The 230,686-nt window shown below is 46.2% G+C and carries 171 protein-coding genes, 3 tRNA genes, 3 rRNA genes and 2 pseudogenes (2 of these 179 running past the window's edge); 95 read left to right on the top strand and 84 right to left on the bottom strand.

Features of this window, described 5'->3' with window-relative positions:
- From trmD to ffh, 4 genes are all read right to left on the bottom strand, one after another.
- Nucleotides 1–520: the 5' portion of a tRNA (guanosine(37)-N1)-methyltransferase TrmD gene (gene trmD, locus MARGE09_RS07245; RefSeq protein WP_236987334.1), read on the bottom strand. The gene continues 236 nt to the left of window position 1, outside the view; the window shows 520 of its 756 coding nt (coding positions 1–520); it begins with the start codon at nt 518–520; the stop codon falls past the left edge of the window.
- Between the two features lie 41 nt (nt 521–561).
- A complete protein-coding gene (gene rimM / locus MARGE09_RS07240) occupies nt 562–1,089 on the bottom strand; it encodes a ribosome maturation factor RimM (protein WP_236986672.1) in 528 nt (175 codons plus the stop codon).
- A gap of 26 nt (nt 1,090–1,115) precedes the next feature.
- Nucleotides 1,116–1,376 (bottom strand): 30S ribosomal protein S16, encoded by a 261-nt coding sequence (gene rpsP, locus MARGE09_RS07235; protein ID WP_236986671.1) that lies wholly within the window; start codon nt 1,374–1,376, stop codon nt 1,116–1,118.
- Nucleotides 1,377–1,634: 258 nt separating this feature from the next.
- Nucleotides 1,635–3,008, bottom strand: a complete 1,374-nt coding sequence (gene ffh, locus MARGE09_RS07230; RefSeq protein ID WP_236986670.1) for a signal recognition particle protein — start codon at nt 3,006–3,008, stop codon at nt 1,635–1,637.
- A gap of 173 nt (nt 3,009–3,181) precedes the next feature.
- Here ffh and MARGE09_RS07225 point away from each other — a divergent pair, with 173 nt between their 5' ends.
- Together MARGE09_RS07225 and MARGE09_RS07220 are read left to right on the top strand one after the other, a co-directional pair.
- Nucleotides 3,182–3,970 (top strand): cytochrome C assembly family protein, encoded by a 789-nt coding sequence (locus MARGE09_RS07225; protein WP_236986669.1) that lies wholly within the window; start codon nt 3,182–3,184, stop codon nt 3,968–3,970.
- Between the two features lie 133 nt (nt 3,971–4,103).
- Nucleotides 4,104–5,378, top strand: a complete 1,275-nt coding sequence (locus MARGE09_RS07220) for an HlyC/CorC family transporter (RefSeq protein WP_236986668.1) — start codon at nt 4,104–4,106, stop codon at nt 5,376–5,378.
- Between the two features lie 225 nt (nt 5,379–5,603).
- Here the strand turns inward: MARGE09_RS07220 and hemH are convergent, their stop codons facing one another.
- The 8 genes from hemH to MARGE09_RS07180 all read right to left on the bottom strand — a co-directional run bounded on the left by hemH (nt 5,604) and on the right by MARGE09_RS07180 (nt 15,622).
- Nucleotides 5,604–6,692 carry a ferrochelatase gene (gene hemH, locus MARGE09_RS07215; RefSeq protein WP_236986667.1) on the bottom strand — a complete coding sequence of 363 codons (1,089 nt, stop codon included), beginning with the start codon at nt 6,690–6,692 and terminating at the stop codon, nt 5,604–5,606.
- 153 nt (nt 6,693–6,845) lie between these two features.
- Nucleotides 6,846–7,475 carry an FMN-binding negative transcriptional regulator gene (locus MARGE09_RS07210; protein ID WP_236986666.1) on the bottom strand — a complete coding sequence of 210 codons (630 nt, stop codon included), beginning with the start codon at nt 7,473–7,475 and terminating at the stop codon, nt 6,846–6,848.
- A gap of 15 nt (nt 7,476–7,490) precedes the next feature.
- Nucleotides 7,491–9,989 carry a TonB-dependent receptor gene (locus MARGE09_RS07205; RefSeq protein WP_236986665.1) on the bottom strand — a complete coding sequence of 833 codons (2,499 nt, stop codon included), beginning with the start codon at nt 9,987–9,989 and terminating at the stop codon, nt 7,491–7,493.
- A 280-nt stretch (nt 9,990–10,269) separates the two neighbouring features.
- Nucleotides 10,270–11,262 (bottom strand): FecR family protein, encoded by a 993-nt coding sequence (locus MARGE09_RS07200; RefSeq protein WP_236986664.1) that lies wholly within the window; start codon nt 11,260–11,262, stop codon nt 10,270–10,272.
- Nucleotides 11,263–11,359: 97 nt separating this feature from the next.
- Entirely contained in the window at nt 11,360–11,905 is a 546-nt protein-coding gene (locus tag MARGE09_RS07195) for a sigma-70 family RNA polymerase sigma factor (RefSeq protein ID WP_236986663.1), read from the bottom strand.
- Between the two features lie 83 nt (nt 11,906–11,988).
- Nucleotides 11,989–13,812 (bottom strand): excinuclease ABC subunit UvrC, encoded by a 1,824-nt coding sequence (gene uvrC / locus MARGE09_RS07190; RefSeq protein WP_236986662.1) that lies wholly within the window; start codon nt 13,810–13,812, stop codon nt 11,989–11,991.
- Between the two features lie 25 nt (nt 13,813–13,837).
- On the bottom strand, nt 13,838–14,494 hold the full coding sequence (gene uvrY / locus MARGE09_RS07185; protein ID WP_236986661.1) for a UvrY/SirA/GacA family response regulator transcription factor: 657 nt from the start codon (nt 14,492–14,494) through the stop codon (nt 13,838–13,840).
- 234 nt (nt 14,495–14,728) lie between these two features.
- The gene (locus MARGE09_RS07180; RefSeq protein WP_236986660.1) at nt 14,729–15,622 is read right to left on the bottom strand and encodes a DMT family transporter; all 894 of its coding nucleotides are present in this window, start codon (nt 15,620–15,622) and stop codon (nt 14,729–14,731) included.
- Between the two features lie 349 nt (nt 15,623–15,971).
- Here MARGE09_RS07180 and MARGE09_RS07175 point away from each other — a divergent pair, with 349 nt between their 5' ends.
- From MARGE09_RS07175 to MARGE09_RS07165, 3 genes are all read left to right on the top strand, one after another.
- Complete coding sequence (locus MARGE09_RS07175; RefSeq protein WP_236986659.1) at nt 15,972–17,201, top strand: multifunctional CCA addition/repair protein; 1,230 nt, start codon at nt 15,972–15,974, stop codon at nt 17,199–17,201.
- A gap of 191 nt (nt 17,202–17,392) precedes the next feature.
- Nucleotides 17,393–18,142 (top strand): pteridine reductase, encoded by a 750-nt coding sequence (locus tag MARGE09_RS07170; RefSeq protein ID WP_236986658.1) that lies wholly within the window; start codon nt 17,393–17,395, stop codon nt 18,140–18,142.
- A gap of 140 nt (nt 18,143–18,282) precedes the next feature.
- On the top strand, nt 18,283–18,711 hold the full coding sequence (locus MARGE09_RS07165; RefSeq protein ID WP_236986657.1) for an Hsp20/alpha crystallin family protein: 429 nt from the start codon (nt 18,283–18,285) through the stop codon (nt 18,709–18,711).
- Nucleotides 18,712–18,795: 84 nt separating this feature from the next.
- Here MARGE09_RS07165 and MARGE09_RS07160 read toward each other — a convergent pair whose 3' ends face one another.
- Nucleotides 18,796–20,868 carry a TonB-dependent receptor gene (locus tag MARGE09_RS07160; RefSeq protein ID WP_236986656.1) on the bottom strand — a complete coding sequence of 691 codons (2,073 nt, stop codon included), beginning with the start codon at nt 20,866–20,868 and terminating at the stop codon, nt 18,796–18,798.
- A 7-nt stretch (nt 20,869–20,875) separates the two neighbouring features.
- Nucleotides 20,876–22,285 carry a PQQ-dependent sugar dehydrogenase gene (locus MARGE09_RS07155; protein ID WP_236986655.1) on the bottom strand — a complete coding sequence of 470 codons (1,410 nt, stop codon included), beginning with the start codon at nt 22,283–22,285 and terminating at the stop codon, nt 20,876–20,878.
- Nucleotides 22,286–22,441: 156 nt separating this feature from the next.
- On the opposite strand from MARGE09_RS07155, the gene MARGE09_RS07150 reads away from it, so the two are divergent.
- Complete coding sequence (locus MARGE09_RS07150) at nt 22,442–23,179, top strand: tetratricopeptide repeat protein (RefSeq protein ID WP_236986654.1); 738 nt, start codon at nt 22,442–22,444, stop codon at nt 23,177–23,179.
- A 203-nt stretch (nt 23,180–23,382) separates the two neighbouring features.
- Nucleotides 23,383–24,861, top strand: a complete 1,479-nt coding sequence (locus MARGE09_RS07145) for a DUF4139 domain-containing protein (protein WP_236986653.1) — start codon at nt 23,383–23,385, stop codon at nt 24,859–24,861.
- A 5-nt stretch (nt 24,862–24,866) separates the two neighbouring features.
- Here the strand turns inward: MARGE09_RS07145 and MARGE09_RS07140 are convergent, their stop codons facing one another.
- The 5 genes from MARGE09_RS07140 to zwf all read right to left on the bottom strand — a co-directional run bounded on the left by MARGE09_RS07140 (nt 24,867) and on the right by zwf (nt 35,255).
- Complete coding sequence (locus tag MARGE09_RS07140; protein ID WP_236986652.1) at nt 24,867–25,535, bottom strand: SPOR domain-containing protein; 669 nt, start codon at nt 25,533–25,535, stop codon at nt 24,867–24,869.
- A 119-nt stretch (nt 25,536–25,654) separates the two neighbouring features.
- On the bottom strand, nt 25,655–30,982 hold the full coding sequence (locus MARGE09_RS07135) for a PAS domain S-box protein (protein WP_236986651.1): 5,328 nt from the start codon (nt 30,980–30,982) through the stop codon (nt 25,655–25,657).
- A 141-nt stretch (nt 30,983–31,123) separates the two neighbouring features.
- Nucleotides 31,124–31,750, bottom strand: a complete 627-nt coding sequence (gene eda, locus MARGE09_RS07130; protein WP_236986650.1) for a bifunctional 4-hydroxy-2-oxoglutarate aldolase/2-dehydro-3-deoxy-phosphogluconate aldolase — start codon at nt 31,748–31,750, stop codon at nt 31,124–31,126.
- Nucleotides 31,751–31,771: 21 nt separating this feature from the next.
- On the bottom strand, nt 31,772–33,595 hold the full coding sequence (edd, locus tag MARGE09_RS07125) for a phosphogluconate dehydratase (protein WP_236986649.1): 1,824 nt from the start codon (nt 33,593–33,595) through the stop codon (nt 31,772–31,774).
- Nucleotides 33,596–33,800: 205 nt separating this feature from the next.
- Nucleotides 33,801–35,255 (bottom strand): glucose-6-phosphate dehydrogenase, encoded by a 1,455-nt coding sequence (gene zwf, locus MARGE09_RS07120; protein ID WP_236986648.1) that lies wholly within the window; start codon nt 35,253–35,255, stop codon nt 33,801–33,803.
- Between the two features lie 397 nt (nt 35,256–35,652).
- Here zwf and gap point away from each other — a divergent pair, with 397 nt between their 5' ends.
- Entirely contained in the window at nt 35,653–36,645 is a 993-nt protein-coding gene (gene gap / locus MARGE09_RS07115; protein WP_236986647.1) for a type I glyceraldehyde-3-phosphate dehydrogenase, read from the top strand.
- 82 nt (nt 36,646–36,727) lie between these two features.
- On the opposite strand, the gene MARGE09_RS07110 is transcribed toward gap, so the two are convergent.
- A complete protein-coding gene (locus MARGE09_RS07110; RefSeq protein ID WP_236986646.1) occupies nt 36,728–37,654 on the bottom strand; it encodes a lytic murein transglycosylase in 927 nt (308 codons plus the stop codon).
- On the opposite strand from MARGE09_RS07110, the gene MARGE09_RS21555 reads away from it, so the two are divergent.
- From MARGE09_RS21555 to MARGE09_RS07060, 11 genes are all read left to right on the top strand, one after another.
- Nucleotides 37,653–37,787, top strand: a complete 135-nt coding sequence (locus MARGE09_RS21555) for a hypothetical protein (RefSeq protein ID WP_255711896.1) — start codon at nt 37,653–37,655, stop codon at nt 37,785–37,787. The two genes, MARGE09_RS07110 and MARGE09_RS21555, sit on opposite strands and share 2 nt — an antisense overlap.
- Before the next feature lie 225 nt (nt 37,788–38,012).
- Nucleotides 38,013–40,604, top strand: coding sequence for a leucine--tRNA ligase (gene leuS, locus MARGE09_RS07105; RefSeq protein WP_236986645.1), 2,592 nt, complete (start codon nt 38,013–38,015; stop codon nt 40,602–40,604).
- A gap of 85 nt (nt 40,605–40,689) precedes the next feature.
- A complete protein-coding gene (locus MARGE09_RS07100; protein WP_236986644.1) occupies nt 40,690–41,259 on the top strand; it encodes an LPS-assembly lipoprotein LptE in 570 nt (189 codons plus the stop codon).
- Nucleotides 41,246–42,295, top strand: coding sequence for a DNA polymerase III subunit delta (holA, locus tag MARGE09_RS07095; RefSeq protein ID WP_236986643.1), 1,050 nt, complete (start codon nt 41,246–41,248; stop codon nt 42,293–42,295). The genes MARGE09_RS07100 and holA overlap by 14 nt, the downstream gene beginning before the upstream one ends.
- 406 nt (nt 42,296–42,701) lie before the next feature.
- Entirely contained in the window at nt 42,702–45,593 is a 2,892-nt protein-coding gene (locus MARGE09_RS07090) for a ribonucleoside-diphosphate reductase subunit alpha (RefSeq protein ID WP_236986642.1), read from the top strand.
- Between the two features lie 293 nt (nt 45,594–45,886).
- Nucleotides 45,887–47,287, top strand: coding sequence for a hypothetical protein (locus MARGE09_RS07085; RefSeq protein WP_236986641.1), 1,401 nt, complete (start codon nt 45,887–45,889; stop codon nt 47,285–47,287).
- Between the two features lie 222 nt (nt 47,288–47,509).
- On the top strand, nt 47,510–48,343 hold the full coding sequence (locus tag MARGE09_RS07080) for a hypothetical protein (protein ID WP_236986640.1): 834 nt from the start codon (nt 47,510–47,512) through the stop codon (nt 48,341–48,343).
- Nucleotides 48,344–48,504: 161 nt separating this feature from the next.
- Nucleotides 48,505–50,964, top strand: a complete 2,460-nt coding sequence (locus MARGE09_RS07075) for a glycoside hydrolase family 3 N-terminal domain-containing protein (RefSeq protein ID WP_236986639.1) — start codon at nt 48,505–48,507, stop codon at nt 50,962–50,964.
- A gap of 480 nt (nt 50,965–51,444) precedes the next feature.
- A complete protein-coding gene (locus MARGE09_RS07070) occupies nt 51,445–52,203 on the top strand; it encodes a hypothetical protein (RefSeq protein ID WP_236986638.1) in 759 nt (252 codons plus the stop codon).
- A gap of 50 nt (nt 52,204–52,253) precedes the next feature.
- Nucleotides 52,254–53,087, top strand: a complete 834-nt coding sequence (lepB, locus tag MARGE09_RS07065; protein WP_236986637.1) for a signal peptidase I — start codon at nt 52,254–52,256, stop codon at nt 53,085–53,087.
- A gap of 49 nt (nt 53,088–53,136) precedes the next feature.
- The gene (locus MARGE09_RS07060; protein WP_236986636.1) at nt 53,137–53,451 is read left to right on the top strand and encodes a hypothetical protein; all 315 of its coding nucleotides are present in this window, start codon (nt 53,137–53,139) and stop codon (nt 53,449–53,451) included.
- Nucleotides 53,452–53,611: 160 nt separating this feature from the next.
- Here the strand turns inward: MARGE09_RS07060 and MARGE09_RS07055 are convergent, their stop codons facing one another.
- Nucleotides 53,612–54,196: a hypothetical protein gene (locus MARGE09_RS07055; protein WP_236986635.1), complete on the bottom strand. Its 585-nt coding sequence runs from the start codon at nt 54,194–54,196 to the stop codon at nt 53,612–53,614.
- 602 nt (nt 54,197–54,798) lie between these two features.
- On the opposite strand from MARGE09_RS07055, the gene MARGE09_RS07050 reads away from it, so the two are divergent.
- The 4 genes from MARGE09_RS07050 to MARGE09_RS07035 all read left to right on the top strand — a co-directional run bounded on the left by MARGE09_RS07050 (nt 54,799) and on the right by MARGE09_RS07035 (nt 57,834).
- Nucleotides 54,799–55,089, top strand: a complete 291-nt coding sequence (locus MARGE09_RS07050; RefSeq protein ID WP_236986634.1) for a hypothetical protein — start codon at nt 54,799–54,801, stop codon at nt 55,087–55,089.
- A 168-nt stretch (nt 55,090–55,257) separates the two neighbouring features.
- Complete coding sequence (locus tag MARGE09_RS07045) at nt 55,258–55,662, top strand: hypothetical protein (protein ID WP_236986633.1); 405 nt, start codon at nt 55,258–55,260, stop codon at nt 55,660–55,662.
- Between the two features lie 7 nt (nt 55,663–55,669).
- A complete protein-coding gene (locus tag MARGE09_RS07040; RefSeq protein ID WP_236986632.1) occupies nt 55,670–56,035 on the top strand; it encodes a hypothetical protein in 366 nt (121 codons plus the stop codon).
- Between the two features lie 671 nt (nt 56,036–56,706).
- Entirely contained in the window at nt 56,707–57,834 is a 1,128-nt protein-coding gene (locus MARGE09_RS07035) for a hypothetical protein (RefSeq protein WP_236986631.1), read from the top strand.
- A 237-nt stretch (nt 57,835–58,071) separates the two neighbouring features.
- Here MARGE09_RS07035 and MARGE09_RS07030 read toward each other — a convergent pair whose 3' ends face one another.
- On the bottom strand, nt 58,072–58,527 hold the full coding sequence (locus MARGE09_RS07030; RefSeq protein WP_236986630.1) for a hypothetical protein: 456 nt from the start codon (nt 58,525–58,527) through the stop codon (nt 58,072–58,074).
- A 547-nt stretch (nt 58,528–59,074) separates the two neighbouring features.
- On the opposite strand from MARGE09_RS07030, the gene MARGE09_RS07025 reads away from it, so the two are divergent.
- Nucleotides 59,075–60,025: a FecR family protein gene (locus tag MARGE09_RS07025; protein ID WP_236986629.1), complete on the top strand. Its 951-nt coding sequence runs from the start codon at nt 59,075–59,077 to the stop codon at nt 60,023–60,025.
- A gap of 34 nt (nt 60,026–60,059) precedes the next feature.
- Here the strand turns inward: MARGE09_RS07025 and MARGE09_RS07020 are convergent, their stop codons facing one another.
- Nucleotides 60,060–62,690, bottom strand: coding sequence for a serine/threonine-protein kinase (locus tag MARGE09_RS07020; RefSeq protein ID WP_236986628.1), 2,631 nt, complete (start codon nt 62,688–62,690; stop codon nt 60,060–60,062).
- 369 nt (nt 62,691–63,059) lie between these two features.
- On the opposite strand from MARGE09_RS07020, the gene MARGE09_RS07015 reads away from it, so the two are divergent.
- Complete coding sequence (locus MARGE09_RS07015; protein ID WP_236986627.1) at nt 63,060–64,214, top strand: NHL repeat-containing protein; 1,155 nt, start codon at nt 63,060–63,062, stop codon at nt 64,212–64,214.
- A gap of 201 nt (nt 64,215–64,415) precedes the next feature.
- Nucleotides 64,416–65,006, top strand: a complete 591-nt coding sequence (locus MARGE09_RS07010; protein WP_236986626.1) for a hypothetical protein — start codon at nt 64,416–64,418, stop codon at nt 65,004–65,006.
- Between the two features lie 163 nt (nt 65,007–65,169).
- On the opposite strand, the gene MARGE09_RS07005 is transcribed toward MARGE09_RS07010, so the two are convergent.
- On the bottom strand, nt 65,170–66,042 hold the full coding sequence (locus MARGE09_RS07005) for a ketopantoate reductase family protein (protein WP_236986625.1): 873 nt from the start codon (nt 66,040–66,042) through the stop codon (nt 65,170–65,172).
- A 272-nt stretch (nt 66,043–66,314) separates the two neighbouring features.
- Between MARGE09_RS07005 and MARGE09_RS07000 the strand changes: the two genes are divergently transcribed.
- The 7 genes from MARGE09_RS07000 to MARGE09_RS06970 all read left to right on the top strand — a co-directional run bounded on the left by MARGE09_RS07000 (nt 66,315) and on the right by MARGE09_RS06970 (nt 73,149).
- Complete coding sequence (locus tag MARGE09_RS07000; RefSeq protein ID WP_236986624.1) at nt 66,315–67,724, top strand: ATP-binding protein; 1,410 nt, start codon at nt 66,315–66,317, stop codon at nt 67,722–67,724.
- A 26-nt stretch (nt 67,725–67,750) separates the two neighbouring features.
- Entirely contained in the window at nt 67,751–68,437 is a 687-nt protein-coding gene (locus MARGE09_RS06995) for a response regulator (RefSeq protein WP_236986623.1), read from the top strand.
- 142 nt (nt 68,438–68,579) lie between these two features.
- Nucleotides 68,580–69,602 carry a DUF4405 domain-containing protein gene (locus MARGE09_RS06990; RefSeq protein WP_236986622.1) on the top strand — a complete coding sequence of 341 codons (1,023 nt, stop codon included), beginning with the start codon at nt 68,580–68,582 and terminating at the stop codon, nt 69,600–69,602.
- Nucleotides 69,603–69,951: 349 nt separating this feature from the next.
- The gene (locus MARGE09_RS06985; protein ID WP_236986621.1) at nt 69,952–70,497 is read left to right on the top strand and encodes an FKBP-type peptidyl-prolyl cis-trans isomerase; all 546 of its coding nucleotides are present in this window, start codon (nt 69,952–69,954) and stop codon (nt 70,495–70,497) included.
- A 352-nt stretch (nt 70,498–70,849) separates the two neighbouring features.
- Nucleotides 70,850–71,158, top strand: coding sequence for a c-type cytochrome (locus MARGE09_RS06980; RefSeq protein WP_236986620.1), 309 nt, complete (start codon nt 70,850–70,852; stop codon nt 71,156–71,158).
- A 210-nt stretch (nt 71,159–71,368) separates the two neighbouring features.
- On the top strand, nt 71,369–71,932 hold the full coding sequence (locus MARGE09_RS06975) for a glutathione S-transferase N-terminal domain-containing protein (protein ID WP_236986619.1): 564 nt from the start codon (nt 71,369–71,371) through the stop codon (nt 71,930–71,932).
- A 50-nt stretch (nt 71,933–71,982) separates the two neighbouring features.
- Nucleotides 71,983–73,149: an MFS transporter gene (locus tag MARGE09_RS06970; RefSeq protein ID WP_236986618.1), complete on the top strand. Its 1,167-nt coding sequence runs from the start codon at nt 71,983–71,985 to the stop codon at nt 73,147–73,149.
- On the opposite strand, the gene MARGE09_RS06965 is transcribed toward MARGE09_RS06970, so the two are convergent.
- Nucleotides 73,146–73,904 carry a phosphatase gene (locus MARGE09_RS06965; protein WP_236986617.1) on the bottom strand — a complete coding sequence of 253 codons (759 nt, stop codon included), beginning with the start codon at nt 73,902–73,904 and terminating at the stop codon, nt 73,146–73,148. The genes MARGE09_RS06970 and MARGE09_RS06965 overlap by 4 nt on opposite strands.
- 132 nt (nt 73,905–74,036) lie before the next feature.
- Here MARGE09_RS06965 and MARGE09_RS06960 point away from each other — a divergent pair, with 132 nt between their 5' ends.
- The 17 genes from MARGE09_RS06960 (at nt 74,037) to MARGE09_RS06880 (ending at nt 92,981) form a co-directional block, all read left to right on the top strand.
- Nucleotides 74,037–75,044 (top strand): metal-dependent hydrolase, encoded by a 1,008-nt coding sequence (locus MARGE09_RS06960; protein WP_236986616.1) that lies wholly within the window; start codon nt 74,037–74,039, stop codon nt 75,042–75,044.
- Entirely contained in the window at nt 75,037–75,651 is a 615-nt protein-coding gene (locus MARGE09_RS06955; protein ID WP_236986615.1) for a hypothetical protein, read from the top strand. Before MARGE09_RS06960 ends, MARGE09_RS06955 begins: the two co-directional genes overlap by 8 nt.
- Before the next feature lie 104 nt (nt 75,652–75,755).
- Complete coding sequence (locus MARGE09_RS06950) at nt 75,756–76,835, top strand: transporter (RefSeq protein ID WP_236986614.1); 1,080 nt, start codon at nt 75,756–75,758, stop codon at nt 76,833–76,835.
- 178 nt (nt 76,836–77,013) lie between these two features.
- Nucleotides 77,014–77,790, top strand: coding sequence for a hypothetical protein (locus tag MARGE09_RS06945; protein WP_236986613.1), 777 nt, complete (start codon nt 77,014–77,016; stop codon nt 77,788–77,790).
- A 274-nt stretch (nt 77,791–78,064) separates the two neighbouring features.
- Entirely contained in the window at nt 78,065–78,598 is a 534-nt protein-coding gene (locus MARGE09_RS06940; RefSeq protein ID WP_236986612.1) for a GspH/FimT family pseudopilin, read from the top strand.
- Entirely contained in the window at nt 78,589–79,059 is a 471-nt protein-coding gene (gene pilV / locus MARGE09_RS06935) for a type IV pilus modification protein PilV (RefSeq protein ID WP_236986611.1), read from the top strand. The genes MARGE09_RS06940 and pilV (MARGE09_RS06935) overlap by 10 nt, the downstream gene beginning before the upstream one ends.
- A 15-nt stretch (nt 79,060–79,074) precedes the next feature.
- The gene (locus tag MARGE09_RS06930; RefSeq protein ID WP_236986610.1) at nt 79,075–80,082 is read left to right on the top strand and encodes a PilW family protein; all 1,008 of its coding nucleotides are present in this window, start codon (nt 79,075–79,077) and stop codon (nt 80,080–80,082) included.
- Nucleotides 80,083–80,086: 4 nt separating this feature from the next.
- Entirely contained in the window at nt 80,087–80,653 is a 567-nt protein-coding gene (locus MARGE09_RS06925; protein WP_236986609.1) for a PilX N-terminal domain-containing pilus assembly protein, read from the top strand.
- 8 nt (nt 80,654–80,661) lie between these two features.
- On the top strand, nt 80,662–85,521 hold the full coding sequence (locus MARGE09_RS06920) for a hypothetical protein (RefSeq protein ID WP_236986608.1): 4,860 nt from the start codon (nt 80,662–80,664) through the stop codon (nt 85,519–85,521).
- A gap of 68 nt (nt 85,522–85,589) precedes the next feature.
- Nucleotides 85,590–85,994: a type IV pilin protein gene (locus tag MARGE09_RS06910; protein ID WP_275068744.1), complete on the top strand. Its 405-nt coding sequence runs from the start codon at nt 85,590–85,592 to the stop codon at nt 85,992–85,994.
- A 481-nt stretch (nt 85,995–86,475) separates the two neighbouring features.
- On the top strand, nt 86,476–86,589 hold the full coding sequence (locus tag MARGE09_RS21720; protein ID WP_420828088.1) for a type IV pilin protein: 114 nt from the start codon (nt 86,476–86,478) through the stop codon (nt 86,587–86,589).
- Nucleotides 86,590–86,604: 15 nt separating this feature from the next.
- A complete protein-coding gene (locus MARGE09_RS06905) occupies nt 86,605–87,006 on the top strand; it encodes a GspH/FimT family protein (RefSeq protein ID WP_236986607.1) in 402 nt (133 codons plus the stop codon).
- Entirely contained in the window at nt 86,997–87,566 is a 570-nt protein-coding gene (gene pilV, locus MARGE09_RS06900) for a type IV pilus modification protein PilV (RefSeq protein WP_236986606.1), read from the top strand. The genes MARGE09_RS06905 and pilV (MARGE09_RS06900) overlap by 10 nt, the downstream gene beginning before the upstream one ends.
- Nucleotides 87,567–88,601: a PilW family protein gene (locus MARGE09_RS06895; RefSeq protein ID WP_236986605.1), complete on the top strand. Its 1,035-nt coding sequence runs from the start codon at nt 87,567–87,569 to the stop codon at nt 88,599–88,601. It abuts the gene before it with no gap.
- The gene (locus MARGE09_RS06890) at nt 88,594–89,136 is read left to right on the top strand and encodes a pilus assembly PilX family protein (RefSeq protein ID WP_236986604.1); all 543 of its coding nucleotides are present in this window, start codon (nt 88,594–88,596) and stop codon (nt 89,134–89,136) included. Before MARGE09_RS06895 ends, MARGE09_RS06890 begins: the two co-directional genes overlap by 8 nt.
- 13 nt (nt 89,137–89,149) lie before the next feature.
- Entirely contained in the window at nt 89,150–92,386 is a 3,237-nt protein-coding gene (locus tag MARGE09_RS06885; protein ID WP_236986603.1) for a pilus assembly protein, read from the top strand.
- 127 nt (nt 92,387–92,513) lie between these two features.
- The gene (locus MARGE09_RS06880) at nt 92,514–92,981 is read left to right on the top strand and encodes a type IV pilin protein (RefSeq protein ID WP_255711895.1); all 468 of its coding nucleotides are present in this window, start codon (nt 92,514–92,516) and stop codon (nt 92,979–92,981) included.
- Nucleotides 92,982–93,047: 66 nt separating this feature from the next.
- Here the strand turns inward: MARGE09_RS06880 and MARGE09_RS06875 are convergent, their stop codons facing one another.
- The gene (locus MARGE09_RS06875; protein ID WP_236986601.1) at nt 93,048–93,200 is read right to left on the bottom strand and encodes a hypothetical protein; all 153 of its coding nucleotides are present in this window, start codon (nt 93,198–93,200) and stop codon (nt 93,048–93,050) included.
- A 242-nt stretch (nt 93,201–93,442) separates the two neighbouring features.
- Here MARGE09_RS06875 and MARGE09_RS06870 point away from each other — a divergent pair, with 242 nt between their 5' ends.
- Nucleotides 93,443–94,270, top strand: a complete 828-nt coding sequence (locus tag MARGE09_RS06870) for an HDOD domain-containing protein (protein WP_236986600.1) — start codon at nt 93,443–93,445, stop codon at nt 94,268–94,270.
- A gap of 160 nt (nt 94,271–94,430) precedes the next feature.
- Here MARGE09_RS06870 and MARGE09_RS06865 read toward each other — a convergent pair whose 3' ends face one another.
- The 3 genes from MARGE09_RS06865 to MARGE09_RS06855 all read right to left on the bottom strand — a co-directional run bounded on the left by MARGE09_RS06865 (nt 94,431) and on the right by MARGE09_RS06855 (nt 95,171).
- Nucleotides 94,431–94,781, bottom strand: a complete 351-nt coding sequence (locus tag MARGE09_RS06865; protein WP_236986599.1) for a hypothetical protein — start codon at nt 94,779–94,781, stop codon at nt 94,431–94,433.
- A 233-nt stretch (nt 94,782–95,014) separates the two neighbouring features.
- A tRNA-Gly gene (locus MARGE09_RS06860) sits at nt 95,015–95,089 on the bottom strand.
- A gap of 6 nt (nt 95,090–95,095) precedes the next feature.
- Nucleotides 95,096–95,171: transfer RNA gene (locus tag MARGE09_RS06855), tRNA-Glu, on the bottom strand.
- Between the two features lie 293 nt (nt 95,172–95,464).
- On the opposite strand from MARGE09_RS06855, the gene MARGE09_RS06850 reads away from it, so the two are divergent.
- On the top strand, nt 95,465–96,256 hold the full coding sequence (locus tag MARGE09_RS06850; RefSeq protein WP_236986598.1) for a hypothetical protein: 792 nt from the start codon (nt 95,465–95,467) through the stop codon (nt 96,254–96,256).
- Between the two features lie 7 nt (nt 96,257–96,263).
- Here the strand turns inward: MARGE09_RS06850 and MARGE09_RS06845 are convergent, their stop codons facing one another.
- Complete coding sequence (locus MARGE09_RS06845; RefSeq protein WP_236986597.1) at nt 96,264–96,938, bottom strand: DNA-3-methyladenine glycosylase I; 675 nt, start codon at nt 96,936–96,938, stop codon at nt 96,264–96,266.
- Between the two features lie 3 nt (nt 96,939–96,941).
- On the bottom strand, nt 96,942–97,385 hold the full coding sequence (msrB, locus tag MARGE09_RS06840) for a peptide-methionine (R)-S-oxide reductase MsrB (protein WP_236986596.1): 444 nt from the start codon (nt 97,383–97,385) through the stop codon (nt 96,942–96,944).
- 228 nt (nt 97,386–97,613) lie between these two features.
- Here msrB and MARGE09_RS06835 point away from each other — a divergent pair, with 228 nt between their 5' ends.
- From MARGE09_RS06835 to MARGE09_RS06825, 3 genes are all read left to right on the top strand, one after another.
- The gene (locus MARGE09_RS06835) at nt 97,614–98,828 is read left to right on the top strand and encodes a pyridoxal phosphate-dependent aminotransferase (protein ID WP_236986595.1); all 1,215 of its coding nucleotides are present in this window, start codon (nt 97,614–97,616) and stop codon (nt 98,826–98,828) included.
- Between the two features lie 53 nt (nt 98,829–98,881).
- Nucleotides 98,882–99,310, top strand: coding sequence for a hypothetical protein (locus MARGE09_RS06830; protein ID WP_236986594.1), 429 nt, complete (start codon nt 98,882–98,884; stop codon nt 99,308–99,310).
- 1,323 nt (nt 99,311–100,633) lie between these two features.
- The gene (locus MARGE09_RS06825) at nt 100,634–105,133 is read left to right on the top strand and encodes a glycoside hydrolase family 6 protein (RefSeq protein ID WP_236986593.1); all 4,500 of its coding nucleotides are present in this window, start codon (nt 100,634–100,636) and stop codon (nt 105,131–105,133) included.
- A gap of 78 nt (nt 105,134–105,211) precedes the next feature.
- Here the strand turns inward: MARGE09_RS06825 and MARGE09_RS06820 are convergent, their stop codons facing one another.
- From MARGE09_RS06820 to MARGE09_RS06810, 3 genes are all read right to left on the bottom strand, one after another.
- On the bottom strand, nt 105,212–105,469 hold the full coding sequence (locus MARGE09_RS06820; RefSeq protein WP_236986592.1) for a hypothetical protein: 258 nt from the start codon (nt 105,467–105,469) through the stop codon (nt 105,212–105,214).
- 81 nt (nt 105,470–105,550) lie between these two features.
- Nucleotides 105,551–106,234 carry a TVP38/TMEM64 family protein gene (locus tag MARGE09_RS06815; protein WP_236986591.1) on the bottom strand — a complete coding sequence of 228 codons (684 nt, stop codon included), beginning with the start codon at nt 106,232–106,234 and terminating at the stop codon, nt 105,551–105,553.
- A gap of 9 nt (nt 106,235–106,243) precedes the next feature.
- Entirely contained in the window at nt 106,244–106,975 is a 732-nt protein-coding gene (locus MARGE09_RS06810; RefSeq protein ID WP_236986590.1) for an SDR family NAD(P)-dependent oxidoreductase, read from the bottom strand.
- Nucleotides 106,976–107,055: 80 nt separating this feature from the next.
- Here MARGE09_RS06810 and MARGE09_RS06805 point away from each other — a divergent pair, with 80 nt between their 5' ends.
- Nucleotides 107,056–107,649, top strand: coding sequence for a Crp/Fnr family transcriptional regulator (locus tag MARGE09_RS06805; RefSeq protein WP_236986589.1), 594 nt, complete (start codon nt 107,056–107,058; stop codon nt 107,647–107,649).
- Nucleotides 107,650–107,708: 59 nt separating this feature from the next.
- On the opposite strand, the gene MARGE09_RS06800 is transcribed toward MARGE09_RS06805, so the two are convergent.
- Together MARGE09_RS06800 and MARGE09_RS06795 are read right to left on the bottom strand one after the other, a co-directional pair.
- Nucleotides 107,709–108,362, bottom strand: a complete 654-nt coding sequence (locus MARGE09_RS06800) for a class I SAM-dependent methyltransferase (protein ID WP_236986588.1) — start codon at nt 108,360–108,362, stop codon at nt 107,709–107,711.
- Between the two features lie 115 nt (nt 108,363–108,477).
- Nucleotides 108,478–109,167, bottom strand: a complete 690-nt coding sequence (locus MARGE09_RS06795; protein ID WP_236986587.1) for a 2OG-Fe(II) oxygenase — start codon at nt 109,165–109,167, stop codon at nt 108,478–108,480.
- A 147-nt stretch (nt 109,168–109,314) separates the two neighbouring features.
- Between MARGE09_RS06795 and MARGE09_RS06790 the strand changes: the two genes are divergently transcribed.
- From MARGE09_RS06790 to MARGE09_RS06765, 6 genes are all read left to right on the top strand, one after another.
- Nucleotides 109,315–109,596, top strand: a complete 282-nt coding sequence (locus MARGE09_RS06790) for a hypothetical protein (RefSeq protein ID WP_236986586.1) — start codon at nt 109,315–109,317, stop codon at nt 109,594–109,596.
- Between the two features lie 84 nt (nt 109,597–109,680).
- A complete protein-coding gene (locus MARGE09_RS06785; RefSeq protein ID WP_236986585.1) occupies nt 109,681–110,661 on the top strand; it encodes an ArsR/SmtB family transcription factor in 981 nt (326 codons plus the stop codon).
- Nucleotides 110,662–110,689: 28 nt separating this feature from the next.
- A complete protein-coding gene (gene metK, locus MARGE09_RS06780) occupies nt 110,690–111,844 on the top strand; it encodes a methionine adenosyltransferase (RefSeq protein WP_236986584.1) in 1,155 nt (384 codons plus the stop codon).
- A gap of 55 nt (nt 111,845–111,899) precedes the next feature.
- Entirely contained in the window at nt 111,900–113,306 is a 1,407-nt protein-coding gene (gene ahcY, locus MARGE09_RS06775) for an adenosylhomocysteinase (protein ID WP_236986583.1), read from the top strand.
- Nucleotides 113,307–113,387: 81 nt separating this feature from the next.
- On the top strand, nt 113,388–114,242 hold the full coding sequence (gene metF / locus MARGE09_RS06770) for a methylenetetrahydrofolate reductase [NAD(P)H] (protein WP_236986582.1): 855 nt from the start codon (nt 113,388–113,390) through the stop codon (nt 114,240–114,242).
- Nucleotides 114,243–114,319: 77 nt separating this feature from the next.
- Nucleotides 114,320–115,045 carry a 16S rRNA (uracil(1498)-N(3))-methyltransferase gene (locus MARGE09_RS06765; protein WP_236986581.1) on the top strand — a complete coding sequence of 242 codons (726 nt, stop codon included), beginning with the start codon at nt 114,320–114,322 and terminating at the stop codon, nt 115,043–115,045.
- A gap of 14 nt (nt 115,046–115,059) precedes the next feature.
- Here the strand turns inward: MARGE09_RS06765 and MARGE09_RS06760 are convergent, their stop codons facing one another.
- The 6 genes from MARGE09_RS06760 to MARGE09_RS06735 form a co-directional block, all read right to left on the bottom strand.
- Complete coding sequence (locus tag MARGE09_RS06760) at nt 115,060–115,260, bottom strand: hypothetical protein (RefSeq protein WP_236986580.1); 201 nt, start codon at nt 115,258–115,260, stop codon at nt 115,060–115,062.
- A gap of 1 nt (nt 115,261) precedes the next feature.
- Complete coding sequence (locus tag MARGE09_RS06755) at nt 115,262–116,170, bottom strand: VOC family protein (RefSeq protein WP_236986579.1); 909 nt, start codon at nt 116,168–116,170, stop codon at nt 115,262–115,264.
- Nucleotides 116,171–116,193: 23 nt separating this feature from the next.
- Nucleotides 116,194–117,999 (bottom strand): DNA helicase RecQ, encoded by a 1,806-nt coding sequence (gene recQ, locus MARGE09_RS06750; protein WP_236986578.1) that lies wholly within the window; start codon nt 117,997–117,999, stop codon nt 116,194–116,196.
- Between the two features lie 94 nt (nt 118,000–118,093).
- On the bottom strand, nt 118,094–119,764 hold the full coding sequence (locus MARGE09_RS06745) for an AIPR family protein (RefSeq protein WP_236986577.1): 1,671 nt from the start codon (nt 119,762–119,764) through the stop codon (nt 118,094–118,096).
- A 162-nt stretch (nt 119,765–119,926) separates the two neighbouring features.
- A complete protein-coding gene (glyA, locus tag MARGE09_RS06740; RefSeq protein WP_236986576.1) occupies nt 119,927–121,192 on the bottom strand; it encodes a serine hydroxymethyltransferase in 1,266 nt (421 codons plus the stop codon).
- Nucleotides 121,193–121,364: 172 nt separating this feature from the next.
- On the bottom strand, nt 121,365–122,564 hold the full coding sequence (locus tag MARGE09_RS06735) for a hypothetical protein (RefSeq protein WP_236986575.1): 1,200 nt from the start codon (nt 122,562–122,564) through the stop codon (nt 121,365–121,367).
- A 222-nt stretch (nt 122,565–122,786) separates the two neighbouring features.
- Between MARGE09_RS06735 and ettA the strand changes: the two genes are divergently transcribed.
- Nucleotides 122,787–124,451, top strand: coding sequence for an energy-dependent translational throttle protein EttA (ettA, locus tag MARGE09_RS06730; protein ID WP_236986574.1), 1,665 nt, complete (start codon nt 122,787–122,789; stop codon nt 124,449–124,451).
- A 245-nt stretch (nt 124,452–124,696) separates the two neighbouring features.
- Here ettA and MARGE09_RS21715 read toward each other — a convergent pair whose 3' ends face one another.
- The 4 genes from MARGE09_RS21715 to MARGE09_RS06715 form a co-directional block, all read right to left on the bottom strand.
- Nucleotides 124,697–124,906, bottom strand: a complete 210-nt coding sequence (locus MARGE09_RS21715; protein WP_420828096.1) for a hypothetical protein — start codon at nt 124,904–124,906, stop codon at nt 124,697–124,699.
- Between the two features lie 176 nt (nt 124,907–125,082).
- Nucleotides 125,083–126,645, bottom strand: a complete 1,563-nt coding sequence (locus MARGE09_RS06725; RefSeq protein WP_236986573.1) for a DUF1552 domain-containing protein — start codon at nt 126,643–126,645, stop codon at nt 125,083–125,085.
- 2 nt (nt 126,646–126,647) lie between these two features.
- On the bottom strand, nt 126,648–128,918 hold the full coding sequence (locus tag MARGE09_RS06720) for a DUF1592 domain-containing protein (protein ID WP_236986572.1): 2,271 nt from the start codon (nt 128,916–128,918) through the stop codon (nt 126,648–126,650).
- A 556-nt stretch (nt 128,919–129,474) separates the two neighbouring features.
- Complete coding sequence (locus tag MARGE09_RS06715; RefSeq protein ID WP_236986571.1) at nt 129,475–130,029, bottom strand: hypothetical protein; 555 nt, start codon at nt 130,027–130,029, stop codon at nt 129,475–129,477.
- A 427-nt stretch (nt 130,030–130,456) separates the two neighbouring features.
- Between MARGE09_RS06715 and MARGE09_RS06710 the strand changes: the two genes are divergently transcribed.
- On the top strand, nt 130,457–130,840 hold the full coding sequence (locus tag MARGE09_RS06710; protein ID WP_236986570.1) for a PilZ domain-containing protein: 384 nt from the start codon (nt 130,457–130,459) through the stop codon (nt 130,838–130,840).
- Between the two features lie 13 nt (nt 130,841–130,853).
- Here the strand turns inward: MARGE09_RS06710 and MARGE09_RS06705 are convergent, their stop codons facing one another.
- Nucleotides 130,854–131,396 carry a DUF4124 domain-containing protein gene (locus MARGE09_RS06705; RefSeq protein WP_236986569.1) on the bottom strand — a complete coding sequence of 181 codons (543 nt, stop codon included), beginning with the start codon at nt 131,394–131,396 and terminating at the stop codon, nt 130,854–130,856.
- A 111-nt stretch (nt 131,397–131,507) separates the two neighbouring features.
- Here MARGE09_RS06705 and MARGE09_RS06700 point away from each other — a divergent pair, with 111 nt between their 5' ends.
- Complete coding sequence (locus MARGE09_RS06700; protein ID WP_236986568.1) at nt 131,508–132,923, top strand: cryptochrome/photolyase family protein; 1,416 nt, start codon at nt 131,508–131,510, stop codon at nt 132,921–132,923.
- A gap of 72 nt (nt 132,924–132,995) precedes the next feature.
- Nucleotides 132,996–133,394 carry an MAPEG family protein gene (locus MARGE09_RS06695; protein WP_236986567.1) on the top strand — a complete coding sequence of 133 codons (399 nt, stop codon included), beginning with the start codon at nt 132,996–132,998 and terminating at the stop codon, nt 133,392–133,394.
- Between the two features lie 12 nt (nt 133,395–133,406).
- Here the strand turns inward: MARGE09_RS06695 and MARGE09_RS06690 are convergent, their stop codons facing one another.
- On the bottom strand, nt 133,407–134,453 hold the full coding sequence (locus MARGE09_RS06690) for a helix-turn-helix transcriptional regulator (RefSeq protein WP_236986566.1): 1,047 nt from the start codon (nt 134,451–134,453) through the stop codon (nt 133,407–133,409).
- A 104-nt stretch (nt 134,454–134,557) separates the two neighbouring features.
- Between MARGE09_RS06690 and MARGE09_RS06685 the strand changes: the two genes are divergently transcribed.
- Together MARGE09_RS06685 and MARGE09_RS06680 are read left to right on the top strand one after the other, a co-directional pair.
- Nucleotides 134,558–134,953: a hypothetical protein gene (locus MARGE09_RS06685; RefSeq protein ID WP_236986565.1), complete on the top strand. Its 396-nt coding sequence runs from the start codon at nt 134,558–134,560 to the stop codon at nt 134,951–134,953.
- 51 nt (nt 134,954–135,004) lie between these two features.
- Nucleotides 135,005–136,792 carry a GEVED domain-containing protein gene (locus MARGE09_RS06680; protein WP_236986564.1) on the top strand — a complete coding sequence of 596 codons (1,788 nt, stop codon included), beginning with the start codon at nt 135,005–135,007 and terminating at the stop codon, nt 136,790–136,792.
- 105 nt (nt 136,793–136,897) lie between these two features.
- Here MARGE09_RS06680 and MARGE09_RS06675 read toward each other — a convergent pair whose 3' ends face one another.
- Together MARGE09_RS06675 and MARGE09_RS06670 are read right to left on the bottom strand one after the other, a co-directional pair.
- A complete protein-coding gene (locus MARGE09_RS06675) occupies nt 136,898–137,869 on the bottom strand; it encodes a hypothetical protein (RefSeq protein ID WP_236986563.1) in 972 nt (323 codons plus the stop codon).
- Between the two features lie 115 nt (nt 137,870–137,984).
- Nucleotides 137,985–140,738, bottom strand: coding sequence for a beta-propeller domain-containing protein (locus MARGE09_RS06670; protein ID WP_236986562.1), 2,754 nt, complete (start codon nt 140,736–140,738; stop codon nt 137,985–137,987).
- A 173-nt stretch (nt 140,739–140,911) separates the two neighbouring features.
- Here MARGE09_RS06670 and MARGE09_RS06665 point away from each other — a divergent pair, with 173 nt between their 5' ends.
- The 4 genes from MARGE09_RS06665 to MARGE09_RS06650 all read left to right on the top strand — a co-directional run bounded on the left by MARGE09_RS06665 (nt 140,912) and on the right by MARGE09_RS06650 (nt 144,192).
- The gene (locus MARGE09_RS06665; RefSeq protein WP_236986561.1) at nt 140,912–141,775 is read left to right on the top strand and encodes a MipA/OmpV family protein; all 864 of its coding nucleotides are present in this window, start codon (nt 140,912–140,914) and stop codon (nt 141,773–141,775) included.
- 64 nt (nt 141,776–141,839) lie between these two features.
- On the top strand, nt 141,840–142,193 hold the full coding sequence (locus tag MARGE09_RS06660) for a DUF3019 domain-containing protein (protein ID WP_236986560.1): 354 nt from the start codon (nt 141,840–141,842) through the stop codon (nt 142,191–142,193).
- Between the two features lie 12 nt (nt 142,194–142,205).
- On the top strand, nt 142,206–142,898 hold the full coding sequence (locus MARGE09_RS06655) for a winged helix-turn-helix domain-containing protein (protein WP_236986559.1): 693 nt from the start codon (nt 142,206–142,208) through the stop codon (nt 142,896–142,898).
- 7 nt (nt 142,899–142,905) lie between these two features.
- A complete protein-coding gene (locus MARGE09_RS06650; RefSeq protein ID WP_236986558.1) occupies nt 142,906–144,192 on the top strand; it encodes an ATP-binding protein in 1,287 nt (428 codons plus the stop codon).
- A 186-nt stretch (nt 144,193–144,378) separates the two neighbouring features.
- Here the strand turns inward: MARGE09_RS06650 and MARGE09_RS06645 are convergent.
- The 10 genes and pseudogenes from MARGE09_RS06645 to rlmE all read right to left on the bottom strand — a co-directional run.
- Nucleotides 144,379–145,635, bottom strand: a pseudogene (locus tag MARGE09_RS06645) (IS701 family transposase); the annotation flags it as partial.
- 363 nt (nt 145,636–145,998) lie between these two features.
- Nucleotides 145,999–146,589 (bottom strand): protein-methionine-sulfoxide reductase heme-binding subunit MsrQ, encoded by a 591-nt coding sequence (locus MARGE09_RS06640; protein ID WP_236986557.1) that lies wholly within the window; start codon nt 146,587–146,589, stop codon nt 145,999–146,001.
- Nucleotides 146,590–146,607: 18 nt separating this feature from the next.
- A complete protein-coding gene (gene msrP / locus MARGE09_RS06635; protein WP_236986556.1) occupies nt 146,608–147,573 on the bottom strand; it encodes a protein-methionine-sulfoxide reductase catalytic subunit MsrP in 966 nt (321 codons plus the stop codon).
- Between the two features lie 287 nt (nt 147,574–147,860).
- Nucleotides 147,861–147,945, bottom strand: a tRNA-Leu gene (locus MARGE09_RS06630).
- Between the two features lie 25 nt (nt 147,946–147,970).
- Nucleotides 147,971–148,429 (bottom strand): preprotein translocase subunit SecG, encoded by a 459-nt coding sequence (gene secG, locus MARGE09_RS06625; RefSeq protein ID WP_236986555.1) that lies wholly within the window; start codon nt 148,427–148,429, stop codon nt 147,971–147,973.
- 48 nt (nt 148,430–148,477) lie between these two features.
- Nucleotides 148,478–149,242, bottom strand: a complete 765-nt coding sequence (tpiA, locus tag MARGE09_RS06620) for a triose-phosphate isomerase (protein WP_236986554.1) — start codon at nt 149,240–149,242, stop codon at nt 148,478–148,480.
- Between the two features lie 219 nt (nt 149,243–149,461).
- Entirely contained in the window at nt 149,462–150,802 is a 1,341-nt protein-coding gene (gene glmM / locus MARGE09_RS06615; protein ID WP_420828087.1) for a phosphoglucosamine mutase, read from the bottom strand.
- A 26-nt stretch (nt 150,803–150,828) separates the two neighbouring features.
- Nucleotides 150,829–151,668 carry a dihydropteroate synthase gene (folP, locus tag MARGE09_RS06610; protein ID WP_236986553.1) on the bottom strand — a complete coding sequence of 280 codons (840 nt, stop codon included), beginning with the start codon at nt 151,666–151,668 and terminating at the stop codon, nt 150,829–150,831.
- A gap of 94 nt (nt 151,669–151,762) precedes the next feature.
- On the bottom strand, nt 151,763–153,667 hold the full coding sequence (gene ftsH, locus MARGE09_RS06605; RefSeq protein ID WP_236987330.1) for an ATP-dependent zinc metalloprotease FtsH: 1,905 nt from the start codon (nt 153,665–153,667) through the stop codon (nt 151,763–151,765).
- 104 nt (nt 153,668–153,771) lie between these two features.
- Nucleotides 153,772–154,389, bottom strand: a complete 618-nt coding sequence (gene rlmE / locus MARGE09_RS06600; protein ID WP_236986552.1) for a 23S rRNA (uridine(2552)-2'-O)-methyltransferase RlmE — start codon at nt 154,387–154,389, stop codon at nt 153,772–153,774.
- A gap of 151 nt (nt 154,390–154,540) precedes the next feature.
- On the opposite strand from rlmE, the gene MARGE09_RS06595 reads away from it, so the two are divergent.
- On the top strand, nt 154,541–154,840 hold the full coding sequence (locus MARGE09_RS06595) for a YhbY family RNA-binding protein (RefSeq protein ID WP_236986551.1): 300 nt from the start codon (nt 154,541–154,543) through the stop codon (nt 154,838–154,840).
- Between the two features lie 176 nt (nt 154,841–155,016).
- Here the strand turns inward: MARGE09_RS06595 and rrf are convergent.
- The 3 genes from rrf to MARGE09_RS06580 form a co-directional block, all read right to left on the bottom strand.
- Nucleotides 155,017–155,132 (bottom strand): 5S ribosomal RNA (rrf, locus tag MARGE09_RS06590).
- A gap of 222 nt (nt 155,133–155,354) precedes the next feature.
- Nucleotides 155,355–158,227: ribosomal RNA gene (locus MARGE09_RS06585) — 23S ribosomal RNA — on the bottom strand.
- Between the two features lie 641 nt (nt 158,228–158,868).
- A 16S ribosomal RNA gene (locus MARGE09_RS06580) occupies nt 158,869–160,402 on the bottom strand.
- The 16S, 23S and 5S rRNA genes sit together here, the layout of an rRNA operon.
- Before the next feature lie 878 nt (nt 160,403–161,280).
- Here MARGE09_RS06580 and MARGE09_RS06575 point away from each other — a divergent pair.
- The 11 genes from MARGE09_RS06575 (at nt 161,281) to MARGE09_RS06525 (ending at nt 176,421) form a co-directional block, all read left to right on the top strand.
- A complete protein-coding gene (locus tag MARGE09_RS06575; RefSeq protein ID WP_236986550.1) occupies nt 161,281–162,909 on the top strand; it encodes an MFS transporter in 1,629 nt (542 codons plus the stop codon).
- Between the two features lie 118 nt (nt 162,910–163,027).
- Nucleotides 163,028–165,409: a GH36-type glycosyl hydrolase domain-containing protein gene (locus tag MARGE09_RS06570; protein ID WP_236986549.1), complete on the top strand. Its 2,382-nt coding sequence runs from the start codon at nt 163,028–163,030 to the stop codon at nt 165,407–165,409.
- An 87-nt stretch (nt 165,410–165,496) separates the two neighbouring features.
- Entirely contained in the window at nt 165,497–166,009 is a 513-nt protein-coding gene (locus tag MARGE09_RS06565; protein ID WP_236986548.1) for a gluconokinase, read from the top strand.
- A 128-nt stretch (nt 166,010–166,137) separates the two neighbouring features.
- Complete coding sequence (locus MARGE09_RS06560) at nt 166,138–166,950, top strand: CBM9 family sugar-binding protein (protein WP_236986547.1); 813 nt, start codon at nt 166,138–166,140, stop codon at nt 166,948–166,950.
- Nucleotides 166,951–167,038: 88 nt separating this feature from the next.
- Nucleotides 167,039–167,758 (top strand): glycosyltransferase family 2 protein, encoded by a 720-nt coding sequence (locus MARGE09_RS06555; RefSeq protein ID WP_236986546.1) that lies wholly within the window; start codon nt 167,039–167,041, stop codon nt 167,756–167,758.
- A gap of 4 nt (nt 167,759–167,762) precedes the next feature.
- The gene (locus MARGE09_RS06550; protein WP_236986545.1) at nt 167,763–168,155 is read left to right on the top strand and encodes a DUF2304 domain-containing protein; all 393 of its coding nucleotides are present in this window, start codon (nt 167,763–167,765) and stop codon (nt 168,153–168,155) included.
- The gene (locus tag MARGE09_RS06545; RefSeq protein ID WP_236986544.1) at nt 168,139–170,004 is read left to right on the top strand and encodes an ArnT family glycosyltransferase; all 1,866 of its coding nucleotides are present in this window, start codon (nt 168,139–168,141) and stop codon (nt 170,002–170,004) included. Before MARGE09_RS06550 ends, MARGE09_RS06545 begins: the two co-directional genes overlap by 17 nt.
- A gap of 7 nt (nt 170,005–170,011) precedes the next feature.
- Complete coding sequence (locus tag MARGE09_RS06540; RefSeq protein ID WP_236986543.1) at nt 170,012–172,309, top strand: NPCBM/NEW2 domain-containing protein; 2,298 nt, start codon at nt 170,012–170,014, stop codon at nt 172,307–172,309.
- Nucleotides 172,310–172,518: 209 nt separating this feature from the next.
- Complete coding sequence (locus tag MARGE09_RS06535) at nt 172,519–173,106, top strand: PAN domain-containing protein (protein ID WP_236986542.1); 588 nt, start codon at nt 172,519–172,521, stop codon at nt 173,104–173,106.
- Between the two features lie 38 nt (nt 173,107–173,144).
- Complete coding sequence (locus MARGE09_RS06530) at nt 173,145–175,103, top strand: acyltransferase family protein (protein ID WP_338040758.1); 1,959 nt, start codon at nt 173,145–173,147, stop codon at nt 175,101–175,103.
- 418 nt (nt 175,104–175,521) lie between these two features.
- Nucleotides 175,522–176,421 carry a DUF6174 domain-containing protein gene (locus MARGE09_RS06525; protein ID WP_236986541.1) on the top strand — a complete coding sequence of 300 codons (900 nt, stop codon included), beginning with the start codon at nt 175,522–175,524 and terminating at the stop codon, nt 176,419–176,421.
- A gap of 247 nt (nt 176,422–176,668) precedes the next feature.
- Here MARGE09_RS06525 and MARGE09_RS06520 read toward each other — a convergent pair whose 3' ends face one another.
- The 7 genes from MARGE09_RS06520 to MARGE09_RS21550 all read right to left on the bottom strand — a co-directional run bounded on the left by MARGE09_RS06520 (nt 176,669) and on the right by MARGE09_RS21550 (nt 181,111).
- On the bottom strand, nt 176,669–177,049 hold the full coding sequence (locus tag MARGE09_RS06520) for a GtrA family protein (protein ID WP_236986540.1): 381 nt from the start codon (nt 177,047–177,049) through the stop codon (nt 176,669–176,671).
- On the bottom strand, nt 177,036–177,995 hold the full coding sequence (locus MARGE09_RS06515; protein ID WP_236986539.1) for a glycosyltransferase family 2 protein: 960 nt from the start codon (nt 177,993–177,995) through the stop codon (nt 177,036–177,038). Before MARGE09_RS06515 ends, MARGE09_RS06520 begins: the two co-directional genes overlap by 14 nt.
- Nucleotides 177,995–178,393, bottom strand: coding sequence for a GtrA family protein (locus MARGE09_RS06510; protein ID WP_236986538.1), 399 nt, complete (start codon nt 178,391–178,393; stop codon nt 177,995–177,997). Before MARGE09_RS06510 ends, MARGE09_RS06515 begins: the two co-directional genes overlap by 1 nt.
- Nucleotides 178,394–178,642: 249 nt before the next feature.
- Nucleotides 178,643–180,151 carry a phospholipase D-like domain-containing protein gene (locus MARGE09_RS06505; protein ID WP_236986537.1) on the bottom strand — a complete coding sequence of 503 codons (1,509 nt, stop codon included), beginning with the start codon at nt 180,149–180,151 and terminating at the stop codon, nt 178,643–178,645.
- Nucleotides 180,152–180,174: 23 nt separating this feature from the next.
- Complete coding sequence (locus MARGE09_RS06500) at nt 180,175–180,405, bottom strand: (2Fe-2S)-binding protein (RefSeq protein WP_236986536.1); 231 nt, start codon at nt 180,403–180,405, stop codon at nt 180,175–180,177.
- A 335-nt stretch (nt 180,406–180,740) separates the two neighbouring features.
- Nucleotides 180,741–180,947, bottom strand: coding sequence for a cold-shock protein (locus MARGE09_RS06495; RefSeq protein WP_236986535.1), 207 nt, complete (start codon nt 180,945–180,947; stop codon nt 180,741–180,743).
- Nucleotides 180,948–180,985: 38 nt separating this feature from the next.
- Complete coding sequence (locus tag MARGE09_RS21550) at nt 180,986–181,111, bottom strand: hypothetical protein (protein WP_255711891.1); 126 nt, start codon at nt 181,109–181,111, stop codon at nt 180,986–180,988.
- 269 nt (nt 181,112–181,380) lie between these two features.
- Between MARGE09_RS21550 and MARGE09_RS06490 the strand changes: the two genes are divergently transcribed.
- A complete protein-coding gene (locus tag MARGE09_RS06490; protein ID WP_236986534.1) occupies nt 181,381–184,599 on the top strand; it encodes a sensor histidine kinase in 3,219 nt (1,072 codons plus the stop codon).
- Between the two features lie 27 nt (nt 184,600–184,626).
- Nucleotides 184,627–185,253: a GyrI-like domain-containing protein gene (locus MARGE09_RS06485; RefSeq protein ID WP_236986533.1), complete on the top strand. Its 627-nt coding sequence runs from the start codon at nt 184,627–184,629 to the stop codon at nt 185,251–185,253.
- Between the two features lie 27 nt (nt 185,254–185,280).
- On the opposite strand, the gene MARGE09_RS06480 is transcribed toward MARGE09_RS06485, so the two are convergent.
- Nucleotides 185,281–185,772, bottom strand: a complete 492-nt coding sequence (locus MARGE09_RS06480; protein ID WP_236986532.1) for a DUF6622 family protein — start codon at nt 185,770–185,772, stop codon at nt 185,281–185,283.
- A gap of 185 nt (nt 185,773–185,957) precedes the next feature.
- On the opposite strand from MARGE09_RS06480, the gene MARGE09_RS06475 reads away from it, so the two are divergent.
- Both MARGE09_RS06475 and MARGE09_RS06470 read left to right on the top strand, forming a co-directional pair.
- Nucleotides 185,958–186,836 carry a DUF6345 domain-containing protein gene (locus MARGE09_RS06475; RefSeq protein ID WP_236986531.1) on the top strand — a complete coding sequence of 293 codons (879 nt, stop codon included), beginning with the start codon at nt 185,958–185,960 and terminating at the stop codon, nt 186,834–186,836.
- Nucleotides 186,837–186,850: 14 nt separating this feature from the next.
- Nucleotides 186,851–187,780, top strand: a complete 930-nt coding sequence (locus tag MARGE09_RS06470; protein ID WP_236986530.1) for a hypothetical protein — start codon at nt 186,851–186,853, stop codon at nt 187,778–187,780.
- A 122-nt stretch (nt 187,781–187,902) separates the two neighbouring features.
- Here MARGE09_RS06470 and MARGE09_RS06465 read toward each other — a convergent pair whose 3' ends face one another.
- From MARGE09_RS06465 to MARGE09_RS06455, 3 genes are all read right to left on the bottom strand, one after another.
- On the bottom strand, nt 187,903–188,652 hold the full coding sequence (locus MARGE09_RS06465; protein WP_236986529.1) for an SDR family oxidoreductase: 750 nt from the start codon (nt 188,650–188,652) through the stop codon (nt 187,903–187,905).
- Between the two features lie 107 nt (nt 188,653–188,759).
- The gene (gene yghU, locus MARGE09_RS06460; protein ID WP_236986528.1) at nt 188,760–189,602 is read right to left on the bottom strand and encodes a glutathione-dependent disulfide-bond oxidoreductase; all 843 of its coding nucleotides are present in this window, start codon (nt 189,600–189,602) and stop codon (nt 188,760–188,762) included.
- A 35-nt stretch (nt 189,603–189,637) separates the two neighbouring features.
- Nucleotides 189,638–190,375, bottom strand: a complete 738-nt coding sequence (locus tag MARGE09_RS06455; protein ID WP_236986527.1) for an SDR family oxidoreductase — start codon at nt 190,373–190,375, stop codon at nt 189,638–189,640.
- 153 nt (nt 190,376–190,528) lie between these two features.
- Between MARGE09_RS06455 and MARGE09_RS06450 the strand changes: the two genes are divergently transcribed.
- The 5 genes and pseudogenes from MARGE09_RS06450 to MARGE09_RS06430 all read left to right on the top strand — a co-directional run bounded on the left by MARGE09_RS06450 (nt 190,529) and on the right by MARGE09_RS06430 (nt 196,812).
- On the top strand, nt 190,529–191,128 hold the full coding sequence (locus MARGE09_RS06450; protein ID WP_236986526.1) for a TetR/AcrR family transcriptional regulator: 600 nt from the start codon (nt 190,529–190,531) through the stop codon (nt 191,126–191,128).
- Between the two features lie 366 nt (nt 191,129–191,494).
- Nucleotides 191,495–192,361, top strand: coding sequence for an AraC family transcriptional regulator (locus tag MARGE09_RS06445; protein ID WP_236986525.1), 867 nt, complete (start codon nt 191,495–191,497; stop codon nt 192,359–192,361).
- Between the two features lie 197 nt (nt 192,362–192,558).
- On the top strand, nt 192,559–193,575 hold the full coding sequence (locus MARGE09_RS06440) for a hypothetical protein (protein WP_236986524.1): 1,017 nt from the start codon (nt 192,559–192,561) through the stop codon (nt 193,573–193,575).
- A gap of 203 nt (nt 193,576–193,778) precedes the next feature.
- Nucleotides 193,779–194,240: pseudogene (locus tag MARGE09_RS06435) on the top strand (carbohydrate binding domain-containing protein); the annotation flags it as partial.
- 253 nt (nt 194,241–194,493) lie between these two features.
- Nucleotides 194,494–196,812 carry a hypothetical protein gene (locus tag MARGE09_RS06430; RefSeq protein ID WP_236986523.1) on the top strand — a complete coding sequence of 773 codons (2,319 nt, stop codon included), beginning with the start codon at nt 194,494–194,496 and terminating at the stop codon, nt 196,810–196,812.
- A gap of 135 nt (nt 196,813–196,947) precedes the next feature.
- Here MARGE09_RS06430 and MARGE09_RS06425 read toward each other — a convergent pair whose 3' ends face one another.
- Together MARGE09_RS06425 and MARGE09_RS06420 are read right to left on the bottom strand one after the other, a co-directional pair.
- The gene (locus tag MARGE09_RS06425) at nt 196,948–198,378 is read right to left on the bottom strand and encodes a DUF1552 domain-containing protein (RefSeq protein ID WP_236986522.1); all 1,431 of its coding nucleotides are present in this window, start codon (nt 198,376–198,378) and stop codon (nt 196,948–196,950) included.
- A gap of 17 nt (nt 198,379–198,395) precedes the next feature.
- Nucleotides 198,396–201,377, bottom strand: coding sequence for a DUF1588 domain-containing protein (locus MARGE09_RS06420; RefSeq protein ID WP_236986521.1), 2,982 nt, complete (start codon nt 201,375–201,377; stop codon nt 198,396–198,398).
- A 398-nt stretch (nt 201,378–201,775) separates the two neighbouring features.
- Between MARGE09_RS06420 and MARGE09_RS06415 the strand changes: the two genes are divergently transcribed.
- Nucleotides 201,776–202,642: a CZB domain-containing protein gene (locus MARGE09_RS06415; protein WP_236986520.1), complete on the top strand. Its 867-nt coding sequence runs from the start codon at nt 201,776–201,778 to the stop codon at nt 202,640–202,642.
- Between the two features lie 7 nt (nt 202,643–202,649).
- On the top strand, nt 202,650–205,241 hold the full coding sequence (locus tag MARGE09_RS06410) for a TonB-dependent siderophore receptor (RefSeq protein ID WP_236986519.1): 2,592 nt from the start codon (nt 202,650–202,652) through the stop codon (nt 205,239–205,241).
- Nucleotides 205,242–205,486: 245 nt separating this feature from the next.
- Here the strand turns inward: MARGE09_RS06410 and MARGE09_RS06405 are convergent, their stop codons facing one another.
- The 8 genes from MARGE09_RS06405 to MARGE09_RS06370 form a co-directional block, all read right to left on the bottom strand.
- The gene (locus tag MARGE09_RS06405) at nt 205,487–207,250 is read right to left on the bottom strand and encodes an amidohydrolase (RefSeq protein ID WP_236986518.1); all 1,764 of its coding nucleotides are present in this window, start codon (nt 207,248–207,250) and stop codon (nt 205,487–205,489) included.
- A gap of 91 nt (nt 207,251–207,341) precedes the next feature.
- Nucleotides 207,342–208,034, bottom strand: a complete 693-nt coding sequence (locus tag MARGE09_RS06400) for an MBL fold metallo-hydrolase (RefSeq protein ID WP_236986517.1) — start codon at nt 208,032–208,034, stop codon at nt 207,342–207,344.
- Nucleotides 208,035–208,098: 64 nt separating this feature from the next.
- Complete coding sequence (gene fabD, locus MARGE09_RS06395; RefSeq protein ID WP_236986516.1) at nt 208,099–211,308, bottom strand: ACP S-malonyltransferase; 3,210 nt, start codon at nt 211,306–211,308, stop codon at nt 208,099–208,101.
- A 41-nt stretch (nt 211,309–211,349) separates the two neighbouring features.
- The gene (locus tag MARGE09_RS06390; protein ID WP_236986515.1) at nt 211,350–215,045 is read right to left on the bottom strand and encodes a type I polyketide synthase; all 3,696 of its coding nucleotides are present in this window, start codon (nt 215,043–215,045) and stop codon (nt 211,350–211,352) included.
- Nucleotides 215,046–215,100: 55 nt separating this feature from the next.
- On the bottom strand, nt 215,101–221,493 hold the full coding sequence (locus MARGE09_RS06385) for an HAD-IIIC family phosphatase (RefSeq protein ID WP_236986514.1): 6,393 nt from the start codon (nt 221,491–221,493) through the stop codon (nt 215,101–215,103).
- A 77-nt stretch (nt 221,494–221,570) separates the two neighbouring features.
- Complete coding sequence (locus tag MARGE09_RS06380; protein ID WP_236986513.1) at nt 221,571–222,755, bottom strand: hypothetical protein; 1,185 nt, start codon at nt 222,753–222,755, stop codon at nt 221,571–221,573.
- Between the two features lie 5 nt (nt 222,756–222,760).
- The gene (locus tag MARGE09_RS06375; protein ID WP_236986512.1) at nt 222,761–225,880 is read right to left on the bottom strand and encodes an outer membrane lipoprotein-sorting protein; all 3,120 of its coding nucleotides are present in this window, start codon (nt 225,878–225,880) and stop codon (nt 222,761–222,763) included.
- A 293-nt stretch (nt 225,881–226,173) separates the two neighbouring features.
- Nucleotides 226,174–230,686: the final stretch of an amino acid adenylation domain-containing protein gene (locus MARGE09_RS06370; RefSeq protein ID WP_236986511.1), read on the bottom strand. The gene runs 6,878 nt beyond the window's last position; the window shows 4,513 of its 11,391 coding nt (coding positions 6,879–11,391); its start codon lies off the right edge, out of view — the gene reads right to left on this strand; the stop codon is at nt 226,174–226,176.

Below are 230,686 nucleotides of genomic sequence, written 5' to 3'. Positions count from 1 at the left end.
AATCCTGACTTGCCGAAGCTGCATCACCCAGCACCCCCGGAAGTGTTCTCATTACTGCATCAAGCAGCACCATCGCAGGCAGCTCACCACCACTTACGACGTAATCACCAATCGACCACTCTTGATCGACACAAGCTTCTATAAATCGCTCGTCAACACCCTCGTAACGGCCTGCAACCAAGATAAGGTTTGAAAAGCTCGCTAACGATTTAACGCCAACTTGCGTTAACTGCTGCCCTTGTGGCGACAAATAAACAACCTTGCCAACAGCACCGGCGCTACTAAACTGCCAATCTTTTGCAGCATTGACCGCCGCCAGAAGAGGCTCCACACGCATTACCATGCCTGGGCCGCCACCATATGGCCTATCATCAACTGTACGATGCTTATCGGTTGTAAAGTCTCGCGGATTGAAAAACTTAAGCTTCACAATCCCGCTACCGGTTGCCCTGCGAGTAACGCCACTATCAGTAATGGCCCGAAACATCTCAGGAAACAACGTAACAACGCCAACATGCATTGCCGTATCACTTACAGCCGAGACGTCCCCTGAAGCACCCACTAAAATTCGGGATCCCAATCGACCAACATCTCACCAACAGCCAAATCAATAACACCAACAAACTCACCAGGCAGATAGGGCACTAAGCGTTCTCGATCATCAATTGAGCCCTCACAAGCAGCCACAATCAAAACATCATTCGCACCAGTTTCCATCAAATCTTTAACTTCCCCCAGCAAAACTTTATTTCCGCCGAATTCAGTAAAAACCTTTAAGCCTATAAGCTGATGCCAGTAATAATCGCCGCCATCTAAATTCGGCAACTGATCAATATCAACCTCAATACTGGCCTTGCCATAGGCTTCTGCCTTGTCGCGATCATCGCACCCCTTAATATGAACAATCAAACCTTGGGGGCGAAACGCGTAATCATCAACCTCTATTTCTTTTAAGCCATGTGCGGTTTTTAAAAACCAAGGCTTATAGCTGATAATGTTTTCAGTAGGCTCGGTATTAGATTTGACCTTAAGCCACCCCTTAATACCAAAAACACCCACCAAACGGCCTACGCCAATGCGATTACTCATAAGCTAGACCCAAAATACAATTAAGCTTATGCAGCTTCAGCAGCAACCTTGCTAGCATCTTTCAACAAACGGCTTACACGGTCAGACAATTGCGCACCGTTAGCAACCCAGTATTCAACGCGGGCAGTATCAACACGAAGACGCTCTTCTTGGCCGCGAGCAATCGGGTTAAAAAATCCAACACGCTCAATGTAACGACCGTTACGTGAGCTACGGCTATCGGTTACAGTCAAGTGGTAGAAAGGGCGCTTTTTAGAACCGCCACGCGCTAAACGAATGGTTACCATGTAAATCACTTCCAATTAATTGGTTTGAATAAGGTTTCGGGGCAAGTGCTTCGCACTTCAAATCAACAATAGCTTCATACTTATTAACCACTGATTATGGTAGTTAATAATCAACAACGGCTGAAAACACAGGTCCCGCGAAAGGCGGCGCATTTTACTGAAAAGCATACGCCGTGTATAGAGTTTGATCACTGATTTTTTGTTTTTTTAGTATTTAGGCGATAAAGCGGGCCTAGATCACACCCGCAAACACACTAATTAACGCATAGGAGGCAAACCGCCACCGGCTCCGCCAAGCATACCACTCATGCCTCGCATCATTTTAGCCATGCCGCCGCCCTTCATTTTTTTCATCATCTTAGCCATTTGCTTATGCTGCTTAAGCAAACGGTTTAAATCTTGAATGTCGGTACCTGAGCCAACCGTAATGCGTCGCTTGCGCGAACCATTGAGAATATCTGGGTTTCTACGCTCAGCGGGTGTCATAGAGTTGATAATCGCATCCATCTGCTTAAACTGAGAGCCCACATTAGCCTGCTCTGCCATTTGCGCAATATTCCCCATACCAGGCAGCTTTTCTAGGACGGAGCTCATACCACCCATATTCTGCATTTGCTGAAGCTGATCACGCAAATCTTCCAAGTCAAACGACTTTCCCTTTTTAACCTTTTGAACAAGCTTATCAGCCTTATCTTTATCAAGCTTAGACTCGGCCTGTTCAATCAGTGACATCACATCGCCCATCCCAAGAATGCGCGATGCTAAGCGCTCAGGGTAAAACGGCTCCAAGGCCTCAACCTTTTCGCCCACCCCCAAGAACTTGATGGGTTTGCCTGTAATATGGCGAACAGATAAAGCAGCGCCACCACGTGCATCGCCATCCGCCTTGGTTAGCACCACCCCGGTTAGCGGTAACGCCTCATCAAACGCTTTGGCTGTATTGACCGCATCTTGACCAATCATGGCGTCAATCACAAACAAGGTTTCAACAGGGGTGATAGCCGCGTGCAGACCTTTAATTTCGTCCATCAACGCATCATCGATGTGCAGCCGGCCCGCCGTATCGACGATTACCACATCAACAAAGCTTTTCTTGGCTTGCGCAATGGCGCCATTGGCAATATCAACGGGCTTTTGGTCCGCACTAGAGGGGAAGAACTCCGCGCCCACTTCAGTCGCTAGCGTTTCCAACTGCTTAATAGCTGCCGGACGGTAAATATCCGCACTAACAACCATTACTTTTTTCTTTTCTTTTTCCTGCAAGAATTTTGCAAGCTTAGCGACCGAGGTCGTCTTACCTGCCCCTTGCAAGCCAGCCATTAAAACTACAGCTGGTGGTTTAGCGGCTAAGTTCAGCGTTTCATTCGCCTCCCCCATCACGCTGGTTAGCTCGCTTTCTACAATTTTAAGAAATTGCTGACCAGGATTAAGAGCCCGAGAAACCTCTTGCCCAAGCGCACGCTTGCGCACCTGATTCACAAAAGCTTTAACAACAGGCAATGCAACATCTGCCTCAAGCAAGGCCTTGCGCACTTCGCGCAAAGTTCCCTGAATATTGTCGTGATTAAGGCGAGCCTTACCTGTGATTTTACTGAGCGATTGACTTAAACGGTCTGAAAGATTCTGAAACATAAGCGCATCTTTTGCGGTATAAGAAAAATTTGGGGACGAATTATAGCGGTATAGCGCAGTAAAAACGACTCATGCGCGACTTTTGCACCATATCGCTCAAGACAATGCTTGCCAAGCCACCTTTACAGACACTAACCTACGCGCTTTATATACGGATTGCAGCAAAACACGCTATGCCTATTACACTCACTCTAGCTTTGTACTGTTCTGCTTGGTTTCTGCTTATTCGCTCCTTAAAGCAACGAAAAAGCCAACCTCCGATTATCGTGCCAGTACTGCTTGCCCTCGCCCTTGCCTGCCATGCCTATGGGGCCTACAGCCTTATTGCCACACCCTATGGCTACGACTTTAACCTATTCCGCATAGCGCCATTATTTTTCTGGGTTGCCAACTTGCTGGTTTTGGCCAGCAGCATCCGCAAACCACTGTATAACATGTTTGTATTGCTACTACCCTTTACTGCGCTTTCACTACTGTGCGCGCTCTTTTTTGCTAGCGCCAGCCACAATGTTATTCAACTTAGTGGCGGTGTACTCACACACATAGTGCTATCTATCTTTGCTTACAGCACACTTACCATCGCGACAATTCATGCCCTAATTTTGTCCTACCAGAACAACCAACTCCATAACCGTCATGCAGGCGGCCTAGTACGCTTGCTACCGCCATTACAAACAATGGAAGCATTGTTGTTTGAGCTACTGTGGACAGGCCAAATATTGCTGACCGTGGCAATTGCCTCTGGCGCAATATTTGTTGACAACATGATGGCTCAGCATCTGGCTCACAAAAGCGTCTTCTCTGCGCTAGCTTGGCTGACTTACTCTGTTTTGTTGTGGGGACGACACCAGCTTGGCTGGCGCGGCAACATAGCTGTTCGCTGGACATTGGCCGGCTTTGGCTTTTTGATTTTGGCGTATTTTGGCTCCAAATTTGTGCTTGAAGTACTGCTCAGCAAATAGGGTTTTGATAACCTGCACGCCGGTATCAAGCCGCCTAAATTGTGAACAGTGCGCCAATGTAATATATAGCTCTTGCGCCGCTCTTCTATCTGGTACAACATAGCGCGCTCAGTTTAAACGAGCCACACATCTCTTGGACGACATTCCTTTACAAGTACTGTTTATAGCACTGGCAGTATTACTTATTCTCTCTGCCTTTTTCTCCAGCTCTGAAACGGGCATGCTTTCGCTCAACCGCTATCGGCTGCGCCACCTGATTAAGAAACATCACAAAGGTGCCGTAAGAGCTGGCAAGCTTCTCGAGCGACCCGACCGCTTACTTGGCGTTATCCTAATAGGCAATAACCTCGTTAATATCTACGCCACAGCAATTGTGACTGTTATTGGCGTGCGCCTCTACGGCGATGCCGGCGTAGCAATTGCCACCACATTACTCACCATTGTGGTGCTGGTATTTGCTGAAGTCACACCAAAGACTCTGGCCGCACTTTACCCCGAAAAAGTCGCGTTTCCTGCTACCTTTATTCTTAAACCGTTACTTTGGCTGCTTTACCCTGCAGTATGGGTCATCAATGGCTTTTCAAACGGGCTTGTTCGCCTACTTGGAGCAGACCCTACAGGGAAAACTGGCGGAGACCACCTACACCCCGACGAGCTTCGCACCGTTGTGGATGAGGCTGGCGACTTAATTCCAGATCAACACCAAGGCATGCTGCTCAATGTATTAGACCTCGAAAAAGCTACGGTCGAAGACATTATGATTCCGCGCAACGAAATTGTCGGCATCGATTTAGAGCACGACATGAAGGCAATACTAGAGCTTATACGCACAACCGACTACACTCGGCTGCCGGTATATGAAGGTGATATCAATAACGTTGTTGGCGTGCTGCATATGCGCAAAGCCACCCGCTTTTTACGCGGCGCCGACCACGACATCACCGAGAAAGATATTCGCGAACACATGTCGACGCCTTACTTTGTACCAGAATCCACACCGCTGCATATTCAGCTGATGAATTTCCAAAAAGAAAAGCGCCGGCTCGCCATTGTGGTTGATGAATACGGCGAGGTTCAAGGTGCCGCAACCTTGGTCGACTTACTTGAAGAAATTGTGGGCGAATTCAGCACCGATGGCAGCGATGGCACAGAAGAAGAAATTACCGACCTCCATAACGGCTGGTACCTTATTGATGCCACAACCTCAATGCGCGACATCAATAAGCAGCTTGGCTGGTCACTACCGACTGACGGTCCCAAAACCATTAACGGCCTTGCCTTTGAATACCTCGAAAGCATTCCTGACGGGCCTTGCAGCTTTACCTTAAAAGGTTACCGTTTCGAGCTTACCCGCATCGGCGATACCATGATCGAATCCATGAAAGTTAGCTCCCTTGCGGATAGCTAAATACAAAGCTAAATACAAAGTAAATATTCAGCCATGCTCAAACAGGCCAGCAAACTGATCATTTTCTGGGCCGCTCAAGCCATCCTTTGACCCTATGCAAGCGTTCTAGACGCTTGAATGCCCAGAAAACAATCAATTCGCCTTTGGGCTGACCATCATCATTTCGCACCCACCTAAATAGTTACAATACAAAAAACTAGGGCGCCCAATTGGCACCCTAGTTTTTTAGCTTTTTTGATTATGTGGGCAGGATTTGGCCCTGTGGCTGCGCTGCTCTAGTGCTGCATCATCCTCAACGTCCCATCCCATTAACTGCTCTTCAATCAGCTCGGTAAGCGCTGCTATATGACCGTCATCGCTATTGAGCGCCGGTATGTATTCAAAGGTTTTACCGCCTGCCCCCAAAAAGTAATCGCGATTTTCTTCGCCAATTTCTTCGATAGTTTCCAAACAGTCGGCAGGAAAACCAGGGCAAACCACCTGCACATGCTTGACACCCGATTTAGGTAAAGCCTGCAGAGTATGGTCGGTATACGGCTGCAACCAAGGCTCGCGGCCAAAACGCGACTGAAACGTCGTCATATATTGCTCGCCCTCCAAACCAAGCTCTTCGGCAATAAGGCGCGAGGTTTTCAAACACTGGCAATGATAAGGGTCGCCATTGTGCAAATACTTAAGCGGCACCCCATGGTAAGAAAACAACAGTTTTTGAGGGCGCTTATGGTTGCTCCAGTAATCGCGAATACTATTTGCCACCGCTTTGATGTAGGCCGGTTTATCACAATATTGATTCACAAAGCGCAACTCAGGCAACCAGCGCCGGCCACAAAAATCAGCAGCTATGGCATCAAACGTTGAGCCTGTCGTGCTGCCTGAGTACTGCGGGTACATAGGCAGCACAACTAGTTTACGCACACCTTGCTGCAGCATCTCATCCAGCACCGAAGCAATAGACGGGTTGCCGTAACGCATGGCATGGGCAACCACATACTGCGCACCTTTAGCCGCAAAGCGGGCTGCCAGTTTTGTTGCTTGCGCCTGGGTGTGCACCGCCAAAGGGGACCCTTCCTCCGTCCACACACCGCGGTAAGCCTTTGCAGAACGCGGCGGCCGTATGCGTAAAATGACACCATGCAGCGCAAACTTCCATATTAAACGCGGCACCTCTACCACCCGCGGGTCTCCCAAAAACTCGGCCAAGTAGCGCCTTAATGCCGAGGTCGTCGGCGCATCTGGTGTGCCAAGGTTAGTAATCAAGATGCCAATTTTATCGGCTTGATCATGGGAAAAAGCATGTGGATTTTTATATTTCACATTACGCCCTTAAACTCTAAGAATTCCAAGAAAGCTCTAACTACGCAGCCAACCTCAACTAAGATCAGCCGCCATCAGCAATATCTACAAAACCAAGCCCGCAAAGGTACACGCTGAGCACACCAAAACCAAGCTACCCACAAAAGGACTGAATCAATCTCCAATACCGAGACCACATTGCTGCATATAATCAGCCAACGCACTTGCATCATTACGCGAAGATGACCGCAGCGCCTGAAAAACACCTTGCTGATCCTCTTTGCTGCGCTGCTGCCCCAATTTTTCACGGCCATCAACACGCGACACAGCAATTTCAAAACCCACCACCGCCGCAAGTAAACGCTGCTGATACTCGGCAGTCACAATAGCACGGTCGTTCAGCAACGCCGGCTCGTACTGTTGCATTAAGCCCTCAACGATATCAATCGTCTCATCTTCACTTACGAAGCGCAAAGTACCACGCATATGCACTGCGGCATAATTCCAAGTAGGCACATTAGGCCCGCCGGCATACCACGTAGGTGAAACATAAGCGTGAGGGCCAGAGAAAATCACCAATACCTCTTGACCATTTAGCGCCTTCCAGTGCGGATTAGCCTTAGCAAAATGCCCAGCCAAGCGAAAAGGCTTTTCAGCATCATCAGAACAAGAGCCATCAAGTAGTAAAAAAGGCATATGCGTCGCCTCTAAATCAGCCGACACCAACACGCCAAAACCAAACTCATTAACAAAGGTTACTATCCGCTCGCGCTCTGCAATGACTTGCCCCCTAGGTAAATACATTTAATGTCCTTAATACTAAAACATAACGGATAAATTTAATTGCACGCTGCGCCCAGGCCCAGCATGAATATGCGACCCCATAACAGCCGCTGCATCATAGGTCTCGGCCAGCAGGTTTTGCCCGAGTAAAGCAGCCTTAAAATCGAGCCCCTGCCAATTAAAGCGGTAATCAATAGTGCCGTCCCATAAACTATAGGCATCTAATTTTTGCATATTTTGAATATCAATAGAACGCTCGCTGACATAGCGCAGCCCAGCACTAAGGCTCCACGCACCCAATTCACGCCGCGCAAATAACCCCCCAGTTTGGTCTGCCGCCATTACAGGGTAATGGTTATTAAACTCGGTAGAAACGATACGCGGGTCAATCCAAGAAATGCTCGCCAACAGTTGCGTGTCATTGGACCACTGCCACATTAAATCAGCCTCAATACCTTGCGCTGTTTGCGAATAAAAGGCTGTTGCCGCATCCCCTGTCTCGGCACTACGGTAGACATGCGCTACATTGTCTTTTTGAATATCAAAAAAGGCAACGGTCGCAGTTAAACCTCCATCGAATAATAAATATTTTAAGCCTGCTTCCCACTGCACGGCTTTTTCTGGCGCGCCAGCGTGCAACCCTAAACCAGACAAGCCATAATTAACCGCCACACTTTCACTGTAATTAATAAATAAAGAGGCGCTGTCAACAGGCTGATAAATGGCACCAAACTGCAATGCGATATCACTATAATCTTTAAGTGGCTCAGCGGTTTGCCGCTCAACTCCCTGATAGTCCCCCGAGAACAACGAATAACGTAAGCCCACCGATGTAGACCACGCATCGTGCCACTGGGTATAAACTTGACCGTAAAGCCCAATATCGTCATACACTAAACGCTGTGAATAATTCGAAAGGTCACCCAGCGCACCGCTATTCGAAAGTAACTCATCTGTAAAACCTTGCAAGCGTTGCAAAAATGCTTCTTCGGGTAAAGCGCCCACAAAGTTTAACCGCTTCGATTCAATGGTATAAGCCTGATAATTATCGGCATAGTAGACATCCGCACCCAACGTAATGCGATGCCTAACGCCGGCCACGTCCACATCTCCATTCAAGGTCGCGGCCAAAGCTGCACCGGTTTCATGTGCTTGTTCATCATGAAGGCGTAATACTGAACCCAGCGCCAGGCCGTTATTTCGCCACAAGATAGGTATTGAAAGCTGCCCAGCAATATTAATCCACACATCGTGCTCACCTAAAGTTTCACTGGGGTTTAGTACAGAAGTCTGATTAAGTACATGCGTATCTGCTCTCACCCCGTAGCGGCTTTCATCGTGCCAGCTATAACTACCCGATATTCGCCATTGGGGGCTAATATAGTGGTTCAAACTTACTTGTAGCATGTGCGCATCCGCACTAAATTCAGGCCTTAAGTATTGAACCGATTGCGCCAATGTTCGGGGGGCCAAAAAGTTTTCGTAGCCTTTTAAAATGGCATAGTCACGGTCGACAATTTGAGAAAAGTTTTGATACTCGTACTGAACATCAAACACCGTATTCTGAGCTGTACGCCACCGCAAAGACGGTGAAAAAATCTGCCTAGAAACATCCTCGGCAATACTCGTTTTCGCTTGGGTATTTGCCGAGTAAATAAAGCGAGCGTCTAAATCTTCACGCAACATGCTGGCAACATTGGCATCGAGCGATATTTTTTTAAGTTGCTCGCTGCCCAGTGTTGCCACGCCCAAAAACTGTGAATTAGCCATCGGCTTCTTTTTTATGGCATTAACAATACCGCCAGCATCGGCTTGACCAAAAAATAGCGTCGACGGACCTTTAAGTATCTCCACCTGCTGGACATGTTCAGGTACCGCCTGCATTGCCGTGGCATCACTTAGCTTGTAACCATTGACATGGAGCGCATCACGAGGGAAGCCCCGCATATAAAAATCATCATTACTTCCCGCAAAACCGTCACCAGGCGTAATGCCGCTAGTGTAAGTTAAAACATCCAATAATCGATTAGGTGCAACATCTTGCATCAATTGCTGAGGTATAAGCTGGTGAACACGCGCCGCATCAAAAATAGGTACCCCGTTGCGCAATTGCGAATTAACAATTGTTGGATAACGCTGAGAGGTAAAACGCCCTGTAACTACAACTTCTTCTAACTGAGCAAACTCTGGTTCTATTTTAGAAGGAAATTCTGACAAGATTTTAGGCGCAACCGCCTCGATAATAAAAACCTGCGCATTAGAATCAAACCGTGCCTGTAAAGGTGCTTTTGCAATCAGTAAAGCCAAAGCTTTATCGGCATTAAATGGGCCAACTAAGGGGGTTGTCCTATAGTTTTTGATTAGTGCATTGGGTGCAATAACCGCAACATTTGCTTGTAACGCAAATTCAACTAAGCCCTGCGTTAAGGGCTGTTCGGGCAAATCAAAATCATGCACATGGCTTTCAAAATACTCAGCCTCCACGCTATTAATAGCGCAAACTAAATACAGAATTAATGCAGCCCAACATCTCATAACACCAACCCAAAAAATAACACTTAAGGGGACCTCTAAAAATAGTAATTTTTGTGTGAGAGCAAGGAAGCACCGCCCGGACGACTGAACGGATTCTGGAGGTAGAGCGACGCAGGAAGCCAAAGCCGAGAGCCGCAGTTTACGCGCTGTAAATGAGGACTCGAGGACGGAGCTAATGTCCATGGATGGACTGAATACAGGTTTTGTAGGAGCGAAAACCTGTAAGCCGCTATCGCGGAAAAGTGCATTTTCAGAGATGCCCTTAAAATAATAAAAACAATTAACGAGAAGGTATTAACACGCGGGTGCTGCCTTGCTTATCAACGCTTAAACCAATTGTCTCGGCCAACGCCTGCAACGTTTGCTCAATATTGTTGAGCGGTAATACCGCTGTCACTTCAATACTTGCCAACTCTGCTTGGGAAAGGGTAATGGGTTCCGAGCTATAACGATTCAATTCGGCAACCACGTCAACTAATGGCTGAGCATTAAACACTAAACGCTGCTCTCGCCAAGCCAACGCATTAGCAGCATCAATACTGACTGGTGCCAGCCCTTGCTGAACAGCCCGCATGGATGACAACTGATTATTTTGTAATACGGACTTAGAATCAAAAGCCGGTAGCATCTTCTCATTTTTAATACTTGGATTTAAAGCGACTCGCCCTTCCACTACCGTTACCGATGCATCATCACTGGAGCGCAACCGGCGTACGCTAAAGCGCGTACCTAGCACACGAACAGCACCAGCAGGAGTGACGACATCAAAGGGGCGCTCGCCACTTTCTGGCTTTACTGAAAAAAAAGCCTCCCCATGCTGCAACGAAGCTAATCGTCGGTGTGCATTAAAAATCACCGTCATTTCTGTATCTGTATTAAGCACCAGCTCGCTGCCATCAGGTAAAGCAATTGTTTCTTGCTGCCCCACAGCGGTTACATATTGCCACTCGCCCGCTACAATAGTTGGCGCGGTAAAAGTCTGCGAAAAAATAAACACACAGATAAGCAATGTGCATGCAGCCACACCTGCGCCCCAAGACAACCAAGGCCCAGCGGCCGTTTTTCTAGGGCGCGCAACTGGCTCAGATAGCGGCGCTATACGCTCGAATACATCTGCACGCAACCAAAGTTGCTCAGCCTTTAAATAAGCCGCTTGATGCTCCTGCTTAGCTTCTAGCCACTCAAAAAAATCTTTTTGTTGTCGCTCAGTTAAATCCGGAGAATTTAGCTTGGCCAGCCACGTAATAGCCTGCTGAATTGCCTGATCACTCATAGCCGAGACTCCTGATTAGCGCGCCTTTTGATAACACCAACACTTTGCCAGCCATACACTAGCCTCACACATTTTCGAAAACTACAACACTTCGGCATTACTCTACCTCCGTTGCTAATTCATCCCTTAAAAACTTCAGCACTTTAATAATATGCTTTTCAACCGTACTTACAGCAATACCCCGCTCCAGCGCAATCTCACTGTAGCTTTTACCTTGTAAGCGGCTCATTTCAAAGGTTGTGCGGTATTTATCTGGCAGTGATTTTAATGCACGCTGCACTCGTTCAAGATCATCTTGTGCACTGAGTTCCCGGTCGAGGCTGACAGTTGTTGGCTCTTCTAGCGGCTGCTGATTGAGGTAGTCGGCTTGGTAGCTAGCTTGGCGCAGGCGATTGAGCGCCAAGTTGCTGGCGGCGCGATACAAGTAGGCTTTTGGGTTATCAAGCTGCTCAATGTTTTCGACCCGCAACAGGTTGTGAAAAGCATCTTGCACGATATCTTCTGCACCATCGGCATCGCCAAACTTGCGCGCAATAAAACGCTTCAGTTCACGCTGATATTGGTTAAACAACGAACCAATGAAAGAAATATTCTTCACAGTAAAGAACGGCCCTAAATCGCTATGCATTGAGAATAAATACATTAACCTCAACCGAGCAGGTATTTTTTGATTTTTAACAAGCCCGTTAGCTTACCAGAGCATGCCGTAGCACCCCAGAACGGGCATCACTCTTCGTGTAAATAACCGTAAATTTCTTCAGCCAGCTTACGGCTCACGCCATTCACTTTTGCCAAGTCTTCAACGCTGGCTTTGACAATTTCTTGCAGGCCACCAAAATGTTTTAGCATATCGCGTCGGCGCTTAGGCCCCACCCCTGGAATATCTTCCAGTGTAGAGCGGCTACGTTTTTTATCTCGCGCGGCTTTGTGGCCGGTAATGGCGAAGCGGTGCGCCTCGTCACGGATTTGCTGAATAAGATGCAAAGCTGGGCTATCACTGGCCAATACTTTTTCTGAATTATCTTCGGCTATTAAGGTTTCAAAGCCTGGCTTACGCGTTGTGCCTTTCGCTACGCCAAATAAAATAGTGCTGGTAATGCCTAACTCAATCATCACCTCACGCGCTTTACTAAGCTGGCCCTTACCACCATCAATTAACAGCAAATCAGGTAAACCCGCGCCCTCTTTTTGCAAGCGCGAATATCGCCGCATTAAGGCCTGCTCCATAGCGGCGTAATCATCCCCAGCCGTAACGCCTTCTATATTAAAGCGCCGGTAACGGCTTTTGACTGCGCCTTCGCGATTAAAGACAACACAGCTAGCTTTTGTTTCTTCACCGCTGCTATGGCTGATATCAAAGCATTCTATCCAAGTGGGTGTCTCCGGTAGCTTTAACGCCTCTTGTAAGGCTTCAAAACGCGCTAGAGTGTGTAACTGCTGCCCTAGCCGGTTGCGCAAGTTTTGGCTCGCGGCTTCTATTGCCATAGCCACCCAACGGGCGCGGTGAGTGCGAACACTGTGGTTAATTATCACCTTGTGGCCACACGCATCACCAATGACTTGTGCAAGCACTTCTGTATCGGCCACCTCGTGGCTCACAACCACCTCGGCGGGCACATCCATTTTTCGTCCGCCTAAATATAACTGCGGAATAAATTGCGAAATTAATTCTGCGTTGTCGTCGCCAAGTTTATTGGCTAAAAAATAACTTTTGCTACCTAACATCCGGCCATCGCGTACAAACAACACATGCAAGCAGGCCTGCTCTGCCTCGCTAGCACAAGCAATAATATCGGCATTGCCCTGCCCCGCCTCAACCGTGGTTTGAGCTTGTACCGTGCGCAGCGCCATTATTTGATCACGGCAAAGCGCTGCGTGCTCAAAATTGAGTTCGGCCGATGCTTGCTCCATTTCTTTGGCAAGCTCCTGATGCAACAACTCACTCCGCCCCTCTAAAAAAAGCTGTGTATGGCGAACGTCGACGCGGTAATCGTCCTGACTAATTACATCAACACAAGGGCCGGTACAGCGACCAATTTGATACTGCAAACAAGGGCGCGTACGGTTTTTAAATACGCTGTCTTCACATTGCCGAACACGGAAGGTTTTTTGTAAAAAGGCTAAGCTTTCGCGTACAGCTGTAGCGTTGGGGAACGGGCCGTAGTATTTACCCTTTCTTTTCTTTGCGCCACGGTGCAAAGCAATGCGGGGGTAATCATCAGCGTCAGACAAGAATATATAAGGGTACGATTTATCATCGCGCATTAAAATATTGTACGGCGGGCGCTGAGCTTTAATTAAATTTTGCTCAAGCACCAAAGCCTGTGCTTCGTTAGGCGCTACGGTAATTTCGATATTGGCAATGCGCTTAACCAAAGCCTGTGTTTTGGGGCTATGACCACTTTTATGGAAATAACTGGAAACACGGTTTTTGAGATTTTTAGCCTTCCCAACGTACAAAATCTTGCCGCCTTCGTCATACATTTGATAGACGCCAGGCTGCAAGGTTAAGTTTTTTAAGAAGCGCTTTGCATCAAACGAAGTAGGCATTATTGCAAGCAAACACTAAACGGCGTTACTCACCACCTAATGTTTCGATGTCCAATATTTTATGTTTAATGGCCAAAATGGTCAGCTCTACATCGCTGTTGATATCCAGCTTTTCGAATATGCGATAACGATAGCTGTTAATCGTTTTGGGGCTCACACTAAAAGAGTCAGCGATGGCCTGCACCTTATTACCATTAGCGATCATTATGGCTGTTTGCAGCTCTCGCTCAGAAAGCATTTCGAATGGCGATTGCGCACCGCCACCAGAAAAGTTACGCAAAGCAAGCTGCTGCGCAACACTACTGGCCATATATAGCTGTCCCTTAACGACCTTGTGCACGGCGTCGATAATTTCATCAAAGCTCGCACCTTTAGTGACATAGCCACTAGCACCGGCCTTCATTAAGCGCTCGGGAAACATATCATCGGTTAGCGAGGTCACCGCAATAATTTTAATTTTGGGGTTGTATGCCAAAATCTTGCGTGTCGCCTCCAAGCCACCAAAGCCCGGCATGCGCACATCCATTAAGATGACATCTAAGGGTAATAAACGTGCTTTACTGACGGCTTCCTCTCCGCTCTTGGCTTCTCCCACAACCTCAAAGCCTTCGACGTCAGCTAGCATACGCATAATACCCATGCGTACTAAATCATGATCGTCTGCGACGAGAATTTTTGTCACTGTACAATTGCCTATAAATTGTTCAAAACACAGAGGGGCAATTCCCCTCATATAAACGGGCGACAATGTATCACCCTGTAGCAAAAGTGCCTAGCCGAAAGCACCAGAGTATTCACGAATTCACACATCCAACATCAATATGCACCATTGACGCGCCAAATAGCCTAGGATTACACCGATAAAGAACAAAACAAACGTTTGATTTAGCATGGTGCTTTCGGCTATTTGGGCGAGCTAGACCCGCTGCAGCAGCCCCGCTCTGCGTAAAAAAAGCTGAAAAAGCCCCTGGAACAGGGCCAGCGCAAAAATCACAATGCCAGCCCCAACCAGGCTTACAACGCCCATTACCTCCCCCTCAACAAACCAGCCTAACAATAGCGCCAACGATGGCGTAATTAAGGGGATTAAAGCTACCGTTGTAACTTGGCAATGCTTCAGTACGTAAAAGAACAATGTGTGCCCCAACAACGAACCGGCAATCACCAAATAACTTAACCCAAACAACGATCGCAAGCCCACGCCATTGGGCAGCGGCCCAGCGAAAAAATACCACACCAGTACAAAAATTGGCGATGCAAAAGTCATCGAACCTACACTTTGTCTGAACGGTGGTATCGGCGGCATATTTTTTAATAACACCGAACTTAGCGCCCAAAAAACGGTTGCGCTTACAATCGCTGCCACCCCCAATAAAGCGTGCCAGCCAACGCGCAATTGTTCGATATTCAGCAGCGCCAACCCCATCAAAGCTATCACCAAAGCCAACAGCTTTAGCGGAGTTAATAGGCGCTGCTTAAAAAGAAGCTGTGAACCTATACCGACAAAAAATGGAAACAAACCGAAAATAACACTCATCATGCCAGAGGGCACCGTTTTAGCGGCCCAATAAACCAGCAGCATGGTAGGGAACAAACCCAGCGAACCAACCGCAAAATTTAGCCAATCGCGGCGCGCTTGCACTAACGGCACCCCCAAGGCTTTTAATAAAATTAAGCCCGCTAACGTGGCAATAATAATACGAGCACTAATCGAAGTAATGAAATCAAAGTCTGTATTACTCCAGTGTATGGCTAATGGCGTTGTCGTCCATATTAATATGACGCAACAATATGCGAGTGCGATGTTCATGAGATCTCCAATCCAACGGGATTTTCCTTGGCTTAAATGCTATTGCCAAAAACCTCAGTAAAAATGCTGCAGCCCAAAAACAAAAAAGGCCGCAGTTTTTTGCTGCGGCCTTTGGGAGTTTTTAAAATATTTTTATCTCTCAAATTTGCAGCGTCCACACGCGAATGCATGCCCAGCGAAGTGCTGGCACGGCGAGTACGCGTTTGACTGCAAAAAAGATATTAAGAGACATATTCAAGTGGTTCTTTAAGAATGTGAAAAAAGCCTATAAAGTGTGGTTTAAATCGAACGCTACGTCAACAGGCTTAGCAATAAAAATTGCAATTCATAAAATCACGACAACACACTTATGCATATTTATTTAGTCGGCGGTGCCGTCCGCGACAAACTCTTAAACTACCCCAGTATAGAGCGCGACTGGGTAGTCGTTGGCGCCACAGCACAAGACATGCTAGACCAAGGCTTTAGCCAGGTGGGCAAAGACTTCCCCGTTTTTTTACACCCCAAAACCAAAGAAGAATACGCACTAGCGCGCACAGAGCGCAAAACCGCACCGGGCTATAGCGGCTTTAGTTTTAATATTGCTAACGATGTTACGTTAGAACAAGATTTAGCTCGTCGCGACCTCACCATCAATGCAATTGCTCAAGACGAGAACGGCAACCTTATAGATCCTTACGGCGGCCAGCAGGACATCAACACCAAAACCTTGCGCCATGTCTCGGATGCCTTTAGCGAAGACCCTGTGCGCATACTGCGCATTGCCCGCTTTGCTGCAAGGTACCACCATTTGGGTTTTCGCATAGCCAAGGAAACACTCGCCCTAATGAGCACCATGGTACAAGCTGGCGAAGCCAATGCACTGGTTGCCGAACGCGTATGGAAAGAAACCGCACGCGCATTGGGCGAGCGCAACCCGCAGGTTTTTATAGAAGCACTACGCCAATGCGGCGCGCTGGAAAGAATCATGCCCGAACTCAATGCATTATTTGGCGTGCCACAGCCCGCAGAGCACCACCCAGAAATAGACACCGGCAAGCACGCATTAATGTGCTTGCAGCAAGCCACCAAGGTTAGCGATAACACTTGTGTGCGTTTCGCAACCTTAGTCCACGACCTAGGAAAAGCTTGCACACCAGAAGAGCTTTTACCGCGCCATCACGGCCACGAGAAAAAAGGTTTATCGCTGGTTAAATCCCTTTGCCGGCGTCTTAGCGTACCAAACGACTGTAAAAAGCTGGCGCTTGCGGTATGTGAATTTCACACCCACTGCCACCGGGCAACGGAGCTAAACCCAAGCACGGTTAATAAATTGTTTAACAATTTAGGCGCCTATAAACGCACCGATTTTTTCGAACAGTTTTTACAATGCTGCCAAGCAGACGCCCAAGGCCGAACAGGCTTTGAAGAACGCCCTTACCCACAAGCGCAATATTTAAAAGAAGCGCTTGCTAGCTGCCAAGGCGTAAACGCAGCAACTTTTATGAAACAAGGCTTACAAGGGCCAGCTATTGGCGAAGCCATGACAGCAGCACGCATTCAATGCATTAAAGTGTTTAAAGAGCAATACCAAAGGTAACTATTCAGGTGAGTGCGAAATGATGGCCACCCCAAAGGCGAAGTGATTGTTTTCTGGGCATTCAAGCGTCTGGAACGCTTGCATAGCGACCAAGGATGGCTTGAGCGGCCCAGAAAATGATCAGTTGGGCGACCTATTTGAGCATGACTGAATAGTTACTACCAAAGAAACTTACCGATATAAGGCCACTCATGGATTCAGCAATAAATCCCTCCGCCCCAACCGCCATAATTACCGGCAGCGCCCAGCGCATTGGCAAAGCGCTTGCACTTGCGCTGCACACGCAAGGCTATAACGTGGTATTGCATTATTTTCGTACCAGCGCCGAGCCCTTGGCAAACAAGCTGAACGCTATTCGCGCCGGTTCCGCAGTTACGGTGCAAGCCGACCTCAACGATGCAGCGGCCGCTAACACTATTACGCAAAGTGCATTACAGCATTTTTCACGGCTGGATATTTTAGTTAATAACGCCTCCAGCTTTTACCCCACGCCTATAGGCAGCGCCACCGTTAAACAGTCGCAAGATTTATTCAACACCAATGCGCTAGCGCCTTTTTTTCTAAGCCAAAGCTGCGCTGCGCCCTTAAAAGAGCAAGGCGGCTGCATTTTAAATATTGCCGACATTTACGCCGAAACCCCTAAGCGCCAACACACCCTTTACTGCATGGCCAAAGCCGCCAATGCCATGCTTACCAAAAGCCTAGCCATAGAACTAGCACCTGATGTACGGGTCAACGGCATTGCCCCTGGCGCCGCCCTTTGGCCCTCCGAAACGCCCCCCAGCAACGAGCGCGACGCACTGCAGAAAATCCCACTAGGGCGTATAGGGGGAACACAAGCTATTGTCGAAACCGCACTCTTTTTACTGCAAAAAGGGCATTATATTACCGGTCAAATCATTGCCGTAGATGGCGGTAAAGCGCTCGCAGGCATTGCGTAATTAAAAGCCTTAACTCAAAGCTAAACCGTTTATCTAAAAAATTAAATTTTTGATGCAAAACAATTGAATTCCTCACAATAGAGCCATACTACAGGTATGTAGTAGCGCATTACATTTGTTAACCCGATAGGAGAATAACGATGAACATTTTCCCTAGACAGCAATTGCATGAACTTCACAACCTTCTCGATCACACGTGGCTCCCGCTGCGCGAACCCGGCGGCCGTTACGGGACTATCTCCCCTAAAGTCGACCTACGTGAAAAAGACAACACCTACGAAATTAGCTTAGAGCTTCCAGGCCTAAAGAAAGAAGATATTCATATAAGCCTAGAGCGAGGCGTACTAACCGTAGAGGCACAGAGCAGTGAAGAAAAAACCGAAGAAGAACACGGGCGTGTTATTCGGCAAGAGCGCCATTACGGCAAATATGTACGCAGCTTCGAATTAAACCCACACATTCACCAAGCAGATATTGTGGCTCAATTTGAGCATGGCGTACTTTTAATTGATGTCCCTAAAGCGCCGAAAAGCAATGAAACAGCCGCAACGCGTATTGAAATAAGCTAACCAACGCTACGCCGTGCTATGTCACGGCGTAGCGCTGTACTACAGGTTTAGAGACGCCCTACATACATTTATGCGCTAAAAACGCTAGCCCCGCCATATTAACGACAACATAGCGTGCCGCGACTGACCAGGAAAATAACGCTGCTCACCAAACGCGATATCGGCTCGGTCGGCATAGCGCTGATCAAACATATTCAATAGTGATGCCTTTGCGGTTAATCCACGGCTTAAGCTCCAACTAGCGCGTAAATTAGAGACGCTATGTCCTTCGTAGCTCGACGAATTTTCTGGGTCCAGAAAATAATCATCCATTAAAGACACATCTAACGAGCCATGTAATTCAGGCGTGACCTGCCAGCCCAATACCGCCGAATGCATCGCCTTAGGTGCGGTATCAATAACGTTACCTTGAATATTCGAGCCACTGCCAAGCAAAGCTGGGTTATTACTGTATTCATGCGAAGCAAAACTACCAGCCAGCTGCAGCGTTAAGCGATCTAACCAGCGGCCAGTTAATTCGTACTCTACCCCTTGGTGCTCGGTTTTGGCACCACTGACATTGGCGCGCTCGGCATTCTGGAAAATACCGTCAGACATCTCCATGTAAAAAAGAGTGGTTTGATAATCTAACCATGCGAACGAGCCGCGCCAACCCAGCTCCACGCTGTTTAATTTAACCGACGACAAATCGGCCACGCTTTGCCCTTGCTGCAAACGGTAAAGCTCGGTGGCCTGCGGCGCCCTAAATCCACTCGCCATATGGGTAAAAAACATATGCGCAGGCGTGATTAAATACCGAGCACCTGCCGCAATCGAAACGTTATTAAAACTATCGTCGCGATCGGCTGGGCGATAAAAACGGCAATTTTCTACGGTTGCTTCACAACCACTGCCCGCAGCAGCATGGGTTTGATAATCATAGCGCTGATAGTCCCCGCGAAGGTTGGCATTCAGTAACCAGCGCTCTGAAGCTTGCCATTCAACCCCACTGTAAAGCGCGCCCATTTGCGCCGTAACAGAATAATCATAATGCACACCTTCGGGGAAACGCGACGCTGCGAAAGGCGCTTCATCGTATTGAATTTCCGACAGCGCCGCCTTCGTAAATTCAACATCAATGCCGCCGCGCAGCACCACTGTAGGGGCAATGGCATGCTCTGCTTGCAACTGTGTACCTAGCGAGCGTTGGTTATTTTTTTCCACCGGCTGCCAAGGTACAAAGTGCATCAGAAACTCCATATCCGTGTAGCGAAAATAAGGCTTTACCGACCAATCAATTGCATTGCGTCGCCACTGCCAGTGATCGTAAGCGCGGACCGCCAGCGATTTGCGGTATGCCTCAGGGTTTGGGTTTTCCAAACGTAGCGTGTCATCTTTGTAAGCGTTTTCGCCAACGATATAACCTGCCGTTTGCTGGTCCAAGTGGGTAAACTGCAGGCTAGAATTTCTTTGAATACGTTTCCCATCAGCCTGATAATTAAGGCTAATTTTTTGCTGCTGGTAACCTGCACTTTCACGCTCGTCGGTATTATCCGTGATTGTCGCCATCGCTAGCCAGCCTTGCTCTGGCGAATGCGCAAAAGGGCTAGCAACATTTAGCCGATAAAAATCTTGGCTAGAAGCATCTAAAGCAACAGAGGTATCAGTCACCGCCAATGCGCGAGGCAAATGAATATCAATCGCGCCAAACAAAGCATTGCTACCATAAAGGGCAGACTTAGGCCCGCGCTGCACCTCCACACTTTGCGCCGCCTCGTAATGGCTATCAAATAATTGATTAACATTACAAAACCCAGCCGCCCTTAAGGGCACACCATCTTGGCTCATTTGAAAAGCCCCGCAAGCGCCAGCGCCGGTAAACACTGGCGAGCGAATGGCCGTTAAGTGCTCTTGACCACTACCACGACTCACCCAAGTGCCTGAAGCCTGCTGAAATAGCTGGTGCATATGGTCAGCATTTATACGCTTTAATGCTTCGCTATCGATCACCGTCGCCGATTGGGTAACATCGCGTAACGCTGTTTCATCGCGCTGCGCTGTTACCACGACGGTCTCCAAATATTCACTCGCCGAAACCGGCTGCAAGCCTCCCCATTCAGCCAAGGTTATTGCCAATAATGCAGGAATAGGCGCAAGTGCCTTTTTTACTGAAGTCATAAATTTCTTACATTGAAGTTACGGGAACCAGGCGATAAACACCGCTACCTTTTTGGTTGTCGGGGTTCATTGCCAAATATATAAAGCCCTCTGGGCCAACCACTAAATCGCGTATACGCCCTTGGTTTTTGAGTAATAACTCGGTACTAATTACCTCGCCGCCTTTCACTTCGAGCAACTGAACCTCCTGCCTTGCCAAGCTTCCCACTAAAAGATGGTTAGCCCAGCGCGCAAAGGCACTGCCGGTATACTCATCAATAGCCGTCACGGCAATAGAAGGTACCCAATAGTGCTTCGGCTGCGCCATACCTGGGGCACTTGTTTTATTGGTTACCGCTGTACCGTCGTAATTCATACCGTAGCTAATTAATGGCCAGCCATAATTTACGCCCTTTTCAATAATATTCACTTCATCGCCACCGCGCGGACCGTGCTCTGCCTCCCAAAGTAAGCCATCGTGGCTCATTACCATGCCTTGCGGATTGCGCGAACCATAAGACCAAATACTTTTAACAGCATTAGGCGTGTTCACAAAAGGGTTGTCGGTAGGCATTCGTCCGTCGTCATGTAAACGGTGAATTTTTCCGTTGGGGCGGCTTAAATCCTGCGCTTGCTGCCTATCACCTCTATCGCCCACACTGAAAAAGATATAGCCGCCATCTAAGACAATACGCGAACCGAAGTGGTAGCCCTTATCGGTATGAAACTCTTGCGCCGCTTGGTAAATTATTTGTGAATCGACAAACTGATGCTTTTTTATTTTACCGCGAACAATGGCCGTCATCGCCCCTTTAGCACTAGGCTGGCTATAACTTAAATACACCCAGGGGTTTTCACTGCTCGGCTCTTTTATCGCAATATCCAACAAGCCACCTTGTGTTTTTGCCCAAACTTTTGGTATGCCTGTAATTTCGGTTTTTTGCTTCCCTTTAACTTGCCATAATTTGCCATCGCGTTCAGACAACAAAAAAGATCCATCCGATAAAAACTCTAAGCCCCATAAAACACCAAAGCCATCAATAACTTTTTCTAACTTAAATTTATGGTGGCGCGTTGAGAATATCCCCCCTTGCGGCTGCACACTTTTAAGTTGGGCATCAACTTTAGCGCTAGCACCTTCCTCACGAATATAAATAATCAGTGCGCGAATATCATCCTGCGTTAATGTTTTCTCCCATGCTGGCATGCCCTTATCTGCAATACCTTTTTCAATAACCCGTGCAATATCGGCATCACTGGCGCCATATTTCCATTCATTATCAACCAAGGAGCTACCCAAGCCGCCTTGTAATTCACCGCCGTGGCAGCTTGCGCAGTATTTTTTATAATTATTTTCAGCTTTTTCGGCTTGCGCAGAACACGCAATACTCAAGCAAGCCATCAGTAAAGGCGCGCTTAAGGTTTTTAAATTAGCCATTGTAAATATCTCCAGCAATGGGAATAGGTTATTTCTTAATGTTTAAAAAGCATGACAAATGTCATCTTAAGTTGTGACATTCGACAGTAGTGCTCCACAGCCAAGCGCAGGACAATACCCCCACGACCTAACATTAATCACTCAAAGGAACACGTTATGACTCACAATGCGCTATTTCATCTACCACGCACAATAAAAGCGCCACTAACAGCTCTAGCCTTGGCGCTCTCACTTAGCACACAGGCATTTGCACTTGAGCACTCTAATAAAGTAGAGCAAGCCATCACAAACGCCACTTATCAGTACAATGCATCACAACTAAACGCGCTAGCCGACAGCAGTACTGGCTATAATAAAGCTTATGCATATTACCGTTTGGCCCAAATCGACATACCAAACCCCGACAAAAGCGCCGTACTCGCAAACCTAGACCTAGCATTAGCCGAATTAAAACCACTGAATGACCCAGAAGCTGACGTATTAAAAGCCGCCATTTGGGGGCTAATGATGGGCGCCGACCCCAAAAGCGCCAGCACTCTTTACCCGCAGCTGCAGCAAACCTTAGCAGAAGCAAAAGAAGACATAAACGCCAGACCACGCGCGCTATTAATTGAAGGCATCAACGCATTTTACACACCGCCCGCCTATGGCGGTGGCACAGAGAAAGCCAGAACCTTACTAGAAGAAGCGCTTAACCACTATCAAGCCTCCTCAATGGACGCGCAAGTTGTATGGGGCGAGGTTGAAACTTATATTTGGCTAGGCCAAGTACTTGAGCAAGAGCAGCAAACAGACAAAGCGCGCAGCGCGTATAAACAAGCCCTAGCATTGGACCCTAACTGTACTTGGGCTAGCCAGAAACTCAATGCACTCAATAATAACAGCGCCCCGTAGTATTATTTTTTTGTTTAATCCCTGCGGTATAAGCCAAAAACCTTATACTGCAGGGCAAAGCCAACCTTTGTTTAATACTCTCTCCAAGCTCTCAAAGCTCCTAAGTATCAATACTTGAACTTACATTACAGCGCGCTATCTTAAGGCTCGATTGACGGTTGTTATTACTCACCGCTCACCACTACTGACCACTTGGAGTTGATATGCCTTTACGCTGTAGAACACACGATAAGTTTGCCTCCTTGTTAAAGCCTGCAACGCTTGCAAGCTCGCTAGTATTTTTTACAAGCAGCCTGTATTTCCCCACCGCTATTGCCGATACCGTTGTATCTACACTTGAAGACCAATCGGGCTTAGCTATAACGATTTACAATAGTAACTTGGCACTGATTAAAGATCAGCGCCAAGTTACTATTCCCAAAGGCGAGCACGATGTTGAATTTATTGGTGTTAGCGGCCAAATCAAACCTCAAACGGCCCTTTTACGCAGCACAACAAACGCAAATACACTTAAAGTACTAGAGCAAAACTTTGACTACGACTTGCTAACGCCACAAAAACTGCTTGAAAAATACCAAGGTAAAACAATTCAGCTACAGCGCATAGACAACAGCACAAATACTGCCCTGCCATTACAAAATGCCAAAGTGTTGTCGACCAATAACGGCGTGATTGTAGAGGTGGATGGAAAAATTGAAACCAACCCTAGCGGCCATTTTATATTTCCAGCATTACCAAATAATTTACGCGCACAACCAACATTAACCACCACAGTTAAAAATACCCGTCGCGGTAAAGACACTTACGAGCTGAGCTACCTCACTAACGGCTTATCGTGGCATGCCGATTATGTGGCCCAATTAAAAGAAGATAACAGCCTCGATTTGGCCAGCTGGGTAACACTAAGCAACAACAGCAATACACAATACCGCAATGCAAAAATCCAATTAGTTGCAGGGGAAATAAACCAAGTACACGAACACCCAAAGCGCATGGACATGATGATGGCCAAATCTAGCATGATAATGGCAGAAAGCCCAAGTACCGAAGACTTGATGGAATTTAAGCTCTATAGCTTGCCCCGTCAAACAAACCTAGCCAACGCACAAACTAAACAAGTTTCGTTATTTACAGCTGCCAATGTAACAAGCCAGCAGCAATTAGTGTTCAGCGCGAGCCCCATCAACCGCTATAACATCACTAGCGAAGAAACCCAAAAATTAAAGCCCACTGTGCAGCTTCTCTTAAAAAATGATAAAAAATCTAACTTAGGAATAGCTCTACCGAAAGGGATTGTGCGGGTTTACCAACAAGACAGCCAAGGTAATGCGCAATTTGTTGGCGAAGATAGCCTTGATCACACAGCAGAAAACGAAGATATTGTACTAACACTGGGCAAAAGCTTTGATGTCTCTGCCGAGCGAAAACTACTCGATTACAAAATCATTAATGACAACAACAAGAATTTTGAATTTGAAAGCAGCTATCAAATCACCTTTAACAACGCCAAAAATACCTCGGCAACTGTAAAAATGGTAGAGCACCTCGATGGTCAATGGACGATAAAACAAAGCTCTAGCCCATATACAAAGGAATCGGCAAATAGCGCAGCATGGAACATTACTCTTGCCCCAAAAAGTAAAAGCACGCTCACTTTTACCGTTGCGGTTAAAAGCCGCTAAGCCAACTATTTAGGCCCTTTGTACTCCATCACTAAAGCTTGGTGTCCATTGGAAATTAACGTACTGCGCGCTTTCGCCAGCTGAGAGCGTGTTTTAAATGGCCCTGCAAGCACTCGGTGCCAAGTCTCTCCGTTACGCACCTTCACCTCCTCTGTTCGCGCTTCTAAATTTAACAGCAGCAACTCCACTTTCAGTTGTTCTGCATCTTCTGGTTTTTTAAACGAGGCTACCTGCAAAATAAAAATGCGTTCGGGCTTTGCTTTTGCCTGCGCGGTATCGCCACTGGGGGCTGCAACCGGAACTTCATTTTCTTTTAGCATATGATAAAAATCGAAGCGCGGTTTTTGCGGCTCAGCCTTAGGTGCCGGTGTTTGGGGTTTTGCTGCCGTCTTGGCCGGCGCTGTACGCGTTGTTTTTTCTGGCGCAGCTTTAACAGCTGGCGCAACCACAGGAGTAGGCGCAGCGGTAGATTCAGCCGTGTCTACATCGGCCAATCGCACCAAGAACATAACAAATGCTCCCATCGCCAAGCCTACCAGTAGCCACAACCAGCCCGGTATCGATTTAGCCGGCGGCTCAGGGGCGCGGCGCGCTCTTTTCGTTGTTCTTGCGGCTTTAGCTTTGGGCGCCGTTTTAGCATTTGCGCGCGGCTTTTTTGCGTAATCGTGGGCCATACAGACAACAATCTATTGCTAAGAATCAAGATGGAGTGAAGCAGTGCTCTATAACCGCTGCTTCACAGCGGCCGCCATTTTAGCCGGAGGATAAGCAAAGGTATACCGCGAAACACCTACTAATGTCGGTAACCCTGAATAGCCGTTAAAAAATCATTATTGCTAACCAATAGCTCGCCCACCAGCCGCTCGGCCTCATCATGGTCTTGCTGGTTACAGCTGGCTTCTAAGTGCTCTGCCATGGCTATTAGTTGGGTTCCTCCCAAATTACCTGCTACCCCGCGCAACGTATGGCACAGCGCGGCAGCCTCGGCCAGCTCATTGGACTCTATTTTTTGGTAGAGGTCGCTAATAATCTCTGGGCTTTGCTCTGAATAAGACTGAATCAATGATAACAAGCGTTCTGGGCGACCGCGCACACGCTTTAAGGCACCCGCTAAATCCCAGATTGCAGCTTCTAAGTCTTCAAGCTTTTGCTCCATATTAGATAAGGGCACTGCTCGCGCATCGTCGCTTACGTTATCTTCCCCCAACTCGCAACTTTGTGTCGAAAAGTGCGACGCAGGACCAGAAAAAGGCCTCAATAATTGCGAATTTAGCGCCGGCGCACCTGCTGAGGTATTGCTGGAAGAGGTATTACTGGAAGAAGTAGTACTCTCAAAAGTATTGCTTGCAAAAGTATTACTGGCCGGCGCATCTCTCACAGAAGCCTTATCGTTAACGTCGCTTATGGTTGCTTTGGGTGTATTCCCCACCGCTAATAACCATTGTTTTAAAGTGCTTTCAAGCTTCTCTACATCGATAGGCTTAGGAAGGTAATCATTCATGCCGGCATCAAGGCAGCGCTCTTTATCACCTTTTAATGCGTTCGCTGTCATCGCAATAATCGTTATATTACGATTGGTATCGCCCGCCTCGCCTTGGCGAATAGCCTTGGTCGCGGCAAACCCATCCATTACCGGCATTTGGCAGTCCATGAGCACCAGCTGATACGGGTAAGCCGCAGGAGCCTGAATTAGAGTTGATATAGCCTCTTTACCATCGACCGCAACATCGGCAGTTAGCCCTATGTCTTCCAACAGATTAATAGCAACCTCTCTGTTAATACTATGATCCTCAACCAATAGAATTCTCGCATTTAATGGCCAATCTGTCGGTGAAAGAAGAGGTATTTCTGGCTGCTCTAAATTATCTAAAAAGTGGCGGGTGACTAGCGGAGCAGCATACTCTAACACCGATCCCTCTAAAATTACCTTAATCGCATTCAAGAGTACTTGAGGGCTAACGGGTTTAGGAAAATAACCAGCAAAACCAAGCGCAGCAAATTCAGCCGCATCCCCCCGCTGCGCTTGAGATGTCATCATTATCAGCGGCATCTGCCGGTAACGTGGGTCGCTTTTAAGTGTTTTCCCTAATGTGGCGCCATCAATGCCCGGCATTTGCATATCTAATAACGCGATGTCAAATAAACCGCTTTCAATATGCGCCGAGCACAAAGCGACTGCTTCATTAGCACCGCAAGCCAAATACACGTCGATATTCCATTGTGCTAATTGCTCCGCTACAATTTCTCGATTGGTAGCATTGTCATCAACCACAAGTACTTTTCGATGATTTAAGTCTATTTTTGGCAGTGCCAATTCGGGCGAGGTATCTTTTTGCAAAAATATTTTAAAGCTAAAGCAACTGCCTTGACCAAGATTACTTTCTACCCATACCTCACCATCCATAGCTTCGCACAATTTTTTTACAATCGACAAACCTAAACCTGTGCCACCATACTGCCGAGTATTTGAAGCATCAACCTGCGTAAAAGCATCAAATAAATCAGCTTGTTTTTCTGGCGAAATACCGATACCCGTATCGGTAACATGACCAACAAAGCACAAGCGGCCATCCTCGTTATCCGTCGTTTCGGCCGAAATAACAACCTCGCCCTGATGAGTAAACTTAAGCGCATTACTGATCAAATTCATGAATATTTGTCGCAAACGCCCAGGATCACCAAGCACGTGTGGTTGAGCAACCCCCGTCACATCTAGTATCAATTCTAACTGTTGCTCTTCCGCCCGAAACGCCATAGTTTCGGATACTTCAGCCAACAATCCAATTAAATCAAATGCCAACAACTCCATTTCCAGTTTACCGGCATCAATTTTGGAGAAATCTAATATATCGTTAATAATGGTTAATAACGACTGTGCACTATTTTGTGCAATATTAATTTTTCGATATTGATCGGCATTTAATTCCGTTTTAAGCACTAAGCCCAACATACCTAACACCCCATTCATGGGTGTTCTTATTTCGTGACTCATACTGGCTAGAAAATCACTTTTAGCTTGAGCCGCTGCATTAGCTTCTTCAATTGCCGTTATCAATACTTGCTCGGTTTTTCGGCGTTTTTCTCGATCAACTACACTACTCACAATCGTTGCAATAGTGCCAACAAATGTTTCTTCTGCCGCACTCCAGTCGCGCCGTGACTGCGTATGCTCAACACACACAACGCCAACAAAGCTGCCCCCACCCGATATAACGCCATCTAGCATAGAGACAATACCCAATGGTTTAAGATAGCCTTCGCTAAATTCATAAGAACCAGGGTGAGTATTAGCATCGCCAGCGCTTAATATTGAATGGGTAAACAGGTAATTAAAATATTCGGGGTAGTCGGCCTTAGCCAACACAGCACCAGATGTAAATCTTTTCGGTTCCGACTCGTATAACGACACGCACTCTAGCTGCCCACAGTCATCGTCAAATAGCCAAATACTTACACGACAAGCCTGTAAAGCATCAGAAGCACTCACTAATATTGCCGGTGCCGCAGCAACTAAGTCGCCATGTAATACCTCGTCGCGCAAAGTTAAACTCGCCAGCGCTTGGCTATGTAATACAGATTTTTGATACGTGATTTGATGGCGCTTTCTCTCGTCGATATCTTGAAACGAACCCATTAGTTTAACGCAACGTCCATTTGAAAAAATGGCTTTTCCTGTGGTTGAAACCCAAAGTTCGCGCCCTTGCGCAGTAATTAATTGAACCTCAAGCGCCCAGGCCTCACCAGTCTCTATTGCTTTATTCACAACACTTGTAATTTTATTTCTACTATCCCCCTCTTTATAAAAATTAATAGCTTTATCTAGTGTCGGCTTAAAGGATTCATCGACTTGGTGTATGTTACGCGTAAAAGAAGACCAATAAATTTCTTTTGTGAGTAAGTCAACCTCCCATGCGCCAATATTACCGATCTCGCTCATTTGCTCTAAAAGCATCTGTTGCCGCTCGAGCTCAAGAGCATTATTTTTTTGCTCGGTAATATCGGTTTCAATCGCCATAAAACCTTGTAACTCACCGCCACTACCTAACATCGGGCTACAGTCGATATCAACCCAATAGATACTGCCGTCTTTATGGTAATTTGCCACCTCCACACGAAAATCGCGTTTTTCTGCTATTGCAGCACGCATTTCCCGTATTGTTTTTTCATCTGTTTCAACCCCGTGCAAGAAATCTTTAGGCTTTTTACCAATAAATTCATCCAAGCAATAGCCGGAAATTCCTTCAAATGCCTCATTAGCCCACGTAATTCTTCCTTGATCATCGGTAACGACGACACCGGTGCGTACCTCTTTAGCAATTCGCGATAACATGCGTAATTCTTGCTCGGCTTTGTCTTTCTCGGTAACGTCAAAGGCTGTTGCATAAATTTTTCCGTTGCTTGGATCTGGCGTAAGGTTCCATTGCAACGTAATGTAATCGCCCTCATGCTTGCGAAATCGATTACGAAAACCTACAGAGGAGTGCCCATCAGACAGCGACAGCAACTCATCCATCGTATTGTCGTAATCATCAGGGTGAATAAAGTTAAAGAAAGGCTGCTGCAAAAGTTCGCTTTCTAAATAACCCAACTCATTAACAAATTTTTGATTAACCTTTTCAAAATGGCCACTCACATTTGCCACGCACATATAATCTTGTGACAAATTGAAAAAATTTTTGAGTTGTAAATTTGCCGCTGCCGCACGCTCTTCCGAGCGCTTAACTAGGTCAATATCAATATGAGTGCCCACCATGCGAACAGGGTTTCCTTGTTCGTCCTTTGCTACCACCTTGCCGGTATCAAGCACCCAAATCCAAGAACCATTTTTATGCCGCATGCGCGTTTCAAAAATATAACTGTCTGTTTTACCACTCAAGCAATCATGTAACGCGCTAGACGACGCTGCAAAATCATCAGGGTGGCAGGCGTGCTTCCAAGTTTCTAAGCTTATGGGCTCCAGCTCTGCCAAGGTGTAACCAATAATATTGGCCCAACGCTCGTTAAAGGTTATCTCTTGCGTTTTTAAGTTCCAATCCCAAATACCTGCAGAGGTTCCCTCCAACACTAACTCAAGCTGTGCTTTTTGTTCTTTAATTTGGCGTTGGTAGCGCTCTTGCTCGGTCACATCCCTTAGCACCGCAGCAAAAATTTTGTGGCCATCATCATTAATACTGCTCAGCGATACTTCTGCGGTAAATAGCTCGCCGCTTGCTTTTTTGTATTGCCATAAAAAACGTTGCGGCTCGCCACCTTCCACCATTCGGCTATAAGCCAGCGCTTTAGTGTGGGAATCACTGCCATCGTCTTGCTTCTCGGGAGAAAAATCGCGCAAGCTTTTACCCAAAAACTGCTCTTTAGTGCACTGGAACAGCGCTTGCGTTGCTGGATTACAATCGATAAACACACCGTTACTCGACAAAACAATGGCATCGTTACTGCCATCAACTAGCGCTTTTGTCGTTTCGAACTGTGATTCAACTCGGCGCTTTTGCGCGCTAATAATGCAGTTGTCTAATATCTGGCCAACAGTCGCTAATAAAGGTGTCACCTCTTGTTCTTGCGCCAAATCGTAACCCGTTGGGCGGTTCGCCAACCCCACGACGGCCACCAAGCGTTGCTCAACATAAACCGGCAAGCCAACAAAGGTATGCATAGGGCGAATTTCGTAGTCGCATGCCTTTTGGCTATAAGCTTCAACATCGTTAATAAAAACGGTTTCACCTATGACTAATACGGACGCTAGAATATTTTGAATATCGTGAAATTCCATACCGCCACCAAGGTCTTGGTCGCGGTAAAGCTCTCGGGTATCTGGCGACCAGGAAGTATCCCATAGCGCTCTTGTTCTTAGGTAGGGCTGACCGTAATCGTCATGGCGAACCTCGGCAATGTAGCCATAGTCGCTGGCGGTCATTGCAACCATCTCTTCAAGCAACTGATAAAAGGCCGTTTTAGCATCACCATTATTTAAAAAGCGTGATTGAACCCTAGCAATCAACGCAATCAAATTACTGTGCTTTTGAGCGCGCCTGCGCACGAGAGTTGAAGCCACATAGGCTACCAAGGTGCCGACAAGAGCGCCAATAACAACCGCTATGAGTACATCAAGACCTAGCATCATTCACTTATTCCGTATCGGCTCAAAGTCCGCCTCTCCAGCAAGGAGGTATCACCCAATAAGTGTAGATCAAAAAACACAGCCGAAAAAAAAGGCCGCCTACTGGCGACCTTTTGGAATCAATACGCTAAAGCTTCGTATTGATTAACCAATTTTTGCCATGGTTTTAGCGGCGATGTCGGTAATGCCTTGCCAATCTTTAGCGGCAACAAGGCCTTTGGGCACCAACCATGAACCGCCCACACAAGCCACGTTAGGCAATGCTAAAAAGTCGGTAAAGTCATCGATGGTTAAACCGCCAGTTGGGCAGAAGGTCGCCTGTGGCAATGGGCCGTTTATCGATTTAAGCAACGGTAACCCGCCTACGGCTGTTGCAGGGAATAGTTTAAAGCAGCTTAAACCAAGCTCCATGCCCTGAATCACTTCAGAACAAGTGGCAACGCCAGGCAATAAATTAACGCCGCAGTCTTGCGACTTTTTCACCAAGCCTTCGGTCATGCCTGGCGATACAGCAAAGTCGACACCAATCGCTGCGACTTGCTCAATATTCTGCTGCGTTACGATAGTCCCTACGCCTACGATGATATCTGGGCACGCATCTTTAACGGCTTTGATGCAATCCAAGGCAACAGGGGTACGCAAGGTAATTTCAACCGAGGTAATGCCGCCTTTTTGTAAAGCTTTCGCAACGGGAACGGCATCTTCAACGGCGTCCAATACAATCACAGGCATTACACCTATCGGTGCCAAGAACTCTTTTGTAATACTCATTATTTTGCCCTTTTAAAACGTTTATTCAAAATCAATAGACTGGTTAAATACGCTCGCGCCGTCTTGTGAACGATCAGCCAAACTGCGGAAGCCACCAAATAAGTTGCGCCCCAAATCGTGCGTTTGCGCAGGTTGAGTAGCATCTGTGCGCGTCGCAAGCTCTTGCTCGCTTACTTTTAGCTCTACAATGCCTTGTTCGGCATCAAAGTAAATAACATCGCCCGTTTGCACTTTGGCCAACAAACCACCGTTTAAAGCTTCTGGCGACATGTGAATTGCCGACGGCACCTTACCCGAAGCGCCCGACATGCGGCCATCGGTCACCAGTGCCACCTTAAAGCCCCGGTCTTGCAACAACCCTAATGGCGGCGTCATTTTATGCAGCTCTGGCATACCATTAGCCCGCGGGCCTTGGAAGCGAACAACAGCGATAAAGTCGCGGTTTAACTCGCCACGCTTGAACGCCTCAATCAGGTCGTTTTGGTCTTCAAAAACAATACACGGCGCTTCTAATACTCGAAATTCAGGTGCTACCGCAGAAATCTTAATCACGGCTTGGCCAAGGTTGCCAGCCAACAAGCGCAGCCCACCTTCTGCATCAAAGGGATCAGCAGCGGTGCGTAAAATTAGTGGGTCTTTAGACTCACCGGCTTTGTCTTGCCATACCGCATTGCCCTTGTCATCGAGCTTAGGTTGCATTTCATAGCTATCTAAACCGGACCCCATGATGTTTTTCACATCTTCATTGAGCAAGCCGGCTAAACGTAATTCTTTGACGAGATACGCCATGCCACCAGCTTGGTGAAAGTGGTTCACATCCGCTTCACCGTTGGGGTAAATACGCGCCAACAAAGGCACTGCACGAGAAAGCTCGTCCATATCTTCCCACGTTAAAATCACGCCAGCTGCACGGGCCATAGCCACAAGGTGCATGGTGTGGTTGGTCGAGCCGCCGGTTGCTAGCAAGCCCACAACTGCATTCACAAACGATTTTTCTGTCAGTACCTCGTAGGCAGGTGTGTATGTACCGGCTGCGTCAGTGGACAAAATCAAGCGCTCTACCGCTGCACGCGTTAATGCATCGCGCAGTCCATCATTTGGCGGCACAAAAGAAGACCCAGGCAATTGCACACCCAGCATTTCAACTAACATCTGATTGCTGTTGGCCGTACCGTAAAAAGTACAGGTCCCAGGGCTGTGATAAGACTTACTTTCAACTTCTAGCAAGCGCTCTTCACCCACATCGCCGGCGGCAAACTGCTGGCGAACTTTGGCTTTTTCTTTGTTTGGTATACCTGAAGGCATTGGCCCTGCAGGCACAAATACGGCCGGTAAGTGGCCAAACGTGGCAGCCGCTACTACTAAGCCAGGTACGATTTTATCGCACACACCCAAAAACATATTGCCGTCGAACATGTTATGGCTTAAGCCAACAGCGGCAGACATCGCCACTACTTCACGGCTAAACAAGCTAAGCTCCATACCGGCTAAGCCTTGGGTTACCCCGTCGCACATAGCAGGAACACCACCGGCAATTTGCGCGGTACTGCCCATCGCACGGGCCGCTTCTTTGATGATGTTTGGGTAAGTTTCGTAAGGTTGATGCGCCGACAACATGTCGTTGTAGGCCGTTGTAATACTGAGGTTTGCGCTCTGCATTAAACGAATAGTGTTTTTGTCTTCAGTCGAACATGCGGCATAGGCGTGCGCCAAGTTTCCGCAAGACAAGCGTTTTTTCGGTGGTTGCTCGTCCATTGTGCGTTTCATGGCAGCCAAATAAGGCTGTCGCGTTTTGGCACTACGTTCGATTATTCGAGCCGTTACCGCTTCAATCACACTGTTCACAGAGTTGCTCCCGTTATGCTTTCGCAAAATGCTGCTTTGTACCGCATATCAATCTCGGCCTTTAACACAGATACGCCAGGGCAAATCCCCAACATACCTGCAAATGTGTTTGATTGTGCGACAACGACCGAATACGCACAACCACTATTGCCGCCGATACGCTAAGGTATCCCTTAATCGGCGGCAATAAACGCTAGGTTATTACCTAGTGGCCATTGTGCCAACGGCGACCATCGCGGGCCATAAACTCGTCAGACTCTTCTGGGCCTTCACTACCGGCAGCATAGCCCACTGTTTTGTGCTCTTCGCTGGCCCAAGCTGCGCGCATGGTGTCAATCCAATCCCACGCGGCCTCTACTTCAGGCTCACTCACAAACAACGTTTGGTCGTTGCGAATAACATCAAACAATAAGCGCGAATATGCATCGTGGCGCTTAGCTTTTGCGGTTTCACAGAAGGACAAGTCTAGAGTGCGGTCGATCAATGGAACGCGCGCATCCAAACCAGCTTTTTTATTCTTCATGCGAATGCGAATGCCTTCGTCTGGCTGAAGGTGAATCACCAATTGGTTAGCGCAGTTATCGGTTAGCTGGTCGCGGAATAAACGGGTGTTATTTTGCTTGAACTGAATAACAATTTCACCGTGGCGCTTATCCAAACGCTTACCAGTGCGCAAATAAACCGGCGTACCCGACCAACGGAAGTTCTCGATTTCAGCTTTGATGCCAACATAAGTTTCAACATCACTAGCGCGACCTTGGCTTTCCTCCTCTTCAAGGTAGCCTGGCACTTGCTCTACGCCAACCACACCCGCGCGGTACTGACCGCGAACGGTAGAATCTTTAACATTGCTCGCATCAATAGGCTTTAAACACTTGAGTATTTTCAGCTTCTCGGCGCGTACACAGTCGGCATCTAGGCTGGCTGGTGGCTCCATGCATACAAGGCATAGCACTTGTAGCAAGTGGTTTTGCACCATATCGCGAATGGCGCCGGTTTCTTCGTAAAAGTCCCAACGGTTGCCACAACCTACGGTTTCGCTCACGGTAATTTGAATGTGATCAATGTGGCGGTGGTTCCAGATCGGCTCAAAAATATCGTTCGCAAAACGCAAAGCCAACAAGTTTTGCACCGACTCCTTACCTAAGTAATGGTCGATACGGAAAATCTGGTTTTCTTTAAATACGCGGCTGAACTCTTGGTCGATAGCTAAGAATGTTTCTTTGCTATTACCCAACGGCTTTTCAACGACAATACGCGTGTTTTCACCTGCCATATTGGCTGCTTCTAACGCGGTACAAATTTTGCCGAAGATGCTCGGTGGCACAGCCAAATACACTATCAAGCTTGCGCCATCGGTAAAGTGTTCTTTCTTGATGCGCTCAAGGCTTGCAGGGTCAGTTGAGTCGCCTTGCACGTAGTTCAAGCAAGGCGCAAATTTCTCCCAGACCACATCGTCATACAAAGCGCCTGTATTTTCCACCAACCACTCTTTGACTTTCGCGACAAAGGCATCGTGCTCACGGGCAGAGCGCGCCATACCAAAAATCTTGGTGTTTTCGGGCATGCAACCGTTAAGCGTTAAGTAGTACAACGAGGGATAAAGTTTGCGCAGCGCCAAATCGCCATCGCCACCTACAATCAAGATGTCAGTATTCATACTAGTCACACCAGCCTTATTTACGTGGGAAGAGTGCTTTCACCCTAAAATTTTTAAGAATTTTGCTCGTTTTGAGAGCAAATCATGGGGCAAACTCAGCGAGAATGCGTGCAAAAACACCAGCACGCTTCATTTGCATGACCCGAATTACCTAACGTCAATCACCGTGATAGCTCGGCCAGCCTAGGTTTCATGGGCCAAAGTGCTGACTATGCTGCCAGCTTAGCGGGCGGTATTGTAGAGGTTGCTTGGTTGCTTTTTCAACTGTGATTACGGATAATCGCCGCGCTTTTAGCGGGATATTATTCTCGTTGACTATAAGGTTTTGGGCAAGCTCCCCTTTTAGAGCGGTACTCCCACGCCCGCCCCTCATTACTCATAATCTAGGAATCCCACTATGATTCGCATCGGTATTAATGGTTTTGGCCGCATTGGCCGATTTGTATTTCGCGCAGCCTGTGAGCGTTCAGATGTTCAAGTGGTCGGCATCAACGACCTTATTGACGTAGATTACCTCGCCTACATGCTTAAGTATGACTCCACCCATGGCCGCTTTAACGGCGATGTTGAAGTCGTTGATGGTAGCTTGGTTGTTAACGGCAATACCGTTCGCATTACTGCAGAACGCGACCCTGCCAACCTGAAGTGGAACGAAATCAATGCAGACTACATTGTAGAATCAACCGGTTTCTTCCTTACCGACGAAACCGCACGTAAGCACATCGAAGCTGGCGCCAAGAAAGTTGTGATGTCTGCTCCGTCTAAAGACGCGACCCCCATGTTTGTTATGGGCGTTAACCACGAGTCTTACGCTGGCCAAGACATCGTATCTAACGCCTCTTGTACCACCAACTGTTTAGCGCCACTTGCCAAAGTTATCAATGACAACTTCGGCATTGTTGAAGGCTTAATGACAACCGTACACGCCACAACCGCAACCCAAAAAACCGTTGACGGCCCATCAGTAAAAGACTGGCGCGGCGGCCGCGGTGCAGGCCAAAACATCATTCCTTCATCAACTGGTGCAGCCAAAGCGGTAGGCAAGGTTATTCCAGAGCTTAACGGCAAATTAACCGGTATGGCGTTCCGCGTACCTACGCCAGATGTTTCTGTTGTTGACTTAACTTGCCGCCTTGAAAAATCGGCTAGCTACGAAGATATTTGCGCGGTAATGAAAGCGGCCTCTGTTGGCGAGCTTAAAGGCGTATTAGGCTACACCGAAGACGATGTTGTTTCGAACGACTTCGTTGGCGAAAAATGCACCTCTGTATTTGATGCCGGCGCAGGTATTGCCTTAAACGACAACTTTGTAAAACTAGTAAGTTGGTACGATAACGAAATTGGTTATTCAAACAAAGTCGTTGATTTAATTACTCATATTGCTAAGTAATTAAATATTCGCTGATAAAAAAAGGGAGCCACTTGGCTCCCTTTTTTTATTAAAGCCAGCGAAAATCTTAACGCCCCACCCCCTAAGCCAGCCAAAGCTCCAAATCCTCGTCGTGCCACTTAGCGATAACATCAAAACCGTCTTCGGCCACCTTGAGATAAACATCAATAATCTCGGTAGCCAGTTTAAAGAGCTGGTGCGAACTACTGCTTATTTCCGCACCCGAAAGCACATCCATATCTACAGTGTTTAACAAAAACATTAGCTTCAATTCGTAGGTTTTAATATAACTTACCGAAGGTAAAGCGCCCTCTAATATGTTTTGCATGCGCTCGGCTTGCAGCCGTAGTTTTTCGTGCTGGGTGCGCACGCATTGCAGCGCGAAACGCAGCTTGCGGTCCAAATAGTATTCGCACTCACCTTTAGCCGCAGCATAGGTGGCCAAGCCGCGCATGCGCGCTAATTGCTCGACCATTTCCGGCGTTTGCTTAGCAATAAAATTGAGTAATTCGATTTGTTTAAAAATTTTGGGGTAGTTTTCTTCGCTGCCGATGAGTTCGGCACCGTGGTCTTCCACCATAGCGGCAGATACTGGGCGCTCAATTTTTTTTGCCAACTGCACCATCATGCTGTGCAGCTGCTCAATAAAGTGCGAATGCAGTTCGAAGTTATCAATTACATCATCGTTTTGCCAATCGGCGCTGATGGTATTCCAAGCATTGTGCAGGTTTTGCTGGTCGCGCTCGCTCAGTAAGTCGCCACCGGCAGCAGCAAAAATTTCTAACGAGGCTAATCTGCGCTCGACTTGGCGCTGCAAAATGGCAAAGTCACCTTCAAACATCGTATTGCCCGCCAACAAAGCCATTGTCATACCGCGGTGGCGCTGAACCGCCTTAGACATATGGTGCAACTGGCGCAACAATACAATCGCATCCCGCTGGCTTCGAAATTGCGAGCAGAAAAGCTCGAAGGGCTCGGGCCGCTCGCTCTGCATTGGGGCAGTTGTCATGCTCAATTCTCTTATTTGGTGCATATCGCGTGTTACGCTAGCAGGAATCACGTCTTCATTTCCCGCCATTAAGCTCTATTTAGTGCACGATACCGTTATTACTTGGCAAAAATCAAAATCGCCAACGCTGTAATTCTCTGTTGTCCTCTGTTGTCCTCCCAGCAACGCTCATGCCAGCAATCACGGTTTGAACATTTACCCTGCTGCGCCATAAAATTCAGGCTTATTCACGCTAAGGGCCAAGCAATTTGGCATCGGGCTATCGGCACCGTTTTATTTAGCCTGCTCAGGCCCTATAATCACAAGCTTTTTGCAAAGGCAGCGCCTTTGCCTCACTGGGTTAGAGATCAAACAACTGATGAACGAGAATTACAATCCGTCCGAGATCGAACAAGACGCGCAGCGTTTTTGGTTAGACAACAACAGCTTTGCGGTAACAGAAGATACCAGCAAAGAAAAATTCTACTGTCTTGCCATGTTCCCCTACCCCAGTGGCCGCCTTCATATGGGGCATGTTCGCAACTACACCATTACCGACGTTATTTCGCGCTATCAGCGCATGCTGGGCAAAAACGTATTGCACCCTATGGGTTGGGATGCATTTGGTTTACCGGCCGAAAACGCCGCCATCAAAAACAATACCGCACCGGCAAAATGGACGTACAGCAACACCGACTACATGCGCGACCAACTTAAAGCCCTAGGCTTTGGTTTTGATTGGAGCCGCGAAGTCACCACCTGCAAACCCGACTACTACAAGTGGGAGCAATGGTTCTTCACGCGCCTGTACGAAAAAGGTTTGGCCTACAAAAAGGTATCTACCGTTAACTGGTGCCCAGTAGACGAAACCGTATTAGCTAACGAGCAAGTCGAAGATGGCTGCTGCTGGCGTTGTGGCACCAATGTCGAGAAAAAAGAAATCCCGCAGTGGTTTATCCGCATTACCGATTACGCCGAAGAACTGCTCAACGACTTAGATAAACTACCGCATTGGCCCGAGCAAGTTAAAACCATGCAGCGCAACTGGATAGGCAAAAGCCGCGGTGTAGAAATGCGCTTCGACTTAACAACGCCGGTAGCCGAGCACACAGGCTTCGAGGTCTATACCACCCGCCCAGATACCATTATGGGCGTCACCTACGTAAGCTTGGCTGCCCAGCACCCCATCGCACTAGAGCTGGCCAAAACCAATGCCGAGCTAGCCGCCTTTATCGAAGCCTGCAAAGTGCAATCGGTCAGCGAAGCCGACATGGCCACCATGGAGAAAAAAGGCTTTGATACCGGCATTACCGCTGCCCACCCCATTACCGGCGAGCCCGTTAGCGTTTGGGTAGCCAACTACGTATTGATGGATTACGGCTCCGGTGCCGTTATGGCTGTGCCCGCACACGACGAGCGCGATTACGAATTTGCCAAAAAGTACAACCTTGCCATTAACCAAGTGATCGCCCCTAGCGACAGTACCGAAATCAACTTGGCCGAAGCCGCATTTACCGACAAAGGCGTACTGGTTAACTCGGGCGAATTCGATGGCCTCGATTTTAACGGCGCCTTTACCGCCATCGTGCAAACCTTAGAGGCCGCCAACAAAGGCCGCGCCACCACCAATTACCGCTTGCGCGATTGGGGCGTTTCGCGCCAGCGCTACTGGGGCACCCCCATCCCCATCTTTAATTTAGCCGCCGGTGGCGAAATTCCCGTACCGGCGCACAAGCTGCCTATATTGCTACCCGAAGAAGTCGAAATGGACGGCGTGCAATCGCCCATTAAAGCCGACCCCGAATGGCGCAAAGGCAATATCGACGGCCAAGCAGGCGAGCACGAAACCGATACCTTCGATACCTTTATGGAATCTAGCTGGTACTACGCGCGCTACACCAGCCCCAATGCCGATAGCATGCTAGACCCCGACAAAGCCAATTACTGGCTACCGGTGGACCAATATGTCGGCGGTATCGAACACGCCATTTTGCACTTGTTGTATGCCCGTTTTTTCCACAAACTCATGCGCGATGAAGGCCTAGTAAACTGCGACGAGCCTTTCGACCGCCTGCTGTGCCAAGGCATGGTAAACGCCGAATCCTTCTTTATTAAAGAAGGCGGTCGCACCGAGTGGATAGCCCCCGCCGATGTCCGCGTTGAGCGCGACGAAAAAGGCAAAATGATCAACGCCTTCCATGCCGAAACCGAGCAACCGCTAGAATTTGGCGGCGTGATCAAAATGAGCAAATCGAAAAACAACGGGGTAGACCCAGAGTACGTGGTGCGCGAATACGGCGCCGATACCATTCGCCTATTCAGCATGTTTGCCGCACCACCAGAGCAAAGCCTAGAGTGGACAGATTCCGGCGTAGAAGGCGCCAGCCGCTTTATTAAAAAACTATGGCGCGCCGTACACCTACATTTGGAAGCTGGTGAACCCGGCCCGCTTACGGTAGATGCGCTAACGACCACGCATACCGATTTGCGCCGCAAAACGCACGAAACCATCAACAAAGTCAGCGATGATTTTGGCCGCCGCCAAACGTTTAATACCGCCATTGCCGCCGTTATGGAATTGCTAAACGACGTCAGCCGCAACGCCGACCGCGCCACACCACTGGGCTTAGCGGTAGAGCGCGAGGCGCTAGAATCCGCCGTGGTTATGCTTGCGCCGATTATCCCCCATGCCTGCCATGCACTCTGGCAAGGCTTAGGGCACGGCAGCAATTTGCTGGATGCACCTTGGCCCAAAGTGGACGAAGCCGCCCTAGTGCGTGCAAGCGTAACGATTGTGGTACAGGTTAATGGCAAAGTGCGCAGCAAGCTCGAACTACCGGCCGATGTCAGCAAAGGCGACGCCGAAAAAGCCGCTATGGCCGACGAAAACGTTATGCGTTTTATCGACGATAAAACCGTGCGCAAAGTGATCGTAGTGCCTGGCAAGCTGGTTAATATCGTCGCCAACTAAAGCGCCGCCCGCCTTGCACCTAGGTGCAAGGCGCATTCACTACAATCAGTATTGCCTGCCACCCGCTACTCGAGACCCGCTAACCATGCCCTCAGCCACGCCGCGTTTAACATCACTTCGGTTTGCCTTAATCGGCTTATTGGCCCTCACCATTACCGCTTGTGGCTGGCAACTTCGCGGCTTTAATAAAGGGCAATTGCCGCCAGAGCTCGCCTTAAAAACCGCCGACCCTTACGCCGCAATTGCTCGCCAACTGCAGCAAACCTTGGTACGCCGCGGCGTAAAAATTACCCCCAGCGCACCACTCACGCTCTGGTTAGATACCGAAGAGCTCGAAAAGCGCACCGTAGCCGTTACCAGTATTGGCGCGGCAGCCCAGTACGAGTTGCGCCTAGAAATTGCCTACAGCTACACCCCCAAAGGCGCGCAGCCTGCATTGCCCACCACCCTAACCACCCAGCGGGTATACGACTTTATTCCCGGCACCAACTTAGCCAAAGCCGAAGAGCAGCAAACCCTCGTCAAAGAAATGCGGCAAGAACTCATCAACCGCATTTTGCTGCAAAGCATGAGCCATACAAACACCCTAACAGTGCCAGCACAAAGCACCCAAAGCACCAGCGCCCACACGAGCAGCAGCCATGGCACGCATTAATGCAGAACAACTGCAAAACCACTGCAGCAGCCCGTTACTGCCGGTTTACTTTATCACCGGCGACGAACCGCTATTAGTGCAAGAATCCTGCGACATGCTGCGCCAAGCCGCCCGCACACAAGGCTTTAGCGAGCGCGAGCTGTACCACACCGACGCCAACCTCGACTGGCAACAACTGCTGCAAAGCGCCAACAGCATGAGCCTGTTCGCCGAGCGCAAAATTATCGAGGTGCGCAGCCACACCGCCAAACCCAACGATGCCGCCAAACAAGCACTGCTGGAATACTGTAAAAACCCAAGCCCAGACACCCTGCTAATACTGGTCTTCCCCAAAATTGACCGCGCCACGCAAAACGCCAAATGGTTTAAAGCCGTCGATAGCGTGGGCGGCACACTGCAAATATGGCCTATTAGCCCCAAGTTTTTCCCGCGCTGGGTCGATTTGCGCTTAAAGTCTGAAGGCTTGCGTGCCAGCAGCGATGCCGTAGGCATACTCGCCAGCAAAGTCGAAGGCAACCTACTGGCTTGCGTACAAGAAATTCAAAAACTTAAGCTCGTTAGCGACGATGGCGTGATTGACGGCCGCACTATGGCCAATGCCGTCGTCGACAGCGCCCGTTACGATATCTTCACCCTAGTAGACCGCGCCACCGGTGGCGATGCACGCGCCGCCACACGTACACTGCAAGGCCTGCGCGAAGAAGGCACCGAAGCCACCATTATTTTATGGGCGCTATCGCGCGAAATTCGCGCCCTCAATGCACTACTGTTTACCAAGCAAAGCGGTGGCAGCATTGAAAGCGTGGCTAAACAACACGGTATTTTCGACAAACGCATACCCTTAGTACGCCAAGCCTTGGGCCGCTTAAAAGCGGGCCAACTGCGCCTGCTATTACGCCAGTGCGCGCTGGCCGACCGCGCCATTAAGGGCGCCAGTAAACAAGATGCTTGGGGCTTAATTAACGACATTACATTAATGCTTTCTGGCGTGCGTGCTTTGTCCACAAAAGCGCTTCAGCAACAGCTTAATCAGTAAAGGTTTATTTCGGCATAAAAAGCTGGCGCCATAAAATATAATTGTCTTTGCGAACATATGCGCCACACCACTTTGCGCCGCGTCAATAACGGCGGCCCTTGGCGCCAGTTGTCCACAGAAATACCCACAATTTACACACAATTTTCCCCCTGCTTCCTCCAGTTGCAACTTTGCCCAAACCGCATTATCTTGTAGCCCGATACAGCACGACCCCCAACATATGGTGTTTTGCTCAGTTTTGGCGCGCTATTTTGTACACATCTCGTACATTTTTTAGTGCGCCGGTAAAGCACTGTCGTTCGGCACTACAAAATGACATTTTTTTAGGTCACGTTAGACCGACGCACACTCGAATAATTAGCCGCCACAATACAAGCACAAGTACAGCGCACCTTAGGAGATACCCATGCAAACAGATGCAGATTCAACACCGGCCGCCCCCCAAAAAGGCGCTCCAACAACGCCAGCTACAGCACCCTCTAATATGGCTGCCAATGCACCTGGGCAATTGCGTGTTATTAAGCGCAACGGCACTGTCGTACCTTACAACGACGACCAAATCAGCATCGCGATGACTAAAGCCTTTTTGGCCGTTGAAGGCGGTGTTGCCGCTGCTTCTAGCCGTATTCACGAAACGGTAGAAAAGCTCACCAATCAAATTAGCTCTACCTTCCGCCGTCGTATGCCATCGGGTGGCACTATCCACATCGAAGAAATTCAAGACCAAGTAGAACTAATCCTAATGCGCGCCGGCGAGCACAAAGTGGCCCGCGATTACGTTATTTACCGTACCGAGCGCGCCAAACTGCGCGAAGCGCAAAAGAATTTAAGCCGCACCGAATTCAAATACCCCGATGTTAACGTTAAGCAAGCCGATGGCTCTTTATTACCATTGGATGTGATTCGCTTAAACACCTTGGTCACCGAAGCCTGCGCCGGCCTTAGCCACACTGAGCCTAGCGCCATTCTTACCGAAGCCATGCGCAACCTTTACGACGGCGTAACCGAAGACGACGTAAACACCGCATTGGTAATTTCTTCACGCACACTGGTAGAGCGCGAGCCAGAATACACTTACGCTACCTCGCGCTTATTGCTCGACAAATTACGCTGCGAAGCCCTGCGCTTTTTAGGCGTGGCCGATAAAGCCACCCAAAGCGAAATGGGTAAGTTTTACTGCGAAGCCCTACCGGCTTACATCGAAAAAGGCGTAGAGCTAGAGCTATTATCACCCGCGCTTAAAGAATTTGACCTCGACTTACTGGGCAAAGCCATTATTGCCGAGCGCGATTTGCAATTTACCTACTTAGGTTTGCAAACCCTGTACGACCGCTACTTTATTCACAGCGACGGCGTGCGCATTGAATTGCCGCAAATTTTCTTTATGCGTGTAGCCATGGGCCTTGCCGAGCGCGAAGAAGAAAAGAACGAGCGCGCCATCGAGTTTTACCGCTTGCTTAGCTCGTTCGACTACATGTGCTCTACACCTACCTTGTTTAACGCTGGCACCTTGCGCCCGCAGTTATCCTCTTGTTACCTCACCACCGTGCCCGACGACCTACACGGCATTTACGGCGCTATTCAAGATAATGCCATGCTCAGTAAGTTTGCCGGCGGCTTAGGTAACGACTGGACGCCAGTACGCTCGCTAGGCGCTTACATCAAAGGCACCAACGGTAAATCACAAGGTGTTGTGCCTTTCCTTAAAGTGGCTAACGATACCGCTGTTGCGGTTAACCAAGGCGGCAAGCGCAAAGGCGCTGTGTGTGCTTACTTAGAAACTTGGCACTTGGATATTGAAGAATTCCTAGAGCTGCGTAAAAACACCGGCGACGACCGCCGCCGTACCCACGATATGAACACCGCTAACTGGGTACCCGATTTGTTCATGAAGCGCATGTTCGAAGATAAAGAATGGACGCTGTTCTCGCCACACGACGCACCCGACCTACACGATTTATTCGGCAAAGCCTTCGAAGAGCGCTACGAAGAGTACGAGCAAATGGCGGCCGAAGGTAAAATCCGTTTGTTCAAAACCGTGCGTGCACTCGACTTGTGGCGCAAAATGTTGGGCATGCTGTTTGAAACAGGCCACCCGTGGATCACCTTTAAAGACGCCTGTAACTTGCGTAGCCCGCAGCAACACGCCGGCGTTATTCACTCGTCTAACTTGTGTACCGAAATTACCCTTAATACCAAAGCCGACGAAGAAATTGCCGTGTGTAACTTGGGCTCGGTTAACTTGGCGCAGCACGTGGAAGATGGCAAGCTAAACAAAGCTAAAGTGGCCGCTACCATTAAAACCGCTGTGCGCATGCTCGATAACGTTATCGACATTAACTACTACAGTGTACCGGCTGCCCGCACCAGTAACATGCGCCACCGCCCTGTAGGCATGGGCATTATGGGCTTCCAAGATGCCCTGTATAAGCAGCACATTGCCTACAGCAGTAAAGAGGCCGTGCAGTTCGCCGACGAGTCTATGGAGCTTATCAGCTACCACGCCATCGAGGCTTCTAGCGAGCTAGCCGCCGAGCGCGGCAGCTATGGCACCTACGATGGTTCTTTGTGGAGCAAGGGCATTCTGCCTATCGATTCCATCAAAATCCTTGAGGAAAACCGTGGCGAGCAGTTCATCGAAATGAACCACGACACCACGCTCGATTGGGACACTCTGCGCGAAAAAGTAAAAACCCAAGGCATGCGTAACTCTAACGTAATGGCTATTGCTCCTACGGCAACCATTGCGAACATTACCGGTGTTAGCCAGTCTATCGAGCCTACGTACCAAAACTTGTATGTTAAATCGAACCTTTCTGGCGAGTTCACCGTGGTTAACCCTTACCTTGTGCGCGACTTAAAAGAGCGCGGCTTGTGGGATAACGTGATGATTAACGATCTTAAGTACTACGAAGGTTCGTTACAAAAAATCGACCGTGTACCGGAAGATTTAAAAGTAATGTACGCCACAGCCTTTGAGGTAGAGCCACGCTGGTTGGTAGATGCCGCAAGCCGTCGCCAAAAGTGGATCGATCAAGCGCAAAGCTTAAACTTGTACATCGCTGGCGCCAGCGGTAAAAAACTAGACGTTACCTACCGCATGGCATGGTACAGCGGCCTTAAAACCACTTACTATTTGCGCGCCTTGGCCGCTTCTAGCACCGAGAAGTCCACGGTAGAGCGCGGCAGCCACAACAAGGTGGCCTCCGGTGATGAGACCAACGTAATGGCCAGCGGCCCCGCCGCAGTGCCACAGGCATGTTCGCTGGATGATCCTGATTGTGAGGCTTGTCAGTAGGATCTGACGAAGGGGCTCGATATCGAAAGGTATCGGGCCTTTTTTTCAGCTGGATATTTAACTTGGGATGTTTTTTTGTGGAGTGGATCATGGGCTGGTTGAGATTAGATCGCCCTTCGCACGGCCGCCCCACCCTAACTTTCTGGGCACGCTTTGAATACATCCCTGTACGCTCTGCGTCGGCGTCCTGCCTCCGACGGCCCTGAAAATTAGGGTGGGGCTTATTAAATTAAACTTAGAGTTTCGAAAACATAACCAATACCAAAAACCCGCCAAGATTGAGGATAAAAATAATGATCTCAAAAGAATACCTAGACGAAGAGCGGGTCAAACTCTGGAAAGAAGTCGAAATTATAAAAAGCGACTTGAAAACTTTAAGTGATGAAATTTCAAAACGCCCCCCTGAACTAGAAGCTGAAGCAAGACAGGCAGCAAAAAAAACATCTGAATACAGGAACAGAGCGCTTGACGCTAAAGAAGCAGCTGAGTTAGCACTAGGTCAAATTAAAAAAATAAGCCTAGCAACAAAAGAAGCACACGAAGATTCACTTAGAAAAAAAGAAGACGTAACGGCCGCGGCCTCAGCATCAAAAGAAGTATTAGAAAAAATAAGACTGTTTGAAAACAAATCGGAAGATATGAATTCACTGTTATCAAACCTTGATGAATACGTCGGATTAGTTGAGAAACTAAAAGAACTCTCCGCATCAGGGACAGAGACATCTACAAAGATAGGACTACTACATAAGGCCATATCAAAAAAGAAGGAAGAAGTTGAAGAGGCCCACTTAGAAATATTCGGATATAACGAAAATGACAGCGAAACGGGACTAGAAAAATTTGTGCCCGGCCTTCAAGGCGAGCTACAGGTGGCTTATGATGAACTGAAAAACGAAATTGAATCGACACAGTCGACTATAAACACTTTAATTAACGAATCACAAAAGAAACAAAATTCTTTTATTGACGAGCAGTCAAAAATAGTCACGACAAAAATTAGCAAATGGAATTCAGAGCACTCTGCAACATCGCAGAAAATAAAAGACCTACTTCCAGATGCAATGACAGCAGGTTTAAGTCATGCATTTAGTGAAAAACGAAAATCCGAAATAGATTCAGGAGAAGCTCTAAATAAAATATTTAATTGGTCAATTGTCGGACTCGTAACAGTTTCCCTAATTCCATTTATCGTCAACGCATATTTATTGACTACAGGAAAAGATCTGGAGACAATAATTTACGAATCACCTCGACTGATGGCAGCCATAATACCACTATATATCCCTTTAGTTTGGCTGGCATACTCGTCAAATAAAAAGTCAAACCTATCAAAACGACTTGTAGAAGAATACACACACAAAGAAGTTTTAAGCAAAACTTTCGAAGGGCTTTCCAGTCAAATCGAATCAATTGAAAAAGACAGTATCTCTACGGAATTGAGAATAAAACTTCTCTACAACCTATTAGATGTCAGTGCAGAAAACCCCGGAAAATTGATATCAAACTACGACACATCAGACCACCCGTTAATCGATGCACTCGAAACAAGCTCAAAATTAAATATTTCAATATCAAAATTAGAAAAAATACCTGGAATGTCACGCATAACAAAAATTTTAGAAAAGCGATCTTCAGATGTTCTCGAAGAGCAATCGGAAAACATCGAAAAAACACTAAAAAGTATTGACAAATAGAAAACCAAAGACCACCCATCAATTAAATCCGAAAGACACTAGAAAAATGTTCCACACCCAAATCATGTTCGGTATCGAAAACACCAAAAATCACCGCACTAACCAACAATGATCATTCCCTAATAAACATACGCGATCTATAGGAGATTGTAGCGGCCACTGCTTAGGCCAGACAAAAAAACACAAAGGCATTCTTCTAATAAAACAAGCAAGGAACATCCAATGGAAATCAAGCAAAACCCTTTTTCAGTATATGATTTTTTAGGGTATCTAACACCTGGAATAATATTCATCCAATGCTCAAGTTATTATATGAGCCATATATTTAAGGACAACCAAAACATTACGGCCATACTTAACTACACAACTCCCGACAGTGCAAAACAGTACCTTCCCTTTGTTTTGGCAAGTTATGTTATGGGCCACATATTGAGCCTAGTGTCCTCATGGGTGATTGAACTATACCTAATCAAGCGACACGGACATGCGTCAAAATATTTACTAGGACAGGAAATAAAAGGTTATTTTAATTCATTTGATAATAACAACTTCAAAAAAATAAGAGGACTCATATTTATAGTAATATTATTCCCAATATCCATTCTAGACAAAATACTCGGCGACCACTTGAGAATGAAATTTCTTTACGCTAAAGAATTAGATGGCCTACTTCAAAACATTATAATAAAAAAAATCGAGCACGTCATAAAGACGCATGGAAAACCTGACCAAGAGATAGAATATAATCCAGACAATCAAAACTACTTCGCCTACATATATCACTACACGCTAGAGAATACGAATCATCACATTCAGAAGTTCCAGAACTACGTGACACTATACGGACTATTAAGAAATCTTACGCTAATAGCTTTACTCTTTTTCTGGCTATCAGCAGCAACTTTTATTTCAGACATAACAAATATAAACCTTCTGTACTTTACAACATTTACCGGCCTATTAGCATTCACCTTATTCGTTGGCTACTCAAAATTTATGCGCAGATATACGGTGGAAGTTTTAATGGCGTTTGCAACAAGCTACAAAACGGACTAAAAATCAGGTCGTGCAATTCATAGGAGCGCGCACTCCAACTTGCACTTTTACCTCTACTCGAAGACTCAAAATAAAAAACCTCAATATACCACTAGCGTTTAGCACGCTCACAAAAAATGGCATCTCACAAGAAACCACAGCCAAATTAGGAGTTTTTAACAATGAAAATGAGTTCAACGATAATTGCTTCAATATTTCTTCTCATGCCCATCATTAAAAGCACTATATTGGTCGCCAATGCAGCACCGAGCGAACTCAATGAGCAGGAAATTAAAATAATAAATCAATTTTCTGAAAACGTAGCGATAGAAGATGCTATCGGCCAATTACTAATTATCGGCGCAGCTGGAGACACGAAAAATTACCCAGGAAACCCTAGATTAGAAGAACAAATTGCGACCCTAGGAGTAGGGGGGGTGATGTTGAATTCATATAATTATGAAAAACAAAACGATTCTGAGCTTCATCTTGAGTCAATAAACTCTATAATCGGCTTCCACAACCACCTTCAATCACTATCAGACAAATCCAAGCTAAAGCTGCCTATATTTTTAGCCGCAGATTTCGAGGGCCCTTCTTTCACCTCATTTCCAGGGGCCGTTATTCAGCCCCCCCCAGCCTTGACACTAGCATCAACGGCCAACGCAAAGCTAATCAGGTTAAACGGAAAAGCGGTAGGATTTCAACTTTCGACACTTGGCATTAACATGCTGCTAGGCCCAGTGCTAGACATTGATCGCTCCACCCAAGGCGATGCTGATAAAACTATCAAAAATAGGTCTTTTGGCGGCTCTCCTGACAGAGTCTACAATTCTGCATCACACTTTGTTACAGGTATAAGAGAAGCTGGAGTCTTGTCTATTGCGAAACATTTCCCAGGCCTAGGATCTGTGATCGGAAGTATGCATTCGACAAAAAAATTCCCTACGTATTACGGAGGCGCCTCACGACTAAAGCAAGAATTACTCCCTTATAAAAACTTCTCTAAGTATCTAGATGGAATAATGACTTCACACGTATACCTCGACTTCCTAGAGGCAGACAAGCAACAACCAATAACATTTAGCAAATTATTCGTCACAAACCTACTTCAAAAAAACAACCCCGTATTAATAAAAAGCATAGACATACCAGGACTAAACTTTTCTGAAAAGCTAATCCTATCGGATGATCTAACTGATATGGGATCCATCATTCAGTACCGAAAAAAATACAACAAAAGCCATACAGATATTGCCATTGAAGCTCTTGAATCTGGTCACGACATGCTAATATTTTCTCACGTGGAACTCCCGAACACCCCTAAACGCGGAATAAACGAAGCATTCCACTACAACGACCTAAAAACACTAGTCAGCGAACTAACATTAAGAATACAAAACAATGAAAGACTTGAAAAACGCTTTAGATCCTCACTAAAAAAGATAATTTACTATAAAGCCACGCATAACAAGAAGCTTGGAGGTAGTACATCAGAAATGCTTTTGGGTATTAGAGGAGCATGGATAAAACAAAAGCTACAAAATATAGATGATCTTACAAAACCTGAATTCCTAAAGAGAACAAAACACAAAGACATCAAAGACCTCGTTAAGATCACTATCGATAACGCGACCATAAAACTTCATGAAATATCAAAAGACACCGCAAACATATCAGACTTAAACTCAGACACAAACATACACTTTTACATCGAAGAAGACTACATAGATAACTACAAAATTGCCTTTGCCCACAAATTTAAATCGTCTCAATTTTTTCCGATTTGCAAATCGGAAAAACATACAAAAAACTGCACCCCCAGACTTCACTCAAGAGGCAAGCTCAACAAAGCTCTAGAGGCCTCATTAAAAGACAAAAGTGTCGACAAAATCATATTCACAGCACTTAACATAGACGACATGGATTCTTTAGAGAAAATGAGATTGGATTTCAAGCCAAAAGCTCTCGAGAAAATAATACTATTAATACACTACACTCCAACAATAATCTCGAAAGAGCTTTCATCCAGAATAAATATTTACGGAAACTTCACAAAACATAGCCTATCATTCAAATCAGATATTGACTTATTGAATGGTGAAATAAATCCAAAAAATAAAGATCAGCTACCTATTAATTTTGGAGGCAACCCAGACGCATTAAATGAGAACCCCATAAAAATAAATCCAGCCAAAGGCTTTGAACCAATTAAATACTATGCAACAGCAAAGGAAAAGCAACTAACGTTAGAGATTGAATCATTAAAAGAAAAAATAATAGAACAAGAAAAATTAAAACAACAAGAAGAAAATATCAAAAAGAAAAAGGATCCAATAAAACAACAAGAAAATAAAAAGTACAATCACAAAACCACACTCCAATGGATAATCATAGCACTAGCCATAGCATTTCTGATCTTAACTGCTAAAATATACAGCAAAAGAAACGGGCAAATAATTGAAAGGAAAGAAGGCTTGCTAAGCAGGATTCACGACAACGTATTCAGTGACACAAAGGTACCAGCTCTTATTATTTTATCCATCACATTAACGCTCATTGCCTTCAAGATAGATCCTACTATTATTCCCCCTTGCGCCCCCTCTGAAAACTCGGAGCATCCAATATTCAAGAAGCAATAATACCGGCCATAATCGATCTGCATTATTGCTTTAAAAAAACGGCAATCGGGCAACGCCCCCCTAAACACTTTGACATCATTGATATGGACCTTTAAATGAATATTAAAGCTTATTCTATAAATCTTCTTGCGATGGCTTTAGTAGCTTGCAGCGAACCCAAATTCGATTACCTCCTCGTCAAAAATGACAGGGTCAATGGGATCAGAGACATTGATTATCTGATGGGTTGGTCAATATAGTGTTAATGTTTCGGAGGTGTAATGAAAGGCGCTAATAATCCAAGGCTAATAACTTGGGGTTATTTATTGGCGCTGGAGTGTTGGTTGTTGGTGCGGCGCGTAGTGTTGCTCAAAATACTGCGACTGCAAGAGCCAGGCATCGGACCAAGAAAAACAAGGGTCCCGTCGTGAATACATCGTTTAACCACGAAATCACAACCCTAACTAAGCAGCTGAAACATTTACGTAGATTTTAAATATAATGACAACCCCCGACAACAACAAAAATAACGAAATTAAATCGATAGCCGAAAAACTTCAGTTGGCGGCGTTGGTATTGACCTTTCTTGCGCCCTGCTTGTTGACGGCGGGGTATTCGTTTTATCTTGGTTATATAAATACCTTTGGCCTTGATAGTAGCCTGCTTAACCGAGGTTTTAGTGAGGCAGTTACGGAGACGTGGGTCGTTGGGCTTAGGTTTCTGCTCTTCCTATTTAGCCATATGCATTACGCATTCATTTGGGTAGCCATTGTCATTGCATGCATGCTCTACGGCCTAGCAATCATTGTAAAACGACGAAAGCTTGGCTTAAGCAATATTCTTATCGATGGTACTTTGAGTAAAGAAAATCAAGGGCCAGAGTATTTCGGGCTAACAGCATATCGCTGGGGCCTAATCGCGACAGCTGTTTACGAACTCTGCTCGTATATTTTCTGGCCAATTGCAATTATTATCGGGGCATTATTTGTTTGTATACTCCCTTATCAATACGGAACAGAAATCGCTTCTACTAGTGTAGAAAAATACGAAAAAGAACATTGCATTACTACCGATAGCAGAGAAAATTCGAATTGTGTATCGCTCGTTGAAATAGCAGGAGAACAAAAAGTATTGAGCAAAGGACTCTTGATCACTGCCAGCAAGAGTCATATAGCGCTATATTCCGAAGGCATGACAGAGGTATGGCCGATGAGAGATGATGTAAAAGTGGTTAGGGAATTCAAACCCAAAGCTAAGTGACTCATACGGATTAATCGAGTTATTGAACCAATAATTAACTGAGTTACATTATGAGTCAAAATTGGAAACCTAAAGTTTGGCCTGTTATTATTTTTGGTCCATTCATACAAGCGTTTATATTTTTATATCTCAATAAACCACGATTGTTTTGGCTATACAGCGCAATAACGATATTACTAGGAGTTATTGATTGGAGATACGGCATATGGAGCACTTCAGTGCTTATCATAGCCTGCCCGCTTCATGGTTTTCTCATCGTGAAAAAGGATGGCATTAAGTCCCCTCGAAAGTGGTACTCACATTGGTGGGCAACACCCGCGTTAATCACTGCTTTTTTCGCTACTATTTTCATAACCCGGTCATTTCTGATCGAGCCATTTAGTATTCCCGCAGAATCGATGGCGCCGTCGATAAACAAAGGGGATTTTGTCATTATTCGCAAACTTGGATACGGTACCTACGGAACATTTGGCATTCAACTTTTCGACAGCGAAAGCATTAATAACAACCTTATGGAGAGAGGCGAATCCTATGTGTTTTTGCCGCCGAACAGTAATCTTCCACACGTCAAAAGGTTGATTGGACTCTCTGGCGATACTATCGAGGTCACACGGCGCGGAGTCATTATCAACGGTGAACTGATCACCCAGCTAAGCGAGGAGCCTGATGGCGACATATTGCATGCTAGAGAAGGGCTTGAAGAGCCGTACAATATTCAATTTATGGTCAAGCGAAATTCCGCTATGGTAGGTCAATATAAAGTACCCGATAATCACTACTTTTTCCTCGGTGACAATCGTGACAACTCTCGAGATAGCAGAGCATGGGGTTACGTCAACGAAGGCGATATAATTGGAAAAGTGATTGCTATCTTGCCTAATTAATCGGCCCTGCCGTTACACTCAGAAAAGATCGGGAGGCAGATCGACCTTGATGAATTTCAACGAATTTGACCAACCGGCAAAAGCCATTACCCAGCACTACGCCAATCGACTCAATAATGAATTAGCTGCGAAGTTGATTACTGGCGAAGTAAACATTTCATCAAAGGACGACGCTGAAGATCTAGCGTTTTTCTTTTGGGCAATGGTCGATGAAGCGGTTGACGATGAAGAAAATAACTTTGCTATTGATGGGTACAGCGATCTGCAATCTTGGCTTGAGAAAGCAATGCATATTTTTTCCAGCTATATTAAAAATCAGGGTTTCGCCGACCAATGGCGTGAAGTATCCCACAAGTGCGGCTAACCATAATCAGCGCGGGCCTTAACTTCACACTTTTTTAGTCTGCTATAACAAATTGGCTACGCCATATCTACACGAAGAACAAAGAGTAGATCACGGATTGAGTATGTTTATAGTGCCCGTCCAGTTTTCTTTATTCGCCAACCCTCCTTAGCCGATATGATTAAACTAAAACGTCCAATAAATCACCTACCATGAAACTATAAATAGTATGCCATCGATTGGTTAAGATCTCGCGAGAATTGCGATCGTAACATCCACTAAAGAGGTCGAATTCTACGCTACTCTCTCTATTTTTGCAGGTCAGAATTAGTGATTGATACGTTCGCACACCTTTCGGACCTACACGATTCTTTAAATAAGGGGATATTTGATCCAGTGAATATGATTGCTTAGGTGTAAATTTGTGGCTATCTAAGTCGAAATGTCCATGCAATATACACTCTGTGTAATAGTCAATACCAATACCTTCATAAGTGTCGCGTATTTTTTTGGGAAACCATTTATACCCAGCATAAATTATTGACATTTCTAGTAAAATAAAAAATATAAAAAGGTAAGTATCTGTTATTTCGACAAGGCCCACCGTAACAACCGGCAACAGAAAACCGAAAAACCCCCAAAACAAGACTTGTAGGAAGAAGAGTGTTTGGTTTGGCTGTACCTTGAAAAGCATTGTATCGTCATATAGCACAAAACCATCCAATACGTCATAGTCTGGGTTGTCAGTCGTTTTATGCTCAATCATTTAAAGTCTCCTTTGCTATTAGCTTGGCGGGCTTCTCAATTACGTTTCCCTCGTTTGCAGCCAAATATCGTTTTGGGCCCCGCTTTAGCTACCGTCTAGTATGTTATCGACGGGTGTGCGCGACGGGCGCCGCCACAAAAAAGAGCACATGCAGTAATCCAAAAAATACCATTCGATTATAAAGAGATCAACATTCAAAACAATATGCTCTTTGACTCAATCGATAAAGGCTTCTTGTGCCCAGCTTTCTTTTCTGTACCCTTATCTATTCAAGTAAGGCAACTCTGGCGCCAATATCCACACAGCTACCCGAGCAAACCTGTAGAATTCCAGAAAACTTACATTGATAAAGGATTTAACGATGAGCACCTACACTACATTTGCAAAAGAGAAACTACTGGACCTGTACAGCAATCACGATCATGAGGTCGGGAGTCAGCTCAAACTTCAAAAACCAGAGGCGTATAAAGACCTGCAATCGACCGATTGTATTACGTACTCACTGCGAGTGTGGGCTACGCCTTTGAGAAATCAGGTAACAGCCAAGCAGCTAAGGCAATCTGGAATTACGGAAAAAAGGAACTGAGATAGCTAAGTACTTGGTGACGAACCATCAATGGAAGGCGGTATACGTCAACCCTGATTCAAAGCATCCTGAGGACGGAAATCAAGAGCATGCCTATAGCAATGTCATAGCAAACAAAAAATGCAGTTATTACAACATTCCTCTTAGCTATACCGTCACCGATTATCGCATCACCCCAAAAACAAACCCGAATTTCAAAAAAGTTAATCCTCATTTAAGCGAAACAAAGTTGAACACGCTAGATATCACAAGCCTAGCCAACATAGATTTTGGCTTTGGCATTGCAAAAGGAGGGTTACACACATAGTTCTTCTCCAGAGGAAACGTCTATGAGGTTCATTGGGATTCTATAGGAAAAGGATTATACGAAAAACATCATTAAAGAAATTTATTTGGCTGAGCGGAGCCATTGCTATCCCAGCAGATGCGGCCCCAAAAATTGAAATCGCAAGTCAACTCAAATGTGGATAATGTAATGAGACTTTTACTTTGCTTAGCCGTAGCCACCATAGCCTCCAGCTGCGCATCAACAAAGACCTGCGAGAAATATGTCATACTTGACTACGAGGATTTCGGTCCGCAAGCCATGACCCACTCTCTGATTGGTATGCAATGGTGGCAATGGCAGGATCACGGCAGCCCCAATGCAGGTACCCTGTACGATATAAAAGTCATCGTGCATCCAGATTCGTTGACCAAAGACGTTAAAAAAGACTTTCCCATCGCGCCAATACAGCATTTGGATTATCGCTATGTGACTTTCAAAAATGCACAGTCATACCTCGACCATCATATTGCCGAAGATCTGATACCAACTTTAACCGCCGAACTCAAACTAACGCGGAAAAAGATCGATAAAGTGGCGATTTGCAATAGATAATTAAACAATGATCATTAAAGTTTATTTCATAAGCCTTATTGCAATTGCTTTAGCAAGTTGCGGTGAACCAAAGTTCGACCATCTCTTTGTTAAAAATAACACCGATATACAACTCAGCATTAGCGCTCAATTTCAGAATGGAGAAACTAAACTATCGCCCTTAGTGCTATCCCCAGGAGCAGAAGACGGTTGGCGCTTTTCTGCTAGAAATGGAAAGCTAGTTGAAAGCTTTCAGCAACTACAGGCAGAAACTAGCGAATGCGCAGTATCTTTCAGTAAAGAAAAACTTAAAACGATGATTAAAAATGATGGCGCACACCGTCTCGTTTTAAACAATAATCATATTGATTGTTTAAAGTTATCCCAACTTTAGTAGTATAAATTTAAAATAAAAGAACCCTTGCAGCAGAGAAATCTACCATGCAGACTAATGCGCATTAAGCATTTAATACTCCAAGCGCCACTCCCCTGACGTAAACGCAACAGAATAAAAATTATCTCAACAATAAAGACACGCCTAGCTTACTCAGTGAGGTCATAGAAACGAGAAAAAGATAAAATCGCTTATACACTGACACCCCAACCCTACAGCTTGTTAAATTACTCGACACTGTTTTTAGCTGAAATCAACAATTCTTATAGAACCCAACAACACAAACAGTAGTACAGCAAGGGAAAAATTGCATTCAAACATTAAATAGTTAGAACATTGACTAATTTACAATGCGTTAGGTCTCAAAATATACCCAAAGGAACCTCAACTTAAAAGCCGATCACAATAGTGATCGAGGGCATGTTTATTGCCTTACCCAAGCTATCTGACGAAAATGCTTTATTCCTGCCTCAAGTACGGCAAGCCGCTTTCATTAAAAATAAACAAGACAGCACAATACCGCCCAAAGAAAAATGGTCTCACTCACTACTTAAATGGAGCTCATTCAGGGTTGAATATTTGACGAGCTTACAGCCATTGTTAATCTGCTCTCAGACAGACGATAAATAGATTGCAATCAGAAGTACACGCTAAACACAAAGGAACAGTACATGCCTCATCCACTCAGCGCTAATCCAAACAAATACAATCAACCCGCAAACTATACAGGCTTAATTCCATGGCCGGTTTATTTGGCTCTGCAAAATAAATTTGCACAATACCTTTATGAATCAGACAGGGACTGGGTACGCCGAATAAGTGCTAGCATAATGAAGTCACCGGATCAGATCCTTGCGAAGGATCTGATGAATTTTTCAAGTAATGATTTCAAATCAGAGCTCCTTAGCAAAGTTAAAAGCAAGGACTGGGGGCAAGCCGCAGTAAAACGCGACGAGCTTATGGATGGCTTAAGCCGCGTAGCCACTCGGCAAGTCTATTCTGGCGGAGACAAAGGCATAAAGGCCAAACAAGTCCATCTTAATCCCTCTGCGCTTGCCATTAATGGCCAAAACGCTGAATCACGCGCTAAGGCACTTGTTAATAAATTGATTGCGAGTACCAATGTGGACACACCAGATAACGGTAGCGTTTTCTGGAATGGCATAGATGCTCGAAAACTCGTTCACTATATAGAAAAGTGGAACAAAGCAACCCCTGGTATGTTTGGCCAGCTTGAAGCGACTACCGATGTACGCTTAGTGGATGGTCAATTTGTTTGGGACAATTCACCCCAAGGTAAAAACCTTCAGCACTACTTCGCTGGTGTATCAGAAAACCTCGGCAATAAAGCGAGAGGGCACATGACTGCTGCCGTTTTATGGGGGTTTCGGAATACCTCGATATTAACTTATGCTGAACTTCCCAGAATTTTATATGGCATGAGTGAAGCGTTAGAAAAAGGCCAAAAACCAGCAGTCACCGATATCTCCATTGTTGTTATTGATGCCATTGGCAGCAGCGGTGATGTTAAAATTGTCAATAACGCCGACATATTGAACCTTCCTATTTGGCAACCCGCCTCTGGAACAAGGGGTTACTCAAAGAACGAGTGCACACTTACAGGGACGAAACTTTCTAACTTTAAAAATATACAAGGAAAATGGACCGGTAAGACGACAGTACCAAATAGCCAAGCTCTAAGAGACTATTTTCAGTCAAGACCCAAAAAGCCTAGCGCCGCCGCAGTAAGAATCGTTGAAGATGCGCGCAATTTAGTCCGCGATTCCAATAAGTTTTAAGAATACAAGCAACACACTTATCACACCAAGATAATGCTGTTGCCTATCCATCGGCAGGGCCGTGAACTGGGCTTCTCTATAGACGAGCCTACCAACAGCCCTGCTGGCTGACAAAGTCTGCTGCAATTAAGACGTATCTCCGCCAAGGCTTCACGTTAAAGACCTTGTGCCCCGATATGCCACACAAATAAGCCAAACGTACGCCGGCAGAGGCTGGAATAAACCAACGCCAAAGCCTCACAGCGGTTGCGATTGATGCTGCTTTAAATATGATAAAACCCCCTGCCAATTGCGCGGACAACCTTCTTCCACCACGCCAATAACAGCCTCGCAACGTTGCGACTCTTCTGCTAATTTCAATAATCGCTCGCACAGCACCGGTATAAACACATAGTGATCGCCAGCCGGTTGGGTATCGACATTACAGTACGTTTGCTCAGTATGAAATGTTATTGCCAAGCCACTATCAGCATTCACCGTTTTGGGTAACGGGGTTATCAGCTTCGCGATTTCATCATGCTTCAACTTCCATATTTTGGAACCCTCACGACATAGCTGATCCTTATCAAGCCCCAGAAATACTACATCACTAAAGCCCAACAGGGCTTTGCCATCGATTAAAGCGGCGTCTAACACATCGCCATCAACGACCTGCTCAGCGTTGTACTCGAATACTTTGTAATAGACTTTCATGCTATTCGCCCTATTTATCACCTTAAAATTTAACGCAAAGGTGGCATCAGTTACACAATCGCTAAACTAGCCCCCTTATTACTCGAGCCTAATACTAGATCACAGATCCTCTAAAGTCACAAATAGCGACTACTAACCCAAAGCCCCGCCTTCAGCTTGGCGAGCCCTATAAACCCCTGGATAACATAGATCTGAATATTGGTGAACAGCAGTGAAGCCAGCCATCATTCACCTAGCGAGCACCTCCTCACCGTAGAAATTGTGGTTACTACAGCACGAGATGAGCCGATGTTTATCAACCATATGCTCCCTATTATCTGCATGGTTTCTCGTTAATGCACCGGCTATTGAGATTCTAAGCAGGAGTGCCGTAGCCTAATCAACCGAAATGTACGGCCTCAGTAGATGTAAATTCTTGTAAAATTTTCTCGACAACGCGCCTCTTTGACGACAAATAGAATTAGTATGATGTATTCGTAGTTCACCAACAATAGGAATGTCAGGCAACAACAGAAGCAGCATTCCTTAACCTTTTGGCTTTAGCTTTATGAAAAATCATATTTTAATAACATCTGTATTCATTTTACTTTCCTCTACACTTAATGCAGATGCAATAAAAACTGTAAACTCTGGCGATACACTAATTAAACTTTTAAAACAAGAAGGTTTTGAGGGGGAATACGCAGACCTTCACCCTTTACTTAATAAAATAAAAACGCTCAATAGTGACCGCTTTAGCAATAAATCATTAGATTTAATATTCCCAGGGGAAAGAATTATTATTCCTACGCCCTATATTGCGCCCGAGCCTGAGCCGGAACCTGAGCCAGAACCAGTAGTCATTCCAGAGCCAACCGCAATTGCGGAGCCCGCACTTAACTACGTAGGAACGGCGAGGCTAGGAAAATCACAAGCAGAATTAATTAGAGACAATGCAAGCGAGGTGATTTCGGATGAGATCAATTTGATAACACTCGACACATTGCGGACAGATAAAAATGGTAGTGCCGAAATAGAACTCAATGATAACTCCCATTACATAGTTGGCCCAAGCAGCGAGTTTATCATCGAAGATTTTCAATACCAGCCGAGCATTACAGAAAATTTCGTAGCAAAACTAAATTTATTAATTGGTGTAATCAGCGTAAAAACAGGAAAAATTGGTAAAGATTCTGAGGATACTTATCAGTTAAATACGCCAGCAGTTACAATGGGTGTTCGGGGGACCGAGTATACTGTTCGTTACTGCGAAGGCGAGCACTGCGGTGATTTACTCGGTGCCACTGCAGCCGTTAAAGAAGGCGCCATTGTTGTTAATACCAGTGCTGGCGAAATCGAAGTACCAAAAGGGAAATTTGTGCAAGTAGAATCAATCGGCGCCGAAGCTAGCATCGGCGATATTCCCGAGGGTTTTTTTGATCTTAACCTATCCCCTGATCAAGTACAGCTATCTTGGTTCGAGCGCGTTAAAAAGTACGCGCGCGATCTAATACAATAAACCTCGAAGATATTAGTTTTTAAGCGCTTGCAGATTAGCAATCTTCAAGCGCTTTTTTCATTTCAGCTGCCGTCGAAAATCGGTGACTTTTATCCTTCTGCATAGCTTTAAATATTAAATTACTAAGTGCCTGCGGTATACTTGGCATAATTGCCTTTAACTCCGGCGTCGGATTGTTAACGATAGAAAAAGAAATAGACGATGCGCCTCCGCCATCAAATGGCTTTGTGCCAGACAATAGCTGAAATAGCGTAACCCCAAGTGAATAGATATCACTTCTGCCATCAAGCGCCTCTCTTTTTATTTGCTCTGGCGACATATAGCCTGGCGAACCAATCGCCGAGCTTGTTTTAGAACCCCCTGAGTCCAACAATAGCGCAATCCCAAAATCGGTTAACCAAACTTTTTCGGTTTTTTGATCATATACAATATTTGATGGTTTAATATCTCTGTGCACGACTCCCATACTATGCGCATAGTCGAGAGCCTCAGCGCATACGATACCAATTTTCACCACTTCCTCTAAAGGCAGTAGTCGCCCCTCTAATGTATATTCATTTAAATCAACGCCAAATAAGTACTCCATCGCGATATACGCTAAATCGTGATCTTCTCCAACATCATATATAGTAACAATATTGCTGTGATTAAGCTTTCCAATAGCAATTGCTTCACGTGAAAAGCGCTTTTTCGCTTCCACAAGGAGATCCCCAGTATAGTCGGCAAAAAAGTCTAACGTTTTAATAGCTACTTTTCTATCAATCCGTGGATCCCGCCCTAGATACACAGCCCCCATACCACCACGACCAATTTCTTTCTCTACTTGATATCGGCCAAAAGTGGGCTGCTCAAGTATTCCAGTATTCACTGTTCGTTTAGCGGTAACATTTAGATCGCCGGAAATACTGGCTACTTGTATCGACACACCAGACTCAATAGCCTGTATGCGGTTTATTATATCTTTATAAGACGGGCTTATTTTTTCAATATATTGATAAACTAAGCTGGCCTTATGATTTAGGCGCTTTCTCTCAAAATCTAACCCTAAGCCATACAGGGCATCAGCAATTGATTCATCAGGCTTACAACGCTTAAACTTATCGAATGCCAGATCAAGCTGCCCTTGATTTTGATAGGTAAGACCTAGCACTTTATTACTTTCACTACTTTCTATTTGGGTTTGAAACGATTTCTTTTCAAATGTACTTAAATTCCATAAGTTAACCAACAAGAAAGCCAGTAGACTGAGCACATATAATGATGAAAAAGGCAGCCATATTTGAGAAAACGTTAAGAAAGACCATTGCAATACCAGCGTCGCCACTACCAACATAGATACGATTACAATCCAGTGCTTAATACTCATTCGGCGTGCAAATATAAGTAAAGCTAGTGATATAGTGATAAATAGCAACCAAATAACCGCTTTTGACCAAGCGGGCGTATAGTAAAACTTCATATTACTAAGGCTAGCAATATTAGAAGCAAGTAATTCTGTTGGAGAAATATCATGCACTCCAGATGCCTTATAGCGGTTGCTCAAGCCATTTGCGGTAATACCCAAAATGATAATTTTGTCATTGAATTTACTAAACCCTGCCTCATCTGAAAGCACATCAGAATAGGAATAAATATCAAAAGGCTTCAACACATCGCGTTGATAATTAATGCTTGGCAATATTGCTAGGTTTTCGTCCGTCCGGTATTTATTTTTACCTAAAACAACTCCGCTGCCTGGCTGATAGAGAATATCCTTGGCCGAATACCCCATATCAGCCGCCGTGGCGGATAATGCTAACGAAGGGTATAACTGGCCATTGTGATGTATTAACAAACTATGCTTTCTGACTTTACCATCACTATCAGGGTAGTCATTCACATGCCCAAGCATATGGCTATAATTGCCAAACATGGCGATAGGATAAATAGCACTCTCTCTATTTACCGGCAGATGTTGACGCCGGGTTGAAAAAGTTCCCTGAACTAAGAAAGCAGCAGAGTTACTCGTAAGGTACTCAGGGTCAGCTTCGCTACGGTTGTTATTAGAGTGAAAATATAGAGGCATTAAAACAGATGTGTCACCCTGAAGAGCCTGCGAAAGCATTATATCGCCGGACTTAGCGTCTAGCGTTTGCGTCATATCACGTACAGCCTCCCCCAGCGACTTAACAATACTTTCTTGCATTTCTAAATACAATCCGCGTGATTTATTGTCGACATCCTTCGAAATGAATCCAGCATCGAGCCAAGCAGCACCGGGCATATATAACGTTTCACCTTCCGAGGATTCCAGCTGTATCACCTGAGCATCAAGAAGGTTATCTTTAACTCTTTTCAAGGCAGATAAGTCATTGTTTTTTTCTTTTTCAGAAAATAAAAAGTTGATAATAATTAGGCGTGGCGAAACCTCATTCAGCTTTTCGATAAGTGAGGCATGAATATGGCGCGGCCAAGGCCACCGCCCGAGGCTCTCAATACTGCGATCATCCACTGCGATAATAGCTACATCCGATTCAACGGGTACATTCAATAATCGCCCGAAAGAATCGTAAATCAACCTGTCAATAGCGTTCGTAAATTGGCTTAGAGATAAGACAATGCAAATAACGATAGATGAGAACACTAAGATTCGTTCAGCACTGAGTATGCGGCTGAGTTTCGGCATTTGAAGATCACCCCTTGAGGCTATATATAGAGGGTTAGTATAAGTCTTTTAGATAGTATTCCTAAACACTTTATGAGCAGTATGGTTGACCACTACAGTTTGAGTTAAAAGAGAAGCCTGAAGGCTGTCGTAGTTTACTCGGCTGCTTTTTAGTTAGCGCATTACTGCCGCCGAAACCGCTAGCAACAAGAGCTAGTGAAATAACTCATTTAATGCCTACCCCTGAACCCCATTCCATTTGGCTTAAAATGGGTGATGAAATATCTACAGGTGCGTTGATATATACCCCACTACACACCCAAGGATAGAGGCGACAACGATAGTGATATAGTAAGCATAATTTTTTATCTCAATCAAACGGAGGTTATTATGCGGGCACTTACGATATCGATATTACTATTACTGTCTTCTTCGGCTTTTGCCTTATTACCCTACAAAAATACCGGCAACCTATATGTTTCTATGTGGAGCAGCGACGAAATTGCCGTGTACAACACTGCCGGACAGGAGTTAGAGCGTTTTAGTACACCAGGGCTAGACGGCCCAAGGGGAGTTGCTTTTGACCCGACCAACGGCAATATCTGGGTGGCTGGTGAGTTTTCAAATGCTATTTATATTTTTGATAGCACGCACACACTGATTAAGACCATAGAACACCCCGACTTTAACGAGCCTGTGAGTATCACTTTTAGTGGCTATACCCCAGATAGCAATACTGAATTGGAAGTGTTGATATCCAACTCCAATAATCAATCTATTATGGTATTTTCTCATGCAGGCCAATTTAAGCGTGAATTTACTGATACGCTATTTAACGACCCAAACTGCTCGGCATTGATGGCAGACGGTAGCCTGTATGTTGCCAATCGGCTGGGCGGTAGCAGCGGGCGCGGTGCGCTTGATAAATTTGGCGGCGGTGAAACGTTATTGTTCAGCAGTTACGAAGAAGGCATGACGAGCCTAATGGCAGTGGCTCGAGACCCCAATGGCGAAGGCGACGATGATGACACGGTGTGGCTTACTTCTGGCAGTGGCGATCGCGCCATTTATGAATACGATCAAAATGGCAACCTGCTTAAAACCATTACCTCGGCCGACATTAACGGTGGCGAAACCATTACTCCCCAAGGTATTGCTTTTGATGACAACGGCGATTTTTATGTGGTCTCTTACGCGAGTGCCATATACAAATTTAATGGGAATGGGGACTACCTAACTCAATTTCCCGTTGGTGCTGGCACAGCCAGAAGCATCGCGCTGCAAGCCTGCCAAGGGGACAAAAATACAACAGGTTGCACACCTCTTGGGGTTGCGAGCACGTCGTCTAGCGCGGCCAGCTCTATGGCCTCGACAAATGCATCTTCATCAACCGGCTCATCCTCACAACCCTCAGCAACAGCAGCGAACGGTGGCAGCTCAGGCGGCGCTATTAATTTTATGACCTTGCTTATGGGTATTTTATGTCTCGGGGGATATCGTTGTTTCGGCCAATATCTACATCCCACTCTTAGAAGGGGTGCGTAAACACTCGGTGATATAAGAATTATTAAATAATAGTATTTAACTGAGCGGGGCAATTATTTCTTTACAATACGCGCCCCTGCAATACAAACCACCAACCAAAAAACGTGCCATCACAAAGGTGAATAGTTCACACAAAATACTTTAATTTCACTGCTATTATTTTTTTACCTAACACAACAAACAACATAACAGGGTATAAAAATGAATATTTCAACCTATATTAAAAGCAGCGTTCTTATCGCCATTCTAACCTTTAGCCATTCAGCGGCAGCCGTCCCCGGCCTTGGGGGGCTATATGATTGGTGGTCAGGTACAGCTCACTTTGGTAATCATGATCGCATGGCCCAAGGTCGATCGTATACTAGCTGCACGCAGGATCTATACACCCAGCGCAACATAGGGGTGAATATGCAAAATCTAACGTTCACAGGGTTCACTCCGTGTAAAAAGTCGCCTTACCCAAAAAACTACTTGCTCCCAATGGCCATACATGCGCCAGACAAAACAGCACTACAAATTCTAGATTTAGAAGACGAATTCAAAATCAATGATTATCGCAAGGAGGTAAAGGCTGCTGTTAGTGTCTATGAAGATAAAAAACGCGCGTCAAATAAAGACGAATTTAAAACCTCAGACAGTGAACTTGAATATATCGACCTAATGCTTTTTTTACCGCTGGAAGCACAAGTCATGCAATTAAACAAAGCCTATAATATTGACATTTTCAAACAAAAAGTAAAAAGCATATTAGATGCCGAATCAATCGAGGCAATACCTGCACTCCAACGATAGTTCTTACATTTCACGTTGAATCCATAGCAGCCTCCCATCGCTTACATAGATAGGGCTGTTTATGGATCACTGCTAAAAATGACCATTCCCCCCCTAAGACGCTGAATAACTAGCCCTTGCGGGGTAATAAAGGGGATATCAACATAACGTAAAAAGAGCCACACTAAACACCCCCAGCCTCAATACGCTTAACGTCAGCCACAACTCGAGCATTCTCGGGGAGTATTAATTTCCCGGGGTTATTACTTAGCCAATAACCATTAATAAAATCTATTTCGCTCATTTTTTTTTGCTGAATATCTTGGCGCATTGAGCTGGTATTATTAGCGGTTTTTTGCGCGACAACTACAGCCATATTTAGCACTGCGTCAGCGGATACACTTCGCACATAGGTACTTAACCACAAGGCTATTTCACCGGCTAAGGCATGCATGCTTACCATAGCTTTTGGGTTAGATAATAACTCGCCATTTTTGCAATCGAATAATACGGTTAGCGGGTTTATTAAACTATTAATAACGAGTTTATCCATTAAGCGCTCATCGATGTTGTCAACTGGCTTAAATAATAAAGGCAGTTTATCTTGCGTGAATTCCTGAGTAATAAGAGCATCAATATAAGTTTCGCCAGCGCCTTTATAGGCGTAGTGGTGCTGCGCTATTTTGCTAACACCTTCGGTTGTCGTCGCAAAATAAACAGGGCAAATCGCATGCTCGCGTATTTGCTGTTGCGCCCCCAATCCATTAAATAAACACACCACAACACTTTGCGGGTTAAGGCGTGATTGTATTGCTGTAAATGCAGTAACCGCTTGGGTCGATTTGGTGCAAATAAGCAGGTAATCAATAGTCTTGCGCTCTGCGCTGATAAGGTGGTGCCTAACGCTATGTAAGTCGGTAAAATCACGAGCCACGCCACTACCATTACGCCCCATTAAGGTAAAGCTCCGCTTTTGCTGGCTCAACTTAAAAGCGATAAGGGTACCGATAGCGCCAGCACCTAAAATATGCCAATGGGCGTGTTTTTGGGTATGCACAAGTTAGGCTCTTATAAAATGATAACGACATGCCCATTAAACCCGTGCAGCGGTAAGCGATCAAGCCTAGAACGCTATAACCCCATAGGAATAACGTACCAGCGGCGCCTTGATGCCACCCAGAAGACCGCAAGCCCTAGCAGAATCAGGGTTACGCAAGCAACCGCAGGCCAACCATAGGGATAACTCATTTACAGCCGCCGTTGAATTGTCTACATTGGCCGCAAAGTAATATGCTACAGACCATAAGATAAAGCCCCAATAGGTGGACGATGCAAATTAATGTAGGGACTAAACTCTGGCTAGCCTTTGTAGGCACCATTACACTTTGCGTGCTTGCACTCTATTTATTGCTGCACAACAGCTTGCGCCAAGGCTTTTTAGATTATACCTCGCAGCAATCTGTGCAACGGCTAGAGATTTTGCGCGGTGCATTAGCAAATATTTACCGCGAAGACGGCTCTTTTCAACCACTTGCATTAGCCCCAGAACGCTGGCTAAACCTTAAAGATATTGTCTTTTCAGAAACAGATGCCCTTTTTGCCAATACCGTTCAAACCACAAACGATACCACCGCCACACCACAAGCCTATTACCGCGAATTTGTCAGTAGTATTAGCTTACACGACACCAACAAAGGTTTACTGCTGGGCGTGACTAAAGCAAAACAATCACTCATTTGGATTCCTGTAACTACTGATCAAGTAGTTGGTTACATTAGCTTTGTTAAACCTACGGTTGTTAGCCGCGCACAAGATCGTAATTTTATTCAGCACCAGTTCAAAGTATTCAGCCTTATTAGCTTACTTGTACTTATCATCGCAACACTGGTCGCAGCCTTGTTTGCACGCCGAATCAGCCGCCCACTCAAAGAACTTGCAATTAATACGCAGGCTTTAGCCGCGGGGAATTACTCGCAAAAAATGCCCGTTGCCGGCCACGACGAAATAGGCCAGCTATGCAATAGTTTTAATCTTTTAGCGCAAGCGCTAGCGGCAAATAAAGAGTCTCACGCTCATTGGGTTGCTGATATCTCCCATGAAATGCGCACCCCCCTATCAGTATTAAAAGTGCAAATAGAAGCCATGCAAGATGGCATTAGGCCGCTTAATCAAGAAAGCCTAGCCATGCTTTACGATAAAACACTTGGCCTAAGCCAGTTGATAGACGATCTCTTCGAGTTATCGCTTTCGGATGTTGGCACATTAAGTTATCACAAAGAAAAGCTAAATCTTTGTACGCTACTAAAAACCTGCATTGCCCATTACGAGGTTAAAGTTCAATCAGCGGGCCTTACATTGGAAGAGGGTATTGATAAAACGCTTAATATACAGGTATTAGCCGATGCTAATCGTTTACAGCAGCTTCTAAGTAACCTCTTAGAAAACTCCGTTCGTTATACCGATGCCGGCGGTATTATTCGCGTAGCACTCAGTGCCAGCGAAACACAAGCTAACATTACAATTGATGACAGCGCGCCTTGCATTCCACCGGGGCAAGAAGACAAAATATTTGACCGCCTTTATCGCATAGAAAACTCCCGCAGCCGCGATACCGGCGGAGCAGGCTTAGGCTTAGCCATTTGTAAAAACATCGTTAGCGCACACCAAGGAACAATAAATGCAGGCCCATCATCATTGGGTGGTGTGCGCATTCTTATTACCTTGCCTATCAACCATTAAGCCAACTAATTTAGTAAGAACTTTTGATGAATTCACCAACAATTTGCTTAATAGAAGATGAAACCGATTTGGCGAATTTACTCGCCGATTATTTAAAAGCCAGCAATTTTAATGTTGTTGTTTTTAACCGTGGCGATGAAGGCTATCAGTGGCTACAGCACAATGAGCCAGCCTTAATACTATTGGATTTAATGCTGCCAGGCATGGACGGCTTACAAATATGCCGTCAGCAACGGCAGCATTCTGCCGTACCAATAATCATGATGACCGCTAAAGTAGAGGAAATTGACCGTCTGCTGGGCCTTGAATTAGGCGCTGACGATTATATGTGTAAACCCTTAAGCGCGCGCGAAGTCGTTGCTAGGGTTAAAGCCGTTTTACGGCGCACACTGGCTATAGCGCCAACAACAGAGCCCGCACCGCAATCGATAATTACCCTTGACGAACACAGTTTAAGCGTATGCATTGCCGACGAACCCGTTGTATTAACCCATGTAGAATTCCAGCTGTTTGCACTGCTACACTCACAGCCCGGTAGAATATTTTCGCGTCAGTATATTCTCGATAATATTTACAAAGACTACCGTATCGTGGGCGATAGAACCGTAGATGGCCACATCAAAAAGTTGCGTAAAAAGCTTAACGAGGCCAAGCCACAACTCGAGTTAATCCGCTCGGTATACGGTTGCGGCTACAAATACGAAGCACCATAGCGCCAACAAACACATTTCTTTCACATTTCAAACACTGTTCCTCCCCATTTGCCACTTAAGATAGCCTGAATTTGGAGCTGGGCAGCTTCCTAGCGCTGCGTATTGCGGCGCTATACATCACGCTATTTATACGAGGAACGTTATGAATTTACGCACTATTTCGACAATTACCCTATCGGTCGCTTTCGCTGTTTTGTTAATTAGCGGTGTACTGCTGTATGCCCTCCCCTATAACTTTTTTGTTGGGTCTTTGCATATCTGGGGCGCTATTTTATTTTTGGCCTGCCTTGTTTTACATATTAAGCACAACGCAAAAACCTATAAAAATCACATGAAAAAGCGCCAAGGGAAGTGGTCCATGGGCTTGGCAACATTTGGAATAATACCCATTGTTGTCGCGCTTGGGCTAAATCTGCCGCCCATATTCAGCGTGGTGCAATTCAGTTACGACTTAAAAACAGCCGCCGAAGTACCTAAGCGTGAATATAACGTTATTGATTTAACTGCAAACGAAAATACGCCTAAACTAAGCTTGTTTTTTAAAGCGGGCGCCTTTTATGAATCTGAGCCACAAACGGTATTTTGGAATATTACTTACACCAGCGTACCGCAGATTGCAGTTTGGATAGAAACCATGGAAGGCAAGTATATTGATACGTTATATATCACCGGCAAAACATCTAACTCTAGCTATCGCACCAGCGAAACCGAGCCAGACCTCGTTCGTCGCCCAGAAGCACTACCCTACTGGAGCCACAAGCGCGGCATTATTGCCAGCGATGGGCTATACACGCCAGACCCACACAATACCGACCTAGATGGTATTTCAGCAGCAACCCCAAAAGTGGATTACCAGGTTGATGTCGCAGCACCACGCATGGGGCGCTACAGGCTAATGGTTGAGGTTAATCGCTCCTACGATTTTAACGAGTACTACAGCAAAACCCGCTTCCCCGATGACGCGGTATATAGCGGCGAAGGCTCGTCAGGACAGCCATCTCTTATTTACGAAACAGTGGTCGATGCTAATCAGCCAGCACAGTATTTATTCAACTTAGTCGGCCACGGGCATCATTCTGGCAAAGATGGCGAACTCTACAAAGACCTTGAAAACATCACCACCGCCAAGCAAATACTGGACTTTATTGTCGCCAGCGTCGAGTAGGCAGGCACGATTAACCTAGAAACCGCAGTTGAGAGTCAAAAAGATGCGTATTCCTTTGGTGTGCATGGCGTGTAGTAAAAATGTGTAGTAACCCCCATGGATGGGGGAAATGCAGATCACGCAGGAGCGGTTATCTGTCACCTTATTGGTGATGAATCATTTTTATCACGCGTCAGGTGCGCCAAGGGGATGCGTAGACTTTGATGGTTCAACTGCGGTTTTTAGGATTAAATACACAGTATTTATTGAGGCTAGAACAAAGTGTTTTAGCCTCAATAAGCAACCTTTGTACGCATAACACAAGCCTTGTGGAGGTATACTAGCCAGCCACATTCGATGAGGCTTTCTTGTGCACAAATATTCTTTTAGCTCGCGGCTTGCGGGCGTGGCGCTTAGCGCTGCTGTTCTAGCCCTTAGCGCTTGCGCAACCACTAATGGGCAACCCACATCAGCACCACACGCAGGGCAATCGGCACAGCAGCACCTGCAATGGGGCAATCAATACATGGCAACTCTGGCCGCCGATACAACATATAAAAAAGCCGGCGAAGGTGTTTATTACCGCAAGGTTAAAAGTGGCTATGGTTGCCACCCTGCGCCAAACAGCAACATTACTGTGCACTACGAAGCTCGGCTAGCCGAGAATAGCCAACTAGTGGATAGCAGCTTCCAGCGCGGGCGGGCGCCCACCTTCCCACTCACAAGAATGATCGCCGCGTGGCGAACGGCAATTCCCATGATGCTAGAAGGCGATACCTGGGAGCTTTACGTACATCCCCAGCAAGCATACGGCAGCAAAGGCTCCAGGCCGACCATTCCACCCAATGCCGCTATGACGTTCACCGTTAACCTGCTCAAAACCGATAGCTGCCAGCATGCCTTTCAGCGACGCTAATCATCCAATTGTCTTACGGTTCACGTAAATTCATTCGATGTTCAGCCACAAAAGGCTAAACTTGAACTAACGCAAAATAATGCGGTACGGGGCTATAACACAGGGCTTTATTGCTGTAACAAAAGCACGCACCCAAAGCCCACGTTAACAAATAACATAATCCCCTAGCGCTATAACATTAAATGGGGTAGCTCTAAAAATAGTAATTTTTTTGTGAGAGCAAAGAAGCACCGCCCGGAGAGCCGCAGTTTACGTGGTGTAAATGAGGACTCGAGGACGGAGCTGATGCCGCTATCGCGGAAAAAGTGCATTTTTAGGGATGCCCAATGGTAAAAACAACCCTGGAGTCCCTATGAGAAAGCTTGCAATTGCAGCACTACTCACTTCTGCCACCCTTGCCACCCCGGCCATTGCTGGTGATGCTGCCGCAGGAAAAACCAAGGCCGTTATTTGTGCCGCCTGCCATGGGCCTGCCGGTGTCGCGGCTATCCCCACTTACCCCAATATTGCTGGCCAAAACGAGCAATACATTAAACTGGCCATCAAAGCCTATAAAAATGGCGAACGCAAAGGCGGCCAAGCGGCAATAATGACCGGTATTGCCGGCAGCTTAAGCGATGCCGATATCGACAACCTAGCGGCCTATTATTCCGGCCTATAACAGGCTCAGCCCAACCAAAGCCCAGCTAATCTACGCTGGGCTTTTTTTTGCCTACCGTTTTATGCGTTAATAGCCGCTGCACTTAAACCTAAAAAACGCAGTTGAACCATCAACGTCTACGCACCTTTTTGGCCCTCAAGTGCGGTTTCTAGGTTAAAGTCTTGCGCGTCTCTCTGTTAAAAATACCGTACAGCCACACTAGGATTATTTATGCAGCTTTTTGGATCTTTTACCTCGCCTTATGTACGCCACGTTCGCATTGCCTTATTACAAACCGGCACCGCATGTGAATTCATCGAAACCGATGCTAAAGGGTCGGCCGTGCAGTCGCCCACCATGAAGGTGCCTTTCTTACACGATGGCGATGTGGCGCTTAGCGATTCCACATCGATTATCCGCTACATTCGCGAGCAAGCCGGCCATACTTTTTTACCGAATATCTACAGCCTAGACATCTTTTGTTTAATCAATACCATTATGGATAGCGCAATTAACTTATTTTTGCTGGAACGCAACGGGCTAGATATGAACGCCAACCCTTACTTTGATCGCCAGCGCGCCCGCATAGAGGCCAGCTTAGATCACCTCGAAAAACTCGAAGTAGACGCTCAAGCTTTAGACGTTGATGCCAAATTACGCCTTGAGTGCTGCTTAGCTTGGGGCGTATACCGCGAACGCTTTAGCCTAGCTGCCCGGCCACATTTACAAAAATTACTTAACGCAGCGCAAGCCGACACCCTATTCGCCCAAACCGCACCACCGGCCGGCGCTTAACACCACATACCGCCGACACAAAACCACCCATACATTACAGGATGTAACCCATGCTGCATTTACCTCGCCCGCTTTATGTACTGGCATTTGCCGGTGCGCTATTAATGGCTGGCATGCCAATGGCGCTGCTAATCGGGGGGATTGTCGGTGTACAACTGGCGCCATCGCCGGCGCTAGCTACCCTGCCCTTAGCCGCTATGGTGATAGGGGTGGCAGCCTTTGCACTGCCGGCATCAAAAATATTGGATAAAGGCGGTTATAAACAGCTGTTTTTATGCGGCACATTAATGTGTTTAGGTGGCAATGGTTTTGCTATTGCAGCCTTAATTCAGCAATCGTTTTACCTGTGGTTAAGCGCCATGCTGTGCTTGGGGTTTGCCAGCGCCTGCGCCCAGCAGTTGCGCTTTAGCTCGCGGCTTTTTTTAAGTGACCAACCCCACCGCATTCCGGTCGCGTTATCGGTATTTATGCTAGGCGGCATTTTGGCGGCCATTGTTGGGCCAGAGCTTACAATGCACAACGAAATTACCGCACTGCCGCAATACGGCACGGGCTTTGTGATTGTTTCGGGAATGCAATTAATGGCATTAGCGCTTGTACTTTTTTTACCGGCCGCCCCCAGCCTTAAGCCTATTGTGCAGCAACACGCTGGGCCCATTAATCAAGGTGTGCTAGCGGTTGTTGTTTCGGTAACGGCCTACGGTATTATGAGCTTTGTCATGACGGCCACGCCCATTAGCATGCACGAACACCACGGCCATACCATGGCCAATACTAAATCGGTAATTCAGTGGCATATTTTAGCCATGTTTATACCATCGTTTTTTACCGGTCGTTTAATACAATGGCTAGGTATTGATAAAAGTTTAATATTGGGGATTATTTTTTATTTAGCCGTTTTTACTTTTACATTATCGGGGGTTAATTTAAACCATTACGCTACCGGTTTAATTTTACTGGGTATTGGCTGGAATATTTTATTTACCACCGGCAGTACGCTCGCTGCGCAACACACCAACCCTAACTTTAAAGGCAAACACGACATGCTAGTATTTAGCATTCAAGCCATATCCAGCTTAAGTGCGGGTGCCGTGCTATATCAGCTGCATTGGCAAGCCGTTCAATGGGTAGCTATTGCCGGCTTGCTGCCGCTCGTCGCAGTGCTGCTGTACAAGTTTGTTATCGAAGTTAAGGCCAAGCAAAGCGCTGCGGGCTAATCCTCTAGCGCCGCTAACCAGGGCGCAAGCTCTTGCACTACAGGTTTGTTGTGCTCGGCTAAAAACGCCAACAAGCGCGCAGGCGAAACCGATAATACACGCTCAAACGGAAAACCCACTTGCTGCGCCTTGGCAATACAGTGCTCCAAAATGCCCAAGTGAAACGCGCTGTGTGAATCGCTAGAAAACACCACCTTCCAATCGTGCTTGTCCACCAGCTCTAGCAAACGCAAACACACAGGCTCGCTACCCAAACGCGAATGGCTAAACGAGCTATTGTTAATTTCTAGCACAACGTTGTTGTCCTTAGCGGCGCGAATTACTTCGTCTTCGTTTAATAAAAAATTAGGGTTACCTGGGTGGCCAAAAATTTGCACTTTGCCACTTTCAAAGGCCGCAATGGCTGCGCGGGTATGTGTTTTTTTATCGGCCGGGGGGAACACCGGTTCGTGAAAGCTGGCAATGGCAATATCTAAATAAGGCGCCATGCCATCAAGAATATCCACCCCGCGGTTATCCGTAAGAATGTTAGATTCTATGCCGCGTAACATGGCGATGTTATCCACCGTGCGCGGCAAGATTTTCATATTGCCAAAATGCCAATCGTGGGCACCGTCGGGCATTGTCGAGGCGTGATCGGTCATCGCAAAAAGCTGAAGGTTCTGCCGTTTAGCGGCCGCCCAATAATCGTGCACAGTACTAAACGCATGGTCACTGGCAACGGTATGCATGTGGGTATCACATCGTATTTGCATTAAAAAACCTCTGTTTGATTGCGCTAATTACCCTAACATCAGATCATGTCAAAACGAATGCTTATCGCAACGCAAGCATTCATATAATGCACAAAAGAAATACCGGCTTTTGCTACAGAGTGATTATTTAATATGGATCCATTTACCCAAGGGGTTGTTGGTGCCGCTTTTAGCCAGCTAAAAGGCTCGGCCCAAACATTAGCCAAGGCGGCCATTATTGGCGCGCTAGCAGGCATGGCTGCCGACCTCGATATCTTAATTCGCTCCAGCGAAGATCCACTGCTGGCACTGCAGTTCCACCGCCATTTTAGCCATTCGCTGTTGTTTATCCCTATAGGTGCGCTGCTGTGCACTGTGTTTTTCCATTATGCCTTTGCCCACCGGCGCTGGGGCTTTTCGTTTAATCAAACCTACAGCTGGAGCCTTATTGGCTACGCCACACACGCGCTACTCGACGGCTGTACCAGCTACGGCACCCAGCTATTGTGGCCCCTTAGTAACCACCGCTTTGCTTGGGATTTTATTGCCGTTATCGACCCGGCCTTTACCTTGCCAGCCTTTATATTGGTTTTAACGGCCGCAATCAAAAAACAACGTCGCTGGGCGCTAATGGCAATAGGCTGGATGGCTGTATATATGGCACTTGCCAGTTGGCAGCACCAACGCGCCCTAGCACAAGTGCACGCGCTAGCGGCGCAACGCGGCCACTCACCCGAGCGCATTAGCGCCAAGCCCACACTCGGTAATTTGGTTTTATGGAAAACCCTTTACCTTCACCAAGGCACGTTTTACATCAATGGTATAAAGGTAGGGTTATTCGGAAAGAATACTGTCTGGCCCGGCGAAAGTGTTCCGGCTTTAATCGTAGCGCGCGATTTCCCCACATTAGCCGCAAACTCGCAACAGCTGCACGACATTCAACGCTTCCACTGGTTTAGCGATGGCTATACCGCGCTGGACCCAACCAATAACCAACGCATTATCGATTTGCGCTATTCCATTGTGCCCAACCAAAGCACCCCGCTTTGGGCCATAGAAATAGACCCCAGCAAAGCCCCTACAGAACACGTAAAATATATTCCTGCCAACCATGGCGATGCGGCCACCGGCGCTATGTTTCTTAAGATGCTGTTTGAATAATTCTAAAAACCGCGAGGCAAGTTCCAATTTTGGTGGGTTTAGGGCTAGCTTAGGCTTATGCGCCAGCACAAAATCTTATGCTAGTATTCCATCATCTGAACCAAAGCCTTTGCACATGCCACTGAACACCCCCACCCCACATAAAACACTGGTGCACAGGTTGCTGCGAAGCCCGGCGTTTAGTGGGCTAGTGTTGCTGGCCTTTGTATTTATGCGCGCCATAGTGCCCGCAGGCTTTATGCCTAACGATGGTACTAGCCAAGCTTTTTACATATTTTGCTATAGCGCCAGCGGTGCCGCCGAGCTGGCATCGCTAGGCTCGCCAAGCGCAACACAACAGCAGCATCACGAGCACGGCCACCACAATCACAACGCCGCCAGCCTCAATAAAAGCACCCCCGCAGAACACCACGAGCACCAAAAATCCAACAATACGCTGTGCGAGTTTGCCGCATTTAGCGCAAACATCGCCCTTGGCTTCGTCATTTTATGCGCTATGTTTTGGCCTTGCCGGCTACGCATTAAAGCGCTTATTCAACGCGCCACCCTAGCCGCGCAGGCTTATACATTACCCGCCGTCCGCGCACCGCCACTTTTCATTGCTTAAGACCCTTAAGGGCATCGCTAAAAATGCGTTTTTGCGATGCTTCCCCACTTAATTTTGATTCGCTGCGCGCCACAGTCGTGCAGCGTTTTGCAATGGAATTACCAATGAATAAGCTAAACATATTGCTAGCAACCGTAGCAGCCATCAATACTGCGGCTATTGCCGACCCACAAAGCCACACACAAGCACAACGTGCAGATTCCCATGCCCCCATTGGCATTATGGGCGACCATATGCATAACGCTGGCGAGTGGATGGTATCGTACCGCGCCATGTCCATGACGATGGAGGGCAACCTGTTGGGCAGTAACGCCATCAGTGATGATGCCATCGCCACCACCCAAGCAAACCCGTATGCCGGCATGCCAATGATGCCGCCAACATTGCGCGTCGTGCCGCAACGCATGACAACCACAATGCACATGCTGGGCATGATGTACGCCCCCAACGACAACATCACCCTAATGGCTATGCTGAATTACATGAATAAATCCATGACGCTAAAAAGCTACCAAGGCATGATGGGCAATAATGTGCTGGGCGAATTTAAAAGCGACGTTAGCGGCATGGGCGACACCACAATTGGTGCACTATATCGGCTGTATGAAACCACCACGCATCACTTGCACCTAAACGCAGCCATCAGCCTGCCTACTGGCGCCACCGATAAAGAAGGCACCGTATTAACCCCCATGAACATGCAACGCACCGTACGCTTGCCTTACGCCATGCAGCTGGGCTCGGGCACCTACGATTTGCTACCGGGCATCACCTATACCGGTAAAGCCGACAACATAAGCTGGGGCGCTCAATACATGGCCACCATTCGCACAGGCGATAACGACGAGGGCTATACCCTGGGTGATATTCACCGTTTAAATGGCTGGGCCCAATACGCATGGGCACCCAGCATTAGCACAAGCTTGGGGCTTGCCTACAGCGATAGCGGCGATATCGAAGGCCGCGACGCCAATATTATGCTGCCGGTACAAACCGCTAACCCCGCCAATTACGGCCGCCAGCAAAGCTCGGCTAAAGTGGGACTAAACTTGGTTGGCCAAAAAGGCGCGCTACATGGCCACCGCTTGGCCTTCGAATACAGCGTGCCACTAAAGCAATCGGTTAACGGGCTGCAAATGGAAATGCAAAACATGTGGGTGCTAGGCTACCAAAAAGCCTTTTAGGCCATAGCCGTTAGTACTACAGCCCTTAGTACTACAGCCGTCTCTTTTAAGCGGGGCCAATAGGCCCCCTTACCTTTCCCCTCCATTGGCCTTGCTAGCGAATAACCAATACTCCTCCTATAGTTTAAGGGTACAACTTTATTGACTCGTTAATTCGTATTTAAGTAGGCCCGTTAAAATGACTATCCGTAGCAGTTTAAAATATAAAATGTTACATCTCGTTTTTATTCAAGCCGCATTCTTCGTGCTGCTATTGGCGAGCCTATGGCTGATTAACCCTAACTGGGTGTTAATCCCAAACAATATTGAAGACAACCACAGCAGCGTGATGAAAGACTTCAAACATCACTACGGCATGTTAAGCACACTCAACATGCAACTGGCTAACTTTCACCAAAAACAAAATATTACCGTCGACGAATTCGACCGCCTATCGACAGATCTCAACACCCATTCGCGCGCGGTAAAAACACTCAGCCAAAGCGCACAGCAAACTTTTCAAGTCGACTTTAGCGTACTGGTAAGCTTCCTATTTAATTACCAAAACAAAATTAAGCTGCTAGAGCCTGCAAGCCCAGGTTTTAATGAACGGCTTTGGGATATTCAACAATACTTCTCTCGTATTCAAAGCGAATTTTTTTACATAATTGACGAGGTCAACCGTGTCGACAACCAAACAATGACGCAAGCGCTTAAAAACGCACAAACAAGCTTATACCTTTGGACCCTTGTAAGCTTAATGACACTCGCACTCAGTACCTTTATTGCACTCAACCAAGCGGCCAAATGGAAGGAGCAAATTGCCGATTTGCTCAATACAATTTACCGCTTAAGTGTTGGTGATTACCAAGAGAAAAACACTGTTAAAACTGACGATGAACTCGGTTACTTAGCCAAAGTTTTTTCAGAGACAATAAGCGCTATAAAAAAACAAAAAGAAAAAAATAACGTTTAACGCGCCACACCACAAAAACCCACAATGTGGCGCAAAACCCCGCATGACAAGGCCTCCAGAAAAACAAAACAAAAAAATAACGCCATTTTCATATTTCCACTTATCTTTAAATAGCAATTTAATAAAACCAAACAAATATAATTAATAGAAGATAAGTGTCTAACTAAATCCAGCATAAAACGTTATCGAATTAATGCATACAACGAGCCTCTAATTCGTACCGCCCATCCAATGTCATATTTAATGCGATTCATTCAATGCTATATCTATAGCCATGAACAAATTAACGCTTGGCTACACCTTAATCGAAATGCTTGTGACGGTATCGATAGTTGCAATACTGGCCGCTGTTGCGGTGCCCTCTTATGACGGCTTAATCAACAATAACAAGCAAAAAAGTGCGCTGAATACATTTTTAGGCGAACTCCACTATGCCCGAAGCGAAGCGGTAAAGCGTTCGCGCCAAGTGGTGGTTTGCCCCAGCAGCGATGCCAGCAGTTGCAGCGGCACTAACTGGAACACCGGTTGGATTATTTTTATCGACGACGATCGCGACGATACCCGCGATAACGACGAAGAGCTTATTCGCATAGCAGGTGCACTAGAGCAAGGCTTAGCGCTAAGTACAACCAACGATATTAGCGACTTTATTCGCTACCGCCCGAATGGCTTAGCCATGGAAACCGGCACCTTTACCCTTTGCGACCCACGCGGTAGCGACCTAGCAAAAGCCATCATAATTAACGCCACCGGCCGGCCGCAAATATCCGAGCACAACGCAACAGGGGACGCCCTAACATGCAGTTAACATCTTGTTTTTACAAACCTAAGGCTAAAGGCTTTGGGCTTATTGAAGTATTAGTTGCGCTATTAGTCTTTGCCGGTGGTGTGCTTGGCATTGCCAGCATGCAACTTAATGGCTTAGGCATGATTGCCAATTCAAATGCATTAAGCATTGCCGTACTCGGGGCCAACGATATGGCCGACCGCATGCGCGCAAACCCCCTCGGTACCGAAGCCGGCGCCTACAACGCAATTGATGGTTCAGAAAGCCTAGCCGAATGCACCGTTTGCACACCACAACAAATTGCCCAAATAGATGCCTACCGCATAAAAGAGCAGCTAAGCGCTAATTTAAGCAATGCCGCGTTATCTGTCGCCAATGTCGGTAACGACATGTACACCATTAGCATCAGCTGGACAGAGAAAGTTAAACAAAGTAGCGAAACAAAAACACACCGCTTTACCTTTTTGCCTTACAACCCTTAATCGATTGAGCACCTAATGACACCTTCAAAAACACAAGCTCGACAATCTATTAAAGGCTTCACCATTATTAGCTTAATGATTGCCATTTTATTAAGCTCTGTACTTATGGCGGGGTTAATTTCTGTTTTTAGTAGCAACCAAAATGCTTCGCGATTAATGTTTGATTTTGGCTCGCTGCAAGAAGGCGTGCGCACAGGCAATGAAATTCTTGAGGTTTCTTTACGTCAAGCCGGCCATTTTGGCGGGGTTAAATCTGCCGATATTTCTGCCCATGCCTCACTCGCGATTACCGGCTCTGGCAGTTGCAATAAAGATTGGATTACCGATACCAGCACACCTATTCGCGGCTTTGATGGCGCCGCGGCTATTGGCAGTGTTTCGGGTTTACCCAACAACTGCATTGCCAGCGATGAATACGTCGCCGGCACCGATGTGTTATCGATAAAATATGCATCCACTATGGATATGACATCTATCGGCTCTGTTGATGGTAGCAACGTTTATATACGTACTATTGTTGGCTCCAGCGCGAGCACCTTAGGTGAAATATTTAAAGGCAGCGACGGCACAACCATTGGCGATGCCACAGACCCCGTCGGTACCTACAATTACCGCTATGCTAGCGAGCTGTATTACGTTCGCGCGTGCAGCCACAAAGTCGATGGCGCGTGCAAAGACGACGTTCCCAGCTTGGTCCGTTTCCAATTGGACGGCACAACATTTACCGAGCAGCTTTTAGTGGAAGGCGTAGAGCAGTTTCAAGTGGAATTTGGTATTGATGCCGATGGCAATTTTACCGCCGATAATTATCTTTCACCCGCCAGTATTACCGATTGGCAGCGCGTTGTGAGTGTGCGCTACAGCCTTGTTGTACGTGGTAATAGCGCCGATAAAACCATGCTCGATACCAAAACATACACTTTAGCCGGCGAGGTTAATTACACCCCTACCGGGGATGACCAAGCTTACCACCGCCGCGCTTACACAAAAGTTGTGCAATTGCGCAACATGATTCGAGGTTAACCCCATGCATAAACAGCAAACTGGGTTTGTTTTAATTACCGGCCTAGTACTTTTAATTGTTATTGCCATCGCCGCCATCGCTAGCATGGAAATGTCTAACCTCGATTACCGCATGGCATCTAACAGCGCCTTTAAAGAGCAATCTTTTCAAGCATCTGAAACAGGCCGCATTGCCGCTGGCGATGCGGTTAACCAATTTATTTACGAGCGTTCGTGGAACGGGGTTACCGCACACCCAGGCATTAGCTTTGCAGCCACTTTTAGCCCCCTTGCCGCCAACGGCGATAGCGAAAATTTATTTAGCGCAGGCTCGCTAGCAAAAGATATGGACTTTGATATTGCCGGCACCTCCGCCATCGAAAAAATAAACTCTGATATTTATATTATTCGCGCACCTAGCGCAGCTGCCGCCATTGGCGGCGGGCTACAACAGCTTGCAGGTTATCGCGGTGCAGGCAAGGGCGTAGCATCCAGCGGCAGCGCTATTTATTTTGAATTACGCTCGAAAGGATTAGGTAATGGCGGGGCGGAAACCACAACGGCCAGTGAATACCGTTCATTTATCCAATGAGGCAGTTCATGAATACTCAATACTCTACATACCTTCGGTTAAATACGTCGGTCGTTCAGTGCCTATGCTTTATCGCATTACTATTTTGCACGGCCTTATTACACGCGCAATCGGCCAACTTTACCGCAGCGCCGCCTTTTGTCGCAACTAACGTCGGCAAGCCGAATGTTGTTATTGCATTAGATATATCTGGCAGTATGAAAGCCGTCGCCTACGCCGATACCGGCGCAGGCAGTTGGCGCAGAGGCCTACACAACGACTTTGATCCCGCTTATTCTTATTACGGTTATTTTGAAAGCGACCGAAAATACAGCTATGCGCCCTCTACAGATAAACAATTTTTTTACGAAGACGGCGGCGGCCTGTGGGATGGTAATTTTTTAAATTGGTTAACCATGCGCCGTATGGATGTTGTACGCAAAGTACTCGTCGGCGGTAAAGTACGCGACCGCGCAGGGGAATCTATTAGCGGTAATACCTGGTTTATTTTAGAAGGGCAAAACGAACCGCTAGATTACACCTTTCGAAAATCTTACAGCAACAGCGCGGCATTTAGCCCAATAGGTAACAATAAGGAAGTGCTGATTTCTGAAGGCGCCTTTAGTGCCACAACAGGCGGTGGCACGAGCATTGTAGAACTTAGCGATCAGGTCGAAGTTGGACAACTATCCATCGACCGCGATATTAGCGATGCCTCTGGCGATTGGCATACCGTTACCTTTAAAAATACCTATTCCACCCCGCCCAGCGTTGTGGCCACAGCTTTGTCTTATAACGGTAGCCATCAATCATTAGCGCGCGTTAAAGATGTAACCCTCACAGATTTTAAAGTTAGGGTCGACGAATGGAATTACTTAGATGGCAACCACACCACCGAAGATGTGGTTTTTGTAGTTGCAGCCATTGGTAACCATAAAATCAGTATTACCGATAAAGACACAGGTATTAGTAGCAGTTATTTAGTCGCAGCGGGAACCACAACCATTGGCGCAACCACACCTAAAAATTCTTTTAATTCTGTTGGCATGGGCACGTTTTTCCCTAGCCAACCGGTGCTTTTTACGGGCACTACATCATTTAACGATGCAATGCCCGTTACCACACGCGTTAAAAATATTACTACCAGCAGCTTTGAAGTGGCAATGCAAGAAGAGCGAAGCCAAGCAAGTAATAGCCACGCTTCAGAGCTTGTAAGCTGGATCGCCATTGAACGTGCAGCGGGTTATTCCGCACATGCCGGCGTTGCCATAGAAATAAACAATACCAACAATACGTTTACAGAAACATGGCAAGATGTCAGTTTAACCAACAATTTATTTAACGACACGCCTATGGTTGCCATCAACATACAAACAACCAATGGCGGCGATCCCGTAGTTGCACGTTATGGTAACGGTGGCGTAAGTAAAGATGGCTTCGATGTGAAAATGGAAGAGGAAGACTCTACCGGCGCAGGCGACTTAACACATCCCGCTGCAGAGGCTATTGGCTACCTTGCTGTTGAGGCTTCCACCGGTTATAAAATTCGCTTAGGTTTGCAAACGGAACCGACGGGTATTTTACAGCAAAACTCTGCATCCATACGCTTTGGTATGGCTGTGTATAATTATGATCACAGCAGAGCACCAACCTCCATTTACAATGGTAACTCGGTACACGGCGGTACCTTTAGAGCCTGCTACCCAGACACCTCTATAGATGTAGCTTCGCGAACGAACTTTGATATTTGCTTAGACACCCACGTTAAATCCCCACTAAGCAACATTGTGGATGTTATTGAAGACCATCCATTAATTTGGGGCACCACCCCTATTGCCGAAACACTGTACGACATTAAAGGCTACTTTGCTCAGCACGACTTTAATCGTGGTACCGGCAACCATACACAGTGGTACAACAACGGTACCGAGGGCACCGCTGGCCAGCGCAACTCGTATGAAATAAGCGACGAATGGGACCCCTATTATTACTCAGAATTCGGTACCCGCCTGCCCTGCGCTAAATCATTTGTTTTGCACTTCAACGACGGCGCGCCTTACAAAGATTTTGACGGCAGTGGCCACCCTACCGTTGCAAACGATGGCGTCGGCTCATTTGGCCGCGAGCAAGTACTTGATGATTTAGCACTAGAATTACGCGAACATGACTGCCGAACAGATGCCGGCATGACAGGCCACCAAGATATTATTAGCTATTATGTTTACGCCGCACTCGGCGAAGGTGAAGCTTTTAATGATGACAGCCGGCGCATGCGAGAAGCCGCAGCAAATGGCGGTTTTGTAGACCAAAATGGCGACCACCAACCAACCCCCTCGCACCCCTCTAATTTTAATGACTACGTCGTTAATGGGGCCGGCAATTGCACGCCTAACGAATGGGACGAAAATGGCGATTGCAACCCAGACACCTTTTATTTTGCCAGCGATGCCGAAGAATTAGTTAACCAATTAAATGCCGCATTAGAATCCATTACTGCACGCTCTGGGTCTGGCGGTGCCTCATCTGTTATTGCCGCGTCACGCTCGGGCGAAGGCGCTGTATTTAATGCCATATTCCGCCCGTCCGTTACATCACAAGGCGACGAGGTTACATGGATTGGCGATGTGCATGCGCTCATGATTGACGATGCTGGCAACTTGCGCCACGACGACGGCGACAAAATATTAGAGGACTCCGATAAATATATTGATATGTGCTCTTATAGCGATAACGAAACGAAAGAAGTCCGCATAAAATTATCACCAACATTAGCTTCGCGCCCAACGGCAGCAGATTTTAGCGCCTGCGCATCCAGTAAATTCGATTTGGATTTATTTGACCTAGAATATTTGTGGAGCGGCGCAACGTGGCTAGCCAACATGACAGATGCACAAGCCGCAGAAACACAGCGCCTTTATACCAGCACCTTACCTGGGCGCCATATTCTCACCGGTATAGACACCAACGGCGATGGAATTGTAACAAGTACAGAAGTCACAGACTTTATGCCCGCAACATTTGACTCGTCAAAAGCCGGGCTTATTGCCAATACCGAAGCCGATGCACAAAATATTGTTGAATATATTCGCGGTAAAGATATTGCCGGTTATCGCTCGCGCCAGCTTAATGGTAAAACCATGCGCCTTGGCGATATTATTTATTCCACGCCAACAGTTGCCGGCCGCCCAGCCGAAAATTTAGACCTTATTTACGGCAGCGAAAGTTATCGGAAATTTTTTGATCAGTACCGCTACCGCCGCCAAATGGTTTATGCCGGTGGCAACGATGGCATGCTGCACGCCTTTAATAGCGGCTGGTACAACCCCGACACAAAAGAATTTACCAATGCTAAAGGCGGCGGTGCGGCAGGTTCCTCCGTTAATTACGAGCTAGGCGCCGAGCTTTGGGCCTACGCACCTTTTAACGGCTTGGCACATTTAGAATATTTAACGCGCCCGAGTTACGGTGCGGTATCGTCCGACCACCTTTATTTTGTCGATTTAGAGCCTCGAATTTTTGATGCTAAAATTTTTGCTAACGATTCAGATCACCCTGGTGGCTGGGGTACAGTATTAGTTGTTGGCAGCCGACTCGGTGGCGGCGCCACCACGGTAGATGCCGACTTAGGCGCTGGCGTATCGAGTAGAACTTTGCGTTCAAGCTATACCATTATCGATATTACCAATCCAGATAAAGCCCCTAAAATACTTTTAGAATACAGCCATCCAGATCTTGGCTTTACATCAGCAATGCCAACGCCCATCGTCACGGGCACCGACAGTGAAGGCAACGGTAATTGGTATTTAATGCTCGGATCTGGCGCCGACACCAATGCCGCAGGCTTTGACGAAGTAAAAAGCACCCAAAATGCCAAACTCTTTTTATTAAATTTAAAATCCATTGTGGCAGGCTCCACCACCGTATTAGAAACCTCCTTTGGTAGCGGCGGCATATTGACCCTTAATGATAGTAATAGCTTTATTTCTGATTTATCCTCGGTCGATTACGGCCTCGATAAATTCACTACCGATGCCATTTATTTTGGCACAGTCAGCGGAGATTCCAGCGCTTGGGCAGGCAAACTTTATCGTATGGTTATTCAAGAAAGTACAGGCAGTACGCAAAAGGCCGTTAGCGCTTGGACCCCAGCTGTAATGTTAGACCCAAGCCGCCCCATTACTGCGGCTGTTTCGATGGGTACCGATAATTTACAAAACCGTTGGATTCACGTGGGCACAGGCAGGTTCTTTACCCAAGAAGACAACCTCGATAGCAGCGTAAACTATTATTATGGCTTAAAAGAAAGCCGCACATCGACAGGGGCGTTTAGCTATAACGTGGCTTCAAAAATTGTTGATATTACCGCAACACAAATTTATGCCGCCGATGCAAAACTCAGCTCGCCCCCCACGTTAACGCCAGCATTAGATGCCGATGCCACACTGACCACACTCGAAAAACGCATGAAGCAATATTCTGATAGTTCGAGCTATGTTGATGGCTGGCAGCGAACATTACTGGCCGGCGAGCGAAATTTTGGCGCAGCGACATTATTTGGCGGCACACTCACCTACACCACTTTTGACCCCGTATTTGACGAGTGCGCGGTGGATGGTGATGCGAGGCTTTATATTTTAAATGCCTTAACGGGCACCGCCGGCAGCCCTGGGATTATCTCCCAAGACGAAAATGCAATTTTTAATGATTACGTTATTGATTTAGGCAGTAGCCCAGCCACCAGCCCAAGCTTACATACTGGTGATGGCTACGAATCCGATAACAAAGCGAACGCTATTATTCAAACTTCCGATGGTGCCATTACCACCGTAGAAGAAACCAACCAAGATACCGTGCGCAGCGGTGAAGTTAGCTGGCGGCAAATTCAGTAATTCACTGTAAATATCGAGCAGGCATTTAGCTTGCTCGATAGCTAAAGGTATAACCTTAGGAATTAATTATGCTGCATTACCGACAACAAGGTTTTAACCTTATCGAATTATTGATCGTCATTGTGATTATTAGTATTTTAGCGGCCGTTGCATTACCTTCGTACCAAGATAGTGTACGCAAAAGTAACCGCAGCGATGGTCAAGCACAATTGCTTGAAGCCGCATCGCGAATGGAACGCTATTTTTATAAAAACAATAGTTATAGCATCGACCTGACCGATTTAGGTTATTCTGCCAGCAGCGGTATTGCTTCGCCGGAGGGCCATTACACCCTCGAAGTGGTTGCGGCCACCGCCAGCTGCCCCATAGCTACCTGCTATAAACTACAAGCCACAGCAGTCGATAACCAAGTGCCAGACGGCGACCTTACGCTCGATTCTTTAGGGCAAAAATTACCGGCCGATAAATGGTAAGGCGTACCTTTTACGCAACACTTAAAAACACTCCCCCTTACAAGCAGTTATTACAACGCCCCACATATAACCCCCTACATATAACTAAACCCCATAAAAGAAAGCATCTAATAGTTTTAGGTTTAGATTAATTTCACCTATTCAATAACCAAAAAACTACTCGATCCCTCCCGCTATAGATAACCAATATAACCAAAACCCAGCTGAATCCGCCCATCTTTATAACTGCCCAAATGTCTTGGATTAACTGACTTTCAGCCAGTAACAGACAACACTATAAGTGGGGAAGAGCCAGAGTTAGTTGTTAGGAAAGAGAAAGCACTATTGCATCCACTCATGCAGGGGTTCACTTCCTTACCTTTATTGCCAATAGCATGATATGCGAAGGCATGCGCCCTTTTAAGGGCCTTGGTAAGAAAGCCAGACCTAAACGAATTGGATAAACAGCTAATTTCAGCAAGACGGGTAATTGAGGTTAAAAATGGGCAGTAAAGGCTTCCAATACATAGCAGGTTTTACCTTGCTGGAACTGATGGTCACGATATCTATCATGGCGATTATTGCCGGTGTCGCGGTGCCGTCTTACCAAAACTAAATAGAAAACAATTTAATGCGTACCGCCAGTCATGCCTTTTACGACAGCTTAGTATTAGCCCGCAGCGAAGCCGTTAAAAATAACCTGCCTGTTGCCGTGTGCAAAAGCGCAAATAACAGCAGCTGTGCAACCAGCGGCTATTGGGACGGTGGCTGGCTGGTATATATCGATGCCGATGCTGATGGCGTATTCGACAGCAGCGAATCATTACTGCAGTCCCACAATGCGCTAAGTCAACTCACATTAAGAGCCACCGATGCCGACCTAGACCAAGTCGTTTATCAAGCCGATGGCACACAGCGCATCGCCGCAAATTTCAACGTGTGTATCGATGACGATACCAGCCGAGGCACAAATATTAGAATCGGTTTAACGGGCCGCCCAAGTACAGAAAAAGGAGCAACGGTATGCCCTTAATACGTAATTTAAAACACCAATTTGGCCTAGGCATGATCGAGGTATTAGTTGCAGGTTTAGTTTTTGCGGTAGGCGTTTTGGGGTTATCCACCATGCAGGTTAAAGCTAAAAGAACCAGCTACGATGCTCTACAACGTTCTTTAGCCACTAGCTTGGCTCGCGATATGGCCGCCCGTATACGAAGCAATCCCACAGCCATCGATACCTATGCGGCTATTAGTTTTTTAGGCGGCGTAACCAGTGGCAACGAACCCTCGCCCAATTGTAAATCTGCGCAATGCACTGCTACCGAATTAGCTAATCACGACCTATGGGAATGGGAGCAAGCCTTAGAAGGCGCTGCAGAGGTCTCTAATAACGTAAATACAGGCGGCTTAACTCAGCCTTCTGGCTGCATTGATAACAACGCAGGCTTAATCACAATAACCATTGCCTGGGAGGGCTTTGGCGGTAAAACCAACCCAACGGGTTCTACCTGCGGGGAATCCCGTGGTTTATATGGCACAGACAATATAAACCGAAAAATAGTGGTGCTAGACACCTTCATAGAGGCGATTTAAATGAAACCATTATTTGCTTTATGCCGCCCAAAATTATTTCTGTTAGCCAAAATGCCTTTAAGCGCTCGCGGATTTACATTAATAGAATTATTAATTGCCTTAGCTTTAGGCTTAACGCTAAGTGGGGCCATTACCAAAATTTATTTAAAAAATAACGCCAGCATGCAGCAAGACGAACAAATTGCGCGCCTACAAGAAAACGCACGCTATGCGCTCCGGTTATTAGCCCGTGAAATTAGCATGGCAGGCTTCGCTGGCGGCACGCCGGAGCAAGGCACGCTTACCCCCGCAGCTATCGCTACAGGCTGCGCGCACGAAACCTGGAGCCTGGACCTGACAACCCCTTTAGACTTTATTAATAACGCCCAAGCCGGCAGCTCCATGACAACACAAGCCGGCGTGGCAATTACTTGCGCCGCACCAGATGAGCTTGTTGATGATACCGACATTATTAGCGTCAAACGCACGGCAGACCGAGCAACACTCGAAAATGGCATCACGACCGCCAACATCGGCGCTATTGATAACCAATGGTACCTACGTTTAGCCGATAGCCGTAGCGACAAAAGTTGGATCAATGTTGCAAGCGGCAGCACCATCGTTAGCGGCGATGCAACATCCGGGTCCGATGTAGATTACTGGGCTTTTTATCATAAAATTTATTATTTACGTAATGTCGATGATAGCGGTGAAGATGTCCCTACATTGTGCGCACAAGTTCTTCAAGGCAGCAGCTTAGCTGAGGAGTGCTACGTCGATGGCATTGAAAACATACAAATTGAATTAGGCCTAGACCTAGACGGCGATAGCACACCAGATATATTTAAAAGTAACCCAAGCACCTCTGAAGTAGGTGATGTCGTCGTCGTGCGTTTGTATTTATTGGCGCGCAGCCCAAACGAAATAAACGGCTACAGCAACAATAAAACCTACTACCTCGGCACCACAACCATCGACAACCCCGACGATGGTTACTTTCGCCGTGTTTATTCCACAACCATACAAATAAAAAATGCGAGGTTACCCAATGCCTAAGCCTTACATTTTATTTTATAACTCGCTAAAAACGCAGTCCTCTCAACAGGGCACTGTCATTGTTATCGCGCTAATATTTTTACTGTTAACGGGCTTAATTTCTGTCACGTCAATGAAAACCAGTATTTTTGAAACAAAAATGGCCAGTAACGAACAGCTTAAAGAAGAGGCATTTCAAACAACGCAAGGCGTGATTAATGCCATCACAAGCGATATTAATAATTTTGTTATTGCTGGCGATGTCGGCTATAAAATTTGCAAAGCAGGCGCCACAGGTTGTGATAGCACAGCAATAGCACTGGCCTCTGCAACGGCAACACTCACAGCAAACCATGTTGAATATAACATTACACGCAAAGCACCACTGTTTGCCCCAATCCCTTTTCGTGCATCAGAAGAAAATGCCTCTAGCGCAAAATCTTATTCTGCCGCACTGTTTGAAGTAAATGCCGAATACGATGGCAGCCAAGACCGCTTAGGTCAGGCCGCTATTGCACAAGGCGTCGCCATTAAAGTGGCCAATGCAGGTCAATAACACCGAGGTTTGTATGAAATTCCAGAAACTTATATTAGCTTTAGCATTAGGGATTTTTGCGAATTCAGCCATCGGGGATGATACTGACATTTACGTCAACAATAGCAATTCCGCCGGCGCACCCTACTTAATGTTTATGATGGATTACCGTCAAGATTTAAGCGGCCCCTACTGCCAAGATGGCCGGCAAAATAACTGTAAAGATATTCTGAATACGGATGACGGTTTACCGTTACTGCAGGCGCTAGATGCCATGGTTAATGGTGTACCCGGCGATGGCGATGGCGATGGTATTGGTGATAGCGCGGCTGCAGCAGCAAGCGATGGCGACGCCAACTTTGATGGCCTTCGCGATAGCGCTGCCGACATGGATGATTTCGAAGCAAAAAAAATAGAGGCACTTGTCGCAGTAACGCGCGCTGTGTTTGAAAAATTCGATGGCATTAATGTGGGCATGATGATTCCTAATGATAACGGCGGCGGAACAGTGCTGCGAGGTTATCAAGAGTTTCAAGCTGGAGATGCAAATGGGGCCAAAGCAGGCCTCGTCGATTTACTTTTACAATTTCCTTTGCCACGACAAGGCAACGACTACCACGAGAGCCAACCCAAAGAAATGCATATGGAGTGGTATCAATATATTAATGGCGGAACCGTACTCCAAGGTAAAGATACTAGCCGTAATTTTGATGGTACAAATACCCCCGCTCCGGATAGCTCAATTATTACTGGCAATCGCTACAATTCACCATTTGCGGCCAACCCGTCTGATTTCGAGTGCACAAAGTTTTACCAAGTCTATGCAACCTCAGGCAACGAAGGTGGTACAGATAACCACTTAAACAGTGAAATAGAAGCTGCATTTAATGCATCAGCAACAAGCAATTTCGAAAGCATGATGGATTATATGACTAACAACGATGTGCTGACGCTCGCCAGTGGCGATCAAAAACTCAAAAGCTGGATTATTCAAGTGGGCGATTCTGCCGCGAAAGCAGATGATTGGGCACAAGCTGCCGGCACCTCAAATCAGTATATGGAAGTCTCTAAAGGTGCAGATCTAGTCGATGTACAAGCCACTTTAGAAGCTGCCTTTATTGAAGCGTTAAGCGTGAGCACAACATTTGTTGCCGCCTCAGTACCGGTCAACGTCTTTAACCGCATCCAAACACTCGACAATTTTTACATCGCTCTTTTTGAAGCCCAAACGAACGAACGATGGTACGGCAACATCAAAAAGTTTAAATTAAAAGATACCAGCCTACCGACCGATGGGATTTTTGATGAAATTGTCGATGTTAACAGTAATGCAGCATTCAACACTAACGATGGCCGCGTAAAATATGAGGCTCTTAGTTTTTGGACGGACGCTAGCGCTCTTCCTACAGCGGACCCCGATAAAAGCGAAGTCGATGGGCGCGACGGACGCACCGTTAACCGCGGTGGTGTCGGACAAAATATTCCACAATTCAATACCAGCAACGTATCGCTGACCAACACCAACGGTAGCCGGCAATTATTTATTGAACCTTCTAGCGGTTCGACATTTGACGTTTTTAATGCGGCAAATACGCTATCTGCAGATACCCAACGCGCAATACTTAATTTAGGTGCGAGCGACCCAATTAGTGCCAGCACGCTTCTCTCGACAATAGAAACCGTAGCTTGGGCCCGCGGGCGTGATGTAGATGATGAAGATAACGACAACGATGTTGACGAATCTCGATCTTGGCTACTGGGCGATGCAATTCACTCTCGTCCCTTGGCACTTAATTATGGCGCTACATCAGGCTACTCAGAAAGTAATCCTAATATTCGTTTATTCATGGGGACTAACGATGGTTTTTTTCACATATTTGAGAATACCGATACAAATGGTGCAGAGTCAGGCAAAGAGATTTTCGCCTTTATACCTCGCGAGTCCCTTCCCATACTGAAGCAAATTAGAGATAACAATGGCAGCAATCGGCACCCCTACGGAGTCGACGGCGAACCCGTTGCTTTCGTTAACGACACCGATAACGATGGAACCATAGAAAGCGGTGAAGAGGTATATGTGTATGTGGGAATGCGCCGGGGCGGCAATAGTTATTACGCTCTTGATGTAAGCAATCCAAATGCAACGCCGAGCCTTAAATGGAAAATTACGCAAGGCGGTGATTTTAGCGAACTGGGCATGACCTTCTCCACACCGGTTGTTACCAAGGTTCGCTACGAAAGCACCGCCCGTGATGTACTCATTTTTGGCGGCGGCTTCGATACACAAAATGATACGCCCGTTAAGCTTTCTGAAAACCCTAGCTCGGCGTTACAAGGCGCTGCCATTTATATTGTTGATGCCCGCACCGGCGCTTTAATCTGGAAGGTGACCGGTGGTTCAGGTGGCAATAGCCAAACGCACCTGTACCACCCAAAAATGCTGCACTCTATTCCCTCTCAAGTTGCAGCGCTAGATAGCGACCAAAACGGTATTACCGATAGGCTTTACGTCGGCGATTTAAGTGGTTTAGTTTGGCGAATAGATTTGCCAGAAGGCAATACCGCTAGCCACCGCCTAACTTGGCAAGCCAGTGTGTTAGCCGACTTGGACGACAATAGTGAAGCAGAAGACCGCCGCATGTTTCATGCTCCAGATGTCGTGCAATCAAAAGACGATCAAGGCTCATACGATGGCATTTTAATTGCGACAGGCGACAGAGCTAACCCGCTTGAAACGGCCGATGAAAACTTTATGTTTTTCATTAAAGATAGAAACACAGTCAGTGGCAGCCCAGATACATCTATCCCCTTTGAAGACGATAACATTGTAGATGTCACTGCCTGCGTAACCGGTGCGGAATCTGGCTGCGGCCTTTTAAACCTTCAAAATGGCTGGAAAATTAGCTTAAGCAGCAGTGGCGAAAAGGGATTAGCATCACCGCTGGTTGCAGCCGGAAAGGTATTTTTTACGTCTTACGAGCCATCAAATGGCAGCAGCTGCGAACCCGCCGAAGGCAGTGGCCAACTCTATGTGGTGAATTTAAAAGATGGAACCGCTGCCTATTCCACCCTAGGCCGCCCAATTGATATTGGCCCTGGTATTCCCCCAGCCGTAACAGCCATTGGCAACGATACGCTAATTATCCCCAGCGCGGGCATCGTCAAACTCGAGCAGGATGTCCCGAGCAATGATAAAACCAAATTAATTGAAGCCGGAGGAAAACCCATGCACATTATCTACTGGCGGGAAACAGGCATTGATGATTTGTAAAAATGATGACTTGAAAAGGTAACAATAAGGCTAGCTATTTATTAAAAATAAATAGCTAGCCGCTTAAAAATAAAAATGCTTTTTTAGCAAAGACTCACTTATCAATCACCGCTCGCGGGCCAGCATTATGATAAACCAGCAACATAAAGCTCACGGTTTCACTTTAATGGAAATGTTAATTACCATAGTAATTGTTGCCATAATGGCAGGTATTGCTATGGCATCGTATCAAAGCAGCATTATTAAAACGAAACGAAAAGCGGCGATTAGCACACTGATGGAAATGGTCTCTGAGCAAGAGGAATATTTTGTTAACAATAAAGGGTATGCAACAGATTTAACCAACTTGGGCTATGCCAATACCGGAGCCAGCGGCGACCCTTATTATATCGATGACAACGGCAATTCCAGCACTAGTACCGACGGAATCTATAAAGTGGTATTTGCTAGCGGTGCAACAACGCGTGCATACACGCTATCGGCCGAACCAATTAACGGCCAAACCAAAGACACCCAATGCGCAACAATCAGCCTGGCCTCAACGGGGGCACAAAGCACTAGCGGTACAGAAACCGCATCGAATTGTTTTCGCTAAGCACATTCCAGCACCCAAATAACTCGCCAGCTACCGCCTATTTAAAAGCGGCCAGGCGGTTAAGCATTAACGAAACCCGTAACGCGCTCCTAGGCTAATATTACTGCCGCCGTCATCGAAGGCATCAAAACTTAAAGCGCAGTATTCCAAAACCGCATCAAAACCATCCGCACCACCAAAGCTCCCACCCCAGTAAATACTCACCTTATTACCGCGCATCAGGTGCACTAAGGGGGCGCTAGGCTTGGTGGTTCAACTGCGTTTTTAGGCTCAAGGTACGATGCCTCTAGGGCAAAGCTTGGCGATAAGGCCGGCCGGCATAGACCTCCATAGAGGTAGCTGATTGTTCCACTTGAACGGCGCCGTTATCACCACGCAAAAAGAGTATTCGCCAAGCCCAAAAAAGTCAGCGCAAATAAAATAAAGCGCCTATTCTCAATAGTAGAACAGGAGAAACATTTATGAGTTTTGACACCCTTTTTAGCAATGCCACTCGTTTACCCAGCATCCCTAAAATTGTGCAAGAGCTGATCGAGAGCTTTGACGACCCCGATGTCGACATGGACAAGATCTCTGCCAAAATTGCCCAAGAACCAGTGCTAACCACCAAGCTGCTACGGGTAGCCAACTCGGCACACTATGGCTTACCTAGGCAGGTATCCTCGGTGCAAGATGCCACTATTATTATGGGCTTTCCCGCTGTTCGAACTTTAGTTATGGCGAGCGGCATGGTCGATTCGCTGGAGATGCCAAGCTCGCTCGACAAGCGACAGTTTTGGCTAAATGCCTTTGAAATTGCCGGCTGCGCCAAATGGTTATGTAAATTCAAAAAAGGACTAGACGCCAATACCGCCTTTACCGCCGGTTTAATTCACACCATAGGCCAACTGCTAATGTACTCAGCAGATGCGGACAAAGCTGGCATCGTGCAGGCCAAGGTAAATACGGGGGAGGAGCGGCTATCTGCCGAAAACGAAATTTTTGGCTATAACCATTGTGAAGTGGGGGCAGAACTTGCCAAACGGTGGAAGTTTCCTGAAATCATCAACACGGGGCTGAAATATCAAAACAGCCCCAAAGATGCGACCCCAGCCTCGGAAATCGCCGCACTAATTTACTTAGCAAAACATATTGTGAATATGCACAAAGACAACCCCACACCTGAAGAGCTGATTAGCAGTTTGCCCGAAGAACTCCAAACCACGCCGCCTGTCGACTTAACCGTTATGGCCGAAGCGCTACCCGATATTGATGACTTCAGCGGCGGCATTAGCTCGCTGCTAGACTAAACACCGCGTTAGACTAAACACAGCTTTTACGGCCCATATGTAGCAAAAAAGCCAGCCCCTGACTCAGGAGCTGGCTTAAACAAGCTAGGAAATAATCAATTCGCCTTAGGAGGGAGCCATAATTCCGCCCCCACCTGAATAGTTACCCCACCCAACAAGCTTAGTAATCGGCCTTATGGTGATGCTTATGGCGCTCTGCCATTACAGCTTCCACCTTAGCTAGTTCCTCTGCAGAAAGTAGCGCGCTTAGCTCGCCTTTATGATTTTCACGCAGCGCTGTTACTTTCGCTTTCTGCCCCTCTCTAAGTGCCTTAATTTCAGCTTTATGCTTGCTCTGTACTGCTCGCACCTGCTCGGCGCGCTCCCCTTCCAGATTTAGAATGGTCGCTATGTCATTTTTTTTAAGCTTACACTGCCCGTCTTTGCACTTACCTTCTTTGCCGGGGCAAGCCATGGCCAAAGAAGCGCTAAGCATCAGCGCCGTTGCTACACCTAAAGTTTTTACAAACATGATTAATCCTCAAACTATGTCAATGGTTACCCGTTAGGGTACAGACTAAACAAAAAGTTGCCGAATAAAAGAAGGACAAAAGCGATATGACGATATAAACCGGCAAAGGGTGATTCAAGTCAAATTTACAAGGCGGGGTGCTGCCGGCACGATAAAGAAAGGTGGAAATATAATAAGGAGAAAGACACGCGCATAAAAAAAGCCAGTAGAGCTAACTACTGGCTTTTTTATTATGGAGCGGGAAACGAGGCTCGAACTCGCGACCCCAACCTTGGCAAGGTTGTGCTCTACCACTGAGCTATTCCCGCATAATGTGGCGTCCCCAAGGGGATTCGAACCCCTGTTACCGCCGTGAAAGGGCGGTGTCCTAGGCCTCTAGACGATGGGGACTAAGGACGGTCACATTATAACTAAGAAACCTAAAAAAATGTTTTTTATCAGTTACTTAGCTGACCCTCAACAAACAAGCTTGGCTGTTTTATTTCGCCGTTGCCGTTGAAGTGGTGCGCATTTTAGGGACGGGACCCTCTAGTGTCAACAACTATTTTTAAAAAAAAATGTTATCCGATACTGCGCCCTATTTATTGCCCTGTCGCGTTATTCATCCGGCGCTAACTCAGCCGCCAGCTTGCAAGGCGCGAACGGTGAACTAACCTATAGGTAAACCTTCACAGAATGCGCCCATGTCTTCCGTTGCCGTTATTGTTCTGATTATTGTTATCCTTGCTTGCTTGGTGTGCTATGCCTTTATCTCGCAAACGCTCGCCCAAAAACGCGAGCAGCGGGAACGATTAGTTGGCGCCCTTACCCTAAAAGCGCGCAACTTCAAGTTTATGTTAAGCGGCTTTCCTCAGGGCTTCTTACCACCAGAACTCACAATGCTAGTGCAAAAAAGCCTAATGGAAATCCACAGCCAACTAGCCGACCTAGAGCCAGAAAACACCACACACAAAGGCGAGCTTCAAATGCTCAGCCAACAAATGACCGACGCTAGGCGCCGCAGCACGGGCAAGGGCAATGTAAGGCTCGAAAACCCTCAGCAAATTAGTGAAGTAAAGGCTTGTTTAGAAGAGCTGCACAAATACGTCTTCCAGCTAGAAGAAAAGCACCGTATCCCCCGCGAGAATGCCGATGCGCATCGTGCCAGCATTCGCGAGTTGGTCGTGAACATCACCGTCGATTCGTATGACATTGCAGGCAAACAAGCCCTCGAAAAAGACAAGCCACGCCTAGCCTTACACAACCTAGAGCTTGCCTTAAGGCTTATGGAGCGCGAGCGAAAGTCAGGTAATTTTGACCAGCGCATTACAGAGCTGCAACAGCAATGCGCAGGCTTAAGTGCAAAAATCAGTGAAGAGGACTCCTCTAACACAGGGCCAAATTTAGAGCCAGAAGATAAAGAACAGCTCGAAAACCAGTGGGATGAATTTGCAGAAAAAGAGCCCGTCTGGAAGAAAAAACAAGTTTACGATTAATTCCGAACTACCAACTTGCCGCCGTCATTGATGCTATGCGGCTTAACTGGCACATGGGCAAGCCGCTTTGTGCTTGCCAATCATTAAACACCACCTGCACCGCGGCTAAATCCTTCAAGCTCGATGGCGCCTTGCTAATCACCCCTTGCGCCTTTAGTACGGCTACGACGTCGTCTGTGAGCAAGAACGTATCTTTGCCGACCATTCGCAGAAAACGCGCGCCCGACATACCGCCTAGCTGAGTCCCTTCTTTTTTAAGTTCGCGCCACAAGCCCACAATGTTGTCACTCGGCCAGCCGGCCAGATAAGCGCCAAAGCTGCCATGCTCACGCGCCTTGTGCAGCACCATTGCCGCATTGTTACGAATTGCACGCATTTTGCCTGCATGGCGAATCAGCTCGCGGTTGGCCATTAGCTCGTCATATTTTTCATCGCTCATGTGGGCACAAGCCAGCGGGTTAAACTGAAAGCACGCCACCTCAAATGCGGGCCACTTGTTGTCGACCAAGCTGTGCTTTAGGCCCGCACGAAATATTCGGCGAGTCATTTCACTCAAATAAAAAGCATCTGGCTGCGCCTTCAGTTGCGCATCGCTAAGCGCCACTGGCAAATCTTGCTCGACAGCCGCTAGGCTTCCTTTGTGCAAAATGGCTGTTTGGAGGATTTCATCAAAAGCGATCACGCCTTACCCCTTTGTTACATCAGTTTCATGCTGAATCGATGCCGAATTCACACAGTAGCGCAGGCCTGTTGGCGCTGGGCCATCATTAAAAACATGCCCTAAGTGACACTGGCACTGTCGGCAAACAATTTCGGTGCGCCGCATACCGTGCGACTCATCAAACACCTCCTCAACACCCTGCTTCGTTTTCGCCGCAAAAAAGCTCGGCCAGCCAGAGCCCGAATCGAACTTCGCTTGGGCATCAAAAAGAGGGCTGCCACAACAGCGACACAGAAATACACCGTCGCCTTTAAAATCATTGTAAGCGCCCGTAAAAGGAGGCTCGGTGCCCTTTTGCCGGCAAATTGCGTACTCCGTAGGGCTCAACTTATCGCGCCAATAGGCGTCTGAACGAATAAGCTCAGGATTTTTATCGTGCTCGTCGTTTTTTGATTGGCTATCTGACATAATCTGGTGACCTTGATTAATGAAAAAATAAGGGCAAAACACCCTATCGGCAGCACAGCTGATGACTTGTAAGTCGCCAGCTAGCCGCCGATGAAGCTGCCTACACTCATGCGGCAACAATTCCCTTAGGTATTGCAGCCTAAGGCTTATTGTTACGACGAAGCAATACCGGCAGACTAAACTCATACAGTAACGCACACGCTGCCACCCCAAATTTAAAAGGTAACCATGCAACGTATTAACAAATCTCAGAAGCTCAATGGCGTTTGCTACGACATCCGTGGCCCCGTACTGGAGCACGCCACACGCCTAGAGGACGAAGGCCACCGGATCCTCAAGCTGAATATCGGCAACCCCGCCCCCTTCGGCTTTGATGCACCCGACGAGATTATCGCCGATGTCATTCACAACATGCGTGGTGCCCAGGGCTACACTGCCTCTAAAGGGCTATTTTCTGCCCGCAAAGCGATTATGCAAGAGTGTCAAAAGCTGCGCATACCGAATGTTGATATCGACGATATATTTTTGGGCAACGGCGTTAGCGAACTGATTGTCATGGCCAACCAAGCCTTACTTAACGACGGCGAAGAGGTGTTAATTCCCTCGCCAGACTACCCGCTATGGACCGCAGCTGTGAACTTAGCCGGCGGCAAAGCTGTGCACTACGTATGCGACGAACAAGCCGATTGGATGCCCGATATCGACGATATCAAAAGCAAGATAACCAAGCGCACCCGGGCAATCGTTGTGATCAACCCAAACAACCCGACTGGCGCGGTTTACTCTCAAGATGTGCTCCAGCAAATTGTAGATATCGCGCGCGAACACAACCTTGTCATTTTTGCAGACGAGATATACAGCAAAATTGTTTACGACGATGCCGAGTTCATCCCCATGGGCCGGCTCGCTAAAGATGTTGTTTGCCTCAGCTTTAACGGCCTTTCTAAATCCTACCGGTTGGCGGGCTTTCGCTCTGGCTGGGTGGTTATTAGTGGTGCCAAGCACTTGGCCACCGAGTACGTTAAAGGTATAGAAATGCTATCGTCTATGCGCCTATGCGCCAACGTGCCCGCCATGTTTGCAGTGCAAACAGCACTGGGCGGCTACCAAAGCATTAACGAACTCATCGCGCCAGGCGGGCGCTTATTTGAGCAGCGCAATGCCGCTATGGATGCCCTAACGCAAATACCTGGCGTTAGCTGTGTAAGGCCCAAAGGTGCTATTTATTTATTCCCTAAAATAGACCTTAACCGCTACCCTATCGTGGACGACCAGCAAATGATTTTGGATTTTTTAATTCAAAAGAAAGTGCTACTGGTGCAGGGCACAGCATTTAACTGGAAAGAACCCGATCACCTGCGGGTCGTCTTCCTGCCGATTAAAGAAGAGATCACCAGTGCCATCAATAGCTTTGGCGACTTCCTGCAAAACTATAAATTTTAACCGGCGCGCCGCCCTATAAGCACAGGGCGGCCCCATTGAATGCTGCAACAACAATGACTGACATCCACATAGACGATTTTTATCGCGATACCGCCAACATTCTCGTTACGCTCTACAACACCTTTCCACGCCATATTACGCTGTATGTCGAAGATATTTCTGGGCCAGATACACCCGATGACTTTGGCCTACACAGCAAGCGCCACGAGTCTTGCTTAAGCACATTATTGTGGTTAGCCAATAGCGATTATTTAAGCTACAAAGGTTTGATCAAACGCGAAGGTATCGAGGAGGCAACACTTAGCCACCGCACCTTTTTACTGCTCAATAGCGCCCAAACCGGCAGCGAGCTAAACCCGATAGAACCTCACGGCAGTGCCGACTTACTGATTAACCAGTTGCGGCAAGAGCTCCAAAACGGCACCTCAAATACGCTAGCCATACTTGTCAAAAACCTTATGGCTTGCTCGCGCCAGCTTTAAAGCAGCAAGCCAAACAGACGAATATTTCAGGTAACTATTTAAGAGCGTGAGCCGCGCGCACTAGATTATTACCTGCGCGTTTGCTGCCCATCAGTAATTGAACCTGCCTTTGTGTGTTTTTATCGGTGTGTTTTGTCGGGGTACTTTAGCCCTAAATATATGGCCAAGCTCTGTGCCGCTGCATGCGCAATAGCACCTACCAGCATAGGCAGCGCCTCGACTAAAGATAGCTTTTTTGGGGGCAAAACACCCTTATTTGGTTTATCACCCCACTGCCCAATAATAATCCGCAGCTTTAAAATCCAATAATTTATTGCAAGCTTTTATTCGCTCAGGGTTTGAGCGCCCATTAGCATCGCGCTTTTTCGCAGCAAATATGGAGTACCTTAAACCTAATTGCTGCTGGGGCATATGCGATTAATTTTGGGGGGTTAATTGGCGCCCGACATTCGGCGCAGCAACCCAGTTATCTATAGGGCATCTCTAAAAATGCACTTTTTCCGCGATAGCGGCGTCAGCTCCGTCCTCGAGTCCTCATTTACACCACGTAAACTGCGGCTCTCCGGGCGGTGCTTCCTTGCTCTCACGCAAAAATTACTATTTTTAGAGATCCCTATAATGTGTTGTTTTTCCACCACAGATAAATCGTTAGCCATAAAAACAAGCAGCCTGTGATAAAAACAATATCGCGAATTCAATGCATATTTAAGTCATCGATCAAAACGGGCAAAATTCACAAAAAATCGCCCAATTTAAATAAAAAAACTTTCATAAAAGCATGGCAATCGACCGATTGGCGCGGGTGGCAACAATTTTTGAGGCGTATGCAACAAATAAACAACACCGCAAAATCAATAAAAAAACAGGTTGGGAAACAGCCAAAATAAAATTAATTTATTTTGAGAGTGTGGCCTAGTTAAAGGTTCTGACCGATAACCAAACACAGTTTGCAAACCGCCTCACAATGATTTCGGTATCACGATAAAAATCACCGCATTTAGCTCTATGCTCCTGCTTGGCCGCCGATATTTACAGCCCCTTCATTTGTGACGTTGCACACGCAATTGCTTTTTTTTGGCGTGGATTAACAACGGCGCATGCAGTAAATTCGGCGCCCCTTATCCGGTGCAAATTGAGGGCTTTGTAAGCGGATAAAGATTTACGCAAAGACACAACGGCGAACAATATGCCGGCAATCGCATAAATAACAAAACTTAAGCATAGACGAATTTCGTACCGTGCAAAATTGCGAGATGCGTACACGGATGGTGTCAACGCTTTAATTAACGCGTCATCAAACTATTTTAATCGGAGCATGCAATTATGTTGCAACAAGGTTTACGCGGGGCCAAATCCACGGCATTACGCGCAATAATATTGGGGTCGTTTATTTCAGGCTTAAGTGCCTGTAGCGGAGACTCCATTTTCTTCATCCCCAAACACAGTAGCTCATCCGCAGGAGAAGTAAGCTCCAGCGCGCAAACTGACTCATCTAGCACAAATAGCGTCAGCTCAAGCAGCATAGCGATGAGTAGCTCCAGCTCCTCTACAGGTCCAGAGCTAGCCCCCAATATTATTACCGACGGCAACCCCTTCGAAGGTGCGCACTTTTACGTTAACCCCGGTATTGCTACCTCAATGAACGAATCTATCGCTAGGCTAGACCCAGCGTCAGATACTGCCCAAAAAATGGAAACCATTAAGCACTTACCGAGCGCTATATGGCTAGACAGCATTGCAGCAGTTAGTGGTAGCGATAGCCGCCAAGGCTTAGCCGGCCACTTTGATGCCGCAAAAGCACAACAGCAAGATCACGCGATTGAAGGACAGTTGCAGCCTATAACAGCCGTCGTCACGGTTTATAACCTTCCAGATCGTGACTGCACAACGCAAAACAGCAACGGCACACTCCAATCCGATATGGACGGAATGAAGGCCTACAAAGAAGATTATATCGACGCGATTGCCGCTACCTTCGCGCAATACCCTCACATTCGTATCGTGACCGTACTTGAGCCTAACTCGTACGCCAGCATGCTAAGCAACTTAGACATTGCCGCCTGTGATAATGCCAACAACCAAAAGCTGTATGAAGAGGGTATTCAGTACGCCATCGCTAAGTTCGCGGATATCCCCAACGTTTACACCTACCTCGATATTGCAAACTCAGACCAACTGGGCTGGGGCGACAAGCGTCAAAACGTTGTGACAGGCTTTACCGACCTTGTAAAAGGCGCCACCCCGAGCGAGAGCCTTGATGTAATACGCGGTTTTGCCAGCAACACGGCTAACTACGCTCCACTTGAAGAGCCAAACCTTAATGCTAGCAACTCAGACACCACTGCCGACGTCCTTGACGAAAACAGCCTCGTCGATGCGCTGTACACCGAACTTAAAGCTAGCGGCTTTGCTGACGACCTAGGCTTTATTATCGATACCTCACGTAACGGCTGGGGCACAGATGCCGCCGCCGATTCTCGCGTAGACCGCACCAACTGGTGTAACGTTAAGGGCGCTGGTATCGGTGAGTTACCGCAAGCCATGCCCGACAGCGATCGCCCCTACGTTGATGCCTACTACTGGGTGAAAACACCTGGCGAATCTGACGGCAACACCCAAGCTATGTGCGGCCCCGATAACGCCGATGCACTTGCAGGTGCACCGCAAGCCGGTAGTTGGTTCCACGAGCACTTTGTGATGCTGGTAGAAAACGCAAACCCAGCCATTGCAATGACGATGATTACCGACCCGCTCACGCCCACCGACAGCGATGCTGACGGCGTAGCCGACTTTATGGACCAATGCCCCAGCACCGAAGCTGACAGTAGCGTTGATGCGCAAGGCTGTTCGGATGCACAACTTGTTATAGATAACGACAATGATGGCGTAGACGATGCCGTAGATCAGTGCCTTGATACAGAAGCTGGTGCTGCTGTAAACGCTGAAGGTTGTTCCGATGCGCAGCTGTTTGTTGATACCGATAACGACAGCGTTAACGATGCCGACGACAAGTGCTTAGAAACACCAGCCGACGCCGATGTTAACGCCGATGGCTGTGCACTTTCGCAGCTCGATAGCGATAACGACAGCGTTACCGACGACAAAGACCAATGCGACAACACCCCCGCTGGCGAAACAGCCAATGACGAAGGTTGCTCACGCAGCGAGCGCGACACCGATAACGATGGCGTAAATGACGCACTCGATATGTGTGCCGATACCCCAGCCGATGCAACTGTTGATGCAAAAGGTTGTTCTGACGATCAAAACTTTGTTGATGCAGACGAAGACGGTATAGAAGATGGTGTAGACCAATGCTTAAGCACGCCAGCCAACGCCAGTGTTAATGAGTTTGGTTGCGCCGCTAGCGAGCGCGATACCGACAGCGACGGCGTTAACGACGATGCAGACCAGTGTGCAAACACCCCTAACGCAGAAAGTGTTGATGCCAATGGTTGCTCGCCTTCGCAAACCGATAGCGATAACGACACCGTATTTGATAGCAACGACCAGTGTGATAACACCCCAGCAGGCGAAACTGCCAACGCGCAAGGCTGCTCGGCTAGCCAAATCGATACCGACAACGACGGCATTTTTGATAACGCCGATACTTGTGACAACACACCAGCCAATGAAACCGCCAATGCCGAAGGCTGCTCGCCATCACAAAGCGATAGCGACAACGACAGCATTTTCGATAACAACGACCAGTGTGATAACACGCCTGCAGGCGAAGTTGCCAACAGCCAAGGCTGTTCACCAAGCCAAGTAGATAGCGACAACGACGGCATTTTTGATAACGCCGACACTTGTGATAATACTCCAGCCGGTGAAACTGCCGATGCACAAGGTTGTTCACCGTCACAAACCGATAGCGACAACGACGGTATTTTCGATAACACCGATACTTGCGCCGACACGCCAGCCAATGAAACAGCCGATGCTAATGGTTGTGCCCCAAGCCAGCGCGACAGCGACAACGACGGTATTAACGACGATGTAGATCAGTGTAGCAACACGCCAGCTGGCGAAACCGCTGACGCACAAGGTTGCTCACCTTCGCAATCCGATAGCGATGGCGACACCATTGATGACTCTGCCGACCAATGCCCAGCCACTCCAACCAACGAAACCGCCAATGCCGAAGGCTGCTCTGCTAGCCAACGCGACGGTGACAACGACGGTGTAATGGATAACGCAGACCAGTGCCTAAGCACACCAGCCAACGCCAGCGTAAACGCCGAAGGCTGTGCCGCCAGCGAGCGCGATACCGATAACGACAGTATTGTTGATGCCAACGACCAGTGTGACAACACACCGGCCATGGAAACCGCCAACAGCCAAGGCTGCTCACCTAGCCAGCTTGATGACGATAACGATGGCGTTAGCAATGCGACTGACCAGTGCTTAACCACCCCCTCCGGTGCCACAACCAATACCGAAGGCTGTGCCGATTCGGAATTGGATAGCGACAACGACGGCGTAAGCAATGCCGACGACATGTGTTCAGCCACAGCGCCAAATAGCATGGTAGATGGTAACGGTTGTGCTGCTGTGCAATTGGATAGTGACGGTGATGGCGTTAACAATGCTGTTGACATGTGTGCCGACTCACCTGCAGTTGCGCCAATTAACGGTCAAGGTTGTGCGGCTAGTCAGCTAACAGGTAATGCCGAAACAGGTAAAGGGATCTGGACCAGCCAAGCTTGCTCTGGCTGTCATGGCAACTTTGCTAATGCGCCCGGCTCGCTCAAACCGATCGACCCTAACAACCCTGTTAAACCCTTAGAGGAAGGGCTTGAACTGGCTGACTACATCGCGGTCTTCATGCCCTCTGAGGACAATCCTTGTAATGATCAGTGTGCTGCGGACGTTGCCGCTTACTTCCTCACACTGCCAGAAGCTCCGATGGATACTGATAGCGACGGCATAACAGATGATCTCGACAATTGCATCAACACGCCAGCTGACGCCCCTATCAACTTAGAAGGTTGCGCTGCGAGTGAGTTAACGGGCAATGCCGAAACAGGTAAAGGGATCTGGACCAGCCAAGCTTGCTCTGGCTGTCATGGCAACTTTGCTAATGCGCCCGGCTCGCTCAAACCGATCGACCCTAACAACCCAGTTAAACCCTTAGAGGAAGGGCTTGAACTGGCTGATTACATCGCTGTCTTCATGCCCTCTGAAGACAACCCTTGTAATGATCAGTGCGCAGCAGACGTTGCCGCTTACTTCCTCACACTGCCAGAAGCTCCTATGGATACTGATAGCGACGGCGTAACAGATGATCTCGATAGTTGTCCCGATACCGCCGCAGGCTTAACTGTCAATGTAGATGGCTGCCATACCGATCAACTTACCGGTAACGCGAGTAACGGTAAGGCCATCTGGGATAAAGAAGCTGCAAGTATCGCGGCAGGTAATATAGCCAATTGCTCTGACTGTCACGGAAATAGTGCAAACGACGGTATTGTCCCAATTGACCCACAAAACCTCAACAGAACAACCCCAAGTGGAATGGCTAGCTATATTGAAGCCCGCATGCAAAAGAATAATACAGAATGTGTAGGTCAGTGTGCAGCTGATGTTGCAGCTTACTTCTTAACATTTGAAGAAGCCACTCGAGGCGATGTAAGCAAAGGGCAAACGCTTTACACCGACAAGCTGTGTGCAGCATGTCATGGCCCAGCAAAACTAGGTGGCCCGAAAGGAACCACAGACTTCGACACTCTATTTGACGGCGTGAAGAGCATGGCGGATTTGGGTTTTGCTACCACAGATGAAGAAGCTGAAGATATTACAGCCTACTTGTTAAGCCTCTAGTATCCCGCTAAAAATGCAACCACAAACGGCCTTCGGGCCGTTTTTTATGCCTATAACATTTTCAAACATCAAAGTACCTTAGCCTTTATCACCCTTCTCAGCCTTTACAGCATCCTTATCAAGCCCATCCCTTTTGGCTTTTTTCTCAATGTAGGATTCAGGCACCTTTAATGGTGTAAGGTCTGCCAACTTATGGGTTAGCCCGTCAAAAACTGTTGCCCATAGCTCAGTATTCGCCTTGTGCTTTTTAAAGTAAGCCACCAGCTTTACCGCACCCCATATCACGCCAATCAAGCCCATCACAATAGCGAGATCAACAAACATTTTAATTTCCATTTAGGTCTTCCTCGGCTTTATCACTCATAGGCAATCTTGCGCTCAAACGAATATTTTCAAGGCATTGCTCTTGTAAGTAAGCTATAGGGCTTTTTGATCGCGCTGTTTATATTTCACCGCACGACGCTTTAAATGAAAATAACCGCACCAACATAGCCATAAACTAAAAGACAGCGCCAAACCGATTAACAGTGCAGGTTTTGGGTTGGTATAAGAGCTAATAGAGCCAGCATAAGTGGCAATAAGCGTATAGGGCACAGCCCCAATTAGCCAATAACCCATAAATCGTGAAAAGCGCATTTTTGAGATGCCCGCCATACATGCGGTGGCCTCTGGCAATATCGGCATGGCTCTGGCTAATATGATCATTGCCGCACCATTGGCATTAAATGCAGCTATCGCCTCGCAACGCTTACAATCATTTTTTAGTAAAACGCAAAGTAAGCGCTCGCCACAATAAAAACTTAGAACATATCCAATTAACGCGGACAGCAATATGCCCACAAAAACCACAATGGCAGCTAGAGGGTAACCTAAAAAATAGCCCGACAATATGATGATAGTCAACGTCGGCATGGCAATAAAAAGGTCTAAAAACAATAGCGTGATAACAATAACTGCAAGCGTCAGCGGTGAAAGTTTGGAAGCCTGCGTTAGCCAACCGGCAACCTGCTCTACCGAAAGCCAACCCATTGACTTCATCACTAAAAAGGTTGCCGCGAAGATTAAGCTAATAACTAACAATACTTTTAGCATCGACCTCATAACAACCTCCTAACTATGCTTTAAAATGCGTTGTGCGAAGGATGGCGCCAAACGCAAAAGCAACCGAAGCCAACGAACTTTGCCAATATCGTTATCCACTACCGCTAATGCCAAGCCCCGCAATATTTGCTCGGCGGCTTTATTGGCTGACATTTTGTGCTTACCTCGGCCTTGCGTCATGGCTGTATCTACCAGCGGTAAAAACGCTTGCTGAACCATAATATTGGTATTTTCCAGCTGGTAGCGCAGTGATTGGGCAAAACCATTTAAGGCCGCCTTAGTACCACAATACACGGCAGATGTTTTCTTGGAGGTTAAGGCTAAAGCGGAGTTGATAAGCAAAATACTTGAAGGCGTGTCTTTATGTAGCGAGGGGAGCAAACCGTGAACCAAATAGCCAATACCGGTAAAATTAAGATTCACTTCACGCTGAATGTTTTCGGGGCGAAAATCATCATCTAGCAACATGGGCGTATACTGCACAGCCGCATTACAAATTAGTATATCGATGGATTCAAACTGCCGCGTTACACTTTGCGCCACTGATGCCACCTCTGCCATATTAGAAAGGTCGGCTTGAAAGGTTCGCACTGAAACTAACGTTTGAGCCAATGCTTTGAGCTTTGATTCATCACGCGCAATAACAATTACCTCGTTATTGCGGCAAAGTTGTTTTACCATTTCCAAACCAATGCCCGCAGTGCCGCCAGTAATCACAATGCGCTTATTACTCAACTCCATATCGCCCTCTTCACCGAAAAGGCCAGTGTAGGAAGGCTATAATTAAAGAGCATTAACCCAGGTTAACAACGATGAATTTTATGGCACTCGCAAAAACAATAGGCAAGCCCATCAAGAAAAAGAAAGGCGAGCACCTGTTTCAACAAGGTACTAACAGCCACTGCATTTATTGGCTAGGCTCGGGCTTACTGAAGGCTTACTACACAACCTCGGACGGCAAGGAACTGATTAAATCTTTTATTTCGCCAGAGAATATTATTGGCAATTTATCTTCGGCTTATAGCGGCGAGCCTTGTTCTTTCGGCTTAATGTGCTTAGAAGACAGCCAGCTATTGGAAATCCCCTTTGCAGCTATTTACAAGCACAGCCAAACAGACCACGCGCTGGCCAATCACATGGTTGAATTGCTACTGCAGCTGGCCATGAAGAAAGAAAAGCGTGAATATGAATTTCTGTGTTTATCGGCAGAGGAGCGCTACCGTGCATTTGTGCAGGAAGCGCCAGATGTTGTTAGCAAAATTACCCAAAATGATTTAGCAAAATACTTAGGCATAACAGGCGTTGGGCTCAGCCGCATTAAGAAAAGAGTTAAGGGCACCTCTAAAAATAGTGATTTTTTTTGTGAGAGCAAAGAAGCACCGCCCGGAGAGCCGCAGTTTACGTGGTGTAAATGAGGACTCGAGGACGGAGCTGATGCCGCTATCGCGGAAAAAGTGCATTTTTAGAGGTGCCCTTAAGCTCGAGTATACTTAAGCACCTGCCCTTTAAACGGCTTTAATGCATAGGCTTTTTGATCGGGTTTATACTGCGTATGCGAATACCCCAGCGCAACCATGGCTCGGCTGAACAGCGAATGGTGGCCACGGCCTGGGTCCACTAAAATAACTTCGCACTCGGCGTTGGCATGCCTATCAATAAACTGCGACAGTAGCTCTACATGCTCTTTTTCATACAATAAATCGCTGCCAACAATAACATCAAAAGTACCTAAACCATCGCTTAAGTCGGCCCAGCCAGTACGTAAAAAAGGGATTTGTTTGTCGTCATTAAGCTTGGCGTTCTCAACCAAAAAAGCGCCCACCTCAGGGTGGTAATCTGTCGCGGTAATATCAGCATTGCGCGCATTTAATAGCATGCTTGTTAAGCCAATCCCGCAGCCTACTTCAAGTATACGCTTGCCATCATGCACATAACTTTGCATTTCGCGGGCCAGCACCTCACTGGATTCCCACACCACACCAAATAATGACCACTGCGCAGAAGAAATCCCCAAAGCATCGGCTTCGCCTAAGGGGTCGGAAAACTGATTTTTATCTTTTAGCGTACGCAGGTGAATATCGTAGTCATCAAACTCAATCGTTTGATAACGAACACGGAAAAGGGACATGGCCATAACCTGTTGGGTGAATAACACGCAACAAGCCAAAACCGGAACGGTTCGCTACGTAAGAGCCGGCATTGTACTGTTAAACACCGCGTTCACCTAACAGCATTAACAAGGGCTAACTCGGCGGGTCAATCTTTTTGCTGTTGGAGGAATTAATGCGGAACCAACCGGCGATGGAATAGCGATCACATGTGGCAGGCAAGACTTCGTGCGGGAATTCCTCGCTCAAAAAAGCAACCACAGTCGCAAAGCGCGGCGCTACACGAATACCCTCTTGGTCTTGTTCTGTTTTGTACAACACCAGCTCACCACCATTGTTTACATCCCAATCGCGATTTAAGTACACCACTAGCGACAACATGCGATTGGCCTGCCCCTTAAAGGCATCGTTATGGCGTTTGTAAAAATCACCCGGCGCATAATGGGCAAAGTGGCTTTCAAAGGAAAAAAGCCCTAAGTACAAGCGCCGATTGATATGGTTTTTAAACGCTTGCGCCCACGCTAACCAGGCAAGGTGCTCTGCCGATTCCGATGTTATCCAGTGAATGCGATCAGAGCGCACAGCTTCGTTATGGGTGTGTGTTTCGGCACGGCCAATGCCTGCACGGTTGAAATCAGCAAGTGGTTTTGCCAATACCGCTTGCGCCATCGCCTCGGCAATAGTACTAGGCAATGCGTTTTCTCGCACACTAAAGCCGTCGCGGTATATTTCTTCTGCCATACCACTTAATACATGATCTGCCGCTTCATACGCCGCAGCATCTAATAGCTCACTTAAAGCAGGCTGCACGCCATCGTTTTTCATTTGGACCGTCTCATACTGTAAGGCCTGTACTATAACGCTAACTCAGGTAGATCCCGCATTAAGTGCCGACTTTATGCGACTACACATTGGCAGAGCCACATAAGGCTTTATAATCTTTCGCCTTTCTGTAACCGCACGGCGCGCACAATGACCTCCATCGTTTTAGTTTGCCTTATTATTTTTGGCGCCCTTGGCGCCAGCTTGTTTTTCATCGGCTGGCTGTTTGCTTTTCTTACCGCATTGGGCAATAAGCGCTATGTCTTTGGCGTACTCTCGGTGCTTTTACCGCCAGTGGCATTAGTTTACTGCGCGGCACATTGGCAGCACGCCGCTCATGCCGGCAAGATGCTGTACGCGGGTAGCGCTATCTTGCTGATGTTACTAGCAATTTTATATTACTTTGGCTTTCAACTGCATCCACAGCCATAGCCGCGGCACAACCCGCTAGGATTTCACCAAAACCTATATCAAAATATTTTGATATAGGTTTGCCACACTGCTACACTTGCGCGCATGCAAGCCGCTAAGACGCCTTTAATACCTAGCGCCCACCAAATGACGGGCGACCTCGCCGCACTTATGAAGGCCGCCGGTGATGACTTGCGCCTAGGTGTTTTACAAGTATTAGCTCGCGATTCTTACGGCGTACTAGAGCTAGCCCATGCCTTTGGTGTGAAGCAATCCGGTATTAGCCATCACCTAAAAGTACTTGCCAACGCAGGTCTTGTGAGCACACGCCGCGAAGGTAATTCGATTTTTTATCGCCGCGCCCATATCGCGACTACCGACCCGCTCGCAACAGCTAAAAGCGCGATATTCCAGCAGCTCGACAATATCCCACTTAGCCTCGACTTAGAAAAAGCACTGGATACTATTTGGCAAGAACGCACTCAAACATCCCACCAATTTTTTCTAGAAAACGCCGATAAATTCCGAGCCCAGCAAGACCTTATTGCAAGCTTTGACGTATATGCAAAGCAAGTTGCCGAAGTCCTGAGCCTTTCGCCAATACAAGCGCATTGCCGCGCGCTAGAAGTTGGCCCTGGCGAAGGGGAGTTTTTACCCGTACTGGCCGAAAATTTCGATTGGGTTGTCGCGCTGGACAACAGTCCGCGCATGCTCGCTAGCGCTAAAAAGCGCGCTAAATCAATTAACAATATTAACTTCACCCTAGGCGATACGCGCAACCTTAAAGAACAGCAAGCCTTTGATTGCGCAATTATTAATATGGTTTTGCACCATACGCCATCGCCCGCTCAAGTGATTGCTGATGTAAGCCAAGCACTGGCTCCTAGCGGCGTGTTAATTGTGACTGAGTTATGCAGCCACCAACAAGAATGGGCGCGAGAAGCCTGCGGCGATATATGGCTAGGCTTTGAAGCCGACGACTTAAAAAATTGGGCAACCGCAACAGGGCTTACGCAAGGCCACAGCACTTACTTTGCGCTTCGTAACGGTTTTCAAATTCAAATTCAACAATTTCTTAAACAGTAATTTTTAACTTTCTAGCTGAGGAACTACCATGGCTGATTACAGTGTATTTACTTCGGAGTCTGTCTCTGAAGGTCACCCCGATAAAATGGCAGACCAAATTTCCGACGCCGTTTTGGATGCAATATTAACGGAAGATAAACACGCCCGCGTAGCTGTGGAAACACTTGTAAAAACCGGCATGGCAATTATAGCTGGCGAAGTGCGCACCAGTACTTATGTCGATTTAGAAGACTTAGTTCGCCAAGTGATTTTAGATATTGGCTATAACAGCAGCAATGTAGGCTTTGACGGAGCATCGTGCGCTGTACTTAATGCCATTGGCAAACAAAGTGCCGATATTGCTATGGGCGTAGACGAAGCCGCCAATAAAGATTTAGGCGCTGGTGATCAAGGCCTAATGTTTGGCTTTGCGACCAACGAAACTGACGTACTAATGCCTGCCCCCATTTTTTATTCACACCGGTTAGTCGAAAAACAAGCTTATTTGCGTAAAAGCGGCAAGCTAAATTGGTTGCGCCCAGATGCCAAAAGCCAAGTGACACTGCGCTACGAAAATGGCAAACCGGTAGCTGTCGATGCCGTTGTTTTGTCGACACAACACGAGCCCGATGTATCGCAAGCGACCATCAAAGAAGCCATTATGGAAGAGGTTATCAAACCGGTACTGCCCGTTGAATGGCTACACAAAGACACCCAGTACCACATTAACCCTACCGGCCAATTTATTATTGGCGGCCCAGTGGGCGATTGCGGCTTAACAGGCCGTAAAATTATTGTAGACACCTACGGCGGTATGGCTCGCCACGGCGGCGGTGCCTTCAGTGGTAAAGACCCATCAAAAGTGGATCGCTCAGCGGCCTACGCTGGTCGTTACGTTGCCAAAAATATCGTGGCCGCAGGCCTAGCCGACAAATGTGAGATTCAGGTCAGCTATGCCATTGGTGTTGCCGAACCAACGTCTATTTCCATCGACACCTTTGGTACCGGAAAAATAAGCGACATTGAAATTTCGAAACTGGTACGCGAACATTTTGACTTGCGCCCTCGCGGCTTAATCGAAATGCTTGATTTACTGCGCCCTATTTATCGCGCAACGGCCGCCTACGGCCACTTCGGCCGCGAATTACCCGAATTCACATGGGAAGCCACCGATAAAGCCGCTGCATTAAAAGCAGCGCTTTAATTTAACAAACACTTTTTTTAGCGCAGTAATTAAAGCTGCGCCAAGCGAGAATTTAATGACTATTACAGCTGCAAATAATTTTACCGATTTTAAAGTCGGCGCCAAAGACCAAGCCCATTTTAACGAGCTAGCCGCTTTTGGCCGCCGCGAAACACAAATTGCCGAAGGCGAAATGCCCTCCTTGATGGCACTTCGAACACAATATAAAGATGCACAACCACTAAAAGATGCAAAAATTATGGGTTGCATCCACATGACAATCCAAACAGCCGTTCTTATTGAAACTTTAGTCGAGCTCGGTGCTGAAGTTCGCTGGTCGAGTTGTAATATTTTCTCAACGCAAGACCATGCCGCCGCTGCAATTGCCGCCGCCGGCATTCCTGTATTTGCTTGGAAGGGCGAAACAGAAGAAGAGTTTTTGTGGTGTATTGAACAAACCATTAAAAAAGAAGGTATTACGTGGGAGCCAAATATTATTCTAGACGACGGCGGCGACTTAACCGAAATGGTTCACAACCGCTTCCCCGAGCTACTCGATAACATCCACGGTATTTCTGAGGAGACAACCACGGGGGTACACCGTTTATTAGAGATGATGGAAAAAGGCGAATTAAAAGTCCCTGCCATCAACGTTAACGATGCCGTCACCAAATCTAAAAACGATAACAAATACGGTTGTCGCCATAGCTTAAACGACGCCATTAAACGCGGCACCGACCACCTATTGTCCGGTAAAAAAGCGCTGGTTATTGGTTACGGCGATGTCGGTAAGGGTTCTGCAGCTTCACTGCGCCAAGAAGGTATGATTGTAAAAATCAGCGAAATAGATCCCATCTGCGCCATGCAAGCCTGCATGGACGGCTTCGAAGTCGTATCACCTTATAAAGGCGGCGCCAATACAGGAAAAGTAGAAGACATTGACACCCTACTTTTAGGTACTACCGATTTAATCGTAACAACTACAGGAAACATCAATGTTTGTGATGCGGCTATGCTGCAAACCTTAAAGAGCCGCGCAGTTGTTTGTAATATTGGCCATTTCGACAACGAAATCGATACCGCCTTTATGCGCAAGAATTGGGAATGGGAAGAAGTTAAACCACAAGTCCACAAAGTTTATCGCGACAAAGCGAGCGATAACCATTTATTGCTTTTATCTGAAGGCCGCCTTGTTAACTTAGGTAATGCCACCGGCCACCCTAGCCGCATTATGGATGGCAGCTTTGCTAACCAAGTACTGGCGCAAATTCACCTCTACGAAGCTAAATTTGCCGATTTACCCGCTAGCGAAAAAGCGCAAAATATATACGTTAAAGTACTACCCAAGAAACTGGACGAAGAAGTAGCCAAGGCGATGGTCGAAGGATTTGGCGGCGTACTCACACAGTTAACAACAACACAAGCAGAATACATTAACGTTCCAGCAGAAGGCCCTTACAAGCCAGAAAGCTATAAATATTAATCGCTGTTTTCGGCACAGCCTTATTTTGCACACCGTGTAAAATAAGGCCTTTACATCGGCACAACCCACTAGGTATTAACCATGAGTGATATTGAACCTCTTCGTTTAAGTTTTGAGTTCTTCCCGCCTAAAACAGAAAAAGGCCGCGAGAAGCTCGCTAACGTTCATAAAGAATTAGCCGTCTGCGAGCCTGAGTTTTTCTCAGTAACCTACGGAGCTGGTGGCTCCACCCGCGATAACACCATCGGCAGTGTTAACGCTATTAAAACCGCAGGCAGTCAAGTCGCACCGCATTTATCTTTTGGTGGCGATGATGAAGAATCGATGATCGCCCTGCTCAATGAATACAAAGACATGGGCATTGACCGATTAGTCGCTTTGCGCGGCGACATGCCTTCTGGCATGGGTGGTTCTTACCAAATGGTTTATGCCAACCAATTAGTGGAGTTTATTCGCAAACATACTGGCGATCACTTCCATCTAGAAGTTGCTGCTTACCCCGAAATTCACCCAGAAGCTCAAAGCTTTGATAGCGATGTCGACTTTTTAAAACAAAAATTCGACGCCGGCGCTAACTCGGCTATTACGCAATACTTTTATAATCCAGACGCTTATTTTTACTTTATCGAAAGCTGTATGGAAGCCGGGATAGATAAGCCTATTTACCCAGGCATTATGCCCATCACCAATTATCAAAGCCTGTCGCGCTTTAGCACCAATTGCGGCGCCGAAATTCCACGCTGGATGCGCAAGCGCTTAGAAGCCTTTGGTGATGATACCGACAGCATTAAAGCCTTTGGCTTAGATATTGTTAGCGAACTATGCGAAACACTGCTTGAAAATGATGCCCCTGGCTTGCACTTTTATACAATGAATAATGCACAGCCGACAACCACGCTAATTGAAAACCTCGGCTTAATACCGGGCAAAGACTAACCAAACAAAGATCAGCCCCATAAAAACCGTGGCGCCACACTGGTGCCACACATTTCATTTTATCGACCAGCTTTTTTATGCGCATACCCCGTATTTACACCACCGTTACACTCGCCAGTAATTCACAAGTCGAGCTTGAAGATAATATCGCACACTATCTTGGTAAAGTGCTACGTATGAGCACTGGCCGCGAGCTAGTACTATTCAATAGTCACGGTGGCGAATATCAAGCAACCATCATCGATATTAATAAGAAAAGTGTCCGTGTCGAAGTTGGAGCGTTCAACGCAGAAAACCGAGCTTCACCTTTAAAAACCCACTTAGCAATAGGTTTATCACGCGGCGAGCGCTGGGATTTAGTACTGCAAAAGGCAACGGAGCTAGGGGTTACAGAAATAACCCCCCTAATTACGGAGCGCTGCGAAGTAAAGCTCAGTGGTGAACGGCTGGAGAAAAAAATAGCACACTGGCAAGGCATTATTATCAGCGCTTGTGAACAATGCCAACTGAATATTCTGCCTGTATTAAACGCGCCAGTGAATTTCAATCAATTTATTGCCGGCGACCATAGCGACTTAAATCTTGTATTGCACCACCGCAGCGATAAAAAGCTACACGATTACAGCGCAGCTAAGTCGTGTACATTGCTAATTGGCCCAGAAGGCGGGCTGAGTGACGAAGAAATTACACTAGCGCAAAAAAATAGCTTTAATGTGCTAACGCTGGGGCCACGCGTACTACGAACAGAAACCGCCCCACTTACAGCACTTAGCGTACTGCAAATGGCTTGGGGCGATTTTTAACTTCACCCGCGCAATTAAAATATTCGCCCGCCCACAGAAATACTACCGCTCATCCTTGGGCTTGAGCCATAACGCGAATTATACGAGCCAAAACTTGATGTCGACATCCCTACACTGCCGTAGACCTGAGGCTCACAGCCAGAAAGGGAAACAAGCACACCAGCAACAGCTGCAAGCTTTAACAATCGAGAATTTAAAAGCCGTTTTAGTTTCATATTAATTCCCTTCTTTTTCAGTTTCAAAAGACCATGTTTGCAGTGCTATGCCTTCGCCAGAAGGGCCGGCAATTAATGCCGCGCGACCACCAACTAAACGATCTTGAGCAGGTAAAAGCACGCTTCCACCTAGAGTAGCAACTTTAGCGAGCATGGCATCTAAACTTTGCGAATCGGCTACGCGCAGATAAGCAACCCAAGTTGGCGCTAAATCTTTAACCGGCATTGGCATTACCCCTACACGTGGCTCACCTTGCGCACTTAACACCCGATAGCTACGCTCTGTATTTTTAACCTCGTGCTCTACAACGGTGTAGGGCAATATAGCTTGATAAAAGGTTGCCGCAGCTTTTGCATCCGTAGTCCACAGCTCGTTCCACAAGAAATCACCGCTCGAGATAACCGGTTTGTCAGTAGGGTCTCCAGTTTTGGTTTGCAATAGCGCAAATAACGCGCCCTGCTTATCCTCTACAACAGCAATACGGCCGCGTGCTTTTAGGTCCACCGGCTCAGCGATAACTGAGCCGCCCTCTTCGCGTGCTTTTGCCACTGCCGCATCTAGGTTGTCAGTCGATAAAACCACGACCCACTGCGACAAATTAACATCTACGCGCAAATCGTTCTGATCGACCATGCCACCAATAACTTCATTATTGAGCGAGATAATATAATAATCCAACGCTTTAAAAAGCCCACGACGGATGCTTAGCTTTTCAAACTCCCAGCCGAATAAACCTGAATAAAAACGTATAGACTCTTCGGGTTTACCGGTAATTAAGTCATGCCATATGACCTTTCCTGGCAAACTCGGAGTGTTATTGCTGTCAGTGACAGCGGGTAATTTAACGGATAAATTGCCACAACCCACCAGCAATATAGAAACCGTTAAGAGTAAACCTTGTAGCTTCATTCCACTTCCTCGCGTATAAAAAATTATTGCCCGCTAGAGTATTCGTAATTACGTATTACATCTAGGAATTCTTGCCCATACTTTTGCGCCTTAGCATCACCCACACCGCTTACTTGCATTAGCTGCTGGGTATTTTGCGGGCGAACTTCTAACATATGCTTTAAGGTCGCATCATGAAAGATAACATAAGGCGGCACGCCATACTCTTCTGATAAGCGCCGCCGGCATTGCCGCAGTGCATGCCACAGCGGCAAATCGTCGTGGTCAACCTCAATCGCTTGGCGCTTGCCTTTTTTAGTGGTGATTTTAGCGTCTTTTCGCAACTGAATACTTTGGTCACCGCGTAAAAGCGTACGGCAGCTTTCGGTTAACAGTAAGCTACCAAATTCACGATCGACATCCAAATAACCCAGAGCGGCCAACTGCCTAAACAGCCCCTTCCACTCATGTTGAGAAATATCACTGCCAATGCCAAAGGTCGTTAACTGGTCGTGACCATACTGTTTAATGCGATCATTTTTTTCGCCACGCAACACATCTACCACATGCTGAACACCAAAGCGCTGGCCTGTGCGGTAAACACATGATAAAGCTTTTTGTGCAGCCTCGGTGGCATCCCAAGTTTGCGGCGGTTCGATACAGGTATCGCAATTACCACAAGGCTTGGGCAATTCATCATCAAAATAACGCAATAATGTTTGTCGCCGACAACTGGCCAGCTCACACAAAGCCAGCATGGCGTTAAGGCGCTCTTGCTCAGCCCGACGAAACGCCTCGTTGCCTTCACTATTACTGGTCATTTGCCGCAACTTAACGACATCTTCAAAACCGTATAACAACAGTGCGGTGGAAGGTGCGCCATCTCGGCCGGCCCGGCCTGTTTCTTGGTAATAGGCTTCAATACTTTTGGGCATATCTAAATGCGCTACAAAACGCACATCGGGTTTATCTATTCCCATACCAAAAGCAATAGTCGCCACCATTACCACGCTATCTTCGCGTAAAAAGCGACGCTGATGCTTAGCGCGAATTTCTGGAGGCAAGCCGGCGTGATACGGCAAGGCATCAAAACCTTCTTCACGTAACCAGGCTGCCGTTTTTTCTACTTTATCGCGCGACAAACAATAAATAATCCCAGCATCGCCATCGTGCTCTTGCTTTAAAAACTTAATTAACTGCTGACGAGGCCGATCTTTGGGCTGAATACGATATTGAATATTCGGTCGATCAAAGCCCGCAATAAATTGTTGCGCATTATGCAGCGCTAAACGATCAATAATTTCTTGTCGCGTGCGCGTATCGGCTGTTGCCGTTAAGGCAATGCGAGGAACCGCAGGAAACTCATTGTGCAACACATCTAAGCGTAAATAATCAGCGCGAAAATCATGCCCCCACTGCGCCACACAGTGGGCCTCATCTATAGCAAACAAAGCAATTTGGCTGTGCTGCAATAAATTAATCGTACGCGCTTGAATTAATCGCTCCGGCGCGATGTAAACCACATCAAGCTGGCCTGCTTGTATGGATTGCTCGTTATCGTAGATTTCTTGCGGCGTTAAGGTGCTATTCAAGAAACCCGCCTTCACCCCCAAAGCCCGCAGGGCTTCTACCTGATCTTGCATTAACGCAATTAATGGCGAAACCACAATGGCAACACCTGGGCGCAGCAAAGCCGGTATTTGATAACACAGCGATTTACCACCACCGGTCGGCATAATCACCAACGCATCATCACCACCAACAACGGCATTAACAATAGCCTCTTGCTGACCACGAAATTTATCGTAACCGAAGACGTGCTCTAAAATGGATATTGGAGTTTGTTGCATTTCATCTCATTTATTTATGAGCAATATATCTTTCATAGGCCTACTCCACACAAAAGACATATTGCTCCTTAACAGTCGTTAAAGAGCCTAAAAATCACAAATAATCATCAAGATAATACAATAAGTCTCCCCGCCGAAATGTTGCAGATAACTGCTGGAGGGAAACATCTCGACCGCCGTAAAGTTTTCCCAAAGCTTTCTGGATTTTATTTTGAACTTCCACCTGATATTCAGAGAATTTTTCATCAAGATGAACCAATGCTTTCTCACATACTTTATGATCAACCTCAGGGAAAGTCACTCCTAAATCCTTAATTAATACATCACCCACAAGCATCGCTTTATAGTGCGAAGCATAAGGCAAAAACAAGGGCGGATTTTTCTGCACGGGTCTTTTACGCTCATTCTCGACCAGTCGAAATATAATGGCTGCAATAATCGCTTGCGCAGAGTTCAAACCATCAAAAATTTCATTGTATAATTTCCCAAAAATATCTTTACGCCGAAACTTTGCTTGATGCGGTTTCTTCCTCCAAACGGCAAGAACAGACTCTCCGACCACTGAACTAGAAAGCTGATCATTCTTAACGGCGGTCTCATCTCTTTTTCGTCTGTATTCAAAACCTAAATCCCTCATCCCAATCTCAAGCTGCATTTGTACATCATCATTTGAACGAAGATCTCTCAAGTCAACTGGGTTTTGGCTATTGGTCGCATAAGTAATATCCTGTACAAAATCTTGATCATCTTCAGCTAACTCATATAATCGCAATAGGATATAGGTATCACTAAAATCTGAGAGTGAGTCTGGCGCATTGAAGGTTTCTTGTATTGTTTTACACGATTGCCCGCCATTAATAATTTGAATGCCATTCAAATTTAACTGGTAATCCTTCCCTTGTAATGCATTATGCCTAAACTTATTACAGATCATAGTAATGCCATTATTAAAGAAATAGAAATTTTTCCTCTTTTCTTCGTCTAGCAGTGTGCTATGAATTGCAGCATTTACTCGATTTCTATTCACACCCAAATAGCGGCGAATATTCCTTTCCAACAATTGCTCTCCGTTGCGATTAAAAAGCTCTGCGACCTCTTTAATCGAAACCTTACCAACAAGTACTCGACGGAAGTTGAAATCTTCAATAATTGCTGCACCATGAAGCTTTATTGTGTCATCGACAGATTTAGAGCTTTTTAGCACACGAACAATTTCTTCATGATTGAGGTGTATCCAGCTCACTTGCTCTGAAGAGAAACCAGAATTTTTAATTAGATCTTCGGCCGATGTGGTCCAGCGTGCACCGTTGTTACATAGAACCATTTTCACAACTGGTATATATCCATCCCGAATTAACGAACGAGCCTCCTCCACCTTTGGCTTTAGGCGCTCATTCATTGAAATCTGTTTAGATGGATCAAAAAGAGTTATGACTGTTGATATCGCAGCTTTGACTCCACCTTCAGGAAAGTTAGCCGTTCCAGTTAAATCCTTATGCTTATACTTACCTTGAAATAGAGTAACTTCAAATTCCCCGTCATCCACATCCCCAATATGAATTGCATCAACACCAGTATCCTTCGTCCCTTCTGTCATCAAATCGGCAGCCTCACTCAATCCAAGACCCAAAGCCGTTTTTACGCAATATAGAACAAATGCGTAAGATTTTTTACGCTGACTATCCAGCCCCTTAGGAAAAAAATCAGGGTGATCGTCAACAATGCCGTTGAGCCGCTGATCAACAATGCTTGCATTAATATCCATGTTTTTTCACCTCATACGTTTAATTCACTGAAAGGAAAGCCCAATATGGATTTCAGCATAATAGAACGCCTCAAGTTTATCTATGCTAAGAACTTAAAGCTATATAGTACGTTCACATACAAAAAAGGCGGCCATTGGCCGCCCATTTTTCGCTACAGCTAATTACTCACCGTAAACAGGGAATTTAGCGCAAAGCTCTAGAACTTGCCCTTTCACTTTGGCAATTACCTCTTCAGAGTTACCATTTTCAAGGCTGTCTAATACGTCTACCATCCAGTTTGCCAACTGCTCACTTTCAGCTTCTTTAAAGCCGCGAGTAGTAATTGCTGGTGTACCTACACGTAAACCAGAGGTTACAAACGGCGAGCGTGGGTCGTTAGGTACGGCGTTTTTGTTAACGGTAATGTTGGCTTCGCCTAAAGCGGCATCGGCATCTTTACCGGTGTATTCTTTGCCGATCAAATCTACTAGCATCAAGTGGTTTTCGGTACCGCCAGAGACAATATTCAAACCGCGCTTAATGAAAGTTTCTGCCATAACCTTGGCGTTTTTAACCACTTGCTGCTGATACGTTTTGTATTCGTCGCTCATGGCTTCTTTGAAGCTTACGGCTTTTGCAGCAATTACGTGCATTAATGGGCCGCCTTGGCCGCCTGGGAATACTGCCGAGTTTAACTTCTTCTCGATTTCTTCATTTGCCTTCGCCAAGATGATGCCGCCACGTGGGCCGCGCAAAGTTTTGTGCGTAGTTGAGGTTGTTACATCGGCGATTTGCACAGGGCTTGGGTATACACCTGCCGCAACCAAACCAGCAACGTGTGCCATATCTACTAATAAGTATGCGCCTACTTTATCGGCGATATCGCGAAAACGCTGCCAATCAACCACTTGTGAATACGCCGAGAAACCCGCAACAATCATTTTGGGCTTGTGCTCAAGCGCTAAACGCTCCACTTCTTCGTAGTCGATCAAGCCGGTTTCTGTGTTCAAACCATACTGAACCGCGTTGTAGTACTTGCCAGAAAAGCTTACTTTAGCGCCGTGTGTTAAGTGGCCGCCGTGGGCTAGGCTCATACCTAAAACCGTGTCGCCTGGCGCACACAGGGCCGCGTAAACTGCTGCGTTGGCTTGTGAGCCAGAATGCGGCTGTACATTGGCGTAATCGGCACCAAACAATGTTTTGGCGCGCTCAATGGCTAAGCCTTCCGATTGGTCAACATACTCACAACCACCGTAGTAACGCTTGCCGGGGTAACCTTCGGCATATTTGTTCGTCAGCTTTGTGCCCTGCACAGCCATAACCATTGGGCTGGTGTAGTTTTCGCTGGCAATAAGCTCGATGTGCTCTTCTTGGCGACGGTTTTCATTTTGAATTGACGACCAAATTTCGGGGTCAAAATCGGCAACGGTTTGGTTCTTATCAAACATAGGAATCCTCAAATCACAGCTAGGGCCTAGGCCGGCATATTGGTTAGGTATTGAAGGGAAAAAGATAGGGCGCGATTGTACACTAGTTGGGGCAGTTTTAGCGCTCCAAGCTAAAAGCTAGGCATAAAAAAAGCAGCCCTAATAGCTGCTTTTACATTAAGCGATAAGCACGTTAGTTAAGGATATAGCTAGCAACCTCATCCGCACACGTATCTTCACACGCCGATGGATTACCTTGAGGCATAGCGCCGTTAATATAAGCAGACAGAGCAGCCTGATCGCGACCGCCAATTAAGTCTGCAGGGGCACCGGTGTGGCAGCCTTTACACATCATATCAAAGTCAGCTTTGCCCACAACCACTGCTGGGGCAGATGAAGAAGCTGCTTCAGAGCTACTCATCACCATTGACGAAGAGCTCATTTCCGAACTCGATGCTTCAGCTGCAAGATCACAACCTACACGGGCATCAGCAATAACAATATCATCCAGCAAGAATGTGAAGCTGTCTTGCTGATAATTTTGGATGCCAATACGTAGCTCAGATATCTCTGCTGGAACAGGCGTCATCTGAAACGTCATATTAGTCTCATTAAAATTATATTTTTTCGCATCAGCTAAGTCAGTTGAATTAGTCGATGTTCCGAAGTTAGCCAACGCTACTTCATTACCATCTTTATAAAAATAAAACTCCTGAGCTGCGGTATCCATTGACCACTCAACGCATACCCACTCGCCGTCATAACTATTGTCGTACGGGCCTTCAAGTGACAAATCATTGGGCTCAGTATTGTATAGGTGCTGGTACTTACCTGCATCGGCAGCATTATCTGGTGCTGCGACCATATCCACAAAGCGGAATTGCGCTCCATTATCAAACCCAGACACTAAAGTCGTGTGAGAGTAGCTATCAATACTTGAAGGTTTGGCAATGTTTTTGTAATACATGCGTCCCCAATGGGTACCGGTAAAATTTGCTAATGACAAATAGCTGGCCGAGGCGCCCGATATTTTCAACGCCAAATCACCGCTATAAGATCCCTCGCCTTCAACAACAGCAATACCGTTACCCGATTGGTTAAAGCCAGAAGGCACAGCACCTGGACTCATATTTTCAAAATCTAAACACTCGATAAAACTACCATTTAGCATCGCGCAGGATTCAGCCACGCCACTATCATTTGTTGCAACACTGCTTGCTTGCTCTGAAGATGAGCTGGCCGCAAGACTGCTCGATGTTTGCGCTGCAGCTGAAGATTGCGGCGCAGCCGCATTAGTATCATCACTGCCACTGCTGCCACATGCCGTAATGAGCACCGCCAATAAACCGCTCGCCGATAGCTTTGCAATGGTAGGTAAAGTTTGGTTTTTCATGTTATCTCCCTCTAATGTGTGTTTATGATTTTTATTTCTGCTCGAATTAGATCAATGTCTTCGGCGAAATGCAAACACCAAAAGGTAACCGTCGCAATGACACCGCGCACATATAGACGTTAAACGAAAGATTCGATAGTCATCTTTCAAATTGCAATCCCCCGCCAAGCTAAGTACCCTTCGCCACTATTAAATTCGCAACTTCCTAGAGGCTGAAATTAGATGGCGCAATACGTCTATACCATGAACCGGGTGAGCAAAATTGTTCCTCCCAAACGCGAAATCCTTAAAAACATCTCTCTCTCTTTTTTCCCCGGTGCCAAAATTGGTGTACTCGGCCTAAACGGCTCGGGTAAATCAACACTGTTGAAAATTATGGCTGGCATTGATACTGACATCCAAGGTGAAGCCCGCCCAATGCCTGATATCAAAGTAGGTTACCTGCCTCAGGAGCCTGCCCTTAACCCGGATAAAGACGTACGTGGCAATGTCGAAGAAGGCGTGCAAGAAGCGGTTGATGCCCTTGCTGCGCTGGATAAAATTTACGCCGACTATGCCGAGCCGGACGCTGACTTTGATGCCTTGGCTAAAGCACAAGCTAAGTGTGAAGATGTAATTGAAGCGTGGGATGCCCACAATTTAAACCACAAGTTAGAAGTTGCGGCCGACTCGCTCCGCCTGCCACCTTGGGATGCCGATGTTACTAAGCTTTCTGGTGGTGAAAAGCGCCGCGTCGCTTTGTGCCGCCTGCTGCTATCACGCCCTGATATGCTGCTGCTGGACGAGCCTACCAACCACTTGGATGCGGAATCGGTCTATTGGTTAGAGCAATTCCTGCATGAATTCCCAGGCACTGTCGTTGCCATTACGCACGATCGCTACTTCCTCGATAACGCCGCCAACTGGATTTTGGAATTAGACCGTGGCCACGGCATTCCTTATGAGGGCAACTACAGCAATTGGCTAGAACAAAAATCGGCCCGCCTAGAACAGGAACAACGCTCTGAAGTGGCTCGTCAAAAAGCCATGAAAACCGAACTGGAATGGGCCCGCCAAAATCCAAAAGGCCGGCAAGCAAAAAGCAAAGCTCGCTTGGCGCGTTTTGAAGAAATGCAAAGCCAAGAATTCCAAAGCCGTAACGAAACTAACGAAATTTATATTCCACCCGGCGAGCGCCTTGGCGATAAAGTTATCGAGCTTCATAACGTTAGCAAAGCCTTTGGCGATAGACTATTAATTGACGACCTGAGCTTAACAATCCCCAAAGGCGCCATTGTGGGTATTGTGGGCGGTAACGGTGCGGGTAAATCGACGCTATTCCGTATGATTGCCGGCACAGAAAAGCCCGATAGCGGCGAAGTTGTACTCGGCGAAACCACAAAAGTGGCGTACGTAGAGCAAGGCCGCGAGAACCTCGCTAACGATAAAACCGTTTGGGAAGCGATTTCTGAAGGTGCCGACATGCTAAAAATCGGTAACTACGAAGTAAACTCTCGCTCCTATGTTGGCCGCTTTAACTTTAAAGGATCGGACCAGCAAAAACGTGTCGGTGAATTATCCGGTGGTGAGCGCGGGCGTTTACATTTAGCCAATACCCTAAAACAAGGGGCTAATGTTTTACTGCTTGATGAACCTTCAAACGACTTGGATGTTGAAACCTTGCGCGCACTAGAAGAAGCCATTGAAAACTTCCCCGGCTGCGCCTTGGTTATCTCGCACGACCGCTGGTTTTTAGACCGCGTTGCTACGCATATTTTGGCTTACGAAGACGAAAGCGAAATTGTCTTTTTCGAGGGTAACTACACCGAATACCACGAAGACTTTGTGGCGCGAAAAGGTAACAACGCCCAACCCAAGCGGGTTAAATACAAACCACTAAAGGTTTAACTGCTGGAAATTAACCTGCAGATTAGAACGTTGATAAAGGTAACTATTCAGCCATAAAAAAGTGCTGCACACTCGAAGGGCTGACTGATCATTTCCTAGCCATTCACGCGCTGGGATCGCGTGCATGGCGCCCACGGATTGGCTTGAGCGGCCTAGAAAATGATCAGTTTGCCGACCTATTTGAGCATGACTGAATAGTTACCAAAATAAAACGACTATGTCTTTTAGCGGGGTTAACTATCTTGCTACACAGCAAGTCTGGGCAATAGAATTTTAAAGTCCCTACCGTTGCCGTTCCACGTTGACGAGCTCCCATCCTCTTTAACAAAAAAGTTACTGGTGTGGCTCAAATAAGCATCGACGAAACGGCCACCTTTCTTGCCATTTATCGCTCCCCAGCACTGTAAACTGCCGTCTAACAACACCGCACAACTTCTTTCATACCCAGTAGCAATAGCCTTCGCTTTAACCTAGAAGCCGTAATTGAGCGTCAAAAAGATGCGTATTCCCCTAGTGTGCATTGCGCACCAAGGGGATACATAGGCTTTGATGATTCAACTGCGTTTTCTAGGTTCAACCTCAGGATGAAGTTGAAACCCAGAAGGGCGAGGGTACGCCGACGAAGGCAGGCTTACCGGTTTAGCATTGCACTGTAGGGAGTTGAGGATTCACCAAAGCGGTTCATTCCCGCACCTAAACCCTGTGCAATGGCCAAAAAGAAATCGGCATGATTACGGAAATTATTGCCATTGCGCGCATCCAGATATTGCCCTGTTTTGAATGCACCGCCGCCGTTACCACAAATCATATAAGGCATATCGTGGGCGCGATGGTTATACATACCAAATTCTGAACAGTGGACAATAAGAGTGGTATCAAACATGGTGCCTCGGCCATCAGGGATTTCTTTCAAGCGGTCGATCATGCGCGCCAATTTATCCATGTACCAACGGTGAGTTCGGGCGTGATTGCGGCGAACGCTATCTCCACCAGCGGCATGACCGTAGGTATGATCATTCACCCCACCCCCTTCTAAACTAGGAATCCCCTTGCCGTTCCCCATACCCTGATAATAAGGGTTGCTCGCTACACGTTCGAAATTGCGATAATGGTTACCGTCAATGGCGCCATTGTTGTTGCCGCTACCACTAAATTGCAATACCGAAACTCGCGAGCGATCCAGCGCTAAAGCAGCAATGGTGGTGTCGATTGAAAAATCCACCAAGCGCTCAAAGTTGGCAGAGTCATTCCAATAGTTTGAGCGGTTAGTAACATTCCCAGCGGTGTTATTAAGCCAACCATTGGGGATATCAAAACGGACATCTTGAATGTCGGACGCGTTACCCGCTTCTGCTTCCGCTAGCGCAATATTTTTGTCGGCATCTGTTTTTAATTGCGTATAGCTTTGTAGCAAGGTGCTATATTTTTCGTAGGCTTCTTGCCCACCTAAGCATTTCACTTGTGCCAAGCGGTCTTCCATGGCTTTTAATACCGATTGCTCAGAGCGTAGTTCTTGAAGCAATGCTGAGTTATCGACGCCCCCACCGCCACTCGGAGCAGGAATACCATTTCTGAAGACCTGCAAGTAAGTTTCTACTGGGTTCCAGTTACTATTGCCCGACGGACGACCTTGAAAATCTCGTCGGGGATTTAAAAAGTCATTACCAGGCCCTTGGCTAAGCACATGGTGAGCCCAAACACCGGTATACATTTGCTTAACCAATGTATCACCGCCAATGGCACGCCCTAGGTGGTAATCAATACTACCTTGATTAGGCGTCCCGCCCGTCAAAGCATGATCCACCACTTGAACGTGAGCCTTAGTGGTACCCATTAATTTATTCGCGAAGCCACTATAAAGCGATATATCATTTTGGTGGCGCTTTAATGGCTGTAAGCAATAAGTCGCTGCGGCAGTATTTCGGTTGTTGTAATTCCGAATAGAACCACCTCGGCTTTCAGGCGCACCGTTACGAAAATCAGCATTCATGTCAATTTGCAGCGCACCGGTGTTCACAGGCCAAAATGCTTCTTGTTCACAACCTTCGGGCTTGTAAAAGAAGATAACACGCTTAAAACCCGTTTCTTGCGCAAGAGCCCGCTGCACCATTAAGGTAGAAACAGACGCCGCACCGGTAGCGGCAGCAGTGTGTTTAATAAATTCGCGTCGGCGGAGGTTATTTGAAGTTGTCATAATTAGTTCCCCATCGAACATTGTGAATCAGGATTGAAGTTGGTGTACACATGCTTAAAAGCATCTGTTGCGGCAAGTGCGCTCATTGCCTCGCTAAGGGTGCCACCACTAAGAGCATCGCGAACCTGCATGAAGCTCTCGGTTTCCGCACGGCTTACATCACGCCCTAAGCTTGAGCGAAATAATTGCTGTGTCGCGCAATAAAGCACCGATTCACTGCCCGCTATAGCGCTGGATAATTCCGCCACGCTGTCGTAAGTATTGGAAATATCCGCCGATGCCGTAACTTCACCGAATAGCTCTTGACTCTCGTAAAGGCCACCATTGTCATCGTATAAATCGAAAATTCGGCCAATGGGGTCAACCTTGTTGTGGCAAGCGCCACAAATAGGGTCGACCGTCCTATCCGCTATTTGGTCATTTAACTCAAACAACTCATTTGCATTTGGCGGGATGGGCATTTTTTCGCAGAACAAACGCTCATAAAGAACTTTTCCGCGGAAAATAGTATTGAGATCACGCCCGTGATTACCATTGCTACTTAGGAAGCTGGCATGAGTCAAAATACCTTGTCGATTAGCACCGGCAGGAAAGGTATATAATTCCCAATCAGCAGCTGGGGCAGGCACCTTGTAATGCTCAGCTAGCGTTTTGTTAATAAAGCTGTAGTTAGCGTTGAATAATTCAGAGAAGGGCAAATTGTTATCAACGATGTAGTCGATAAACTTGCGCGTTTCCAACTGAGCAGCATCAGCAAGCGACAACGCAGTTCCACCAGAAAGGCTATCGCAACGCGCACCATCACACATACACACGCTATTAGCGCTAGCACTATTGGCGCAGTCATAGCTTTGCGCTAAACCGGCAAACTTTGTTTTGCACTGGCCAGTGTAGTTACACTGATCACCCACTAATGGCGCAGGCACCAAAGCCATCGCTTCAGACGGTACCGTCGTTTGAATATTTAACCACTCAGCAACAAATTTCCAAACAACATCTTGGTGCAGCTTTTGCGCCGCTAAACGCTCCGCTTGGCGACTAATTTTACTGGGAGTATTGATGATGCCATTAACATCAGCAATCAGCGCTTCATCTGGCGTATTGCCCACTAAAAAATAAGAAAGGCGATTAATAAACTCACGCTCTGTTAATTGCTGCTTGCCGCTGACAAGTGGAGAACTGCCATGCTCTAATTTGAAAATGGTTCGATCATCAATCAGTGCCAAGGTAATGCCTGCGGCAATGGCTTGCTCGGTAGTCGCATTTAGCGCAAAGTTGGCTTTGATGACACTGGCTACCGATTGAATATCTGCGGCAGGTAGACTTTGCTCACGATAGAGCATTTGCAAAGCAGGAGCGAGGTGGTCTGTCACACACTGCTCGGTGTTATTGCGCCAATTGTTATCACTGCATTTTGCACTGTACCCCTTGGCAATGCTCTGCGCTAAAACTTTAGCCCCGCCAAGCACTGTACTAAAGTCGCCTGGGGCAGCAGTACCATTGGCATTGTTAGCAAAAATCTCAAAGGGGCCAAACAAATCCGACATGTAGGTAATATTTGGCAAACTCTCTTGCCCAAACGCCGTCTTGATGGTGTTGGCATACTGGCTAGCAGTTAAGCGCATCTGCGGTGTGGTTATGCTGTTTACAACCGGCAAGTCGGTCTCATCTTTAGCAGCGCAGCCAGTAGGGCCTACGCTTTTACCTGAGTCGGTGCCTGGGCACTTATCATCTTCATCAGCCACACCGTCGCCGTCTCGGTCGCCATTTGAAACATTGTTCGCCGGGTCAAAGGCGGTGATGATATAAGTCGCAATATCTGTCGCACAGCTCGAACCGTTGGTATCGGTACACCTCCCGCTTTTATCGGGCATATTACCTGCGATGTATCGCGCAACAGTCGGTATATCATTGCAGCCATCTGTCGCCTCAAGTGTGCAAGCTCCCGGCGCCAGTGGCTTCATAATGGCTCCACCACTTCCGTCTTTTTCATGGCAAAGAGAGCAGGTGAGTTCCAAACTTTCATACAATGCTTTACCGCGAGCAAAAGCATCGCTCTGCGGCGCACTACTGGTACTACCCGATACGCTCGCAGAGGATAGTGACGATACACCTGCAGAAGAAAGTGAAGAAACGCTTGATGTTTGATTTTCACTGGAATTTGGCGCCGAGCTACTCGACGTTCCAATCTCACCAACACAGCCAGTTAAGAATCCAAGCGTGCAGGCAAAGAAGAGTTGTGGCAGCTGGCGATGAACGTTTCGCTGGTGCATGTGATGCCTCTTATTAGTTATTTAAGTATTGTTACCCTAAAAATCTGGGCTTAAAAAACAGGTGGTTGCAGACCTGCTTGTGAATACCTTAACAGCTAATTTTGAGGCCAATTTGCGGGGAAATGTGAACTGCCTTCACTTTAATTAATGTGGGACAAACAGTGGGAATTCCCACATTCTTTTGGTGCCTAGAACGTCAGTATCCATAAGGGTTGTAGCTTATGTGCAGGCACGAGGTAACAGCGAGTCCCAATAGGGTAAAAAGTAAAATGGGATGCCAATATCTTGGATTTTTAGCGATAAATGGGGGGAAAACCAATAAATAGCGAGCAGCGCTCTCTTTTTATAAATGGTTAATGATGGTCAATCATTGAGTTAAATTAGCGCCACCAGCATAGTAGTTGTAGGCATAGGCGAGGAGAACTAACGCACCACGCGGAAGATAAATAGCACCGCCGCAACTGCGTAACTGCGCATTGATTTTGCTAGAGCTGCGCGAACAAACTAAAGCTTATAATAGCCTGTTCGCACCCTCTAAAAGGCCACTAAAAAGCCGCTAAAAAAACGACAACTCGCCACCCTGGGTTAAACCAGTTAACGACTCATCTGGTTCGTCGCGAATAGTAAAGGCAGGTTCGATAATGGTCGATAAGTAGGTGATAATTTCTCCTTCGCCAGACAGGAAAACACGCTTGCTAATACAAGCTTCACTCGAGCTGATACTCGCCAAATTCTCGCCCTGGATTAAGGTTGGCAAGCCCATTAATACTTTGCAATCGTACGCTAGCATATGGTTTTTTGCCGCCCCGACCAACTGGTTGTTCAGCTCGCCGCACCAGTCGCGTAACTCGTCTGCCGTGGGGTTGTCTCCTAAGGGGTAAAGAGCTTGTAACGTCGCGAAGTTGGCGTTAATTGACGACAATATCTTTATGCCATTGCCTGCAGCGCTCAATACCGATAACACGCTATCGCCAACGATTTGCTTGTTACAAATCGATGCATCCAGCGTTACAGAATTTAAGCCTAAGCCAATAGGGGAGAACACCTCTGTTGCGGCTTGCTCAAAAAGCGATTCTATTACCTCACGCACCGCGCCATTCGAATTATTCATAACTCTCTTATCCTCTTAATTATCTACCGCACTCCTTTGTTTTTTTATTGCCTACGGCAATATTACGCGGTGCGGCATAGTGCATTACCAACCCACGTAGACGTTAGGAGTTTTGGCCCGTCAACAAAAAGCATAGCCCAGCCACGCGCAAGCAGCGTTATATCTAGCCGATATAACAAAATATTCCTGTAACAAATAGATCCCACAATTAATGTCATATTCGACTATCACTGATTAAGTTCAAGACTCCTCTGATATTCCAGCGCAGTGCAATACGCGGCTTATATATTAGGGGCCCTTGTGCGTTAAATAACCAAGATAACAGCAACTTCACTACACAATGCTAGCGCCTCAACTATCATTACTGTGTTAGCGCAGCCATTACTGAAAACACCGCTGCGTCATTTAAATAGGAGAACCAAGCACAATGCCCAGCAATATGGAAGAGCGCCGCCAGTACAGCCGAGTGGTTTTTGAAGCCAAAGCGAGCATAAGCCAAGGCGAGCGCAGCTTTATTACCGAGCTCGTCGATGTTTCGCTAAACGGTTTATTGGTGAAAACGCCAGCGCATTATCACTTACGCAGTGATATGCCCTGCACGGTAAAAATTGTGTTATCTGAAGAGGTGCATATCGCTATGCAGGTGGCACTGGTACACAGTAGCGATCAAGCGCTAGGCTTTCACTGCACAAGCATTGATATGGACTCTATCACCCATTTGCGCAGGCTTATCGAAACCAACCTTGAAGACCCAAATGCCTCCGAGCGCGTGCTCGCAGAGCTTGTTATTAAAGCCGAGATGGCAACCTAAACCATCGGCGGCTTTACTTTTCTTGCATGGCACCATTGACCACGCTTTCGAGCATTTTAGCGCGGTCGTCCATTTTTGTTTGAATCCCCTTTGCATCATCCATTAGCTGTTTTACGCGATCTGGGGTGGGCAACAACGACATATCCGGCAGCGATGGCGCAGGCTTGACCTCAGCAACCGGCTGTTCGGGTTCGGGGGTAGGCTCTGGCAGTTTGTCTGCTTGTACCACGTTGGTTTCTGGGTCGACCATCATTACCTCTGCGCTAACTGAGCTTTCTGGCTTGGTCTGGCTGTAATTAATTACACCGTCGGCATCCACCCACTTATACACTTCTATAGGCTTGCCTTCGGCGTGTTCGCCAATGCCGGGCATGGACGGCAAATCCACGTCCGGTATAGCATCTTTTAAGGTTGCCATATCGGGCACAGTAAATTTAGGCATCGACCAATCCATATCAGCCAAAGGACTCTTGCCAGTTTTTAAATACAACGCATAGTTAAGAATGCCAAAGCCAATCGCCAGCATCATAACCATTTTCACCATTAACCATTTCACGCAATCGATCCTATTTGCATCGGCAAGCCATCCAACTCACCACAATTGATGTATAAACCCGCTAGCCGCCTGATAAAGGCTTTTGAAATTACAGCATAGTAGCCACAACTAATGACAACTCTCGTTTGGTTTACCCACGATTTACGCTTAAGCGATAACCCTGCACTGCACGCTGCAGCAAAGCTAGGCGATGCCATTTTGCCGGTATACCTTGTCGATACCACTAACCCAGCAGGCCATAGTGGGGCCAGTTTGTGGTGGCTACACCACAGCTTAATCGCCCTTGATCAGCAACTGCAGACACTAGGCGGCAAATTGCTAATACACCTTGGCACCACCGAAAGCTTACTCACCTTAGCGAAACAACACCAATGTGAACACATTCATTTTAGCTGCGCTCACGAGCCTTGGCTGGCAAAACAGCAAAAACAACTACAGCAAGCCGCGTTAGAACACGATATTACCTGCCGCCAGTTTGCAGGCCAACTTTTGCTGGAGCCCAGCACGCTATTTAATAAGCAAGGCACCCCTTTCAAGGTATTCACGCCCTTTTACAAAACGGCGGTGGCCCAGCTTGGCCAGCCTACAGCAGTGAAGATGCCAAAAAACTACCAATGGCACCCTCACAAGCACAGTGCCAGTAGCACACTTAAAAAGCTGAAATGGCTACCCCAAAAGCCCAATTGGGCCAAAGCATTTAAACACCACTGGCAACCCGGTGAAGCTGGCGCACATTTGCGCCTAGCAAGTGTTATAGAGCAACTGCAAAACTACAATGTAGAGCGCGATATTCCCAGCAGTGATGGCACCTCGATGCTATCGCCGCATTTACATTTCGGCGAAATTAGCCCCCGTCAAATATGGCAAACAGTAAGCACACACTTCCCCTCAGGCGAAGCCGCGCCCTATTTGCGACAGTTATTCTGGCGCGACTTTAGCTACTACTTAGTTCACCACTTCGAGCACATGATTAAGGAGCCCTTCAAAGCCAAATTTGACAAGTTCCCTTGGCAAAAGCCAACCGGTAATACGCTAGAAAAGTGGCAACAAGGGCAAACAGGCTACCCTTTAGTGGATGCGGGAATGCGCCAGCTTTGGCAAACAGGCTGGATGCATAACCGTGTGCGCATGGTGGTAGCATCTTTTTTAACCAAGCATTTACAACTGCACTGGCAGCACGGTGCCGACTGGTTTTGGGATACCCTGCTAGATGCCGACCTGGCGAATAATACCGCCGGTTGGCAGTGGGTAGCCGGCTGCGGTGCCGATGCTGCGCCCTACTTTCGTATATTCAACCCCATAACCCAAAGCGAAAAGTTTGATAAACACGGCGATTACATTCGCGCTTACGTGCCAGAGCTTGCCAAACTGCCCGCAAAATTTATTCACGCCCCCTGGCTGGCCCCCGAAGCAGAGCTGAAAGCGGCCGGTGTTGTTATCGGGCAAGATTACCCAGCGCCAATGGTCGACCACAAAACAGCCCGCGAAACCGCTCTGGCGGCCTACGCCAGTTTGAACCTAGGTTGAAAAACTAACGCCAAGCCACCTAAACAGTTAACATGGCAAACTTGCTAATCGTAAACCCACAAAAGGAATATTATGTTATACGCGATGTTTGCCATGGTCCTTCTTACCACTGCTGTGGGCGTTATTGCCGTTACTAGCCGTGTTAAAGGAGTACGCAATAAACAAATCCCCATCAAAATGTTTCGCACCATGCAGGGCGACTTCCCCGATTTTGTGCTGCGTACTACGCGCAATTACAACAACCAGTTTGAGCTACCGGTGTTATTTTATGTCGCTGGCACCCTATACCTAGCACTAGGCATTCAAAGCACCGCTGCATTAGTGATGGCGTGGCTGTTTGTCTTTTCTCGTATTGCGCATGTCATCGTCCACCTCACGTACAACAATATTTTGCACCGTATGCTGGTCTTTTGGTTTGGGGTGCTCTTTGCTTTGGGGCTTTGGGTCAATTTAGTGATTCAGTACGCTTAACATGCAGCAGGACTACTGGTAGCGCGCCAATGTAGCGCGCAACGCCTGCACAACATGCGCGCGCAGCGATTGTGGTGCCACCACTTCTACTTGGGCACCATAACTTAAAATGTCTGCTACCAATTCTGTCGGTAATGCAGCGTCGTACGGCAAGCTTAAACACAAACTGCCATCATCACTTTTTTCAATGTGTTGCTCTGGATGCCATTGCTCGGCCATAACTTGCGCCGCCGATGCCGCTGTAAACTTAAGCACGGCACGCTCATTCGCTTGGCCGGCATAAATGCCGTAGGTCGGTTTAACATGCTGATCGAGCGTACTGGCATTAACCGCATGAAAGGGGGCATCAGCTTGGGAGCACCACTGGATATTTTCTAGAGCAAAAGTACGCAATGCGCTGCGCCAGTGGCACCAACAATCTAAATACCAATTGCCGCGATAAAGCACCAAACGCAGCGGCGAAATAACCCGCTTAGAAACATTGCCATCAATACGGCCTAAATACTCAATCGCCAGCGTTGTTTCGTTAAATAGCGCGCTGGCAAGCTTGACAAAAAAACGATGCTTTACCGGCCGCGTGATTGCATTAACAACAACAATTTTCTCGCTCAGCGCTGCCGCATTCACAGACGACGCTTTAAGTAATTGCTCAAAGCGGGCCTTTATCGGCGCTAGCTGCTCAGTTAACAAGCCATTGCCGGTATTTTCCAGTAGTGCATGCATCACCACCATGGCATGTAATTCTTGCTGGTTAAACCAAGTACCGGGTAGCTCGTAGTGGCCATCACCATACAGATAACCACCGCGTTCGCGGCTGTATTCGATGGGTGCCCCTAAAAAATCGCTCATATGGCGCTTAATACGATTAAACGTTGCCCGCGAGCACTCCATTTCAGCCAGTATATCTTTGAGTGGTATTGCCGTTTTTCGGCTCTGTAAAATTTTGTGTAAATCGTAAATGCGATCAAAACCATCCATAAATTTTATTCTCTTTTTTACAGTCTCATGATCTGAGACAGCGCCTTGCGATAATACTCGCATGTTCACAAGGTCACTCATCAACGCAACCTTGCGAACATATTAACGGCAATGCACTACCTGTGCTGCGCGGTTTTTCAGCGACACTCACTCGTCGCTTAATCATCAATAACTGGAGTTATTTTATGATGCGCTATACTGTTTATCCAACGCAAGCGTTACAAGCCCCGACCATTAGCCCCTCATTAGTGCCAAACCCTTCGCGCCCCTGCGATAACGATGCCGACCCTAAGCCTGTAGAACAACCACAAACACTACCACTCACCACATTGCTCAAGCAACACGCGCCTAAAATTAGCGCGCGTAAAGCCAATAATATTTTACGCGAACACGGCTTATTAATGACGTTATACCGTCCAAGCCTTAGCCACTTTGACAGCTACCGAAAAATTAATGTACTTACCGCAAAAGGCTTAAAGTTTGGGCGCAACAACCGCAGCCCTGTGCACCCAATTCAAACCAGCCCAACCTATTACCCCAGCATGTTCGCGCAACTTTGCCGACTTTGCCATTTAAGCTAACTATCGACACCACCTACCCCGATAAAACGTTTAATGCCAGAGATTATTTATATGAACAAGAATTTTTTAAAAAGCTTAATTTCCGTTAATGCAAAAGTTATTGCCAGCTTTTTCTGTTTTTCCTTTTCTGCTTACGGCGCGAGTATTGATCAAAGCCAAACGGAGGTCACCGCCAGCTTGGGCATCCAAGCATTTTCCCCAGTGGGGCAAAAGTTTCAACCTTCGGCCGAGCAGATCAGCCACATTAGTGTTCAGTTATTAGATGCCGGTGGTGGCCAGCAAGGCAACTGGGCACATATTAATATTCGAGAGGATAATATTAACGGCGAAATAATCGCCAGCAGTCACCAGCAATATTTAGAAGATTGCTTTAATTTTGAGGCCGGACCTGGTTGCGGTTTGGGTGGTGGCACGGGTAAAGAGGTGACCTTTTCCTTCCCAGATACAGTCGCCCTAAGTCCAGAAAAAAGCTACGCCTTTGAATTAATTGCCGACGAGCAAGGCGACGGCTTAAATGTTGGCTACACCAATAACAATGGCTATTCTCAAGGCGGCCTTTACCTAGACGGCCAATATCACGAGCACGATTTATGGTTTAAAACCTATTTCCAGAATAGCCCAACAATTTTAATAAGTAGTGCTCAAAACATATCAAGCTTTGATCTTGAGCTAAATTTACTGAGCAATATAGCCATTCCAGCCAACGAGCAAGGCGCCCCTAGTCGCGATATTATTGAACACCCGTTTTTAGGCACCTTCGTTTTTAATGGCGTATTTAAACCAGAGCTAAGCCAATTTTTAGAAGGCAGCTGGAATAGTTATATCGAGCCTGGCTGGAGCATTGTGAATAACATTTCTTACGGTGGTATTGCTGGCTTTGGCAACCACATATATGCAGGGGATATGCGCACCGCTCAGAATGGAGAGCAAAAAGGTATTGTGCGTTTCGATTTCATCAATACGCAATCACAAAAGCGCTTCTTCCCTGACAACGAATATATTGATTTAACTTTAGGGCTAGATAACAAACTTTATGGGTTACAAAGTTCTCGCGGCACCGTAGACATTATCAATCCAATAACCATGGTGTTAGAAAATAGCCTGCGTGTCGGTACTCGCACAGATTACCGTGCAGTAACGGCAGATCAACAGGGTAACCTATTTTACGTAACATGGAGCGGGCTTATTGGAAAAACGGATAGCACTGGCACCAGTGTTAATGAGATTTCGGTGGGTCAAAGCTTGATGGACATCGATATACATCAAAACGCAGGCCTTCTTGTTTCTAGCCGCAATGGCGAAGTATGGCTACTGAACCAGCAACTGGATATTACCCAGCATTTAGACACCGGCATTTGGAATACCTTTGTTGCTTTTGGCGAAGCAACTACACAGGTAACACAGAACACGCCAATAGAATATTGCCAAGCACAGGGGAATAATACTTTTTATGAATGGATAGAACGCATGGTGCTAAACAACCAAAATGTATCAAGTGGTGATAACAGCGGCTACTTTCTTCACCCCGCCCCCATAACACTTAAAGCGGGGAGCAATAACCTCGAGCTGGAACCTGGTTTTGGAAATAATCAATACAACGAGCACTGGAGCCTATGGTTAGATATAAATAACGACGGTGCTTTTTCACTAGATGAATTAATCTTTAACGAACAAAGCAATAGTCGGATTATTAGCGCTTTTAATATTCCGCCGCAAGAAAACACATTACATACACGGCTGCGCATTGCTATGCGCTACGGCGGTAGCGCCGAGGCTTGTGGCAATTTTACGTACGGAGAAGTAGAAGACTTTGAAGTGATTATTGAACCAGCCCAATAATATTTGTGAAATATAAAAAGCAGGCATGGATGCCTGCTTTTTATGGACGAGCCATTTAGAGGATCTTTAGAAAAATTAGCACCTACCTTACAAATAAGGCACAGTCTAAAAATCCAATGGATTCGAAACCATCTGGTGAATCACAAATTCGACCTCAAGCGCTTCTAAAGTAAAGGCATTAGCCTCAACAATCCGATCGAAACTTACTGTCATACTGTAGTTATCATACTCTTCAAGCGAATTGCCGACAGTGCGATCAAGCAATGTGAGATCGCTAATATTAACAGTCGAGGGATCAAGTGTGTAGCTCGTTAGTGGCTCGGCCGCTTCTGGATACAAACCATCTGAATGCTGATTATTCACCCATCGCTCTATCATCTCGACGGTTTCATCCGCGCCAAACAATATCACCTCACCGGATACAGTCAAATCATCCGAATACCCCAGCAGCAACAGGACAGCCTTCTGAGATTCAAATACGTAAAAGTGCTTCGTTTGGCCGTAGGTATATAGGCTAAAGTATTGATCAACAATGTGCGTTTGGACACTTTCGTCTGCAATATTCAATGCACGAAGCGAATCGATCACTGTTTTTTCTAATGTAAAGCTTAGGTGACTCCCGCCCTGATTAGTTCCACCGCAGTCAGGGATATACTCAGCATACGAAGCGCTTATTGATACCGCCTTAGGGGCATAACCTGCAGCAAGAACATCAAAAGAGTAATCACCTTCTTCATTAAAAAAAGAACAAGGCAACGTACAATTAAAAGCGCGGTTTGCGTAATCGACATTGATATTAGAAGAATCAAACCGGAAGTTTTCATTAAAATAGTTATCTTCAATCGGGCTCCCCGATAACTGAATATTCGTTAAACGTATTTCCTCAATAATTTCGCCATCACTACCTTTTATATTCTCTAATGTAATTACAGGCTCGGCATAGCTTACTACCTGAGCACAACTTAACTCACCACCGCCACCGTTTAGCACTTCGTTATTATCTTCTAGCACTATACCGTCTTCACTACTACACCCTAACAAACCCAAAGGTAGTGCTAAAAAAACGAACGTAAACATAGAATGCTGGAACCTAGCCTTTATTACGGTACACATATTTTCTCCTTAAAAAAAGCCGCCCGCAGGCGGCAGAGGGTTCACGTCAAACCATCACTCATGAACAATAAATCAAGTCCTAAAAATAAAAATATTCAGTAATAGGCTCGACCGAGCAACGATCGCGTTGTTTAATAAATAAATCCGTTTTCTCTTGCGACCCTAGCCCTTGAATCTCAGCAATCATGGTCACCTGACCAGAAACACCATTAGCACCGGTAAATATACATTGTGCTTGTGGTGGAGCAATAGACAACGACCGGGCCTCGCTTACTTTTTGCAGCCTAGCTTCCCCTTTTAAAATGTAGCTTGCCTTACCTTGCCAAACAGTTACGCTCGCATCGCTGCACACATCAGATCCAGTATTCCAATTGCTAACAATTGCTGTAACCGAAGGCGGTGAAGCTACTTCTGGGCAGCCATTTTCAAACGAGGTTAAATTAAGCTCGACCTTTTCTGTTTCCACATGACAAGCATCGCGATAAACCACAACGCTTTGGCTTTCGGTTGAATAATTATCTAGCGAGGCCTCGATATAAAATGGGCCTGGCGTTTCATCAATACCCGAAAAAACACAGGTAGAGTCAATGCCTGCCGCTCTTAGCCCAATGGCTTTTCCATTGTGAACAGCTGTCACCTTGGCACTGCAAGCATTGCCGCCAGGCGCGTTAACAGTTACTTGTAAACTAGGGCGAACATCGGCCGTACAAATGACTGGACCAGAGTTAATAGGGCCAATGGCATTTTCAGGTGCATCCCACGCAGCCGCCCAAACACTGTTCGCATGTGAATAAAATACCGCATCGTCATGGAAAGCACTGCGATCGTGGCCACTACCTGATGGCCTTGTTTTGTCGGGGCCAGCTTCTTCGGCCACAATAACACCCGCCTCAACTAAGCGTGCGTTGTCGCCATCAATACCCGTTACTTTAAATAAGTGAAGACCGGTGTGTTGCCAAGAACCGTAAGCGCCAGCAGTCTCGGCGTGGTAATAATCTACTGGCATTGCTATACGCAGTTCGTTGCCCACAGGAAAGAAGCTCAATGCGCGTAAATTGTTAAGCGCTTCGGAACGGCTATTTCGCGCACCCAATAAAATTGTGTCTATTTCTTTCGGGCTGTCACCACGTACATCCACTAACGCGACCTTCATGCCAGTCACGCGACCATTTTCATCAGCATCTTGGCCAACGGCAAAAATATAATCATCACCAATTGGGTGCATGTAAGTCGCAAAACCTGGAATTTCTAATTCACCAGAAATTTTAGGGTCAGTGCGATCACTTAAATCCACCGCATAGAGTGGGTCGGTTTGGCGGAAGGTGACGATATAACCTTTATCACCCTGAAAGCGCACAGAATAAATATCTTCGCCCGGCTTTCCGATAGGCGCTGGCCGGTTGGCATTAGGTAATGAAGCTACGGTTTTAAGTGTGCCATTATCTTCTTCGAGTATAGAAAGATGATGCGCGATGGTGTTATCCCACTGCCGGCCGGTGGATGTCACTATGCGCAAATCGCCGTTGTGTTCATGCAATTTAAAAGCAGGGTCACCTCGATGGCCGATATAGCCTTTAACACTGCCGGACGCTTGATAATGTGCACCGTCGGCACCTAAAGAAAACTTATGAATCACTGTTTGCTGGCGCTCAGCCATGCGGTCATCCCACACGGTGCCCGTAAGGTACATGGAGTCGGGGTTTACACTTAAGCTTTCTACAGAACCATTAATACAACGACTAGAAACAACCGTTTTATCGCTCAGGTTTACAGCCGTAATATTAACGAGGCTAGCGTAGCCATAAGTCGTTGATATGCCATCTTGCACATAACAGCTATCGGCCAAGGTTACGGCCTCGCCATCGTTAATCGTGTAAGTTGGTAATAATTGCTGCACGGCAACAGCGCTTAACGCATCTTCGTTTTCTGAGCGCACACCTTTGCTGCCATTTTCGAACTGTAAATTAGCAATCCAAGGGTCAAAGCGCGTTACTAAGTAAAGCATGTTGCCCACTTTACGGCTATCAACCAAGCTACCTTCAACGCTTAAGGTCCAATCTATTGCTGGCGCGCTGGCGTCGGCAACATCCACCAATTGAATTTTAGTTTCACTATTAACAGGATGCGGATAGTAAATGTCGCCAAAAAACGGCTCGATTGCAGGCATTCGCATTACATCAACGCTCACATCAAACGCAGGGAAGCCAAAACCAGGCATAACTGGGTACACATTGCCCCACTGGTTTCGCAATGTCGCTACGTGGCTTGTTGATTCGCCATTTTCAACCAAATACATTTCACTCACGCCACCCCACTCGGAGTCTAGCGCCACATGGCCAACAACCTCAGCGCTAACGGCGCTTGGGTCTGTTGCAACCACATTAATGCCAGGGAAGTTATCGGTACGGTAAGGGTCGTACTCAGGGTAAGTCGCAATAAACCAATGGCTGCCATCGTATTTGGCATAATCAGCTTCATCGACACCTGAAACATGGACGTTGGTTTGGGAAAAGTTATCGCTATCGCCGCCCCCTGCTGAAACAGCCGCGTCTGCCGCTGGGGGGGCGGCAGGAAGAGCCACCTCCGCTACAGCGCCGCCACTGGCATCAAGGCGATAATAGTTGGTAGGGCTTACTTTGAGCCGTAAACCATTTTTAATATGTTGGTTGAGCGCTTCACCAGATACCAACGTTAATGGGGCATCCGTTTGAGGGGTTGTTTTGAGCTTGCTGTAATCGACACCGCTAACCGTATTATTGTCATCTCGGTCATTGCCATCGCATGCCGTTAACGCCATGGCGCCAGCTATAGCCACTACAAGTTTCATATTCATGAATCCCCCTTCGATCAGGTTGGTTTATTAGTGCAACAAGGCTACTCTAACTAGCAAAGCAAAACTGTTAATGAATTGTAAAAACGAGGATAAACTTGGCGCCCTATCGTCGCTTTGCGATTTATTACAATTTTTAACGGTTTTGCCAGCAACATCGTGGCAAACTGCACAGCATGTATTTATTTAAGTTTTTTTTTATTGGCAACACTAGGCAAGCCCACTGGCGTAAGTATGCACTTACTTTAGCGCTAGCATTGGCTGCGTCTGTAGTGCCGCCAGGCATAGCGGCGCAAACAAGCTGCCAAGGCGATTGTGTCGCGATTGGTGAGTGGGAGCTAAGCCTTAGTTTTGGCGGCGGCATGCGCAGCAACCCCGTACTTGGGCAAAAAGACATACCCTTTGTTCTGGTACCTAAATTTAGTTACTACGGCAAGCGTTTTTTCCTTGACAGTTACGATGCGGGCTACACCCTATTCGACCGCCAACATCATCAGTTTAACGCGATTCTAATCACCCCCGGCTTTGAGCAAGCCTTTTTCAGCGACTGGACACTCACCAACCAAGACATAGGCGATACAGGCAGTACCGTACACACATTGCACAAGCGGCGAACCGCCGGTTTATCGGGCTTGGAATACACTTATATTCACCCGTTATTCGACTGGCAAACCCAAATTTTGCAAGATGTTACGGGGATACACCACGGCCAAAAGCTCCGCACGGCACTAACACTCCCTTGGGTTAAAAATCGACATTATTGGGAGCTTTCTGCCGGTGCCACATGGCAAAGCGATAAATTAGTCGACTACTACTACGGCGTGCGCGACAACGAAGTTAACAATAGCGAGCTCGCCTACGAAGCCACTGCAACCACCTCAGCCTATCTAAAAGCAGAGTGGGAAACACGCTTTAACAAACATTGGGGCATGCGTGCAGTTACCAGCTATAAATGGCTAGGTAGCAGCGTTATCGATAGCCCCATTGTCATAGAGGACAGCATTTTTACGTTTTACGCGGCGGGGGTGTACCATTTCTAACCGTCGCACTACACGCAATAGACGACAGCCGCTGTTTGCCCGCCTATTGGGCTTAAGCACACTCGTGCTATCGAGTTATAGCTATTGTGATAACACCACCGTAACCCTCACCATTAAACCTAAGGTGTGCGTACTCAGTAGCGCAGAAGAGCTTTGCCAAGACGAGCTGCAAATTTCCTGGCATTCCAATAACACGCGCAATCTGTGTTTGTATCAAAAGAACGAGCCAGTGCCTTTAGCCTGTTGGGAAAAAGCCAGTGAGGGATCACACAACATGGCGCTAAACACCAGTACAAGCCTAAACTTTTTATTGCGTGAAAGCGCACGCAACGAATTGCTCGCCAGCGAAACCTTTGAAGTTATTCACGACCACAAACAATACCGCCGCGCACGCCGCAACGCTTGGGCATTTTTCTAGAAAGGCAACGGCATGACCGACACTATATTATTGGCAGAAGACGACCAGCGGCTGGCCCAGCTAGTTAACGATTTTTTATCGCAAAACGGCTTTACCGTACTCACAGAGAGCAACGGCCTAAGAGTGAGCAACCGAGCACTGCAAGACAACCCCGACTTGCTCATTTTAGACGTCGGCTTACCTGGAAAAAGCGGGTTAGAAATTTGCAAAGAAATTAGAGCCGATTTTACCGGCCCCATTTTAATGCTTACCGCTCGCGACAGCGACGCCGACCAAGTGCTAGGCCTGGAATACGGCGCCGACGATTACGTGATAAAACCGGCCGACCCAACCGTGCTTCTCGCCCGTATTCGCGCACTGTTGCGCCGCTATGCACCACAAAGACCAACCCCGCAAAGCACCATGGTTTTTAACCAGCTAGAAATAAAAACGGCTCAACGCAGTGTTGAAATCGCCAACGCTCCTGTTTTACTTTCCAGCCATGAGTTTGATTTACTGTACACACTCGCAAGCCACGCCGGCAAAGTGTTAAGCCGCGAATACTTGTTTAAATCTGTTTACCACCGCGAATACGACGGGCTAGATCGCTCGGTCGATGTTCGTATCTCACAATTGCGTAAAAAGTTAAACGACGATACCAGCACACCCGAAAAGATTAAAACCGTTTGGGGGCGAGGTTACTTATTCGTACCCGAGGCGTGGTAGCGAATTAATGAATCGCGCCTTTTTATCGCTTTATATTTTAATTGTTTTATGCGTAGCTTTATTTGGCTGGGGTTTAGATAAGCTTTGGCAGTACTATAGCCCACCACCAAGTATTACAACTGCCGAGCATAACTTGCTTGCGTTAGTAGAGTATTCAATCGAACAATCACCAGCGCAGCTAAACGATAAACACGCAGTGGTTACGGCTATGTCGCAATCGACACACAGCCATATTGAACTATTATCACTTGATGATTTCGCCAACTCGTCCCTTAGCGAAATATTAACAGCAGGCCAACCCGTGCGCCTACACAACCAACACGGTGAGCTGCAGCTGTACAAGCGCATTCAAAACAGCCCAAACGTTATTCGCATCACCCTGCCCGCTCAGCCGCCCCAAAAAAGCAGTTACCTGTACGAAATTTTACTCACGTTATTTTATGGTTCTATTGGCTTAGTGGTTTTTATTTGGGTATGGCCATTAATGCGCGATGTTCGTAAACTAGAGCGCCATACCCAACACGTAGGTAAACACAGTTTGCCTGATCCGGTTAGCGTATTACCGGGCTCCGCTGTTAGCCACCTGGCTAGTGCATTTAATCAAATGGCAGAACGCATTAAAGAACTACTGGCCAGCCATAAAGAAATGACCTACGCCGTCAGCCACGAACTGCGAACCCCCCTTGCACGCATGAAATTCGCCCTAGCGATGCTTAAAAGCAACAGTCCCGACTCGTCACCGCATGCGACCAGCATTGCTCAAGATATCGACGAAATGGATGCGCTAATTACCCAACTGTTAACCTACGCAGGTTACGAGCAAGAAGACGGGCCACTAAAACAACAAGATGGTGATATGGCCTTTTTAATTAGCGAACTTATTCAGCGAGCGAAAGATAGCCACCCAAGCACTCACATAGAAGTAACGCTTGAATGCGCCAACGATAGCACTCATGTCCACTGCGATTGGCACCTGATGGAAAGAGCCATTTTTAATCTTATTCACAATGCACTACGCTTTGCAGAATCGGCAATACACGTAACACTTTCACAAACACCCAAGGCGTACACAATTACCGTAGACGATGATGGTCCAGGCATTCCACAAGCGCAGCAAACGCGTGTTTTTGAATCGTTTGTGCGCTTGGAATCTAAACCCAATGCGCAGGTAAGGGGTTTTGGTTTGGGCTTAGCTATTGTGCAAAGAGTAATGAAATGGCACGACGGGCGCGCAATAGTAACCACCAGCCCCAAGCTGCGCGGGGCACAGTTTATTTTGCGATGGCCTAAATAACTCGAGTTTAGAGTCTCAAAACGAAAACCCTCCCTCCGAATAAGTATGCTGCGCAGTAATCGTCGGGGCCGCTCAAGCCATCCCTGGGCGCTATTCAAGCGCTCCCGGAGCTTGGATACCCCGAAGATCACTACCCAGCAAGCTTTTTAACCTATCCCTGCTGAATATTCATTTCTCTTTGTTTAGCTAGCCATCACTCCCATTATAAATCGGCATATTGAGTACGCTGATTTTTTTACACTTTAGGTTCATCCATGACTGAATAGGGACATGCATTAAAATACGTGCCAGTCGTTTTCGAATAAGCCCCGCTGTGATCGGTTCGTTTTTACGCCAAGGCGATAATTGGCACAAATGTAAGACTTCGTCACTATTAATACAGGTCAACAATTGAAGAATGCCATAGGCTACATTTGTAATATGTACCCAGCGGTGTAATGTCTGTCGCGTTTGCTGCCACGCCTCCTTGAGCCCCCACTGCAATTTGAGTTGATTAAACATTGTTTCGGTTGACCAGCGGCGGCCATAACTTTCTATGAGTTGAACTGGGGTAAGCGCTGTGTCGGTACTTAAAAATAAACGCGCTGGCTTCCAGGCTCCATCCTTATTTTCTAATTCCGACCACACGGCAATAACCATACGCCCCTCTAAAAATCGTACTTTTACCAGTTTACTCCGATAACGAATGGTTTGTTTTTTCCCATAAAGTTTAAGGGTTGCTTCTGTTTTCTTTAAATGTGCAATTCGCTTGGGAGTATATTTATCACCATATTTTCGTGGACGTCCTCGCTTGCCCAGCTGACGCTCAGGGGGAATATCATATAGGCGGGTGTCTATACGCACCTGGCCAGTCACATGAAAACCTTTCGATTGCATGCATTCAATAAAGTGACGACGCATGTACCAACTATCAACTAACACCGTCACTTTAAGACCTTGAAACAAGTGATAGATCGCCCGTATTAATGAATTGGCAGCCACTAACTTTCCCGTGTTACCTACGCCAGGTATCAGCCGGGAAAGCAGTGGTAGCGCGACCGAGTCACCATTTATGCGTGTCGCAATTATCGCTAAGCTCACCCAACATTGCCCGCGAACAAAGCGTACAAGGTTAGGTTTATTGCCATGTTGGTGATGAATTTTACTGCTGGGTGCTTTTTGGGATGATCTCAAAGTCAGTGTGTCGTCAATGGCTAAATACACGGACTTCACATTTAATACAGGTAGTGCCAGTCGGGTGAATTGATGTACAAACGCCAGCCACGTCCATTTTCCCGTTTGAAGCCATTTGTAGTAGCTTGTCCAATGATTACGCATAGCCACACTAGAGTAACCTTCAGTCACAAACCCTTGTTGTGTAAGTAATGCGCCAACCAGCAGTTCAATAAAAGTTAATGTTGAACGTGGAGGAAGTGCTTGACTAAGAAAAGCAATCCAGTTGCGTAATTCATGTGGATTTTCAAGTTATGCATAACGTGGCCTTCAGAATTTAAACAAGTTATTTCGCTCTGAAGAGCCGCGCGCTGACTAACTCAAATAACACTAAGTTAGTCAGCGCGCGGCAGAGATTTTATCGCAGATTGGTCAATGTTTTTTATGGTTTATTTACGAAATTTAAAACTCGGAAAATGTATCGAGGGGTGCGGGTGATGATGCTCAGGGCATCCAGTCGCCGGGAGCGACTGAATAGCGAACAGGGAATGTCTTGAGCGGCCCTGAGCATTATTGCCAGTGCCAGACTAGGCTGACATTACTCTCATTTTGTCTCTGAGGCTCTAAACTTGAGCCAAATAATAAAGCTGCCAATTAAAGCTTAACCGCCAAAAACCTAAAGGCCATTAAGCCGATATAAACACCGGCATACCACCAAAAACGATAAAAATCGGCTTTAATTAACCAAAACAAATGCAATAACACTAAGGCGTCTGCTACATACACGCTTTTATGTAGTCCAACCCAATGCCGCCCGAGCTTGCGCCTAGAATAATTACTCGACGTCAATGCCAATGCCAACAAAATAACAAAAGCCAAAAAGCCCACTGTAATATAAGGGCGGTCTTGAATATCGGCCCACAAAAATGAGAAGTCAAAAGACAAATCAAATATTAAATAAACACTAAAATGTAGCAATGCATAAAAAAAAGCATAAAGCCCCAGCAAGCGTCGCCAGGGCATAATTTTTTTGAATTTTATTATTTTAGCGCCCAAACCAACTTTACCCCCCCCCTTTACCAAGGGCGTTACGGCCAAGCTCGCCAACAATAATATTAACGCCCACTTGCCCGTATTGCGCGTAAGCCACTCGATGGGGTTAGCGCCTAAGCCGTCAAAAAAACCTAGCAACACCAAATACAATGCTGGCAATAAGCCCAGCACGTGACCTGCCAAACGATTCATATACGCCAACAATTTCCGCTAAAAATATTTTTTCAAATCCATACCTTTGTACAAACTGGCAACATCCTTTTCATAACCATTAAACATGAGTGTTGGGCGCTTAAACAGCTCCCCCAAGCGGCGCTCACGCGACTGACTCCAGCGGGGGTGGCTAACACTAGGATTCACATTTGAATAAAAACCATACTCACTGGCCTGCAGCATATTCCAGCTGGTTTTTGGCATGCTTTCAACAAAACGAATTTTGACAATGGATTTAATACTTTTAAAGCCATACTTCCAAGGCACAACCAACCTTAATGGCGCGCCGTTTTGATTGGGCAGTGATTTACCATATAAGCCCAAGGCCATAAAGCTTAAGGGGTGCATTGCTTCATCCATGCGTAAGCCTTCTCGGTAAGGCCAATCAATAACTGGGCGATTTTGGCCGGGCAGTGGATTTTTAGGGTCATACAATGTTTCAAAAGCAACATATTTAGCTTTGCTCGTCGGCTCGAAACGCGTAAGCAAATCGGCTAACGAAAACCCTAACCAAGGCACAACCATCGACCATGCCTCAACACAGCGCAGCCGATATATTCGCTCTTCAAAGGCATGGGGTTTAATGATGTCTTCCAAGGTGTACGTCCCCGGCTTGGCGCAATGCCCCTCTATCGCAACCGACCAAGGCTCGGTCACTAAGGCATCGGCGTTTTTATACGGGTCTGTTTTCGCGGTGCCTAGCTCGTAAAAATTATTGTATTGGGTGATATCCTCAAAAGAATTAAGCTTTTCGCCTTCTACCGTATGGCTCGTTTTAGCAGACGATGCCTTCGCATCAAAACCGGCCAGTGCCGCATGCGCACTGTATGAATTACCTATAAAGGGCAGCGATGCAGCCATTAAAAAGCTTCGACGATTTAAATAGCTAGACTCTGGCGTGACATCAGATTCCTTCAGTGGCGATGACAAAGAGTAGGTCTTTGTAAATTTTGACGTGAACATATAACCCCCTTAACTATACAAGTCTCTTACAACTATACGCCCAAGAGATCACGGATGTATCACAGAATAGTCATTATCCTGTCAAATTAACCGGCCGACACAGCAAGTAATCATATCGCTAGTTAATAGGAGCACTAAACAATATCCGCGAACCGTCGCGACAGGCACGCCATGACTTGACAAGAACGAGTGAAGACTCAAAGGCCAAAAATGATAAATAGGGGCGAAAAAAAAGCCCCGCATTTGCGGAGCTTTTTAATTTCAGTATAAATTGCTGAAATTTAATTTGGTGCCCTGGGCCGGACTTGAACCGGCACGACCGAAGTCACTACCCCCTCAAGATAGCGTGTCTACCAATTCCACCACCAGGGCTAAGGGGAGGCGCATTCTACTGAGTTTATTCTTCAGTTTCCAGCGCTTTAGCCGCGTTTTCTAAAGTTTTTTCGGCGCTTTCGGCAGCGTCGTCAATAATAAGCTCTGCTTGCTCAAGGGCTTGTGCAGCATCAGTTTCCAGCTCTATCGCACCACTTTCAAGCGCAGCGCCTAAATCACCCGCTGCAACCTCCGAATCATCAATAACAGCTTCGGCAGCAGACGCAGGCAAGAAGTCTTCGTCGATAACAGACGTCTTTTTCGCAACTACAGCCAACGCAACACTTGTAACAAAAAAGATTGCCGCAAGAATGCCCGTCATTCTTGAAAAGAAGTTTCCTGTACCAACAGCACCAAAAACAGTTTGTGATGACCCCGAACCGAAAGAGGCGCCAGCTTCAGCGCCTTTACCTTGCTGCAACATAATTAAGCCAATAATGCCTAAAGCTAACAAGACATGAACTACGAGAATAAAGTTTTCCATAAAGCGTTGCCTTTAAAACTGTGCTTTTAATTTAGAGTTTAGTGCTAGCTACAATTCAGCAGCTTTGCATATTTCAATAAAATCGTCGGCCTTTAGTGCAGCTCCACCCACTAAAGCGCCATCGATATCTGGTTCTGCGAAAAGGGTCTCGGCATTATTAGCCTTAACACTTCCGCCGTATACGATGCGAACAGCTTGCCCCACGGGGCCTAGTAGCTCGCGAATAAACGCATGTACTTCTTGAGCTTGGTCTGGCGTTGCTGTAACACCCGTTCCCACTGCCCATAATGGCTCATATGCCACTACACTACGCGCAAGCTTTTCAACACCACAATAATCTAGTGCTGCCCCCACTTGGCGCTTAATCACATCAAGCGTTTTACCCGCTTCACGCTGCTCTTGTGTCTCACCAACACAAAGTATTGGAGTCATCATCGATTGGTGCACCAAATCAAACTTCTTGGCCACTTGCGCATCTGACTCGCTATAAAAGCGACGGCGCTCCGAATGCCCTACAATCACATATTGACAGCCAATATCATGCAGCATTTCGGCAGAGACATCACCGGTATAGGCACCCTCCTCAAACTGGCTGCAGTCTTGCGCACCCAAAGCCACGTTAGAGTGCGCTAAGTGCTCGTTCACCGCTTGAGCCAAGTGTATAAACGCTGGGCACACAACAACTTCGGCTTGATGAACCCCAAACCACTGCTCAGTAATGCCATCCAATAAATCACTCACAAATGCCGTGGTGCCATTAAGCTTCCAGTTTGCAATGATAATTGGGCGTCGTTTGTTACTTAGTTGTCCCACTCAGGATTATGCTCTTAGAAAGGTGTTCTACACAGTTTTACACTGCGCGTTCAGACTTTACCCCTCAAACTCTTGTAATAAACGCTTCGCTCAATACCGAAAAACGCAATACAACAAATTACCTAGGCAAAACGGCTGGCAATGGTAGCGAAAGTGTCGGGGCAACACAATAAAAATGCTTACTCAATGCCTTAGCCAGCTCACATTAAAGCACTTTTCCTACAATCCGGCTTGCTTTACAGCGGCAGCTAGTTGTTCGGCCACCTTTTGCACCTGCTGCTGTTCTTTACCTTCAACCATAACTCGCACTACAGGCTCCGTGCCAGAAGGTCGCAGCAATACGCGTCCAGCATCAGCAAGCTCTTGCTCAGCATTAGCTAAAGCTTCTTGAACGCCGTTATGTGTCGCTAGCGCGCTTTTATCCTCGCAAGGCACGTTAATCATTACTTGAGGCATCTTTTGCATGCCCTGTTTCAATACCGCTAAGGGCTTGCCGGAATGCGTCACCGCAAGCAATGCTTGCAAAGCGGAGATAATTCCATCGCCGGTTGTGGTGGCGCAACGACAAACAATGTGACCGGACGACTCGCCGCCCAACGTCCAGTCGTTTTTATTCATTTCTTCTATCACGTAACGATCGCCAACATTGGCGCGCACAAAGGGAATATCCAGCTTCTTTAGCGCCAGCTCAAAGCCAAAGTTACTCATCAAGGTGCCTACAACCCCTTTAAAGCTGTCATTGTGCTCACGTTTATAGGCCGCTATAAGGTAAAGAAGTTGATCACCATCCAGCACCTCCCCACCATCATCGACAAACATCACCCTGTCACCATCACCATCAAAAGCGATGCCAATATCCGCGTGCGTTTCCAATACGTGTCGCTGCAGCGCTTTCATTTTAGTGGAGCCGCAATCTAAATTAATATTTAGCCCGTCAGGCGAAACACCGATTGTGCTGACCTTTGCCCCCAATTCACGGAAGACTTTAGGAGCAACGCTATAAGTAGCACCATTCGCACAGTCTAAGGCGATTTTTAGCCCCTCCAAGTTAAAGCCCCAAGGCACGCTACCTTTGCAGAACTCGATATATCGCCCCTCAGCATCCTCTAAGCGTCGAGCTTTACCGAGTTTCTCGGCAGTGACCATAGGTTTGTCTAGCTCCGCTTCTATTTCCAGCTCAATCTCATCACCCAGCTTGGTGCCTTGAGGGCTGAATAATTTGATGCCGTTATCGGTATAGGCATTATGTGATGCACTAATAACAATACCCGCAGCCGCCTGAAACGTACGCGTCAAATATGCAATAGCCGGTGTCGGCATAGGGCCGACCAACCCGACATCAACCCCTGCGGCAATCAAACCAGACTCCAGCGCTGCCTCAAACATGTAACCCGATATTCGCGTATCTTTACCAATAATGACCATTGCAGGGCCTTCACTGACACGATTTTTTGCAAGCACCCGGCCGACTGCCCAACCAAGCTTCAGGAAAAACTCTGGCGTTATGGGGTCTTTACCCACTAATCCTCGAATCCCGTCTGTTCCAAAATATTTTTGCATAATGTCTCTTCTTGTTTTTTACGCACTCATTGGCGCGTCAATTCAAACACTTTAATAATATCCACGGTTTCAGCAACATCATGAACACGCAGTATTTTCGCTCCACCACTCAGTGCAGCAAAAGCAAACCCTAAACTTCCCGCTAACCGGTCAGGTAAATCACGCCCTAATAGCCTACCAATCATAGACTTGCGGGAGGCTCCGAATAAAACGCCTGCACCAAGAGCCGAAAATTTTGGTAACGCATTAATCAGTTGTAAATTATGCTCGTCCAGCTTGCCAAAACCAATACCTGGATCAACTAGAATTTGATTCTCAGCAATTCCTGCGTGGCTACAGTCATTTATTCGCTGCTGTAAAAAAGCAAATACCTCCTTCGCACAATGCTCGTAACAGGGGGTGTGCTGCATAGTGGCAGGGTCCCCTTTCATATGCATTAGACAAATAGGCAGTTGAGTACTGGCAGCAGCCTGCAATGCACCATCCAACTGTAAAGCGCGTACATCGTTAATTAGCCCTGCGCCCACTTTAGCGCCTTCGGTAATCACTTCAGGTTGGCTTGTATCTATTGAGATAACAACATCGAAGCGCGCAGCTATCGCTTCAACGACGGGAATAACTCGGTCTAACTCTTCAGCCACCGTAACGGGGGTTGCTCCCGGCCGAGTAGATTCGCCCCCAACATCAATAATATCGGCCCCCGCCTTAAGCATTCGCTCCACAATAGTCAAAGCCTTGGGTACATCAACGCCCTCACTCCCGAGAAGCCTGCCACCATCCGAAAAAGAGTCTGGCGTAGCATTAAGAATCGCCATTACTCTAGGCTGAGATAAATCCAGCTCCCGAGAGCCACACTGTATTAACATAAGTTTAGATTGCTTGAATAGAAAGGTGACTCGTTGGACAACAGCAATAAAAAAGGCTAGGAAAACCTAGCCTTTTTTATTGCTTCGCAGAGGACTAACGCTCCTCGGCCGGCCCGCCTACAATAGGTGCGTCCTTAGGATCTTTGGCTTCGCCATCTGATGAAGAGCTATTGCCATCAAAGCCACCGTCACCCCAATCGCGAGGCGGGCGTACTTTACGCCGGGCCATTAAATCTGCGACCTGTTCCGAATCAATCGTTTCATATTCCATCAGCGCATCTTTCATCGCCTCTAGAATATCGCGGTTTTCAACGAGTAAGTCTTTAGCTCTACCGTAACAGGCATCAACAATTGCTCGAACTTCAGCATCAATCTTCTTCGAGGTTTCAGAAGAATATTGCTGGTTACCCGCGCCAGGAATCCCAGACTCATCTTCACCGTAATGCAAAGGCCCCAAGCTTTCGCTCAAGCCCCACTTAGTCACCATATTGCGAGCCATTTGCGTTGCGCGCTCGATATCGTTAGAGGCTCCCGTCGTTACGCCCTCTAGACCAAGTGTTAGCTCCTCGGCAATACGACCACCAAACAAAGTGCATAAACGCGACTCTAAACCACGCTTACTATAGCTATACGTATCTTCTTCTGGCAGGTATTGCGTAACACCTAGAGCACCACCGCGAGGGATGATGCTAACTTTATGGACTGGGTCGTGTTCGGGAACCAAGCACCCCACGATTGCATGCCCAGCCTCATGGTAAGCGGTGTTTTCTTTTTCCTTCTCATTCATGACCATTGATTTGCGCTCTGCGCCCATCATTATTTTGTCGCGAGCCCGCTCAAACTCCTCAACGCCAACTAAGCGCTTATTGGATCTAGCTGCAAATAAAGCAGCCTCGTTCACCAAGTTTGCCAGATCGGCACCTGAAAAACCCGGCGTGCCACGCGCTATAACGGAAGCAACAACTGCTTCGTCTAGCGGCACTTTACGCATATGAACCTTAAGAATTTGCTCGCGCCCGCGAATATCTGGCAGGCCAACAAACACCTGACGATCAAAGCGCCCTGGGCGCAAAAGGGCTTTATCGAGCACATCTGGGCGGTTAGTGGCCGCGATTACAATAATGCCCTCACTACCTTCAAATCCGTCCATCTCAACAAGTAACTGATTAAGCGTTTGCTCTCGCTCGTCATTGCCGCCACCGTGCCCGCCACCTCGATGGCGACCAACTGCGTCGATTTCATCAATAAATATAATGCAAGGAGCTTGTTTTTTGGCTTGATCGAACATATCGCGTACCCGCGATGCGCCCACCCCTACAAACATCTCAACAAAATCGGAACCCGATATCGAAAAGAATGGCACTTTGGCCTCACCCGCAATCGCTTTAGCTAACAAGGTTTTACCAGTACCTGGAGGGCCGCTCATCAATACGCCGCGCGGAATTCGGCCACCTAAGCGCTGAAAGCGCGACGGGTCTTTGAGGTAGTCTACAAGTTCCTGCACCTCTTCTTTAGCCTCATCAACACCTGCTACATCCACAAATGTGGTTTTGATCTGGTCTTCACCCAACAACTTAGCTTTACTTTTACCAAAGCTCATTGGGCCGCCTTTACCACCAGCGCCACCTTGCATTTGGCGCATAAAGAAAATAAATACAGCAATTACGATTAAAATTGGGAAACTAGCAACAAGTAGCTGCTCCCAAATACTTGGGCGCGCAAATTCAGTACCTGTGACAACAACCTTTTTATCCAAAAGATCATCTATCAACTTGGCATCAGGAATGTTCGGGCGGACAACTTTGAATGAAGTATTGTCATTGCGAATGCCGTAAATCACATCAGCGTCGGTTCGCACTTGGGCCACTCGCCCACTTTGCACGTCAGCCACAAACTCACTATAACTCAGCTCGTTTCGTGGCGATGTATCGCTAAAGTTCTGAAAAACTGAAAACAGCACCAACGCTATCACCAGCCATAAAATCAGGTTTTTCATCATATCGTTCAAGAGGGTTCCCCTTTGTTTACCTCTCTGGGTTGCTTAATAACAGCCCAGACTACGACTATCTTCACACGCATTGTCTATGCAGTATAGACACGTAGTTATTTAAAGCCCTTCGCAACCAAATATACTTCGCGCGAGCGAGCGCGCGACGCATTGGGTTTGCGTGTACTCACCTTAGAAAAGCTTGTGCGCACATCGTGCATCCAGTCATCAAAGCCCTCCCCCTGGAAGACTTTACAAATAAAACTACCACCTGGCTTGAGTACATTACGTGCCATATCCAAAGCTAGTTCAACGAGATACATCGCTTTAGGCTGATCAACATCCGCAATACCACTCATATTGGGGGCCATATCGGAAATTACAACATCCACAGGACGATCATTGAGCGCCAGCAATAGCCGGTCAAAGACATCCGCTTCGGTAAAATCCCCTTCTATAAACTCAACGCCAGCGAGGGAGTTCATCGGTAAAATATCACTCGCTAACACAAAGCCCTTATGCCCAACTAGATCCGCCGCTACTTGGCTCCAACCCCCTGGTGCTGCACCTAAGTCAATCACAGTCATGGCGGGTTTGATTAAACGATCTTTGTCGTTAAGCTCTATCAGCTTATAGCTTGCACGCGAGCGATAACCGTCTTCTTGCGACGCCTTAACATACTGATCTTTGAAATGCTCCTGAAGCCAACCATTACTACTTTTCGAACGGGCCATAAATTTCGTTAAACCTTTTCGGCCTATAAGCGTTAGAATAGGCGAACTCTCTACCAAAAGGATGTATGTTACGCAAACACGTCTGTAATGAGAAGCCAAACATGCGATGCACCAGCATCAAAACGAACACGAAATCCTAAGGCTTGTGTATATGCCACTGTCAACAGCACTGAAAAAACAATATAGAACCATAGGGCACAACCTAAACCCTATTGTAACCATCGCAGGAAACGGTCTCAGCGAACCCGTCCTTGCGGAACTTGATCGCGCCCTAGATGATCACGAGCTCATTAAAGTAAAACTAGCAATAACCGATAGACTTGCACGCCAAGAAACAATCCAGACGCTTTGTCATAGCTGCAATGCTGAGCTTGTCCAAGAAATCGGGAAAGTCGCGCTTATTTATCGAGCTGCCCGCGAGCCCAAAGTGCACAAATCTAATATTCGCTAAGTCGCAACGTCTCGCCCCCTCTAACTGAAGGAAGCCGTACCGGCTTACCTTCAGCTCCCTCCCCCACACCCATTTCATATTTCTTGCTCATGGATTAAGCCCGACCTGTTGCAATGATAAATAAAGCGCATAAAAAAACCCCTTAATCTTTCGATTAAGGGGTTTTTCGGAATAAAACCTGACAATGACCTACTCTCACATGGCGAAACGCCACACTACCATCGGCGATACATCGTTTCACTACTGAGTTCGGTATGGGATCAGGTGGTTCCAATGCTCTATTGTTGTCAGGAAAACTGTTTGGTTTGGTTAGGTCTTAGTAAGTTTAACGTTTAGCTAAGCTTATGCCCTTCCGCACCGAATAAGTCGACGAATTGCGAAGTTTGTAGGTTTGTAGAATACGCTGTTTTGTATTTACGCTGTAATATCTTAGATAGTTTGTTTATCTCTTACACTCTATCCGGTGTTGCATTATGACTTTATCTTTCTCAGTCAACACAATCACTTCTGTTATATGGTCAAGCCTCACGGGCAATTAGTACTGGTTAGCTCAACGCCTTACAACGCTTCCACACCCAGCCTATCAACGTCGTAGTCTTCAACGGCCCTTCAGGGGGTTAAACCCCAGGGAAATCTAATCTTGAAGGAGGCTTCCCGCTTAGATGCTTTCAGCGGTTATCCCGTCCGAACGTAGCTACCGGGCAATGCGTCTGGCGACACAACCCGAACACCAGGGGTTCGTCCACTCCGGTCCTCTCGTACTAGGAGCAGCTCTTCTCAAATTTCCAACGCCCACGGCAGATAGGGACCGAACTGTCTCACGACGTTCTAAACCCAGCTCGCGTACCACTTTAAATGGCGAACAGCCATACCCTTGGGACCGGCTTCAGCCCCAGGATGTGATGAGCCGACATCGAGGTGCCAAACTCCCCCGTCGATATGAACTCTTGGGAGGAATCAGCCTGTTATCCCCGGAGTACCTTTTATCCGTTGAGCGATGGCCCTTCCATACAGAACCACCGGATCACTATGACCTACTTTCGTACCTGCTCGACATGTACGTCTCGCAGTCAAGCTGGCTTGTGCCATTACACTAACCTCATGATGTCCGACCATGATTAGCCAACCTTCGTGCTCCTCCGTTACTCTTTGGGAGGAGACCGCCCCAGTCAAACTACCCACCATGCACTGTCCCCAACCCCGATAAGGGGCCTAGGTTAGAACCTCAAACATACCAGGCTGGTATTTCAAGTGTGGCTCCACCGCAACTAGCGTCACGGTTTCAAAGCCTCCCAGCTATCCTACACAAGTAGGCTCAAAGTTCAGTGCAAAGCTATAGTAAAGGTTCACGGGGTCTTTCCGTCTAGCCGCGGGTATACGGCATCTTAACCGCAATTTCAATTTCACTGAGTCTTGGGTGGAGACAGCGTGGCCATCGTTACGCCATTCGTGCAGGTCGGAACTTACCCGACAAGGAATTTCGCTACCTTAGGACCGTTATAGTTACGGCCGCCGTTTACCGGGGCTTCGATCAAGAGCTTCGCACAAGTGCTAACCCCATCAATTAACCTTCCGGCACCGGGCAGGCGTCACACCGTATACGTCCACTTACGTGTTTGCACAGTGCTATGTTTTTAATAAACAGTCGCAGCCACCTGGTCACTTCGACCAGCCTCAGCTTAGGGAGCAAGTCCCATCACCAAAGCCGGCGTACCTTCTCCCGAAGTTACGGTACCATTTTGCCTAGTTCCTTCACCCAAGTTCTCTCAAGCGCCTTGGTATTCTCTACCTGATCACCTGTGTCGGTTTGGAGTACGGTCTTTATTGCCTGAAGCTTAGAAGATTTTCTTGGAAGCAGGGCATCAATCACTTCGGTTTGCAAAGCAAACCTTCGTCATCAGCTCTCAGCCTTAGGGGACCGGATTTGCCTAATCCCCCAGCCTACAACCTTAAACGTGGACAACCAACGCCACGCTGACCTAGCCTTCTCCGTCTCTCCATCGCAGCAATAAATGGTACGGGAATATTAGCCCGTTTTCCATCGACTACGCATTTCTGCCTCGCCTTAGGGGCCGACTAACCCTGTCCCGATTAACGTTGGACAGGAAACCTTGATCTTCCGGCGTGGGAGTTTTTCACTCCCATTATCGTTACTCATGTCAGCATTCGCACTTCTGATACGTCCACCGAGCCTCTCAGCTCGACTTCAACCGCTTACAGAACGCTCCCCTACCATGCACTAAGTGCATCCGCAGCTTCGGTTACCAGTTTTAGCCCCGATAAATCTTCCGCGCAGGCCGACTCGACTAGTGAGCTATTACGCTTTCTTTAAAGGATGGCTGCTTCTAAGCCAACCTCCTAGCTGTCTAAGCCTTCCCACATCGTTTCCCACTTAACTGGTATTTGGGACCTTAGCTGGCGGTCTGGGTTGTTGCCCTCTTGACAACGGACGTTAGCACCCGCTGTCTGTCTGCCGTAATTGTACTCCTCGGTATTCGGAGTTTGCATGGGGTTGGTAAGTCGGGATGACCCCCTAGCCCAAACAGTGCTCTACCCCCGAGGGTAAGATACGACGCGCTACCTAAATAGCTTTCGGGGAGAACCAGCTATCTCCCGGCTTGATTAGCCTTTCACTCCGATCCACAAGTCATCCCCTCATTTTTCAACATAAGTGGGTTCGGTCCTCCAGTTGATGTTACTCAACCTTCAACCTGCCCATGGATAGATCGCCGGGTTTCGGGTCTAATGCATGCGACTCGACGCCCTATTAAGACTCGATTTCTCTACGGCTCCCCTAATCGGTTAACCTAGCCACATACATTAAGTCGCTGACCCATTATACAAAAGGTACGCAGTCACTCCGAAGAGCTCCTACTGCTTGTACGCACACGGTTTCAGGTTCTATTTCACTCCCCTCACAGGGGTTCTTTTCGCCTTTCCCTCACGGTACTGGTTCACTATCGGTCAGTTAGGAGTATTTAGCCTTGGAGGATGGTCCCCCCATCTTCAGTCAAGATAACACGTGTCCCGACCTACTTAATATGTCAACGCTGTAGCTTCGTGTACGGGGCTATCACCCTGTATCGCTTAACTTTCCAGATAATTCCACTACTACAACATTGATCGGCTGTTCCCCTTTCGCTCGCCGCTACTCAGGGAATCTCGTTTGATTTCTTTTCCTCCGGGTACTTAGATGTTTCAGTTCCCCGGGTTCGCCTCTTACACCTATGGATTCAGTGCAAGATACCCCGAAGGGTGGGTCTCCCCATTCAGAAATGCTAGGATCAAAGTTTGCTTGCCAACTCCCCTAGCCTTATCGCAGGCTCCTACGTCTTTCATCGCCTCTAACTGCCTAGGCATCCGCCGTGTGCGCTTAGTCACTTGACCATATAACACAATTGACTGTGTTAACTGGATAACTCAAGAAACTGTTTCGACTTTAATCTTTAGATCACAGGTTATTCACAGCTTTGCCTAAGCAAATCCACAAATAACACACAAAATAAAGAGATAGTTCAGTTCTCGTCTTCATGTTCACTGATTACCGAAGTAATCAACAAACAACGAAGATAAGAATTAATGCAACGATATTTACACCGGATAGACATGCTTGAGATAAACTCATCGTTTTCATTATTCTTTCGAACAATAAAAACGCATTTCTATCGTTGTATATTACATTTTACAACTTCGCAATCCGTCTTGTTAAAGAGCTTAAAGCCGTTAAGACTTTAATCAATAATGTCTGATATAAAACCAGAAAACTAAATCCTACATACTAAGGATTTACCTTTCTGACCTCACCCTCGCTGGCGCTTGCCGTTTCGAGGTGGCGCATAATACGCCTTTTATTTTTAAATTCAACCCAATATTTTATTAATAATTGAATTTAAAAATTAGGACGAAGCAGAGACTAAAAACCCCCAAGCGGGCTTCCGTTTGAGGGCTTTAAAAGCTACTTAATCCACAATATAAGTTCAAGCAATGCGTGTGAGCACTTATGTAATTGAAGTTATCGTTTAAGGAGGTAAGGAGGTGATCCAGCCCCAGGTTCCCCTAGGGCTACCTTGTTACGACTTCACCCCAGTCATGAATCACACCGTGGAGACCGTCCTCTCGAAAGTTAGACTAGCCTCTTCTGGTGCAACCCACTCCCATGGTGTGACGGGCGGTGTGTACAAGGCCCGGGAACGTATTCACCGTAACATTCTGATTTACGATTACTAGCGATTCCGACTTCATGGAGTCGAGTTGCAGACTCCAATCCGGACTACGAACAGTTTTATGGGATTAGCGACACCTCGCGGCTTAGCGACCCTTTGTACTGCCCATTGTAGCACGTGTGTAGCCCTACTCGTAAGGGCCATGATGACTTGACGTCGTCCCCACCTTCCTCCGGTTTGTCACCGGCAGTCTCCTTAGAGTTCCCACCATTATGTGCTGGCAACTAAGGACAAGGGTTGCGCTCGTTACGGGACTTAACCCAACATCTCACGACACGAGCTGACGACAGCCATGCAGCACCTGTCACTGATTTCCCGAAGGCACTAAGGTATCTCTACCGAATTATCAGGATGTCAAGAGTAGGTAAGGTTCTTCGCGTTGCTTCGAATTAAACCACATGCTCCACCGCTTGTGCGGGCCCCCGTCAATTCATTTGAGTTTTAATCTTGCGACCGTACTCCCCAGGCGGTCTACTTAATGCGTTAGCTGCGCCACTAAAACCTCAAGGGTTCCAACGGCTAGTAGACATCGTTTACGGCGTGGACTACCAGGGTATCTAATCCTGTTTGCTACCCACGCTTTCGCACCTCAGTGTCAGTATCAGCCCAGAGTGTCGCCTTCGCCACTGATGTTCCTTCAGATCTCTACGCATTTCACCGCTACACCTGAAATTCCACACTCCTCTGCTGTACTCTAGCTGCCCAGTTCCAAATGCAGTTCCCAGGTTAAGCCCGGGGATTTCACATCTGGCTTGAACAGCCACCTACGCGCGCTTTACGCCCAGTAATTCCGATTAACGCTTGCACCCTCCGTATTACCGCGGCTGCTGGCACGGAGTTAGCCGGTGCTTATTCTGCAGTTAACGTCAATCTTGTTGAGTATTAATCAACAAGCCTTCCTCACTGCTTAAAGTGCTTTACAACCCTAGGGCCTTCTTCACACACGCGGCATGGCTGCATCAGGCTTTCGCCCATTGTGCAATATTCCCCACTGCTGCCTCCCGTAGGAGTCTGGGCCGTGTCTCAGTCCCAGTGTGGCTGATCATCCTCTCAAACCAGCTACGGATCGTCGCCTTGGTGGGCCATTACCCCACCAACTAGCTAATCCGACTTGGGCTCATCCAATAGCAAGAGGTCCGAAGATCCCCCCCTTTCCCCCGTAGGGCGTATGCGGTATTAGCAGTCGTTTCCAACTGTTGTCCCCCACTACTAGGTAGATTCCCAAGCATTACTCACCCGTCCGCCGCTCTAATCAGTCCGAAGACCTTTCGCGCTCGACTTGCATGTGTTAGGCCTGCCGCCAGCGTTCAATCTGAGCCATGATCAAACTCTTCAGTTTAAATATAGCAATCTCGTTTATTGCCTAAGCAATAGATGAGATCAAATCTTTTTGAACGCAAATAACTTTTAACATCAAAAAATAATTCTTAACGTTAATACTGCTGCATTACTGCTGCTGTGGTCACTTGCGTTAATTTTTTACTTACAATTACACAAGCGCCCACACGCTTTGCTTGATCTGTCTTGTTAAAAAGCGATAAGAGCGTTAAGCTTCTTATCCTTTACCCTTTCCGGCTGCGCCGTATCGGGGTTGCGCATTCTACGCTTTTCAGTGTTGCTTGCAAGCTTTTTTTCGATTTATTTTTCAGTGTTTTTTCGGCGACCTACCCAAAGATAAACAGCCAAACAAACAACCCGAATGAATAACGAATCATCTTGCCCTCAGCCTGACTGAGCGAGGCGCGCATTATACGCAGCGCCAAACGCTTTGCAAGCGAGTGATCAAATAACCTTAAAGATAAAAACACTTTAAAAACAACAACTTGACCTACTCAACGGACGCCCTAGAAACCCTTCTCGATGACGTTTACCCCGTGAGGAGGCGCGCATTATAGGCACTTAAATCATCCGCGCAAGCTCTTTTTTATTAATGCTTTAAAAAACTTTAAAGCCGGATATTTAAGCGCTCCCACCTCGGCAAGGGCGACGCAATTTAGCTGGCTTAGCTAGCATTACACTTTTTAGCATTAATCTAAGCACTTTTAATCTCGCCAACTGTACCTAGTCGCTGGATTTCGCTCGACAGGCTGTTTATGCTACGCGGCGCCTTGAGAAGTAACGATCTATTAAAGAACCTATTAATAGCTACGACTCTTTATAACTAAAAAGAAAGACAGCTGACTGTCGTTTCAATATAAGAAATCACTGGGGGATATTGTGTCGCAAAGTAATTCAAATGATCGCTTGGCCAAATTGAGTTGGCGTGAGCGTATTGGCTATGGCCTTGGAGATGCTGGTTTTAATTTTTATTGGGCCATTATTGGCTCATATTTGGTGTTTTTCTACACCGATATTTTTGGCATTTCCGCTGCCGCCGCCGCAACGATGGTCACTGTAACCCGCATCGTTGACGCAATCACAGATCCAGCAATGGGAGCCATAGCCGATAGGACAAATACGCGCTGGGGTAAATTTCGGCCATATTTGCTCTTTGCCGCTTTACCAATGATGGGGGCGGGTATTATGACCATGACAACCCCAGACCTAGACGATACCGGTAAACTAATATGGGCTTATGCTACCTACGGCATGTTAATGCTTGTCTACACCATATTAAATACACCATACAACTCACTCTCTGGCGTTTTAACGGCAAACACGCAAGAGCGTAATGCAATCAACAGTACGAGATTCTTTTTTGCTTACTTCAGCAGCATTATCGTGGGAGCCGCTACACCTGAAATCGCTGAGTATTTTGGAGATGGCGACACCAATAGCGCCTATGGCTGGCAAATGACAATGACCGTCTACGCGATTATTGCATCATGCTTATTTGCCATTACGTTCTTTAGCACCAAAGAGCGCGTATCCCCACCAAAGAATCAAGAAAAAACCAACCCTTTTAACGACTTCAAAGATTTAATGCTTTGCAAACCATGGCTAATTCTTTTCATTCTAGCCATGGTATTTATGACGACTATGACTTTGCGTGGAAGCTCCTCTGCCTACTACTTCAAGTATTTTGTAGAGCGAATCGACCTGCTAGGTACTTATATTGGCTTACAGTATTTCGGGTTAATGCTTGGCGCGATGTCCGCCGCTTATGTCACACGCTTTATAGATAAGCGAAAACTCCTTATGATCATGTTGATCATCGTTGGCGCACTCAGCATTGCATTTACGTTTATACCAAAACCCCATGCTTTAGGTGTGGTTGCCACGAAAGACACCCAAGAAACAACGCTAGATGCATCTGACCTCTTAGGCTCACAGCACAATGCAGGAGATAAATATGAGTGGCAAAGGCACGATAAGATATTTTGGATCATTAAAAAGAAAGTCACACTTCCAGAGCCCGGCGCGAACCTAGACATAACGGCGCTCAAAGGAGAGACCATTAGCGTAAAACGCATTAGCGCTGACGGCAATACTCTTGATAGCTCATCCATCCCTGTAGAAATTGTCATTATGTTTATAATGAACTTCTTGATCAGCGTAGCTTTAGGCTTTAAGCCACCCATTACTTGGGCCATGTATGCCGATGTGGCAGATTATAACGAGTGGAAAACAGGCAGAAGAGCCACAGGGATGACCTTCTCCGCTACGACATTTTCCCAAAAAATGGGCAGCACTATTGGCTCTGCAGTGTTGCTTTCAGCTCTCGCGGCAATGGGTTATGAGGCAAACCAAATTCAAGATGGCGCATCGCTTATGGGAATCGTATATATGCAGACATTCATCCCCGGTATTCTTGCAATAGCGACCGCACTAACATTACTTTTTTATAAGCTGGACTCAAAACAACTCGAAGACATTCAGAAAGAGTTGCAAGAGCGCAACGCGTAAATACGCATTAGCGCGCTAACACCAAACGCCGCTAGTATTTTGCTAGCGGCGTTTTTACGTATTAATGTATACAAATTCGTTGTACAAAAACAGATTCACGCACAGCTAGGACCCCGCTATGACCACCACCCCATTCTTGCATGCCGCCGAAGACGGCCAGCGCTACAATCTTACTAGCCCAACAGCTATGCCGCGCGCCGCAGCGTTCTTGTGGAACCAACAAATGATGATTCAGGTGAATTGCCGCGGCTTTGCTATTGCCCAGCATATGCAGCCTGAGCCGGGCAAGTATGCCTACGCCCCCAACCTAGAAGCCAAGACTTTTATGCAGCCGGAGCAACCTTATTTTGCTCATCACCCGGGGCGCTTTGTATACATTAAAGACGAAGAAACTGGCGAGATATTCTCGGCGCCTTATGAACCTGTACGTAAGAAAACAGAAAGCTTTACCTTTTCTGCAGGGCAAAGTGACATTACATGGTTTGTGAAAGATGCCGGCGTAGAGGTGACCCTAACCGTAAGCTTACCCACAAAAGATGTTGTAGAGCTGTGGTCCCTTAAGGTTAAAAACGTGAGTGGTAAAGCGCGCAAATTGAGCATTTACCCGTTTTTTACTATTGGCTACATGAGCTGGATGAACCAAAGCGCGCAGTACCGCCAAGACCTAGGCGGCATTGTGGCAAGCTGCATAACGCCGTATCAAAAGGTAAAAGATTACCCGATGATCAAAACGCTAAAAGATAAAACCTTCTTTTTGCACAATACCCAACCTACCTCCTGGGAAGTAGCCCGCGAAGCCTTTGAGGGCGAAGGCGGCCTGCACAACCCCGACGGCCTACAAGGCGAGCAATTAGCCAACGGCGATGCCATTTACGAAACACCGGCTGCCGTATTGCAATACCGTGAAGCCCTAGAAAACGGCGCCGAAAAACAATACCGCTTTTTGTTCGGCCCCGCCCATAGCGATGCCGATATTGAGCAGCTACGCGACAAGTACTTTGCCGATGGCGCCTTTGAGCAATCTGCCGAAGATTACGCAGCCTACCTTGCCAAAGGCAATGGCGTGCTTAAAATCAAAACGCCAGACGAAGGCCTTGATAACTTTGTGAATAACTGGCTGGGGCGCCAGGTTTACTATCACGGTGATGTAAACCGCTTAACCACCGACCCGCAAACGCGCAACTACATTCAAGACAACATGGGCATGACCTACATCATGCCTAGCGTTACCCGCGCTGCTTTTTTACATGCATTAAGTCAGCAAGAAGAAACAGGCTCTATGCCCGATGGCATTTTGATTCACGAGGACGCAGAGCTTAAATACATCAACCAAATACCCCATACCGACCACTGCGTATGGGTGCCTGTGTGCTTGCAAGCTTACTTAGATGAAACCGGCGATTACAACATTTTAAACGAGCCAGTCAAAAGCGCCGAAGGCGATTACGTTGCCACCGTATTTGAGCGCACCACTAACGCTATGCGCTGGCTACTGAAAGACCGCGACGAACGCGGCTTGAACTACATTGCCCAAGGTGACTGGTGCGACCCCATGAACATGGTGGGATATAAAGGCAAAGGCGTTTCTGGCTGGCTATCAGTAGCAACCGCTTACGCACTTAAGCTTTGGGCCAAAGTCGCCGTACAACACAACCAACAAGCCGTCGCAGATGAGCTTTTAAGCGGCGCAGCCGATATTGCCAAAGCCGTGCAAACCCACTTATGGGACGGCGATTGGTTTGGCAGGGGCATTACCGATGACGGCGTAGTTTTTGGCATTAGCAAAGATGTCGAAGGCCGCATTTTCCTAAACCCACAAAGCTGGGCCATGCTGGCCGATATTGTTACACCAGAGCAACAAGCCAAAATGGTTACTGCCATTGAAGAGCAATTAGAAACGCCTTATGGCGTAGCCATGTGCGCGCCCGCCTTCACCAAAATGCGTGAAGACGTTGGCCGCGTAACACAGAAGTGGCCAGGCTCTGCCGAAAACGGCTCGGTATACAACCACGCCGCCGTGTTTTACATCTACAGCTTATACGTTGCCGAAGGCGGTAAAAATGCCGAACTGGGCGAACGTGCATTTAAGCTATTGCGCCAAATGATCCCAGGCCCCGATACCGAAGATTATTTGCAGCGCGGACAAATGCCTGTTTACATCCCCAATTATTACCGCGGCGCTTACTACCAATTCCCTCGTACTGCCGGCCGCTCAAGCCAGCTATTCAATACCGGCACCGTAAGCTGGGTGTACCGATCATTAGTCGACGGTTTATTTGGTGTTAAAGGCTGCGCGAAGGGCCTAGAAATTGCTCCCCAATTGCCTAAGGCGTGGAACGAGGCAAGCGTTACCCGCCTCTTCCGTGGTGCCACCTTCAATATTAACTATGTACGCGGTACCGCCTTCAATATCACTGTTGAAGGCGCCACCGTAGAGGCCAATGTGATTAGTGGCTTCGAAAGCGGTAAAACCTACAGCGTTACAGTCACTATTGCATAACTCGACTGGGCACCAGCAAGACATTTGCTAGTGCCCGTCTTTGACACCGCCGCATTAAGTGTAGAACCCCAACAAGTAGACCCCCAAATGACACAACCTTATTTAATTATTAGCATGGGCGTTAGCGGTAGCGGTAAATCGACCGTGGCCCAGATGCTTTCCGACAAATTCAAGCTGCCCTTTTTAGAGGCCGATGACTTTCACAGCGCCGAGAACAAAGCCCATATGGCAGAAGGCAAAGCACTGACCGACGAGATGCGCGAGCCGTGGATTGCCAGTATTTGTGAAAAAATTAAAAGCGACGGCAAAAGTTGCGTGCTGGCGTATAGCGGCCTAAGGCGCAGCCATCGCCAGAAGTTTCGCGAGCTGGGCTTTCGAACGCTGTTTTTATATTTGAACGGCAGCAAAGAGCTTATCGCCCAGCGCATGAGCGAGCGCGCCGGTCACTTTATGCCTGTTAGCCTGCTCGATAGCCAATTTGCCAGCATGGATGCACCACAAGACGAGCCTGACATGGTACTCGTCAGCATTGATGCCACCGTGCCCGAAATTGTCGACTCAGCTACGAAAATAACTAGCGACTTTATTGCAAAGCATTAAAAAGTGAGCAGTATCGTGGACAGGACAGCGCTCTATCCATACACTTCCTCCCCGAAATAGCGATGAAACTGCGCTGTTATACAATTTAGGAGCTGTACGCTTCAGGACACAGTATTTAGGGCCTTGATATGAGTTATTACAAACACCTTTTTTCTGGTATTGCTTTAAGCAGCTTATTCGCAGTACCCACCTATGCTGGCGTAAAACCAGAAACCGCAACAACCTATCAAGCCCCCTACGCCAAAAGCGCACCCGATATAGACGGCATTCCGCAAGACGCAGCCTGGAGCAAAGCCTCATGGCGGGATATAGATAAGCTCACTGCTGGCAGCGCGCCTAGCAGCAACGAAGACTTCAGCGGTCGCTATAAAGTCGTATGGACAAAACAGCACCTGTATATTCTGGCCGAAATTAGCGACGATATATTAATCGACAGCCACCCAAATCCACTAGAGCACTACTGGGATGACGACGCGCTAGAAATTTTTATCGATGAAGACAACAGTGGCGGCAAGCACTTATTTACTTATAACGCCTTTGCCTACCACGTATCACTCGACAACCAAGCGGTAGATATGGGCCCGTTCTTAACCGACGCCGACGAAAAAGCCAGCAAAGCTAACGTGCGCCTTTACCCTCACCACATTAAGTCACAATGGATGCGCAGCGCAGAGACACCCAGCAAGATCTACTGGGAAGTGCAACTAGCCGCCTACCCAGATAACTACAAAGACGAGTACTCACCAAAAGAAAAAGCCGTAAAACCGGCTAAGCTACATGAAGGTAAAAAACTAGGCTTTATGATGGCCTACTGTGACAGCGACAGCCCCAACGGACGTGACCACTTCATAGGTGATATAGATATCAAACCTGTTAATGGTGACAAGAACCGTGGGTATATTGATGCTAGTGTGTTTGGGGTTTTGGAGCTAAGCAAGTAAGCGTAATTTTTACAAAAAATAACACTTTTTCACTTTCCTAGTGCATATTTTGAAGTAAGTATGCACCGCCAATCTTTAAGGGGGCACTATGGACCAGCCTAAAATTTGCATCATCGTGCCTGCGTACAACGAAGAGGCAAGTATAGAAAAAGTAATCAAGTCTCTTAACGCACATGATGACACCTTGATAATTGCCGTCATTAATGATGCATCTAAAGACAAAACGAAAGAAGTTGCTGAAGCTACCGGCCTTGCGAATGTAATAACCCTTCCTTGCAACCTTGGGATTGGCGGCGGGGTTCAAACCGGATTCTTATTTGCCAAAAGGCTTAATTGCGATATAGCTATTCAATTTGATGGTGACGGACAGCATGTAGCTGAAGAAATACCCAAACTTACAGCCCCTATATTAAAGAACGAAGCAGATGTAGTCATCGGCTCTCGCTTTGTTGGCAATAACGAAACCACCTTTAAATCGACAGCAATGCGTCGCATAGGCATTCGATTTTTCCAGTGGCTTAACTCGATTTTAATTAAGCAAAAAATAACTGACAACACCTCAGGCTTCAGAGCCTACAACAAACAAGCCCTCGATCTTCTCTCAGAACAATACCCTGTAGATTATCCAGAGCCGGAAGCCGTTATATTACTGGGTCGAAATGGGTTCAAAATAAAAGAAGTTTTTACACGAATGGAGGAACGGGATGGAGGGGAATCAAGCATTGGAGGCCTTAAATCCGCGTACTACATGGTTAAGGTCACACTTTCAATACTCATTACAGCTATACGCCCCACTATAAAGAGGTAACGCTATGTTCGATATAAGCGATAACATCTCAGAACAACGCATACAATTATTTTCAGTTTTAGGAAGTTTAGGATTACTATTCTTTATTCTTACCCTGATTAAAAAAAGACGACTAAAGGAAGAGTATGCGTTACTTTGGATTGGAGCCTCAATTTTATTTACCGCACTATCCATTTTTCGGCCAGCTCTTGAATACCTAGCTGCATTCCTTGGCATTCACTACGCACCGACAGCTCTCCTGTTGATGCTCATAATGGCAATCACCATAATTCTCATTCACTACTCTACTGTCATTTCAAAGCTATCAGAACAAAGCAAGCGATTAACCCAGGAACTGGCACTACTTCGCCACGATCTAGATTTAAAAAGAGATTCAACGAATGACCATGAAAAGTAAGCTGCTTCTTATAATAATCGTCGTAATCATAGCTTTACTTACAAAATTTTTATACAGCACAACCTATACTGACTTTACCCTCAAGGGGCCATCAGGCACACAACAAATTAGCATCCCTCACTCCGGGAAATTTGGTTCTCCACAAAACAATGAGTTCACCGTAGAGGGATATATTAGTGTCGGAGTATTGAGCTCAAATATTTTCCGCATAATCCCTGATGATAAAGTTATATCAATAACAATAAATAAACTTCCTGTCGACCTAAGTCATATACCTGCAAGTGAGCTTTCAAGCTGGAATAAAGGCTTTAAGATTGACCTTAGGCCGTACTTCACGCAAGAAAAGAATCATATCCGCATAGAACTTATGGATACCGGCGGGCAATATTCTATTTTAATTAACAACTCAGTAACTGGGATTGCGCAGGTACCATATTGGTTAATATTAAGTTTATGTATGACTATTGGAATATACACTATCGCAAAGGCTTGCCGGCTTCGAAAAGAGCTATGCATCGCTGTTACAACAGGAGTATTACTTCGCTGGTTTTACGTTCTAATCACCGGGTTTGACACGAGAGGGCATGACACTTGGGAACATATTGAGTACATAATGCACTTCACAAAAGAGTGGGCCCTACCAGACTTATCTGCAGCAGTAGACGGAGCATACTTTCACCCGCCACTTTATTACTGGCTAAACTCGATAATTTTTGAAATTTCTCAATGGTTTTCCCCTAATGACAAAGCATATGGCTATAAATGGCTGCAATACGCTTCCTTTACGTATTCAATTGGCTTTCTCCTATTTACTGGAAAGTTGATCGAGCTATTCTTTCAAGAAATCAACACAAAGAACCCTCACTTCCGCTCGAGGAATCAAAGTCAAAGATTTTTCGATATCACATCACCTAGGCTACATAGTTTTTTCGCGATGCTTTGTATAAGCGTGTGGCCAGGAGCTATTTTACATAGCTCCCGCATTGGAAATGATCCCCAGCTATACTTTCTATTCATTGCATCCAGCTACTATATATATAAGTTTTACTTAACACCGAAATTCCACTTCTTTCTTCTTGGAGTCGTATTTACAGCATTGGCAGTAACCACTAAGGCGAATGCTGCCGTACTCGGTTTAGCTGGTGCAGGAGTTGTCCTCTATCACTGGTGGAACGCAGGGTTTACATTCCCCAAAAAAGCGATTGCCGTGGGCATATTGCCTAGCATCCTCCTCCTTGGAGCCGCAGGCCTTACTTTTTACCCCGGCATAGCCCTAAAGCTAAAGGGCGACAGAACCCACCTCTATATAGACAACATTAATAACGTCTCTAAAGGCCTCCAAGTAGGTAACGAGGCCAAAAACTATCTATGGGTTGATATAAATACCTTTATTAACGAACCGTTCACATCCCCCTGGGATGACAAACTTGGCCGCCAATATTTCGCCAACTATCTAGGCAAGACAAGTTTATTTGGAGAATGGCGCTTTGACGGCGGGCTAGCGCGTAACTGCGCCATGATAATGAGCTTTATATTTCTGGCAATGATGGTTATATCGGTGTATAGCGTGTATTCAATTAACGTTAACCACTTAGGCGCTATTCTTCCGATTGTTGCCCTGCACCTATTGCTTGTAGCGCCTATTTACTACATGAGGATGACCTTTCCCGTCAATATCGACTTCCGCTACATAATCCCCTCCCTTGCCAGCCTGATGATTATTTTCAATTATGGCCTCTGGAAGGCTTCAATTAATGGTCATACACGCTTTGCCAAGCTGGGCTTAACACTCCAATCGATTTTTGTATTTAGCTCTGTTGGCTTCATATCACATTTTGCATTAAGTTAGTGATCTTATGTTAAAGGAACTAAGTAGGTATCAGCTCTTCGCTTTTATTCTTATAGCGGCAACCACTATTGCAACCCGCTTTATCTGGCTAGGCGATCTTCCCGGTGGGCTAAATCAAGATGAAGCCTCTATGGGCTATGATGCCTACGCTCTATTGGAATACGGAATTGATAGAAACGGGGTTCATAACCCCGTACACATGATTGCATGGGGGAGCGGGCAAAATGCTCTGCTCGCTTACCTATCCATGCCGTTTATTAAAGTCTTCGGCCTTAGCGTCTTCAGTATTCGAGTTGCTCCTGCTCTGCTGGGCTGCATTGCAGTGTGGGTTATGTACTTGCTAGGCAGGCGCTTAGAGGGTATTAATTTTGGCCTTCTTGCTGCAGCAATTACAGCGATTTCGCCATGGCACATCATGGTGAGCCGATGGGCGTTAGAATCAAACATCCTGCCTGTGTTCATGCTTATATCCGTATACTTTCTTGTCAAGGCCAGCGAGCATAAGCGTCTTTTACCTTTGTCCTTCTTGTTCTTTGGCATATCGCTCTATGCCTATGCTCCCTCGTATTTGGTTATCCCTCTTTTTCTTTTTTTCGCTGGAATTTACTGCATTGGGTTTCGCGTATTTAGTTTTAAAAACATTTCAATTAGCACCCTAGTCTTAGTAGTTACTGCTCTACCGATTTTTACCTTTGTCGTTATTAACACCTATAAGCTCCCCGCATTCGAAAGCGGTATATTATCGATTCCAAGATACACAGGTAGCCCAAGATACACACATATGTCATCCATATATGGTGGCAGTTTTATCCAAGACACTCTGCAGCACCTAGGCCACAGCATCAAAATTCTGTTTATAGACTTCAACGACTATGAAACCCAAAATAGCGCCCCCAATGTTGGCTACCTACCTAAATACAGTCTGCCACTTATCATCGGGGGCGCTCTACTTATTATTTTTCGCGTAGCTAAGTCCAAAACATTTACCCCTTTCGCACTTGTACTCTTTTGGTTTTTAGCGTCGTTCTTAGTATCGGGAACATCCTCACCAGCGATTCACCGAATGAATACCATTGTATTCCCGATCATCCTATTTTTTGCTTACGGCCTTTACCAGCTTTTCAAATACAACCGAACAATTGCTATTACCTTTTGCCTAATTTTCTCAATCACCACATATCACTTTTATAAAGTCTATTCAGGAGAATACGCAAAACAAGTTAGCGCCTTTTTTTTCGAAGGATACGGACAGGCTGTAGAGGACGCCTATCAACATTTGATCGATGACGAGGTACTTTACGCATCAGATGCACTCAATCAGCCCTATATCGCCACATTATTTCACCTTAAATATAACCCGCATGAATACATTAGCACGGTGGAGTTTAAGAATCCTGACGGCGCATTTCAGGCTGTATTAAAATATGGCAGCATAGTTTTCGGCGTAAGAACACCCGAAGCAAAGCGAGCCAATATTGTTGTGATACGGAAGGGCGATGATGCTCGCCATTATAATTTAAAAAAGTACCTTCAGAGAGAATACAACGATTACCTCGTACTATATTCAAAAGAGGTATTCCATGAAGATTCAAACGGGAATATCGAGCGAGCCGATAGTTTTTTTAAAATCGCCCCACCTCAAAAACAAGGGAAAAATTATATTTTCGACGCTCATATCTCCCCAAATGCAAGAACCTCTCTAACTGCTCGCTCCCTATATGGAAATCAGCAAAAAACGCTAAAATTCTTTTGGGAGGCGGTCAGCCAAAAAATCACTATCGACAGTAAGCAGTTATATCTTGGTAGCAATATTGTAACCTTTACAGCCGACTCACCTGATGGGCGAAAGGTTTTGAGGGAGTTCATCCTGACTCAATACAACGACAGCATTGTTAACCCGCTCACCTTTTTGATCAGCTCTACTCAAGATGTACGCCAAAACCAAGTTAATAAGGCATTTACTGGCGACCACCTATCGAGCGGTAATGTATTCTTCAGCGATGGATTTGGCACCCACGCATCCAGTAATCATATTATTGACTTACCTGAAAACTCGAAAATAATGAATATTTCATACGGAATATCTGATTTTTCTGGTGGCTGTGGCGATGGACTAACCATTTCGATAGCAGGGGATGGAAAAGAGTTACACCAGCGCAAACTCTCTCACAACCAATACCGATCAATCACTTTAGATGTCTCTGGCATGTCAAAACTGATTCTGCGATCCAACTATGGGGAGAACCGCCACTGCGATCACCTCAACTGGTTATCTGCAGACCTCATTTTAGACTCAGGAGAATAGGCTATATACGCTGCTCCTGACGAAGCCTACTCACAATTCAAAACACATTGCATCTCACCGGCAAAATTAGATTTACCGTATTACAAAATATTACATTTTACGGTAAATGTGCATGATAACCTCCTCCCCACAGCACAGCGAAGGCATCGGACAATGCCTTTTTATTTTTTTGCACCTTTTGCACAGAAGCACAACAACAGTATTTACATATGCGCCATTTTCCACAACTCGTCATTCTTATCTCATTACTATTCGGTTGCACCGAAAAAAATAGCGATAATGAAGCCCTCGCAAGAGAAGTACTTCCACTCTATAAAGCAGACTTTGACTCTATCTCTACGCTGGCACGCCCAGAAAAACTTATACACGAGCTAACAGCAAGCGGAATTATTCGCAAAAATTTGACCATTGACACCTCATTACTACATGAAATATCCAGATCAGAGCCTGTCATCCAGCATAAAGGGCATGAGTATTCCACATCAGAAATGAAGCTTTATAGCTTAGCAGCCGCCCTCAAACTTCAAGCAGATACTAACCGAGAATATGAGGTCGTCTTTGCGGCTAATTCAGACCTATCAGGAGGCGACTTGAAAGAAGTGCGAACCTCCGGAGGAATCGATGAATGTAAAAAAGTATGCATGCAGGAGCCTAAGTGTCACGGCTTTACCTTCGCGACCAAAAGGCATAAAAATACTGCGATACATGGAAAATGCTGGCTAAAATCTCGTGGCTACACGTTTGAGGAGTCTGAGCTATATGACTCAGGGCTAAAGGGTAGCAAATCACCACCTTAGACTGAAAGACTTAAGTTCAAAAATAGGGAGAGTAGAAAATCAATCCGCTAATCCGCTACCGTCAAGACATAGATGGCATCAGAGCACTTGCCGTTGTACTTGTTATTTTTTCACACGCTGATATTTCATTTTTCACTGGTGGCTATATTGGGGTTGACATTTTTTTTGTTATTTCCGGCTTCCTCATTACTGGCTTACTACTAAATGAATACAATCAAAACGGAAAAGTTAATCTGATTTGTTTTTATTCTAAGCGCGCCAAAAGATTAATACCCGCACTTGCCACAATGCTAATCGGTGCATCCATTTCTGCTTATTTTATTTTACCCACGGTTGATCAAGTGGGCCAAGCCGAGTCTGCGTTTAGCTCATTACTCTGGATAAGCAATTTCTATTTCTCGCTCTTAAATATCGATTATTTCGGAATAAGAGCCGAAAACAACATTTTCTTACACACCTGGTCTTTATCAGTTGAAGAGCAATTTTACTTAGTCTGGCCAATATTGATTATTGTATTTAGCACGATCACAAAGAAAAAATCATATCCGGTAAAAATTTTAAAGGTTATGTTGGTAGCAATCATAGCCTTAAGCTTAATAGTTAATGTATTTAGCACATACACAAACCACACTAAAGTCGCATTTTATATGATGCCACTCCGCGCATGGCAGTTTGCCTTAGGTGCATTGGTATTTATCGCCATAACGCAATGTTCGACTGCCTCCTTGGCTTGCCGCAATACCGCTTCACTGGGAGGCATCAGTCTAATTTTGATAAGTGTAATTACATTAAAAAATAGCAGCCTTTACCCAGGAATATATGCGCTTTCCCCAACTGCCGGCGCAGCATTATTGATTTGGTCTGGTCACGCAGGCAGCGGGGAGCGCACGACACTATCACGGCTCCTCTCCCACCCTATCTGTAGGTATTTCGGAAATATTTCTTATTCTTGGTACCTTTGGCATTGGCCCGTTTTTGTATTGGGAGCTCATATTTACCCAGAAGAAAGCGCAACAACTATAGCCATGATTTTTTTATCACTGGCACTAGCAATAGCCACATATCATATAATAGAAAAACCGGCGCGCTATAGCACTTACTTCTTCCCAACTAGCACAAGTACATTGATAAGATCAGGGGCTCTAACTGCGGTTCTTCTTTGCACGGCTTATATATGGACCACTCATTTAGAATATACGCTAGACAATAATAAGCATAGTAAATACGAACAAGCGCGCAACGACCAGCCACGCATTTATGACATGAATTGTGATGACTATCACCGTAGTTCTCACGTTGTGCTCTGTGAATTTGGAAATCCCAACGCAAAAAAGACAGCTGTAATCATGGGGGATAGCATCGGCTTACAGTGGTTCTCAGCCTACGAGAAAATCTTTAACAATAAGGATTGGCGGCTACTTGTGCTCACTAAATCGAGCTGCCCAATCAACGGGGAGTCTATTTACGACGACGTCATAAAACGAGAGTATACTGAATGTATGGAATGGAAGTCTTCAGCCTTTAGCATGATACAAATAATAAAGCCCGACATTATGATTTTCGGCTCCGCTTATTACTATAATTACACCTTAGAACAATGGGAATACGGCACCGAAAAAGTCCTACAAAAAATTAGCCCATTTGTTGGTGAAGTTTATCTAATCAGAGGTACTCCGGTATTAAATTTTAATGCTCCGACATGTTTATCAAAATATTCTAACGATCAAGATAAGCACGAAAATTGTCAATCACGGATTGAGCCGGAAAAAGAAGACCCCGTTTGGAAGGCTCAACAGAAAGCCCTCCAAAAATATGACAATGCAATGCCATTAGACCTTAACAGGTATGTATGCCCTGAGGGGGTATGCTTGGCTGAAGACGACTACATTATTCACTACCGAGATCACAAGCACATATCTTCAACATATGCCCATGCACTTGCAGAGGAGATGAGAGTTGAAATGAGAAGAGCTAAGCAAGCCAATACCTCAAAGTGACCCTGGGGTGCCGACAAATTGGAAGCACTTAGCCTCGATAACTTTTCACTCAAGGATGGCCGATTAGAGCCTACACCCACAAGCACGAACACAGGCGTACCGGACACTAACTAACGGGGCTAAGCACAGAGACTTTTGGTCTCAAAGAATTCGACTAGCCACATAATAGTCCGGCGGGGTGGTAAATCTATAATAATTTCACCTTACCATTTACAATCCCCAGCAGGTTGAACCGACCAATCCTCTCAAGCCCTCACGAGGGTACAGGCCGGAAGTTTAATCAAAAAGGGTACCATACCGCCAGCATCCCATCCCCAAAAACTATAGTCCATACAAAAAATTACAGTCTCGAGCATTGGCCGAGTATATAATTTTAAAATTATATACTCAAGAAAACAACATACGAAGAAGGTGTTACATGCGAAACATAATGTTACTTTTGATACTAGCATCACTAGCAGGCTGCAAAGGCACATCGAACTCGAGCATTAGCACCTCAGAAACTATTGGCGCCGAGACGGGAGAAGCCGCCAAGAATTTAAAAACTTTAACGCTAGCAAGGCAAAAGTGGGAGCAAGTAGGCCCCAGCAATTACCGAATAAATATAAGCTTTAGCGGCGGCGAGCACGGCATTAGTAACGGGCAGCGGATACACGAAATAATCTCTATTGTCGAGTCTGGTGATGTAACGAACGCGCTTCAATCCCCATCGGAACATTCGAGTATATTTGGCCCATATTCATACATAGACCTAGCAAAAAACACCACATACACTATCGATGACACATTTGATATTATCTCTTCGAAGATTAAAAATACACTACTCATCGGAGAAGTCAGCTATAACTCAGAGTACGGATACCCCGAAAGCTTTGAATATTTTGAGGAAAGTGGCGACGAAGCACTACAATTCACTCTAAATGATTTTTACAACCCCGATCAGCACACTGCAACATTAGAAAATCTAAAATCGAAACCCCTAGGAACATCACAAGAATACTATCTAAATTATTCAATATCATGGGGATTTTCGTCGGTATCCGTGAATGAAGTATTTAGTCACGTTGTATCAGATCAAAGCATAGAAAAATACTTTATTACCCAAAACGAGTCACTAGGTTACACACTAGACAAACACCCCAGCACTATGGCAGAAATATATGACTTTGCTATTTCTATCGCCAGCGATTTAAATCAAAAATCTAGATACGCGATCGGCAACGATGGGCACTTGGAATCGATTCACACAGAAGGCCCTTACGCGAGAACAGATAGCGCCTCACACTTAACAATACTTTCAATAAAAGGAGTCGAGTAAAACCAGAAAAGAGCATCGTATTATTAAAGGCACTATCTAGACGCAGCAAAAAAACACTCTACTGGAAAGTCACTACATTCAGTAACCGACCTTCCCCGCAATGAAAGACTAACGAAAAAATTTGAAATACAAAAGTCCATGACTACGATCGAGTAACGCTCGCCCCTAATTCAGGAAGGATTCAAAAAAACCTCTTTACAGCCATGCAAGATATTAAATACTGTAGTCTTCATTAACGCGCAGATTGCTACGTCCTTCGAAAAACAAAAAACTTACTAATCAAAAAACTAAAAACCGGAATTAGCATTACCGTCACGGCAAACAATCCTGCCGGGGGTAAAAAACCACTTAGCAGCGTAACAATCAGCACCGACAAGGTATACGTAAAGCACGCCAGTAAAAGATATTTCGACAACGTTTTCCAACTGAAAGCATGACCAAAAGTAAAAAACGCCTGCCCAACATAGGAAATAATAAAGCCGCAACTAAACCCCATTAAATTGCTCGCCTGCAAGCTACACCCCAAAATAGTACTCGCGGTTAAGGCAACGACATAGTGCACCCCTGACGCCAGAACTCCGACAGCGCCAAATTTAACGAGCTGTTTTAGTAGTTTAATGCTTATCATAAAGTGCTTTTTTCTCAATATGATACTTAGGCCTACCTTTAACCTCAGCATAAATCTTCGCCATATACTCCCCCAAAATTCCCAAACACATTAACTGAACACTACCAATAAACAGTAAAGGCAAAAGAATAGAAGCCCAACCAGGGATGGCGCTGTCGGTAAAAATTCGAACACCTAACACCCACACAATCATTGCCAAGCTCAACAGTCCGGCAACAAAGCCCATGATTGTGATCGCTCGTAACGGCACGGTAGAAAATGAAGAAATCCCTTCCCATGCAAAACTTAACATCTTGCGAAGAGGGTATTTACTCTCACCGGCAAAGCGCTCTTGGCGCTCGTACTCTACGGTCGACGAAGAAAATCCGACTTCACGCACAATGCCACGTAAAAATAAATTCGCTTCAGGGTACTCTTTGAATGCCTCTAACGCTTTGCGAGACATCAAGCGGAAGTCGGCATGATTAAATACCAAGTCCACCCCCATTTTGCGCATAAGGTGGTAATAGCCTTCTGCCGTAAAACGCTTAAAGAAAGTATCGGTTTTGCGCTCGGAGCGCACACCGTAAACAACCTCAAAGCCTTTGGCATATTCGTCCACCATAGCTTCAATATTTTCGGGGCCATCTTGTAAATCGGCATCAATGCTTACTACAAGGTCTTCCGTTGTTGAACATAAACCGGCATAAAGTGCGTTTTGATGCCCCTTGTTACGGGACAACTTAATCGCTACTACGTGCTCGTCGACTTGCGCTTTGCCCTCTAGCATTTCCCAAGTTTTGTCTTTGCTACCATCGTCAACAAAATACAGCTTAGAGTCCGCTCCAACCTTATTGCTTTCGATGAGTGTGCTAATAACACCATCCAATACAGAGAATGTCTCCGACAGTACTTCCTCTTCGTTATAACAGGGAACAACAATTGCGAGAGATGGAGCTTGTGTCATTATTCTCTTCTCCGATATATCCAAAATTTGTGCAGAAAGTAATTAGTTACCAATGCAGCCACAACCGCTATGATTTGAGCAGCAAGGTAAGGTAAGTACGGCAAAGCAGCCGCAAACACAGAGGTATTCACCACAACCCCCGCAGCAACCACCACTATAAACTTTGGTAATGTCGCCCAATGGCTTTGCTGACTGTCAAAAGTAATATAGTAGTTCAGTAAATAGTTATACACCGCACTTAATAAATACGCTGATGCCGATGCTACGACCTTACCACTCCCGAAGGCCTCGACCAGTAACATGAGCAATACAAACTGCAGTAAGGTGGCAGAACCGCCAACAAAGAGAAAAGCCATCAACTGCCGGCTTATTAAGCGCTCTAGTATACGAAGAGACAAGCCTTGACCTCACCCAAAAGGCGCAATGATAGCGGAATCGCAGAGAGGAGAGACGTTAAATATCTCAGAGGCCTCAAAATCTTCACGCTTAGATTCACATTTTTACAAAACATTACAGAATCAACCCCCAATGAACCTAAAGCAGTCCCCTCTAGGGTACTCTCAGGGCCCTCGCTTACTAAAAGCTGCCAACCATTGCAAGTGCCAGCCTCTAAAGCGCTCCTGTCAATACTCCGCACCAAAACGCCACTACAACAACCGCCCAATAGGCAAAATCCGGTAAAACCACAGCTTCATACGCTTTCCCGGCCCCACTTCCTTATCAGGGTTGTATTCCGGCGTTATCTTCCAGCTATTTTCCGGCTTTATATCGTTCAGTATGCTTTGCTGTAACTGCTCACCTAATACGGCGTTTTCGATCAGTACACCCACCTCTGTATTCAGGTTGGCCGAGCGCGGGTCTAAGTTGAAGGTACCGATAAAAATTGTAGTTTCATCAATAACCATGCTTTTTGCATGAATAGCAAAGATTGGGTTGTTCTCTTTTAATGCGGGGTAGCGCTGTACCAGCTGTTGTTGTATTTCTGGGTGGGGTTTAAATTCGTAGAGTCCTACGCCCATTTTCAATAGTTTTTTTCGCTGGTTAGCATAACCACTAAAAGCCATTAAATTATCAGTAGAGGCAAGCGAGTTGGTGGATATATCAACACTAATCCCTTGGTCTAATAAGCTCTGTAATAGGTCCATCCCCTCCTCTGGAAACACGAGATAAGGGCTCTGAATAAGAATGCGCTGCTTGGCAGATAACAGTTGCTTAGCTAAAAGGTCAGTAGATTCTCCACCCCCTGCCAAAAATGCACTGCCGTCGTTTTTACCAGGAGTATCACTAATATACTGAACATCTCCCCACTGCATATTATTAAAGATTTCTGCAAAATGTTTAGGCAGGTTTTTGAGCATATCGCGCACTAGGGGCGAGAAATTGGCTTCGTCTTGCGCATAGGCATGAAGCGTTTCTATATGAGACTGTATTTGCGCGTCATCAATGGCGCCCACTTCTTCAGCTAAAATGTCCTCAACATCAACAGATAACGGGCTTGCCCAAAACTCATCAAAGTTAGCGCTCATATCTTTAACTGCACGGCCAACCAGTAGAATATCTCTATCGCGAAAGTTATAGTCGTGATCGTAATCGAAATATTCATCAGCCATATTTCGGCCGCCAGTTACACCTATAACGCCATCAAAAATAGCGGCCTTATCGTGCATACGCTGGTTGGCGCCATGGAAATTTGTTAAAACGTTTTTTACCCGCCGCCAAAAAGAGACCCCCACCGAATGCTGAGGGTTATAAATTTTAATTGATACATTCGGATGCGCGGCCAATATTAATAGCGTTTGGCTTTGCGCATCCACTAATAAATCATCCACCAGCACGCGAACTTTCACCCCGCGCTCTGCCGCCGTAAGCAATGCTTCACCGGCAAGAATCCCGATATTATCGGTGCTCCAAATAAAATATTGCACGTCAATTGTTTGGGTTGCGTTCTCGGCTAACCACGCACGGCTTATTAACGCTTCTTCGCCTTTCTCTAGAATATAGCTACCGGTTTGGGTCGCTATTTTATCGTTACATGGCGTACAAAACTCATCCATTCGCTGCACAAGCGGGGTTACCGCATATGCTTTAATCGTGAGTGTCATTATCAATATCCCTGCGAGTAAATACGTCATTATTGTCCTTGCGTGTTCAGTCATCGTGGTTCCACAGGCTTTACGCCTTAAGCCCAAATGCATTCGATTAATCGCTCTACCTGTTGAGCACAGCAGCCATTACCATCAGCCGCATAGGTTTCATGTGTTACTGCATCCAGTGTATTGGCGCCGCCTGCAATTGCATTAATGATATCTATTTTTACAACCTCATTACATACACAAAGGTTACTGTCTAAATCTTTTTTTAGGATATCAGGGAGCTTAGCCAAGGGGTTTTCAATGGTTTCTTGTTTCATAGCGCCTCAAGCTTAGTGCTGCATAGCCTCGCCAAATTCACCGCAATAGCTAACATTTTCGCTGAAATACACATCAACGAAGGTCGCCAAGGGCATGTCAAGCAGGGGTTATCGTTTTGATTGAATCGAAAAAGGGGTAACTATGGCAATTGTAACAAAAAGGTTACAGCAAGAATGGGCGTGCAGGGGTAATACCGAAAGATATAGCCTTCTTCCATGAAGGCCATATATTTATGCCACCTCCAGCTAAACCTTACTAATTACCGCAGCATATTCGCTATGCCGCACAAAATAAGAATAACGCTGGAACTGGGCTATCTATTTAGGCGTGTCGCTTAAACAGGTACAACTTTATTCGCACATGGGCCTTTTTGGCCTTGGCCAACTTCAAACTCAACCGCTTGGCCATCGTTTAATGTTGCGTATCCGCCACCCGCTTGAATTTCTGAGTGATGAACAAACAAATCTTTGCTTCCGTCTTCAGGAGTAATAAAACCAAAACCTTTGTCCGCGTTAAACCACTTAACAGTACCTTTACTCATAATGCTTTCTTCTATGTGCGGTGAATAATTGAATGACTCTATTCGCTATCACCATTACGAATACAGCTTTTGCGTTGATCTGGCCTGCCAACAGCATCTTGCTGGGCGGCACACGCTATAGAGTGCAAGCGCTGAGTACGACTTAAAAGTGAAGTGGCTGTCAAAAAAAACCCTTAACTCTGGGCCGTGCGGTACTACCGGCCCTTAGGGTCAAAATATAACACCCCTAGACGCCTTATGATACATAGCCCGCAGGGCGAAAACTGTATTACACCGTGATAAAAAGATGAAACCCGTGCCGATTTGACACGCGACATATCCCCGCTAACACGCAACCTAAAGCCAACACCGTTCAGCAATACGAAAGCTAACTCAGCGTCTACACTCTATAGAAGAATTACTGATTACCGGTAGGTAGGTGCCGCGCACTCGAATGCTGAGACACGTGATTGTTATTGTAGGTGTGTTTTTTTGCTGTGGCGCAGGCGTCATGCAGCCGGTTTTGGCTGAAAGCTCTAAAAACCTTTTAGTTCAACGCTTTACCCAAAGCCAAAACGGAAAAGATAAGCTTGATGCCATCGAGGATGTAGTCTTCGACCACAAGGGTTTTATTTGGCTGGCGACAGAATCTGGCTTAAAACGCTTTGACGGCGACCGCATTCAGCGCTTCAGCTCCGAGCACGGCCTAAGTAGTGAGTGGGCTATCAGCCTTGCTGTTGATCACCGCGGTGAAATCTGGGTGGGTACTAGCCGCGGGCTCAACCGATTCTCTGCGCGGTACCACACATTCACTCATTACCTTAAAAATGATTACATCAGCGATGTAATTGAAGCAGACGGTAATATCATCTACGCCGCGACAACCCGTGGAATTATTAAGTTTAATGGCAAGCACGAGCAAATCGGGCACTGGAAATCAGATCCTAATGGTTTATCTAACAATGCGCTCTCCAGCGATCATGTAACCGCGCTTTTTGAAGATAGCCAACTCAATATTTGGATTGGTTATAAAGATACCGGCTTAAGCCGTTGGAACCGCCAGCACAATAGCTTTACACACTTTAGCGACAATCCGAATAACCCCAATAGCTTATGCCATACCGATGTTCGGGCCCTTGCCGAAGCCGAAGATGGAACCTTATGGGTTGGCACTTGGGGCGGCGGTTTATGCCGTCTCAATAGCGACGGCAACAGCTTTACAGCCCACACGCTAACCAACAGGCAGGGGGAGATCACTAGCGACATTATTACCGACATCACAAAAGATCGCACCGGCACACTCTGGGTCAGTGCCGACAAAGGCGGCGCCTACCGCTACCGCCCAGCACAGCGTGACTTCATTCATTATCAGCACGACCTCTTTGACGAACGCTCCCTAATATCCAACACCGTGAGCGTTATCGCAGAAGACGCCCACAGCAATATGTGGTTTATTACTTTTCCTGGCGGGCTAAGTCGCTACCACCCGTCCACAGAGCAATTTCAAAGCTGGCAACAACACCCCCTTGATAAAAACTCGCTAAGCAACAGCAGCATTTTATCGCTGCATCAAGATGCAACTGGCGATATTTGGGTAGGCACAGAAGGCGGCCTTAATCGCATCCATCACAAAGACGGCAGCATTACCCGTTACCCTCATGTAAAAGGCGATAAAAATTCTCTGCCGGCTTCGGCAGTTACCACACTGGCCGATGGCCCCAACGGGCACCTTTGGGTTGGCACTTGGTCTGGCGGGCTGGGCAAGCTGAATAAAAAAACTGGCCATATTAAAACCTACGGGCCAGCGCAAAACTTTCACGGCCAAAACATCTGGGCGAGCTACCTCGATAGCCGCAAAACACTTTGGATAGGTACCGAACGCCACGGCCTGTACCGCTACAACGAAAAAACCGATAACTTCGTACAATACCAAAACGACCCTAAAAAAAACCACAGCATTAGCTCTAACTACGTGTTAAGTATTGGAGAAAACAATAAAGGCGAGCTTTGGGTTGGCACCGAAAATGGGGCTAATCAATTTATCCCCAGCAACCATCACTTCACCCACAAAACACCCTTTGAAGGCAGCTTATTGGCCGAGCAACGCATCAGGCTTATTTTTACCGATTCAAATAATGATTTATGGCTAGCCACTCAAGGTAGCGGGCTTATTAAATGGTCACTAGAAGCAAACCAACACGCAACTTTAAACCAAGATAACGGCCTACCAAGCAATACCATTGCCGCCATACAGCAAGATAAGCAAGGTTTTATTTGGGTAAGCACCCTCGCAGGCATCGCCAAAGTTAACCCTACAACCCTAGCCGTTGAAACCATCCTAACACTCAGGGACGGCTTAGCCGGCGATGTAAGCAACCGCAACGCTTCACTGGCATTAAAAAATGGCACCTTGTATTTCGGCACAACCAACGGGCTGATTAGTTTTAACCCAAGCAATTTAACGCTACCCACAGACGACCCCAAAATAGAGCTTACCCATCTCGATATTTTGGGCAAAAAAACAACAATCAATAGAGCAGGCCAGCAACTCATAGAAGATGTAGCCTACACAACCACGCTCACCTTAAATGAAAGCGACAATTTTTTTGAGGTTGGCTTTGCAAACTTAAACCTAAGTTTTGGCGGCCATACCGAATTCGCTTATAAACTCGAAAACCACGATAGCCAATGGATCGATCACTTTGGCAACGGCAGCGCTAGCTTTGCCAATCTAAATGCAGGAAAATACCGCTTGGTGATCAAAGCCAAAAAGCGCAATGGCGAATGGTCGACACAAGAACGCAGCCTAAATATCAATATTACACCGCCTTTAAGCCGCAGCAAGTTAGCGTATACCCTTTATACCATTGTCGGATTAATTTTTAGTTATGGCCTTATCCGCTTAGTTTTCTTACGCACACTAAACAGAACACTCCATTTAGAAGTCAAAACAAAAACCGCAGCACTGCAAGAGGCCAATGCGGCAAAAACACTTTTTTTGGCGAATGTATCCCACGAACTGCGCACCCCTTTAAATGCCATCAACGGTTATTCAACAAGGCTAATTAAACGCTATTCCTCCGTATTGGATCAACGAGGGATAGAATCCTTGCGCTCCATTAACCGCAACGGCTTGCATCTCAATAACCTGATTAATGACATCCTTGATTTATCCAAAATTGAATCGGGTAAAATGGAAATTGAAATTGGCGATTGCAACATTGATGCGCTTTTACACCACTGCCTAGAAGACCTACAAGAAGACGCGCAAAAAAAAGGCCTTACCCTGCACTCCCCCAAAACCAACAGTTATGGCACTATTCAGGCTGACGAACAACGTGTAACACAGATTATTCACAACCTATTATCAAACGCCATAAAATATTCCGACAAAGGCGATATATGGCTTAGTGTAGAAACCGCCAATATTGACAACAAAGCCTATTGCGCACTTTCAGTAAAAGATACCGGCAAGGGCATTCGCGAAGAAGATTTAAAAAAGCTATTCACCCGATTCGAAAAAATCGACCAAGATACCAAATATATACATGGCTACGGCACCGGCCTAGGCCTTGCTTTGGTCGACGAGTTTACCAGCTTGCATGGCGGTTTTATTGACTGTAAAAGCACTTTTGGCGAAGGCAGCACCTTTACCATTTATTTACCGATATAATTACCTCCACCACATAAAGCCACTACTATGAAAAACATGCAAAAGATCGACTATAAAAAAGAGTTAAAAGAATATTACCGCTGCTCGGCCAAAAAAGTGGTTAGCATTCAAGTTCCTAAGATGCACTTTCTTAGCATAGATGGTCAAGGTGAGCCGGGCTCCCCTACACACCAACAAGCCATTGAAGCGCTTTCTAGCGTTGCTTATACATTAAAATTTATGGTTAAAAAGTCTGAGGGGGGCATTGATTATGGCGTAATGCCACTGGAAGGTTTGTGGTGGGCCGAAGATATGATGGATTTTGTCAATAACAATCCATCAAACTGGATTTGGAGCATGATGATAATGCAGCCAGAAATCATCAACCAAGACATAGTCGCACAAGCAATTGCACAAGTTAAAACCAAGAAAAACCTAGCCGCAATCGATAAGCTGCGCTACCAAGCATTTGAAGAAGGCTTATGCGCACAAACCCTTCATGTTGGCCCATTCACAGAAGAAGGCCCAACCGTCGAGCGAGTACATGCCTTTATCCACGAAAATGGCGGAAAACTTACCGGCAAACATCACGAAATTTACCTCAGTGATATTCGCCGCGCCGCACCTGAAAACTGGAAAACAATTATTCGCCAGCCAATGGCAACTGCACCATAAAGGGCATATCTAAAGAAAAGCACCGCATCATTTAGCAAAAAACAAGCGCATTAAATGTAGGCTACGCACAAAAAACACTCCGCTTAAAGCGCCATAGCAAATAGGTATTGCATGCACAAACCAATACTCCCGAACAAAGCCCACCTTTAATGCTACAAATACCCCCACACAATATTTAAGCAAGAATATAAGCAATATAAAAACTAGGTACCACCAACTTCCCGCCAGAAAGTACACTTTCGATTTTGCATCATAATAGTCTTGGCCATTGCGCTTATATAAGTACCCTACCCCGCTTACCGCAGCCCACGCCGCACACCAAAGGGCAATATTGTAAAAACCAAAGCCAAAATCTGAAACTACACCAAATAATGATAAAAACAACAGCGCTATAGGCATTATAAAAGGCGTAAAAACGCTAACTTTGCGATCACGGCTTTGCCGCCAACCCAGCCATATTAGCCCAATAAACAAGCCATAAACCCATAACGGGGTGTGCATTAAGATATTCCACATCATACAAATTTCTCCTAGCGGCTGTTCCAGCACTGGGGCCTAAAGCCGTTATAGCTTACGTTACTTTTTTTGGTAATTTTTCACAATCGTCTGGGTATTTCGTCACTGGCAAGCGCGCTGCCAAAACCTATCATGAATACACACCAGCCAAGTGGCTAAGTGAAAAATCCATTGAAGGAGAAATAACAATGAAACTGAAAACCCTTTTAAGCTGTGCAATATCTATTGGTCTATATGGCGCACTAGCACCAGCAAACGCAGCATACGAAGCCAAAAGCTATGCTATCACTACATGGAATGCGGGCTGTAGCGGCAGCACGCGAAATTCATGGGACGATATGGCCGACGCCTGGTATGACGAAATCACCCGCAAAGGTGTTAATTTTTTTGGTTGGTGCATTGGCGGGCACTGTAGCGATGCCTATAGCCGCGACGGGCAACAAGTAGATGGCTCCATTCGCAATAGCCAATTCGCCGACCGCAGCATTGTAAACTGGGGTAACGATTCAGCCCATATGGATGAAGGCGATGCGGTAATGCTAGCGTTGCACGGCTTTGAAACGGGTAATGATTATGGTGGCCGCGTACGCGTGAATGAAGCCGGTGGCGGCAATTGTAATATTCGCCGCAGTGAAATGGACATTGGCGATTTTGATCAAGAATTCTTGCACCTTTCCTCGTGCCAAAGCATGGACGACAACCAATGGTCCTCATGGTGGCGCGCATTTGATGGCGCCCACCAAGTTACTGGCTTTCACGGTTTAATGTGGATTGGTCAAACTCTAATAAACGATTATCGCGACTTCGCCAGAGACGCATTTTCCAAAACCATTGCCGATTCGTGGCTAGATAATATGTATGTCCCGAACATTCAAAATAACGACGACCAATGCCCTGTTGCCTATGCCGTTGGTGCCAACCACAACGATATGTGGGATCGCATTGGCAAAGAGCGCTACAACAGGGTATTGAGCGACCCCAACAATATTGGATGGTGGGGCGTTATGTACATTGAAGGCTGCGACCCACAAGCAGAAACCGTAATCGGCAGCGACCTAAACAATTAATAAGGAGATTAATCATGAAACTTAAAAATGTATTCGCGTTATCAACTATTGTATCCGCAGCGCTTTTAGCTACGCCGGTATTATCGCAAGAACAACCGGGGCTAGATTCACGCACAAACGCTAAAATGTTGCTGGAAAATATCACCCCCGAAAAAGCCTCTACCGAAGAGTTAAAAGCACTGATTGAAAAAGCACTACCACAATACGATGAAAGCTTATTAAAACCCTATGCCGGCCGCGATCCAATAAGCGCGCTAAGCTTCAGCCGCCTAGCCAATGCACTGCAGGATAAAATAAGCCTAGAAGCCCCCGAAGAAGTCACCGATATTGACGACGGCATTCGCGCGCTAAGCATCGATACCGAAAAATCAAAAATAGGTTACGTTAATCGCGACCGCTCGTGGAACTTTGATAAAGACGCAAACACCCGAGCTATTCCAGCGGACCAAGCTCAAAAACAAGTGCTGTCGATATTAAACGACCTAGGTTTTGATAGCCGCGAAATGGCCAAGCCTTTTATTACCAAACAGATGGCAGCGGGCGCCAAAGCCGGTGAAGATAAGCCCAGCAGAACCATGGAAGTGTACCGTTACGTGATAGTGCCACGCAGCCTCAATGGGCTTCCTGTGAGCCAATCCGATGTAAGAGTTGCCATTAACAATTACGGTGAAGTACAGCGCATTAGCGCCGAGTGGCCACAATTAACCTTGCGCGAAGGCCAGCGTTTACGCGACCGCGAAGAAGTGATTAATGACCTATTACTCGAAGTCAGTGAACAGGACCCAACCGAAGCCATTCACTTTATCGGCAATATTCAATACGCGCAGCAGATAGACGGCGACCAAATTGGCCCCGTACTGGTACTGAATGTGAATGATTACCCAACCCCTTATCAGGTGGCGGTACCCTTAGCCGAGCAAGCGACAGGTGACGAGAGAATCTAAAACTTTTTAACAACATAAGCCGGCACGCATTCTTAAAAGAATGCGTGCCGGCTTTTAGCACTGCAATCCGCCATAATCCAGCACCTAGCCCGCATCTGTTGCCTTAACATGCGGTGTTACGATTAACGTCCGCCCGCCACATCAAGTAATGCACCATTTACATAAGATGCTTCATTAGAAATCAACCACACTATAGCACTTGCAACTTCAGACGGCTCTCCAGCTCTTTGCATCGGTATAAACTGCTTCAGTTTTTCTGGTCTATCTTTATCACCTGTATCGGCATGTAAATCTGTACTGATAAGACCTGGGCGCACAGCATTCACTCTTACACCTTCGCTTGCAACCTCCTTGGACAACCCCAACGTGAATGTATCGATCGCTCCTTTCGATGCAGCATAGTCTATAAATTCATTCGGTGAGCCAATACGAGAAGCTGCTGAAGAGACATTAACAATTGACCCCCCCTGCCCGCCCGAGCCTAAGATCATTCGCTTTACAGCCTCCTGCGCACAAATAAAGGAACCAATCACATTGATGTTAAAAACCTCACGCATTCGTTCTGGCGACATATCAACAAACGAGGTGATACCTGTAATAGCCCCAGCATTATTAACCAGAGCATCTAATCGTCCATATTCAGTGTCGATTTTTCTAAACAACGCATATATTTCATCTTCGTTCGCAACATCCACTTTGACAGCCCATGCACGTCGACCCATTTTTTCTATTCTATCCACAACGGATTCTGCGGCCGACTTTTGGACTTTATAAGTAATAACGACATTCCAGCCTTTTCGTGCCGCTAAAAGAGCGGTTTCGGCACCAATGCCACGGCTTGCCCCGGTAATTAAAACCAATTTCGATTCCATCGATTACCCCAAAAAAATTGAATAAAGAAAGTGATGCTTAGATTAACGTAATAGAAATAGCACCATTTATGGCTGACTAATAATGCTGGAATTTTATTAGTCATTAACTAATCTAAATCACTGGCCGAATGGCGCTCTTTTAATTGCAGACTTTCTTCGCCCCAAGTTAAATTCACCCTGCGCCCGCGCTGTACCGCTGGGCGTTGTGCAATGGTGTTAGCCCAGCGCAATACATGGGTATACGACTTCACATCTAAAAATTCGGCGGCATCATAAAGGCTTCCTAGCACCAAACAGCCATACCATGGCCAAATCGCAATATCGGCAATGGAATATTCTTCGCCAGCCATATAGGTGTTATCGGCCAAGTGCCGATCTAATACATCTAACTGGCGCTTAACTTCCATCGTAAAACGGTCGATGGGGTATTCCATTTTGCTCGGTGCATAGCTGTAAAAATGACCAAAGCCACCGCCCAAATAAGGCGCAGAGCCCATCTGCCAGAACAGCCAATTTAAGGCTTGTGTTCGCTCATTAAAAGAAACGGGTAACAGCTGACCAAACTTTTCAGCAAGGTACAAAAGAATCGCGCCCGACTCAAAAATACGCGTAGGCTCGGTGTTTGAGTGGTCCATTAAAGCCGGTATTTTAGAGTTTGGATTAACAGCAACAAAACCACTCGAAAACTGATCGCCCGTACTAATATCAATAAAGTGCGCATCGTATTCAGCCCCTGCCTCCCCTAGCGCTAACAACTCCTCCAGCATTATTGTCACTTTTTGGCCGTTAGGCGTCGCCAGCGAATGCAGCTGCAATGGATGCTTGCCCACCGGTAATGCTTTTTCGTGGGTGGGGCCGGCAACGGGGCGATTTGTACTGCTCCAATTTCCGCCATTTTCTTGCTGCCACTGCCACACTTTAGGGGGCTGATAGGCTTGATTATCGGACATAACGATTCCTTATTTATCAGTGCGTTTAAATGTTTTTATTCTGCCGCGGGTGCATTAATAACGGCATCGGCAAAACTTTGATAAGCCGCCATAACCTCTTTCGCCATGCTATCGGGGAAGACATGAAAATCACCGCTAGCTAACGCAGTAATAATGCCATCGGCAACACTCGAGGCTGGGTCAGATTCCTCAAAGCCCGCCTTATCGGCCATATCGGTTTTAATGGGGCCGGGGTGTACGCTTAATACCTGAATGCCCAACGGTAGAAATTTATCTCTTAAACCCTGCGTAATTGAATAAGCCGCCGCTTTAGACGCCGAATAAGTGGTGAACGGTGTAAAATTCTTAATGGAGGCAACCGAGTTAAGCTGCACAAATGCCGCTTGCTCTTTTTCCGCCAGAATCGGCGCAAAGGCCTGCGCTACACGCATCAAACCATACACATTAATATTCATTTCGTGCGCCAAAGCCGCTTCAGCATTATCGGCCAGTGGGTCGGCCACTTCGAGCACACCGGCATTATTCACCACAATATCCACATCCTGCGCCTGTGTGGCCGCTTGCTTAATAGACGCTGCATCACCGGCATCTAACGTTAGCGTGACGACCTTATCGCCATACTGCTGCGCCAACGCAACGGTAGACTCGGGGTTGCGCACCGCTAAATACACCTTGCTCGCACCCTGCGCAATAAAGGCCTCAACAATCGCCTTACCAATTCCTCTGTTTGCACCCGTAACTAACGCGACCTTACCTTCGATTGAAAAACTCATAACAATTGTCCTATTGAATATCAATGAATGACCAACGGTTATACCCGGTCGACTAAAACCACAACTGTACCGATCGGTATATTTGACCATATTGTACCGATCGGTATAATCAAGTCAATAGCCTATTTGGCCCTAAAAACTTGGAAGCTTTTGATGAGTGGTGGTAGAAAAATTGCGTTCGATAAACAGCATGCGCTGGCAGCAGCCATGCACGTCTTTTGGAAAAAAGGCTTTAGTGGTGCATCGCTAGCGGACCTAACCACAGCAATGGGCATCAACAAACCCAGCTTGTACGCCGCCTTTGGTAATAAAGAATCCTTATTTATTCAAGCGACCGACTACTATGTTGAACACATTGGCGGTGCCCATAGCCAGCCATTAAATCAAATAGGCGTGCCTTTACGCGAACGCTTACAGACCTTTTTGATATCTGTATTAGCCGGGCAATGCGACGAACAAACGCCCAAGGGTTGCTACATATCGCTTTGCGCCGCCGAAACCGAAGCCGACGCCATTCCAGAAGCCGCACGTCAAAAAATACAGGAAGTCAGCCAATTAACGTACAACATGCTGCTTACGCTCTTCACCCAAGACCCAGAAGCTAAACAATTAAAGCTGGATATCAATGCCGCCGATAACGCGAATTTTTTAGTGACGGTATTGCACGGCTCGGCGTCTATGGCGCGCACTGGGCATAAATACGATGCACTGACTCCCATTGTGATGCACGCGCTTAAGGGGCTAGGCATTTAATGCATTAACGCCTAAAAAAATTCATCAATAGTTAGGATCAATATTCGCCGCCACGGCGCCATACACGTACAATGCCCCTGCTCACTTTATCTAGATACGTTAAAGCCAACCGTGACACTCTCCTTCAGCTTACATGACCTCGCACTTGCCATAGCGGCTTGCTGCTCCCTTTTAATTGCAATACCCGTTTTATTTTTTTCCGCGGTATCGCAAGGGCGGCTTCCCTTGGGAATATTTTTTGCCTGCATAGGTTTGGGTTTAGGATGTAAGCTTACAATCTGGAACCCTTCTTTTGATTCAGCGGCGTGGTTACTCCACACGACAATAACCTTTGTTTATATTGCGACCTGCTACATAAAAGGGCCAATGCTGTATTTATACATCAACAGCACACAAGCCACGCCCCCACCGCAAAAAACCAAAGGCACTGCTTTTATTATTGCCGCTGTGATGGCAGCAATAATCGCCGTAGCACTAGGTGCAAATAGGGAAGTACTACAAAATAATTTCACGGGTCACGAATGGCTGCCTTTTATTTTTATTGGTACCTTAGGTCTTATACCCTGGGCTTTTGCCCTTGCAGCGCTCATAACCCTTAACCGAAACACGGCCGCCAAAAACAAATACTTATTGTATTTAACTTATGGTTACGTTGCTGTTTGGAGCTGGGGCTTAATCGCACATTTTTTAGGAAGTTTTATACACGCCGCAGTGGGAGATCGCATTCCTCATATTATTGGCGTTACCAACAACTACATTTCTTTTGTATTAACCGCATTCTTGTATACCAAATCGTATCGCCCTAACCAACTACCACATCCACCGCAACAGCCTAAGCCAGCCTCAGCCATTGTACCTTCGCTGAAAGAATTGCGCGAAAACGGGCTAGTTTTGCAAGCCGTCGATAACGCGCTCACTCACGATAAAATCTACCTCGACAGCCGAATTAACCTCGCCCGCTTTGCAGAGCACACTAAACTGAAACCCAAAACCGCTTCACGCCTTATTAAGCAATATTATCATTGCAGCTTTATCGAACTGATTAACCGCCAGCGCTTAAATGAAGCCGAACGCCTTTTAACCAGCGCGCACGATATTACCGCACAGCGCATTGGCCAAGTCTCCGGCTTCCCCAGTAGCTCGTCTTTTTATCGTTTATTCAAAAATACCTATGGCGTATCCCCAGCCCATTATCGAAAAAATAAAATAGGTCATTCCGAGACTACCCCCTAGCAAGCCTTTGGCTCCAAACGGCTCCGTCATACACCATTCATAATAAGGCGCAATACTCGCTCCAGTTTGCGCGTAAAGTACTACTTTACGTATCAACCTTCCCAATATAAGGCCTGTAATAATTAAGAATAGGGAAAAGAGAAGCTGCACGCCTAAAATGCACTCCGTCTTTCAACCGGTATATTAAGGAGATTATTATGCAATTCAAACAACTGCTTTGTGCAGCCTCACTCATCGGTGCTGCCTTTACGGCAAGCCAACCAGCCCTGTCAGCCATTCAATCAGATCGTTCGCTAATGATTACAGAAACACAAATTCTGAATCAGTTTAGCGCACAAGCCATATTCGAAAAATTATTAGCCGATGAGGGCGATACAAACCAGACCGCACAAGATGTTCTTGATAACTGGCCTGGCTGCCAAAACGCAGCTAACCAAACCTTTAATGGCTTCCCCGTAACTTGCCGCAGCCTGACTCTCGGCAATATTAATAACTATCGCCCTATTGCACTAACCAATCGCTTTGATTTGGCCGACGATCAACAATGTGGTGAATACCGCATTGCTTTTGCCGACGTTCTTGGCACAGGCGAGGCGATTAATTTTATGATTCTTGAAGCCCAGCTTCCCAACCCTAGCCCATCGCTAGGCAAAGAAGGCTGTAGGCCAATTGCGGAGTTTTGGGCAAACCTTTCCGCAAACAACAATACCGCAAGCCGCGGCGTGGCGTTAAAGCAGTTTTATTTTGAGGGCATCAATGGTATTCCCGCTGTTTTTGACGTTAACCATTTTGCCGGCGGCGAAAACGGCTCTGGTCAAATTCGCCTCAATCACCGCAACAGCCGTTTAACAACATGGTCGCAGTTTGAATTTCGCACGATTCCCAACTCAGGCAGCCTCGTGATTGCTCAAAGTACCGCGAAGGATACCCCCTTCGACGAACTCGCAACCGATGCCAGCACGCACCCATTAGCCAGTGCATTCAAAAGCGCTGTTTTGGATGCGCTTACTGTGAATGGTGAAAATTTACTAGCAAACACCATGAGCGCTTTATCCATTAACCTGCCAGACAATTTAGCAACCGGCAGTAGTATTTCTGATGAGTTCGGAACTGATATTTTTGGCGGCGTTTTAGGCCATTTTGATGCGCAAGGTAGCTTCGCCAATGATATTCAAAGCCAACTAAATGCCGCCGGTAGTGGGCTAACCCCGTAGCAAGTTATTTCACGCGTCAACTCATTAAGCTGTGGCGGTTGCCATAACCAAGGCCAAGTATTAGGCGGCAACATTGACTTTATCTCAAATCGCCAAGCCTCTGAATTTCTCAATTTTACACCTACAACACTCGGCGCCCCCATCAAAATTGAAGCCGAAAGCTTTAGCAGTATGTCTGGCGTCCAAACTGCAACAACCTAGTACAAAATGGTGACTTCGAGCAAGGCGCTAATTTTTGGCAAACCTACCAACAAGCCCCAGCGGCTGCTACTTTCGATTTAAACAACCAATTTAACGATGCACGTATTTTTATTGATGCCGCCGGTAACCAAAATTGGAATATTCAATTTCACCAAGCTGGGCTTCCCTTAACGCAGGGGCAGCAATACCGCTTAAGCTTTAACGCAATGACCTTTGGCAAAACAACCCAAGCGGATATTGATGTTGTTGTTGAGCAAAATGGTGGTAATTACACGGCCTATATGCCATCGCAAACCGTAAGCTCGCACCCCGGTGGCACTCATCACGAATTCACCTTTACGATGCAACAAGGCACAGATAACGACGATCGCATTACCTTTAACCTAGGTTCCAATGGCCCGCTTGCCCCCGGCCTTGCGCGCGCCATTAGTATTGATAATGTACGTTTAACACCAATCAACTAATCGCTTAATGCCCAAATAGGTACACCTACCGCACCACCCGTTGGTGCGGTACTTTTTTGCCCCCTCCGTCTCCACAAACACCAATAAACACACAATTTTTTGGTGAATATTTCACTGCACCGCTTCAGCCGCCGCGCCACACTGATCAGAGAGGCGCTCCTTGTAACGCATTCTGGGAATCGTCTTGCTCTTTTTTATCAGAACATCGTATATCAGTACCTTGATATGCCGTGACTCACTCAGGAGAAAAGGCATGAAAAATATCAGCTGTCGCTTATCCAAGCGTACACAAAAAAATACAATATTCTTCCAGCGCAATATTCGCTGCACCGCATTATTACTCGGCGCCCTATTCGGCGCGGCATTACCCCAAGCCCAGGCTCAAACGGATGAGCCCATTGCCGTAACCGGACACGGTGGTTTTTTTGACCAAGACGGGAAACAAATTAACCTTACGCTAGACTACGCCGACTATAGCCAAGCATGGTATCGCACCGCACTGATTGAGGGCCTTAATGAAAAAGACCGTTACGCCTTTCGAGAGCTTGAAAATAAATATTTTGAAGGCTTAAAAGTTGATACCCAAGATAGGTTAATTCTTCAACACCATTTACTCGAATGGGCGCTGCCGCGCCAACAAGACAAAGCCGCATCACAAAAAACAGCCATTAAACTACGCGCGCTGTACGCCGCTATGCGCTGGCCATTGAGCAATAATAAAGAAGCTTTTATAGAATTAGGCAAAAAGCCCTATGCCATAAGTTATGACGTAAAAAAACGTATCGAGCAATTAAAGCCCATTAAATTTGATGGCGGTGAAATCCTAAAATCAACGACAAATAGCGGGCAGGATTACATCAATGAATGCATCAGTGCTGGCGTCCCTATTCCGCCCTCGATTAACCAAATGGACCCCACCGGTTTAACCGGTTGGCGCTCAGAAGGATTTATTCCTACCGGTGATCAATTCATCGTAGGTTCACCCGCCGAACTTCGCAGCTACCGCAGCGTTATGCCACGCGGCATGTGTTATTCGCTACCGCGATACACCAACGCAACATTAAATACCATCGCCCTTGATGGCGTTATTTGTGTCGGGGAGCAAAGCTCTAATGTTTGTATTTGGGATAATCAATGGACCCCACCCGGCGCCACCAACGTTACAGACTTCACCATCGCAGCAGGTGAAATTGTACCTATTGGCGTCCCTAGCGTGCCCGGCGGAAAATATCAGGCTGGCGGTGCGGAAATTGAATTTGGCCCCGGCGGTGTCTGCACCGATTGCCACGCCGGCGAAAACCCTTTTATCACTCATCCGGACTCCGTCATTCGAACAGTATTGGGCACAAATGTAGAGTGGGGCGATATTAAAGAACCTCTCGGTGACTTACCGACCTTTTCAATTAATCGCTATAATCCAATAGTCGGTGCCAGCTGGCCACAAAATGACGTATCACTTGCCAGCACTGCGCCCGCGATCCCCGCTAGTTGTAATGGCTGCCATGTTAAAGGAAGCGCCGGTCGCTTCCCGCATTTATCCAATGAATTACCGGGCTATTGTTTTACGGTACTGCGAAAAGCCGGCCAACAAACAATGCCAACATATAGCCCCGGCAGCCAAATACCCGCCGTAGAAAACTTAATTTCAACTTACTGTAACGCCGGACCAAGCCCGATTACCAATGCAAATGTACGAGATATAGGCGACCCCCATATCACCACGGTTGATGGTACTCATTACGACTTCCAAGCCGCAGGCGAGTTTACAATGTTAAAAAGTGGCAATGGTGAATTTGAATTACAAACCCGCCAATCGCCAGTTTTAACCACCTTTACCCCAGGGCCAAACCAACACACAGGCCTTGCCAGCTGCCCAAGTTTAAATACCGCCGTTGCAGTGCGTGTTGGTAAAAATATTATTTCGTATCAAGCCGCAAAAGGTGCGTTATCCAGCAATCAGGATTTACAGCTATTTATTAACGGGAGCCCCACATCGCTAGCGAATATTAATTTGGGCAATGGTAATACACTACAGTACGCTGGCTCTGGCGGCGATTTAATAATAGCCGTAGCCGATGGCTCCACAGTACGCGTTGAGCCTAAGTTTTGGGCCTCACAAGGTTACTGGTACATGGATATTCACGTCGACAAAACGTATGCAAACCAAGGTGTTATGGGCTTAATTACCAGTGGAGATTGGCTGCCACGCGCACCCGATAGCTCTAGCTTTGGCGCGCGCCCAGTTAATTTGTGGGATAGGCATACAACCTTAAATAAAAAATTTGCCGACGCTTGGCGGGTCTCGAGTAAAACCAGTTTATTTTATTACGCCCCAGGCTCTAGCACCGCCGACTTTACCGACTCCGCTTGGCCAACACCTCCTGGTGGCACATGCACTCAAACCAGCTTACCCGGCGATGTTCCAATAGTGAAAGAACCCCGCTGGGATTTGGCTAAAGAAGTCTGCCGAAAAATAAAAGACCCGGCCATCTTTGATAATTGCCTACTTGATGTTGCGGTAATGGGTGATGCAGAAGCGGCAGAGGTACATTTTAAAGCCGCAGGCTTATAAACATAAGGATAATTAATGTGGGCAGGGATGCCCTTTTTTTGATTTACAGCTCGAAATAAAAAAGCGGCCGCTAGGGCCGCATCAAGGGACAACAAATTGCTTCGTTTTAAAAAAGCAACTCGATGAAGGGTAAAGCTAGATCAATACACTGCTCGGTAGAGGGCCGTTGTTGTAATCTGGGTTGCCAAATTCAGTTATATTAAAACCCATCGCATTGGCAATAGAGACCAACAATCGATTTTGAGTGTAATTGCTAATACTGGTATTTTTATTAGCTGATCCTTCACTAGAAGGATTATGGTTAGGGGCACCTAACACCTGGCACAAGCCCATTTTAAAGTGACCACCCCCGCCGCCAATAACGTTAAACTGATCATGCCAATCGTGGTTTCGCGAGACCTCTGAATACCAATGCACAATCGAGTTATCGAGCAAGGTTTTACCGCCTGGCTCAGTCACGCTTTGCAATTCTTGCAATAGCTTCACGTAGGTATCGGCGCGGTATTTAGCAACCGATTCAATAAAACGATTATTAGCCGTGCCGCCATCGTGGGTTGCGCCATGGTAATTGCCATTACCATTCGGTAAAAAATTTAAACCGCCGGTAAATAAATGGCCAAAGTCCATATGGCCAATAACACGCGTAACATTGCAGGTAAAAGCTATGCGAATCAGCTTAATATATTCGTTCATATATTTATCATGCTGATTCATCGGGTTTTCGAAGCTTTCGGGTAAATCACAACTCATGCCACCTGTAGCCGGCTGCTCGGCCAATGACTGTTCAAGGTTGTTAATCTCTTCTAAATGCTGATCTAAACGTGCGGAATCTTCGCTACCTAACTGGCGACGAATACGTTTTAGCTCTTCGGCGACAGCGGCATAGGCGCTGCGCTGACCATCATTCGCTGGGGCTGTTGAACCGCCGCCAGAGGGGGCGAAGCGCACCATTTCTTCATAAAGCGACTTAGGTGACTGATGGCGCTGCAAGAAAGTACCATTGCGAAACGAGCACGACTTCCATACCTCGTCATTATTAAAGCCCGAACCATTTTTATAACCGGTTAAAAAATACGGCCGCTTAACGCCGTCATTATTTTCGATCATTTTATCGCCCATCCACACCTCGAGTGATGAATGGTTGCCCAACGAAAACCCACCTTCAAGCTTGGTGCCTGTGCGGCCAGTATGAAGCTCGCGCCCGGTCAGCATGGTTAAACCCGAAGGCTTATGCCCGCCGGCCATTTTGTAGCCATCGCGCCCAGTGACATAACCGGCTTTATTGCCTAAGCCGCGCAACAGTGACATTTTATCGGCCATCGCATTTAAGCTGGTAAATGAACCTCTAAAACGCAAATTATTGCCTTGGCTATTAGGCATCCAGTTTTTAACAATATCGCTACTGGGGAATACCGGCGTATACCAAGGAACATAACGAATAATATCACCGGTAGCCGCTTGCGCATCCGCATTTAATAACGGTACAAACGGGGTTAAAGCACTTACAGCAACGGCGCCACCCACTCGAGACATTAAAGCGCGGCGTGTATATTTATCTTGATTCATTATTCTTACTCCACGTTTTATTGGGCGTCGGCGTTACGAAATCGAAAACTAGAGCTTGTCACTATCGCGTAAATCATTTCTTTTAAAGAGTAGTTATTGTTTTTGAAACGCGTAAACATGGCGTCGGAACTACAGATATCCTCTTGGGTAATAAAACGGCCGTTGGCGCGCACAAACCACTTTTCGGTATAACACGCTGCAGCCGTATCACTGGCGGCTAACGCCTCGCTAAAATCAATCGCACTGTCAAAGTTTTTGGGTAAGTCAAAAGGTTTAATTCGCTCAAAGATCTCGCCGGTGGAGTCCACATCAACTGTAAATGTAGGCCCAGGCTCTTGCCCTTGTTCGGGGTCGCTATCGACTAGCGTGTACTCGGTACGGTAGCGGCCTAGGCCGTCATAGTTTTCAAACATAAAACCAATCGGGTCCATTAATTCATGGCAACCTTGGCACGCACCACCGGCCTTTAAATGCACTTGCTCAAGCTTTTGGCGGAAGGTTAAATCATAGTCTGGCGGCAATTTAGGGAACTGCGCCAAAATATCTGCAGAAGGTTCAGGTATAGGGTCGCACAATACATTTGTACGTATATTATTGCCGCGCGCACTAATGCCTGAATCTAATTCATGGGCACCTAAGCGCATAAAGGCAGAGCGCGTTAATAAACCGGCACGGCGTTGCGCGTTAAGCTGTACAACCGAGCCACCGGCATACTGCGGCGCACCATTTGTATTTACGCCATACATTGCCGCAAGTGCGTCATCGACAACCGCTGTGCGAGACGTAAATATATCGCCTAGCGTGGCATCTTGCTCTAGCGTTAAATAAGCACTCACACGTGCAACTTCATCACGCGCAGCGCGCACACTCGCAACATTGTGGTTGTTATCAGCACCGGTTTTAACACCACACACATCGGCGCCGCAATAACACACCGCGCCTTCGCTTAGTTTGCAATCAGTCGCGCCGCTATAAAGGCCTTGGCACTGCGGCGTGTTTGCGCACTCGCCGGCTAAATCTGCTTTTGTTATTTCTTGAATAACCGGCTCTGCCTCTTGCAAAGCATTTAAAGACAACCAGTTATCGTAGAAAAAACCAATGCCGTCAATTGCTCTGGCATCCTCTAACATTTGCGCGGCCTTGGCTTTAACCTTGGCGCTGGTATTTAACTCGCCTGCTTCACCGGCTGCAATTAGGTCACTATCAGGGGCGCGATCCCAAATCAAAAACGCCAACTTCGAGGCGATCTCGGTACCACTTAGCGCTTTACGGGTTGCCGTTTGTGCGTACATTTCGTAGTTGGTTTGCGGCGCTAAAATTAACGCGAGGGTTACGGCCTCTACGGCTGGCTTACCACCACCGGCAGCTGTTGCGATTGCTTTAAATGTTGTTACCTCGGCAGCGCTTAATGTACGGCGGAATAATAGCCGGCCATATTGTTTGAGGTAATGTTCAACACAGCCAGCATTCGCAATATCGCAGCCCATTAAATTGGCGTAGTTATTCGCCGCACGGGTGCCTATGGTTTTGCCCCAGTTATCCAAGGCGGATATTTGAAAGAAATTAGCGCCTTTACCGTAGTTAGTCGCAAAACCCGCAAGCACGGTATCGTCGGCTAAATCTTTAGCAATATTGGCAGCGTTAATGTTGAGCGGGGTAAAGGTATCAGCCAGTAAATGAGAAAGCTGATTTTTAGTAAGCATACGCAACGGTGAATTTAAATGGTCTTGCGCCGTGCCCCCAGCCTCGCAAGCGATTGGCTTTTCGTCTTCTACGCCTTCGTTCCAGTTTTGCCCGCTAATGTAAGCGGCTATATCGGCCGAGCATTGCGCACCGCACAAGCCAGGGTTAGCGCGCGGCATGGTTTGGCGAATATAATCGGCAAGATTCAGCACTTGCCCATCCACAACAAACGCATTGCGATCGGAATAAATTTTTTGAATCCCTAAGCCTTCACCGCTTTCACCGTGGCAACCTGCGCAGCCTTGCTCTTTTGTTAGGTATAAAGTTTTACCACGGGCGGCATCACCCACAACACCACTTTGGTTAGCGCTTATTTTAAATTCGATAAAATCAAAATTAGCACCGCCGGTATCCATAGTTACACGCACAACATGGTCACCGGCATCTAAGGCAACATTGTTGATCATTACCGTATCAAAGGCCGTCCAGCCGTTAGTCGGCGCTGCAACACTGCCCACCGCCGCGCCGTTTACACTGACGGTAACGGTTTTGTTTGCATTAGTCGCCGCTAGGCTTACGCCGATATTATAAATTTTGTCTTCAGGTACGCTAATTTTGTACTCTAGCCATTCACCAGCATCGGTCCAATTGACATCACAAGTACCACCACCTGCCGCTTTAGGTTGGAAATCAACCGGTTGATTTGTATCACCGCAACTCCCTTTGTTTTCTGGGGTTGAATCCTCAAAGGCAATAAAATCTTCCGATTGAATAAGCGCAGGAACACCCACCGAAGGAATAATCGGCGCCGCGCTAGATGAGCTGCCAGCCGCGCTCCAGTCAATGCCCTTATAGTGATCCACAATGTAGCGCGTAACATTAAGCGCGCAATCGTCTTCGCACTCAAAACCTTTATTCCACGGCATCTCGTCGTTGTTATAAGCAACGAGAGCTTCAAAGCTTGGATATTCAACAGTGCTAAGCTGGGTAAGGTCTTGGCCAAAACCTTTGCCGTCTTCGTCGTGGCACATTTGGCACTGTGCTTGGTAGATCCCTTCGCCTAACGCAAAGTCACCAGCACCAGTAGCGGAAGATACAGCCGCCGAGGAAGACGATAAGGCCAAGCTAGAAGACGCCGGCGCGCTTGAGCTAGGCTGGCTTACCACCGAGCTAATGGCAACGCTAGATACAGACACCACGCTGGATGCCGCGATGGAACTTGAGCTTGGATCTAAGCTGGAAGATTCCGTTGTACTGGTACCAGTACAACCTACCAAAGCAAGTGCCATTGCACCTGCAAGCACACGATTAAACATAGGGCCACCTTGATGTGTTTGCGCCTAAGCGTGACTTTTTCAACAAATAATCTGGAATAAGTCGGCGCTATTTTTATACGTTTTACGCACCAAAAACTCATTAATGGGTGCATCGACACCAAATGTAGCATGACGAATCTTGCAGTATTCAAGATCCCTTCAAAACTGTGATACACACCCAACAATTACCTATATGGTCGAAAAAACCCCATATGAAATAGCGGAATTCTTAATCCATTCCCTCCTTTCCAACGCTAGTGCTGCAAATGTTTAGCGCTAATGCGTAGCCGCTAACACTTTGCTGACCTTGCCGGCACAAACAGTAAAGGCCGGCTGCTCTGGCTAGCGTGAACTACACTCAGGGAATACGTTAACCACTCGCTCTACGGCCCTACTAAATGAACGCACAAGCACAAGCGAAACAATCAAGTACACACGCAGGCTCCTATATTACTTTCCAAACAGGCAATGCTCGCTTTGCCCTAGAGGTGGAGTTTGTTCGCTACATTACGGCGGCAAACAGCCTTAAAAAGCGCGAAACACCCGACGAGCAACAAAATACACATACGCTTTTTGACTTTAATGACCAAGCTGTTGCCCTTTATCGCTTTAGCGACATTATTGGCACACACTCGCAAGCTAAAAGCATTGCCGAGCTTATTGAGCTACTGACACAGCGCAAACAAGACCACATCAATTGGATGCAAGCCTTAGAGCATAGCCTGCAAACCGGTACGGCATTCACCAAAGCAACTGACCCACACAAATGTGCATTTGGCTTGTGGTACGACACCTACAAAACCGACGACGAAGAGCTAGCGGCGATTATGTCCCGCTTTGATGCCCCCCATAAACGCATTCACGCGCTAGCCGAAAAACTGCTTACCATAGCCGCGAAGCCACAAGGAATTAAAGAAGCACTGGCAATACTGGAAGCCGAAAAAAGATCTACCCTTAGCGAGCTATTAAAGCTATTTGCCTTAGCCGCAGCGCGCTTAGAAGATATTCTAAAACCGGTTGTCATTATTATTGCAATGGACCAAAGCCATTACGCCATCGAGCTAGACAGCATCGAAGATATTCGATCGTTTACTGAAGAAGATTGGCTGCCAGATATTCAGCAACAAAGCGCGCAATTAAATTGCTGCGATGGTTTTTTTCAAACCGCCGACAACAAACTCTTTTTAAAGATTAACCCTCACAAAACACGCGATGTTATTGAATATAAATGGAATGACCCCAAACCCATTGCCATGCCAGCTTAGTAGAACCATGCACCAAATATTGGCCAATAAAAAAAGACACCGCCGTTTATGCACATGGGTAGCCGCCCTAGGGTTGCTGCCCACCCACTACGCCCTACCCAGCTACGGGCAAGAGGTTATCGAAGAAGTACTTGTAACAGGGCAAGATTACCTATCATTATTACCTAAACAAAAAAGCAGCAGTGCATTTGGCTTAGATAAAATCATCACCCAAACACCACGCTCGGTAACCGAGGTAAGCAGCGATTTAATCGAGAAATTTGCATTGCGCAGCGTCGATGATTTAGTGCGCTTAACGCCCGGCGCATTCACTAGTTCTTTTGTTGGTATTAAAGGCGCTATGGATATTCGCGGTGAACCGGCCGATAACTATTACCGGGGATTTCGGCGCATTGCCAACCCCGGCGCATTTAATACCAATATTCGCGGGGCCGAAAAAATAGAAATTATGCGCGGCCCGGCATCACCGCTATATGGCAACAGCAGCATTGGCGGCCAAATGAATTACATCCCAAAAACGGTTAAATCCACCGCCGCTAAGCAAGACGGTGTTGTATCCGGCGATATTGGCTTTACTGTGGGTAGTTATAAACAGCGCATTGCCGCGCTTAACTTAAGCCTACCGCTTACACTCAATAACCAAGATGGCGGCATGCATGTTTTTGCCGAAATAGAAGATTCACAATCCTATTATGATGTATACGAGCCAAGCAACGAATTACTTCAAATTGCATTTAATATCGATACAAGCAACCGCACCACTATCGAATTAGGTGGCCAATACCAATACAGCGATAGCATTCAGGTACCCGGTTGGAACCGCGTTACCCAAGCATTAATTGACGACGGCACTTATATTACCGGCGCCCCCCAAGAGCGCAATACCGGCGAAGACCCAAGCCAGTTACTACCGCAAGAAAGCGGTTTTATTACCTCTGCAGCCCCGGTTAGCATTAACAATGCTTTTAGCAATGTTGGGCGGTTTTGCGTGCCTGCCGAACGCGGTGGCGATTTTGATGCCGCCGCCACTTACAACGGTAAAGAGCTTGCCTGCTTGGGCGGCTCGTACTTGTACCCGCTTAGCAACGTGGGCACCACTTACCTAGAACACAGCACAACCTTTATTGATGACAATGATTTTGCCGATACCACAGCAATAACCGCCTACCTTGATATTAGCCATACATTTGCAAATAACGCCAGCTGGAAAACAGCGCTTTTTTACGATGCGATGAATCATAAAAAGTATCAAAGCTGGGGCTTTACGGCACACTACCCCAACGCACAATTGTGGGAATTAAGAACGCGCTATAACTTTGAATTAAACACCCAGCACCTTAGCGCCAAGACCCTCGTTGGGGCCAATTATCGGCACGAAGATTTAACACTTAAGCACGCGTTTTTAGACGAGACCTTCGACTTTAGAGACATTAGCCAAGGCCCAACTCCCAACGACCGCATAGCCCCAGCCATCGATAACCCCCTTGCCAATGTCCACTTTGGTACAGACGCAAATGGCAATACCGTCATTGCCGAAGGCACGGTTTATCGCAATTATAATGTGCACGAAGTTTCACAAAATAAAAATGCAGGACTCTTTGCCCTTAGCGATATTAGCCTTAAACGCTTTAATCTTTTATTAGGCGCCCGCTATGATCAGTTTCAATTACAGGCAGAAGATATTGCCACCACGTTATTAGGCAACCGTTTTGATTCCAGCCACAGTGCTCCTGGCCAGCAACGCGCACGCGATAATGCATTCAGTTATAACGGTAGCCTTTCGTATCAATTTACTAGCGGCTTTATTCCATACATCACCTACGCAAAATCTCACGCTATGACGGCTAATCAGCTCGGTGGTGCTATTCCCAAAACGCTGGCTAGCAAAGCATTTTTACAGGATTCTTCATTATTTGAGGCCGGCATAAAATACGATGGATTTGATGGTCGCTTATACGCCGCCCTCAACTATTACAATCAAGATAAGTCCGAGCAAGCTGGTCAAACTCAAGCATTAACCGAGGTATTTGGCCAAGGCTATGAATTAGAATTAAGAGCGGTAGCCAGCGATGCTCTTTCCATAGTCGCAACAGCAACTCATTCAGAAACCTACGAAAAAGGCGACAAGATCTTTACCGTCATTAATGCCGCCGATTTCGCCCGGCAAAACGGGCTTGCCGCTAGCGACATTTATGGCGGCCGCATTGCCGGCGAAAGGGCAACCTTTGTAGGCGAAGGCGCCAAGCTTGAACGCGGTGGCCTACCCAACAACATCCTTAGCGTTTTTGGTACCTACCAAGCTCCACTCAACCTACCTTTTTTAACACCCGCACCAAACAACACCGGCAAGCTAACCACAAGCTTGGGTTTTACTTGGGCCGATAAAACCGCAAGCGACGTTTTTGGCTCTGTTATTTTACCCAGCTATACCGCATGGACAGCCTCTTTAAGGTATGAAACCCAGCGGGTCACCACACTGCTACAAATTAACAACCTCACCAACGAAAAATACTACACCTCCGCCGATTTATTCGACTCCGTTGTAGTAAAACCCTCTGAAGGCCGCACGCTTTCGTGTAGTTTCAGCTATGCGTTTTAACCTAGTTACCGCAGAACTAAAAAGCGTTACCGTTAATCGCGCAAGTCATTGGGACGAGAATTGGGGATCCATAACAAACCCCTACAGCACGCATCAGCGACCGAGATACGCGCAAAGGGAGGACATGAAGTGCAGAAAGAGCTAGGTTTGATTGTGTTCTTATCAACGAATAGCACAACCAAACGGCTAACTCCTCCTGTTTTTTTACAAGCGTTACGAGGTGTACCTATACTGCTGGTCCAATCTTATAAACCCGCCTCGTCCTTATATACCTCGCGGCCTTCAAACACAGTTAGTTTTACAACCGTATTGTGAATCTCGCTTTGATCAATAGTCAGTAAATTTTGATCCAGTACGATAAAATCCGCATCCTTCCCTTCTTCGAGCGAGCCTGTTTTATTTTCATTTTCCATTGCGTAAGCACCGCGCATTGTTAACGCATAAATTGCTTCCTCAACACTAAGCCCCATGTTTTCACCCATTGGGTAATCAAACTCCGGATCTACTGGGTTTGTTCGCGTTACCATTGCCTCAATGGCATTCCACCACTGCAAACCGTGCACGGGCCAATCACTACCAAAGCAATAGTGTGCTTGCTCGTCTTCGGCTTCTCTAAACGGCCAGTATCTGTCTGCTTTGTCTTTATCGTACAATCGCCAAAGCGCAGAAGTCACTTGGCTTGGCCACCACATTTGAGGAGAAAATTCGATAAGCATATTGGCATCACGCGCGCGTTTAATATCTTTATTTAAGATACTATTACTGTGTGCTATTTGATGCCTTGGTCCACTCGGGCCGTTATCCCTGCGAGCCAATTCAACGGCACTGACAAACCAGTGCGAAGCTTGGTCACCAATGGCATGAGCAATCACTCGAATGCCTCGGCGATCCATATCGGCCACCATGGCGCACAATTCCCGAAACGTAAAATTCACTACACCAAAACCGCCACTCAAACAGCAACTATGCGCTAAATCTTCTTCGCCATGATCATGGTTATGCTCATCCACCTCAAACTGATTGCCTTTAATTCTAGGCAACTCAGCGCCAATATTAAACTGAGTCTTTTCAAAGGTCGTTCTATTAGGGGGAATTCCATCTAAATAAAATTTAACACTGTTCGTATTAATATGGTCCGTCATGTATTCAAATCGTGCACCTGCCATCAGCTCCCAGCGATCGGGAACACATACGACATCGTCTTTCCAGCTAATGCTTGCTTCAATTTTCAAATTCAATTGGCTTTGACGATCCAATTCTCGCAAGGCTTTTAAGCGTGGAGTATTTAAATGCAAAAATTTTGCGGAGGTAATTCCCTGGGCATGCAATAACGCTGCTCCCCTGGCAAACATTTTAATAAAATCGGAAACAGGAACCTCTGGCATTATCGCCTTAATTAAGGTTTGCGCGCCTTCCTGAAACAATCCATTTGGCCGCCCATCTTCGAAGCGACAAATCACTCCGTTGCTTGGGTCAAGCGTATCTTTTGTAATGCCAGCCAAAGCAACCGTTTTGGAGTTTGTTAGTAAGGTGTGATGTCCATTATCAATTATTGCAATTTTTCGGTCAGGCACAAATGAATCTAACCAATCGCTATCCATGCCAATGCCCTCTTGCTGGAAGGCAAACGGATTGATTGGCCCCACATAAATCCAGTCGTCTTTATCCAACTGCTGATCCAGCGCGACAATCTTGTCTTTCATTTCTGAAACGGACTGTGGAAATTGAGGCCAAAAGTTAAAATAACTAAACTCTCCCGCCAAGGCCCAATCGGGGTGACAATGCATGTCATGTATACCCGGCATAACAAATGCTTCTTTCAAGTCCAACACTTGGGTATTAAGGCCTTGAAACCTCATTACAGCTTCTTCATCACCAACAGCTATAATTTTATCCGAGCGAACAGCAATTGCCTTAGCCCATGGCTGCTCTTTATTAACGGTATAAATGTTTCCATTGCGATATATCTTATCAGCGTAATTTACACTGCTGTCTTCTCGGGTACTCATATGCATCTCCGTCGTATACAAAAAGGTTTTTAACAAATAACTATAAAATGTAATCTATAAAATGAAATCTAAAATCGCGAAGCAAAATAAACTAAACAAAACTAAAGGCGTTCTTGGTACTAGCGGATCGCCCTCTAAATTCAACAAATTTATTCATATCACGAATATTTAGATAGATATTTGTTGATTTTACAAACTTCCATGTCTGCCCCAGCTCGATCGAATATTTGTGACCGGGATAGATGTGAACGTCATCATTTAGTTGTGAGTGAAGCATTTGAAGACTCTGATATAAATCCACCGAGCTAGAGCCTGGGCCCACACACATACCACAGCCTTCGTTGAATAAAGTGTCGCCAGTAAAAACTGCATTGCCAATTTTGAAACAAGTACTGCCCGCCGTATGGCCGGGTGTCACTATTGGTTCAACGGTCATACCAGCACAACGAAGCTTGTGATGTGCATCGAACACCTTAAAGAAATAGTTTTCTAAACAATAGAAATCGCGCTCCTTCCTGGAAATCCAAAGATCACAACCATACGCCTGCGCCAAGGGTTTCGCTAGATCAATGTGATCATGGTGATGGTGCGTAATTAAAACAGCTTTCAAAGTCAGCGAATTTTCGAGTAAAACGTGTTGTATTTTATCCATTTCCCAAGCGGGGTCGATAATTACCGCCTCTCTCGTTAACGGGTTTTCTACTATCCAGCAATAGTTAACGTAGCGGCCTTTAGATACTTTACACCAGTACACAACTACATCACTTAATACATCCTTTCTCATATTTTCGTACCGAGAGCTATTATCATTTTTTGGATCGGGCCGCTAGGAAACTGCGTTCTATTAATTAGCCGCATGCCATTTCTGATGTAATTTTTTTGGCCAAATCCAGTGTTCTTCTATTCTTCCAAGAGACTACCCCTTCTTTGTTTAGCCACCGATTAAAGTCCACCATCGATTTCTCACAAGTTAGGCCTTTATCCAAGCCCCATGACGAGCCACCTTCACTCAACATGTATCTCAACAATAACGTTAGCTTCAATGACGGGATTTTTTCCGCCTCGATCTTCTCGCTTTCAGAGACATAGTTAGAATTACTAGCGATTTCTGCCCACAATGCATCAACGCCTTTAGGGAAATATTTTTTAACTAAAGCACTGTCAGATAAATCCGTGCGGCTCTGCGCCAAATCGCTTTTCCACGCATTCAGCAGAGATTTGGCGACTCCGCGATAACTGTTATTTCGCGTAACAACGGTAACATCCACTCCAAACTCAAATAGTTCTGGATGCGGCGCCAAACCAAAGTCGTTATCTGTCAGGTCTTCGAGCAACTGTTTTAATTGTTCAGAATTCTCACTTTCTTTGGTGCATTGAAAAATATCGGCAGCCAATACAAAATCAAATCCAGCTTGAAGTGCACTGTTAATTGAACTTGGGGCACCAATATTTTTTGAGCTGCCAATCCAAACCTTCTGTAACTCTTGGGGCAAGCAAGCTTCCATGTTATTTGAATCCCTTAACTGCTTAAGCGCGTGAACAGACTGAATGTCGCCACTAAATACTATCGCATCAACAGGCATAACTTTTTTATGTTGATCGGCTTTAAGGGGGCGCGTCGAATCTTGCGTAGCCAGCTGATTAACGAGCGCATCCGGAATGGGGCGTAAAAATTTCGTTGCCTGCTCCATGGTATCCACAAGCGCAATGAGCGTACACTTGGATTCTCCACCTAGCGTTTTTAACCGCAAATCAGCAAGCGCAGTGTTGACGGAATGAAATCCGCTTACAAGAACATTTTTTACCTTTGATCCGGCCAAGATTTTTGCAACTTGCTGATCAAAATTGTGATCGAATATCTTTGATTGCCACCGAAGACTTAGCGACTCACCAGCCTTTAATGATTTCTCTCTTTTAGAAATCGCGTTTTTTACAGTATCCAAGCTACCTGCCGGTAACTCGGTGTATGCCAAAAAGCCATTGGTATTTAAGGTAGAAGAAATATTATTTTTTACATCGCCCACTACCGGGCCAACCACTAGGCTCGATTCACACTGAAAATACCTTTGAAAATCAGAGGGGTTTTCAAGAGCGGTTTCACTGTTATTCGAAGAGTGCGCTTTGCGTTCTTCGTCTGTATGTTTTTGTTGCGTTGAAACGTCGCTAAGCCCTTCTATCTTGATCGGACCACATTTATCCTTAATACTGCCAACTAATTTTGTCAGTACATCTCCTGGTCCAATTTCAGAAAACTCAAAATCACCAAAACCCATTAACACCTGTACAGATTCGGTCCACCGCACGGGGTTACTTATCTGTCGGCTCAGCAATGCTTTAACTTCGCTGGCTGAACTGTAGGGTCTCGCGGTGACATTAGATAGAACGCGAATTTTAGGCTCACTGAATTCAAACTGATCAAGGTAGGCCGAAAATTGCTGAACAACCGGCTCCATATACCGGGAGTGAAAAGGTGCGCTGACATTTAACGGAACACAGTTTGCTCCACCGCGCGTCAATATGCGCTCCGCAACGGCCAAACTTTTACCCGGCCCCGCAATCACCGTCTGAGACGGCTTGTTATAGTTGGCAATATCAATTTCATCAATTTTGGACTTTTTGAGTAGAGACGCAATCTTATCGGCCTCCATATTCAGTACAGCTGTCATACGGCCTTCGACGCCCGTATCAGCCATTAACTCCCCGCGTTTTTTTACGAGTTTTAGCCCCGTTTGAAAATCGAAAACACCAGCAGCAAATAGCGCAGAATATTCACCTAAGCTATGCCCAACCACAACATCTGGGGTACCGCCTTGCTCCACCGCTTCCAGATAACTCAGGCACTCAACAACATACAAGGCAGGCTGGGTATATTGGGTGTTTGAAAGCTTCTTTTGTGCATCTTTCAAACAAAGATCTTTTATCGAATAGCCAAGCGTTACATCGACCTGCTCAACATACTCCGGATATTTATCAAAAACAGATTTACCCATACCAGGATGCTGAGATCCCTGACCTGGAAATAGATGAACTTTCATAGGCTTGTTGTCCTTTTCTTTATTCACTAATTTTGGCTTATCATTGGCGAGCTTAATCACACTGTTTTTTAATTTATTAAACCGATCGAGATCACTGCCAAAAGGATCCAATACGGGGAAAACTTTACTACTGTTTGACTGAGGCTTATTGATACGCACGAAGTTTGACAAGGTTGAAGAAGGGCTAATATCAATAAACGTTAGTTCACCAAATGAAAACAATTGATCCAAAGTTTCCGTAAGCATCATCGGTTTACGTATCACATTCCAAAGATGCTCAGGTGAAAATGTTTCCAAAGCACCTTTCGATGCACAAGAGAACACCGGTAACTGAGGCTGACTATAGTCTTGACTACTTATAAACGGTAAAACTTTAGCCTTTTCACTCTCTAAGAACGAGGAGTGAAACCCTTGGTTCACAGCAAGCGGCTGGTAGGAAACCAAAGCGCTATTAAATGCCATATGGCATTGTTCTAGGTCCTTAAGGCGGCCGGCAATAATAAAATGCTGCTTACTGTTTATTCCCGCAATTTCACAATTGTTACGCTGTATGATTGGGTCTAATACATAACGCTCACAAATTACTGCGGTCATACCCGTGGCATTTTCTGAGCTTTCGAGTGTAGACGACTGATGCAAAACAAGATCCAGCAGGGTATTCGTATCAAAAGCGCCAGCAATTGCCAATGCAGAAAACTCTCCTAAACTTGAGCCCAACAGTAAGTCGGGCTTGATGCCTTCAGCTATTAATGTTTTCGCTAAAGCAAACTCCACCATGACAATGGCAGGGTGCGTTTTTGATAGGTCATTAAAGCTTTCGCTCTTCTTTCTTTCTGGCTTGTACAACTCCGACACGATCGAGAAACCAGACTTTTCTTTAACCAATTGATCCATTTCCGACATGCATTGCCGAAATACCGAATGCGATTGGTAAAGATCCTCTCCCATTCGAAAATATTGGCTACCTTGCCCCGAAAACATAAAAACATTGTGTTTTCCTTTTTTCTTTTCAATCGTGCTCATGCCCCGTCCTCGATAGTGCCTCGTTCTACTGATACTTCGCCTTATGCTTCTTCGGCAAACTCTTCTTCGACAGACTCCGATGCCGAGATGACCCGTGCCAATTGCTCCACACTCGGGTTTTCTAAAATGTCGGAAATCGCCATATCGGTATTCAATACAGTCCTAAGCTCAGTGATCAACTGTGTCGCTAACAGCGAGTGCCCCCCCAGCTCAAAAAAGTTGTCGCTCCGCCCAACTACATCTATGTCCAATAAATTTTCAAACGATTTGGCAAGCTGTTGCTCAAGGCCCTCTCTGGGTGCTGAAAAATGGGTGTCAATATTAGGTCTTGGATGGCGCTTCTTAGGTTTAGTCGTATCCGTTTTGAAACCTTCCATTGTTTGTTTATTAACCCACTTATCGATACGAGCCTGCAGGTCGGTGGAAGAAATAGTGATATGATTTTTAGATGAATATGCCAGGCTTCGATGGAAGCAATCAAGCCCCTCATCCACTGTGAGCGCGATGTTTCTAAGCCTATCGGTGATATTGTCATGAAGCGTTGTGTTTTTGTAATCCACGATTTTCCATTCGATATCCCAGGAATCCCAACACTGAACATTCCATTGATAATCTTTGTTGCGGTTACTGTATTCCGCAAAGGAAGCCGCTAGACAATTCGATGAGCCGTAAGAAACAAATAATATTCCGCCAAGAATCGACCCTAATGAACTCATGACAAGTCGAAAATCCAATGCGTGATTTTCAAAGACTTCATCAAGCGCCATGAGTGCGTAAGGCACCGTAATAAAGTCCCTTTCCGTCAGCGCGAAGCTGGCTTTATTAACCGCTCGAACATGGCCGTTCGCCGAGCCGCCCGAACAATGAATAACGCCATTTATTGACCCGTAAACACTTTCTGCTTCTTTAACAATCTTAGTTAGCTGCTCGACATTGCTGTCTTCAGGCATCGGTGAAACGAAAACTCCTCCGAGTTCAATCAACTCTTTACATCCACCAATCTTCACCGAAACATCTTCTTTTGGATCGTGCGTTTCTAGCCAAGTATCCCACTGCTCCATTGCCGGCATAGAGACATCACCCAAAATCAAAACTTGCGCTTTATATTCTGTTAATAGGTGCTTAGAAACCTCAAGGCCAATTCCAACCAAACCATCATATACAAGGTAAGTGCCAGCCTCTTTAATTGGGTTCGCGGCGCTCATTTCAGGGCTGATGATTACGCGCTCATAACTTTGAACCCAGCGACGATCATTGCGATAAGCCACAATGAGATCAGTATCATCTGTCGACATCTCGGCAACAACGTTTGAGAGGAGGTTCTCTTCTTCCTTAGAGCTCTTCATTGGAATGCTAAAATCTAAGGACTGACAAGTAATATTCTGGAATTCTTGCTGTAGGACCTTCAGCAAGCCAATAATCGACGCTTTTTCTGGGCGAACCTTTTCTAGGCCGGTGACATCGTGCATATCAGTAGTTAATACTTTTATAGATAACTCTGAATTAGACTTTATGTGATTTAAAGCTTGTACAAAGTTGAGTACGCTGTAGTAACACTTTTTCTGAATAGCCCTAAATCCATCGACGTTCACCTTAGAGGGTTCACGACTTTTCGCTTCCGCGCCCCAAAGATGGACTACTCTACTGGGTAGCTCAAAGGTGTCTTTTAGGGAGGTAACTAATTTCGAATAATCATCAAAATCATCTGGATTCAGTTTATATTTCGTGTCCGATATTTTTTCAAACTTGTCACCCTGAAAAACCGTGATGATATTATCTTGGGTAGACGGCAATTGCTGAACAAGCTGCTTTGAAAAATTGGTGCTATTAGCAAAAATGAGCCATTTGGCATTTTCTACTTTCTCTTCATTTTTCAGCGGGCGTAGAGTTTTTCGTTGCCATGATTGCTCATAAAACCACTCACTGGGCGTGCCTGTTTTATTGTTGAGCTTATAGTCAGTTGAATCCCTATTGTTGGACCTCTCAAACTCCACCCAATAGCTTTGAAGATCAAACGGATACGTGGGTAGCGAAATTTTGTTACCAAAAACAAAAGCAGGGCTTTCAATTTTGTCAATATCTCCGTTTATCCACGATCGCACGCTCTCAATGGAAGCGTTAACGATATCGGTTGGAAATTCATAATTATCAATCGTTTCTGCATTGCAATATTGCTCGGTTTCACCTGCCGCAATTGCGTCTAGCTTTACAATAGCATCACCAATGTCTTTAACAAAGATCACAGCCTTTTGTTGAAAGGTGTTTCTGCCTGTTTGAAGGGTATAGGCGATATTTTCGATTCTGACATCTTCGGTTTTTAAACAATAATTCGCCAAATTCGACGCCATTTCTGCCAGCACCGACTTTGTTCTCGCTGAAAGATACAGCGCCATTGAACCCTCGGTGCCGCTGTTATGCGATTGAATCTCTCGCGCTGCAGCCTGCTCCATTACGATATGGCAATTGGTTCCGCCAACAGCTAGGGAACTTATACCGAGCCGGCGAACGGGGTTGCTCCAATCGGACAGCTTACTGTTCACCTCAAACGGTGTTTCTTCAAATTTGATTTTGGAATTCGGGGTATCGAAATTGATGCTAGGCGGAATTTGACTGTGCTCTAGAGCCAGAACACTCTTAATAAATGAAGCGATCCCAGCAGCGGCTCCTAGGTGCCCGATATTGGGCTTTACAGAACCTATTTTACACTGGCTATCAACTTGATCGAATTCATCGAAAACATTCACCAAGGCTGCAATCTCAATCGGGTCGCCCAATTTAGTGCCTGTACCGTGGGCCTCAATATATGAAATATCTTTTGGTTCCAGATCGGCAGAAGCTAGCGCCTGGATAACCACCTCTGACTGCCCTTTTACACTGGGCGCGGTATAACCCACTTTATCATTGCCATCATTATTAATGGCAGAACCTCTTATGATGGCTCGAATGTTGTCGTTATCTCTGATCGCATCACTTAGGCGTTTCAATAGAACAACGCCGCAACCACTGCCCCAAAGCGTACCCGTAGCATTTTCATCAAATGCTCGACAATGGCCATCCTTTGCCAAAATGCTATCGTCAACGTACATGTATCCCGCTTTATTTGGAACCATTACAGAAGCACCGCCAGCGACGGCCATATCGCACTCACCCAGAAGCAAACTCATTCTCGCCAAATGGACGGCAACCAGCGAAGAAGAACAAGCCGTATTAACATTTACACTTGGCCCTTTTAAATTTAATTTGTATGACAAATGCGTGGGCAAGTGGTCTTTATCATTGCTAATTAATATTTGTTGCTCGCCCGCAACCTTATAAATTTCCTCGTTACCACAAAGCTGATTATTATAATATTGCGTCACACCGGCGGAGCCATAGACTGCAACTGGATCTTCGATTGAATATGGGTTATAGCCGGCATCCTCAAACACTTCCCAACCACACATTAAGAACAGTCTTCTTTGCGGGTCGAGTATTTTTGCCTCCCCTGGACTAAAACCAAAAAATCCCGCATCAAATTTTTCGATATCTTCTAAAGTCGGCGCATTGCGCACGTAATTCTCTGCATTGAATTGTTCTGGCTTTATACCATTCGCAATAAGGTCTTCGTCGCTTAATACCTCAACGCTTTCAACTCCGTTTCTAAGATTATCCCAAAAAGCATCAATATTTTTAGCGCCTGGAAACCGGCAAGACATTCCGATTACTGCAATGGCCATATCATCTTCTGTATTTGACATTTTTAGATCCCCATTTTCCTTATATATTTTCAATTAATGTGGGTTGGCTTATGTGCTAACCCGTTTTAAGATTTTTAAGTATGCTGCGTTGCTTTAGAGCCCTAACTCGGCTCTTGCTCATTTTTCTATTGGCCTTTGGCTCTTCGTGTGACAAATGTTTAGATAACGAAGAAATTGAAGGAAACTGAAACAAGACCGTCACCGGAATTTCCTTTTTCATCTCTTTGCTTATCTTGCTCGCCAAATCCACCAACTGTAATGAAGTGCCCCCAAGGTCAAAAAATGACGCGTTTTTGTCAAGCACGTCTTTGCGCAAAATACTTTTGTAAATATTGCTTAGGGCCTCTTCTATGTCACTGTCCGAAGTAGCGCTTACATTGCGGCTAGCTACGCTCTTAGCTTCAGCGGGCTTAAGTTCAGCAGACTTAGCTTCAGCGGGTTTAGTTGCACTGGCATTAGCTTTGTTAATAGCAGCTTGTATTTTGTCGATAGAATTGAGATTTAAGGCCACCTCAGCCATTTCGACGGGTGATTTATTATTGAAAGTTTCAATTACCTTAGGTTGTTCGTTAACATCCTGCGATTTAAACTCTGGATTAAACTTAAAGCGCAACGCATCTTCAACCTTAATGAGGTACTTGTGCTCCTGGGGATCCCAGCTAGAAGGCTTTATTGAATCGTAAAACTTCTTAATTGGAATATTTTTTTCGGTTTCAACAAAGTCCAGTTGCACACTTGCCACGCTTCTTTGAGATGCCTTCTTTGCCACCTCATTGATCATTCGGTGCTCAACGCCCTTACCTAGCACACGACAGCTCAGCAAAAAACTATCGAGAACAACACAATCTTTATTAAAGCTATACAGCAAAACGCCAACTAAACCGTATTCTCCAAACCGATCCTTTACCGAGACCGTCGTGCATTCGTAACCGCGATCTCGAATCATCTGTTCCAACTGCGATTGACTGTGCCGCCGGGTTGTCGCATTAAATTGGTTGGTACGCAAAAACAGCTGGCTTACGCGCCCTATAGTGCTGTCATCGACCGGCTGAAAATCAATTTGAAGCTCCAAGCTATCGATGAAATCCTGAAAAGAGCTAGAATTCTTTAAGGCTTTATCGCGTTTAATATTCTGCTGATAAAGGTCAGTACGCTTCGAGTCTTCCCCTGAGACCCCTTTACGGTCTAGGTCCCAAAGCGAATTCAACATGGACTCAATCTCTTTCGATTCTTGAGGGAATTGAATGGTTAATACTTGGGGTAAAGCGGCAGATACTTCCGCACACTCAATTGGGTTGTCATCAATAAAGACGAAGCTATCCAAACCCAAATTAAGCTCGTTAGACATCTCAATGATATTCTTTGATTTCGCGTCCCAATTAACCTTCCAAAGAACAACGTCGTCTGACTTAAGTGGCATATCTGTTCGCTGACCAAATACGGAAGCAACATCCTCCTCGACATTTTTACTGGCAACACACAATAAAACACCCGCATTTTTCTGCTCGACTAGAAACTCTTGTAATTTTTGGCGTGCGGGGTCAATTTGGATTCCCTCACAGCCGAGTTCACCAACGACCCCCTTCCATAGCGTGTTATCACAATCGACTACAATCACTTTATACGGACTGAGAAAGTGCGACCTAACGCTGCGTACAAGTGCGGTACCAATCGCCGAAAAATAGCTAGATGTAAAGGGCACGTGACCAACGCTGTCTGCAACTGAGTCAAACTTTTCGTCGACAGAGTAATAGGCGTCTATCTCGTCGCTCCCTAGGACATTGATATTGCTAAAACCGCTGGCGACTTTTTCCACCCTTTCACGAAGCAAATGCTCTTTAGAATTTTCCTGATTCGTGGGCAGCAGCACTACCACGAGCGCAGTGGAAACTGAACTTCCATATTGAATCAGCGCTTTTTCGAAATCATCAAGAATTCGATTTAACTCTTCATCAACGGAGCCGACGGAACTATTCTGTCGATTGAAGCGCAGCCAATCATCTAAACGGACCAGAACAGTATTCACGCCCTTCGGGTTACTGTATAAGCCTTGCGAAGGATCAAGTAGTTGCTGAAACACCTGGTTGTAAGGCGCATAGTCGAGGCCTAGGTTTAAGCCGACTTTATCCAGCCAAAAATTAAGCGTTTCGGACAGCGGCTCAGCCGTAAAGGTAGATGAAATGAGTAATTTTCCTTCCTCATTTCGCTCATTTTCCTTCGTGTCACACAGTTTGCACAGTGCGCCAATCGAAGAACAAACCAGGCTTTCGCCTCGGCTTAAGATATCAAGGGTGTATCCAAGCGCAAGCTCAAAAGCGTTTAAAATCGATTCTACAGTTTTTGTCTCAAATAGATCCGAATCGAAATCCATGGAGACACGCAAACGCTCCCCCATGATATCCACCGAAAATAGAATATCAAAATCTAGGGTGACCAATGGAATCGGGAGGGTTTTTAGGCTAATTCCATTTTCTTGCAGTAAATACTCATCGCGATTAATCATATTGAAGAGTATTTGAAACATTGGATTATGGTTTTTAGGTGATGGGACTTTCAGTTCCGCGGCAATATCACCAAACCCCATATTTTGATGGTCAAAGACATTATAAAGATCATTTTTAACATCCTTGGTATAAGACTCGAAGTCTTGTTCTTGAGTAACCTTAGACCTTAAGACCAAAGTATTCGCCAAAAAACCAACCATATCTTGGCTATCGGGTAAATGCCTATTCGCGTTTGGCACCCCGATAAGGAAGTCGTGCTGTTGGCACAATTCCGAAAATACGACGTTAAAAACCGAATAGGTTAATATAAAAGGAGTAATTGATAGTGACTTGGCGGTATTGCGCACCAAGTTAACGTGCTCCTTACCCAGTTCAAAGTGAAGCTGCTTGGAATTATGAGAGTGACTTTCACCGCGCGGGCTGTCGAAAGGCAAGGTAATCTCGTTAGGTGCATCTTTTAGATACTCCCTCCAAAAACTAATGTCCTGAGACTTCGTCTTTATTTTGGAATCCGCAGACAAGGAAATATAGTCTAGAAATTGTGCACGGCCTAAGTCAATACTTTCACCTTTGCTACCGTTTGTTAACGCGCTGTAGGTAGTAATTAGATCTTTCGCAATAACATCGACAGACGTAATATCTGCAATAATGTGATGAGCAATGATTGAAAGAATTACTACGCCACCTTCATTAATTACCGTCACACGAACAAGTTCTGCCTTGTCGAGTTCAAAAGGTCTTTTTGCTGCTTCGTTGATGATGTCTAAGGCTTGTGCTCTCGACTGGACATTGTCGTGGAATGTAATTTTGATTTTGGATGTATCGACGATATCCTGATAAGGAACACCGTCTTTGGTGCCAAAACGAGTTCTTATTGAACCGTGGGTAGCTACTACAATATCCATTGATTCTTGAAGAATTGACGGATTGAGTGCGGCGGTTATTTCATACGCCGATGAAATATTATGACGGTGGTTATTTGGATACATTTGGGACAAAACCCAAAGCCTCATCTGATCGGAACTCAGCTTACCTTGCTTTTTATTAGAGGAAGTAATACTCCGAACTAGGGTACTGACGCTAGAGCTATCAGCACGCTCAGGCTTTTTGCGCGATTCAACAATGGATGATAACTCGCCCAAATCCTTGCATTGGCCAAATTCACCGACAGTGATATTTGTATCGAAGCGTCTGTTGATTTCTACCACAACTTGGGTCGAATTAATTGAAGTCCCACCCAACGCCATGAAATTATCATTCTCATTAATCGATTCCACAGACAAGTACGTCATCCATATATCTTTAAGGATATCCGCTGTCGTTTCTTTCTTGCGTACCTGATCAACAATATTTATGATTTTTTCTTTATTTTTGGGCTGTACCGCTACTTCTTCGGAATACCAAAAGCGAACTTTTTGGAAAGGGTAAGAGGGTAGCTTTACCAGTCGTCTTTTTTCAGCAGTGGTGCTTCCCCAGGGTACGTCAACGCCATTAACCCAAAGCTTTGCTAGATGCGTTTGATTACCAGATTCCAGTAGCGTTTTTAGAAACCCTTCACCCTCTTGGGTCTCTAGTAGCTCACTCCATTGATCGGATTTCTGGCCCAAATTATAAAAACAGGCTTGTCCACTTTGAGTATTTTTGGAGAAACTTCTTAATTCTTCGATGAGTGTTTCGTGGTCGCGTGTAACAATAGCCAAACGATATGGCATAGCCTCTCTGCCCACCTGCATGGTGTAAGCAAGATCACTCACTCGTACCCTTGGCGTTTCAACATTTTCTGAACCAGAAAGAAAGTTAGCCAATTTGAAGAGCGTTGGGTGTAGTGAAATAATTCGAGCGCTCACATTGGAGTTCATCTCACGAGAAAGGCGATCGGCGATTTTTACATAATCATATATATCAAAGCCCAGATCCAATAGGTGCTCGTCGTAGCTGGTTTCCGGGATATCTTTGCCAGTTTCAGATAAAATAAACTCGGAAAGTTTACTCGGTGAGTACAAGCCACTAATGCCCCCCCCTAAATACTGCTCCTCAACATAGTCAGCAATATTATTTGAATAGGAGCGTAAAACCTCTTCACTTCGTGCTGAAAGCACAAACACCGAATCCTTTTCGTCAGGCGCAGTGTTTGCAATTTCCTCTTGCTCGTACTCTTCTACAACAATATGCGCATAGGCACCACCGATACCGAAGGAGCTAATTCCTGCTCTTCTAGGAAATCCGCTATTGGCTTCCCATTTTTTATTTTGTCTATTGATGTACAGAGGGGACCCTTCCATATTGATATAGGGGTTAATCTCTTCGAGGTGAGGCATTGCAGGGATTGTTTTATTTTTCATGGCTAATATCACTTTAATTAGCCCAGCTATACCTGCAGCACCTTCAGCGTGCCCAATATGAGCCTTGGTGGTCCCGAGGGCACATTGCGCAATATCAGTATTTACGCCTTTAAAAGCTTGCTTTAAACCCTGAACTTCTATTGGATCGCCGAGCGAGGTGCCCGTTCCATGCGCTTCAATATAGGAAATACTTTCTGCGGGGATACCACCAGCGTACAGCGCTTTTTTAATCACTGCGGCTTCTTGCGAAACATTGGGCGCAGTGAACGAAGCACTATAACCACCGTGATTTACAGCGGCGCTCTTAATGACTGCGTGGATCTCATCCCCATCACGCTTTGCCTTTTCAAGTGGCTTGAGTAAAACAGCCCCCACGGCCTCCCCAGGCAAATAACCGTCGGCTCGAGAGTCAAAAGGGAAGCTATTTCCAGATTTAGATAGTGCGCCAATGGCACAAAAGTATCGATAATGAAGCGGACTCAGAAGTAAATTAGTACCGGCAACAAAAGCCATTTCACATTCGTCATTTCTTAAAGCTTGCAGCGCTGCGTTAACGGCAACTAACGAGGCTGAGCAAGCAGTGTCCAAAGGTAAACTCGGCCCTTTTAAATCCAAATAAAAGGATGGTCGATTCGCCAACATTGTGAGGGCATTACCAGTCCCAAAATAGGGGCTCATCTCGCCCATGTTCCTTACCAGTTCTAGTTCGTAATCGTGAAAACAAGCACCAACATACATACCGGTGTTTGTTCCCCTTATCTTATTTGCATAGCCAGCATCTTCTATCGATTCATAAATAACTTGCAGTAATAGTCTGAGCTGAGGATCTAAGATCGCGGCTTCTTTTGGGGGAATATTAAAAAAAGAAGCGTCAAACTTATCTACATCAGAAATGAAGCTCCCGCGATCGCAGTATATTTTATCTGCCAGATCATAATTCTCTGATGCCCACTGCGCGTAATCAAATCTGTCGCTAGGAACCTTACTAAATAAGTCTTTCTGGCTAGATATATTTTCCCAGAACTCATTCACATTATCTGAGCCGGAAAACTTACCAGCCATTCCGATAACCGCGATATCTTCCAATTCGGCTTTTACTTTAGGTTTTGCGTAGCTTTTGCTCGCATCCTGGTAATTAGAACCGCCCTCAGCACCCTGAAAAGCATTGAACAGATCCTCCAAATCACCTTCGCTGGCATCCCGAACAAACGACGCAGCGTGACCTCTCCTACTCTGCAATTCTTGAGATTCAAATTTTTTATCGGGTTGTTCGATATACGAATATGTCTCTTTAACGTTGGCAGCGGCTGCCGGTGCATCAGCACTTCCAACTTCGTCTATCAAGTATGTTGATAATTCAGAAATACTCTGATACTCGAAGAATATTGTGGGTTGCAGGTCAATATCGAATTCCTTTTTAATATCATCCACAATATTCACTAGGCCAATAGAGTCAACACCTAAATCCATTATGTTCTTTTTTAAATCAGATTTAGTGATAGACGATTTCGTAATCACTTCAATCCGCCTAATCAGATAATCAACCATTGATTGGCTCGTATTTTTACCAGCCATTTTTCTAGACTCTATCATCCTCTCCATAACATAATCCTGCATTAGTTAAAGACTAAATTAATTGCTATTACTAGGTTGTACCCTGCTTAATCAAAGATGATCATTCAAAAGTGCCAACTTAGGTTTAAAGACACACTGCTATCTTTCGCAAAACTTTGAAACGAATATTCCGCGTTATCAAAATAAATACCATTAACTTCCAGTAAAAATTGGGAGCCAACTCTTGTGGTGAATTCTAGGTTAACGACAGTTTCACTGGTTTTGGAGTCCCTTATCGCACCAATTAAATAGGTTGTATCCTGAACATTATTCATAACGTATCGAAGGCCGATAAACGCATCGTTCTCGAAAAGAGGATCAACGGCTTCTCGGCTGTCGTAGAGGTACTCAAATAAAAAACCGAGATCACCCGTGCCCCCAAAAAACTGAAAAATGGTATATTCCAGGCCAGTCACTAACGAATAGGAACTCTCTTGACTCTTTGTCTTATAAACGCCCTCAGCTTTTAGTAACCAAGCATCAAAGGTGTATTGAAAATCATAACCAAACTGCTCTAAATGACTGTAGACAGGAATTAATCGATCCGCATCTACCCGGAATTCTGGGCTTCTGTCGATTCCATTAAACCAGTGGAGTCCCACATCAAGATCTCCAAAATAATGAGAATACCGAAGCGCATGGTCTTTATGGTCATTCTTTTCAACGCCAGAATATTCTGCATTATTCACATCTACTGGTAGAGAAAGTCTGAAATGCCCTTTCTCGCCAGGAAATGTTCTCTCCCTAAAGTGAGTTAACCAATATGCCGAGATAGTGCCCCAGTCATTTGTGGCGCTTATTCCAAGCATTGGCTGGCCCAACCTTTCATCCAAGGAGATGTCTTCCACATAGTCAATCTGATTAATAATATTCACAACATTTAGCGACTCAACAACACCCCAATGGATCTTGTTCACCCCAACAGTCAGATCGAATAAATCACCCTGATAATTCCAATAAAGCTCACGAATATCACTGTGATTTCTTTGTTCGTCCTCACTGTTTTCGCGAACAAACCCTTTGAAAGAAAACTGGTTGTTCCTGCCTAAGCTAAAAGCCAGTTCCGGTTCAAATACAACCTCAGTACTTACACTTTTAGATTGCTCCTCGTATTGTGGAGATTCGAAAAAGTGTCGATGCTCGAACCCCACACTTCCACCGAGACTTAGATCATCAGCGTAAACCTCAACAGTAAAAAGAGAAGCTACGCACAGTGTTAATCTCGCCAAATTTCTCTGATACATTTGCATTAAAACTACCGGATCTGCTTCAACCTACCCTTCTCGAAATCTCGAGCACTCAAATCTGTGCTAAATGCATAGTCACCATAAATGAGATCGGTTTTCTTATTCGTTTGATGATTTATCATATGAAGCGCATGTGCCCGCCAGTAACTCCCGTACTTGCGGTAGTCTTCTAGATTTAGAGTCTTAAGCAAGTCTCCTTTTCGGTCGTAAAACTCAACTTTTCTCACCTGATGATCATTCTGATCAATCCACACAAGAAGATGCTTGTAGCCGGAAAATTCATATTGAGGAATGCGCTTGATGACATCACACTTGAGCTCTGCGCAGGCTTGCTCCTCCACCCATTCGTGAGAATATTTATTGAGTTCTAACGCTGTGAAATCCTCAAAGGCAAACTCTGAACCCACAAAAGGCCCAGATTTGTTCTTTGACGAAATTCTCTTAACACGCTTAAGGGTCGGCAGGTATAACCACTGATCGTCCGCATCGAGTATTTTCGCGTGAGATAACAAAGCGGTGCCGGCAATATCATTTGGCTCGCTAAAGATAACGATACTTTTATCACCTAGGTTTTCGTCTATTACTTCCAAAGTTTTTATTTGTAGGTCTCTCGTTGCCTTGTTGCCAGTACTATTGTGAAGAACCATCTGCAAAGAGACATCGCTACTAATAAAACCCCTATCACTTCGATCCGACATAGCAGAAATTCGATAGCCCTTGTCTTCATTCGCTTGCGCGATTACGGGCACACTTACCGAGGCGCCTATGACGGCAATAAAGAGCAACGTGGCGCCGACAGTAGTAGAAATAGAAATTCCCGGAGAAACGGTACCTGAAACAGTCTTTTCGTCCATTGCTGGCTCCTTCTTTTTATCGAGCAATAATAAAAGTGAGGGTAATAATAGAAAATCAAGAATTAGAGCCGCGACGATAGTAATTACTGTCAAATATCCTAGATCGGAATTGATCTTGAAGGAGGAGCTGGCCATTACCAAGAACCCAATAACTAATATGAAAGTATTGATAACTATGGCCAAACCTACATTTTGAAATGAATATTCGACGGACTCTGCCGGTGATAATCCCTTTTCTCTTCGCGCGGTTTCGTATTTCGTTAGGAAGTGAACAGTATCATCCACCACAATACCTAATGAAATTGCTGCCACAGCGGCTACTGAAAAGCCCACCGTACCAACAAGAACGCCCCATACCCCAAAGGCAGTGATAATAGGTAATGCATTGGGTACGAGACTGAGTAAACCCAAGCGCACACTTCTTAAAGCAAAAATAAGAATAATCGAGATTAGTACGATGGCAATGATTGTTCCCGCTATCATGCTCTGGACATTTCGGTCAGCAATGTAAGTAAACATAACCTGAGCACTCGTCGGCCTTGTTTCTTTCATATATGCAGGGAAATTTTTAGCAATCCATTCGTCCGCCGTATTCAGGAAGACCTTTGTCTCAGAGGTTGATGTTTTACCTAAAGTTACCGTCACGCGAGTCGCGGATTTATCAATATTTATACGATCATTTAAATCTAAGCCGTACGGAAGAGATAGCTCATAAAGAAGAAGGTATTGAGCGGCTTCATTATCGACCTGGGGAATTTTGTAAAACTCGTCCTTATCATTATTAATGTTTTTATTGAGACGCTTAATGATATCGGTGACAGAGTAGACGTGAGCCACATTATCGAGGCCACGCAAATACGAGGTGAACTCTTCTAGCTTCGTTAAATACTCTCGATTACTAATACCACCAGGCCCGCTAGCAGGTACTGAGTATTCGATGGGGTATAAGCCAAATTTGGTCGTTGCTTGATCGGTATCATTTCTAAACTCAATTTCCTTCGAAAAATAGTCGGACCATTGGTCATCTAGGTCAATGGATGGAACAAATGCCAATGACGCTAAACAAGCTAACACGCAAGTTGATACAAGGGTCTTAGGGTTAGACGATACAAATTTCGAGAATTTTGTAATATATACCTCAGATAACGCTGCCTTAGATTTTTTCTTCACACGATAAGGTAATATGGAGATAGCCGCAGGCAATAAAGTCAACGACAGTATCCATGCAGCGGCTATACCGGCAGAGGCCATATTGCCCAAATGCCAATAAGGTGGTGCATCTGAAAAGTTTAACGCCATAAAACCAACAATGGTTGTTAGCGAAGTAATAGTAACAGGCATTAGGTTTGATCTAATTGACTCTACAATTGCTTCGTTTCTTGATAGCCCTCTCTTCATTGCCATATTGATTGTCATAAATATATGGACGCAATCTGCGATAGCCAGCGTTAAAATTACGATTGGTGCAGAGTTAGAAATTGGCGTAAGGAGTACTCCACCAAAGCCACCCGCTCCCATTCCAACGCCCATGGATAAATACACAATGCCCACCACGACAAAAGTCGCTAAAAATGACCTAAGTGCAACCAAAGTAATAAATGTAAGTACCGCATACATCACCGGTACTAGCTTAATAGAATCCAAGTAGCCCGCTTCAGCAAACGCATTATTCAACATTGAAAACCCAGTTAGTGACACATCAATATCTGGGAATTCTGTTTCTATGGCAGCCTTAAGCTCTCGTGCCTTTGCTGCCGCTGTAGGTACCTCGTACAGGCTGTTCCCTGGATACTGCAAGACAACATTGATGCCCGTTGCATCACCACTTTTAGTGATTAGCAAATCTGCCAGTAACGGTTCGTTGAGTGCTGTTTCACGAATTTTTCTAATCGCGCTCCCGGAAAGGCCCTCCGCTTGATATATCAAATCTTCTACAACAAGATCGTCACCGACGTTGTAAGAATTTTGGAAATTACTAAGCGAATCAACACGATTAACAAACGGAATGTGCCAAGATTGTTCTGTTAGTTTTTCGACTGCACGCAGGGTTTGATTGGTAAATACGTTTCCGTCTTTTGGCTCTAGGACAAAGAAAAAGTTATCGTTCTTTGTGTAGGTTTTTTGGAAGCTTTCGAAAGTATTAAGCTCCGGATTGCTTCCCGAGAAGAACACTCGGTAATCGGAGGAGAAATTCAAAAACTTACCGCCATAGGCAATTCCCATTGCCACAGCAATACAAATTGCTACCACTATAAATCGGTATTTAATCATCATGTTGGCATGCCCTACGGCATACCGGTCTATTGCTTTAAAGTACTTTGACACCTATTAATCCCCCTGATTTCTGGCTATTGATTTGGTCATACCTAAGGGCACCTCTAAAAATAGTAATTTTTTTGTGAGAGCAAGGAAGCACCGCCCGGAGAGCCGCAGTTTACGTGGTGTAAATGAGGACTCGAGGACGGAGCTAATGTCCATGGATGGACTGAATACAGGTTTTGCAGGAGCAAAAAACTGTAAGCCGCTATCGCGGAAAAAGTGCATTTTTAGAGATGCCCCTAAGGTAATCACGCGTTTTTCTTACTCCATTGGCCTTGGCTTAAAACTCTCTTACAGGACATTCCTTTTGCTTCAACCGAAACCGTTCCCCAACGATCACAAATGGACACATCGAACTTCAAAATCTGCTCGTTGAGTAAAGTCTTCTTAACCACGCAGTAGGATTTTCTGCTCGGCTTAGTTTTAAAGGTTATTTGGTCGATGCTAAATGGGATGTATAAAGCATCCTGATCTTTTAGGAATGCAAACTTGCCACACACAATGGCACTGTCCAACCAGACTGGGTGTAATTGGTAGTCAGAGGTGCTATTGATTAAATCATCCCTTAGCTCAATTTCCCCGATAGCGACATTCTCGCCAAGCAGTACGCGATGAAGCGTTAACAAGCTACCCGAATAGTCAACGCCCTGATCTCGTAGGAGTTTGTAGACTTCGTTTTGCTGATGTACCGAGGCGATCTTGTTCATCAATGCACTGATGGGTAACACGTCATTACTTAGCTGCCCGCTTGTTAAACGCCCAACCGATGATAATTTTGTCTCGTGGCTTCCCTTAACCTGAAAGTAGGTTTTAAAATCTATGCCTTTATCCTTACCGGTATAGCTCACAACAACTCGAGCAGAGTTATTTTTTTCGAGTACCAAAGGCTCGTTAAAAACGACATTTTTTACGCTGTTAATATTGGCCCCGTTGGAGTTATTACGTGAAAACTCAATAGCCATAGACGGGTAGGTCACGCCCAGTAACACTTCGTCGCCAAATACTTTGTGCCCAGCCAAATAGGCCTCACCTTGGTTGAAGTCTTTATTTATAAAATTTTCTGTATAGTTTTGTTTATCAAAATTAACATTGGCAGTCGGCTTAAACGATTTCTTTTCTACCCAGTAGGATTTATTCGAGAATGGATAACCTGGTAATGAAATGCGCTTGACACGCTGATCGATATATAGCGTGCTCCAGTCTACAACTTCACCACTCAGCCATTTTTTGTTAATCAGTGTTAGTTTGTCACTGCTCGACTGAGCGAGATATACGATTTCGCCATTTTTCGAATAACTGATCCGACTTGAGTGCTCACCTGAAATAAAGGGTTCCAAGGCGGCTTTAAGCTCAATAATATTAGCAACTTCAATGGATAGTTTGACTGCGTGGTTTGACCTACCTTGCTGTAAGGTGTACGCCAATTCAGTCAAATCAACCGTATGATTGTTTATGTAAGCTAATAGATCCGCCGCATAATGACGTAAGCTTTTGTCAGTCTTTGCGCTTAAGGTAAGCAGAACAATCGTGTCTTCTGTCAAATTTATGGGATTGTTATCAACATGTTGAGGGGCTATATACTCCTCCAGATATTCTTCGAGGATGATATGAGCATTAACCCCACCTGCACCAAAAGATGTAACGCCTGCTCTCCTCGGCTGTACGGTTCCATCTCCACCTGTTTTGGCTACCCAAGGCTGATTCTCCGTCACTAGGTAAAAAGGCGTTTTACTCAATTCCAAGTAGGGGTTTTCTTTTTGAAGGTGAATCTGTTTTGGTAGTGTTTTGTGGCGCATACACAGTAAAACTTTGATCAAGCTTGCTATACCCGATGCCGACTCTAGATGGCCTATATTCGATTTAAGTGCGCCGAGAGCACAAGCCTTTTCTGTGCCGCCTTCAGTAACGCCCCACTCCTCAAAAGCTTTTTTCATTGCTTTTATTTCAATGGGGTCACCTAATTTTGTTCCTGTTCCATGCGTTTCAATTAAGGATACAGTTGCTGGATTAATTTTCGCGCGTTTATAGGCATCTTGGAAAAGCTGTTTTTGAATTTTTAGATTAGGTGCCGTCAACGAGTTTGCTCTACCGCCATGATTCACAAAGCTACCCTTGATAACGGCGAGTATATTGTCGCCATCGCTAACCGCCTTATCCAAGGGCTTAACAAATATGGCACCGCCTCCTTCACCCCTGACAAAGCCATTGGCATGCTCATCAAAAGGTTTACAGCGCCCATCCTCACTTAGCATACTCGCTTGCTCAAATACGGAGCTTAATCTTGGGCTCACTAACAAGCTAATTCCGCCAACAACGGCCTGATCACAAATTCCGTTTTGAATATCCAGAACTGCTCTTTGTAGAGCCACCAGTGAACTTGAACAAAGTGTATCAACTGCTTCACTGGGGCCATTAAAATCCAGTAAATAGGAAATTCGATTCACCAGGAAAGCATTATTGTTTCCAAAGCTCATTTGTGGACTCAGCCCAACACCTTGCTTGGCAAGATATTCTGAATAATCTCGGTTAGAAAGGCCGGCATATAACCCTGTTTTACTGCCAGCGAAGGACTCGACACTGTAGCCCGCGTCTTCAATCGTGTGCCAAACAAGCTGCAAAAACATTCTTTGCTGTGGGTCCATCAATTGCGCATCGCTCTCGGATATTCCAAAAAAATCTGCGTCAAATTGATCAATGTGATTTAGGAAGGCCCCCCATTTGGATCGAGTTTTACCTTCCGGCCCAGCTTCTCCATACACCTCTTGCCAGGACCAGCGATTTTCAGGGATCTCGCCCACAAAATCTGTTCCGCTCAACAATTTTTCCCAAAAATCATCTAGCCCATTGGAGCCCGGCAGTGCCGCTTGCATTCCAACGATGGCAATATCACTCGTTGTAATATTTTTTGAAGCAACATTTCCATCTTGGCGGCTGGCCTCTGGGCTTGGCGCTTCACTAGAACTTAGGCTTTCTTTCTCACTTGCTATAATGGGTGTACTTACCTTTTCGCTATGCTCTACCTGCTGACTAAGGCCTTTTTCATCCGCATAACGCTCTAAACTCTCGCTGTACTCATCAATCAAGTGCTCACTCACCTCAGCGAGAGTATCGCACTCAAAAAACACGACTGGGGTCATATCCACATCGAAGACATCGTTAATTGCAGTGCTCAATTCCGTATTGGATATGGAATCAAAGCCCAAGTCTGCCATTTTTTCATCTGCCGATATTTGCTCTTTACCAATTTTTAAAATCGCAGCGGATAAACTTTTTAACTCATCAATAACAAGATCTTTGAGGGCTTCGCCATTCTCTCTTAAAGAATGAGCCGAAGCCCCTATCTGCTCACTATCGGTTGCTTCTAGAATAATATTATCGACCGCGCTGGGCTGTTCGCCACAATGTTCGACGATGCTATCCCTATATTCCTTTAATAAAAACTCTGTGACCTCGCCCAAGGTTTCGTACTCAAAGAATATGATGGGTGTGACATCAACCGAGTATAAATCATTGATTGCAGTGGTTAATTCCGTATTACTTATCGAATCAAAGCCCGCATCAGCTAAACGTGTATCTTGAGTTATGGACCCAGAATCAACTTTTAGAATACCTTCAGAAATAGTAATCAGTTCTTCAACAACCGTTTGAGATAAGTTAGCTTTCGATTGGTCCATGGCGCTTGCGCAAGAAAGTGGCGCCTTTACAGATTTAAGTAAAACTTCTGATTTTGGCTTGTGCTTGCTTTTATTTTGAATGCTTGAACGTAAACTCATCGCACCGAGTATTTTCTTATCGTCCCCTGCACTTAAAATAACTTGGCCGCTCTCTTTATTTACCGCGTAAGCTAGCATAGACATGCCTGTCTCCGTGGTTATTGGGTGTATTCCGGTAGACTTTTTGAAGTAGTTTGTCGCGACCTCATCAGCTTGCATACCACCGTCGAGCCAGAGAGGCCAGTTAATACTCAGTGAAACTCCACTGCGCTCACCTTTTTCAAACTGCTGGGATCTGTTTTCTACAAATTGATCGATTACTGCATTGGCATAGCCATAATCCGTCTGCCCCATATTCCCCATCACCGAAGATATCGATGAGAAGCAGCAGAAAAAATCCAGCTGGATATTTTTGGTTAGTATATCGAGGGTATACAACCCGACAGCTTTAGCTTGGATGACTGAATAAATTTGGTCACTCGATTTTTTGGAAAGTAGCCCATCATCAATGCTACCCGCGCAATGAATTACTCCTTTAATTTTACTTGCATCAACACCCAACCCCTGAATTATCGATTGAATCTGATCAAAGCGGTTTAAATCAGCACTGTGATACTGATAATTAACACCCTTATTATTCCACGCCAGTTTAACGTCAGATGATAGAGGGCGACGACCGATAACGATGAATTTAGCTCCTGCAATTGAATGCAGATGCTCGATAATTTTTCTACCAATTGCACCCGTACCACCAGTTACCAAATATATTGCATGTGGTTTGACGGGAAATTTATTCTCTTCAATGAATACTGGAACTGATTTGGCTTTGTAGTTTAAAACCTGCCTAGAACCATCTTGTATTTTGATCTCCGAATAACATTGATCTGCAGCGATTTCAGCTATCAGCGGCTTAACATTATTCTCAGACAAAGCTTCCAAACAAACCAAGGAGCCTTTCAATGCTCGTGTTTCTTGGTAGAGCGATCTTAAAAGCCCTCCCATTCCCATTTGTACGGGGTTAATTTCACCGTGGTCAATATGTGCCAAA

The organism is Marinagarivorans cellulosilyticus, assembly GCF_021655555.1.
GTDB classification, from domain to species: Bacteria; Pseudomonadota; Gammaproteobacteria; order Pseudomonadales; family Cellvibrionaceae; genus Marinagarivorans; species Marinagarivorans cellulosilyticus.
The sequence above is the reverse complement of the archived record's forward strand: the minus strand, read 5'-3'. Positions and strand labels throughout refer to the sequence as shown.

Excerpts from the sequence above, each read along its gene's own strand:
- MARGE09_RS06825 (WP_236986593.1), top strand. The coding sequence starts at position 100,634 with ATGTTGCAACAAGGTTTACGCGGGGCCAAATCCACGGCATTACGCGCA.
- MARGE09_RS06665 (WP_236986561.1), top strand. The coding sequence starts at position 140,912 with ATGTATTTATTTAAGTTTTTTTTTATTGGCAACACTAGGCAAGCCCAC.
- rimM (WP_236986672.1), bottom strand. The coding sequence starts at position 1,089 with ATGAGTAATCGCATTGGCGTAGGCCGTTTGGTGGGTGTTTTTGGTATT.
- MARGE09_RS07150 (WP_236986654.1), top strand. The coding sequence starts at position 22,442 with ATGACTCACAATGCGCTATTTCATCTACCACGCACAATAAAAGCGCCA.
- MARGE09_RS06795 (WP_236986587.1), bottom strand. The coding sequence starts at position 109,167 with ATGAAAAACGATGGCGTGCAGCCTGCTTTAAGTGAGCTATTAGATGCT.
- MARGE09_RS06650 (WP_236986558.1), top strand. The coding sequence starts at position 142,906 with ATGAATCGCGCCTTTTTATCGCTTTATATTTTAATTGTTTTATGCGTA.
- MARGE09_RS07160 (WP_236986656.1), bottom strand. The coding sequence starts at position 20,868 with ATGACTTCAGTAAAAAAGGCACTTGCGCCTATTCCTGCATTATTGGCA.
- MARGE09_RS06715 (WP_236986571.1), bottom strand. The coding sequence starts at position 130,029 with ATGAATAATTCGAATGGCGCGGTGCGTGAGGTAATAGAATCGCTTTTT.
- MARGE09_RS06865 (WP_236986599.1), bottom strand. The coding sequence starts at position 94,781 with ATGTTTGTAAAAACTTTAGGTGTAGCAACGGCGCTGATGCTTAGCGCT.
- MARGE09_RS06895 (WP_236986605.1), top strand. The coding sequence starts at position 87,567 with ATGAAACCATTATTTGCTTTATGCCGCCCAAAATTATTTCTGTTAGCC.
- MARGE09_RS07020 (WP_236986628.1), bottom strand. The coding sequence starts at position 62,690 with ATGCCGAAACTCAGCCGCATACTCAGTGCTGAACGAATCTTAGTGTTC.
- MARGE09_RS06535 (WP_236986542.1), top strand. The coding sequence starts at position 172,519 with ATGCGCCATTTTCCACAACTCGTCATTCTTATCTCATTACTATTCGGT.
- uvrC (WP_236986662.1), bottom strand. The coding sequence starts at position 13,812 with ATGCCTACTTCGTTTGATGCAAAGCGCTTCTTAAAAAACTTAACCTTG.
- MARGE09_RS06760 (WP_236986580.1), bottom strand. The coding sequence starts at position 115,260 with ATGAAACTAAAACGGCTTTTAAATTCTCGATTGTTAAAGCTTGCAGCT.
- MARGE09_RS21720 (WP_420828088.1), top strand. The coding sequence starts at position 86,476 with ATGGGCAGTAAAGGCTTCCAATACATAGCAGGTTTTACCTTGCTGGAA.
- MARGE09_RS06745 (WP_236986577.1), bottom strand. The coding sequence starts at position 119,764 with ATGGATATTAATGCAAGCATTGTTGATCAGCGGCTCAACGGCATTGTT.
- MARGE09_RS06710 (WP_236986570.1), top strand. The coding sequence starts at position 130,457 with ATGCCCAGCAATATGGAAGAGCGCCGCCAGTACAGCCGAGTGGTTTTT.
- MARGE09_RS06560 (WP_236986547.1), top strand. The coding sequence starts at position 166,138 with ATGAGTTATTACAAACACCTTTTTTCTGGTATTGCTTTAAGCAGCTTA.
- MARGE09_RS06830 (WP_236986594.1), top strand. The coding sequence starts at position 98,882 with ATGACTGACATCCACATAGACGATTTTTATCGCGATACCGCCAACATT.
- MARGE09_RS06445 (WP_236986525.1), top strand. The coding sequence starts at position 191,495 with ATGCTGTATTTATACATCAACAGCACACAAGCCACGCCCCCACCGCAA.
- MARGE09_RS06925 (WP_236986609.1), top strand. The coding sequence starts at position 80,087 with ATGCATAAACAGCAAACTGGGTTTGTTTTAATTACCGGCCTAGTACTT.
- MARGE09_RS06995 (WP_236986623.1), top strand. The coding sequence starts at position 67,751 with ATGAATTCACCAACAATTTGCTTAATAGAAGATGAAACCGATTTGGCG.
- glmM (WP_420828087.1), bottom strand. The coding sequence starts at position 150,802 with ATGCAAAAATATTTTGGAACAGACGGGATTCGAGGATTAGTGGGTAAA.
- MARGE09_RS06555 (WP_236986546.1), top strand. The coding sequence starts at position 167,039 with ATGGACCAGCCTAAAATTTGCATCATCGTGCCTGCGTACAACGAAGAG.
- MARGE09_RS07015 (WP_236986627.1), top strand. The coding sequence starts at position 63,060 with ATGCGGGCACTTACGATATCGATATTACTATTACTGTCTTCTTCGGCT.
- MARGE09_RS06545 (WP_236986544.1), top strand. The coding sequence starts at position 168,139 with ATGACCATGAAAAGTAAGCTGCTTCTTATAATAATCGTCGTAATCATA.
- MARGE09_RS07000 (WP_236986624.1), top strand. The coding sequence starts at position 66,315 with ATGCAAATTAATGTAGGGACTAAACTCTGGCTAGCCTTTGTAGGCACC.
- MARGE09_RS06820 (WP_236986592.1), bottom strand. The coding sequence starts at position 105,469 with ATGGAAATTAAAATGTTTGTTGATCTCGCTATTGTGATGGGCTTGATT.
- ettA (WP_236986574.1), top strand. The coding sequence starts at position 122,787 with ATGGCGCAATACGTCTATACCATGAACCGGGTGAGCAAAATTGTTCCT.
- folP (WP_236986553.1), bottom strand. The coding sequence starts at position 151,668 with ATGTTAATACAGTGTGGCTCTCGGGAGCTGGATTTATCTCAGCCTAGA.
- MARGE09_RS07085 (WP_236986641.1), top strand. The coding sequence starts at position 45,887 with ATGATCTCAAAAGAATACCTAGACGAAGAGCGGGTCAAACTCTGGAAA.
- MARGE09_RS06700 (WP_236986568.1), top strand. The coding sequence starts at position 131,508 with ATGACAACTCTCGTTTGGTTTACCCACGATTTACGCTTAAGCGATAAC.
- MARGE09_RS06465 (WP_236986529.1), bottom strand. The coding sequence starts at position 188,652 with ATGGAATCGAAATTGGTTTTAATTACCGGGGCAAGCCGTGGCATTGGT.
- MARGE09_RS07225 (WP_236986669.1), top strand. The coding sequence starts at position 3,182 with ATGCCTATTACACTCACTCTAGCTTTGTACTGTTCTGCTTGGTTTCTG.
- MARGE09_RS06405 (WP_236986518.1), bottom strand. The coding sequence starts at position 207,250 with ATGAGTACCCGAGAAGACAGCAGTGTAAATTACGCTGATAAGATATAT.
- MARGE09_RS06515 (WP_236986539.1), bottom strand. The coding sequence starts at position 177,995 with ATGACACAAGCTCCATCTCTCGCAATTGTTGTTCCCTGTTATAACGAA.
- eda (WP_236986650.1), bottom strand. The coding sequence starts at position 31,750 with ATGAGTATTACAAAAGAGTTCTTGGCACCGATAGGTGTAATGCCTGTG.
- MARGE09_RS06480 (WP_236986532.1), bottom strand. The coding sequence starts at position 185,772 with ATGATGTGGAATATCTTAATGCACACCCCGTTATGGGTTTATGGCTTG.
- MARGE09_RS06500 (WP_236986536.1), bottom strand. The coding sequence starts at position 180,405 with ATGAAACAAGAAACCATTGAAAACCCCTTGGCTAAGCTCCCTGATATC.
- MARGE09_RS06725 (WP_236986573.1), bottom strand. The coding sequence starts at position 126,645 with ATGACAACTTCAAATAACCTCCGCCGACGCGAATTTATTAAACACACT.
- zwf (WP_236986648.1), bottom strand. The coding sequence starts at position 35,255 with ATGAATACTGACATCTTGATTGTAGGTGGCGATGGCGATTTGGCGCTG.
- holA (WP_236986643.1), top strand. The coding sequence starts at position 41,246 with ATGGCACGCATTAATGCAGAACAACTGCAAAACCACTGCAGCAGCCCG.
- MARGE09_RS06640 (WP_236986557.1), bottom strand. The coding sequence starts at position 146,589 with ATGAATCGTTTGGCAGGTCACGTGCTGGGCTTATTGCCAGCATTGTAT.
- MARGE09_RS06495 (WP_236986535.1), bottom strand. The coding sequence starts at position 180,947 with ATGAGTAAAGGTACTGTTAAGTGGTTTAACGCGGACAAAGGTTTTGGT.
- MARGE09_RS06440 (WP_236986524.1), top strand. The coding sequence starts at position 192,559 with ATGCAATTCAAACAACTGCTTTGTGCAGCCTCACTCATCGGTGCTGCC.
- MARGE09_RS06570 (WP_236986549.1), top strand. The coding sequence starts at position 163,028 with ATGACCACCACCCCATTCTTGCATGCCGCCGAAGACGGCCAGCGCTAC.
- MARGE09_RS07140 (WP_236986652.1), bottom strand. The coding sequence starts at position 25,535 with ATGGCCCACGATTACGCAAAAAAGCCGCGCGCAAATGCTAAAACGGCG.
- lepB (WP_236986637.1), top strand. The coding sequence starts at position 52,254 with ATGAGTCAAAATTGGAAACCTAAAGTTTGGCCTGTTATTATTTTTGGT.
- MARGE09_RS06880 (WP_255711895.1), top strand. The coding sequence starts at position 92,514 with ATGATAAACCAGCAACATAAAGCTCACGGTTTCACTTTAATGGAAATG.
- MARGE09_RS06810 (WP_236986590.1), bottom strand. The coding sequence starts at position 106,975 with ATGGAGTTGAGTAATAAGCGCATTGTGATTACTGGCGGCACTGCGGGC.
- MARGE09_RS06785 (WP_236986585.1), top strand. The coding sequence starts at position 109,681 with ATGCAAGCCGCTAAGACGCCTTTAATACCTAGCGCCCACCAAATGACG.
- ahcY (WP_236986583.1), top strand. The coding sequence starts at position 111,900 with ATGACTATTACAGCTGCAAATAATTTTACCGATTTTAAAGTCGGCGCC.
- MARGE09_RS06485 (WP_236986533.1), top strand. The coding sequence starts at position 184,627 with ATGAAAAACATGCAAAAGATCGACTATAAAAAAGAGTTAAAAGAATAT.
- MARGE09_RS07180 (WP_236986660.1), bottom strand. The coding sequence starts at position 15,622 with ATGAACATCGCACTCGCATATTGTTGCGTCATATTAATATGGACGACA.
- MARGE09_RS06375 (WP_236986512.1), bottom strand. The coding sequence starts at position 225,880 with ATGATGATTAAATACCGATTTATAGTGGTAGCAATTTGTATTGCTGTG.
- MARGE09_RS06910 (WP_275068744.1), top strand. The coding sequence starts at position 85,590 with ATGCTGCATTACCGACAACAAGGTTTTAACCTTATCGAATTATTGATC.
- MARGE09_RS07030 (WP_236986630.1), bottom strand. The coding sequence starts at position 58,527 with ATGAAAGTCTATTACAAAGTATTCGAGTACAACGCTGAGCAGGTCGTT.
- MARGE09_RS06470 (WP_236986530.1), top strand. The coding sequence starts at position 186,851 with ATGAAACTTAAAAATGTATTCGCGTTATCAACTATTGTATCCGCAGCG.
- MARGE09_RS06765 (WP_236986581.1), top strand. The coding sequence starts at position 114,320 with ATGCGCATACCCCGTATTTACACCACCGTTACACTCGCCAGTAATTCA.
- MARGE09_RS06970 (WP_236986618.1), top strand. The coding sequence starts at position 71,983 with ATGCTGCATTTACCTCGCCCGCTTTATGTACTGGCATTTGCCGGTGCG.
- msrP (WP_236986556.1), bottom strand. The coding sequence starts at position 147,573 with ATGTTCACGTCAAAATTTACAAAGACCTACTCTTTGTCATCGCCACTG.
- MARGE09_RS06890 (WP_236986604.1), top strand. The coding sequence starts at position 88,594 with ATGCCTAAGCCTTACATTTTATTTTATAACTCGCTAAAAACGCAGTCC.
- MARGE09_RS06805 (WP_236986589.1), top strand. The coding sequence starts at position 107,056 with ATGGCACTCGCAAAAACAATAGGCAAGCCCATCAAGAAAAAGAAAGGC.
- MARGE09_RS06505 (WP_236986537.1), bottom strand. The coding sequence starts at position 180,151 with ATGACTGAACACGCAAGGACAATAATGACGTATTTACTCGCAGGGATA.
- MARGE09_RS06385 (WP_236986514.1), bottom strand. The coding sequence starts at position 221,493 with ATGGAGAGGATGATAGAGTCTAGAAAAATGGCTGGTAAAAATACGAGC.
- MARGE09_RS07135 (WP_236986651.1), bottom strand. The coding sequence starts at position 30,982 with ATGATGCTAGGTCTTGATGTACTCATAGCGGTTGTTATTGGCGCTCTT.
- MARGE09_RS06800 (WP_236986588.1), bottom strand. The coding sequence starts at position 108,362 with ATGTCCCTTTTCCGTGTTCGTTATCAAACGATTGAGTTTGATGACTAC.
- secG (WP_236986555.1), bottom strand. The coding sequence starts at position 148,429 with ATGGAAAACTTTATTCTCGTAGTTCATGTCTTGTTAGCTTTAGGCATT.
- msrB (WP_236986596.1), bottom strand. The coding sequence starts at position 97,385 with ATGTCAGATAGCCAATCAAAAAACGACGAGCACGATAAAAATCCTGAG.
- MARGE09_RS07010 (WP_236986626.1), top strand. The coding sequence starts at position 64,416 with ATGAATATTTCAACCTATATTAAAAGCAGCGTTCTTATCGCCATTCTA.
- MARGE09_RS06525 (WP_236986541.1), top strand. The coding sequence starts at position 175,522 with ATGCGAAACATAATGTTACTTTTGATACTAGCATCACTAGCAGGCTGC.
- MARGE09_RS07070 (WP_236986638.1), top strand. The coding sequence starts at position 51,445 with ATGACAACCCCCGACAACAACAAAAATAACGAAATTAAATCGATAGCC.
- MARGE09_RS07040 (WP_236986632.1), top strand. The coding sequence starts at position 55,670 with ATGATCATTAAAGTTTATTTCATAAGCCTTATTGCAATTGCTTTAGCA.
- fabD (WP_236986516.1), bottom strand. The coding sequence starts at position 211,308 with ATGAGCACGATTGAAAAGAAAAAAGGAAAACACAATGTTTTTATGTTT.
- rlmE (WP_236986552.1), bottom strand. The coding sequence starts at position 154,389 with ATGGCCCGTTCGAAAAGTAGTAATGGTTGGCTTCAGGAGCATTTCAAA.
- MARGE09_RS06565 (WP_236986548.1), top strand. The coding sequence starts at position 165,497 with ATGACACAACCTTATTTAATTATTAGCATGGGCGTTAGCGGTAGCGGT.
- MARGE09_RS06975 (WP_236986619.1), top strand. The coding sequence starts at position 71,369 with ATGCAGCTTTTTGGATCTTTTACCTCGCCTTATGTACGCCACGTTCGC.
- MARGE09_RS07045 (WP_236986633.1), top strand. The coding sequence starts at position 55,258 with ATGAGACTTTTACTTTGCTTAGCCGTAGCCACCATAGCCTCCAGCTGC.
- MARGE09_RS06390 (WP_236986515.1), bottom strand. The coding sequence starts at position 215,045 with ATGTCAAATACAGAAGATGATATGGCCATTGCAGTAATCGGAATGTCT.
- MARGE09_RS06930 (WP_236986610.1), top strand. The coding sequence starts at position 79,075 with ATGACACCTTCAAAAACACAAGCTCGACAATCTATTAAAGGCTTCACC.
- gap (WP_236986647.1), top strand. The coding sequence starts at position 35,653 with ATGATTCGCATCGGTATTAATGGTTTTGGCCGCATTGGCCGATTTGTA.
- MARGE09_RS06430 (WP_236986523.1), top strand. The coding sequence starts at position 194,494 with ATGAAAAATATCAGCTGTCGCTTATCCAAGCGTACACAAAAAAATACA.
- ftsH (WP_236987330.1), bottom strand. The coding sequence starts at position 153,667 with ATGATGAAAAACCTGATTTTATGGCTGGTGATAGCGTTGGTGCTGTTT.
- MARGE09_RS06415 (WP_236986520.1), top strand. The coding sequence starts at position 201,776 with ATGAACGCACAAGCACAAGCGAAACAATCAAGTACACACGCAGGCTCC.
- MARGE09_RS06990 (WP_236986622.1), top strand. The coding sequence starts at position 68,580 with ATGAATTTACGCACTATTTCGACAATTACCCTATCGGTCGCTTTCGCT.
- MARGE09_RS06550 (WP_236986545.1), top strand. The coding sequence starts at position 167,763 with ATGTTCGATATAAGCGATAACATCTCAGAACAACGCATACAATTATTT.
- MARGE09_RS07080 (WP_236986640.1), top strand. The coding sequence starts at position 47,510 with ATGGAAATCAAGCAAAACCCTTTTTCAGTATATGATTTTTTAGGGTAT.
- MARGE09_RS06685 (WP_236986565.1), top strand. The coding sequence starts at position 134,558 with ATGATGCGCTATACTGTTTATCCAACGCAAGCGTTACAAGCCCCGACC.
- MARGE09_RS06490 (WP_236986534.1), top strand. The coding sequence starts at position 181,381 with ATGCTGAGACACGTGATTGTTATTGTAGGTGTGTTTTTTTGCTGTGGC.
- MARGE09_RS07055 (WP_236986635.1), bottom strand. The coding sequence starts at position 54,196 with ATGATTGAGCATAAAACGACTGACAACCCAGACTATGACGTATTGGAT.
- MARGE09_RS07100 (WP_236986644.1), top strand. The coding sequence starts at position 40,690 with ATGCCCTCAGCCACGCCGCGTTTAACATCACTTCGGTTTGCCTTAATC.
- pilV (WP_236986611.1), top strand. The coding sequence starts at position 78,589 with ATGCAGTTAACATCTTGTTTTTACAAACCTAAGGCTAAAGGCTTTGGG.
- MARGE09_RS07110 (WP_236986646.1), bottom strand. The coding sequence starts at position 37,654 with ATGACAACTGCCCCAATGCAGAGCGAGCGGCCCGAGCCCTTCGAGCTT.
- MARGE09_RS07175 (WP_236986659.1), top strand. The coding sequence starts at position 15,972 with ATGCATATTTATTTAGTCGGCGGTGCCGTCCGCGACAAACTCTTAAAC.
- metF (WP_236986582.1), top strand. The coding sequence starts at position 113,388 with ATGAGTGATATTGAACCTCTTCGTTTAAGTTTTGAGTTCTTCCCGCCT.
- MARGE09_RS06755 (WP_236986579.1), bottom strand. The coding sequence starts at position 116,170 with ATGAAGCTACAAGGTTTACTCTTAACGGTTTCTATATTGCTGGTGGGT.
- MARGE09_RS07170 (WP_236986658.1), top strand. The coding sequence starts at position 17,393 with ATGGATTCAGCAATAAATCCCTCCGCCCCAACCGCCATAATTACCGGC.
- MARGE09_RS06945 (WP_236986613.1), top strand. The coding sequence starts at position 77,014 with ATGACTATCCGTAGCAGTTTAAAATATAAAATGTTACATCTCGTTTTT.
- MARGE09_RS06400 (WP_236986517.1), bottom strand. The coding sequence starts at position 208,034 with ATGAGAAAGGATGTATTAAGTGATGTAGTTGTGTACTGGTGTAAAGTA.
- MARGE09_RS07145 (WP_236986653.1), top strand. The coding sequence starts at position 23,383 with ATGCCTTTACGCTGTAGAACACACGATAAGTTTGCCTCCTTGTTAAAG.
- MARGE09_RS06455 (WP_236986527.1), bottom strand. The coding sequence starts at position 190,375 with ATGAGTTTTTCAATCGAAGGTAAGGTCGCGTTAGTTACGGGTGCAAAC.
- MARGE09_RS06540 (WP_236986543.1), top strand. The coding sequence starts at position 170,012 with ATGTTAAAGGAACTAAGTAGGTATCAGCTCTTCGCTTTTATTCTTATA.
- leuS (WP_236986645.1), top strand. The coding sequence starts at position 38,013 with ATGAACGAGAATTACAATCCGTCCGAGATCGAACAAGACGCGCAGCGT.
- metK (WP_236986584.1), top strand. The coding sequence starts at position 110,690 with ATGGCTGATTACAGTGTATTTACTTCGGAGTCTGTCTCTGAAGGTCAC.
- MARGE09_RS06835 (WP_236986595.1), top strand. The coding sequence starts at position 97,614 with ATGCAACGTATTAACAAATCTCAGAAGCTCAATGGCGTTTGCTACGAC.
- MARGE09_RS06960 (WP_236986616.1), top strand. The coding sequence starts at position 74,037 with ATGGATCCATTTACCCAAGGGGTTGTTGGTGCCGCTTTTAGCCAGCTA.
- MARGE09_RS06905 (WP_236986607.1), top strand. The coding sequence starts at position 86,605 with ATGCGTACCGCCAGTCATGCCTTTTACGACAGCTTAGTATTAGCCCGC.
- ffh (WP_236986670.1), bottom strand. The coding sequence starts at position 3,008 with ATGTTTCAGAATCTTTCAGACCGTTTAAGTCAATCGCTCAGTAAAATC.
- MARGE09_RS06920 (WP_236986608.1), top strand. The coding sequence starts at position 80,662 with ATGAATACTCAATACTCTACATACCTTCGGTTAAATACGTCGGTCGTT.
- glyA (WP_236986576.1), bottom strand. The coding sequence starts at position 121,192 with ATGTTTGATAAGAACCAAACCGTTGCCGATTTTGACCCCGAAATTTGG.
- MARGE09_RS21555 (WP_255711896.1), top strand. The coding sequence starts at position 37,653 with ATGCTCAATTCTCTTATTTGGTGCATATCGCGTGTTACGCTAGCAGGA.
- MARGE09_RS06690 (WP_236986566.1), bottom strand. The coding sequence starts at position 134,453 with ATGAGTGACCTTGTGAACATGCGAGTATTATCGCAAGGCGCTGTCTCA.
- MARGE09_RS07195 (WP_236986663.1), bottom strand. The coding sequence starts at position 11,905 with ATGTATTTATTCTCAATGCATAGCGATTTAGGGCCGTTCTTTACTGTG.
- MARGE09_RS06670 (WP_236986562.1), bottom strand. The coding sequence starts at position 140,738 with ATGAATATGAAACTTGTAGTGGCTATAGCTGGCGCCATGGCGTTAACG.
- MARGE09_RS06965 (WP_236986617.1), bottom strand. The coding sequence starts at position 73,904 with ATGCAAATACGATGTGATACCCACATGCATACCGTTGCCAGTGACCAT.
- MARGE09_RS07205 (WP_236986665.1), bottom strand. The coding sequence starts at position 9,989 with ATGAGATGTTGGGCTGCATTAATTCTGTATTTAGTTTGCGCTATTAAT.
- recQ (WP_236986578.1), bottom strand. The coding sequence starts at position 117,999 with ATGCAACAAACTCCAATATCCATTTTAGAGCACGTCTTCGGTTACGAT.
- MARGE09_RS06595 (WP_236986551.1), top strand. The coding sequence starts at position 154,541 with ATGCCACTGTCAACAGCACTGAAAAAACAATATAGAACCATAGGGCAC.
- yghU (WP_236986528.1), bottom strand. The coding sequence starts at position 189,602 with ATGTCCGATAATCAAGCCTATCAGCCCCCTAAAGTGTGGCAGTGGCAG.
- MARGE09_RS06720 (WP_236986572.1), bottom strand. The coding sequence starts at position 128,918 with ATGCACCAGCGAAACGTTCATCGCCAGCTGCCACAACTCTTCTTTGCC.
- MARGE09_RS06520 (WP_236986540.1), bottom strand. The coding sequence starts at position 177,049 with ATGATAAGCATTAAACTACTAAAACAGCTCGTTAAATTTGGCGCTGTC.
- MARGE09_RS07060 (WP_236986636.1), top strand. The coding sequence starts at position 53,137 with ATGAATTTCAACGAATTTGACCAACCGGCAAAAGCCATTACCCAGCAC.
- MARGE09_RS06875 (WP_236986601.1), bottom strand. The coding sequence starts at position 93,200 with ATGCGCGGTAATAAGGTGAGTATTTACTGGGGTGGGAGCTTTGGTGGT.
- MARGE09_RS06885 (WP_236986603.1), top strand. The coding sequence starts at position 89,150 with ATGAAATTCCAGAAACTTATATTAGCTTTAGCATTAGGGATTTTTGCG.
- pilV (WP_236986606.1), top strand. The coding sequence starts at position 86,997 with ATGCCCTTAATACGTAATTTAAAACACCAATTTGGCCTAGGCATGATC.
- MARGE09_RS06680 (WP_236986564.1), top strand. The coding sequence starts at position 135,005 with ATGAACAAGAATTTTTTAAAAAGCTTAATTTCCGTTAATGCAAAAGTT.
- MARGE09_RS06950 (WP_236986614.1), top strand. The coding sequence starts at position 75,756 with ATGAATAAGCTAAACATATTGCTAGCAACCGTAGCAGCCATCAATACT.
- MARGE09_RS06655 (WP_236986559.1), top strand. The coding sequence starts at position 142,206 with ATGACCGACACTATATTATTGGCAGAAGACGACCAGCGGCTGGCCCAG.
- MARGE09_RS06475 (WP_236986531.1), top strand. The coding sequence starts at position 185,958 with ATGAAACTGAAAACCCTTTTAAGCTGTGCAATATCTATTGGTCTATAT.
- MARGE09_RS06980 (WP_236986620.1), top strand. The coding sequence starts at position 70,850 with ATGAGAAAGCTTGCAATTGCAGCACTACTCACTTCTGCCACCCTTGCC.
- MARGE09_RS07090 (WP_236986642.1), top strand. The coding sequence starts at position 42,702 with ATGCAAACAGATGCAGATTCAACACCGGCCGCCCCCCAAAAAGGCGCT.
- MARGE09_RS06850 (WP_236986598.1), top strand. The coding sequence starts at position 95,465 with ATGTCTTCCGTTGCCGTTATTGTTCTGATTATTGTTATCCTTGCTTGC.
- MARGE09_RS06940 (WP_236986612.1), top strand. The coding sequence starts at position 78,065 with ATGAACAAATTAACGCTTGGCTACACCTTAATCGAAATGCTTGTGACG.
- MARGE09_RS06420 (WP_236986521.1), bottom strand. The coding sequence starts at position 201,377 with ATGTTTAATCGTGTGCTTGCAGGTGCAATGGCACTTGCTTTGGTAGGT.
- MARGE09_RS06695 (WP_236986567.1), top strand. The coding sequence starts at position 132,996 with ATGTTATACGCGATGTTTGCCATGGTCCTTCTTACCACTGCTGTGGGC.
- MARGE09_RS07075 (WP_236986639.1), top strand. The coding sequence starts at position 48,505 with ATGAAAATGAGTTCAACGATAATTGCTTCAATATTTCTTCTCATGCCC.
- MARGE09_RS07035 (WP_236986631.1), top strand. The coding sequence starts at position 56,707 with ATGCCTCATCCACTCAGCGCTAATCCAAACAAATACAATCAACCCGCA.
- MARGE09_RS06450 (WP_236986526.1), top strand. The coding sequence starts at position 190,529 with ATGAGTGGTGGTAGAAAAATTGCGTTCGATAAACAGCATGCGCTGGCA.
- MARGE09_RS07165 (WP_236986657.1), top strand. The coding sequence starts at position 18,283 with ATGAACATTTTCCCTAGACAGCAATTGCATGAACTTCACAACCTTCTC.
- MARGE09_RS06790 (WP_236986586.1), top strand. The coding sequence starts at position 109,315 with ATGACCTCCATCGTTTTAGTTTGCCTTATTATTTTTGGCGCCCTTGGC.
- MARGE09_RS07200 (WP_236986664.1), bottom strand. The coding sequence starts at position 11,262 with ATGAGTGATCAGGCAATTCAGCAGGCTATTACGTGGCTGGCCAAGCTA.
- MARGE09_RS06870 (WP_236986600.1), top strand. The coding sequence starts at position 93,443 with ATGAGTTTTGACACCCTTTTTAGCAATGCCACTCGTTTACCCAGCATC.
- MARGE09_RS06735 (WP_236986575.1), bottom strand. The coding sequence starts at position 122,564 with ATGAAAAACCAAACTTTACCTACCATTGCAAAGCTATCGGCGAGCGGT.
- MARGE09_RS06410 (WP_236986519.1), top strand. The coding sequence starts at position 202,650 with ATGCACCAAATATTGGCCAATAAAAAAAGACACCGCCGTTTATGCACA.
- rpsP (WP_236986671.1), bottom strand. The coding sequence starts at position 1,376 with ATGGTAACCATTCGTTTAGCGCGTGGCGGTTCTAAAAAGCGCCCTTTC.
- MARGE09_RS06815 (WP_236986591.1), bottom strand. The coding sequence starts at position 106,234 with ATGAGGTCGATGCTAAAAGTATTGTTAGTTATTAGCTTAATCTTCGCG.
- MARGE09_RS07155 (WP_236986655.1), bottom strand. The coding sequence starts at position 22,285 with ATGGCTAATTTAAAAACCTTAAGCGCGCCTTTACTGATGGCTTGCTTG.
- MARGE09_RS06425 (WP_236986522.1), bottom strand. The coding sequence starts at position 198,378 with ATGAATCAAGATAAATATACACGCCGCGCTTTAATGTCTCGAGTGGGT.
- MARGE09_RS07025 (WP_236986629.1), top strand. The coding sequence starts at position 59,075 with ATGAAAAATCATATTTTAATAACATCTGTATTCATTTTACTTTCCTCT.
- MARGE09_RS06380 (WP_236986513.1), bottom strand. The coding sequence starts at position 222,755 with ATGCAAATGTATCAGAGAAATTTGGCGAGATTAACACTGTGCGTAGCT.
- MARGE09_RS07210 (WP_236986666.1), bottom strand. The coding sequence starts at position 7,475 with ATGTATTTACCTAGGGGGCAAGTCATTGCAGAGCGCGAGCGGATAGTA.
- MARGE09_RS06675 (WP_236986563.1), bottom strand. The coding sequence starts at position 137,869 with ATGTTTACGTTCGTTTTTTTAGCACTACCTTTGGGTTTGTTAGGGTGT.